This window comes from Agarivorans sp. 1_MG-2023, from assembly GCF_030548385.1.
GTDB lineage: Bacteria > Pseudomonadota > Gammaproteobacteria > Enterobacterales > Celerinatantimonadaceae > Agarivorans.
Genome location: NZ_JAUOSJ010000004.1, coordinates 173,015 through 403,700, shown reverse-complemented (window position 1 = coordinate 403,700; position 230,686 = coordinate 173,015). Strand labels below are relative to the sequence as shown.

The 230,686-nt window shown below is 44.8% G+C and carries 207 protein-coding genes and 5 tRNA genes (1 of these 212 only partly in view); 61 read left to right on the top strand and 151 right to left on the bottom strand.

The features are described 5' to 3' along the window. The 40 genes from Q4592_RS08210 to rpsJ form a co-directional block, all read right to left on the bottom strand. A protein-coding gene (locus Q4592_RS08210; RefSeq protein WP_303511833.1) for a bifunctional diguanylate cyclase/phosphodiesterase crosses the window boundary here: on the bottom strand, positions 1 to 245 show its start. It extends 1,666 nt beyond the left edge of the window; only the first 245 of its 1,911 coding nucleotides appear in the window; it begins with the start codon at positions 243 to 245; its stop codon lies beyond the left edge, outside the window. Between the two features lie 12 nt (positions 246 to 257). After that, a complete protein-coding gene (locus Q4592_RS08205; protein ID WP_303511831.1) occupies positions 258 to 749 on the bottom strand; it encodes a molybdopterin-binding oxidoreductase in 492 nt (163 codons plus the stop codon). Positions 750 to 960: 211 nt separating this feature from the next. After that, complete coding sequence (locus Q4592_RS08200; protein ID WP_303511829.1) at positions 961 to 1,824, bottom strand: hypothetical protein; 864 nt, start codon at positions 1,822 to 1,824, stop codon at positions 961 to 963. A gap of 250 nt (positions 1,825 to 2,074) precedes the next feature. Further along, entirely contained in the window at positions 2,075 to 3,259 is a 1,185-nt protein-coding gene (gene tuf, locus Q4592_RS08195; protein ID WP_137674361.1) for an elongation factor Tu, read from the bottom strand. 66 nt (positions 3,260 to 3,325) lie between these two features. Continuing rightward, the gene (gene fusA / locus Q4592_RS08190; protein WP_303511828.1) at positions 3,326 to 5,419 is read right to left on the bottom strand and encodes an elongation factor G; all 2,094 of its coding nucleotides are present in this window, start codon (positions 5,417 to 5,419) and stop codon (positions 3,326 to 3,328) included. A 78-nt stretch (positions 5,420 to 5,497) separates the two neighbouring features. After that, positions 5,498 to 5,968: a 30S ribosomal protein S7 gene (gene rpsG / locus Q4592_RS08185; RefSeq protein WP_137674348.1), complete on the bottom strand. Its 471-nt coding sequence runs from the start codon at positions 5,966 to 5,968 to the stop codon at positions 5,498 to 5,500. Positions 5,969 to 6,062: 94 nt separating this feature from the next. After that, complete coding sequence (gene rpsL / locus Q4592_RS08180; protein WP_016404065.1) at positions 6,063 to 6,437, bottom strand: 30S ribosomal protein S12; 375 nt, start codon at positions 6,435 to 6,437, stop codon at positions 6,063 to 6,065. 143 nt (positions 6,438 to 6,580) lie between these two features. Continuing rightward, complete coding sequence (gene tusB, locus Q4592_RS08175) at positions 6,581 to 6,856, bottom strand: sulfurtransferase complex subunit TusB (protein ID WP_303511823.1); 276 nt, start codon at positions 6,854 to 6,856, stop codon at positions 6,581 to 6,583. A gap of 1 nt (position 6,857) precedes the next feature. Continuing rightward, positions 6,858 to 7,217 (bottom strand): sulfurtransferase complex subunit TusC, encoded by a 360-nt coding sequence (tusC, locus tag Q4592_RS08170; RefSeq protein WP_303511821.1) that lies wholly within the window; start codon positions 7,215 to 7,217, stop codon positions 6,858 to 6,860. Further along, positions 7,214 to 7,606 carry a sulfurtransferase complex subunit TusD gene (tusD, locus tag Q4592_RS08165; protein ID WP_303511818.1) on the bottom strand — a complete coding sequence of 131 codons (393 nt, stop codon included), beginning with the start codon at positions 7,604 to 7,606 and terminating at the stop codon, positions 7,214 to 7,216. Before tusD ends, tusC begins: the two co-directional genes overlap by 4 nt. Before the next feature lie 6 nt (positions 7,607 to 7,612). Next, the gene (locus Q4592_RS08160; RefSeq protein ID WP_303511816.1) at positions 7,613 to 7,996 is read right to left on the bottom strand and encodes a RidA family protein; all 384 of its coding nucleotides are present in this window, start codon (positions 7,994 to 7,996) and stop codon (positions 7,613 to 7,615) included. Positions 7,997 to 8,136: 140 nt separating this feature from the next. Beyond that, on the bottom strand, positions 8,137 to 12,336 hold the full coding sequence (gene rpoC / locus Q4592_RS08155; RefSeq protein ID WP_137674353.1) for a DNA-directed RNA polymerase subunit beta': 4,200 nt from the start codon (positions 12,334 to 12,336) through the stop codon (positions 8,137 to 8,139). Positions 12,337 to 12,418: 82 nt separating this feature from the next. Then, positions 12,419 to 16,453 carry a DNA-directed RNA polymerase subunit beta gene (gene rpoB, locus Q4592_RS08150; protein WP_137674354.1) on the bottom strand — a complete coding sequence of 1,345 codons (4,035 nt, stop codon included), beginning with the start codon at positions 16,451 to 16,453 and terminating at the stop codon, positions 12,419 to 12,421. Positions 16,454 to 16,678: 225 nt separating this feature from the next. Then, a complete protein-coding gene (gene rplL / locus Q4592_RS08145) occupies positions 16,679 to 17,044 on the bottom strand; it encodes a 50S ribosomal protein L7/L12 (RefSeq protein WP_137674355.1) in 366 nt (121 codons plus the stop codon). Positions 17,045 to 17,098: 54 nt separating this feature from the next. Then, entirely contained in the window at positions 17,099 to 17,593 is a 495-nt protein-coding gene (rplJ, locus tag Q4592_RS08140) for a 50S ribosomal protein L10 (RefSeq protein ID WP_137674356.1), read from the bottom strand. 238 nt (positions 17,594 to 17,831) lie between these two features. Then, a complete protein-coding gene (gene rplA, locus Q4592_RS08135) occupies positions 17,832 to 18,533 on the bottom strand; it encodes a 50S ribosomal protein L1 (RefSeq protein WP_137674357.1) in 702 nt (233 codons plus the stop codon). A gap of 4 nt (positions 18,534 to 18,537) precedes the next feature. Further along, entirely contained in the window at positions 18,538 to 18,966 is a 429-nt protein-coding gene (rplK, locus tag Q4592_RS08130; RefSeq protein ID WP_137674358.1) for a 50S ribosomal protein L11, read from the bottom strand. 124 nt (positions 18,967 to 19,090) lie between these two features. Continuing rightward, positions 19,091 to 19,636: a transcription termination/antitermination protein NusG gene (gene nusG, locus Q4592_RS08125; RefSeq protein ID WP_137674359.1), complete on the bottom strand. Its 546-nt coding sequence runs from the start codon at positions 19,634 to 19,636 to the stop codon at positions 19,091 to 19,093. After that, positions 19,636 to 20,013, bottom strand: a complete 378-nt coding sequence (gene secE / locus Q4592_RS08120) for a preprotein translocase subunit SecE (protein WP_303511812.1) — start codon at positions 20,011 to 20,013, stop codon at positions 19,636 to 19,638. The genes nusG and secE overlap by 1 nt, the downstream gene beginning before the upstream one ends. 54 nt (positions 20,014 to 20,067) lie before the next feature. Further along, positions 20,068 to 20,143: transfer RNA gene (locus Q4592_RS08115), tRNA-Trp, on the bottom strand. Positions 20,144 to 20,331: 188 nt separating this feature from the next. Beyond that, positions 20,332 to 21,516 (bottom strand): elongation factor Tu, encoded by a 1,185-nt coding sequence (tuf, locus tag Q4592_RS08110; protein WP_137674361.1) that lies wholly within the window; start codon positions 21,514 to 21,516, stop codon positions 20,332 to 20,334. 94 nt (positions 21,517 to 21,610) lie between these two features. Next, positions 21,611 to 21,686: transfer RNA gene (locus tag Q4592_RS08105), tRNA-Thr, on the bottom strand. A 4-nt stretch (positions 21,687 to 21,690) separates the two neighbouring features. Beyond that, positions 21,691 to 21,765 (bottom strand) — tRNA-Gly (locus Q4592_RS08100). A gap of 36 nt (positions 21,766 to 21,801) precedes the next feature. Further along, positions 21,802 to 21,885: transfer RNA gene (locus tag Q4592_RS08095), tRNA-Tyr, on the bottom strand. Positions 21,886 to 21,927: 42 nt separating this feature from the next. Continuing rightward, positions 21,928 to 22,003: transfer RNA gene (locus tag Q4592_RS08090), tRNA-Thr, on the bottom strand. A 111-nt stretch (positions 22,004 to 22,114) separates the two neighbouring features. Then, a complete protein-coding gene (birA, locus tag Q4592_RS08085; RefSeq protein ID WP_303511810.1) occupies positions 22,115 to 23,077 on the bottom strand; it encodes a bifunctional biotin--[acetyl-CoA-carboxylase] ligase/biotin operon repressor BirA in 963 nt (320 codons plus the stop codon). Continuing rightward, complete coding sequence (gene murB, locus Q4592_RS08080; RefSeq protein ID WP_303511808.1) at positions 23,064 to 24,131, bottom strand: UDP-N-acetylmuramate dehydrogenase; 1,068 nt, start codon at positions 24,129 to 24,131, stop codon at positions 23,064 to 23,066. Before murB ends, birA begins: the two co-directional genes overlap by 14 nt. Next, positions 24,128 to 25,084, bottom strand: a complete 957-nt coding sequence (coaA, locus tag Q4592_RS08075; protein WP_137674364.1) for a type I pantothenate kinase — start codon at positions 25,082 to 25,084, stop codon at positions 24,128 to 24,130. Before coaA ends, murB begins: the two co-directional genes overlap by 4 nt. Before the next feature lie 69 nt (positions 25,085 to 25,153). Next, positions 25,154 to 27,337: a polysaccharide biosynthesis tyrosine autokinase gene (locus Q4592_RS08070; protein WP_161985188.1), complete on the bottom strand. Its 2,184-nt coding sequence runs from the start codon at positions 27,335 to 27,337 to the stop codon at positions 25,154 to 25,156. Positions 27,338 to 27,544: 207 nt separating this feature from the next. Then, positions 27,545 to 27,790 carry a 30S ribosomal protein S17 gene (rpsQ, locus tag Q4592_RS08065; protein ID WP_137674366.1) on the bottom strand — a complete coding sequence of 82 codons (246 nt, stop codon included), beginning with the start codon at positions 27,788 to 27,790 and terminating at the stop codon, positions 27,545 to 27,547. Then, positions 27,790 to 27,981, bottom strand: a complete 192-nt coding sequence (gene rpmC / locus Q4592_RS08060) for a 50S ribosomal protein L29 (protein ID WP_137674367.1) — start codon at positions 27,979 to 27,981, stop codon at positions 27,790 to 27,792. Before rpmC ends, rpsQ begins: the two co-directional genes overlap by 1 nt. Next, positions 27,981 to 28,391: a 50S ribosomal protein L16 gene (gene rplP / locus Q4592_RS08055; RefSeq protein WP_137674368.1), complete on the bottom strand. Its 411-nt coding sequence runs from the start codon at positions 28,389 to 28,391 to the stop codon at positions 27,981 to 27,983. The genes rpmC and rplP overlap by 1 nt, the downstream gene beginning before the upstream one ends. An 11-nt stretch (positions 28,392 to 28,402) precedes the next feature. Then, a complete protein-coding gene (gene rpsC, locus Q4592_RS08050; RefSeq protein WP_137674369.1) occupies positions 28,403 to 29,101 on the bottom strand; it encodes a 30S ribosomal protein S3 in 699 nt (232 codons plus the stop codon). Between the two features lie 10 nt (positions 29,102 to 29,111). Next, complete coding sequence (rplV, locus tag Q4592_RS08045; protein WP_016403499.1) at positions 29,112 to 29,444, bottom strand: 50S ribosomal protein L22; 333 nt, start codon at positions 29,442 to 29,444, stop codon at positions 29,112 to 29,114. Between the two features lie 11 nt (positions 29,445 to 29,455). After that, on the bottom strand, positions 29,456 to 29,734 hold the full coding sequence (rpsS, locus tag Q4592_RS08040) for a 30S ribosomal protein S19 (RefSeq protein WP_137674370.1): 279 nt from the start codon (positions 29,732 to 29,734) through the stop codon (positions 29,456 to 29,458). 11 nt (positions 29,735 to 29,745) lie between these two features. After that, positions 29,746 to 30,576, bottom strand: a complete 831-nt coding sequence (gene rplB, locus Q4592_RS08035) for a 50S ribosomal protein L2 (RefSeq protein ID WP_137674371.1) — start codon at positions 30,574 to 30,576, stop codon at positions 29,746 to 29,748. Positions 30,577 to 30,591: 15 nt separating this feature from the next. Continuing rightward, positions 30,592 to 30,894, bottom strand: a complete 303-nt coding sequence (gene rplW, locus Q4592_RS08030) for a 50S ribosomal protein L23 (RefSeq protein ID WP_137674372.1) — start codon at positions 30,892 to 30,894, stop codon at positions 30,592 to 30,594. Beyond that, positions 30,891 to 31,496 carry a 50S ribosomal protein L4 gene (gene rplD / locus Q4592_RS08025; RefSeq protein WP_137674373.1) on the bottom strand — a complete coding sequence of 202 codons (606 nt, stop codon included), beginning with the start codon at positions 31,494 to 31,496 and terminating at the stop codon, positions 30,891 to 30,893. Before rplD ends, rplW begins: the two co-directional genes overlap by 4 nt. A gap of 15 nt (positions 31,497 to 31,511) precedes the next feature. Further along, the gene (rplC, locus tag Q4592_RS08020) at positions 31,512 to 32,147 is read right to left on the bottom strand and encodes a 50S ribosomal protein L3 (RefSeq protein WP_137674374.1); all 636 of its coding nucleotides are present in this window, start codon (positions 32,145 to 32,147) and stop codon (positions 31,512 to 31,514) included. Positions 32,148 to 32,178: 31 nt separating this feature from the next. Beyond that, complete coding sequence (gene rpsJ / locus Q4592_RS08015; RefSeq protein WP_137674375.1) at positions 32,179 to 32,490, bottom strand: 30S ribosomal protein S10; 312 nt, start codon at positions 32,488 to 32,490, stop codon at positions 32,179 to 32,181. Positions 32,491 to 32,845: 355 nt separating this feature from the next. Between rpsJ and Q4592_RS08010 the strand changes: the two genes are divergently transcribed. The 4 genes from Q4592_RS08010 (at position 32,846) to Q4592_RS07995 (ending at position 36,595) form a co-directional block, all read left to right on the top strand. Next, positions 32,846 to 34,714 (top strand): ATP-binding protein, encoded by a 1,869-nt coding sequence (locus Q4592_RS08010; RefSeq protein ID WP_303511799.1) that lies wholly within the window; start codon positions 32,846 to 32,848, stop codon positions 34,712 to 34,714. Positions 34,715 to 34,733: 19 nt separating this feature from the next. Continuing rightward, on the top strand, positions 34,734 to 35,231 hold the full coding sequence (locus Q4592_RS08005) for a response regulator (protein WP_303511797.1): 498 nt from the start codon (positions 34,734 to 34,736) through the stop codon (positions 35,229 to 35,231). 79 nt (positions 35,232 to 35,310) lie between these two features. Beyond that, positions 35,311 to 35,679, top strand: a complete 369-nt coding sequence (locus tag Q4592_RS08000; protein WP_303511795.1) for an MmcQ/YjbR family DNA-binding protein — start codon at positions 35,311 to 35,313, stop codon at positions 35,677 to 35,679. 10 nt (positions 35,680 to 35,689) lie between these two features. Continuing rightward, a complete protein-coding gene (locus Q4592_RS07995) occupies positions 35,690 to 36,595 on the top strand; it encodes an endonuclease/exonuclease/phosphatase family protein (protein WP_303511794.1) in 906 nt (301 codons plus the stop codon). A 45-nt stretch (positions 36,596 to 36,640) separates the two neighbouring features. Here Q4592_RS07995 and argH read toward each other — a convergent pair whose 3' ends face one another. The 5 genes from argH to argC all read right to left on the bottom strand — a co-directional run bounded on the left by argH (position 36,641) and on the right by argC (position 42,572). Next, a complete protein-coding gene (gene argH, locus Q4592_RS07990; protein WP_303511791.1) occupies positions 36,641 to 38,518 on the bottom strand; it encodes an argininosuccinate lyase in 1,878 nt (625 codons plus the stop codon). Between the two features lie 84 nt (positions 38,519 to 38,602). After that, positions 38,603 to 39,808: an argininosuccinate synthase gene (locus tag Q4592_RS07985; protein ID WP_303511789.1), complete on the bottom strand. Its 1,206-nt coding sequence runs from the start codon at positions 39,806 to 39,808 to the stop codon at positions 38,603 to 38,605. A 43-nt stretch (positions 39,809 to 39,851) separates the two neighbouring features. Then, complete coding sequence (locus Q4592_RS07980) at positions 39,852 to 40,766, bottom strand: ornithine carbamoyltransferase (RefSeq protein ID WP_303511787.1); 915 nt, start codon at positions 40,764 to 40,766, stop codon at positions 39,852 to 39,854. Positions 40,767 to 40,775: 9 nt separating this feature from the next. Next, positions 40,776 to 41,552, bottom strand: coding sequence for an acetylglutamate kinase (gene argB, locus Q4592_RS07975; protein ID WP_303511786.1), 777 nt, complete (start codon positions 41,550 to 41,552; stop codon positions 40,776 to 40,778). 9 nt (positions 41,553 to 41,561) lie between these two features. Further along, positions 41,562 to 42,572, bottom strand: a complete 1,011-nt coding sequence (gene argC / locus Q4592_RS07970; RefSeq protein ID WP_303511785.1) for an N-acetyl-gamma-glutamyl-phosphate reductase — start codon at positions 42,570 to 42,572, stop codon at positions 41,562 to 41,564. Positions 42,573 to 42,983: 411 nt separating this feature from the next. Here argC and ppc point away from each other — a divergent pair, with 411 nt between their 5' ends. Both ppc and Q4592_RS07960 read left to right on the top strand, forming a co-directional pair. After that, positions 42,984 to 45,623 carry a phosphoenolpyruvate carboxylase gene (gene ppc / locus Q4592_RS07965; protein ID WP_368411617.1) on the top strand — a complete coding sequence of 880 codons (2,640 nt, stop codon included), beginning with the start codon at positions 42,984 to 42,986 and terminating at the stop codon, positions 45,621 to 45,623. 139 nt (positions 45,624 to 45,762) lie between these two features. Next, positions 45,763 to 47,016, top strand: coding sequence for a hypothetical protein (locus Q4592_RS07960; RefSeq protein WP_303511784.1), 1,254 nt, complete (start codon positions 45,763 to 45,765; stop codon positions 47,014 to 47,016). 71 nt (positions 47,017 to 47,087) lie between these two features. Here Q4592_RS07960 and metF read toward each other — a convergent pair whose 3' ends face one another. From metF to Q4592_RS07940, 4 genes are all read right to left on the bottom strand, one after another. Beyond that, positions 47,088 to 47,990 carry a methylenetetrahydrofolate reductase gene (metF, locus tag Q4592_RS07955; RefSeq protein WP_303511783.1) on the bottom strand — a complete coding sequence of 301 codons (903 nt, stop codon included), beginning with the start codon at positions 47,988 to 47,990 and terminating at the stop codon, positions 47,088 to 47,090. Between the two features lie 214 nt (positions 47,991 to 48,204). Continuing rightward, positions 48,205 to 48,690: a transcription elongation factor GreB gene (gene greB / locus Q4592_RS07950; protein WP_303511782.1), complete on the bottom strand. Its 486-nt coding sequence runs from the start codon at positions 48,688 to 48,690 to the stop codon at positions 48,205 to 48,207. Between the two features lie 68 nt (positions 48,691 to 48,758). Continuing rightward, positions 48,759 to 49,817, bottom strand: coding sequence for a substrate-binding domain-containing protein (locus Q4592_RS07945; protein WP_235836245.1), 1,059 nt, complete (start codon positions 49,815 to 49,817; stop codon positions 48,759 to 48,761). 234 nt (positions 49,818 to 50,051) lie between these two features. Continuing rightward, positions 50,052 to 52,382 carry a glycoside hydrolase family 9 protein gene (locus Q4592_RS07940; protein WP_303511781.1) on the bottom strand — a complete coding sequence of 777 codons (2,331 nt, stop codon included), beginning with the start codon at positions 52,380 to 52,382 and terminating at the stop codon, positions 50,052 to 50,054. 269 nt (positions 52,383 to 52,651) lie between these two features. Between Q4592_RS07940 and Q4592_RS07935 the strand changes: the two genes are divergently transcribed. Then, complete coding sequence (locus Q4592_RS07935) at positions 52,652 to 54,979, top strand: Tex family protein (RefSeq protein ID WP_303511780.1); 2,328 nt, start codon at positions 52,652 to 52,654, stop codon at positions 54,977 to 54,979. Positions 54,980 to 55,100: 121 nt separating this feature from the next. On the opposite strand, the gene Q4592_RS07930 is transcribed toward Q4592_RS07935, so the two are convergent. The 3 genes from Q4592_RS07930 to bioH form a co-directional block, all read right to left on the bottom strand. Continuing rightward, on the bottom strand, positions 55,101 to 56,036 hold the full coding sequence (locus Q4592_RS07930) for a putative metalloprotease CJM1_0395 family protein (protein ID WP_303511779.1): 936 nt from the start codon (positions 56,034 to 56,036) through the stop codon (positions 55,101 to 55,103). 1 nt (position 56,037) lies between these two features. Beyond that, complete coding sequence (locus Q4592_RS07925) at positions 56,038 to 56,271, bottom strand: flagellar biosynthesis protein FlgE (RefSeq protein WP_137674391.1); 234 nt, start codon at positions 56,269 to 56,271, stop codon at positions 56,038 to 56,040. A gap of 67 nt (positions 56,272 to 56,338) precedes the next feature. Continuing rightward, positions 56,339 to 57,112, bottom strand: a complete 774-nt coding sequence (gene bioH, locus Q4592_RS07920) for a pimeloyl-ACP methyl ester esterase BioH (RefSeq protein WP_303511777.1) — start codon at positions 57,110 to 57,112, stop codon at positions 56,339 to 56,341. A 33-nt stretch (positions 57,113 to 57,145) separates the two neighbouring features. On the opposite strand from bioH, the gene Q4592_RS07915 reads away from it, so the two are divergent. Both Q4592_RS07915 and nfuA read left to right on the top strand, forming a co-directional pair. After that, positions 57,146 to 57,907 carry a ComF family protein gene (locus Q4592_RS07915; RefSeq protein WP_303511776.1) on the top strand — a complete coding sequence of 254 codons (762 nt, stop codon included), beginning with the start codon at positions 57,146 to 57,148 and terminating at the stop codon, positions 57,905 to 57,907. A gap of 34 nt (positions 57,908 to 57,941) precedes the next feature. Then, positions 57,942 to 58,520 (top strand): Fe-S biogenesis protein NfuA, encoded by a 579-nt coding sequence (gene nfuA, locus Q4592_RS07910; protein WP_303511775.1) that lies wholly within the window; start codon positions 57,942 to 57,944, stop codon positions 58,518 to 58,520. A gap of 88 nt (positions 58,521 to 58,608) precedes the next feature. Here the strand turns inward: nfuA and gpsA are convergent, their stop codons facing one another. The 3 genes from gpsA to Q4592_RS07895 all read right to left on the bottom strand — a co-directional run bounded on the left by gpsA (position 58,609) and on the right by Q4592_RS07895 (position 60,588). Then, positions 58,609 to 59,616, bottom strand: coding sequence for an NAD(P)H-dependent glycerol-3-phosphate dehydrogenase (gene gpsA, locus Q4592_RS07905; RefSeq protein WP_303511774.1), 1,008 nt, complete (start codon positions 59,614 to 59,616; stop codon positions 58,609 to 58,611). Further along, positions 59,616 to 60,092, bottom strand: coding sequence for a protein-export chaperone SecB (gene secB, locus Q4592_RS07900; protein WP_137673451.1), 477 nt, complete (start codon positions 60,090 to 60,092; stop codon positions 59,616 to 59,618). The genes gpsA and secB overlap by 1 nt, the downstream gene beginning before the upstream one ends. 67 nt (positions 60,093 to 60,159) lie before the next feature. Beyond that, positions 60,160 to 60,588: a rhodanese-like domain-containing protein gene (locus tag Q4592_RS07895; RefSeq protein ID WP_137673450.1), complete on the bottom strand. Its 429-nt coding sequence runs from the start codon at positions 60,586 to 60,588 to the stop codon at positions 60,160 to 60,162. Positions 60,589 to 60,840: 252 nt separating this feature from the next. Between Q4592_RS07895 and gpmM the strand changes: the two genes are divergently transcribed. Genes gpmM through Q4592_RS07880 form a run of 3 tightly spaced genes read left to right on the top strand, consistent with a single transcriptional unit; the run spans position 60,841 to position 64,347 of the window. After that, positions 60,841 to 62,373, top strand: coding sequence for a 2,3-bisphosphoglycerate-independent phosphoglycerate mutase (gpmM, locus tag Q4592_RS07890; RefSeq protein WP_303511770.1), 1,533 nt, complete (start codon positions 60,841 to 60,843; stop codon positions 62,371 to 62,373). A gap of 7 nt (positions 62,374 to 62,380) precedes the next feature. Continuing rightward, entirely contained in the window at positions 62,381 to 63,568 is a 1,188-nt protein-coding gene (locus Q4592_RS07885; RefSeq protein WP_303511768.1) for a murein hydrolase activator EnvC, read from the top strand. Continuing rightward, complete coding sequence (locus tag Q4592_RS07880) at positions 63,556 to 64,347, top strand: divergent polysaccharide deacetylase family protein (RefSeq protein ID WP_303511767.1); 792 nt, start codon at positions 63,556 to 63,558, stop codon at positions 64,345 to 64,347. The genes Q4592_RS07885 and Q4592_RS07880 overlap by 13 nt, the downstream gene beginning before the upstream one ends. A 250-nt stretch (positions 64,348 to 64,597) precedes the next feature. Here Q4592_RS07880 and Q4592_RS07875 read toward each other — a convergent pair whose 3' ends face one another. From Q4592_RS07875 to Q4592_RS07840, 8 genes are all read right to left on the bottom strand, one after another. After that, entirely contained in the window at positions 64,598 to 64,831 is a 234-nt protein-coding gene (locus Q4592_RS07875) for a YkgJ family cysteine cluster protein (RefSeq protein WP_303511765.1), read from the bottom strand. A gap of 124 nt (positions 64,832 to 64,955) precedes the next feature. After that, on the bottom strand, positions 64,956 to 69,386 hold the full coding sequence (locus Q4592_RS07870; protein ID WP_303511763.1) for a pilus assembly protein: 4,431 nt from the start codon (positions 69,384 to 69,386) through the stop codon (positions 64,956 to 64,958). A gap of 288 nt (positions 69,387 to 69,674) precedes the next feature. Next, complete coding sequence (locus tag Q4592_RS07865; protein ID WP_303511761.1) at positions 69,675 to 74,183, bottom strand: pilus assembly protein; 4,509 nt, start codon at positions 74,181 to 74,183, stop codon at positions 69,675 to 69,677. After that, positions 74,183 to 74,581 carry a type IV pilin protein gene (locus Q4592_RS07860; RefSeq protein WP_303511759.1) on the bottom strand — a complete coding sequence of 133 codons (399 nt, stop codon included), beginning with the start codon at positions 74,579 to 74,581 and terminating at the stop codon, positions 74,183 to 74,185. Before Q4592_RS07860 ends, Q4592_RS07865 begins: the two co-directional genes overlap by 1 nt. Positions 74,582 to 74,585: 4 nt before the next feature. After that, complete coding sequence (locus Q4592_RS07855) at positions 74,586 to 75,125, bottom strand: hypothetical protein (RefSeq protein ID WP_303511758.1); 540 nt, start codon at positions 75,123 to 75,125, stop codon at positions 74,586 to 74,588. A gap of 2 nt (positions 75,126 to 75,127) precedes the next feature. Continuing rightward, on the bottom strand, positions 75,128 to 75,904 hold the full coding sequence (locus Q4592_RS07850; RefSeq protein WP_303511756.1) for a PilW family protein: 777 nt from the start codon (positions 75,902 to 75,904) through the stop codon (positions 75,128 to 75,130). Beyond that, the gene (gene pilV, locus Q4592_RS07845; protein ID WP_303511755.1) at positions 75,892 to 76,404 is read right to left on the bottom strand and encodes a type IV pilus modification protein PilV; all 513 of its coding nucleotides are present in this window, start codon (positions 76,402 to 76,404) and stop codon (positions 75,892 to 75,894) included. Before pilV ends, Q4592_RS07850 begins: the two co-directional genes overlap by 13 nt. Further along, entirely contained in the window at positions 76,373 to 76,921 is a 549-nt protein-coding gene (locus Q4592_RS07840; RefSeq protein ID WP_303511753.1) for a GspH/FimT family pseudopilin, read from the bottom strand. The genes pilV and Q4592_RS07840 overlap by 32 nt, the downstream gene beginning before the upstream one ends. Before the next feature lie 358 nt (positions 76,922 to 77,279). On the opposite strand from Q4592_RS07840, the gene Q4592_RS07835 reads away from it, so the two are divergent. Next, positions 77,280 to 77,702 carry a hypothetical protein gene (locus Q4592_RS07835; protein ID WP_303511751.1) on the top strand — a complete coding sequence of 141 codons (423 nt, stop codon included), beginning with the start codon at positions 77,280 to 77,282 and terminating at the stop codon, positions 77,700 to 77,702. A 20-nt stretch (positions 77,703 to 77,722) separates the two neighbouring features. Beyond that, on the top strand, positions 77,723 to 78,097 hold the full coding sequence (locus tag Q4592_RS07830; protein ID WP_303511749.1) for an acetyl-CoA sensor PanZ family protein: 375 nt from the start codon (positions 77,723 to 77,725) through the stop codon (positions 78,095 to 78,097). Positions 78,098 to 78,143: 46 nt separating this feature from the next. Here Q4592_RS07830 and glpX read toward each other — a convergent pair whose 3' ends face one another. Both glpX and Q4592_RS07820 read right to left on the bottom strand, forming a co-directional pair. Continuing rightward, on the bottom strand, positions 78,144 to 79,151 hold the full coding sequence (gene glpX / locus Q4592_RS07825; protein ID WP_137673438.1) for a class II fructose-bisphosphatase: 1,008 nt from the start codon (positions 79,149 to 79,151) through the stop codon (positions 78,144 to 78,146). 70 nt (positions 79,152 to 79,221) lie between these two features. Then, complete coding sequence (locus tag Q4592_RS07820) at positions 79,222 to 79,827, bottom strand: DUF4202 domain-containing protein (RefSeq protein WP_303511748.1); 606 nt, start codon at positions 79,825 to 79,827, stop codon at positions 79,222 to 79,224. Positions 79,828 to 79,996: 169 nt separating this feature from the next. Here Q4592_RS07820 and ald (Q4592_RS07815) point away from each other — a divergent pair, with 169 nt between their 5' ends. Further along, on the top strand, positions 79,997 to 81,112 hold the full coding sequence (gene ald / locus Q4592_RS07815) for an alanine dehydrogenase (protein WP_303511747.1): 1,116 nt from the start codon (positions 79,997 to 79,999) through the stop codon (positions 81,110 to 81,112). Between the two features lie 59 nt (positions 81,113 to 81,171). On the opposite strand, the gene Q4592_RS07810 is transcribed toward ald (Q4592_RS07815), so the two are convergent. Together Q4592_RS07810 and rpoH are read right to left on the bottom strand one after the other, a co-directional pair. Continuing rightward, entirely contained in the window at positions 81,172 to 81,654 is a 483-nt protein-coding gene (locus Q4592_RS07810; protein WP_137673436.1) for a DUF4357 domain-containing protein, read from the bottom strand. 98 nt (positions 81,655 to 81,752) lie between these two features. Next, complete coding sequence (rpoH, locus tag Q4592_RS07805; RefSeq protein WP_137673435.1) at positions 81,753 to 82,601, bottom strand: RNA polymerase sigma factor RpoH; 849 nt, start codon at positions 82,599 to 82,601, stop codon at positions 81,753 to 81,755. A 345-nt stretch (positions 82,602 to 82,946) separates the two neighbouring features. Between rpoH and cobA the strand changes: the two genes are divergently transcribed. The 7 genes from cobA to Q4592_RS07770 all read left to right on the top strand — a co-directional run bounded on the left by cobA (position 82,947) and on the right by Q4592_RS07770 (position 92,474). Then, positions 82,947 to 83,795, top strand: coding sequence for a uroporphyrinogen-III C-methyltransferase (gene cobA, locus Q4592_RS07800; RefSeq protein WP_303511744.1), 849 nt, complete (start codon positions 82,947 to 82,949; stop codon positions 83,793 to 83,795). A gap of 10 nt (positions 83,796 to 83,805) precedes the next feature. Beyond that, a complete protein-coding gene (gene nirB / locus Q4592_RS07795; RefSeq protein WP_303511743.1) occupies positions 83,806 to 86,355 on the top strand; it encodes a nitrite reductase large subunit NirB in 2,550 nt (849 codons plus the stop codon). A gap of 11 nt (positions 86,356 to 86,366) precedes the next feature. Next, the gene (gene nirD / locus Q4592_RS07790) at positions 86,367 to 86,711 is read left to right on the top strand and encodes a nitrite reductase small subunit NirD (RefSeq protein WP_303511741.1); all 345 of its coding nucleotides are present in this window, start codon (positions 86,367 to 86,369) and stop codon (positions 86,709 to 86,711) included. Positions 86,712 to 86,795: 84 nt separating this feature from the next. Continuing rightward, positions 86,796 to 88,262, top strand: coding sequence for a NarK family nitrate/nitrite MFS transporter (locus Q4592_RS07785; RefSeq protein WP_303511740.1), 1,467 nt, complete (start codon positions 86,796 to 86,798; stop codon positions 88,260 to 88,262). A 67-nt stretch (positions 88,263 to 88,329) separates the two neighbouring features. Next, complete coding sequence (locus Q4592_RS07780) at positions 88,330 to 90,135, top strand: bifunctional protein-serine/threonine kinase/phosphatase (RefSeq protein ID WP_303511738.1); 1,806 nt, start codon at positions 88,330 to 88,332, stop codon at positions 90,133 to 90,135. Positions 90,136 to 90,225: 90 nt separating this feature from the next. Next, positions 90,226 to 91,575 carry an MATE family efflux transporter gene (locus tag Q4592_RS07775; protein WP_303511736.1) on the top strand — a complete coding sequence of 450 codons (1,350 nt, stop codon included), beginning with the start codon at positions 90,226 to 90,228 and terminating at the stop codon, positions 91,573 to 91,575. A gap of 308 nt (positions 91,576 to 91,883) precedes the next feature. Continuing rightward, positions 91,884 to 92,474 carry a hypothetical protein gene (locus tag Q4592_RS07770; RefSeq protein ID WP_303511734.1) on the top strand — a complete coding sequence of 197 codons (591 nt, stop codon included), beginning with the start codon at positions 91,884 to 91,886 and terminating at the stop codon, positions 92,472 to 92,474. Positions 92,475 to 93,142: 668 nt separating this feature from the next. Here the strand turns inward: Q4592_RS07770 and ftsX are convergent. Genes ftsX through ftsY form a run of 3 tightly spaced genes read right to left on the bottom strand, consistent with a single transcriptional unit; the run spans position 93,143 to position 96,372 of the window. After that, positions 93,143 to 94,102: a permease-like cell division protein FtsX gene (gene ftsX, locus Q4592_RS07765; protein ID WP_137673425.1), complete on the bottom strand. Its 960-nt coding sequence runs from the start codon at positions 94,100 to 94,102 to the stop codon at positions 93,143 to 93,145. Further along, positions 94,102 to 94,782 carry a cell division ATP-binding protein FtsE gene (gene ftsE, locus Q4592_RS07760; protein WP_137673424.1) on the bottom strand — a complete coding sequence of 227 codons (681 nt, stop codon included), beginning with the start codon at positions 94,780 to 94,782 and terminating at the stop codon, positions 94,102 to 94,104. The genes ftsX and ftsE overlap by 1 nt, the downstream gene beginning before the upstream one ends. 36 nt (positions 94,783 to 94,818) lie before the next feature. Next, positions 94,819 to 96,372: a signal recognition particle-docking protein FtsY gene (gene ftsY, locus Q4592_RS07755; protein ID WP_303511731.1), complete on the bottom strand. Its 1,554-nt coding sequence runs from the start codon at positions 96,370 to 96,372 to the stop codon at positions 94,819 to 94,821. A 104-nt stretch (positions 96,373 to 96,476) separates the two neighbouring features. On the opposite strand from ftsY, the gene rsmD reads away from it, so the two are divergent. Genes rsmD through Q4592_RS07740 form a run of 3 tightly spaced genes read left to right on the top strand, consistent with a single transcriptional unit; the run spans position 96,477 to position 98,659 of the window. Continuing rightward, positions 96,477 to 97,091, top strand: coding sequence for a 16S rRNA (guanine(966)-N(2))-methyltransferase RsmD (rsmD, locus tag Q4592_RS07750; RefSeq protein WP_303511729.1), 615 nt, complete (start codon positions 96,477 to 96,479; stop codon positions 97,089 to 97,091). 12 nt (positions 97,092 to 97,103) lie between these two features. Beyond that, positions 97,104 to 97,370: a DUF1145 domain-containing protein gene (locus Q4592_RS07745; protein ID WP_303511728.1), complete on the top strand. Its 267-nt coding sequence runs from the start codon at positions 97,104 to 97,106 to the stop codon at positions 97,368 to 97,370. After that, positions 97,331 to 98,659, top strand: a complete 1,329-nt coding sequence (locus tag Q4592_RS07740) for a BamA/TamA family outer membrane protein (RefSeq protein ID WP_303511726.1) — start codon at positions 97,331 to 97,333, stop codon at positions 98,657 to 98,659. Before Q4592_RS07745 ends, Q4592_RS07740 begins: the two co-directional genes overlap by 40 nt. Positions 98,660 to 98,731: 72 nt before the next feature. Here Q4592_RS07740 and Q4592_RS07735 read toward each other — a convergent pair whose 3' ends face one another. The 7 genes from Q4592_RS07735 to Q4592_RS07705 all read right to left on the bottom strand — a co-directional run bounded on the left by Q4592_RS07735 (position 98,732) and on the right by Q4592_RS07705 (position 104,428). Next, positions 98,732 to 99,322, bottom strand: coding sequence for a YhgN family NAAT transporter (locus tag Q4592_RS07735; protein ID WP_137673418.1), 591 nt, complete (start codon positions 99,320 to 99,322; stop codon positions 98,732 to 98,734). Positions 99,323 to 99,412: 90 nt separating this feature from the next. Beyond that, positions 99,413 to 99,823, bottom strand: coding sequence for a phosphate ABC transporter substrate-binding protein (locus tag Q4592_RS07730; RefSeq protein ID WP_137673417.1), 411 nt, complete (start codon positions 99,821 to 99,823; stop codon positions 99,413 to 99,415). A gap of 11 nt (positions 99,824 to 99,834) precedes the next feature. Beyond that, positions 99,835 to 101,013, bottom strand: a complete 1,179-nt coding sequence (locus tag Q4592_RS07725; protein ID WP_303511724.1) for a hypothetical protein — start codon at positions 101,011 to 101,013, stop codon at positions 99,835 to 99,837. Between the two features lie 42 nt (positions 101,014 to 101,055). Beyond that, complete coding sequence (locus Q4592_RS07720) at positions 101,056 to 102,675, bottom strand: methyl-accepting chemotaxis protein (protein ID WP_303511722.1); 1,620 nt, start codon at positions 102,673 to 102,675, stop codon at positions 101,056 to 101,058. Between the two features lie 346 nt (positions 102,676 to 103,021). Beyond that, positions 103,022 to 103,267 carry a YecH family metal-binding protein gene (locus Q4592_RS07715; protein ID WP_137673414.1) on the bottom strand — a complete coding sequence of 82 codons (246 nt, stop codon included), beginning with the start codon at positions 103,265 to 103,267 and terminating at the stop codon, positions 103,022 to 103,024. 70 nt (positions 103,268 to 103,337) lie between these two features. After that, positions 103,338 to 104,018 carry a flagellin gene (locus tag Q4592_RS07710; RefSeq protein ID WP_303511721.1) on the bottom strand — a complete coding sequence of 227 codons (681 nt, stop codon included), beginning with the start codon at positions 104,016 to 104,018 and terminating at the stop codon, positions 103,338 to 103,340. Positions 104,019 to 104,113: 95 nt separating this feature from the next. Further along, positions 104,114 to 104,428: a DUF2007 domain-containing protein gene (locus Q4592_RS07705; protein WP_303511720.1), complete on the bottom strand. Its 315-nt coding sequence runs from the start codon at positions 104,426 to 104,428 to the stop codon at positions 104,114 to 104,116. 501 nt (positions 104,429 to 104,929) lie between these two features. On the opposite strand from Q4592_RS07705, the gene Q4592_RS07700 reads away from it, so the two are divergent. Further along, a complete protein-coding gene (locus tag Q4592_RS07700; protein ID WP_303511718.1) occupies positions 104,930 to 106,132 on the top strand; it encodes an ammonium transporter in 1,203 nt (400 codons plus the stop codon). A gap of 42 nt (positions 106,133 to 106,174) precedes the next feature. On the opposite strand, the gene Q4592_RS07695 is transcribed toward Q4592_RS07700, so the two are convergent. Continuing rightward, complete coding sequence (locus Q4592_RS07695) at positions 106,175 to 107,680, bottom strand: Ppx/GppA phosphatase family protein (RefSeq protein ID WP_137673410.1); 1,506 nt, start codon at positions 107,678 to 107,680, stop codon at positions 106,175 to 106,177. Between the two features lie 52 nt (positions 107,681 to 107,732). Continuing rightward, positions 107,733 to 109,760, bottom strand: a complete 2,028-nt coding sequence (locus tag Q4592_RS07690) for a methyl-accepting chemotaxis protein (protein ID WP_303511715.1) — start codon at positions 109,758 to 109,760, stop codon at positions 107,733 to 107,735. Between the two features lie 230 nt (positions 109,761 to 109,990). Here Q4592_RS07690 and Q4592_RS07685 point away from each other — a divergent pair, with 230 nt between their 5' ends. The 3 genes from Q4592_RS07685 (at position 109,991) to Q4592_RS07675 (ending at position 113,892) form a co-directional block, all read left to right on the top strand. Continuing rightward, complete coding sequence (locus Q4592_RS07685; protein ID WP_303511713.1) at positions 109,991 to 111,256, top strand: esterase-like activity of phytase family protein; 1,266 nt, start codon at positions 109,991 to 109,993, stop codon at positions 111,254 to 111,256. Positions 111,257 to 111,391: 135 nt separating this feature from the next. Further along, positions 111,392 to 112,552 (top strand): GGDEF domain-containing protein, encoded by a 1,161-nt coding sequence (locus Q4592_RS07680; RefSeq protein WP_303511711.1) that lies wholly within the window; start codon positions 111,392 to 111,394, stop codon positions 112,550 to 112,552. 125 nt (positions 112,553 to 112,677) lie between these two features. After that, positions 112,678 to 113,892 (top strand): Xaa-Pro peptidase family protein, encoded by a 1,215-nt coding sequence (locus Q4592_RS07675; protein ID WP_303511709.1) that lies wholly within the window; start codon positions 112,678 to 112,680, stop codon positions 113,890 to 113,892. 71 nt (positions 113,893 to 113,963) lie between these two features. Here Q4592_RS07675 and Q4592_RS07670 read toward each other — a convergent pair whose 3' ends face one another. Next, the gene (locus tag Q4592_RS07670) at positions 113,964 to 115,577 is read right to left on the bottom strand and encodes an HD domain-containing phosphohydrolase (protein ID WP_303511707.1); all 1,614 of its coding nucleotides are present in this window, start codon (positions 115,575 to 115,577) and stop codon (positions 113,964 to 113,966) included. A gap of 154 nt (positions 115,578 to 115,731) precedes the next feature. Between Q4592_RS07670 and Q4592_RS07665 the strand changes: the two genes are divergently transcribed. Then, a complete protein-coding gene (locus Q4592_RS07665; RefSeq protein ID WP_303511705.1) occupies positions 115,732 to 116,262 on the top strand; it encodes an NUDIX hydrolase in 531 nt (176 codons plus the stop codon). Here the strand turns inward: Q4592_RS07665 and Q4592_RS07660 are convergent. Next, complete coding sequence (locus tag Q4592_RS07660; protein ID WP_303511703.1) at positions 116,254 to 116,694, bottom strand: PACE efflux transporter; 441 nt, start codon at positions 116,692 to 116,694, stop codon at positions 116,254 to 116,256. The genes Q4592_RS07665 and Q4592_RS07660 overlap by 9 nt on opposite strands. Positions 116,695 to 116,792: 98 nt before the next feature. Between Q4592_RS07660 and Q4592_RS07655 the strand changes: the two genes are divergently transcribed. Then, positions 116,793 to 117,221 (top strand): hypothetical protein, encoded by a 429-nt coding sequence (locus Q4592_RS07655; RefSeq protein WP_303511701.1) that lies wholly within the window; start codon positions 116,793 to 116,795, stop codon positions 117,219 to 117,221. A 131-nt stretch (positions 117,222 to 117,352) separates the two neighbouring features. Continuing rightward, complete coding sequence (locus tag Q4592_RS07650; protein ID WP_303511700.1) at positions 117,353 to 117,739, top strand: hypothetical protein; 387 nt, start codon at positions 117,353 to 117,355, stop codon at positions 117,737 to 117,739. A 141-nt stretch (positions 117,740 to 117,880) separates the two neighbouring features. On the opposite strand, the gene Q4592_RS07645 is transcribed toward Q4592_RS07650, so the two are convergent. Next, positions 117,881 to 118,570, bottom strand: coding sequence for a pirin family protein (locus Q4592_RS07645; protein ID WP_303511699.1), 690 nt, complete (start codon positions 118,568 to 118,570; stop codon positions 117,881 to 117,883). A 132-nt stretch (positions 118,571 to 118,702) separates the two neighbouring features. On the opposite strand from Q4592_RS07645, the gene Q4592_RS07640 reads away from it, so the two are divergent. Then, positions 118,703 to 119,608 (top strand): LysR family transcriptional regulator, encoded by a 906-nt coding sequence (locus tag Q4592_RS07640; RefSeq protein WP_303511697.1) that lies wholly within the window; start codon positions 118,703 to 118,705, stop codon positions 119,606 to 119,608. A 28-nt stretch (positions 119,609 to 119,636) separates the two neighbouring features. Here the strand turns inward: Q4592_RS07640 and recD are convergent, their stop codons facing one another. The 5 genes from recD to Q4592_RS07615 all read right to left on the bottom strand — a co-directional run bounded on the left by recD (position 119,637) and on the right by Q4592_RS07615 (position 131,170). Then, positions 119,637 to 121,688, bottom strand: coding sequence for an exodeoxyribonuclease V subunit alpha (recD, locus tag Q4592_RS07635; RefSeq protein WP_303511696.1), 2,052 nt, complete (start codon positions 121,686 to 121,688; stop codon positions 119,637 to 119,639). Beyond that, the gene (recB, locus tag Q4592_RS07630; protein WP_303511694.1) at positions 121,681 to 125,394 is read right to left on the bottom strand and encodes an exodeoxyribonuclease V subunit beta; all 3,714 of its coding nucleotides are present in this window, start codon (positions 125,392 to 125,394) and stop codon (positions 121,681 to 121,683) included. Before recB ends, recD begins: the two co-directional genes overlap by 8 nt. Further along, on the bottom strand, positions 125,387 to 128,740 hold the full coding sequence (recC, locus tag Q4592_RS07625) for an exodeoxyribonuclease V subunit gamma (protein ID WP_303511693.1): 3,354 nt from the start codon (positions 128,738 to 128,740) through the stop codon (positions 125,387 to 125,389). The genes recB and recC overlap by 8 nt, the downstream gene beginning before the upstream one ends. A 118-nt stretch (positions 128,741 to 128,858) precedes the next feature. Next, positions 128,859 to 129,257, bottom strand: a complete 399-nt coding sequence (locus Q4592_RS07620) for a hypothetical protein (protein ID WP_303511691.1) — start codon at positions 129,255 to 129,257, stop codon at positions 128,859 to 128,861. Between the two features lie 452 nt (positions 129,258 to 129,709). Next, positions 129,710 to 131,170, bottom strand: coding sequence for a YifB family Mg chelatase-like AAA ATPase (locus Q4592_RS07615; protein WP_303511868.1), 1,461 nt, complete (start codon positions 131,168 to 131,170; stop codon positions 129,710 to 129,712). Between the two features lie 21 nt (positions 131,171 to 131,191). Here Q4592_RS07615 and Q4592_RS07610 point away from each other — a divergent pair, with 21 nt between their 5' ends. Further along, complete coding sequence (locus Q4592_RS07610) at positions 131,192 to 132,769, top strand: recombinase family protein (RefSeq protein WP_303511689.1); 1,578 nt, start codon at positions 131,192 to 131,194, stop codon at positions 132,767 to 132,769. Positions 132,770 to 133,533: 764 nt separating this feature from the next. Here the strand turns inward: Q4592_RS07610 and Q4592_RS07605 are convergent. The 6 genes from Q4592_RS07605 to Q4592_RS07580 all read right to left on the bottom strand — a co-directional run bounded on the left by Q4592_RS07605 (position 133,534) and on the right by Q4592_RS07580 (position 138,509). Further along, entirely contained in the window at positions 133,534 to 133,821 is a 288-nt protein-coding gene (locus tag Q4592_RS07605) for a hypothetical protein (RefSeq protein ID WP_303511688.1), read from the bottom strand. A 104-nt stretch (positions 133,822 to 133,925) separates the two neighbouring features. Further along, entirely contained in the window at positions 133,926 to 134,243 is a 318-nt protein-coding gene (locus Q4592_RS07600) for a hypothetical protein (RefSeq protein ID WP_303511686.1), read from the bottom strand. Between the two features lie 149 nt (positions 134,244 to 134,392). Next, positions 134,393 to 134,941 (bottom strand): hypothetical protein, encoded by a 549-nt coding sequence (locus Q4592_RS07595; RefSeq protein WP_303511685.1) that lies wholly within the window; start codon positions 134,939 to 134,941, stop codon positions 134,393 to 134,395. Further along, on the bottom strand, positions 134,941 to 135,990 hold the full coding sequence (locus Q4592_RS07590) for an AAA family ATPase (protein ID WP_303511683.1): 1,050 nt from the start codon (positions 135,988 to 135,990) through the stop codon (positions 134,941 to 134,943). Before Q4592_RS07590 ends, Q4592_RS07595 begins: the two co-directional genes overlap by 1 nt. 730 nt (positions 135,991 to 136,720) lie before the next feature. Continuing rightward, positions 136,721 to 137,284, bottom strand: a complete 564-nt coding sequence (locus tag Q4592_RS07585) for a recombinase family protein (protein WP_303511681.1) — start codon at positions 137,282 to 137,284, stop codon at positions 136,721 to 136,723. Positions 137,285 to 137,405: 121 nt separating this feature from the next. Then, a complete protein-coding gene (locus tag Q4592_RS07580) occupies positions 137,406 to 138,509 on the bottom strand; it encodes a hypothetical protein (RefSeq protein WP_303511680.1) in 1,104 nt (367 codons plus the stop codon). 114 nt (positions 138,510 to 138,623) lie between these two features. Between Q4592_RS07580 and Q4592_RS07575 the strand changes: the two genes are divergently transcribed. After that, complete coding sequence (locus tag Q4592_RS07575; protein ID WP_303511678.1) at positions 138,624 to 139,361, top strand: DNA/RNA non-specific endonuclease; 738 nt, start codon at positions 138,624 to 138,626, stop codon at positions 139,359 to 139,361. Positions 139,362 to 139,425: 64 nt separating this feature from the next. Here Q4592_RS07575 and Q4592_RS07570 read toward each other — a convergent pair whose 3' ends face one another. The 3 genes from Q4592_RS07570 to Q4592_RS07560 all read right to left on the bottom strand — a co-directional run bounded on the left by Q4592_RS07570 (position 139,426) and on the right by Q4592_RS07560 (position 141,061). Next, complete coding sequence (locus Q4592_RS07570) at positions 139,426 to 139,908, bottom strand: hypothetical protein (protein WP_303511676.1); 483 nt, start codon at positions 139,906 to 139,908, stop codon at positions 139,426 to 139,428. Between the two features lie 246 nt (positions 139,909 to 140,154). Then, a complete protein-coding gene (locus tag Q4592_RS07565; RefSeq protein WP_303511674.1) occupies positions 140,155 to 140,655 on the bottom strand; it encodes a hypothetical protein in 501 nt (166 codons plus the stop codon). Between the two features lie 250 nt (positions 140,656 to 140,905). After that, positions 140,906 to 141,061 (bottom strand): hypothetical protein, encoded by a 156-nt coding sequence (locus tag Q4592_RS07560; RefSeq protein WP_303511873.1) that lies wholly within the window; start codon positions 141,059 to 141,061, stop codon positions 140,906 to 140,908. Between the two features lie 218 nt (positions 141,062 to 141,279). Between Q4592_RS07560 and Q4592_RS07555 the strand changes: the two genes are divergently transcribed. Continuing rightward, positions 141,280 to 141,990, top strand: coding sequence for an ABC transporter substrate-binding protein (locus Q4592_RS07555; protein WP_303511867.1), 711 nt, complete (start codon positions 141,280 to 141,282; stop codon positions 141,988 to 141,990). Positions 141,991 to 142,135: 145 nt separating this feature from the next. Here Q4592_RS07555 and Q4592_RS07550 read toward each other — a convergent pair whose 3' ends face one another. Together Q4592_RS07550 and Q4592_RS07545 are read right to left on the bottom strand one after the other, a co-directional pair. Further along, positions 142,136 to 142,552 carry a CBS domain-containing protein gene (locus tag Q4592_RS07550; protein ID WP_137673395.1) on the bottom strand — a complete coding sequence of 139 codons (417 nt, stop codon included), beginning with the start codon at positions 142,550 to 142,552 and terminating at the stop codon, positions 142,136 to 142,138. 154 nt (positions 142,553 to 142,706) lie between these two features. Further along, complete coding sequence (locus Q4592_RS07545) at positions 142,707 to 144,077, bottom strand: aspartate aminotransferase family protein (protein ID WP_303511673.1); 1,371 nt, start codon at positions 144,075 to 144,077, stop codon at positions 142,707 to 142,709. 220 nt (positions 144,078 to 144,297) lie between these two features. On the opposite strand from Q4592_RS07545, the gene Q4592_RS07540 reads away from it, so the two are divergent. Then, a complete protein-coding gene (locus Q4592_RS07540) occupies positions 144,298 to 145,035 on the top strand; it encodes a sulfite exporter TauE/SafE family protein (RefSeq protein ID WP_303511671.1) in 738 nt (245 codons plus the stop codon). A gap of 355 nt (positions 145,036 to 145,390) precedes the next feature. Beyond that, a complete protein-coding gene (locus Q4592_RS07535; RefSeq protein ID WP_303511669.1) occupies positions 145,391 to 145,804 on the top strand; it encodes a hypothetical protein in 414 nt (137 codons plus the stop codon). Between the two features lie 102 nt (positions 145,805 to 145,906). On the opposite strand, the gene Q4592_RS07530 is transcribed toward Q4592_RS07535, so the two are convergent. Genes Q4592_RS07530 through tauA form a run of 3 tightly spaced genes read right to left on the bottom strand, consistent with a single transcriptional unit; the run spans position 145,907 to position 148,751 of the window. Next, positions 145,907 to 146,860, bottom strand: coding sequence for an ABC transporter permease subunit (locus tag Q4592_RS07530; RefSeq protein ID WP_303511667.1), 954 nt, complete (start codon positions 146,858 to 146,860; stop codon positions 145,907 to 145,909). Positions 146,861 to 146,870: 10 nt separating this feature from the next. Next, a complete protein-coding gene (locus Q4592_RS07525) occupies positions 146,871 to 147,710 on the bottom strand; it encodes a taurine ABC transporter ATP-binding protein (RefSeq protein ID WP_303511664.1) in 840 nt (279 codons plus the stop codon). A 33-nt stretch (positions 147,711 to 147,743) separates the two neighbouring features. Next, positions 147,744 to 148,751, bottom strand: a complete 1,008-nt coding sequence (gene tauA, locus Q4592_RS07520; RefSeq protein WP_303511662.1) for a taurine ABC transporter substrate-binding protein — start codon at positions 148,749 to 148,751, stop codon at positions 147,744 to 147,746. A gap of 161 nt (positions 148,752 to 148,912) precedes the next feature. On the opposite strand from tauA, the gene Q4592_RS07515 reads away from it, so the two are divergent. The 3 genes from Q4592_RS07515 to ald (Q4592_RS07505) all read left to right on the top strand — a co-directional run bounded on the left by Q4592_RS07515 (position 148,913) and on the right by ald (Q4592_RS07505) (position 152,603). Further along, positions 148,913 to 150,457, top strand: coding sequence for a PLP-dependent aminotransferase family protein (locus Q4592_RS07515; RefSeq protein ID WP_303511660.1), 1,545 nt, complete (start codon positions 148,913 to 148,915; stop codon positions 150,455 to 150,457). A gap of 224 nt (positions 150,458 to 150,681) precedes the next feature. Further along, positions 150,682 to 151,443 (top strand): SDR family oxidoreductase, encoded by a 762-nt coding sequence (locus Q4592_RS07510; protein ID WP_303511658.1) that lies wholly within the window; start codon positions 150,682 to 150,684, stop codon positions 151,441 to 151,443. 38 nt (positions 151,444 to 151,481) lie between these two features. Further along, a complete protein-coding gene (ald, locus tag Q4592_RS07505) occupies positions 151,482 to 152,603 on the top strand; it encodes an alanine dehydrogenase (protein ID WP_303511657.1) in 1,122 nt (373 codons plus the stop codon). A 52-nt stretch (positions 152,604 to 152,655) separates the two neighbouring features. Here ald (Q4592_RS07505) and Q4592_RS07500 read toward each other — a convergent pair whose 3' ends face one another. Both Q4592_RS07500 and Q4592_RS07495 read right to left on the bottom strand, forming a co-directional pair. Continuing rightward, a complete protein-coding gene (locus Q4592_RS07500) occupies positions 152,656 to 153,216 on the bottom strand; it encodes a sugar O-acetyltransferase (protein WP_303511655.1) in 561 nt (186 codons plus the stop codon). 59 nt (positions 153,217 to 153,275) lie between these two features. Further along, positions 153,276 to 153,731, bottom strand: a complete 456-nt coding sequence (locus Q4592_RS07495; RefSeq protein WP_303511653.1) for a DUF192 domain-containing protein — start codon at positions 153,729 to 153,731, stop codon at positions 153,276 to 153,278. A gap of 505 nt (positions 153,732 to 154,236) precedes the next feature. On the opposite strand from Q4592_RS07495, the gene ilvG reads away from it, so the two are divergent. The 5 genes from ilvG to Q4592_RS07470 all read left to right on the top strand — a co-directional run bounded on the left by ilvG (position 154,237) and on the right by Q4592_RS07470 (position 160,535). After that, positions 154,237 to 155,895, top strand: a complete 1,659-nt coding sequence (gene ilvG / locus Q4592_RS07490) for an acetolactate synthase 2 catalytic subunit (protein WP_303511652.1) — start codon at positions 154,237 to 154,239, stop codon at positions 155,893 to 155,895. Beyond that, positions 155,895 to 156,167 (top strand): acetolactate synthase 2 small subunit, encoded by a 273-nt coding sequence (gene ilvM, locus Q4592_RS07485; RefSeq protein ID WP_303511650.1) that lies wholly within the window; start codon positions 155,895 to 155,897, stop codon positions 156,165 to 156,167. Before ilvG ends, ilvM begins: the two co-directional genes overlap by 1 nt. A gap of 36 nt (positions 156,168 to 156,203) precedes the next feature. Continuing rightward, positions 156,204 to 158,051, top strand: a complete 1,848-nt coding sequence (ilvD, locus tag Q4592_RS07480) for a dihydroxy-acid dehydratase (protein ID WP_137673389.1) — start codon at positions 156,204 to 156,206, stop codon at positions 158,049 to 158,051. A 64-nt stretch (positions 158,052 to 158,115) separates the two neighbouring features. Further along, positions 158,116 to 159,651: a threonine ammonia-lyase, biosynthetic gene (gene ilvA / locus Q4592_RS07475; RefSeq protein WP_303511647.1), complete on the top strand. Its 1,536-nt coding sequence runs from the start codon at positions 158,116 to 158,118 to the stop codon at positions 159,649 to 159,651. Between the two features lie 146 nt (positions 159,652 to 159,797). Beyond that, on the top strand, positions 159,798 to 160,535 hold the full coding sequence (locus Q4592_RS07470; RefSeq protein ID WP_303511645.1) for a hypothetical protein: 738 nt from the start codon (positions 159,798 to 159,800) through the stop codon (positions 160,533 to 160,535). Positions 160,536 to 160,559: 24 nt separating this feature from the next. Here the strand turns inward: Q4592_RS07470 and Q4592_RS07465 are convergent, their stop codons facing one another. Then, positions 160,560 to 161,444, bottom strand: a complete 885-nt coding sequence (locus Q4592_RS07465; RefSeq protein WP_303511644.1) for a PA4780 family RIO1-like protein kinase — start codon at positions 161,442 to 161,444, stop codon at positions 160,560 to 160,562. Between the two features lie 79 nt (positions 161,445 to 161,523). After that, on the bottom strand, positions 161,524 to 162,483 hold the full coding sequence (gene rlmF / locus Q4592_RS07460; protein ID WP_303511642.1) for a 23S rRNA (adenine(1618)-N(6))-methyltransferase RlmF: 960 nt from the start codon (positions 162,481 to 162,483) through the stop codon (positions 161,524 to 161,526). Between the two features lie 288 nt (positions 162,484 to 162,771). Here rlmF and Q4592_RS07455 point away from each other — a divergent pair, with 288 nt between their 5' ends. The 3 genes from Q4592_RS07455 (at position 162,772) to Q4592_RS07445 (ending at position 167,060) form a co-directional block, all read left to right on the top strand. Beyond that, entirely contained in the window at positions 162,772 to 164,400 is a 1,629-nt protein-coding gene (locus tag Q4592_RS07455) for an alpha-amylase family glycosyl hydrolase (RefSeq protein WP_303511640.1), read from the top strand. Positions 164,401 to 164,555: 155 nt separating this feature from the next. After that, on the top strand, positions 164,556 to 166,316 hold the full coding sequence (locus tag Q4592_RS07450) for an alkaline phosphatase (protein ID WP_303511638.1): 1,761 nt from the start codon (positions 164,556 to 164,558) through the stop codon (positions 166,314 to 166,316). Between the two features lie 150 nt (positions 166,317 to 166,466). Beyond that, the gene (locus tag Q4592_RS07445) at positions 166,467 to 167,060 is read left to right on the top strand and encodes a GNAT family N-acetyltransferase (RefSeq protein WP_303511636.1); all 594 of its coding nucleotides are present in this window, start codon (positions 166,467 to 166,469) and stop codon (positions 167,058 to 167,060) included. A 55-nt stretch (positions 167,061 to 167,115) separates the two neighbouring features. Here the strand turns inward: Q4592_RS07445 and Q4592_RS07440 are convergent, their stop codons facing one another. After that, entirely contained in the window at positions 167,116 to 169,530 is a 2,415-nt protein-coding gene (locus tag Q4592_RS07440) for a TIM-barrel domain-containing protein (protein ID WP_303511634.1), read from the bottom strand. Positions 169,531 to 169,903: 373 nt separating this feature from the next. Between Q4592_RS07440 and Q4592_RS07435 the strand changes: the two genes are divergently transcribed. Further along, positions 169,904 to 171,610, top strand: a complete 1,707-nt coding sequence (locus tag Q4592_RS07435) for a hypothetical protein (RefSeq protein WP_303511632.1) — start codon at positions 169,904 to 169,906, stop codon at positions 171,608 to 171,610. Between the two features lie 38 nt (positions 171,611 to 171,648). On the opposite strand, the gene Q4592_RS07430 is transcribed toward Q4592_RS07435, so the two are convergent. The 5 genes from Q4592_RS07430 to Q4592_RS07410 form a co-directional block, all read right to left on the bottom strand. Continuing rightward, the gene (locus Q4592_RS07430; RefSeq protein ID WP_303511630.1) at positions 171,649 to 173,856 is read right to left on the bottom strand and encodes a multiheme c-type cytochrome; all 2,208 of its coding nucleotides are present in this window, start codon (positions 173,854 to 173,856) and stop codon (positions 171,649 to 171,651) included. Between the two features lie 221 nt (positions 173,857 to 174,077). Continuing rightward, positions 174,078 to 174,485 carry a GNAT family N-acetyltransferase gene (locus tag Q4592_RS07425; RefSeq protein ID WP_303511628.1) on the bottom strand — a complete coding sequence of 136 codons (408 nt, stop codon included), beginning with the start codon at positions 174,483 to 174,485 and terminating at the stop codon, positions 174,078 to 174,080. Positions 174,486 to 174,843: 358 nt separating this feature from the next. Beyond that, positions 174,844 to 175,281: a GNAT family N-acetyltransferase gene (locus tag Q4592_RS07420; RefSeq protein ID WP_303511626.1), complete on the bottom strand. Its 438-nt coding sequence runs from the start codon at positions 175,279 to 175,281 to the stop codon at positions 174,844 to 174,846. 159 nt (positions 175,282 to 175,440) lie between these two features. Further along, positions 175,441 to 175,974 (bottom strand): DUF1993 domain-containing protein, encoded by a 534-nt coding sequence (locus tag Q4592_RS07415; protein WP_303511624.1) that lies wholly within the window; start codon positions 175,972 to 175,974, stop codon positions 175,441 to 175,443. 125 nt (positions 175,975 to 176,099) lie between these two features. Continuing rightward, positions 176,100 to 177,473 carry a DUF4397 domain-containing protein gene (locus Q4592_RS07410; protein ID WP_303511622.1) on the bottom strand — a complete coding sequence of 458 codons (1,374 nt, stop codon included), beginning with the start codon at positions 177,471 to 177,473 and terminating at the stop codon, positions 176,100 to 176,102. A 560-nt stretch (positions 177,474 to 178,033) separates the two neighbouring features. Between Q4592_RS07410 and Q4592_RS07405 the strand changes: the two genes are divergently transcribed. Beyond that, complete coding sequence (locus tag Q4592_RS07405) at positions 178,034 to 180,253, top strand: glycoside hydrolase family 3 N-terminal domain-containing protein (protein WP_303511620.1); 2,220 nt, start codon at positions 178,034 to 178,036, stop codon at positions 180,251 to 180,253. A gap of 52 nt (positions 180,254 to 180,305) precedes the next feature. On the opposite strand, the gene Q4592_RS07400 is transcribed toward Q4592_RS07405, so the two are convergent. From Q4592_RS07400 to Q4592_RS07375, 6 genes are all read right to left on the bottom strand, one after another. Then, on the bottom strand, positions 180,306 to 180,836 hold the full coding sequence (locus Q4592_RS07400; RefSeq protein WP_303511619.1) for a DinB family protein: 531 nt from the start codon (positions 180,834 to 180,836) through the stop codon (positions 180,306 to 180,308). Between the two features lie 18 nt (positions 180,837 to 180,854). Then, the gene (locus tag Q4592_RS07395) at positions 180,855 to 181,301 is read right to left on the bottom strand and encodes an N-acetyltransferase (RefSeq protein WP_303511617.1); all 447 of its coding nucleotides are present in this window, start codon (positions 181,299 to 181,301) and stop codon (positions 180,855 to 180,857) included. 80 nt (positions 181,302 to 181,381) lie between these two features. Next, positions 181,382 to 181,831 (bottom strand): inner membrane protein YiaA, encoded by a 450-nt coding sequence (gene yiaA / locus Q4592_RS07390; protein WP_303511865.1) that lies wholly within the window; start codon positions 181,829 to 181,831, stop codon positions 181,382 to 181,384. 127 nt (positions 181,832 to 181,958) lie between these two features. Then, complete coding sequence (locus tag Q4592_RS07385) at positions 181,959 to 182,762, bottom strand: DUF2145 domain-containing protein (protein WP_303511616.1); 804 nt, start codon at positions 182,760 to 182,762, stop codon at positions 181,959 to 181,961. Between the two features lie 31 nt (positions 182,763 to 182,793). Beyond that, positions 182,794 to 183,180, bottom strand: a complete 387-nt coding sequence (locus tag Q4592_RS07380) for a hypothetical protein (RefSeq protein WP_303511615.1) — start codon at positions 183,178 to 183,180, stop codon at positions 182,794 to 182,796. Between the two features lie 33 nt (positions 183,181 to 183,213). Next, the gene (locus Q4592_RS07375; protein WP_303511614.1) at positions 183,214 to 183,519 is read right to left on the bottom strand and encodes a hypothetical protein; all 306 of its coding nucleotides are present in this window, start codon (positions 183,517 to 183,519) and stop codon (positions 183,214 to 183,216) included. A gap of 113 nt (positions 183,520 to 183,632) precedes the next feature. Here Q4592_RS07375 and Q4592_RS07370 point away from each other — a divergent pair, with 113 nt between their 5' ends. Beyond that, positions 183,633 to 184,379, top strand: coding sequence for a helix-turn-helix transcriptional regulator (locus Q4592_RS07370; RefSeq protein ID WP_137673370.1), 747 nt, complete (start codon positions 183,633 to 183,635; stop codon positions 184,377 to 184,379). A 79-nt stretch (positions 184,380 to 184,458) separates the two neighbouring features. Next, a complete protein-coding gene (locus Q4592_RS07365) occupies positions 184,459 to 185,829 on the top strand; it encodes a carboxylesterase (RefSeq protein WP_303511613.1) in 1,371 nt (456 codons plus the stop codon). Here the strand turns inward: Q4592_RS07365 and Q4592_RS07360 are convergent. Together Q4592_RS07360 and Q4592_RS07355 are read right to left on the bottom strand one after the other, a co-directional pair. After that, the gene (locus Q4592_RS07360; RefSeq protein WP_303511612.1) at positions 185,826 to 186,950 is read right to left on the bottom strand and encodes a GGDEF domain-containing protein; all 1,125 of its coding nucleotides are present in this window, start codon (positions 186,948 to 186,950) and stop codon (positions 185,826 to 185,828) included. The genes Q4592_RS07365 and Q4592_RS07360 overlap by 4 nt on opposite strands. A gap of 203 nt (positions 186,951 to 187,153) precedes the next feature. Beyond that, on the bottom strand, positions 187,154 to 187,561 hold the full coding sequence (locus tag Q4592_RS07355; RefSeq protein ID WP_303511609.1) for a 2TM domain-containing protein: 408 nt from the start codon (positions 187,559 to 187,561) through the stop codon (positions 187,154 to 187,156). A 385-nt stretch (positions 187,562 to 187,946) separates the two neighbouring features. Between Q4592_RS07355 and Q4592_RS07350 the strand changes: the two genes are divergently transcribed. Beyond that, positions 187,947 to 189,572 carry an AbgT family transporter gene (locus tag Q4592_RS07350; protein ID WP_303511607.1) on the top strand — a complete coding sequence of 542 codons (1,626 nt, stop codon included), beginning with the start codon at positions 187,947 to 187,949 and terminating at the stop codon, positions 189,570 to 189,572. Between the two features lie 62 nt (positions 189,573 to 189,634). On the opposite strand, the gene Q4592_RS07345 is transcribed toward Q4592_RS07350, so the two are convergent. From Q4592_RS07345 to Q4592_RS07315, 7 genes are all read right to left on the bottom strand, one after another. Beyond that, a complete protein-coding gene (locus tag Q4592_RS07345; RefSeq protein WP_137673365.1) occupies positions 189,635 to 190,918 on the bottom strand; it encodes a TRAP transporter large permease in 1,284 nt (427 codons plus the stop codon). A gap of 21 nt (positions 190,919 to 190,939) precedes the next feature. Next, positions 190,940 to 191,458 carry a TRAP transporter small permease gene (locus Q4592_RS07340; protein WP_137673364.1) on the bottom strand — a complete coding sequence of 173 codons (519 nt, stop codon included), beginning with the start codon at positions 191,456 to 191,458 and terminating at the stop codon, positions 190,940 to 190,942. Between the two features lie 71 nt (positions 191,459 to 191,529). Continuing rightward, positions 191,530 to 192,516, bottom strand: coding sequence for a TRAP transporter substrate-binding protein (locus Q4592_RS07335; protein WP_303511603.1), 987 nt, complete (start codon positions 192,514 to 192,516; stop codon positions 191,530 to 191,532). A 377-nt stretch (positions 192,517 to 192,893) separates the two neighbouring features. After that, the gene (locus Q4592_RS07330; protein ID WP_303511601.1) at positions 192,894 to 193,718 is read right to left on the bottom strand and encodes a pentapeptide repeat-containing protein; all 825 of its coding nucleotides are present in this window, start codon (positions 193,716 to 193,718) and stop codon (positions 192,894 to 192,896) included. 6 nt (positions 193,719 to 193,724) lie between these two features. After that, on the bottom strand, positions 193,725 to 195,710 hold the full coding sequence (locus Q4592_RS07325; protein WP_303511599.1) for a DNA topoisomerase III: 1,986 nt from the start codon (positions 195,708 to 195,710) through the stop codon (positions 193,725 to 193,727). Positions 195,711 to 195,760: 50 nt separating this feature from the next. Beyond that, positions 195,761 to 196,906 (bottom strand): glycerate kinase, encoded by a 1,146-nt coding sequence (locus Q4592_RS07320; protein WP_303511598.1) that lies wholly within the window; start codon positions 196,904 to 196,906, stop codon positions 195,761 to 195,763. A 35-nt stretch (positions 196,907 to 196,941) separates the two neighbouring features. Then, positions 196,942 to 197,844 carry a LysR family transcriptional regulator ArgP gene (locus Q4592_RS07315; RefSeq protein WP_303511597.1) on the bottom strand — a complete coding sequence of 301 codons (903 nt, stop codon included), beginning with the start codon at positions 197,842 to 197,844 and terminating at the stop codon, positions 196,942 to 196,944. Positions 197,845 to 197,936: 92 nt separating this feature from the next. Here Q4592_RS07315 and Q4592_RS07310 point away from each other — a divergent pair, with 92 nt between their 5' ends. Continuing rightward, positions 197,937 to 198,548, top strand: a complete 612-nt coding sequence (locus tag Q4592_RS07310) for a LysE/ArgO family amino acid transporter (protein ID WP_303511595.1) — start codon at positions 197,937 to 197,939, stop codon at positions 198,546 to 198,548. Here Q4592_RS07310 and Q4592_RS07305 read toward each other — a convergent pair. From Q4592_RS07305 to Q4592_RS07285, 5 genes are all read right to left on the bottom strand, one after another. Then, the gene (locus Q4592_RS07305) at positions 198,545 to 199,090 is read right to left on the bottom strand and encodes a DUF2301 domain-containing membrane protein (protein WP_303511594.1); all 546 of its coding nucleotides are present in this window, start codon (positions 199,088 to 199,090) and stop codon (positions 198,545 to 198,547) included. The genes Q4592_RS07310 and Q4592_RS07305 overlap by 4 nt on opposite strands. Positions 199,091 to 199,104: 14 nt before the next feature. After that, the gene (locus Q4592_RS07300) at positions 199,105 to 199,638 is read right to left on the bottom strand and encodes a hypothetical protein (protein WP_303511593.1); all 534 of its coding nucleotides are present in this window, start codon (positions 199,636 to 199,638) and stop codon (positions 199,105 to 199,107) included. A 78-nt stretch (positions 199,639 to 199,716) separates the two neighbouring features. Next, positions 199,717 to 200,610 (bottom strand): DMT family transporter, encoded by an 894-nt coding sequence (locus Q4592_RS07295; protein WP_303511592.1) that lies wholly within the window; start codon positions 200,608 to 200,610, stop codon positions 199,717 to 199,719. 145 nt (positions 200,611 to 200,755) lie between these two features. Next, positions 200,756 to 201,574, bottom strand: a complete 819-nt coding sequence (locus Q4592_RS07290) for a hypothetical protein (RefSeq protein ID WP_303511590.1) — start codon at positions 201,572 to 201,574, stop codon at positions 200,756 to 200,758. A 165-nt stretch (positions 201,575 to 201,739) separates the two neighbouring features. Next, complete coding sequence (locus tag Q4592_RS07285; RefSeq protein WP_137673354.1) at positions 201,740 to 203,086, bottom strand: class II 3-deoxy-7-phosphoheptulonate synthase; 1,347 nt, start codon at positions 203,084 to 203,086, stop codon at positions 201,740 to 201,742. 248 nt (positions 203,087 to 203,334) lie between these two features. On the opposite strand from Q4592_RS07285, the gene Q4592_RS07280 reads away from it, so the two are divergent. Further along, on the top strand, positions 203,335 to 204,348 hold the full coding sequence (locus tag Q4592_RS07280; protein ID WP_303511588.1) for a LacI family DNA-binding transcriptional regulator: 1,014 nt from the start codon (positions 203,335 to 203,337) through the stop codon (positions 204,346 to 204,348). A gap of 2 nt (positions 204,349 to 204,350) precedes the next feature. Here the strand turns inward: Q4592_RS07280 and Q4592_RS07275 are convergent, their stop codons facing one another. Both Q4592_RS07275 and Q4592_RS07270 read right to left on the bottom strand, forming a co-directional pair. Next, a complete protein-coding gene (locus tag Q4592_RS07275; protein WP_303511586.1) occupies positions 204,351 to 204,974 on the bottom strand; it encodes a DUF1349 domain-containing protein in 624 nt (207 codons plus the stop codon). Between the two features lie 15 nt (positions 204,975 to 204,989). Beyond that, positions 204,990 to 205,598 (bottom strand): GNAT family N-acetyltransferase, encoded by a 609-nt coding sequence (locus Q4592_RS07270; protein ID WP_303511585.1) that lies wholly within the window; start codon positions 205,596 to 205,598, stop codon positions 204,990 to 204,992. A 182-nt stretch (positions 205,599 to 205,780) separates the two neighbouring features. Here Q4592_RS07270 and Q4592_RS07265 point away from each other — a divergent pair, with 182 nt between their 5' ends. Then, a complete protein-coding gene (locus Q4592_RS07265; RefSeq protein ID WP_137673350.1) occupies positions 205,781 to 206,020 on the top strand; it encodes a GlsB/YeaQ/YmgE family stress response membrane protein in 240 nt (79 codons plus the stop codon). A gap of 64 nt (positions 206,021 to 206,084) precedes the next feature. Here the strand turns inward: Q4592_RS07265 and Q4592_RS07260 are convergent, their stop codons facing one another. The 6 genes from Q4592_RS07260 to Q4592_RS07235 all read right to left on the bottom strand — a co-directional run bounded on the left by Q4592_RS07260 (position 206,085) and on the right by Q4592_RS07235 (position 214,039). Then, positions 206,085 to 206,915, bottom strand: a complete 831-nt coding sequence (locus tag Q4592_RS07260) for a carbohydrate ABC transporter permease (RefSeq protein ID WP_137673349.1) — start codon at positions 206,913 to 206,915, stop codon at positions 206,085 to 206,087. Between the two features lie 9 nt (positions 206,916 to 206,924). Then, a complete protein-coding gene (locus Q4592_RS07255; protein WP_303511581.1) occupies positions 206,925 to 207,917 on the bottom strand; it encodes a carbohydrate ABC transporter permease in 993 nt (330 codons plus the stop codon). 54 nt (positions 207,918 to 207,971) lie between these two features. Continuing rightward, the gene (locus tag Q4592_RS07250) at positions 207,972 to 209,231 is read right to left on the bottom strand and encodes an extracellular solute-binding protein (RefSeq protein WP_137673347.1); all 1,260 of its coding nucleotides are present in this window, start codon (positions 209,229 to 209,231) and stop codon (positions 207,972 to 207,974) included. An 86-nt stretch (positions 209,232 to 209,317) separates the two neighbouring features. Further along, a complete protein-coding gene (locus Q4592_RS07245) occupies positions 209,318 to 210,421 on the bottom strand; it encodes an ABC transporter ATP-binding protein (protein ID WP_303511578.1) in 1,104 nt (367 codons plus the stop codon). 319 nt (positions 210,422 to 210,740) lie between these two features. Next, a complete protein-coding gene (locus Q4592_RS07240; protein ID WP_303511576.1) occupies positions 210,741 to 211,847 on the bottom strand; it encodes a helix-turn-helix domain-containing protein in 1,107 nt (368 codons plus the stop codon). Between the two features lie 110 nt (positions 211,848 to 211,957). After that, complete coding sequence (locus Q4592_RS07235) at positions 211,958 to 214,039, bottom strand: glycoside hydrolase family 52 protein (protein ID WP_303511575.1); 2,082 nt, start codon at positions 214,037 to 214,039, stop codon at positions 211,958 to 211,960. Positions 214,040 to 214,459: 420 nt separating this feature from the next. On the opposite strand from Q4592_RS07235, the gene Q4592_RS07230 reads away from it, so the two are divergent. Beyond that, complete coding sequence (locus Q4592_RS07230) at positions 214,460 to 216,145, top strand: PKD domain-containing protein (RefSeq protein ID WP_303511574.1); 1,686 nt, start codon at positions 214,460 to 214,462, stop codon at positions 216,143 to 216,145. A gap of 185 nt (positions 216,146 to 216,330) precedes the next feature. Here the strand turns inward: Q4592_RS07230 and Q4592_RS07225 are convergent, their stop codons facing one another. The 10 genes from Q4592_RS07225 to ilvY all read right to left on the bottom strand — a co-directional run bounded on the left by Q4592_RS07225 (position 216,331) and on the right by ilvY (position 223,405). Next, positions 216,331 to 216,831 carry a carbohydrate binding domain-containing protein gene (locus Q4592_RS07225; RefSeq protein WP_303511863.1) on the bottom strand — a complete coding sequence of 167 codons (501 nt, stop codon included), beginning with the start codon at positions 216,829 to 216,831 and terminating at the stop codon, positions 216,331 to 216,333. A 40-nt stretch (positions 216,832 to 216,871) separates the two neighbouring features. Then, complete coding sequence (locus Q4592_RS07220) at positions 216,872 to 217,405, bottom strand: carbohydrate binding domain-containing protein (RefSeq protein WP_303511572.1); 534 nt, start codon at positions 217,403 to 217,405, stop codon at positions 216,872 to 216,874. A gap of 63 nt (positions 217,406 to 217,468) precedes the next feature. Further along, the gene (locus Q4592_RS07215) at positions 217,469 to 218,221 is read right to left on the bottom strand and encodes a hypothetical protein (protein WP_303511570.1); all 753 of its coding nucleotides are present in this window, start codon (positions 218,219 to 218,221) and stop codon (positions 217,469 to 217,471) included. Positions 218,222 to 218,585: 364 nt separating this feature from the next. Beyond that, positions 218,586 to 219,095 carry a carbohydrate binding domain-containing protein gene (locus Q4592_RS07210; protein WP_303511568.1) on the bottom strand — a complete coding sequence of 170 codons (510 nt, stop codon included), beginning with the start codon at positions 219,093 to 219,095 and terminating at the stop codon, positions 218,586 to 218,588. Between the two features lie 42 nt (positions 219,096 to 219,137). Further along, positions 219,138 to 219,689 carry a carbohydrate binding domain-containing protein gene (locus Q4592_RS07205; protein ID WP_303511567.1) on the bottom strand — a complete coding sequence of 184 codons (552 nt, stop codon included), beginning with the start codon at positions 219,687 to 219,689 and terminating at the stop codon, positions 219,138 to 219,140. Positions 219,690 to 219,775: 86 nt separating this feature from the next. Beyond that, on the bottom strand, positions 219,776 to 220,498 hold the full coding sequence (locus Q4592_RS07200; RefSeq protein ID WP_303511566.1) for a hypothetical protein: 723 nt from the start codon (positions 220,496 to 220,498) through the stop codon (positions 219,776 to 219,778). 462 nt (positions 220,499 to 220,960) lie between these two features. Further along, positions 220,961 to 221,215, bottom strand: coding sequence for an accessory factor UbiK family protein (locus Q4592_RS07195; protein WP_303511564.1), 255 nt, complete (start codon positions 221,213 to 221,215; stop codon positions 220,961 to 220,963). Positions 221,216 to 221,278: 63 nt separating this feature from the next. Then, positions 221,279 to 222,016, bottom strand: a complete 738-nt coding sequence (locus tag Q4592_RS07190; RefSeq protein WP_303511563.1) for an ABC transporter substrate-binding protein — start codon at positions 222,014 to 222,016, stop codon at positions 221,279 to 221,281. 21 nt (positions 222,017 to 222,037) lie between these two features. Then, a complete protein-coding gene (ybaK, locus tag Q4592_RS07185; protein WP_303511562.1) occupies positions 222,038 to 222,511 on the bottom strand; it encodes a Cys-tRNA(Pro) deacylase in 474 nt (157 codons plus the stop codon). Between the two features lie 12 nt (positions 222,512 to 222,523). Further along, positions 222,524 to 223,405, bottom strand: a complete 882-nt coding sequence (gene ilvY / locus Q4592_RS07180) for an HTH-type transcriptional activator IlvY (RefSeq protein WP_303511560.1) — start codon at positions 223,403 to 223,405, stop codon at positions 222,524 to 222,526. A 244-nt stretch (positions 223,406 to 223,649) separates the two neighbouring features. On the opposite strand from ilvY, the gene ilvC reads away from it, so the two are divergent. Together ilvC and Q4592_RS07170 are read left to right on the top strand one after the other, a co-directional pair. Then, entirely contained in the window at positions 223,650 to 225,131 is a 1,482-nt protein-coding gene (gene ilvC, locus Q4592_RS07175) for a ketol-acid reductoisomerase (RefSeq protein ID WP_137673334.1), read from the top strand. A gap of 816 nt (positions 225,132 to 225,947) precedes the next feature. Next, positions 225,948 to 227,465 carry a P-loop NTPase fold protein gene (locus Q4592_RS07170; protein ID WP_303511557.1) on the top strand — a complete coding sequence of 506 codons (1,518 nt, stop codon included), beginning with the start codon at positions 225,948 to 225,950 and terminating at the stop codon, positions 227,463 to 227,465. A gap of 487 nt (positions 227,466 to 227,952) precedes the next feature. On the opposite strand, the gene Q4592_RS07165 is transcribed toward Q4592_RS07170, so the two are convergent. After that, positions 227,953 to 228,759: a helix-turn-helix domain-containing protein gene (locus tag Q4592_RS07165; protein WP_303511555.1), complete on the bottom strand. Its 807-nt coding sequence runs from the start codon at positions 228,757 to 228,759 to the stop codon at positions 227,953 to 227,955. A 97-nt stretch (positions 228,760 to 228,856) separates the two neighbouring features. On the opposite strand from Q4592_RS07165, the gene Q4592_RS07160 reads away from it, so the two are divergent. Then, positions 228,857 to 230,251 (top strand): SLC13 family permease, encoded by a 1,395-nt coding sequence (locus Q4592_RS07160; RefSeq protein WP_303511553.1) that lies wholly within the window; start codon positions 228,857 to 228,859, stop codon positions 230,249 to 230,251. A 41-nt stretch (positions 230,252 to 230,292) separates the two neighbouring features. On the opposite strand, the gene Q4592_RS07155 is transcribed toward Q4592_RS07160, so the two are convergent. Then, a complete protein-coding gene (locus tag Q4592_RS07155; RefSeq protein ID WP_303511551.1) occupies positions 230,293 to 230,610 on the bottom strand; it encodes a glycine zipper 2TM domain-containing protein in 318 nt (105 codons plus the stop codon). Between the last annotated feature and the right edge of the window lie 76 nt (positions 230,611 to 230,686).

Genomic DNA, 230,686 nt, shown 5'->3' with positions numbered 1-230,686 from the left:
CGCAACATCAGCTCTGATTGGCTGACGCCATTCAAGCGGTAAAGCTGTAAGGCATTAACAAAGCGTCGATGCTCCATTTGCAATTGGACGACCGACCAAGAACTTGTGGATTTAGGCGACTCTAATAGCTGAATAATTTGCCTAAGTTGATACACACAGATCACTGCACTAACAATGAACAGTGAAACAACCAGCGAAATTAAGCCTTTTTTGTATTTTTGAGGAAGCCTAGTAAGCCAATTCATCAACAATTAAACTCACTTAACAATAATGCTGCGTAGCTGCCAAATCATAAAGTCGTTATATGGCATCTGTAACAGCTCTGGGTGTTTATCAATAGGTAACATTAACCATAACGGTCCCTTGTCACGCACCCGCATCACACGGTCGTTATCAGACCAAGCCAAAATAGGCTCAAATTCTGCAATATCGTCAAACTCTATTTCCACTTCATAATTGTTTAATGCAACCAAAGTGAGCTTAGTAGAACGAGCCCCCGCCATTTCAAGCAGATCAGAGACTTTAGGGCCTTTATAGTGATGACGACTTTCGACCCAAGGATGACGAGTAACAATGGTGTGTTGCGGCATAGCTTGCAGCATTTTCAAATCGAAATCTGCCGCCCCTTCGCTATTACTATTTTGAATTAGACCAGCGATAGTAAGAATCGGCTCATCGCTAGGTTTTGGTAAATCAGCAGCCATTAACGAACAGCAAAATAATAGACTTGCGGCTAAAACAGCTCTCATAACTCGTCTTCCTTAACGTTAACAATGCTGCAGGTGTTTGCATAAACGGTAAACAAACACTCGTATAGTCTGAGTATGCGTGAGTTTAGCCCAATAAAAAAGGACAAGCCAAATGCTGTCCTTTATAGTTATAAACTTGATATTTCTTACAAATGGAATCACTAAGCTTGATTTTTAAAATAAGCCTTATTAATCAAAGCAATAGAATAAACTACTTAAGCTCTATAGTAAATTCGAGTTCAGGGAAGAGTAAATTATACTCAGCCACATCCGTGCTAGCTGGAATATAGACTGGTCGCATAATATAATTATTTCCGCCATTTATAGCTATTCCATCAGATGAGTCGTTGTAAAATAACCAACTTTTTTCGTCATCCGGCTGCGCTGGGTAATCAGAGCCCGCGGCAAGAATGGCAAATCGGTTGCCAAGTGGATGAGCGACTGCGTTTATTACAGGGCTTATCTTACCTGTTTCTATATTACTTGCTACCAATTCCAAAGCCCCCCCATCAGATTTTGTCATATAAAAATCAACAGGTCCTTCAAAGCTAGGTGTACTATAAGTGTTCAGTAAACGAATGTTAAACCTATCGTTAGAGGGGCGAGATGGAAGATTTGAAATATGCGCCATACGTAAGCCTCTAGGGGCGATTGCATGACCATACGCATAAATTCTATTTAACCTTCCAGATGTAAGGCCATAAATGGAACCAGCTTGACCAATAGTCCCTAAAGAATTGGAGTCCACAGCTGTAAACGTAACGTCCCTAGAATCAACTTCTTTCCAGAATTCCTCTGTTAATTGTGTAGTTTTACTCTTACTCATATAGCCGACGTCGGCGTCTTCACCAACAATATTAGATAAAGCTGGACCATACGAATAATAAAGTTTTAAGCTTAATGGAGCGTAATACTGATTTGAGAAAACAACTGCTGTTTGCGTACTAGGATCTTCATCTGCTAAAGAGTTGCCACCGCCACCAATCGATACCGAACCTTCGTCACCGCCACACCCAAACAGGCCAAATGACACTAATAGTGCCATTACAAACTTTATCTTGCGTCCCTTTAACATACCACTTCCTTGTCCGTACAAATTAAATCAAACTGAGATTTTAACTAATAATATCATTTAATTACCCACCCTTGATACTTTTGTAAAGAAACTCATTAGCGGTGAGTTAATTATTTTCTCTAATGTTGAAGAGCATCAATTTTTTGCGGTCTATTTACCTCTATAAACGCAACACAGAAATTAAAGTTGAGCAGTTAGAAAACAAAAAAGGCCGCCTAAGCGACCTTTTTCTCTATTGTACTAAGTCTTCTTATTCGAAGATTTTAGCTACAACACCCGCACCTACTGTACGGCCACCTTCACGGATTGCGAAGCGTAAACCTTCGTCCATCGCGATTGGGCAGATTAGCTCTACAACAAACTTCAAGTTGTCGCCAGGCATTACCATTTCAACACCTTCAGGAAGCTCTACAGCACCTGTTACGTCAGTTGTACGGAAGTAAAACTGTGGACGGTAACCTTTGAAGAAAGGAGTATGACGGCCACCTTCGTCTTTGCTTAGTACGTATACTTCAGCTTCAAACTTGGTGTGTGGAGTAATTGAGCCAGGAGCTGCAAGTACTTGACCACGTTGTACGTCATCACGCTTAGTACCACGTAACAAAATACCACAGTTCTCACCAGCACGACCTTCGTCAAGAAGCTTGCGGAACATTTCAACACCAGTACAAGTTGTTTTGGTGGTTTCTTTTACGCCAACAATTTCAATTTCTTCTGAAACTTTAACGATACCACGCTCAACACGACCTGTAACAACCGTACCACGACCTGAAATTGAGAATACATCTTCAATTGGTAGTAGAAATGGCTTGTCGATGTCACGCTCTGGCTCAGGAATGTAAGTATCTAGGGCTTCTGCAAGCTCTACAATCTTAGCTTCCCATGCTTCTTCGCCTTCTAGGGCTTTAAGCGCTGAACCTTGGATTACTGGAATGTCATCACCTGGGAATTCGTATTCAGATAGAAGTTCACGAACTTCCATTTCTACTAATTCTAGTAATTCTTCGTCATCTACCATGTCACATTTGTTCATGAATACGATGATGTAAGGTACACCAACCTGACGTGAAAGCAGGATGTGCTCACGTGTTTGTGGCATTGGGCCATCTGTAGAAGCTACTACTAAGATAGCGCCGTCCATTTGTGCAGCACCAGTGATCATGTTTTTAACGTAATCAGCGTGTCCAGGACAGTCTACGTGTGCGTAGTGACGACTTGGAGTGTCGTACTCTACGTGTGAAGTAGAAATCGTAATACCACGCTCGCGCTCTTCTGGAGCGTTATCGATTGCTGCGAAATCTTTAGCTTCACCACCGTATACTTTTGCAAGTACGTTAGTAATAGCGGCTGTTAGTGTAGTTTTACCGTGGTCTACGTGGCCAATTGTACCAACGTTTACATGCGGTTTATTACGTTCAAATTTTTCTTTAGACACGATATGTACCTTCTTTTCCATTCCAACCTGCCTCACTCGAGACAGATCAATCATAGTTGAATTAGTTTACTTTGCTTCTACGATAGTATCAGCAACGTTTTTCGGCGCTTCATTATACTCTAGGAATTCCATAGAGTAAGAGGCTCGCCCCTGAGTAGCCGAACGTAGATCTGTAGCATAGCCGAACATTGCAGACAGCGGCACTTTAGACTTAATAATCTTTAAGCCCGCAGCCCCATCGTCCATGCCTTCAATTATGCCACGACGACGATTCAAGTCACCCACTACATCGCCCATCCAATCTTCAGGGGTTGTAACTTCTACTTTCATCATCGGCTCGAGCAGTATTGGATCAGCATCCAATGCGCCTTTTCTGAAGCCCATTGCACCGGCAATTTTAAACGCCATTTCGTTAGAGTCAACATCGTGGAATGAACCATCGAATAAAGTGACTTTAACATCAAGTAGCGGGTACCCTGCCAGCACACCCTGATCCATTTGCTCTTTACAGCCTTTGTCTACTGCTGGGATGTATTCCTTAGGAACCGCACCGCCCACAATCTCATTGACAAATTCGTAACCAGCACCTGGCTCTAGAGGTTCCATACGCAACCAAACGTGACCGTATTGACCACGACCACCCGATTGACGAACGAACTTTCCTTCCACTTCAACTTGCTTGCGAATCGCTTCGCGATAAGCAACTTGAGGCTTACCTACATTACAATTCACGCTGAATTCGCGCTTCATGCGATCTACGATGATATCTAAGTGTAACTCACCCATACCTGAGATAAGGGTTTGTCCAGATTCTTCGTTAGTTTCTACGCGAAACGATGGATCCTCAGCGGCCAATTTACCTAAAGCAACACCCATTTTTTCTTGGTCTGCTTTGGTTCGGGGCTCTACAGCAATTTGAATTACTGGCTCAGGAAATTCCATTCGCTCAAGAACAACTTTATTGTTCATATCACATAAAGTGTCACCCGTGGTTACGTCTTTAAGACCAATCGCAGCGGCGATATCACCGGCACGAACTTCTTTGATCTCTTTACGGTCGTTTGAGTGCATTTGCACCATACGACCTAAACGCTCACGTTTTTGTTTAACCGAGTTATACACCGCAGTGCCGGTTTCCACCGTCCCCGAATAAACCCGCATAAAGGTCAACGTTCCCACAAATGGGTCGGTTGCGATTTTAAACGCCAATGCTGCAAATGGCGCATCGTCGTCAGCTGGACAGGCAACTTCGTTGTCTTTTTCGTCCAAACCTTTAATTGCGGCAACGTGATTTGGTGCTGGCAAATATTCTACAACAGCATCAAGCACTGCTTGAACGCCTTTGTTTTTGAATGCCGAACCACAAGTCGCTAACACGATCTCATTGTTTAACGTGCGCGTACGCAAACCAAACTTGATTTCGGTTTCAGTTAACTCGCCTTCTTCTAAGTATTTATCCATCAGCTCGTCATTAGCTTCTGCTGCTGCTTCCACGAGTTCTTCGTGTAGCTCTTCAGCGCGGCCAAGTAGATCTGCAGGGATTTCTTCGTAGTTGAAGGTGGTACCTTGATCAGCTTCGTTCCAGTTAATTGCCTTCATTTTAATCAGGTCAATTACACCAACGAATCCGTCTTCAGCACCAACGTTAAGTTGAATAGGCACGCAATTTGCGCCTAAGCGATCACGGATTTGCTCGATTACTCGCTCAAAATCTGCACCAGCTCTATCCATTTTGTTCACGAATACCATTCGTGGAACTGAATATTTATCAGCTTGGCGCCAGACTGTTTCTGATTGAGGTTCAACACCTGATGAACCACAAAACACAACTACTGCCCCATCTAATACGCGCAACGAACGTTCAACTTCAATAGTGAAGTCTACGTGCCCTGGAGTATCGATGATGTTTACACGGTGTTCATCGAACTGTGCGTTCATACCACGCCAAAAAGTAGTGGTAGCCGCAGAGGTAATGGTAATACCGCGCTCTTGTTCTTGTTCCATCCAGTCCATGGTGGCTGCGCCATCATGCACCTCACCTATTTTGTGAGATAGACCAGTATAAAAAAGAACACGCTCTGTGGTTGTTGTTTTGCCAGCGTCAACATGAGCAACAATACCAATATTACGGTAGCGCTCAATAGGAGTTGTACGAGCCATTCTTATCCTCTTGCTAAGGAAACATCCTTAGTCTCACATAGAAAGCCGCACAGCTGCATTAAGCAGCTGTGCAACCAATTACCAGCGGTAATGTGCAAACGCTTTGTTTGCATCAGCCATACGGTGAACGTCTTCACGTTTCTTAACCGCAGAACCTTTGTTTTCCGCTCCGTCTAGGATTTCACCCGCTAGACGTAAAGCCATAGATTTTTCACCACGTTTACGTGCTGCATCTACCATCCAACGCATACCTAATGTGTTGCGACGTACTGGACGTACTTCAACAGGTACTTGGTAAGTAGAACCACCAACACGGCGAGATTTAACCTCTACCGTTGGGCGCACGTTTTCAAGAGCCATTTCAAAGATCTCTTGGTGAGACTTGCCTGATTTCTCAGCGGCAGCGTCTAATGCACCATATACAATCTTTTCTGAAATAGATTTTTTCCCATCAACCATTACTACGTTGATGAACTTAGCCAGAAGTTCTGATCCGAACTTAGGATCTGGTAAGATTTTGCGTTGACCGATCACTCGACGTCTAGGCATTTGAATATCTCCGGTATGCTTCAGGTTTCCCCAAAACGAATTTTAAAAAAATTTCGCTATAACTAAATGTTTGGCCTTACTTAACGGAGAGCCGTTATGACTTAGGACGTTTAGCGCCGTACTTTGAACGTCCTTGACGACGATCACTTACGCCAGCACAGTCTAATGCGCCGCGTACGGTGTGATAACGCACACCTGGTAAATCTTTAACACGACCACCGCGAATCAAAATTACGCTGTGCTCTTGTAGGTTGTGACCTTCACCACCGATGTAAGATGTTACTTCGAATCCGTTAGTTAAACGAACACGAGCAACTTTACGTAGTGCTGAGTTAGGTTTTTTCGGAGTGGTAGTATATACGCGAGTACATACACCACGGCGTTGAGGACACGCAGCTAGTGCTGGTACGTTGCTTTTAGCAACCTTACTTGCACGTGGCTTGCGAACCAACTGGTTAATCGTTGCCATTTTAAATAGCTCCTGAAATTACTTTTTAACGTGTGAAAAATCTACCCCAATTTTGGGGAGGCGAAATTTTATGCGCTCGCAGGAAAAGTGTCAAGGCTTGCTCAAGCTTACAGGCTAATATTTTTCATGGTTGAGGGCTTCGCTCACCACGTTAAGGCAGGGTGATGTGTAACGCTTAGTTGCACCATGGCTTGGTAATCCACTAACACTTTATCGCATACTTCTATACCGCGGGCACTCACATCGGCACTTAGCACCGATAACCTACTTTGCTGCTCTAGTTGCAGCAAACGCGGGTCACTGCGCAGCCAAGCGTACACCGCGTCTTCAATTAGTACTAGGTGACCGCTGCCATCAAGCTCGCTCAAACAACGCTCAAACACTTCACTTGCGTAAGGATGTCTCACAATATGCAGCATGCTAAAACCTCAATATTGCATGGGCGTTACAGTGCCGTGAATAGAACTCTTTGGAATCTAAAGCTCTCACCGTAATAGCAAGTTGATCTAAGGCTAAGCCTCGCTCCTGCATAGAGGCTTTATCTATAAAGATCTCTTCTACGTCGTATAAATCCAGTAAGCCATATGTAGGCAATACGTCACGTTGCAGAATGGCAGCAGAGTCTTGATTATTAACCAGCTGCCAAACTCCGTCGCCTTCAAAGAAAACCACAACATCTTCAGATACCGCAGAAGATGCTAAAGCCGCATCTAAGGCTTCACGCCCCAGGCTAGAACCGTGAGGAGCGGCACCAAATACAAATACCAAGGACTTACTCATAGTTGCACCACCCTGTCGCTACTTAACATAGCGGTGGCCATTTCAGCCAACCCAGACATAGCAAACTGATGACTCATGTTAAACGACTCGACAGCTTGATTTTCAAGGTCTTCTTTGGCCACTACGCCACGACGATATGCCGCGGCGCTGCAAACCAATAATTCACAACCACTATTGTTTTTAAGCTCAATCCAGCATTGATGTATGTCCATTTCGTCACTTGCAGGCAAGCTAGTACTGAGACTATTAGTTACGCCGTCTAAATAAAAGAATACCGTTTTGAGTTGATGCCCTTCGGCCACTAGCGCATTGGCAAAATTAAGCGCGGTAGCACTGCCTTGCTTGCCATAAAGGGGGCTGGTAACAACTAAGGTATAAGAGAGGCTCATTTTGGATTACTTAATATGAGCAATAGCTTCAACTTCAACCAAAACATCTTTAGGCAAGCGAGCAACCTCTACGCATGAACGAGCAGGCGCACTTTCAGGGAAATAACTGGCATATACATCGTTGAAAGCAGCAAAGTTAGCCATGTCACTAAGAAAACACGTTGTTTTGAACACTGTAGATGCATCAGCTTCCGCTGCGGCTAGCACTGCCATCAGGTTTTCCATCACTTGCTTGGTTTGTTCACTAATACCACCGGCAACTACTTCCATAGTGGCAGGGTCTAGTGGAATTTGGCCAGAAGTAAACACTAACTCATCAATTTTAGTTGCTTGCGAGTATGGGCCAATAGCAGCTGGAGCTGCCTCGGTAGATACAATTTGCTTGCTCATAATATGCTCTTATTTTTAATCACTTTTAAAATCGGAGTCTGTGACTAACAAGCAAACTTGTCAAATTTTTTACGAATGAAGCGGAAACAAAAGGCATAAAAAAAGGCAGCCAATGGCTGCCTTTTTTTCACTAGAGCAAGTTACTCTGCGTCTGGCGCTGCGTTTAGTAAAGCAGCTAAGTTATCAGCAGCCTCATCGGCAGTGATAGGCGCAGGGGCTTCTGCTTTATTACGACGTTCTTCGTGGTAAGCATAGCCAGTACCCGCAGGTATCAAGCGACCAACAATAACATTTTCTTTCAAGCCACGTAGCTCATCCTGTTTACCACCCACTGCGGCTTCAGTAAGCACGCGAGTCGTTTCTTGGAATGAAGCAGCAGAAATAAACGATTCTGTTGATAGAGAAGCTTTAGTGATACCTAACAACTCACGGCGATAAACCGCAGGGCGTTTGCCATCAGCAACTAATTGACGATTTTCAATATTCACTCGCGCTACTTCAGCTTGCTCACCTAGCAAGAAGCTAGAATCGCCGGCATCAAGAATCAAACACTTACGAAGCATTTGACGCACGATAGTTTCAATGTGCTTATCGTTAATTTTCACACCTTGTAAACGGTATACGTCTTGTACTTCGTTTACGATGTAGTTTGCTACAGGGCTAATACCACGTAAGCGCAAGATGTCGTGTGGAGACTCAGGGCCATCGGCGATAACTTCACCTTTTTGAACCTTCTCACCTTCAAACACGTTCAAGTTACGCCACTTAGGAATCATCTCTTCATAAGCGTCTGCATCACTAGGAGTAATCACCAGGCGACGCTTACCTTTAGTTTCTTTACCGTAACTAATGGTACCGCTGACTTCAGCAAGAATCGCAGGCTCTTTAGGCTGACGCGCTTCAAACAAGTCGGCTACGCGAGGTAGACCACCGGTAATATCTTTAGTACCGCTTGATTCTTGTGGGATACGAGCAATCGCATCACCAACACCCACTTCTGCAGAGTCTTCCAAGTTAACAATGGCTTTACTCGGTAAGAAGTATTGAGCAGGAATGTCAGTACCAGCAATCAGTACGTCGTTTCCAGAACCGTCAACCAGTTTCACCATTGGACGCATTTCTTTACCAGCGCCTGGGCGCTCGTTAGGGTCCAGTACGTGAATACTTGAAAGGCCAGTGAGTTCATCGGTTTGACGGCTTACAGTGATGCCTTCAACCATATCAACGAACTTAAGACTACCAGGTACTTCAGTAATAATTGGGTGTGTATGCGGGTCCCAGTTGGCAACAACGTCACCAGACTTAACTGCACCACCATCAATCACTTCTAAAATACTACCGTATTGTAGTTTATGGCTTTCTTTGGTTTGACCCATTTCATCAATGATGGTCAATTCCGTAGAGCGCGATGTAACTACTAGCTTGCCAGCGTTGTTGGTAACAACTTTAGCGTTATGTAGCTTGATTGAACCCGCATTTTTAACTTGAATGCTGTTCTCGGCTGCCGCACGCGATGCCGCACCACCAATGTGGAAGGTACGCATGGTAAGCTGTGTTCCTGGCTCACCAATAGATTGAGCTGCAACAACACCTACCGCTTCACCGCGACCAACCAAGTGGCCTCGAGCTAGGTCACGACCATAACAAAGTGCACAAACACCGAAGTCGTTAGCACAGCTAATTACTGAGCGAACTTTAACGGTATCCACTGAGTTTTCTTCAAGAAGGTCACACAGTTTCTCGTCAAGCAAGGTTTTGTCTTTAAGCAGTACTTCATTGTCTGTACCAGGCTTAATGACATCACCAACCAATACACGACCAAGAACACGCTCACGTAGTGGCTCAACAACATCACCACCCTCGATATGAGGCGTCATCAAGATACCTTCTTCGGTACCACAGTCGGTTTCGGTAACAACTAAATCTTGTGCAACGTCTACTAAACGGCGAGTTAGGTAACCCGAGTTCGCTGTTTTCAATGCAGTATCGGCCAAACCTTTACGCGCACCGTGAGTAGAGATGAAGTACTGAAGTACGTTCAAACCTTCACGGAAGTTAGCCACAATCGGAGTTTCGATAATCGAACCATCCGGTTTAGCCATCAAACCACGCATACCCGCTAACTGACGAATCTGAGCAGCACTACCACGTGCGCCAGAGTCGGCCATCATAAAGATGCTGTTGAAAGAGTCTTGACTCTCTTCTTCGCCGTCTTTATTTAGTACCGTTTCAGTAGACAGATTGTCCATCATCGCTTTCGATACTTTTTCGTTGGCCGAAGCCCAAATATCGATAACTTTGTTGTAACGCTCACCCGCGGTAACCAAACCAGCTAAGAACTGTTCTTGGATTTCGCTTACTTCGTCACTGGCTTCTTCCACGATGTCTTTCTTAGCATCAGGGATAACCATGTCGTTAATACCTACAGAGGCACCAGACAAGGTTGCATAATGGAAACCGGTGTACATTAATTGGTCAGCAAAAATAACTGAGTGCTTAAGTCCAAGTTTACGATAACAAGTATTCAACAATCCTGAGATTTGCTTCTTACCCATTGAACGGTTAACAAGTTCGAAAGGCAGACCTTTAGGTACGATTAACCACAAAATGGCACGACCAATGGTGGTTTGCTTGATTTCAGTCTTTTCGATTTTTGAACCGTCTTCAGCTACCACAACTTCAGTAATACGCACGTTTACACGGGCATGAATACTGGCTTGCTTAGCACGGTATAACTTCTCTGCCTCTTTAGGGCCAGATAAGTACATACCTTCGCCTTCAGCATTTACACGTTCACGAGTCATGTAGTACAGACCCAATACAACGTCTTGCGAAGGTACGATAATTGGCTCACCGTTAGCTGGCGATAGTACGTTGTTGGTAGACATCATCAACGAACGTGCTTCTAACTGTGCTTCTAGGGTTAACGGTACGTGTACCGCCATTTGGTCCCCATCGAAGTCGGCGTTATAAGCCGCACATACTAGCGGGTGTAATTGAATCGCTTTACCTTCAATTAACACTGGCTCAAAGGCTTGAATACCCAAACGGTGCAAGGTTGGTGCACGGTTAAGTAATACCGGGTGTTCACGGATAACTTCTTCAAGAATATCCCAAACCTCACCACCTTCACGCTCAACCATCTTCTTAGCAGCTTTAATCGTAGTCGCAAGACCACGAAGCTCTAGCTTGCCGTAGATGAATGGCTTGAACAGCTCAAGTGCCATTTTCTTAGGTAAACCACACTGGTGTAAACGCAGTGTAGGACCAACGGTAATTACCGAACGACCAGAGTAATCTACACGTTTACCTAGCAAGTTCTGACGGAAACGACCTTGCTTACCTTTGATCATATCAGCCAAAGATTTAAGCGGACGTTTGTTAGAACCTGTAATTGCGCGACCACGACGACCATTGTCTAACAGGGCATCTACTGCTTCTTGCAGCATACGCTTTTCGTTACGTACAATGATGTCTGGAGCAGCTAGGTCTAATAGACGCTTCAAACGGTTGTTACGGTTGATTACACGACGGTATAAGTCGTTCAAATCAGACGTAGCAAAACGGCCGCCGTCTAGTGGAACTAGAGGACGCAAATCTGGTGGAAGAACCGGCAATACGGTCATAATCATCCACTCAGGTTTGTTACCTGAATCGCGGAACGCTTCCATAAGCTTAAGACGTTTAGTGGTCTTTTTACGCTTAGTTTCAGAGTTAGTAGTTTGTAACTCTTCGCGCATTACTTCGATTTCTTGATCAAGGTCTAAATGACGTAGTAAAGCTAGTACAGCTTCAGCACCCATTTTAGCTTCGAACTCATCGCCGTATTCTTCAAGAGAGTCTAAGTACGTTTCTTCGGTCAACATTTGGCCGCGCTCTAAGCTGGTCATGCCAGGCTCAGTCACTACAAATGATTCGAAGTAAAGCACGCGCTCAATATCACGTAGCGTCATATCTAGTAATAAACCGATACGCGATGGTAACGATTTGAGGAACCAGATATGTGCCACAGGAGACGCTAGCTCAATGTGTCCCATACGGTCACGACGAACTTTAGACTGTGTAACTTCTACGCCACACTTCTCACAGATAACACCACGGTGCTTCAAACGTTTGTATTTACCACACAAACATTCGTAATCTTTTACTGGGCCGAAAATACGGGCACAGAATAAACCGTCACGCTCTGGCTTGAAGGTACGATAGTTAATCGTTTCAGGTTTTTTAACTTCACCAAAAGACCAACTACGGATCTGATCAGGTGAAGCTAGGCCAATTTTAATGCCTTCAAACTCTTCGGTCTTGCTTTGTTGCTTAAGAAACTTAAGTAAATCTTTCACGTTTCTCTCCAAGTTGGAGTTAAACCTGGGGCGTTTCTAATGAAACGCCCGCCTTGCTTTTAAATCAGGTGAAGTCCTGTGCTTACAGCTCGTCCAACTCAATGTTGATACCAAGAGAACGGATCTCTTTAAGCAACACGTTGAACGACTCAGGCATGCCTGGTTCCATCTGATGATTACCATCAACGATATTCTTGTACATCTTAGTACGACCGTTAACGTCATCCGATTTAACCGTTAGCATTTCCTGCAAGGTGTAAGCAGCACCGTATGCTTCAAGTGCCCATACTTCCATCTCACCGAAGCGCTGACCACCGAACTGTGCTTTACCACCAAGAGGCTGCTGAGTAACCAAGCTGTAAGAACCAGTAGAACGAGCGTGCATCTTGTCATCAACCAAGTGGTTAAGTTTCAACATGTACATGTAACCAACAGTTACAGGGCGCTCAAATTCTTGACCGGTACGGCCATCACACAACACAATTTGACCTGAATCAGGCAAATCGGCTAAGCGTAATAGCTCTTTGATTTCAGCTTCTTTAGCACCATCAAATGCTGGTGTTGCCATAGGCACACCGCCACGTAAGTTCTTCGCCAGTGTCATTACTTCTTCATCAGTGAAGCTTGCAACGTCAACTTTAAGCGCGTCATCACCTACGTTGTACACTTTCTGGATGAAATCACGCAGTTTATCCATTTCGATTTCACGCTGAACTTTCAGCATTTCGTCGATTTTCTCACCAACACCTTTAGCCGCTAAGCCTAAGTGGGTTTCTAGGATCTGACCGATATTCATCCGCGATGGTACACCTAGTGGGTTCAAGCAGATGTCTACTGGGCGACCAGTTTCGTCATACGGCATATCTTCACGTGGAACAATGGTAGAAATTACACCTTTGTTACCGTGACGACCCGCCATCTTGTCACCAGGTTGAATGCGACGTTTAACCGCTAGGTAAACTTTAACAATTTTCAGTACGCCAGGCGCTAAGTCATCACCTTGAGTGATCTTACGACGCTTGATGTCGAACTGTTTGTCGAATTCAGCTTTGATTTCGTCATATTGCGCAGCAATTTGCTCTAGCTGCGTTTGAGCGTCTTCATCGCTTAATGCTGCTTCTAACCAATCTGCTGGTTGCTGGCGGTCTAAATCAGCTTCTGATTTACCGGCTGCAATCAATACAGACTTAGCACGAGCAAAGATACCTTCTTCAAGAATCTTGAATTCTTCGGTTAAATCTTTCTTCGCTTCTTTAAGCTGCATAGACTCAATTTCTTGAGCACGCTTGTCTTTTTCTACGCCATCGCGAGTAAAGACTTGAACGTCAATTACGGTACCAAATACGGAGTTCGGTACACGTAGTGATGTATCTTTAACATCAGACGCTTTCTCACCAAAGATAGCTCGCAAGAGTTTCTCTTCAGGGGTTAATTGTGTTTCACCTTTAGGTGTAACCTTACCAACCAGAATGTCGCCAGGTTTAACTTCTGCACCAACATAAACAATACCTGACTCATCAAGCTTGCTTAGCGCTGATTCACCTACGTTAGGGATATCTGCAGAAATCTCTTCTGTACCTAACTTGGTGTCGCGAGCGATACAACTTAGTTCCTGAATATGAATAGTAGTAAAGCGATCTTCTTTTACTACATTCTCAGAGATACCAATTGAATCCTCAAAGTTGTAACCATTCCAAGGCATAAACGCTACGCGCATGTTTTGGCCAAGCGCCAACTCACCTAAGTCAGTTGAAGGACCATCTGCCAGTACGTCGCCTTTAGAAACCGGCTCACCAGCTTTAACCACTGGACGTTGGTTAATACAGGTATTTTGGTTTGAACGGGTGTACTTAGTTAAGGTGTAAATGTCGATACCCGCTTCACCAGGAAGCATTTCGTCTTCATTTACCTTAACTACGATGCGACTAGCATCAGCGTAGTCAACCGTACCGCCACGTTTAGACACAACAGTTACACCAGAGTCAACTGCAACCGCGCGCTCAATACCAGTACCTACTAATGGCTTATCAGCACGTAGGGTTGGTACAGCTTGACGTTGCATGTTTGAACCCATCAATGCACGGTTTGCATCATCGTGTTCTAAGAATGGAATCAACGATGCAGCAACAGAAATAATCTGCTGAGGACTTACGTCCATGTACTGAATTTGGTCAGTAGGCATGTACGTTGATTCACCCTTGTGGCGACAAGGTACTAAATCTGTTTCTACCATTTTGCCATTTACGTCGGCTTCAGCATTCGCCTGAGCGATTACATAAGTGCCTTCGTCAATTGCCGACAAGTAATCTACTTCGTCAGTAATTTGACCATCGATAACTTTACGGTAAGGGGTTTCTAGGAAACCAAACTCGTTGGTGCGCGAATAAACCGCTAACGAGTTAATCAAACCAATGTTTGGACCTTCCGGTGTTTCAATCGGACATAAACGACCGTAGTGCGTAGGGTGTACGTCACGTACTTCAAAGCCAGCACGTTCACGAGTCAAACCACCGGGACCTAATGCAGAAACACGACGTTTGTGTGTTACTTCAGAAAGCGGGTTGTTTTGGTCCATGAACTGAGACAATTGGCTTGAACCAAAGAACTCTTTAACCGCAGCCGAGATAGGCTTAGCGTTAATCAAGTCTTGTGGCATTAGCGCGTCTAGGTCACCAAGGCTTAGGCGTTCTTTAACTGCACGTTCTACACGCACTAGACCAACACGGAATTGGTTTTCAGCCATTTCGCCAACACTACGAATTCGACGGTTACCAAGGTGGTCGATATCATCAACTTCACCACGGCCATTGCGAATTTCTATCAGTGTTTGCATTACCTTAACGATGTCGTCTTTATCAAGCACGCCAGCTACTGAACCGTCTTCACGGCCAACACGGCTATTGAACTTCATACGACCAACCGTAGACAAGTCATAACGGTCGCCATTGAAGAACAAGTTCTCAAACAAGGCTTCTGCAGCGTCTTTTGTTGGTGGCTCACCAGGACGCATCATGCGGTAAATTTCTACTAGCGCTTCAAGGCGGTTAGTTGAAGAATCTACGCGTAAGGTATCTGAGATAAATGAACCATGGTCTAAATCATTTGTGTAAATGGTTTTTAGAACCTTGTGGCCTGCTTCAGATAACGCAGCAATTAACTCTAGGTTTAATTCACTGTTCGCTTCTGCAACTACTTCACCAGTAGTTTCATCAATATATTCTTCAGCCAATACTTTATCGGCTAGGTACTCAACCGGCACTTCGATTTGCTCGACGCCTGATTTTTCCAATTGACGAATGTGGCGTGCAGTTACACGACGACCTGTTTCAATTAATACTTCGCCGTTTAACATCACGTCGAAAGAAACAGTATCACCACGCAAACGCGCAGGAACCAACTCCATCATTACCTTGCCGTCTTTTAGTTCAAAAGCGGTGGTATCGAAGAAGGTTTCTAGAATTTCTTGCGTAGTCATTTCTAACGCGCGCAAGATAATAGATGCTGGAAGTTTACGACGACGGTCGATACGAACAAACAAGTTGTCCTTGGGATCGAATTCGAAGTCTAACCATGAACCACGGTAAGGAATAACTCGAGCATTATATAACACCTTGCCTGAAGAATGCGTTTTACCACGATCGTGATCGTAGAACACACCAGGGCTACGGTGTAATTGGGATACGATAACACGCTCAGTACCATTAATTACAAAAGTACCGTTACCTGTCATCAATGGGATTTCACCCATGTAAACTTCTTGCTCTTTGATGTCTTTAACCGTGCCAGCCGGAGCTTCACGATCAAATAACACTAAGCGCAGTTTAACGCGCAAGGGAGCAGAGTAGGTGACTCCACGAATTTGACATTCTTTAACGTCAAAAACCGGCTCGCCAAGACGGTAGCTAACATATTGTAGCTCTGAATATCCTGAATAACTGGCAATCGGGAATACACTGCGGAATGCAGCTTCCAGCCCATACTCGCCTTCAGGATCGATCTCTATGAATTTCTCAAAAGAGTCAAGCTGTATTGAAAGCAGGTAAGGCGTGTCCACTACTTGAGGACGTTTTCCAAAGTCCTTACGAATGCGTTTTTTCTCTGTATAAGAGTAAACCATATGGTTCCTCAGCTCGCTGATAAGTGACCCACTCTGTCCTCAATATCTGGGACAGTTCTTACATACCGTTTGTCGGGTTTCGCTGAAAATACATCCCAACGTTTTTTGCTAGACGCACCATCTAAAACGGTGATAAAAAAGACGGCGTCTTACAGCGCAAAAAGGCCGGTGGTCAATTAACCACCAGCCATAGCCTATAAAGGCTGTAATCTACTTATAGGTAGATTACTTAAGCTCAACAGAAGCACCAGCTTCTTCAAGAGCAGCTTTAAGCGTCTCAGCTTCTTCTTTAGACACTGCTTCTTTAACAGTAGCAGGAGCTGAATCAACTAAACCTTTAGCTTCTTTCAGGCCAAGACCTGTAGCGCCACGAACTGCTTTAATAGAAGCAACTTTGTTAGGGCCAGCAGCAGTTAAGATTACGTCGAATTCTGTTTGCTCTTCAGCAGCAGCACCAGCGTCACCAGCAACAGCAACAGCTGCAGCAGCAGAAACACCGAACTTCTCTTCCATAGCTTCGATTAGTTCAACAACGTCCATTACTGACATTTCAGCAACAGCTTCGATAATTTGGTCTTTAGTGATAGACATGACTCAAATTCCTAAATTCAATTAAATTTATAAAATAATGTAGCAACAAGCAAGTTATGCTGCTTCTGACTCTTTTTGGTCGCGTAATGCGGCCAGAGTGCGTACCAGCTTGCCTGCAGAAGCTTCTTTCATAGTTGCCATTAACTTGGCAATTGCTTCGTCGTAAGTTGGTAGTTTTGCAAGAACGTTAACGTCTGCTAATGCACCTTCAAATGCTGCTGCACGTACTTCAAAGTTGTCTTGCTCTTTAGCGAAATCTGTTAACAGACGCGCTGCAGCACCTGGGTGCTCGTTAGAGAAGGCAATCAAAGTAGGACCAGAGAATGAATCAGTAAGACATTCTAGGTCTGTGCCAGCTACTGCACGGCGAGCAAGGGTATTACGTACCACTTGCATAGATACGCCAGCTTCACGTGCTTTAGCACGAAGTGAAGTCATCGCATCTACAGTTACGCCACGTGAATCAGCAACTACTGCAGAAAGTGCACCTTTGGCAGCTTCGTTGACGCCAGCAACAATTTGCTTTTTGTCTTCGAGTCTTAAGGCCATTGGCTTTACTCCTGGATCCAATACCAGATAAATCTGGTGTTTACTTCCCTCTAAATCATTAAGCTTTAGAGGCCGTTACGGTTTGGTTTTCCAGAATAAAAATTTATTCTTGGGTTTCCTCACCATCTACGTAGGGAATTAAGCGATTAAGCACCTACGGTCTTGGATGAGGGCCGAAGCCCTTACCCATAATTACAAAGCGCGAAATTTTAGTATAAATTTCACGCGTTGTAAATAATTACGCTTGAGTATCTAAAGTATTTACATCAATAGACAAGCCTGCACCCATAGTGGTAGACAAGCTAACTTTCTTGATGAATTGACCTTTAGATTGAGCAGGTTTAGCTTTCTTAAGAGCTACAACCAACGACTCTAAGTTTTCTTTAAGCTTGTCAGCGTCAAAATCAGCTTTACCAATAGTAGTATGGATAATGCCGTTTTTGTCGTTGCGGTAGCGAATCTGACCCGCTTTAGCTAGTTTAACTGCATCAGCTACATTAGGTGTAACTGTACCCACTTTAGGGTTAGGCATTAAACCACGTGGACCTAGGATTTGACCCAGTTGACCTACAACGCGCATTGCATCTGGAGAAGCAATTACTACGTCAAAGTCCATCTCACCAGCTTTAACTTGAGCGGCTAAGTCGTCCATACCAACAATGTCAGCACCGGCTTCTGTAGCGGCTTCAGCGTTTGCACCTTGAGTAAATACTGCAACGCGAACGTTACGACCAGTACCGTGAGGTAGCACAGTTGCGCCACGTACGTTTTGGTCTGATTTACGAGGATCTACGCCTAGGTTAACGGCAGCGTCAACGCTCTCTAGGAATTTAGCAGATGCTAATTCTTTAAGTAGAGTTACAGCTTCGTTAATTGAGTATTCTTTTGTTGAATCAACTTTTTCGTTGATCGCACGCATGCGCTTCGAAAGTTTTGCCATCGTATTAGCCCTCTACAACCAAGCCCATAGAACGGGCAGAACCTTCAATTGAACGACACATTGCGTCTACGTCTGCACCAGTCATATCAACTGCTTTAGCGTTTGCAATCTCTTCTAGTTGAGCGCGAGTAACCGTGCCAACTTTATTCTTGTTTGGAACACCAGAACCAGATTTAATGCCAGCCGCTTTTTTCAATAAGAAAGAAGCAGGTGGAGTTTTGGTTTCAAAAGTGAAAGAACGGTCAGAATACACAGTAATTACTACTGGAACTGGCGCGCCTTTTTCAATTGAATCTGTTTTAGCGTTAAATGCTTTACAGAATTCCATGATGTTTACACCATGTTGACCTAGAGCAGGACCAACTGGTGGTGACGGGTTTGCGGCACCCGCAGCAACTTGAAGCTTAATATAAGCTTGGACTTTTTTAGCCATTTTAAATTTACCTTATTGTGGGTTCAAACGCCTTTCGCAAATGCGATTAGCTTCCCGATAGAACAAAGGGCAGCGGATTATAGTCGATCCCCTGCCCTAAAAACAACTGATTGTTTATTTTTTATCAGCCTTTCTCGATTTGTCCGAACTCTAACTCTACTGGCGTAGCACGTCCGAAAATCAACACTGATACTTTTACGCGACTTTTCTCGTAATCCACTTCTTCGATAGTACCGTTGAAGTCGGCGAAAGGGCCGTCGGTAACTCGAACCACTTCGCCTGGTTCGAACAATGTTTTTGGTCTTGGCTTATCACTCGTTTCGTCTAGGCGATCAAGGATAGCTTTTGCTTCTTTATCAGAAATTGGCGCTGGACGTTCTGCCGTTCCGCCAATAAAACCTAAAACACGAGGCACACTTTTCACTAAGTGCCAGCTTTCGTCGTTTAGATCCATTTGAACCAAAACGTAACCAGGGAAGAACTTGCGTTCACTCTTACGTTTCTGACCGGCGCGCATTTCTACCACTTCTTCAGTTGGTACTAAGATCTCACCGAAAGACTCTTCCATAGAATGGATTTGAATATATTCTTTAAGAGATTTAGATACACGAGCTTCGTAGCCGGAAAAGGCTTGAACCACATACCAACGTAATTTGCGCTCTTCAGTCATTAGATACTCACCCCTGTTACAAAGGCAACTAAACGAACCAAGATAGCGTCTAGTCCCCATAAAATTAGCGACATGAATGCAGTAGCAGCTAATACAATCATGGTAGTTTGAATGGCTTCTTGACGAGTAGGCCAGATAACCTTACGCACTTCCATACGCGATTCTTTAGCAAATTCGAAGGCTTGCTTGCCTTTAGAGGTTTGCGAAGCAATGCCTAATGCAGCGATCAAGGCAATAACAACACCTAGAACACGCACTAATACCGACATATCTGTATATAGGTAGTTACCTACTACAGCGGCGATTAAAATTAGAGCAGCTAATGCCCATTTTAGGCCATCTAACGACCCACTTTGGTTTTCAGTACTGGTACTCATCAAACAACCTACAAATAATCCCACAAAATCATAAATCCCTTTATCAAGGGATAGTGGCAGGGGTGGAGAGATTCGAACTCCCAACATTCGGATTTGGAATCCGACGTTCTGCCATTGGAACTACACCCCTATAGCACGAAGCCCGACATTATAGGCACTTTGTTTCAAGATTGTAACCCTTGAATGTCGAAAAAACGCGACTCAATTGGCAATAAAACCGCTGCATTTTCATCAACAAGCAATGTGCCGTTAATTTCTATCGGCTAAAAACAAAAAAGGCCGCCTAAGCGACCTTTTCTTCTATTGCACTAAGTCTTCTTATTCGAAGATTTTAGCTACAACACCCGCACCTACTGTACGGCCACCTTCACGGATTGCGAAGCGTAAACCTTCGTCCATCGCGATTGGGCAGATTAGCTCTACAACAAACTTCAAGTTGTCGCCAGGCATTACCATTTCAACACCTTCAGGAAGCTCTACAGCACCTGTTACGTCAGTTGTACGGAAGTAAAACTGTGGACGGTAACCTTTGAAGAAAGGAGTATGACGGCCACCTTCGTCTTTGCTTAGTACGTATACTTCAGCTTCAAACTTGGTGTGTGGAGTAATTGAGCCAGGAGCTGCAAGTACTTGACCACGTTGTACGTCATCACGCTTAGTACCACGTAACAAAATACCACAGTTCTCACCAGCACGACCTTCGTCAAGAAGCTTGCGGAACATTTCAACACCAGTACAAGTTGTTTTGGTGGTTTCTTTTACGCCAACAATTTCAATTTCTTCTGAAACTTTAACGATACCACGCTCAACACGACCTGTAACAACCGTACCACGACCTGAAATTGAGAATACATCTTCAATTGGTAGTAGAAATGGCTTGTCGATGTCACGCTCTGGCTCAGGAATGTAAGTATCTAGGGCTTCTGCAAGCTCTACAATCTTAGCTTCCCATGCTTCTTCGCCTTCTAGGGCTTTAAGCGCTGAACCTTGGATTACTGGAATGTCATCACCTGGGAATTCGTATTCAGATAGAAGTTCACGAACTTCCATTTCTACTAATTCTAGTAATTCTTCGTCATCTACCATGTCACATTTGTTCATGAATACGATGATGTAAGGTACACCAACCTGACGTGAAAGCAGGATGTGCTCACGTGTTTGTGGCATTGGGCCATCTGTAGAAGCTACTACTAAGATAGCGCCGTCCATTTGTGCAGCACCAGTGATCATGTTTTTAACGTAATCAGCGTGTCCAGGACAGTCTACGTGTGCGTAGTGACGACTTGGAGTGTCGTACTCTACGTGTGAAGTAGAAATCGTAATACCACGCTCGCGCTCTTCTGGAGCGTTATCGATTGCTGCGAAATCTTTAGCTTCACCACCGTATACTTTTGCAAGTACGTTAGTAATAGCGGCTGTTAGTGTAGTTTTACCGTGGTCTACGTGGCCAATTGTACCAACGTTTACATGCGGTTTATTACGTTCAAATTTTTCTTTAGACATAATAGTCCCTCTGGATAAAGGTTATTGGCACAAAAGCACCATTGGTTTGCGTTTACCAAACGGTAAAGAGTAATAGGGAGAATTTAAAGGAATGTGGTGCTGATAGGCAGATTCGAACTGCCGACCTCACCCTTACCAAGGGTGCGCTCTACCAACTGAGCTATATCAGCAACGTGGAGCGGGCAGCGGGAATCGAACCCGCATCATCAGCTTGGAAGGCTGAGGTAATAGCCATTATACGATGCCCGCATCAAACCTTTGGAAGACGACCTACTACCAAAATAATGGTGGGGGGGGACGGATTCGAACCATCGAAGCTTTCGCGGCAGATTTACAATCTGCTCCCTTTGGCCACTCGGGAACCCCCCCACAATGTCACCTAAAACTAGATGAAGCCTTACACTTAAGAGATGGTGCCGATTGCCGGAGTCGAACTGGCGACCTACTGATTACAAGTCAGTTGCTCTACCAACTGAGCTAAATCGGCATCGCTTAAGTGCTGCGCATTCTATGTAATGCATTTATTAAATGCAACAAGCAAATGGAAAAAAAACCTAAGGAAAGCATTGAACGCGCAAAAATCAGCCAGCAGGCTCAATTATTGGCCACGTAGCGATACTTCACCCGCCATATATACTTGCTCGCCTTCGTCAGTATCTAGTATCAGTTGTCCCTGCTGGTCTACGCCTTTAGCAAGACCCTGCAGCACTTTGTTTTCAGAAAAACGAAGGCTCACTGGCTGGTTCTTAAATACGTCGTAGCGGTTCCAGCGCTCTTGCAGAGCCGAAAACCCTTGCTCACGAAACACTGCGTACATTTGATTTAAGGATTGAACAATTAAACAGGCCAGTTGGCTGCGATCAAGTATTTGATTCGGATCATTTTCTAATTGGGTAAATAGCTGATCAATGTGCTTAGCTCTTTCTTCGTCAACCCGCACATTTACGCCAACGCCTACAACTAAACTAACTTCACTATTTGCATGGCCTTGCAGTTCTATTAGTACGCCGCCCAGCTTTTTACCATCGAGGTAAATATCATTAGGCCATTTTAGCCCAAGGTTGGAATAACCCGCTTGTTCAAGGGCTTCCACCACAGCAAGACCAACAGCAAGGCTCAAACCCATTGCCGCTTCAATGCCATCTTGTAAGCGCCACAACAGCGACATGCAAAGCTGGCCAGCATAAGGTGTTTGCCAAGCGCGGCCACGACGGCCTCGGCCAGCACTTTGAAATTCAGCGAGAACAACCTGCCCATGAGAAAGTTGATTGAGGTTTTTCATCAACCATGCGTTGGTTGAATCAACTTGTTCGATCACCACTGGTGAATTTTCTGGCAACGTTAAGGTTAACCGTTCGAAGTCGAGCAAAGAGATAGGAGCGGCAAGCCGGTAGCCTTTACCTTTCACTTTATAAATATCTAAACCTAGTTGGGTATACTTGTTGATATAGCTTGCAACGGTAGTGCGTGAGACCCCAATTAGCTGCGCGAGATGCTCACCCGAGCAAAACTGCCCGTTAGCCAATGCTTGAATAAGCTTATAAGGTTTATTCTCTCGCATCGGGCAACCCTAAAACGCTATCGGGTTGAACCTCTCCAAACTCTCCAATAAAGCGCACTTCAGGTTCCAGCAAAATACTGAACTGCTGCCAAACCTGTTGCCTAATATGCCGACATAAGTCGAGGACATTATTGGCAGATGCTTGCTGAATATTCACCAATACCAAAGCTTGTTCTTGATGTACTGCTGCATCGCCAATGCGATGTCCTTTTAGCCCTAGTTGGTCAATTAACCAACCTGCAGCAACCTTAACATCGCTCGTTGTAGTTGAATAATGAGGAAGAGCTGGGAACCGCGTCAACAATTCTTCTAGGCGCTGAGGACTGATTACCGGGTTTTTAAAAAAGCTTCCAGCATTTCCTAGCTTACTTGGATCGGGTAGCTTGCTATTGCGAAGCTCGCAGACTTTATCAAAGACTTGTTTAGCATTGGCTGTATCAGGCAACTGATTAAGACCACTATAACTAAGCTTAGCTGACCACTGTTTAGCTAAGCAAAGGGTAATATTAGTAATCACAACCTTTCCCTTTAGGCTTTGCTTAAAGATACTGTCTCGGTAGTTGAATTCACATTGTTCACTATTCAAGCGCTTCAATGACTGCGTCTCTAAGTGAAAAAACTCTACCTCGCTGCATACATCAGCCAGTTCCAGTCCGTAAGCACCAATGTTTTGTACTGGAGAAGCCCCTAAGGTGCCAGGAATGAGCGCGAGATTCTCTAGCCCGTAGTATCCATGCTCAACCGTCCACTTTACAAACTCATGCCAGTCCTCACCAGCAGCAACACTAATGTTGAAGTGCTGCGCTTGCTCCTCAACCTCTATGCCTTGGAGTTGGTTTACGATCACCACCCCTTTAAAATCTTCGAGTAATAATAAGTTTGAACCGCTACCTATAGTTATCCATGGTAACTGTTGTTGGTTTATCCAAGTAAACAGCTGTGGTAGGTCTTGCGGATTATTCAATTCGAATAAGTAACGTGCGTTGGCGTTAAGACCAAAGCTGTTATAACGGCGTAAACACACGTTTTCTAGAAGTGGAAAAGGTAAGGTCATTTTCGTAGGCGAACTCGGCTAACTTCGTGGTTTTGTCCTTTCTCTAAAATGAGATCGGCACGCTCTCGGGTAGGCAGAATGTTTTCCATCAAGTTAACTTGGTTAATGCTAGACCAAATTTGTTTAGCCACTTGGTCAGCTTGTTGTTCATCTAAGCCGGCATAATGGTGAAAATAGTTATTGGGATTGGTAAAGGCGCTCGCCCTAAATTTTTGGAAACGCTCAACGTACCACGTTTCTAAAAGATCTGGTTTAGCATCCACAAAAATTGAGAAATCTAAGTAATCAGAAACAAATACTTGCCTAGCCTGTTGCTTGGGGTAATCCCCAGAAGACTGCAGTACATTCAAACCTTCCAAAATAACAATATCGGGTTGTTCAACCACAACTTGTTTGTCTTTAACAATGTTGTACGAGAGGTGTGAATATATCGGGCCAGACACTTTAGCTTCGCCTGCTTTTAGTGCAGACACAAACTCTACCAGTCCCTTTTGGTCATAACTTTCTGGAAAACCCTTTCGTTGCATCAAACCACGTGCTTCAAGCTCTTCATTGGGGTACAAAAAGCCGTCGGTAGTAACAATGTCTACTTTAGGATGTTCTGGCCAACGTTGTAATAGCGCTTGCAAGATTCTCGACGTGGTACTTTTGCCGCCTGCGACACTGCCCGAAACACCAATAATGTATGGAACATGTTTATTACTGCCTAAGAAATTGGCCAGCACTTCACGACGATCTTGTCGTGCTTTCACATAAAGATTAAGTAATCTCGAGAGGGGTAAATAAATGTCGCACACTTGCTGCAATGATAGTGCTTCGTTAATACCACGAATGCTCTCTAGATCATCTTCAGTTAAGGTGAGTGGTACAGATTTTCGGAGTGTTGACCAAGCTTCGCGTTCAAAATCTAAGTAACTAAATGCATGCTGCGTGGTGCTTTGTGTTGCTGGCATGGGCCCTTCCTATATAGTGCGGCACAACCATATACCAAAACTGTTTAACTCTCCACCTTCCGGCAGGAATTAGCCATGCTGACGAAACTTATCTTCGTGAATAGGAACAACTTTAGGGCTGCGCTCTACAAGATGCACTGACGGTAGGTCGTAATCATAGGCACGACGATTACGTGCAACCTTGTTAAACACAACCCCGGCAATCTCTATGTCCATACGAGACAACTTGTTTAATGCGCTTTCTATCGATTTTCCGTCTGTGCGCTCAGCTTGTACCACCATCAACGTGGCGTCTACTACTGGCGCAACCATTACGGCATCAGTTACTTGCATCAAAGGACCTGTTTCAATCACGATACGGTCATAATGCTGGCGCAAACCTTTAAGCAAGAGCTTGAATTTCTTAGAGGCTAAGAGGGAAGTAGAGTGACGGTCAATGAGTCCCGCTGTAAGCACATCAAAGCCGAGTTGGTTATCACGATAAATACACTGGGATACCGTATGAGTTCGAGATAACAGGTGAGTTAAACCCGGCTGGGTTAAGGGATAATTTAAGTAAGTAGAAACCGACGCGCGACGTAAGTCGGCATCAATTAGCAGTACTTTTTCAACGTCACTACAAGCTGCTGCAGTTTGAATAGTTAAACTAGTTTTACCTTCGCCCTCTAAAGCAGAAGTGAACAATACCACTTGCCCGCGATTTGGGCGCATTTGTAAGCGTGCCCTCAAAGAACGCAAAGGCTCGCCCAACCAAGGGTGCACACCTTGCCGTAACCACTTATTACTACGTACTTTCACTTTAGGTACTTCAGCAATGACTTCTACGCTCATTGCTGTTTCAAGCTCTTCTACCGTTGCGAAAGTTCTCGACATCGCTTGTTTCAATAATACAAACACAACACTAAGTATGCCCGCTAACATTCCCGCCAAAATAACAATAATCGCTTTCTTCGGCTTAATGGCTGACTCGGGCAAACGAGCACTATCAACTAGCTGAGCATAACCGCGATTGAAGCCCTCGGCAGCTTCAGCTTCTTTGAACTTCTCTAAGAAAGTATTGTATAAACGGGTATTACTGTCTATTTCTCGAGTTAACTGATTAAAACGGGTAGTTTTTCGACTAAGGTCTTGATACTTAACTTTAGCTAAACGTAAAGACTCAGCCAAAGCGGCTTCGCGAGCGACGGCCGATTGATAGCTTTTCTCAATACCTGAAATGATAAAATTGGTTTGGCTGCGAAGCTCTAACTCTACTCGAGCTATTTCTCCAGACAGCGACACTCTTTTAGGGTGTTTAGGCCCATAGCGCTTTGCGAGATCAGCTTGTTCAAGCTCTAGTTCAATGCGTCGGCGCTTAATATTCTGCACCATCGGGTCGCGTTGAATTTCGCTCAAAGAAGTAAGTTTATCCAAGTCCCCTTTTGAAGCACGTTTAACGATGGACCATAAGGCACTAGCTTCACTTTTTAAACGCTGAGCTTCTAATTGTTGGGTAGTGAGCTGTTGTAGCTCTTTACCAATAAGTCCAAGAATACCTTCTTGGTCTACTAAGTTTTCTTCTTCTCTATAAAGTTGTAATTCAACTTCAGAGCTTTGCAATGCCGTTTTTAAGCGATTCAGTTCTTGCAATAACCAGCCAATAGTTTGGTCAGTGGCTGCTTCACTAGAGCTGCGATGGTATTCAATATAGGCCTCGGCGACAGCAATCGATACTTGCTGCGCCAATAACCGGTCCCAACTTCTAAAACCAATTTCAACCAAACGACTTTTGGGAAGAGGGGTTACCGAAAGGCGTTGTTTAAATACCCTAAGTAGCCGCGCCTCGCTTGGGGTAGCAGAAGGGCTAAACTGACTGCTGTAACCGAGAGTAACCACTTGCCACCAGTATCGCCAAGGAGCAATTGGGGCGCGTAAAAATTCCGGGTGGTGCTGCAAATCGAGCTTGTTGATCACTGCTAGAGCAATACGTTCTGAACGCAAAATCTCCATTTCAGTATTAAAGTAAGACTCTGCTTGAGTATCAAAATTATAGACATCTTCTACAGCCACCATTTTCGCTTGGCTGTAACCTATCATCAATTTTGAGGAGGCTTGATACAAAGAAGGCAGTGCTTTTACATAAAGCATACTCAGCAGTAATGTCACCATCACTACAAGGATTATGTTTAATTTGGCTTGCCACAAGGTAACAAAAAGCTGTCGTAAATCGACTTCTTTTCCTTCCCTAGACTGTGACGGCTTCTGCTCTTCCATGAACCTAAACGACTGCTCCATTAGATCTAAAACTCATATAACTAAATGATACTGCCAGCTCATGCCAGGACATGCAATTGGGAAATATAGAAATTGAGGGGGAAATTGAGTAATTGTGCTACAAAATCAACTAATAACATTAGTGTTTGTAAGCTAATTATAGAAAAAAGGCCCCTAAACAGGAGCCTTTTCATTCGTTTTTAAAGCTTAGGCTTTAACTACTACGTCTACCAAAGTCCAAGACTTAGTCTTAGAAATTGGAGCACATTCTTTGATAGTTACTACATCGCCTTCAGCGGCAACGTTAGCTTCATCATGTGCATGTAGCTTAGTAGTGCGTTTGGTGTATTTACCGTAAATAGGGTGTTTAACCTGACGCTCAATAGCAACAACAATAGACTTGTCCATTTTGTCGCTAATTACTTTGCCTTGCAATGTACGGATATCGCTCATTACGCACCTGCCTTCTGATTCAGAATTGTTTTCACACGCGCGATGTCGCGACGTACGTTTTTAAGCAAGTGAGATTGGGCTAATTGACCAGTACTTGCTTGCATACGCAAGTTGAATTGCTCACGAAGCAGGTTTAGTAGCTCAGCTTTAAGCTCTTCAACACTTTTATCTTTAAGTTCGTTAGCTTTCATTACATTACCGTCCGCGTTACAAAAGTAGTGCTAATAGGCAACTTGCGAGAAGCTAGTTCAAACGCTTCACGAGCAAGCTCTTCTGATACACCGTCCATTTCATACAGGACTTTGCCTGGCTGAATTTGGGCTACCCAATATTCCACATTACCTTTACCTTTACCCATACGAACCTCAAGAGGCTTCTGAGTAATAGGTTTGTCTGGGAATACACGGATCCAGATTTTACCTTGACGTTTAATGTGACGAGTCATCGCACGACGTGCTGCTTCGATCTGACGAGCAGTAAGACGGCCACGGCCAGTCGCTTTAAGACCGAAGTCGCCAAAAGACACATCTTGTCCTTTGCCTAAACCACGGTTACGACCAGTGTGCTGCTTACGGAATTTAGTACGTTTTGGTTGTAACATTCCCGATTCTCCTATTTAGCGTTGCGCTTGTTGCCGCGCTTCGGCTTAGAAGGAGCTTCAGGAGCTACAGCCAATGGCATACCGCCAAGAACTTCGCCTTTAAAGATCCAAACTTTAACGCCGATGATACCGTAAGTAGTCAACGCTTCTGAAGTTGAGTAATCGATGTCAGCACGTAAAGTGTGTAGAGGTACACGGCCTTCACGGTACCATTCAGCACGAGCAATTTCTGCTCCGCCTAAACGACCACTAACTTGAACCTTGATACCTTTAGCGCCTAGACGCATTGCATTTTGCACGGCACGCTTCATAGCGCGACGGAACATAACACGACGTTCTAGTTGGCTAGAGATAGAGTCTGCTACTAATTTCGCGTCTAACTCAGGCTTACGAACTTCTGAGATATTGATTTGCGCAGGTACGCCAGCTAATTTAGCTACGTTCTTGCGAAGTTTCTCAACATCTTCACCTTTCTTACCAATTACAACACCTGGGCGAGCAGTGTGAATAGTCACACGAATGCTTTTAGCAGGACGTTCAATTGTAATGCGAGACACAGAAGCACTTTTCAATTCTTTAGTTAAGAACTGACGTACTTTGTGGTCACTGAAAAGGTTGTCTGCGTATTCACCTTTATCGGCATACCAGGTTGAATTCCATGGTTTTACGATACCTAGGCGAATACCATTAGGATGTACTTTCTGACCCATTGCTTATCTCCTAGTTATCAGATACAACCACAGTGATGTGGCTGGTACGCTTGATAATACGGTCGGCTCGGCCTTTAGCACGAGGACGAATACGCTTTAGAGTTGGACCATCATCAACGAAGATTTTGGTAATTTTCAACTCATCAATATCAGCACCTTCGTTGTGCTCAGCGTTAGCAATAGCAGACTCTAGAACTTTCTTAACAAGTCCTGCTGCTTTTTTGCTGCTGAATTGCAACGTAACAAGTGCTTTTTCTACTGGTAGACCACGTACTTGATCTGCAACCAGGCGAGCTTTCTGCGCAGAACCACGAGCAAAACGATGTTTAGCTAAAGCTTCCATAATTTATACTCCTACTTCTTCTTCGCTTTCTTATCTGCGACATGGCCGCGATAAGTACGAGTTGGCGCAAATTCACCCAGTTTATGACCGATCATTTCATCGGTAACAAATACTGGAACGTGCTGACGACCATTATGGACAGCGATGGTCAAACCGATCATTTGTGGAATGATCATTGAGCGACGAGACCAAGTTTTCAATGGTTTCTTGTCCCCGCTTTCCACCGCTTTCTCTACCTTCTTCAACAAGTGTAGGTCAATGAATGGACCCTTCTTGAGAGAACGTGGCATGGCGATTCCCCTTATTTCTTAGAACGACGGCGTACGATATATTGATCCGTACTCTTGTTTTTACGAGTTTTGTAACCTTTGGTTGGAACACCCCAAGGAGTAACTGGATGACGGCCACCAGATGTACGACCTTCACCACCACCATGTGGGTGATCAACTGGGTTCATTACCACACCGCGAACGGTAGGACGAACACCACGCCAGCGCGTTGCACCAGCTTTACCAAGTTTACGTAGCATATGCTCGCCATTACCTACTTCGCCTAATGTAGCGCGACAATCAGATAATATCTTACGCATTTCACCACTACGTAGACGTAGAGTTACGTATGCACCATCACGCGCAACGATTTGAGCGTAAGCACCAGCAGAACGTGCCATTTGGGCACCCTTACCAGGCTTCATTTCAATCGCGTGAACAGTAGAACCTACTGGCATGTTACGCATTGGCAAACAGTTACCAGCTTCGATTGGTGCATCAACACCAGAAGCAATAGCTGCGCCTGCTTTAACACCTTTTGGTGCCAAAATGTAACGGCGTTCACCGTCTGCAAATAATACCAAAGCAATGTGAGCACTGCGGTTTGGATCATATTCAAGACGTTCTACTTTCGCAGGAATGCCATCTTTATCATTTCGTTTGAAGTCAATCATACGGTAGTGTTGCTTATGACCACCACCAATATGACGCACGGTAATTACACCGCGGTTGTTACGACCACCAGATTTCGACTTACTTTCCAACAAAGGAGCGTAAGGCTTGCCTTTGTGCAGGTCAGTATTAACCACTTTAACAACGTGGCGACGACCAGCAGATGTAGGCTTACATTTTACAATAGCCATTTAAGAATACTCCTATTACTCTGCGGCACCGGTGAAGTCGATGTCTGAACCTTCAGCTAAGGTTACATACGCTTTCTTCACGTCGTTACGGCGACCGAAACGAGCTCCGTGACGTTTAGTTTTACCTTTTTGGTTCAAGGTAGTAACGCCAGTCACTTCAACTTCGAATAGTTTTTCAACTGCAGCTTTGATTTCTGCTTTAGTTGCTGTAGAAACAACTTTGAATACGATAGTGTTATCGGCTTCAGCAGACATAGTGCTCTTTTCAGAGATATGTGGAGCTACTAGTACTTTCAACAAACGTTCTTCGCTGATCATGCTAACCACTCCTCAATTTGTTTCACTGCATCAGCAGTTATCAACACTTTATCAAAAGCAATCAAGCTAACTGGGTCAATACCAGCTACATCACGAACGTCTACTTTGTAGAGGTTACGTGCGGCCAAGAATAAGTTTTCATCAACTTCAGGCGTAACGATTAATACATCGTTCAAATCGAAGTCTTTCAACTTAGCAACTAATTCTTTAGTTTTTGGCGCTTCAACGCTGAATTTCTCAACCACAATCAAACGTTCTTGACGAACAAGTTCAGACAAGATGCTGCGGATTGCGCCGCGGTACATTTTCTTGTTAACTTTTTGGCTGTGATCTTGTGGCTTAGCTGCAAAGGTTACCCCGCCGCTACGCCAAATTGGGCTACGAATTGTACCGGCACGAGCTCGGCCTGTACCTTTCTGACGCCATGGCTTCTTACCACCACCTGATACTTCAGAACGTGTTTTCTGAGCGCGTGAACCCTGGCGAGCGCCTGCAGCGTATGCAGTTACTACCTGGTGAATCAACGCTTCGTTAAAGTCACGTCCGAAGGTAGTTTCGGAAACTTCAAGAGCGCTTTGCGCGTCTTTCAATACCAATTCCATTACTATCTCCTAGCGTTACGCTTTAACAGCAGGTTTAATGATCACGTTACCATTGGTAGCGCCTGGTACGGCACCTTTAACCAAAATTAGGTTACGTTCAACATCAACACGTACAACATCTAGGTTTTGCGTAGTTACACGCTCTGCACCCATATGTCCGGCCATCTTCTTGCCCTTGAATACTTTACCTGGGCTTTGGTTTTGACCAATAGAACCAGGAGCACGGTGGCTCAAAGAGTTACCGTGAGTAAAATCTTGGGTAGCGAAGTTCCAGCGTTTAACACCGCCTTGGAAACCTTTACCTTTAGAAGTACCAGTAACGTCTACTTTTTTAACTTCATTGAATAAGTCAACTTTTAGCTCATCAGCTACGTTAACTTCTTCACCTTCACCGTCTGCTAGACGGAATTCCCACAGGCCGCGACCCGCGTCAACACCAGCTTTAGCGAATTGACCCGCTTCTGGTTTGCTAACACGACTTGCTTTTTTAGCGCCGGTGGTCACTTGTAGAGCACGGTAACCGTCGCTGTCCTCAGTGATAACACGAGTAACGCGGTTTGGCTCACATTCGATTACGGTAACTGGAATTGATGCGCCATCTTCAGTGAAGATGCGAGTCATTCCAACTTTACGACCGATTAGACCAATCATTGTAAAAACCTCTTATTAGTCAGACTCAGGCTTAGCCCAAGCTGATTTGCACATCTACACCAGCAGCAAGGTCAAGGCGCATCAAAGCGTCAACTGTTTTATCAGTTGGCTCAACGATGTCTACTAGACGCTTGTGGGTGCGAATTTCATACTGATCACGCGCGTCTTTATTAACGTGCGGAGATACCAGAATGGTGTAACGCTCTTTACGAGTAGGCAGTGGAATAGGACCACGAACCTGAGCGCCAGTGCGTTTGGCAGTTTCTACGATTTCCGCAGTAGATTGATCGATCAGACGGTGATCAAATGCTTTCAAGCGGATTCGAATTCTTTGGTTCTGCATTGACAGAGCTCCAAATAAAAAATTAAAGAACCTAACACACACCAACGACATCCTTATCCAAAATTTGGGGATGGTAGTGCATGCGACGAGTAACGTTTGCTTCCAAATCGGAAACACTGTTAGTAGTTAACTTAAACCAAGCTAACTAAATGAATTGCCTAAACAACTCAACCCACTAAATTAGTGAGCTGGCGTATTATACTCAAGCGAGGTTAAAAAACAAGTTAAACCCAAATAATTGTTCAATAGGTAATCACCCACAGCAAAAGAAGTCTCACCAAGCGTTAGATAGCTCGCAAAACCTTAATCATTGTAAGTCTATAATATTCAACAACAAGCGTTAACTTGGATTGCCATGACTCAGCACCACAGCCTGTTAATCATAAGCCAGCAGCCTTGGTCAACAACGCTTGATCAAGCGGATGCCCCTTGGCGATACTGGTGCTGTGAAGACGTACCCGATAACTCGCAGTTGCAACTTCACCATGTAGCACTGATTGTGATTGATACAGAGCGACTATCCCAGCCAAAAAATGCCTTAGCCTTACAGGCCTTATTACAGCAGCCCGTTTACGAAAACCTTAAGCTGGTATTGCATCATACTCAGCAAATGCCCAACGCCGAGCAAGTGTTCCACTGGATAAATCAGTTTAGCCCAGATGCGATTATCCCCCCTAACAGCAGTAACAGCGAAATCACGCAGCTAATTCGCAACAAATGGCCTATTCACCAACAGCAAACTGCTCAACAACGCTGGTTAGAAAAGCAGCTAGCAGCACAAGTTGCACAAATTAGGGCTAACTTCTTTGACTATACCGCCTTAAGCGATCAACAGCTTTCAGATAAAGTGATTTCGGCACTGTATGGTTTTTTCCAAGACAATGATGAAGACCACCTTTGTCGTACTTACAGCGCAAATCACGTATTAACACAAGAAGGCAAAGCCAATCGCTTCTTATGGTTTATCGCTAAAGGCGAAGTGGTGCTTAAGAAGCAACAGGGTCAACACATACTCGAAGTAGCTCGCATGCAAGCTGGTTCATTGGTAGGAGGAATGTCTTTTGTTACCGGTGAGCTTGGTTTTACCAGTGCGGTAACCACGCAGCGAACCGACGTGATCAAACTCGACCGGGCAACCTTTGCCAAAGTACTCGATTCGAGCAGTCAGTTGCTGCCTCTATTTACTAACCTGCTATTGCGCCATTTTAACCGACGTTTGCAAAAGAGCATTCATACCAAACTTACCTTGCAGAGTACTCTTAACTCTCTAGACTCAGCTCACGAACAGCTAATAGAAAAAGAGAAAATGGCGGTGCTTGGCCAGCTTATTTCCGGCATTGCCCATGAGTTAAACAACCCTGTGGCCGCAATCATTCGCGGTAGCGACACCATCGCCAAGCAATTACCCACTGTATTATACAATGAGTTAACCCATCCACAACAGCAACTTGGCCATGAATTGCTCAAGGCAGCGTTTACCTTAAAACCTATGTCCACCAGCGAGATACGCCAGCGCAGCAAAAACTCGACAGAACTTTTTGGTGATGCCATTACTGCAAGAAAAGCAGTAACTATAGGCCTAGACGGCCCCAGTTTGCGCCAACAATATTTGGAGTGCAGCGACACATTAGATAACTCCCAGTTAATCGCAACGCTGGCGAGTTACCATCAAATTGGTAACTTCCTTCGTAATATTCAAGTTTGCGCTTCACGAATAGCTGAACTGGTAAAAGGCTTAAAGCACTATGCGGGTCGCGATCCAGAGCAACCAGTACTGGCCGACTTGAACGAAGGCATAGCAGAAACTCTTGTGATTTTAGAGAATCGTTTACGTGGCTTCGAGGTTGAGTGTAGTTACGGCCTATTACCGGTTTACCGCTGCCACCCTATCGCGTTGCAGCAAGTATGGACAAATCTTATTGCCAACGCTCTAGACGCAATGGGGACTCATGGAAAACTCAGCGTAAGCAGCCAATATATCGAAGCCTCACCCCGCTATATTTCCATTTGTATAGAAGATAATGGACCCGGCATCAAACCGGAGATTATAGAAAAGATATTCCAACTTAATTTCACCACCAAGCGTGAAAGTAACTTCGGCTTGGGAATAGGTTTAACGGTGTGCCAACAAATAGTTGCACAACATTTAGGCAGAATCGAAGTGGAATCTGAGCTAGGACAATTTACCCGTTTCATAATTACCTTACCATTGAATCAGACCTAGGACTTTAAGGAGCCGCACCATGGAACAATTATTGATTTTATGTGTTGATGATGAACGCGAAGTGCTCGACAGTGTACTACACGATATCGCCTCTTTAAGCCCACCTTTTACCATCGACGGTGCCGAGAGCGTAGCTGAAGCCCGCGAAGTGATAAAAGACTTTGAAGCGCAAGGTGGTCAACTCGCCATCATTCTTGCCGATCACATCATGCCCGACGAACTCGGCATCGATTTTCTTATCGATCTTAATCACGCCGACAATAGCGAAGCAGCGAAGAAAATTTTGCTCACTGGGCAAGCTGGCCTGCACGATACCATTGAGGCCATTAATCGCGGTGGACTCAATTATTACCTCGCCAAACCTTGGTCAGAAGACCAGCTATTAAGCATTGTTAAAGAGAAGCTCACCGATTATGTGCTTGAACATTGCAGCAACCCCATGCCTTTTGCTCAAGTGTTAGACGGCGAACGAATATTTAGCCATGTGTCACAGCATCGTATGGATATCGGTAACTGATACCAAGCAGCAAAGTATTCGCATAGTTGTATTTTCTGGCTACTATTGAGCATAAGCAAATCAACTGAAGCGCAATGATATGGAATATCAGCAACTAAAAGATTATTTAATGGCGAAACCAGAGGTGACTCAGGATTTGCCCTTCGCGCCTGACGTACCAGTGTTTAAGGTTCGTAGTAAAATGTTCGCGCTAGTGAGTTGGAAAGAGGGCGAGATGAATATGAACCTGAAATGCCAGCCTGAGCAAATAGATGCGCTTATCGATATCTATCCCGCGATTACTCGCGGCTACCACATGAGCAAACGCCATTGGCTCACTATTCATTTTGATGGCAGCGATGCAGAAAACGAAGCGTTTCGCTTAATCGATAATTCTTTCGAGTTAGTGGTTAAAGGCATGAGCAAAAAAGCCCAGACTGAACTCCTTGCAGCCCAAGAAAACACTTAGGAACAGTGCATTGCGCACCACCAGTACTGTTCACTTGCTTACTCTACTTTTATTAGGTTTGATGCTAAGTGGCTGTGCCAACAACGCCCTCACAGAAGACTCTCAAGCGGTGCCTTTAAAAGTAGATTATTGGCCTCACTCAAACGTAGTAACAACGCCGCTTCCACAACTTAGAGTTGCAAGTATTAACCTTGCCCACGGCCGAAAAAATGCCTTAAACCAACTGCTAGTAAGTAGTACAACTACTCGGCAAAACTTGCTAGATATTGCGGTCTACTTAAAACAGCAAAACATTGATGTAGTTGCTCTGCAAGAAGCCGATGACTCATCTGCTTGGTCAGGTTCTTTCAACCATGTTGAATATATCGCACAGCACGCCGGATATTCGTGGTACGCACACAGCTTACATAGCACCGGAAAACTGGCCAATTACGGTACTGCCATTTTATCTAAATACCCAATAAGCGAAGCCTATGCTTATCACTTTATGCCAACGCCCCCTACCACTACTAAGGGTTTTACCGCAGCCAAAATTAACATTACTGCTACGCAAAGCGTGGATGTAGTATCACTGCACTTAGATTTTTCTCGCGCTAGCAAAAGGCGCCAACAGATGGCGGAACTAAGAGAGCGTTTTAACCAGCATGAAGGTAGCGCCATTATAATGGGTGACTTTAATAGTGAGTGGGAAAAAAATGAAGGCGTAGTTAGCCGCTTTGAAAGCAACAGCCGCTATCGTGTTTATCAACCGCAAAGCTCTCAACTTGCCAGCTATAAAAACAAACGCTTAGATTGGATATTTATCAGTAAAGACCTTCAATTTATTAACTATAAGCTGGGTCCAAATACCCTTAGTGATCATCGCCCAGTAATTAGCCTGATAAAGCTGAATGAAACACTAAATTCCAGCCAATAAAAAAGCCTCGTTAAACGAGGCTTAATGACCAGTTGAAACACTTAGCTAAGCAACATTTTGCTTATGAATAAGGGTGTTGTTATCCAGAATAAATTCTAGTGCCACTTCATCACAAGCATGCTGACGAGGACAAATATCACAATCCTTCATTACCTTTTCAGGCAGCATGTTTTTAGAGGTAGGGCTAAAGCCAAGCTTCATGAAGAATTCTGGAACACGAGTCAGTACAAATACCTTCTCAATTTCCATCTTCTTGGCTTTCTTCATTAAGTGTTGCACCATGGCTCGGCCTTGGCCAGCACGCTGTGAGCCAGGGTTAACGCCTAATGAACGAATCTCTGCTAGGCCAGTATCGTACAAATATAGCGATGCACACCCAGTCACCTTGCCAGCTTGCTCGCTTACCGTGAAATCTCCAACGGCTTGTACTAATTCAGGACGTGGTCGCGGTAAGTTTTCACCCGCTTGCGCCCAGTAGTTCACCATAGTTTCAATGGTGTCTAAGTCGGTCATTCGAGCAGAGCGAACGTATAAACCTTTTACGTTACGTTTCGACAAGCGAGTTTCGGCTTCGGTTAAGGCATGTTCAACTTGCTCTGGCGCTACGCCGCCTAAGGCCTGGCGTTTAGCTAGCGTTGATTCTAGGGACAAGTTTGGATAAACGTCGTCTTCAATCTCTGGCGCTAACTCTTTAAACTCAGCCAGGCTTAAGTCTTCAAGCGGAACGCCTTTCTCAATGGCTTTAACCACTGCAATGCCCACAATGTGGTGCGCTTCGCGGAAAGGAATGCCTTTAGCCACTAAGTAATCGGCCAGTTCTGTAGCATTTGAGTAACCACCTTTAGCGGCCTCAGTGGTGGTTTCTTCATGCACATCCATATCATCAAGCACCAACTCAGCCATAGCTAAGCAGTCACCCCATGTATCTAACGCATCAAACAAACCTTCTTTGTCTTCTTGCATGTCTTTGTTATAAGCCAAAGGCAATGCTTTAAGGGTCATCATAATGCCCGACAATGCACCGTATACTCGGCCGGTTTTACCACGGATAAGCTCTAGTGCATCTGGGTTTTTCTTTTGTGGCATCAATGATGAGCCAGAGGTCACTTGGTCTGACAAATCTAAAAATGCCGACTCACCCGAGTTATAAAAAATTAAATCTTCAGCCATGCGGCTTAGGTGAATCATACTAATAGAGGCAGTAGAGATAAGTTCAACCACGTGGTCGCGATCAGACACTGAGTCCAAGCTATTACGCGTAGCACGGCGAAAGCCTAAATCTTTAGCAATTTGCTGGCGATCCATTGGGTAGGCGGTACCGGCTAATGCGCCACAACCAAGTGGTGATACATCTAAACGGCTTAGGGCATCTTGCAAACGAGAGTAATCACGTTCAAACATTTCTACGTAGGCCATTGCCCAGTGAGAAAAAGTAACCGGTTGAGCGCGTTGCAAGTGAGTGTAACCTGGCAGCACGGTGTCTTGCTGTTGGCGAGCAAACTTAACCAGTTTTTGTTGCAGCTTGTCTAAGTGCTCGAGTAATTCAACACCTTGGCTTTTACACCACAGTTTTAAATCGGTAGCAACTTGGTCATTACGGCTACGGCCTGTGTGAAGCTTTTTGCCTAAGTCGCCCACTCGTTGGATAAGTTGAATCTCTACCCATGAGTGAATATCTTCAGCATCACTGCCCAAAATCTGTTGCGGGTTTTCAGCAACTTGTTTACCCAAATCCAATAAGGCCGATTCCAAGCGCTGTTGCTCGTCGGCGGTAATTACACCCACACTTAACAATGCTTTCGACCATGCAATTGATCCGGTTATGTCTTGCTCCGCTAAACGATAATCAAAACGTAACGAATCATTGAACTGCTTAAATCTGGTATCTGCAGCTTGGCTAAAACGCCCACCCCACAATGCCATTTTACTCTCCATTTATTATTGCAAAGACCCCAGAGCAAATTGCCTCTGAGGTCTGTGTATTTCCTGCTTATACGTCGGCCAATCTTATTTGCTATTTAAAGCACGGATCCGGCTGGCTAGAGAGTATAAACGAATAAAGCCTTCAGCGTGCTTTTGATCGTACACTTGGTCTTCACCAAAAGTGGCAAACTCTTCTGAGTACAAGCTATTTGGTGAGCGTTTTTGTACCGCTACCGCTTGGCCTTTGTATAACTTAATCACTACGTCACCGTTAGCATCAGCAGCCATTGCTTCAGAAGCGGCGATTAGTGAAGTACATAAAGGCGTGAACCAACGACCGTCATACACCAAGTGTGCCATTTCTTGACCCACTTTCTCACGCCATACACGTGAGGTTTTATCGAGAACCAATTCTTCAATCGCACGTAAAGCAGCCACAATTACCGTGCCGCCTGGCGTTTCGTAACAACCACGAGACTTCATACCCACGGTGCGGTTTTCGGTAATGTCGATACGGCCAACACCATGAGCTGCAGCAATATCGTTCAGCTTCATTACGACTTGGTAAGGGCTTAATGCTTCATCGTTTACTGCAACAACACGGCCATTTTCAACTTTAAGGTTTACGTATTCTGGCTCGTTTGGCGCATCGACTGGATCAACTGTTAAGGTCCACACACCTTTACTTGGCTCGTTCCATGGGTCTTCAAGCTCACCACCTTCGTGCGAAATGTGCCACGCGTTAGCGTCACGGCTATAGATTTTGGTAGCTGAAGCGGTGGTTTCGATTTTGCGCTCTGCTAGGTAATCGAGCAAATCTTCACGGCTTTCCATTTCCCATTCACGCCAAGGTGCAATCACTTTTAGCTCTGGAGCAAGGGCTGCAAAGCAGCTTTCGAAACGAATTTGGTCGTTACCTTTACCAGTACAGCCATGACATACCGCATCGGCACCCACTTTACGGGCTACTTCTACTTGCGCTTTAGCAATGATAGGACGCGCCATTGAAGTGCCTAACAAGTAAGTACCTTCATAAACAGCACCAGTAGCGATAGTTGGGTAGATGTAGTCAGCAACAAACTCTTCTTTAAGGTCAACGATGTAACACTCTGAAGCACCAGACGCTAAGGCTTTTTCTTCAAGGCCAACCAGCTCTTCTTCGCCTTGACCCACATCGGCACAAAAAGCAACAATTTCACAATCGTTGTAGGTTTCTTTTAACCACGGAATGATGGCCGACGTATCCAAACCACCTGAGTATGCTAATACAACTTTTTTGATATCTGACATTCTTAAAATTCCTTGTTCAACTCAGCTCTTAGCTGAATAGCCACTAACTTAATAAACTCACTAATACGGCGTTTTGTGCATGCATGCGATTCTCAGCTTGATCAAAGATCAACGACTGAGGCCCATCCATCACTTCCGAAGTAATTTCCAACTCGCGGTGAGCAGGTTGGCAGTGCAATACGTGGTTAATGCCACATGATTGCATCAAATTCTGGTTAATCTGATAAGCCATGTACTTATCTTTTACAGATTGCAACGGCGTGTCGTCGCCCATCGATACCCAAGTATCGCCGTAAACCACATCGTAGCCTTTAATGTCTTCCACATTGTTGGTAACAACAATTTTGCCACCGTGGATTTTGGCTAGCTCATTGGCTTTTTGTACAATCTGAGCGTCCGGGCTTGCGCCCAGTGGGCACACAGCTGCGACTTCCATCCCTAAAATGGCGCCGCCCAATAATAACGAATGCGTGACGTTATTACCTTCACCCAAATAAGCTAACTTCACTTTGCTTAAATCTGAGTATTGCTCGCTAATGGTTTGAAAATCGGCAAGCCCTTGGCAAGGATGGTATAAATCACACAGGGAATTGATGATAGGCACCGACGAATTATCTCGCAGGGTTTGTAATGTTTTGTGCGAGAACACACGTGCAACAATGGCGTCGGCCCAACGAGTAATATTTGATGCAAAGTCTTTTACACTTTCGCGCTCGCCCATGGCACCGTTTTGTTGATCTAGGTATACCGCATGGCCGCCTAAGCGGTTAATGCCAATATCAAAGGTGACGCGAGTACGTAACGAGGGTTTTTCGAAAAGGGTTACCACACTTTTCCCGGCTAAGGTTTGGCCGTAATCTTTTGGTGTTTTCTTAATCTTAGCGGCCAATTCCAATAGCCCTAAAATTTGCTCTTGAGTTAAGTCCTGCAAGCTCAGCAGGTGTTTAAAATCACTCATCTTCTTTCCTTAAACGGTAACCTGAGTCCCTACCGACTCACCATTGTGTGTTTGTCCAGCTAACAAGCTGGCCAGTTTCGCTGGATCTTTCCATGATGCTAGCGCTACTGGTGTTTGTAAAAATGCTGCAGCATCTAAGGCGGCGTTCACTTTTACCGTCATGCCATCGGTAATCACACCGTCGGCAATTAGTTTCTCGGCTAATTGGCTATTTAACTCAGCCACCAGCTGCTTATTTTGGTCAAGCACGCCGGCAACGTCAGACAACAATACCAATTGGCCTTGTAATAGTTTGCACACAGCTAAAGCCGCTTGGTCAGCGTTTACATTATATAACTCGCCGTCTTCACCAATACCAATGGAACTCAACACCGGCACATGGCCTAAGCTGATTAAGCTGCTTAACAACGCAGGATTGCTTGGTGATACTTCACCTACATGGCCCAACCGTGGGTCCATTTGCACAACCTTGCAACTGCCAGCGTCACTTAAACATAAACCTACAGCCGATAAACCTGCTTTTAAAGCTTGAGCTAACAGCAATTTGTTACTGGTACCGGCAAGGGCACCAACCACATAAGGGATTTGTTCTTTTGGGGTAATACGCAAGCCGTCTAGCTTTTCTGATACAAAGCCGGTTTTAGCCAATACGTCTTCAACCACCACGCCACCGCCATGTACCAGCACAATAGGTTGCGAAACTTGCTGAAGCGCAGCAAACAAGTTATCCAAGGCTTGAGCATTATTCAATACCGCGCCACCTAATTTAATCACTAATGGTTTCATAATTAGCCCTTAAACTAGTGATTCACTAACGGCAAAGCCGTTACGAATGTTTAAACATTGAATGGCTTGGCTAGCGGCCCCTTTCAATAAGTTGTCTTCGGCCGATACCACAATTAAGTCATCGCCTTGTTGCTGCCAAGCTAAATCAATAAATGGCGTGCTTTCAACTTTAGCGATTGATGGCCACTCACCGCTTAGCACCCGCACAATGTTTTGCCCGGCGTAAGCTTGCTGATAAGCCTCATTAACTTGTTGTTCGGTAGTACCCGCTTTTAGGCAAACGTTAATGGTGGCTAAAATACCGCGCTTAAAGTTACCAAGATGAGGAGTGAAAATAACCGGATGACCTAAGTGCGCAGCAATTTCTGGCTGATGACGATGATTAAATACGCCGTAAGGCGCTAAGCTAACTTCGCAGAATGAGCTGGTTAAAGATGCTTTACGCCCAGCCCCACTCACCCCACTGGTGGCATTAATAATCGCTTTGCTGTTTTCATCAATCAGCCCTGCCTCGGCCAAAGGCTTAAGCGCAGTAAGAGAGGCGGTAGGGTAACAACCCGCAACAGCCACTAAATCGGTTTGCTTAATTTGTTCGGCATTCCATTCAGCTAAACCGTATACGGCTTTTTCTAATAACTCAGGAAATTGATGAGTAAAGCCATAGAATTTTTCGTAGAAGTCAGCACTTTGAACACGAAAGGCACCCGACAAATCGAACACCTGACAGCCGGTCGCCAAAAACGCCTCGGCTAAATCGTGACTTACCTCGTGTGCGGTCGCCAGTAAAACAATGTCAACATCGGCAAAGGTATTGGCAATATCAGCAACAATTAACGGTTGTACCGGCGCATCTACCACGCCACGTAATTTACCGTGCAAGGCAGACAGCGCCTTGCCTGCGTCTAAGCTACGCTCTGATACGTACAAACCCGCAAGCGTTAATTGAGAGTGGCGACTAACATAAGCCGCTAACTCTGCACCGGTGTACCCACTTGCTCCAACAATCGCAGCCTTTAACATCGTTTCTTGTTCCCTTGAAATCTTATGGCATAGTGTTTTTTGTAAGAGGCTATTTTACTGACCAATTAAACAAAAAGTCACTTTTTTAAGCACAATTTTTTTGGTGCTTATCTACTATAAGCGGAGCATACCACAGGCAATTCTTTATGCAATAAAAATGAATTTTTATTTACCTTTGATTTTATAAACATCGACTAAAAAGAAGCGAAAACAAAGTCGCAGTTCTACAAATATCGACAATAATCTATGGGGAAGCGCTTGATCCTAAGCAAAGGATTCGTCGTTAACTGTAATTTAATTACATGTATTTTGACTATATGGCCAGTCTTAGGTATGTTTTTGCATCAGGACTAGGGTGATTTAGTAAAAAAATTTCAATAATCGCTAGCAAACACAAGTGAAGGAAAAAGAATGAGCCAAACAATGCCTCAAGAAATCAATGGGTCGTTACGAGGAAATGTTAACTTACTCGGACAACTACTTGGCAACACCATTAAGAGCCACATGGGAGAAGCGTTTCTAGAAAAAGTAGAAACCATTCGCCAGCTAGCTAAAGCTTCACGAAATGATGATGACCAAGCCCGCGAGCAACTACTAGAGTTGTTGCGTAACCTAAGTGATGACGAGCTACTGCCGGTAACCCGCGCCTTTAGCCAATTTTTGAATCTTGCCAATATTGCCGAACAGTTTCACACTATTTCGCGCAACTGCGAAGGCAGTACCTGCGCACAAGATCCTATCGACTTAGTGTTTCAAAAACTAAAAAGCGAAAACCTGAGCGAAGCTGAAATTCATCATGCTGTAGCGCAACTGAATATAGAGCTAGTACTTACTGCTCACCCTACCGAAGTGACTCGCCGTACCTTAATTAACAAACACGTTGCCATTAACAATTGCTTAGATTGGTTGGAGCTAGACCTGCCTGACCGCGAACGTAGCCAATTACTTGGCCGCTTAGAGCAATTGGTTAATCAAGCTTGGCATACTGATGAGATTCGCCAGCAACGCCCTACTCCCGTAGATGAAGCTAAATGGGGCTTTGCGGTAATCGAAAACTCTTTATGGCATGCCGTACCTGATTTTGTTCGCCAGCTAGACAACAAACTAGGCCAACACTTTGACATGCGTATGGCACTCGATGCTGCGCCAGTAGTATTTTCTTCGTGGATGGGTGGTGACCGCGACGGTAACCCTTTTGTTACCGCAAATGTTACCGAAGAAGTATTGCTTTCTAGCCGCTGGGTAGCAGTAGATTTGTACTTAAAAGAAATACAAACCTTGGTTAGCGAATTGTCGATGAGTGATGCCAATGAAGCACTGCTTGAGCAAACTGGCGACCAAAGCGAACCTTACCGCGCGCTACTAAAAGTATTACGTAGCGAGTTGCAAGAAACTCACGACTACTTAACGGCTAAATTAAAAGGCCAATACACCGAAGCACGTGACCTTATCACCAATACCGAGCAACTGCGCGAGCCTTTAGAGCTGTGTTACTACTCGCTACAAGATTGTGGCATGGGCATTATTGCCGACGGCACCTTGCTAGATTTACTGCGTCGTATTGCCTGTTTCGGTATCAACTTACTGCGTTTAGACATTCGCCAAGATAGTGGTCGCCACGAGGAAGTATTCTCGGAAATCACTCGCTACTTAGGCATGGGCGATTACGCACATTGGAACGAAACGGATAAACAGCACTTCTTATTACAAGAATTGAATTCAAAACGTCCATTATTCCCACGCGCTTGGGAGCCTAGTGAGTCGGTTCAAGAAGTACTAGATACCTGTGCCGTTATTGCCAAGCAAGAACGCGAAGCCTTAGGTATTTACATTATTTCTATGGCCAGTGAGCCATCAGACGTATTGGCGGTTCAACTATTGTTGCAAGAAGCCGGTTGTCCATTCCGTTTACCTGTTGCGCCATTGTTCGAAACCCTAGACGATTTGAACAACGCTCCAGCGACTATGAGCAAGCTGCTATCTATTGATTGGTATCGCGGTTATATCTCGGGTCAGCAACATGTAATGATTGGTTACTCTGATTCCGCTAAAGATGCTGGCGTACTTGCTGCTTCATGGGCGCAATATCGCGCACAAGAGGCGCTGGTCTCTATCTGCGAAGGCCATTCGATTAGCTTAACCTTGTTCCATGGTCGTGGCGGTACTATTGGTCGTGGTGGTGCTCCGGCACACGCCGCACTGTTGTCGCAACCTCCAGGTTCATTAAAAGGTGGCTTACGTGTGACCGAGCAAGGCGAGATGATTCGCTTTAAGTTTGGTTTACCAAAAGTAGCCTTAGACAGCTTAAATCTTTACGCCAGTGCGGTACTAGAAGCTAACTTAGTTCCACCTATGGAGCCAAAAGATGAATGGCGCGACGTGATGGACCAAATCGCTGAGACCTCTTGCGAAGCCTACCGTGGCATTGTTTGGGGCGAAGAAGACTTTGTGCCTTACTTCCGCGCAGCCACACCAGAACGTGAACTGGCTAAACTGCCATTAGGTAGTCGCCCTGCGAAGCGCCGCTCCGACGGTGGTGTAGAAAGCTTACGCGCCATTCCATGGATTTTCTCTTGGAGTCAAAACCGTTTGCTACTTCCTGCTTGGTTAGGCAGTGGTGCAGCGTTCGAAGGTTTGATTAAAGACGGTAAGAGTGAATTATTAACCGAGATGCGCGCGTGGCCATTCTTTGATAATCGCCTAGCAATGTTAGAAATGGTATTTATGAAAGCTGATACTTGGCTATCTAAAATCTATGATGACCGCTTGGTTGAGCCAGAGCTCCAAGTACTTGGTGAAAAACTACGTACTAAGCTAGAAACAGCCAAAGCCGCTATTGTGTCGCTAGCACCAGATAATCGCTTATTAGCGAATCAAGCTTGGGTAGTAGAATCGCTTAACTTACGTAACCCGTATATTGATCCTCTGCATGTATTGCAGGTTGAACTGCTTAATCGTTCTCGTGCCAACGAAGAACTATGCCCAGTAGTAGACCAAGCCTTAATGGTGAGTATTGCAGGTATCGCAGCCGGCATGCGTAACACCGGCTAAGCAATAAGCTTGAGTAATAACAACCCCGCTTTACGCGGGGTTGTTTGTTCTTAGGCTAAGCTAACACTCTATTTAATTATTTACAGCAAGAAGCCGCTCGGCTTCACGGTGTCGCTCATTGATCCTTAGGATGTCTTCAATGCAACAATACAAAGGATGGTTATTTCTCGCCTCATTACTGCTTTATCTGCTGTATGCTTTTGAAGTAATAGGCGTTGGCTTAGCCACCGTAGTGACTTGGGCGGCAGCACTGGCGTACTTGCCACAGTTAAGCCGCGCGATACGCATTCAGGCAGGCTGTTTGTTAAGCATAGGTATAGTTTTGTTGTTGCTCGCCGCTAGCCAAAATACCTTGCTAAGCCCAATAGACGTTTTGTCTATTAACCTCCCCTTATTAGCCATGTTTAGTGCGGTGTCTTTCCTCGCCTTAGCCAATCCAGAAAACCAGCAAGACCCACTACCCACCGGTAAACGCAGCATCGCCTCTACCGCCTTAGGGGTGAACTTACTTGGCGCTATAATCAACCTGTCGATAATCTTTATTGTTGGCGACCGATTAGCAAAGCAAAAGCAACTCACCAACGCCCAGCAAAAGGTACTTATGCGTTGCTTTTGTGCGGCGGCCTGGTGGTCTCCTTTTTTCATTGCCACTGCAGTATCCATTACCTACGCGCCAGGCATGCAGTGGTTAGATGTATTATTGCCAGGGGCCTTAATGGCCTTGATTGCACTTATTTTTACCACCGCAGAAGTTTCGTTACGCGATAAAGACAATTTTGCCGGCTACCCATTGCGCCGCGAGAGCTTAACCATTCCTTTTGTATTGGCGGTCACGGTTATCGGGCTGCATTTTGCCTTTCCTGATTTCAGTATTATTTTGATGATTACCTGTTTAGCGCCTATTGCAGCGCTCACCTTTGCCAAAGGTAAATCGAAGGTCGTTATTGCTCGGCAGTTCATTACACACCGCCTATCTAACGTAGGTAGCCAATATGTGCTGTTTTTAGCCGCGGGGGTGTTCTCGGCCGGCATTAAAGCTTTGTTATTGGCCTACCCTGAAGCCTTGAGCTTACATAACATTGAATTTTCAGATCTAACCTTTGCAGTAGTATTAGCTCTGATGATTGTGGCCTGCATGTTTGGCATTCATCCAGTGATTAGTATCTCTTTAGCCAGCCCCTTGTTATTACCCCTTAACCCAGAACCAAGCCAGTTAGGCTTTTTATTCCTTAGCTCTTGGGCAATCTCTACCGGCAGCAGTCCTTTGTCGGGGGTAGGCTTAACTATGATTGGGCGTTATCAGTTTTCAACTTCGCAAATCCTAAAAAACAACTGGTATTACGCGTTCAGTATGTGGCTGATTTGTTCCGCGGTAAATGCCTTGTTAATGTAGCTAGCCAAGTCGCTTAAAATAAAAAAGGCTTAGCGTTTGCTAAGCCTAAATAGCTAAGTTTTAACCAATAGTTAAGCTGGGATTGCCTCCGCTGGACGCACACCTAGCGTATGGCAAATAGCATAAGATAACTCAGAGCGATTAAGCGTATAGAAGTGGAAGTCTTTCACCCCTTCGCGAGACAATACTTTCACCATCTCAATGGCAACACTCGCTCCCACTAGGTTACGGGTTGTTTGGTCGTTATCTAAACCTGCAAACTGTCCATGTAGCCAACTAGGTACTTTTACATTGGCAAACGAAGCAAACTTTTTCAGGGTTTTGTAATTCGATACCGGCAAAATTCCCGGTACAATTTCGCCTTCAATGCCTATGGCCGCGCAGCGATCTCGAAAGCGTAAATAGCTTTCAACGTCGAAGAAAAACTGAGTAATCGCGCGATTAGCGCCCGCGTCCATTTTACGTTTAAGCGCAAGCAAATCGGCTTGAGCACTTTTCGCTTCAGGGTGAACCTCTGGGTAGGCCGCCACCGAAATATCAAAGTCAGCTTCTTCTTTAAGTAGCGCCACCAAATCGCTCGCGTACATTTGCGGTTTAGCCGAACCTTCTGGCAAATCTCCCCGTAAGGCAACAATATCTTTAATACCACTGTTCCAGTAATCACGGGCAATTTGGCGCAGCTCATCGGGCGTAGAATCAATGCAGGTTAAGTGCGGTGCCGCCGCTAAGCCGGTACGATCTTTAATGGCTTTAATTACCTTATGAGTGCGATCTCGTGTTCCTGAGTTGGCGCCATAAGTCACGGATACAAACTTTGGTTTTAAGGTTTGTAAACGCTCAATAGACGCCCAAAGCGTTTGCTCCATCGTTTCTGTGGTAGGCGGAAAGAACTCAAAGGACACGTTAATATCGCGGTTAAGCTCGCTTAAGCTTTGATTCAGTGTTTCGATTTGTTGCGCGTTGTGAAATCCCATTGACCTTCTCCGTTAAAGACTTTTAGACGTCTATACCGCTAGATACTAAAGAGATGGTTAATGAAGTCAACGCTATTCATGTTGTACTTAGCTTTAGATGAAATATTTTCAACATTAAGTAAATCAGTGCTTAAGGGTAGATATCTATGATTTATCTAAAACTAACCCGTAAATAAAACCTTAGCAGAGGGAGAGGTGGTAACTATTTACCTCTTTATTCGCTATCAAAAGGCGCGTAACGAATATGATTAATCCACCATTCTTTGGTGCCTTCAGGCGTTTTTACAAACACATCATCGTCTACTTGCTTACCAATTAATGCACGAGCCATGGGGGAGTCGATAGTGATGTAACCCAACTTAGGGTCTATTTCGTCGGTGCCAACAATACGGTAGCGCACCACGGTAGCATCGTCGTTTTCTAATTCGACCCATGCGCCAAAAAACACTTTGCCAATTTGCTGTGGATAATGATCAACAATCTCTAATGCATCGAGACGTTTATTTAAAAACCGCAGCCGAGAGTCGATACGGCGTAACTCTCGTTTACCTTCTTTATACTCGGCATTTTCAGAGCGATCGCCAAGCGCAGCGGCTTCTGAAACAGCTTGGGTGACTTCTGGTCGTTTTACCTTCCATAAGTATTTAAGTTCTTTGTCTAATTTGTGCCAGCCGGCGCGGGTAATTAAGTTGGTTTTCATGGTGTTTTATAGTCTCTGCCTAAGCCGGTAATTATAAACGACTTAGGCAGGATAACGGCAAGAGTTTGTTACATGATGTGGGCTTGAGTGGTTTCGCGTTTCACTAATTCCACAGGCGGTAACCTAAATTGTTGATTAGCGCCGCCATTTAACATATCCAATATGGCTAGCGCTGCGGCATAACCAGTATCAAAAATAGGTTGGCGAACCGTGGTCAAAGGCGGAATGAAAAACGCCGAACTTGGCACATCATCAAAACCAATCACAGAAACACGTTCTGGCACTGGCCGCTTAGCTTGATACAAGGCTTGCATAGCACCGTAGGCGGTTAAATCATTAGCGGCAAAAATCGCACTAAACTGGCGCTTGTTGGCCAATAAACGCTGCACAGCATCAAAACCAGATTGCTCGGTAAAGTCACCCTGCTCCACCAGCTGCAATTTAACTGGCAAACCTGCATGTTCCATAGCTTGGCAATAACCTTCGTAACGCTGTTGAGCATCAGGATGATCGGCATTACCTTTTATATGAACAATTTCTCGATGGCCTAATTGAATCAGGTGATTGGTGGCCATGTAAGCGCCCACAGAATTTTCAATTTTGATTGAACGTAAGCGGGCTGCTTCAAGTTCACGGCCCAGGGCCACAATTGGGCGCTTCTTAGAAAACTCAAGCACCTGATCATCACTCAAGCCACCGGTAACAATAATAATACCGTCTACCGAACGCGACAGTAATAGCTGCATCGACTCGGTTTCTTCTTCGGTATTCCAGTGCCCTGTAACAATAATATGTGAGTAACCTTGAGCCAGTAATACTTCTTCTATGCCGCGCAAAATAGAGGCATAAAATGGGCTATCTGGATGTTGTACCAGTACCCCAATCGTCATGGTGCGGCTGCTAGCACTGGCACCTGTTTGCTGACCAGGCTTGTAACCTAGTTCAACCATAGCCGCTTGAATTTGTTTACGTTTAGCATCAGACACATAGGTAGTCTGGTTCATAAACCGAGACACGGTACTCGGCGAAACGCCCGCTAACGCCGCAACGTCATATACTGTAGAGCGTTGTTCCAATTTGCTTTTATCTTTCACAGTGATTCTCTGACAACTAACCCGAGTTTGCATTTTATCTCCCCTTTGCCAGGTCATGTGGTGGTAACGTTACCAAAGAGACAAAATTCCTGTCTCCACTATATACGTCTACTTAGCTAAGAACTTGCTTTGAATGAATTTGAGCGCCAGAACGACGTCGCAGATCACATTATCTGAACACAACAGCGCTTAGTTAAAGCATTTGCTTTAGTAAAAGATAAATAAAGGCCAACCTTAGGTTGGCCTAGTTACTTGCTTTTATTGAGCTTATTTCGCTAAGCGGTGCTCATCTAACACACTACTTACCCATACTAATGGTGCGTTCCAGTTGATGGTAATTTCGTTCAATGTCCAAGCACCTATTTCGTCAACAAAACACGTTTGGCCAATACATTTACCTTTCATACCGGCTGCAACAGGGTCGCTAAAGCTGATAGAGTTTGGTCCACCCGACAATGCACCCGGAGCAGGTTTTGGCGAGTTTTCATCAGCTTGATGTGCCCAAAAACGGTGGTGAGGATTTTTTAGCGGGTTACTGCCGTAGCCAGTAATGTAAGACTGATCCAGAGGATTACGCCCTAGAATGTAGTCCATGGCATGCACTAGAGCTTGCATGTACTTGCTGTCACCACTGTAATCTGCAGCATAAGTTAAGAATATGCCACGGTTTACTAAGTTGGAGTTAGATCCCCAAGGGTATTGTTCGGCAGTATAAGGAATGTGGTAACCCTCTTTTGCCAATTGCGCCGAATAACCGTCGGCTGTAGCAATGATCTTAGCGCGCGCTTTATCACGAGTGGCCTCGTCTAATTTGCTTGGCACTAGTGCAAGGCTTAAGGTACCGGCCGAGCTTAAATCCTGCCAGAACAAATCACCTTTAGCGGTTTCATCTCCTAGTGGCGCCGCTAAGAAAGCAGGCGATGCTTTTAGGACTTCTAGATATTGCTCTTCGCCAGTGCTAATGAATAACTCAGCGGCTGCCCAGTAAAACTCATCGGCTAACTCCGTGTCGCCATAGGGGCCTGAACCAGTAAAGTTATCGTAAGCGTACACTTCTGGGTGCGCAGCTGCGGCTTGCCATGCGCGGCTAGCGGCAGTTGAGCACTGCGCGGAGAAATCAGCATCAATCTCTTTCCATATACGCGCACACTGAGCAGCGGTAGCCGCTAAGTTAAGTGTGGCAGCTGTACTTGGTTGGCCAACATAGCGCTTTTGAGTATCTTTATGGGGAGGTAGCGGCATGCCAGTCCACTTTTCATCAGCCACCTTATGAAAGGCTAATCCTGAGGCATCAATTTCAGTCAGCTTTAAGGCACTTAAATTATCTTGCTGGTTACCGACCGGCACAAATACTTTTTTGCCTTCAGGAATTTGCATCGCCAACATGAACTCCATGTTCCAGCGAGCTTCATCCAAGAGGTCATTCACTCCATTACCAGCTTCTGGAATGGCTTGTTTGCCATCAGCAAAGGGCTCTGGCGCGCCATCAATCCATAACGAACGCTCGTAAAGGTTCATTAAGGTCCAGGTACTAATACCACCATTCACCACGTATTTGCCATGGTCGCCAGCATCATACCAACCGCCGGTTAAGTCCATATCAAAATCACAGCCTGGCCATTGATTCCCTTTGTCATCGGCTTTATCAAAACAGCTCACAACATCTGAGGGATGACCCGCTGGGCGCGCTAGATTAGCTCGCTGTACAAAATCAGCTTTAACCTCAATACCGCTGCGGTTTTGGTAAAAGTAAGCTAATGCGTCATGTTTTAATTTACCGTACAAATCCTCGGTAATACTGAAGGGATGGCTTGATTGGCCAGCAGATTCTAAGGTTAAACCTGTTTGTGGTGTGTTGATTCGGCTAAAGTCAGCCCGGTGCACATTCTCTCCAGAGCTTTTGTTCTCTCCAAATACTTGTGTTTTACCGTTCGCCAGTACTTCCCCTTTGGCATCTTTCAACTGCCAAAAAATAGGTTGCTGCGAGTCACTGTTAATAACGGCAAACTTTTCAGATGTTGGAAAGAAGCCCAACTGATTAAGTCGCACTTTGGGGATATTGTTCACAATGACAAAGGATTTCCCCTTCACCGAAATGTTACTAAAGCAGACATTGGCTTCTTGCTGAGCACCTAACTGAAATTGAAACTCCGTTTTCGCATCACTGGAAACCTCTTGAGTAAACGTAAAGCTAAAGGCTTTGGGCTCGGTAGATACCTCAATAGCTTGATTGAAATATTGGGTGTAAGGTGCACCTTCATGTTGAATAAGCGTAGTAAAGGCAGTGTTTTTATTGGCTCGGGCGGTAAAATCAATCGAATAGCTTTCGCCTTCCTCCAAACCAAAACCACGCTGACCTAAAATAACATCCCATGGGTTAGACCCAGCACGTTTTATATCCATACAGGCTTCGCCATCTTTAATAACAAGCTCTGCGCCAGTAGACCACCAACCATCGGTGCCACCGCCAAACGCTGCATTTCGCAACATTTCATCACCCGCTGAATGGGCTGAGGTACTAACTAAACTGGCCAAGATGAGTCCTTGGCTTAAAGAACTAATGTTTAAACTGAATAGGGGCTTTCTGCTAGCGCTCATTTCGCTCTCCTTGAACTGAGGCATTAAAATCACTATCACTGTAATCAGTAAACTTTGTTTATTTAAGGCTTCAGCTCACATATCCATGACCAAATGGATGCAACCAAACATATCTATGAACCAGTTATGAAAAAAAACTCACGTTGTGAAATTGTTTTCACATTATTAACTTTTTAAACAGTTAATTTCTTCTTGAAGCCACACAATAACTGAATAAGATAGTGAGCCACCATCGCCGTAGGATACGGCGTCTTGAGATAAGCAAGCACATGTCAAATATTGAACAACAAATTGCCATAGATATTAATGCTAACGCACAGCAAGTTAGCGCTGCCATTACACTGCTCGACGAAGGCTCTACAGTGCCTTTTATTGCCCGCTACCGAAAAGAAGCCACTGGCGGACTCGACGACGGGCAACTGCGTTTGCTAGAGCAGCGTTTAAGTTACTTGCGAGAAATGCAGCTACGCCGAATCAGCATTCTTAAGTCAATTACCGAACAAGACAAATTGACTCCACAGCTTGAGCAAGCCATTAATGCCGCGACCAGCAAAACCGAATTAGAAGATTTATACCTGCCTTACAAGAAAAAGCGCCGCACTAAAGGTCAAATAGCCATTGAAGCAGGCATAGAGCCTTTAGCCGAGGCTTTGCTTCAACAGCCCGATACCGCGCCGGAATCTTTAGCTGAAACCTATATCAATGTAGAGGCTGGCTTTGCCGATAGTAAAGCGGTATTAGATGGCGCAAAGTTCATATTAATGGAACGCTTTGCTATTCAAGCGCCTTTGCTTGCTAGCTTACGTTTGTTTCTGCAGCAGAACGCCGTGGTTAAAGCCGAGGTAATAGAAGGCCAGCAACAAAACGGCCAAAAGTTTCAAGACTACTTTGATTACCAAGAAGCGATAGGCAAAATCCCATCGCATCGCGCTTTAGCGATTCTTCGAGGTCGTAATGAAGGCATCCTAAACCTTAGCGTTGAGGTAGAACAAGACGAGGCCTTAAGCCACCCAGCAGAGCAAATTATTCGAGACTACGTTCAGCTCAATCCCAAGGGTGTTGCCAGTGATCGTTGGTTGGCGTCTGTAGTGCAATGGACATGGCGAGTAAAACTAAAATTACAGCTAGATACTGAGCTACTCAACCAAATTCGTGAACACGGCGAAGATGATGCCATTACAGTATTTTCTCGTAATCTAAACGATTTACTGATGGCCGCCCCGGCTGGCGCTAAAGCGACCTTAGGCTTAGACCCCGGCTTACGCACTGGTGTGAAAGTCGCCGTAGTTGACGCTACCGGAAAAATGCTAGCCTACGACACCATTTACCCTCACGCGCCACGTAATCAGTGGCAAGACTCGCTAAAAACCTTGGCCAGTTTAGTCACTAAATATGAAGTAAAACTGATCAGTGTGGGTAATGGTACGGCTTCTCGTGAAACCGACAAACTAGCCGCAGACCTCATTAACATGCTGCCTCCGCAGGGCATTCAAAAAGTAATGGTAAGTGAAGCGGGCGCGTCGGTGTATTCGGCTTCAGAACTAGCCGCTTTGGAATTTCCTGATTTAGATGTATCGATTCGTGGCGCGGTGTCTATTGCTCGTCGCCTGCAAGATCCTCTCGCTGAGTTGGTAAAAATTGAACCCAAAGCCATTGGTGTTGGCCAATACCAACACGATGTAAGCCAGAGCAAGTTGTCGCAGCAACTAGATAGCGTGGTAGAAGACTGTGTAAACGCGGTGGGTGTTGATATCAACATGGCATCGGCACCGTTACTCAGTTTTGTGGCTGGGCTAAACAGCACTATCGCGCAAAATATTGTGGCTTATCGTGATGAGAATGGCGCATTTAAATCGCGTGCAGCCATTAAAAAAGTGGCGCGTTTAGGGCCTAAGGCCTTTGAACAAGCTGCCGGGTTCTTACGTATCCATCAAGCTAAAAATGCCTTAGATGGCTCAGCAGTGCACCCCGAAGCCTACCCAGTGGTTGAAGCGATAGCTAAACACAGCCAGTGCCAAGTAAGCCAATTAATTGCCAATAACGAGCGCTTAAATAACTTAGACCCAAAACAGTTCACTAACGACAAATTTGGTTTGCCGACCGTAACCGACATTATCGCTGAGCTGAAAAAACCCGGCCGCGATCCACGCCCAGAGTTTGCCACGGCTAACTTCAAAGAAGGTGTGAATACCATCGGTGACTTAAAGCCTGCAATGTTGCTAGAAGGGGTAGTGACCAACGTGACTAACTTTGGCGCTTTTGTTGATGTAGGAGTGCATCAAGACGGTTTGGTGCATATTTCTTGCCTTGCCAATCACTTTGTAAAAGACCCTCACCAAGTCGTAAAAGCCGGTGATATTGTAAAAGTGAAAGTACTGGAAGTAGAACCACAGCGAAAACGCATTGCCCTTAGCATCCGTTTGGATGACGACATTCCTCAAACTGCAGCAAATAACAACAAGTCCAGAAGTACCCATCAAGGCAAACCTAAACAAGCAACCACCAGTAGAGCAACACCTAGGCACGCAGCTAAACCGCAAAAAACAGCACCAATTAATAGTGCCTTTGCAGATGCCTTTGCTAAAGCTAAAAAGTAACAGGGAGAAAGCCAAGTAGGCTTGCGTTTACTTGGCTTAAGCTGGCAAACGTAATTGAGACTGCGGCCAAAAGGCTAAAAAGCAATATGGGGAAGACTAAGTAGCCTTACGCTTACTGGGTTTAAGCTTGCAAGCTTAATTGTGACTGCGGACGAAAGGCTGCAGCACTAGCATAACGCTGCTGAATGTGGTCATTGCGTTGCGCCATTTGTTGCGCAATGTCGGGGTAACGTTGCTGCAGGGCTTGCGCATTTTGTTGTTGCTGAGCTTGTGCAGACTGTTGCTCTTCTTCGGTTGCGTTTAAGCCTGTTTCAAATGCCGACGGTTGTTCGTCTGAAGCTAACAAGCCCGGAGGTTGACTATGGTTAAGCTCTTGCTGTGCTTCAGCGGCCTTTTGTTGAGCTTGTGCGGCAACTTGTCTATCTTGACTCGACGGCTCAGCTGGCGCTAAGGCTGCGCGCTGAACTTGTTCCATTTTAGCAATGGTTGCTTGAGGATCATCAGGAATCTCACTGACATCAATTGATACCTCGCCACCTACCGCATATTGCTTACCATCAGGGCCACGCTCTAGCTCAAAAGAAGCGGCGCTGGCGTATTGGCCGCCAACAGCTTGGTGTTGAGCTTCATGGGTTCTCACTTCACGGTCACGAGAACTGAGCTCATCAACCTTTTTTTGTTCGCCTTCACTAAGTTCGTTTTGGCTTTTTTGTCTGGCGCTTGGCTGCTCTGATCCTGATTGACCCGACCCCGCTTGCTCACCGTCTTTTGCTTGATCCCCCTGTTTACCTTGCTGGTCACCCTGTTGCTCGCGACCTTGCTGAGTTTCTCGCTCGCTAATTTTAGCGTTTTGCTGTTCTTGAACTTGTGGATATTGGGCGGTGACTTGTGGTTTAGAGCGATCTTTTTCCGCGCCTACTTCTGGCTCTTTGGCAAAGCTCGCAACTTCTTTAGGTTGGGCAATAACTTGGCGCAACTGATTGTCGCGGCGCGCCGCATCGGTGGGCGGCGAAAGCGTATTGGGGAACACATTAGGTAAGCTAACATTGATATTCATTTTAGGCCTCTATATCCAATAAAGTACCTAACATTTTTGATTCTGTTTGAATCACTTTAGCGCCCGCTTTGGCATACAGTTCGGCTTGGCTCAAACTGACTAGCGCATCAACCACTTCATTTTGCTGAGGTTCCCGCTTTGCTGCGACCTCAGCCAAGGTTTGGGCACTTTCGCTAACTTGTTGATTTGCGTTAGCAATAATTTGATAACCGCTGTTCGCTGCTCCAACTTGCATATGCCCTCCAACTAAATCGGCAAAAAGCCACCTATGATTAGAGCTAATTTTAGCAAATCGTACACTTTTACACCACTACTGTGCGCCCAAACTCAATAATCTTATCTGCAAACAAAGCTTTTTCGGAGATGAATGGAGCATGTGATGAGCTTTCAAATTGGTACTGCTGCGCCTCACTATGTAATGCGGCATGTTGCGCCATAGCGGCTTTTGGTACTAAGGCGTCGCTGCGCCCATAAAGTTGTAACCATGGCATGCTTATCTGAGCAACTTGCGCTCTTAAGTCTTGGCTCTGCAATAAGGCTAAACCTTGCTGTAAGGCGTCTAACTTAGGCAAAGGTTTATCGGCCAGCAGGTCACGCAATTGTTTGATATCTTGCTTGGCATGAGCGCTACCCATGGCTTGAATCGCCAAAAATTGTTGTAGCGTTTTATTAAAGTCTTGCTGCAACCCTAGAGCAAAACCGCTAAGCACTTTGTCTTGAATGCCTGGCCAATCTTCCCCCGCGACAAAGTGGGCGGAACTGGCAACGGTAACTAAGCCGGCAACATGCGCAGGCAAATGAATAGCGGCATGTTTTGCCACTAAGCCGCCTAACGACCAGCCCAGCCACAGAGCTTTTTCTGGTACTTGTTTTGCGATAGCTTGCGCCATTCCCTCAAGGCTTAAGGTTTCGATAGCTGTAGAGTGACCAAAACCCGGTAAATCAAAGCGATAAACGGTAAAGTGCTGACTCAATAATTCACTCACTGGCTGCCAAACGGCGCCGTTTAAACCCCAACCGTGAATAAGAATTAACGTTGGCCCACTGCCTTGCCGCTCAAAATGCAATTTGCTCATCTACACTTAACTACTCGTTTATAAGGGGAGCCAATGTTAACCAGTTTTTCCAAGGCTTTAAACCATCCGTTGCTGCAATCAACCCAATGTGTTTTTTGCTTACAATGCAAAAACGCTAGGCAAGCTTGCTGCTCAAGCTGCTACGCCATATTATGTGGGCAACATGGTGAGCGTTGCCAAACCTGTTATTTGCCCTTGGCCGAAGCGGGTATTTGCGGAGAATGCCAAAAGGAACCACCCCACTTCGACCGAGTCATTTGTTTAAATGATTACCAATGGCCACTTGAACCAGTCATCAAAGCCTACAAATACGGCAAACAACAATACCTAGCAAAACCCTTAAGTCGGCTACTGTTGAACCACACCAAGCAACAAGGCTCAATATTGCCTGAGGCTTTTTTACCAGTGCCTCTGCATTGGTTTAAACAATGGCGACGAGGCTTTAATCAAAGTGAGTTACTCGCCAGCAGTATTGCTAAGCAACTAAATAAACCGATGTGCTCACCACTGGTACGTAAACACTACGGCATAAGCCAAGCGAGCCTTAATCGGCAACAACGCCAGCGTGCTTTAACCGCCAGCTTTAGCCTTAAACACGAAATCCAATTTAAACATTGGGTATTAGTAGACGACGTGGTGACCACTGGCAGCACTGCCAACGTGATAGCCAAGATGCTCAAGCAAGCGGGGGCTGAACAAGTCGATGTTTGGGCAATTGCGCGAACCGATAAACCTAAACATAAAAAATCGTCAGCTAGCAGCACTAGCAGAGCTCACAAAAAAGCCGTACAATAAACCTTAGTAATTTAGTCAGGTATCGAGGAAGCAGATGGTATCGATCTCAGAAACGGCTCAACAACACTTTGTTAAGCTGCTAGAACAACAGCCTGAAGGCACCCACATTCGCGTATTTGTGGTAAACCCAGGTACCCCTAGTGCAGAGTGTGGCGTATCTTACTGCCCACCAGAATCGGTTGAAGAAGACGATACTGCACTGCAATTTGATGGCTTTAAAGCCATGGTAGATACCGCAAGCGCACCCTTTTTAGATGAAGCGGAAATCGATTTTGTCACCGATAAAGTGGGCTCGCAACTTACCCTTAAAGCACCAAATGCTAAAATGCGTAAAGTTGAAGATGACGCACCGCTTATCGAACGTGTTGAATACGTTATCGAAAGCCAGGTAAACCCTAACCTTGCCTCTCACGGTGGTAAAGTTAGCGTAATGGAACTTACTGAAGAAGGTGTGGTTGTACTGCAATTTGGCGGCGGCTGTAACGGCTGCAGCATGGTTGACGTAACACTGAAAGAAGGGATTGAAAAGCAATTGCTTGAAGCCTTCCCGGGTGAGTTAACCGGCGTGAGAGACGTAACAGAGCACCAAGCAGGTGAGCACTCTTACTACTAGCCGCGCTTATCGTTAAGTAGATGCTAGCGAAATAAAAAAGCCTATCTATTGATAGGCTTTTTTGTGTTAGTAATTAACTTAAACCAAGTTATTCTTCGCGCTGGTCACGCGCTAAAAGATCCATCGCTGCTTGCTTTGGCGATTTAGCTTTATAAAGCACCTGATAAACCTGCTCAACGATTGGCATTTCTACGCCAACCCGTTGCGCGAGCAAATACACTTCTTTGGTATTGCGGTAACCTTCTACCACCTGACCAATATCAGCTTCTGCTTGCTCAAGTGATTTACCGGCACCTAGTGCAAGACCAAATCGGCGGTTACGGCTTTGGTTATCAGTACAAGTGAGTACCAAGTCACCCAAACCTGCCATCCCTTTGAAAGTCTCAGCTTCTGCACCTAAGGCTGTACCTAAACGCGCCATTTCGCGTAAACCACGGGTGATTAAAGCGGTGCGTGCATTTGCGCCAAAGCCTAAGCCGTCGGCCAAACCTGCGCCTATCGCAATCACGTTTTTCACTGCGCCGCCCAGTTGCACACCAACAATATCGTTGTTGGTATACACTCTAAAGCTACGCTCACAGCGCATTACTTCAGCCAAGTAGCTAACAAAGTCAGTATCTGATGAAGATGCCGAAATGGCCGTAGGTAAACCTGCGGCTAATTCTTTAGCAAAAGTAGGCCCTGAAATAACCGCTAACGAGCGTTGCTCGCCAAGCACTTCAACCGCTACTTCTGAAAGCAAGTGTCCAGTATTTGCCTCTAAACCTTTGGTTGCCCAAGCTACACGCGACTCTGCGCTCAGCATTGGCTTTATTTGACGCATAATGTCAGCAAAAGCAAAGCTAGGCACCACCACTAATAAGTTGTCGCTTTGGGCAACGGCCGTCGCTAAATCAGCCTCTAACTCGAGACTATCAGGAAAGGTAATACCGGGTAGAAAATCTTGGTTTTCACGGGCTGCATTAAGTGCAGCCACATGTTCAGGCTCATGACCCCATAACACGGTACGTTGTCCATTACGGGCAATGGCAATCGCCAAAGCAGTACCGTATGAGCCAGCGCCCAATACGGTCATAGTCGCCTTTGAGTTAGTCATTAAGCGTCAGCTTTAGCCGCTTGTTGCTGCTCAGCTTGCTGTTGTACGTAGTTAGCAAACAAAGCATCAAAGTTAACTGGTGCAAGGTTAATTTGTGGGAATGAACCACGGTTAACTAAGTTAGATACCGCTTCACGAGCGTAAGGGAACAAAATGTTCGGGCAGTACGCGTTAATTGCGTGAGCAAGTTGTGGCTCTGGCATATTGCCTAGAGTGAAAATACCACCTTGATGAACTTCGCATAAGAATGCTGTTTTGTCTTCTACTTTTGCAGTAACAGTAAGCGTAAGCACTACTTCAAATACGTTATCAGCAAGTTTGTTGCTAGTGGTATCTAGGTCAACTTTCACTTCTGGTTTCCATTCTAGTTGGAAAACTTGAGGAGAGTTAGGCGTCTCGAAAGAGATATCTTTGGTGTAGATACGTTGGATTGCAAATTCTACTTGTGGTGCTTCTGTGGTTGCTGCTTCAGCCATTATAAATACCTTTAATACTGTGTTTTAAAATTGTCTAATTGCTAAGCGTTAGCAATCAAGCGCGATCTTATTTCTTAGTGATCGGTAGGTTTGCAGATTTCCAGTCGGTCATGCCGCCGCGTAAGTTATACACTTGCTCAAAACCGCCTTTAACTAGCGTATTTGCCGCTGAGCCAGAACGCATCCCTGTTTCACATACAACGATAATGGGGCTGCCCTTTAAATTTTCAATAGGCTTGAAGTTATTAGCCTGTATTTGAGTTAAAGGAATGTGACGTGCGCCCGCAATATACCCTTTTTTGTATTCATCGTTAGTACGAACATCTACCACTACGGCGTCTTGTTTATTAATAAGCAAGGTCGCTTCGTGATTACCCACTGAAGTCACTTTTGACAACATTGGTTGAATAAAACTGTAAATAACGGCACCGAACAAACCTACCCAAGCGAATGAAATGATAGGGTTATTTCCGACAAATTCGACAACTTGCTGCATAGTATGACAATTCCAGTTAAGCAAATAGTTAGTGATAATGGGGCGAGAGTATACACCCGAGCGGCAAGAATAGCAGCTATCGTAGACGCGTAACTAGGCAAATTGACCTAAGATTCATACACCAACAAAAAAATCACTTAAAATGACTAATCTCGGTTGAATTGCGTTCAATCAGGTGACTCAAACTAAAAATGTAGTAATATTTCACTAATTCGTTTTTCACTTTTACATTTACCGATTGAGGAAATTGCAATGTCTGCAAGCAAAAAGCCTTTGGCTCTAATCATTATGGATGGCTGGGGCTACCGCCAAGATAGCGCGGATAACGCCGTAGCAAACGCGAACACCCCTGTACTAGACAACCTTTGGAACACTGCTGCTAGCACACTGATTTCAAGTTCTGGTCTAGATGTTGGTCTACCTGATGGCCAAATGGGTAACTCTGAAGTAGGCCACACCAACATTGGTGCCGGTCGAATCGTATACCAAGAACTGACTCGTGTTGGTAAGTCAATTACAGATGGTGACTTCTTCACCAATGACGTTTTAGTGGGCGCGGTAGATAAAGCCGTAGCAGCCAACAAAGCTGTACACATTATGGGCCTACTTTCTCCGGGCGGCGTTCACAGCCACGAAGACCACATGTTAGCGGCTATCGAACTCGCCGCGAAACAAGGTGCTAAAGAAATTTACCTGCACGCATTTTTAGATGGCCGCGATACACCACCACGTAGCGCCCAAGGTTCTATCGAGAAATTCGATGCTAAATTTGCTGAAGTGGGCGCGGGTCGCATCGCTTCATTAGTAGGTCGTTACTACGCCATGGACCGCGATAACCGTTGGGAACGTGTAGAGGAAGCTTATCAGCTATTAACTGAAGGCAAAGCAGAATACAGTTACGCTAACGCAACTGAAGCACTAGCGGCCGCTTACGCACGTGAAGAAAACGATGAATTTGTTAAAGCCTCGGTAATTGGTGACGCACCAGCGGCTATTAACGATGGCGACGCGGTATTGTTCATGAACTTCCGTGCTGACCGTGCTCGTGAAATTTCTCGCTGTTTTGTTGAACAAGACTTCACCGGCTTTGCGCGCGCTAAAGTACCAGCCTGCGAGTTTGTTACGCTGACTCAATACGCAGCAGACATTAATGCACCTTGTGCTTACGGCCCAACAGACTTAGTGAATACCCTAGGCGAATGGCTAGAGAAGAAAGAGAAAACTCAACTACGCATCTCAGAAACTGAGAAATATGCTCACGTTACCTTCTTCTTCAATGGCGGCAAAGAAGACGCGTTTGTTGGCGAAGATCGCGAACTTATCCCTTCACCTAAGGTAGCCACTTACGACCTGCAGCCAGAAATGAACTCGGAAATGTTAACCGATAAGTTTGTTGCTGCCATTGAAAGCGGTAAGTACGATGTAATTATCTGTAACTACCCTAACACCGACATGGTTGGTCACACGGGCGTTTATGAAGCAGCAGTAAAAGCGTGTGAAGCAGTAGATACAAGCATTGGTCGTTTAGTGGAAGCACTAGATAAAGTAGGCGGCGAGTGTTTAATTACAGCTGACCACGGTAACGCCGAGCAAATGGTTGACCCAGAAACAGGTGGCATCCACACCGCTCACACTAACCTACCGGTACCATTTATCTACTACGGCCGCGAAGCCACGCCAGTAGAAGGTGGTCGCCTAAGTGATATCGCTCCTACCATGCTAAGTTTGATGGGCATGGAAACTCCAGCAGAAATGACTGGCAAGGCCTTGATGAATTTGAAATAATGGCTTGATGAAACAGCCTAATTCACATTCGAATCAAGGTGTTATTAAACGCCTTGTTCGCCTGTTAAACGCCAGCCTTATCGCTGGCGTTTTGCTATTGCTCTGCTCTCCTACTCATGCCGATGAGCAACAGCAGCTGATTAATGTGCAAAAACAGCTCAAGCAGCAACAACAGCAACTCAAACAACGCAAAAGCAATATATCTAAAGCCCAAGAGCAGTTACGCCAATACGAATTAGCGCTTGCTGACTCTAGCCAACAACTAAGAAAACTCAACAACCAACTGTCTCATTCTAAAATGGAGCAGCAGCAAATTGAGTCACAGATAAATACCTTAAAACAGCAGCTCAAACAGCAACAAAAAGCCCTGGCAGCTCAAATAAATAGCGCCTACCGTTTAGGTGAAAGCGACTATATGAAGATGCTGTTGAACCAACAAAATGCAGCCAACTTAGAGCGCATGCTTAGTTATTACCAGTATTTGGCTAAAGCACGCAGTGCCGCATTGCTTGAAGTAAATGATAAGCAAATTGAATTAAGCCGAGTACAAGAGCAACTGGCGGAATCACAGAAGAAGCTCGAGGTCTTAGTAAGCCTGCAGCAAGATAAGCTGCAACAATCTCAAGCTCAACAGGATCAACGTAAGCAGCAGCTCGCTAAACTCAATACCTTGCAAAACACTGAACAAAGCCGTTTAGAACAGCTGCAAATAAACGAACAGCAGTTACAACAAGTGATTAGTGACAAAATTGAACAGCAGCAACAATTAGCTTTGAAACAAAACTTGGATAAAACCCCACTCACCGGGTTAGCCAAAACCAAGGGCAAGCTGCCATGGCCACTTAGCGGACGAGTTCTGCATAGTTACAACAGCCAAAATCAAGGGCAAACTCGCTGGCAAGGCATTGTGATTGATTCCCACCCTGGCACCAAAGTGCAAGCAGTAGCGGCTGGTAATGTGGTCTTTGCCGATTGGTTGCGTGGTTACGGGCTAGTGGTAGCTATTGACCACGGAGAACAGTACTTAAGTTTTTACGGTTATAACCAAAGTATAAACGCCGAAGTGGGTGAACGGGTAAATGCCGGAAAAACCATTGCTTACGCGGGTAACACGGGTGGGCAAACCACCAATGCATTATTCTTCCAAATTCGCCATAAAGGGCAGACCCAAGACCCGAGTAAATGGTTAAAATAGTTAGCGCTTGCATAAGCGTATTGTTTTGTAGCCATCTGCTTGCCAGCCAACTCACCATTATTATCGACGATGTGGGTAATAGCGCCCGTGACATTGAGTTATTGGAGCTTCACCCCAGCATTACGCTTTCGGTTTTGCCTTCCAGCCCCTATGCCAAAGAAATTGCCGAACTAGCCCAACAGCAGCAGCGCGAAGTGATGTTGCATTTACCCATGCAGGGTAGCGGGGAAATAGCGTTAGGGCCTTATGGCTTAAACGACCACTTAGATGAAGGCAGCTTTAAACAGCGAGTACAAGCCGCGATTAATGACTACCCCGAAGCCACCGGTTTAAACAACCATATGGGTAGCCAGTTAACCCAACTCCCCACCGAGATGCACTGGCTAATGCAAGTATTGGCAAAACAGCAATTGTTTTTTGTGGACAGTCGTACTCATTTAGCCAGCATTGGCAATAAAGTTGCCAGCCATTACCAAGTGCCCAACCTGCGTAGACACGTATTTCTAGATCACCAAGATAATCCCGCTGCAATAGAAAAACAGTGGCAGCAGGCAATTATCATTGCGCGTAAATACGGCCATGCTGTGCTGATTGCCCACCCAAGACCACATTCGGTAAATCAACTGGCTAAACTTGCGCTACCAGAAGATGTACAGCTAGTTGGTGTGGCCCAGCGATTAGCACTCAATAACATCCCAAAAACAGAAACGCCACTGCTCCAACTAGTGGATGCCACAAGCATACAATCTGCTGAAGATATAGAAACATCCACCTATTAGTAAACTAGTGTTAAGTGCTTAGCCAAAGTTCACGACAAGGCCGTTCGTATCTTCCTTTTTCTTGAATCGCTCTCTTGCTGCTAAGCTTTTGGGGCGGCTTCTATCTGCGCATGCTTGTTCACAATTATTATTCGACACTGGTTTAGCACTTGTGCTGTGATTTCATATTGCAACGCCAAGACTGAGATTCGAAATAGAAATCAAACAACACTAATCTGCGACTACGTAATTGATGACTAAGCCCTAGGATTTAAGCCGTTTGCTCCTCGAGGTGAATAAGATTATCCAAGGCTTGCTGCTGGGTATCACCGCATAGCCACTTAGCGGCTTTAAAATCACTACATACTTGTGGCCGCTTGGCTTGACCAAAAATTTTGCACAAGTTATCAGCATTGAGATGCATACAGCGCTCACCGGCAGGTTTATGTAAAGAACTAATCGAAGGTGCAATACAACAAGCACCGCAACCGATTCGGCATTGCATAGTCAGTGCTCACGAAATTGAAGGGGCGCTAGTGTAGCAAAAAACATCTATAAATATACGAGTAAAAAAGCAACAAAAAATGGCAGCCAAAAGGCTGCCATTTTTATCTTTTTAAGCCAAAGGTTTAGTGAAGCCTGCGTAAGCTTAATCGTCCTGTTGGCGAGAGGAAATCATCAAAACACAGCATCGTTCCGTTACTCAGGGTGATACAGTTTTTCTGATTCACTGACCCATCATGCTCTGAACCATCACTAGGTAAGTTAGGATCAATAATCACGCCTGGCGAAGAAGGTATACCGTCTTCCACTTTTTGGTGTGAACTGTCGTTGTTAATGGTGTCGCTATCATCGTTAGGGTCGGTGTTTCCATCAGTACCGGTATTCCAAGTTCGACCAGAATGCAGGTTAAGCTCCATATACCAACCGCTACCACCTGATGCGCATGTATCAGTATTGGGTAGCATGGTTGTAAAACTTAACTTGTTTGATAGCAACAAGCTATGACTCACCTGCCGCTCTCCATAGTTGTTAGTATTTTTGTTTTGAGTGTTCACAAAGTCTAAATACCAACCACTTTGACTAGACCAATCAATCGGGTAGTCGGTTAGTCGGCGATTGCGTGCGTCTTCTTCAATTATCGCTTGGCGCAATAAATTTGAATCATAAACCTCTTGGCCATCTACCCGTGAGCGAGAGCTCTCTACTGCAGTACCGTTTAAACGGTCCCAAATAACGTAAATACTCTGAGTATCTTGATTATCAGCATCGTTGTCATCCACCTCAATGTACTTACCAGTGCCAAAGGCCACTAATACACCTTTACCTATACCCTCGGGGTGGACACCCACAGATGGCTTAGTCGTAATGGGCTGAGCTTGATACTGGTAACTGGTTCCCACCACCTTTTTACTAGGGCTTACAGCACTAAATAGAGGCGGTTGTTTACCGCCACTACTAGTTGTAGCTAAGCCCCAATCACTGGTAGATTTGCTTGAGACATCAAACACCCACATGTTGCCGAATAAGTCGCCTGCATAAATCCTATCGGCTACGCCATCACCAGTTAAATCAACTACCGCAGGAGACGCTAAGCCATTTGGTCTCGCTTGACCAGTGGGATCTTGATCACTACCTACCCCTGTTTTTAAGCTCGCAATTAAACTGCCGTCTTTTAAATCAGCAATGAATAACATCCCTTCATCTTCAGAAGCGTTATAGCCATTAGAAAATATGACTCCAGTTTCACCATTAGGTAACTTAGCAATAGTAGGTTGTTCTCGGCTATAACCTAAGCCTTCGAAGCCCCTAGTGTTGTTATCAATTTCCCACTTGATGTTGTTTTTAGATGGCCAGTTCATATTAGTAACATCAATGGCATACAAGCCTTTAACGCCAGTGCCTAAAGTGCCAACTACCGTGGTTTTGTCTGAATCGTCGGTGTAAGCGCTAATGGCTCCATCAACAAAGTATTTATGGGTATAAGTGCTTCTACTTAGGCTGTTAAGGTGTTGGTATACTTGGCTTGGAATATAAGCCATTAATTCTTTGCCCGTCTTAGCATCAATAACATGTACCATGCCGTCATTAGCACCAAAGACTAAAACTGGTTTATTCACCTTATGACCTGTTGCCACATCAACGTAATAGGGAATAGAGTTGATCACATCGCCCAGCGCGGTAGAACGTTTACGCATGGCGTAGGCTAAGTCACTTTGCTCGTAGGTTCGATCACCGCGAAGGTAATTAACCACGGCCTCCAAATAAGCAACCTTGGTAGCTTCAGAGCCGTTTTGCCCACCAAGCAAACTATTGATTTGCGCCAGGCTTAAGCCATCGCTGTCACCACCCAAGTTATTTGGCGCAACAAAGTCTACGATTCGATTCGATTCTGGGTTACGCGTAAAAATCGTTCTATTTTCTGGCAACATAGCATCTAATTCTTTAGCCGCGCTCCAGGTTTCAGTTGAGCTAAAGCCACCACCACTAGCAGCTTTATAAGCTTTCACATCACCACTCCAGTACTCCCCATCAAAAGCAGATTGATATAGAAACGAGCTACTGGTTAAAAAGTTATTGTTAAATACCGGTGGACTCGCTGATTGACTGCCACTGGCGATTTTCTCTAAAGCTTTACCAATTTGTGCTCCCAATTGGCCCGCATTCGTAACGGGAAAGTAGTTATCTGGTGAGCCGGGTACTTCTTCATCCCATTCACCGTCATCAGGTATACCGTTATTGTTGGTATCAGTGAAGCCCCCCCACTTCGCCGCGTACCAAAGTGGCGATGGAAGTAAGGTGGCGGCAGCAGAATCAGAACTAGGGAAGAAGTTTCGCTTACGGATGAGCGGTAAATCATTGGCGTTATTGCTCACTTCGCGCGAGTTATATGGAAATGCCGCTTCGTTTTCTAAAGGCGTATCTAAATAGTACTCACGTTTGCTACCACTTTTGTCTTTCACGTCGAGGTAGATACCGTCTTTATCAGTACCCGAGATAACGTATCCAGCATGTTGATCGATACTACCCGCTGCATACAGCGAATCTAAGGTTAACTGCACACCTTTGCGCTTTGTACAGGTAGCTTCGTTGTCATAAGCACTGTTGCAAAGCTCTTTCACTTCATAGTGATACTTAACGATCATGTCCATTTCATGGTCGGCACCTTGCTCAACATCCTCAAAATTGATCCTAAAGGTGCCTTTCGTTGGTGAGAACTCTTCTACGTAATAATCCACAATGGTATTGGTAGGCTGAAAATCGCCTTTTTTGGTACTAATACATTTTCCACCCACACAGCCGCCTACCGATTTAGCAAAGGGCACAATAATGATTTTTTCACCCGCAACCTCTACTTCAACCTCAGGCAGAGGAGAAGATACCGCCACTACAGTAGTTTGGATGTTTTGCTTACCGGGTTTCGTTGGAAACATATCTGTTTTATGCCCGTAATGCGCCACTGCAGCGACGGAATAACTACCTTCTTTAGTCGGCTCTTGTGGAGATAAACCACGAATTTCCGATAAGCTAGTCACCGTTTTTGCGGTTGGTGCACTCGTTGTGCCAGAGTCATCACCGACCGATTCACCAATAAAGTAATCTCCTTTAATGTTCTCGTGAGTAGAAATATTATCGAGTAAGTTCTTCAAGTGAAAGCCATCTAGCGTGGACCCCGAATAGCTACTCACAAAACTCGGATGAGCGTTCGGTAATTCATCTGAATCGTAAGAAGGGCTAATATCACTAATCACCAAATTAAACGGAGCAGCGCAGTAATCCCGATTTTCGTAAGGGTCATCCCAGGCAGCAAAAGGTAAGCCTAAATAACCATCTATCGTGCCTTTACCACTTGAATATGAGCCGCTGGCTGAGCCTTCCCCATGAAAATACCGCAAACTCTCATAAAGCATTTCACCAATGGGGTTGCCCCAAGAGGTACATTCGCCATTGCGAATAGCTCTGTCTGTGATCCAACCACAGCCATACTCATAGCTGCCATATTTAAACCCGTAAATCCGCAGCTTATTAATGGTGCTAACAATACCGTCAGTGTTAGTTTTAAACTGACCGCTGTTGGTAATAATCTCATCACCAAAATGAGACACCGCTTTGCGCAATACCCCGCCGGAGAGATTTTTATCATAACTGCCTGTGAGCAAGCCAAATTCTATGCTGCCATCTTCGCCGTAATCATGCAGCAAACCGGTTGGTTTAAATTGCTTATTGGGATATTCCTTACAGTTAGCCTCTAATTTGTCTTTCACACATACTTCGACACGGATCTCATAAGACTCGCTAACATTACCAGCTAACACCGGACGCTCGGTTGTGGCCCACTCCCAAATCTCTTTGTTCATGTTCTTTTTAATACGAAGCTCTGGTGCACCGCCATCAGACCAAGAAGCACTACCAAAAAAGTGTTTTCTATTTGAATTTGGTTGAGACAAAGGGGTGTAGTTATCGATACGATAACCGTTCACAGCCTCAGAGGTATAACTCTTCCCCCAAGAGTGAGCGTCTTGAGGAATGAAAACTCGCTCAAGTACCGTTAAGCCTTCGCTATCCACTGTGCGATAGCCGCCGTATAACACCGTGCGTAAAACATCCATGCGCGACATGGTTAAGTAGTTAAGGAAATCTCCACTCCATTCACCAGAACCGCTACACGTTTTGGTTGTGGCTTTTGCGCCCACACCCGGTGAAAATCGTTTTTGCGTAGTATTGTAGGTATAACAGCGTTGGCTGTTAAAGTAGCCAGCATAATCAACAGCAAGAGGATTATAGTTAATGTCTAAATCATCGTTACCGGTTAAGTCGGTAGCGTCATTGTAAGCTTCATAATAAAGCGTATGATCCCGCCCCATCACCAACATCACCATTGGTGCTGGCGTGGTAGCCACATATAAAGGGCTATCAGCTAAGTTAAGGTTTGCCGCAGATAAGGCTGGGACAAAGCAACAACTTATTAAACTAAAACTAACTAAACGGCGTTTTATATCACTATTGGTTTTAGATAATAAACGCCATCGCATTTGATGTATAAACACAGAGAATTTCATTAAAGCTTCGCTTCCAACAACATAGCTCGCCAGCCTTTTTCAAACCCTTTGAAAAAGTAATAAACGACCATAGAAAACCTGTTGGAATTTTAAGCTGCAAAGGATGAAATTTCAGTGAACCCTTAGACAAATTATTTTAGTAATATCTATTAAAAACATATATTTAAATAAATACCTCATCAAAAGAAATACACCACATATAAAAATAATAAACAAGCAAAGAACGGCTGATGATAAACAAAAAAAGGGAGCTGCAAGCAGCTCCCTTTTTAATCTATCAGATTACGTTTAGTGCAAGGCTCGTAAGCTTAAACGACCCGTTGGGGATTCGTAGTCGTCATAACAAAACATAGAGCCATTACTTAAGGTAATACAGTTTTTCTGGATAATACCGTCTTCACCGACCACACCTTCATCAGTCAAATTAGGGTCAATAATCACTGATGGTGATGATGGAATGCCATCTACTTTTTGATGAGAGCTTTCATCATCAATCGTGTTGGAGTCATCGTTTGGATCTGTGTAGTTTTCGTTACCAGAGTTCCACGTTACGCCGGAATGCAAGTTCATTTCCATGTACCAACCGCTACCACCTGCAGTACAAATATCCTCACTAGGTAATAATGTTGTAAAGCTCAACTTGTTAGCTAACAATAAACTATTAGTTACCTGTCGCTCACCATAATTATTAGTATTATCACTTTCAGTATTGACTAAATCTAAATACCAACCGTTGTGGACCCCCCAATCGATAGGATAACTTGATACTTTGCGGTTTTGTGCATCTTCCTCAACAATAGACTGACGTAGCAAATTACTATATACCTGCTCACTATCGACCTGCGTTCTAGTAGTTGTATAGTAAGTTTTATCTAATTTATCCCAGATAGCATAAACGGACTGAGTAGGTTGCCCTAAATACTTATTATCATCCGTTTCAATATACTTTCCAGTTCCAAAAGCGACTAAAACCCCTTGTCCAATCCCATAAGGGTGAACACCAACTGAAGGGCGCGTGGTGATGGCTTGAGAAATATAAGTGGCAGGAGAACCCGATTTATCTAAGCTAACCGCTGTAAATAGGGGTTTATCGTCGTCATTAGCAATCTTCCAGTTTCCTGTATCAGCATCAGAAATATTGAAAACCCACATATTCCCATACAAATCGCCAGCATAGATACGATCGGCTATGCCATCACTATTTAGGTCTACCACGGCGGGACTGGCAAGCGCATTAGGTCTGTTTTCACCGGTAGGATCTACTATGCTTCCCACGGTTAATGACTTAATTAAGCTACCATCGTCAAGGTCTGCTATATATAATGTCCCAGCATCTTCAGCAGAGTTGTAACCATTTGAGAAAATAACCCCAACTTTTCCATTTTTAAGCTTAGCAATTGTAGGTTTTTCCCGGGTAAAGCCTATGCCACTGTAACCAGCATCAGTGCTATTAATTTCCCACTTTATTTTATTTTTGTTAGTAGTTCTCATATCACTAACGTCAATCGCATATAGTCCTTTAAAACCAGTACCTAAAGTGCCAACTACGATGGTTTTATCATTATCATTTGTATATCCAGAAATTTCCCCATCAACGAAATACTTATGAGTGTAACTGCTCTTGGTCAGACTATTGAGCTGTGAATAAACTTGGCTTGGAATATAAGCCATAATCTCTTCACCATTCGCTACATCTATCACATGCACCATGCCATCATTTGCACCAAAAACTAATACAGGTTTATCTACGTCGTGCCCATTAACATTGTCCACATAATAAGGCGTCGAGTTTATTATATCCCCTAAAGCAGACTTTCGCTCTCTCATGTAATAAGCAAGGTCAGAATCTTCGAAAGTTCTGTCTCCACGTAAATAGTTAATAACGGCGGTAAGGTAGGCTAGCTTCTCTGAATCAGTACCATTTTGCCCTGCCAATAATGCATTAATTTGAGCTGAACTTAGGCCATTATCAGCACCAAGTAAATCAGTGGTCGGCGCAACAAAATCAATAATTTGTTTACTATCATCATTGCGACTATATATGACTCTGCTTGACGGAGAGACCGCATCCAATTTTGCTGCCGCTTGCCAAGAGGGAGTATCACTAAAACTTCCTCCATTGCTGGCATAAGCCAGTACATCGCCATTCCAGTGCTCGCCTTCAAATCTTGTTTGGTATAAAAAAGCACCACTATTTAAAAAGGTATTATTGAAGACAGGGGAAGTAGACGATTGAGCATCTCCAAAAGTTTTGTCTAGCGCTTTCGCAATCTGAGTCTGCAGCTCACCGGCGTTGGTAACAGGGAAGTAATTATCTGGTTCTCCAGACTGGGTTTTATCCCACTCTCCGGTGTCTGGTTTACCGTTCGCATCTGCACCAATCTCTGAGTCTACAAACCCTCCCCATTTAGCTGCGTACCAAAGTGGTGAGGGCAGCAAGTTTGCAGATGTAGAGCTTGGGAAAAAACGGCGAGTGCGCTCTAATTCCAAATTATCAACATTTGGAGTCAAGGTCCTTAAACGAGAGTTATTAGGAAATGGTAAATCATCTTGTTCGGGGGTATCAAGGTAATAGTTGGTTAAACTCCCACCGCCATCTTTTTTGTCTCGAACATCAAGATAAATACCATCGGCATTCTCCCCGGCTCCATTTTGGGCGCCTGAAATAACATAACCTGCGTGTTGATCTATGCTCCCATAGGCATAACTAGACACTAAACTTAACTCTAAACCTTCTTTTGTCACACAACCATCAGGATCCGCATAATCTGGACACAATTGCTTCACTTCATAACTGTATTCAACAATCAAATCCATATCATGGTCGGCACCTTGCTCAACATCTTCAAAGTTGATCCTAAACTTGCCTTTTGTAGGTGAAAGCTCTTCTACGTAATAGTCAACAATGGTATTGGTAGGCTGAAATTGTCCTTGTGTTTTATCAATGCTATAACCTGATATAGACTTAGCAAAGGGAACAATTTTAATAATACTACCATCAACTTTGACGTCTACTTCTGGCAGTGGTGAAGAAATAGCCACTACCATGGTGCTAATGTTTTGCTTACCTTCTTTTGAGGGGAATAAATCTGTTTTATGACCATAGTAAGCAACACCCGCAACAGAGTAACTACCTTCTTTAGTGGGTTCCGCTGGTGATAAGCCACGAATAGTAGATAAGTCAGTGACATCTTTAGCAGTAGGTGCACTTTTAGTATTAGAAATATCTCCAACAGATTCTCCAATAAAATAGTGACCATTTTCGACCTCCTCTTCTGAGGAGATGGTTTTCAACAAATTCGTTACATTAAAACCTGTAAGCGTAGAACCTTGATAGCTTATAGCTTGATTTAAGCTGTCTCGTCTGAGGAAATCATTAAGTGCACCAGGCAATTCATCAGAATCATAAGAAGGGTTAATATCACTGATCACCAGATTATAAGGTGCAGCGCAATAAGAACGCTTCGCAGTCGCAGGATCATCCCAGTTTTGATAAGGATTATCCCAGGTTGCGTAAGGTAAGCCTAAAGACGCATCGATAGTTCCACTACCTGCTGAGTAACTGGCACTAGCACTATTTTCACCATGGAAATAACGAACACTTTCATAAAGCATTTCACCAATTGGGTTCCCCCAAGATGTACACTCCCCATTGACAATTGCTCTCGTTGCCACCCAACCACAACCATACTCTTCGGAACCATAGTCAAAACCGTAAATCTTCAGCTTGTTGATAGTACTAACGATTCCATTAACAGTGGTATCAAATACTCCTGAGCTTGAGTCAACTTCAGAGCCAAAATCTCCCACAGCTTTACGAAGAACACCGCCGGATAAATTTTTATCGTAGCTCCCAGTGATTAGGCCAAATTCGATACTGCCATTCTCGCCATAATCGTGAAGTAAACCTGTCGGTTTATAGTTACCATCTGAATATTCTTTACAGTTTTCTTCTAGTGAATCTTCGGCACAAACTTCAACTCTAATGTTAAAAGTATTATCAATGGTTCGACCACTGCTGCTTAATACTGGCCGTTCAGTACTCGCCCACTCCCAAATGTTACCTGTTGGTTCTTTAGGGCTAGTTGCGCTAGGAGCCACCTCTTGCCGCACTCTTAACTGAGGAGTTCCTCCATCGGCAAAAGATGCGGTTCCAAAAAAGTGTTTAGTACCATCACTAGGTAAAGAGAATGGTGAATACATTCTAATGTTGTATTTATCAACCGCAACTGAGGTATACATCTTTCCCCAACTGTGAGCATCTTGAGGGATGAACACTCTCTCTAACACCGTTTGACTATTTTCAGTTCCGCTAGCGGCAGTATCAGTCGAGCGATATCCGCCATACAAAACTTTTCTTAAAACATCCATACGCGACATCGTCAGATAGTTTAAAAAATCACCACTCCAAGATCCTGCACCAGATTGAGCACAGGTTTTGTAGTTAGTAGTATCGCTATCCGATTGAGCTGTGCCTGAATTCAACACAGCTTGCTCAGGAGAAAACTTACCAGACGCATAGGCGTAACAACGATTATTATCAAAATAACCCGCATAATTAATCTTATTAGGCGAGTAACGAATATCTAATTCACCGTCGCCGTCTAGATCCGAGGCATCATTATAAGCTTCGTAATAAAGGGTATGATCTCGTCCCATTACCAACATAACTAAAGGAGGAGGGTTGTTCGCCGCATATAATGGGGCGGTAGCCAAATCCAAATTAGCGGCAAGGGAAAAGGTTGAAAAAACACTGAGGACAGTTGCACTAAAAACAGGATGTAAAAAAACTTTCATTACCAGCACCCCCCACTAGCCGGAGTAGTAGCACCGGTACTAGAAATAGTGAGTGGACCACAAGAATCACCACTTTGAGAACCTTTAGGGGTAGCCGTTAGCGTATAAGACGTACCTGTAGAATTAGCCACTGCGGTTAATGTATAAATTTCACCAAAGTCGTTACTCGGTGTATAAAAATTTAGAGAAGCTGAGCTTACCGCCCCACTATAATTAAGGTGCATAGCGTAGTAACTTTCCATATGCTGAGCGGCTTCGACTAAAGTTCGCTTACCTTCTTCGCGCTTGGTGCTTTGCACATGGCTTAAATAACTCGGGTAGGCGATACCCGCTAGTATGGCTACGATGGCGACTGTTATCATCACCTCTAGTAACGTAAATCCTTTTACTTGTTTCACTCTATTACTCCATGAACGCTACATAAGATTGTAAATAAGTCACTGCTCCACCAGTACCTTCTGCTTTCGAGGTAATTCTTAAGAAACGACGTTTAGGTACGTTTACCCCAAGAACTAAGCCAGAATCGACACCACCATCCTCAATGATATAACGAGGTTCTCCAGCAAGAGAACTCCCTGCAGAATCGGTTACTGATGTCATTTTATTACCAACAACCCAATTATCTTTGTCTTGCCACCATTCGTCATTACTAACCACTACACCACCTTGAGTATGAGTAAAGGCAGGAGTAACCAAATTGTTTGCTGTATCTGGATTCAATAGAGCATCTTCGTGGTACGCCTGCTGGCGAACCACAAACTCCGCCTCATGAATACCTGAGGTTGCACGCGAAAAACTCATTGAATGATCTTGGTGAACGGCAGAACTTTTTCGCCCACTGGACACCTGCTGAGCAATAGCAATACCGATCATTGCAATGATAACCACCATCACCAAGGACATAATCAGCGCCATTCCACGCTGCTTAACATTTGTAGGCATTTCTAGCTTCCTTGATTAAGTAATAAGATGGTTTCGTTCACCACTTGACGAAGCCGCTTGTCATTCGCAGCTGCTATCGTTTGATCAAGTACCTTATAGCTCTTTGTATTGCTTAAGTTCCCCATAGAAACTTCTTGCGAGACCAATAAGCCTACTTTTACTCGGTTAACCAGATTCCAATCAGGTACTTCATTGGCTTTATAATATTTGAACGTAGTGTCATCAACACTGCCGTAAAGCAGTTGTAAATTATCCATATCTTCATCAAATATAGTGTTGCCACTGCTGTCACGACACATCAGTTGGTTACTTGTAGAAATGTAGAAAATAATGGTTGTAACTGTATCGGCAGCCAATACTTCGCCGTCGCATTTATAGATACTTGCATTGGGTGCAGCCGCGCCATAAAAGCGAATACCGACGACATCGGTACCAGCCTTCGCGTCCGTGAAAGTACCCCGATTATCGATCCCTTGAACCATTTGACCTTCTTCCCACGTAAACCCAAAAGCGTCAGCATTAGGCACCAAAGGTAGTAAGGTATTCTGGTAGAGTTGGTTATAGTCTCGAAAACCTGCCTGCTGTAAGTAAAGGCGCAGTGTTTGTATGCTCATACGATTTTTGCCCACTAGAAGATGGCTAGCTCTAGTGGCTTCATAGCTTTTTTGATCGCCAATTAGTGCCGCATACAAACCGCCAACTACAATCAGAGACAGTATCAAAGCGATCATTAACTCAACTAAGCCAAAACCGGCTTGTTTTCGTATTATCTTACCCACACCGCCACCTCGCTGCATTGATGAGCATTACCGCTAGCATCGGCTGTACAATCTTCGGCTCCTACACCACTTAAATTTGCATCCCAGGTCATTTTTACAGTGACTAAATTACTGACGTGTTGAACAGAGAAACGTAATTGGGGAATGTAAACTTTATGACTCATGAACCATTCTCGAATTTCATATTTAGCAAAATTTGAACGAGAACAAGCAGATGTAAGACAATCCATATCATCAGGAGCACTGCCATCAGCCAAATTGCTAAAATTGAATTCATTATTAATAGTAGCTTCTGGCATCGCGCTAAAACGCTGCACTAAATCCAACATAGCAACGTTAGCTGTTTGGGCAAAACGGGCTTGATGCGCTGTATTAACTGATTGAATTTGCAGGGCTGCGTGACCAAGCAAACCAATAGCAACTATAACCACAGCGATCAACAGCTCAATTAAAGTAAAACCTTGCTGTTTATGGGCAATATGTTGTTGATGGCGCTGCATATTCAATCCTCCCCATTCGTGACACAGCGATACGCTGGTCGTCATAATCATTTGAGGGAGCACAAACGGTTAGTTCGCCCGCTAAAGCATGGCCTGTAGGAAAAAATCTGACCAAGGTACTGGTACTGCCACTGGCCGACGGGCTGTACTTGAGCTCCGCAGATTTAGGGCTAGGATAAGCGGCAATAATGGTATCATTAGACTCTAAATTTCCGGAACGAGTCTCATCTAAAAACACTAACCAGCCTTTATTTGCACCCCAAGCAGTTTCGCAAGTAGAACCATTTGTTGTAGGGCAAACATAGGTTGAGAGGTTGTTTCGAATAGCTTCTTGCTGAGCCACCATTAGGCTATTAGCCAACAAGTCACGGGTGACTTTTTGCTTATTGTCTTGCATAAAGCCTTGAAGGGAGGGTACGGCCACCACCATCACAATTACCAATATGGCAACGGCAATCATTAACTCGATTAAGGTAAAACCTCGAGCGGTATAGCGTTGTTTGGGTATACCAAGCATTGCTTATCATCCATAACAGCAAATAATCTCACTTAACTTCCGAAAAGCAAGATGCATAGCAACCACTTAGAAACCAGTAAGATTATATAAAAAAATCAATATATAAGCTGAACAGTTTGACAAACATCAATGACTTACACAATAAGCAAACAAGCAATAGTTGACAGATATCATATTTCCAACTACCACTTCTGTAATGCTAGCTTGACAGCAAAATTCTTTGTCTCAAATACCCAACACTTTTTTGCATAAGCATCGGCTTTAACTGATAATTATTGGCCAATAATACGCTAAAACCATTGGTGAAAAATCGTTAAAATGTGTACTCTAAATTCACGATTAATTACCGCTACTTTTTATGAAACTTCAGTCCTTACCCAGCTACGTTGATGACGCTTATGTTAATGATGTTGTCAGCGAGTGCATCAGTTTTATGAAAGGTACCGCCCCTTGGTGGGTGAAGCAGTCTTGTTTGGAATGTCGCGAATCTAAACGCCTATTACATATCTTCTTAATTGCTTTTAGTTCTTGGCGAAAGCGACAGGCTCAACCTTCTCATAAACGAGGCGCTGGCCCAAATAACCGCTTTGACCTAGGCCCGCTTATTTATGATTTAAGTTACACGATCAATCAGCTGGTCAATCAAGATATTAGTTTACTCAACGATCAACTAAAAACGTCTCTCACTGCAATTAACCAAGACTCTCAGCAATTTCTTAAAGACTGGCACAACTTAGATGTTGAGCAGTTTACCGAGACTCCTCTGTCTAACGTTTCATAACTTAACAATACACAGGTACTATGCGCTTATCTTTTCAGGCCATTGAAAACTGGCCACTTTACAGCAACGACTTAGCTAAAATCTCACCAAATGTTGAACAGCAGCAATGGCTTAGCTGGCAACAATCTAATCAACTCTACGTGGCTATTTTTAATCAGCGAGTTGTCGCTTATTGTGTCTTGAGCGAAACCGATTCCTTACTGCAAATCAGCAGGTTTATTGTGCGGGATGTTACTCAGCGTCGCGGCATTGGTTTGTTTATGTTTCAGCAGTTATTACAAGTCACTAAAAATCGTCAACTAACAGGTTTACAGTTTCCTCATAGTAACGACCCAGTGGTGCTGAGTTTTTACCAGCATTTAGGTTTAAATAATCAGTTCATATTTCAGCTATAAAAAAACCAGAGCCTAGGCTCTGGTTTCTTTAATCGCATATTCAGACTTACAAAATAATCGACTTAAGGTTGTCGTTCTTACGGTCTAAATAGTGAGTAGATTGAATCTTACGGATGGTACGCGTTTTACCACGAACCAATAAGGTTTCTGTGGTCGCAATGTTACCTTGTCGATTAATCCCTTCGAGTAAATCGCCTTTGGTAATACCGGTAGCCGAGAAGATTACATTGTCATTTTTGGCTAGATCACCCAGCTGTAATACGCTGTTCACTTGAATGTCTTCAGCTTCACAGCGGCGAGTTTCTTCTTCGCCAATTGCACGGTTTTCTGGCGTATCTTCTTTCACTTGATGACGAGGAATCAAACGCCCCTGCATGTCGCCACCTAATGCGCGAATAACTGCCGCAGAAATCACCCCTTCAGGTGCGCCGCCCACACAGTACATCATGTCCACTTCACTCAATGGCATACACGATAGAATAGAAGCTGCTACATCACCATCAGGAATAGCAAATACACGCACACCTAAGGTTTGCATCTCTTTAATCACGGCATCGTGACGCGGTTTAGCCAAGGTGATAACCGTCATATCACTCAACTCTTTGCCTAATACCGACGCCACCATTTTGATGTTGTGTTCTAAAGGCATATTTAAATCAATACAGCCTTTAGCTTCTGGGCCAACAACCAGCTTTTCCATGTACATGTCTGGGGCACGTAAAAACGCACCTTTTTCGCCTACAGCGAGCACAGCCACTGCGTTGTTTTGACCCATCGCGGTCATGCGAGTGCCTTCAATAGGATCAACGGCAATATCTACGCCTTCGCCGCCGGTGCCTACGTGCTCGCCAATGTACAGCATGGGCGCATCATCGATTTCACCCTCACCAATTACCACTTCGCCATCAATATCAATATCATTAAGCATGATACGCATAGCTTCTACTGCTGCATTATCAGCAATATTTTTGTCGCCACGGCCCAACCACTTGTAGCCAGCTAATGCTGCGGCTTCAGTTACGCGGGAAAAACGAAATGCCAGATCTCTTCTCATCGGAAACGCCTAATCAACTTAAAATCGTGGCGAATTCTAGCACACAATTACGTTTTATTCAGCCGAGATACTAAGCTAAAGCTTGTTGCACCAAGCTAAGCGCCTCGTCAGATAAATCCAAGGCTAATGCGGCTTGCTGCCCTTCAGGAGACATTTTCCCCCAGGTTTTTTGTACTATGCTAATGATTTTTTCGTGCTGGTGTTTGTTAGCAAATTCTACGAAGTAAAACTTCAAAAATACCAAACAGATAACATCTTCTAGAGCTTGAGTTAAGGGGTTACGTTTTAGCTTTTCTTTGCGTAACAAACTGCAAGTATCGTCAATAAAACTTTCTGCCAACTCATGTTTGCGCATAATCTCGGCAGTCAACTCTGCATGTTTCTTACCTAAATCAGTGCGCCATTTCAGATAACCCGCTCTTCCCTCGGGATAATCACTACGTAACGACAACCAACGGCCAATATGCTGTGCACGAGCGGCAATTTGCAACTCTGCGGGTGGGTTTAGCATGAACTCATGTAAGCAATTGGACATTCGCTTGCCGTACAAAAACTCCTTGGCATGTTCATCGCCGAGCTCATCAAAGTCTTTATTTGGGTCGTTGAGGTTAAATTGATCAATATCGTTTAATACTTGATTCAGAATATTTTGCTGCATGATTCCGGTGTTTCCCATAACTTTGTTTTATCCTTTAACATGCGCACAACATATCCTACCAAAACCACAAAAACAACACAGACAGTTACACCAAAAAAGTATTGCAAAAACAGCTTATTTAACTATATGTTAAATAACAGAGCGGCATATATGACCAACATATATATCAATAAAGGAGTTAATCGCTATGCTGATTGGTGTACCTAAGGAAATAAAAAATCACGAATATCGTGTGGGCATGACACCCGCTAGTGTTAACGAGCTGGTCCAACACGGCCATCAGGTTATTGTAGAAACCCATGCCGGCGAAGGCATTGGTTTTAGTGACGCTGATTACCAAGCCGTTGGAGCGAATATTTCTAGCACCGCAGCCGAAGTGTTTGCCGCAGCAGAAATGATAGTGAAAGTGAAAGAGCCGCAAGCGGTTGAGCGCGCAATGCTGCGCGAAGATCAGCTCTTGTTCACCTACCTTCACCTTGCCCCCGATCCAGAGCAGACCCATGATTTAATAAAATCGGGCGCAGTGTGTATTGCCTATGAAACAGTCACTAGTCCGCGTGGTGGTCTGCCATTACTGGCACCGATGTCAGAAGTAGCGGGGCGTATGGCGATTCAAGCTGGAGCCCTGGCACTAGAAAAGTCTAAGGGCGGCCGCGGCGTATTGCTGGGCGGCGTACCCGGCGTAGAGCCCGCTAAAGTCACCGTAATTGGTGGTGGCATGGTCGGTCGTAACGCCGCGCAAATGGCAGTAGGCATGGGCGCAGACGTGACCATACTAGACCGCAGCATTGATGTGCTTCGTAGCATTGATGCCGAGTACCATGGCAAGCTCAAAACCGTTTACTCAACCAGCTCGAGCATTGAGCAGCATGTACTTGAAGCAGACTTAGTTATAGGCGGGGTATTACTTCCTGGTGCAGCAGCACCTAAGTTAATCACCAAAGACTTGGTCAAGCGTATGAAAAGTGGCAGCGCCATCGTTGATGTAGCCATCGATCAGGGCGGTTGTGCAGAAACATCTAAAGCAACCACTCACCAAGATCCTATATACATTGTTGATGACGTTGTGCATTATTGCGTAGCGAATATGCCAGGCGGCGTGGCTCGCACCTCAACCATGGCACTTAACAATGCTACCTTGCCCTACATTATCACCCTAGCCAACAAAGGTTATAAACAAGCCTTGTTAGATGATGAGCATCTACGTAATGGCTTAAATGTTATGCACGGCAAGTTAACCTGTGCTGAAGTGGGCGAAGCCCTCGCGTTAGCCTCAGTCGATCCACTTAGCCTGCTGGCTTAAGCTTTATCGCTACAACAAAAAAGAGCGCCTCGGCGCTCTTTTTTAATCGCTAATTTTTATTAACGCTTTTTGCCGTAGCCACGATCTTTAAGACTGCGACCCCATTTATCAAGCCAAGCATCCAAACCGCTACGGGCATTGCCGGCGATTAAGCATGCCGCCGAACTAGGGCTAGAAAATTGATAGTCACGCATAAACTCGTAACCTTCGCCTTGGCGACACACTACATGCTCTTCGAGTAACTGCTCACGCAATGCCAGCACTGCCGGGCGTAATGACTCTGCACCGCCGCCGTTAGCGGTTGACCCCTTCACTACCATAAAGCCAGGCTTGTTTTTCGCACCTACCGGATAACCATGCGCCACTGCTTGTTTAACACTAAAAGAATAATCAGCTGTAATGGTATGAGCGCTACTCTCTACCACCAATTCACGCAGCGAAAGCAATTGTTGGTATAACTCAATAGGCAAGATAGCAGCGGTTTTTCGACCATCACTGTCTATAACAAAGTTAACTTTAGAGAGTTCGAAAGGACCGTCCATGTCAGACCTAGTGTTGAAAAGTTTGTGCAAATTTAACACAAGCAACGGGCAGATTTGAATATAAAAAAACCTCGCTAGGCGAGGTTTTTAATAAGTTTCTATTCCATGGCTGCTTTGAGCTTCTTCATGGCATTTTTTTCTAACTGCCTAATCCGCTCTGCTGAAACTTGATACTGGTCAGCCAATTCTTGCAAGGTGGCTTTATCTTCATCTAGCCAGCGGCGCTGCACAATATGCGCGTTACGCTCGTCTAAGGTCGCTAAAGCAGAACGCAAGCGATTTGCTGCTGCCACTTCCCAGTTCTCTTTCTCAACAAACTGGGCTACATCTGAAGACTTATCTTCTAAGTATTGAATTGGCGCAAAGCTGCCTTCACGTTCATCATCGTCGGCGGCCAGATCAAAGGCTTGATCTTGGGCACTCATACGAGATTCCATTTCCAATACATCCTTAGTGGTAACACCAAGGTTTTCTGCCACCATGTTCACTTCATCGTTACTAAACCAACCTAAGCGCTTTTTAGACTTACGTAAGTTAAAGAACAATTTACGCTGCGCTTTAGTGGTGGCAATTTTTACCATCCGCCAGTTACGCAATACGTATTCGTGAATTTCCGCTTTAATCCAATGCACAGCAAAAGATACCAAACGAACGCCTACATTAGGGTCAAAACGTTTTACGGCTTTCATTAAGCCTACGTTGCCCTCTTGAATCAAATCGGCTTGAGGCAGGCCATAACCTGCATAGTTTTTAGCTACGTGGGCCACAAATCGCAAGTGCGACATCACTAATTCACGTGCGGCCTTTAAGTCACCTTCTTCAAACAGGCGAGTAGCTAATGCTTTTTCACGCTCAGGCGTGAGCATCTCAATCCGATTAACTGATTGGATATAGGCTTCAATGCTCCCTTGTGGGACTAGCGCCATAGATGCATTTACTTGATCCATATCAACCTCAAAATATTACTCGATTAGCGAGTCTATCATAGCGTTTAGCCAAGATCTAACCCCTTCATTACTGGACCCAAGGCCTATGCGTTGGCTCACTGGCTTCCACTTGTATGACGCTCTAAATAAGAGATAGTTCACACTTTTAAGCACTTTCTAGGTGCGCCATTTTACCAAATAGGTGCAAGTTATCCCTTAAGGAGTATAGAGCGTTAATCTTCAATAAAAATTTCACAAAAGGCTAAGTCATTGAATAAAAATGACTTTGATCAACTTTTAAGGTTTTTTTTGCTACTGGCATCATGATTGCGTCATAGCTGACATAAGCAGTTTTAGGGTAGTGACATGAGCATACAAAGAATTAGCCAACATCCAAATAAGCACCACAATCAACAGGTTAAAGCAGCCATGGTTGATTTAGTAGGCGCTGGTCCTGGCGATCCGGAGCTGCTCACACTGAAGGCCTTACGCAGTATAGAGCAAGCCGACTTGGTGCTTTACGACCGCTTGGTAAGCCAAGACATCTTAGCGTTAATTCCGGCGACCACTAAAGCGATATACGTGGGTAAAGCCAAAGCCAATCACTGTATTCCGCAAGACCAACTTAATTTATACATGGTAGACAAAGCCAAGCAGGGTTTGCGCATTTGTCGCCTTAAAGGCGGTGACCCTTTTGTATTTGGCCGCGGTAGCGAAGAGTTAAGTGTATTACATGAACACGATATTCCAGCTCAAGTCATTCCTGGTATTACTGCCGCATCTGGCTGTACCAGCTATGCAGGTATTCCGCTAACCCACCGTGGGTTAGCCACTGGCTGCAGCTTTATTACCGGCCACAAACAAGATGGCAAATTAGATATTGATTGGGCTCAACTCGCCCAGTTAGACCACACCTTAGTTTTTTATATGGGGCTGAGCAGCTTGCCTGAAATCAGCCAACAGCTACAACGTTTTGGTAAGAGTGCCCAGACACCCGCCGCACTAATAGAAAAAGGCTGCCAAAACGATCAACGCGTTGTTACCGGCCAATTAGACCAGTTACCTACGCTCGCCAGTGAACATCAATTGCAATCCCCTACATTAATTGTAATTGGTGAAGTTGTATCACTGCGCGAGCAACTCAATTGGCTAGCCAAGTTAGACGCGAATCAGAACCAATTTGAATTAGAAAATAGCGCTGCTTTAAGCGCATAGGAGAGAGTACATGGAACGTATCATTGTTGTCGGCAACGGCATGGTGGGTCACCATTTTATTGACCAACTGATACAGCAAGACAAGTTAGGCCAAGTTCAAGTAACAACGTTTAGCGAAGAGTCACGCTTGGCTTACGATCGAGTGCAGTTATCAAGTTACTTCTCGGGTAAAACCGCAGACGACTTGATGATGACCTCTCCTGAGTACTACGACGAACACGGCGTACAATACTTTGTAAACGACAAAGTGATTGAAGTTCTTCCTGAAGAGAAGATTGTGGTAACCGCTAGCGGTCGTCGCGAAAGCTACGACAAATTAGTATTAGCCACTGGCTCGTATCCGTTTGTACCGCCAATCCCTCGCCCAGAAGACAAAGCCGCTGAAGAAAACATTCTGGTTTACCGCACCATCGAAGATTTGGAAGCGATGACCAAATCTGGCGAGAACTCAAAAGTAGGTGTGGTAGTGGGTGGTGGTTTATTAGGTTTAGAAGCCGCCAAAGCACTTAAAGACCTAGGCATGGAAACTCACGTAGTGGAATTTGCCCCTCGCCTAATGGCCGTACAAGTATGTGACGGTGGCGGCGCAATTCTTCGAACCAAAATTGAAGAGCTAGGTGTAAAAGTTCACACCGAGAAAAATACCAAAGAAATTGTTGCGGGCGAAAATACCCGTTACCGCATGAATTTTGCCGACGGTAGCAGCCTAGATACCGACATGATTTTGTTCTCTGCTGGTATTCGTCCGCAAGATCAGTTGGCTCGCGAAACAGGCTTAGAACTTGGTCCTCGCGGCGGCATCGTTATTAACAATCAGTGTCAAACCTCCAACCCAGACATCTACGCAATTGGCGAATGTGCTTTATGGGAAGGCAAGATTTTCGGCTTGGTAGCTCCAGGTTACAGCATGGCAAAAGTCACTGTAGACCATATTGCGGGTGAGCAAGCTAAAGAGTTTGCCGGTGCCGACATGAGCACCAAGCTTAAATTAATGGGTGTAGACGTAGCCAGTATTGGTGACGCACATGCCAATACCGAAGGTGCATTAAGCTACAGCCTGAGTGACGAAGCCCGTCAGGTATACAAAAAAGTAGTCACCAATGCTGCTGGCGACCGCTTATTAGGTGCTGTTCTAGTCGGTGACGCCGATGACTACGGCAACTGGTTGCAATTGTTCTTAAACGACATGCCTCTACCGGTTGCTCCAGAGTATTTATTAGTACCGTCTTCTGAAGAAGGTGCTGCCGCAGCAATGGGCGTAGATTCGCTGCCAGATAGCGCGCAAATATGTTCATGTTTCGACGTCACCAAAGGTCAAATTTGCCAAGCAGTACGTGATGGCGCCACCACCATGGGCGATATTAAAGCCACCACTGGTGCAGCCACAGGTTGTGGCGGTTGTAGCGCATTAGCGGTGCAAGTAATGAACGCCGAGCTAGAAAACTTAGGCGTAGAAGTTAGCAACGACATTTGTGAGCACTTTGCTCACTCTCGCGCCGAGCTCGCCGACATCGTTCGCGTGAAAAAGATTAAAACCTTTGAGCAGCTACTTAGCGAACACGGCAAGGGCCATGGGTGTGAAATCTGTAAACCAGCAGTGGGGTCAATCTTAGCCACCTTCTGGAATGACTACGTTCTAAAAGACGACCACATTAGCCTGCAAGATACCAACGACATCTTCTTAGGCAACATGCAAAAAGATGGTACCTACTCTGTAGTACCACGAATTGCCGGTGGAGAAATCACTCCAGACAAATTGATTGTGCTAGGTGAAGTTGCTAAAGAATACGACCTTTACACCAAAATCACTGGTGGTCAGCGGGTAGATTTATTTGGCGCGCAACTGCACGAACTACCAAAGATTTGGAGCAAATTAATTGATGCCGGTTTTGAAACAGGCCACGCCTACGGTAAGTCTTTACGTACCGTTAAGTCGTGTGTTGGTTCAACCTGGTGTCGTTACGGCGTGCAAGACAGTGTAGGCATGGCGATTCTATTAGAGAATCGCTACAAAGGCTTACGCGCGCCACACAAAATTAAGTTTGGTGTGTCAGGGTGTACTCGCGAGTGCGCTGAGGCACAAAGCAAAGATATCGGCATTATAGCTACTGAAGGCGGTTGGGGTCTTTATGTATGTGGTAATGGTGGTATGCGCCCTCGACATGCCGACTTATTCGCCACCGATTTAGACGACGTAACCCTAATGCGTTACATCGACCGCGTATTAATGTTTTACGTGCGCACCGCAGACCGTTTGCAACGTACTTCAGTTTGGCTAGAAAATCTTGAAGGCGGCGTAGACTACCTAAAAGAAGTGGTTATTGAAGACAAGCTAAATATTTGTGAAGAGTTAGAGCAGAACATGCACCACGTAGTTGAAAGCTACCAGTGTGAGTGGAAATCAACGGTGAACGACGAGAAGAAACTCGCCCGCTTTAGCCAGTTTATTAACGCCGATGAACCAGACAACAATTTGCAATACGTTCGTGAGCGTGGCCAACGTCGCCCCGCTACCGAAGAAGAACGTATTCAAACCATCGAAATAGTAGAAGCACCATAACAAGGAGAGTAATGATGAGTGAATTAGCAACTGAAACATGGACAGAAGTTTGTCGCAAATCGCAGCTTAGCCCAGGAACTGGTGTTTGTGCCTTGGTCAAAGGCAAACAAATCGCCATCTTCTGGGAAGGCATTAGCGACCAAATATTCGCCCTGAGTAACTACTGCCCATTTGGCAAAGTAAACATGTTGTCACGCGGGTTAATTGGTGATTTCAAAGGCGAATTGATGGTGGCATCACCGTTATACAAGCAGCGATTTAGCTTGCAAACAGGCCAGTGTTTAGACGACGAAAACGTCTCTATCCCCACCTACCAGGTCAAGATTGAAGGCGATGCGATAAAAATCGCCGCTTAAAAAACACCATAAAAAAACAATGATAAACCACGTCGAATATCGACGTGGTGAGAGACGCTTTAACTTTTTTTACGAGACATTACTATGAGCGCAGAACGATTTAACCTGTTTTCCTTCACCGGAAAAATGAAGATTCTCCACATGAGCTGGGTAGCTTTTTTCATTACCTTTTTGGTGTGGTTTAACCACGCACCGTTAATGGCCAGTATTGCGGCCAGCTTAGGTTTAACCTCTAGCCAAGTAAAAACGCTACTCATTTTGAACGTAGCCTTAACCATTCCCGCACGAATTGTGATTGGCATGTTCACCGACCGTTTTGGTCCACGTATCACATACTCAACCTTGCTTGCGGTATGTTCCATCCCTTGTTTCATGTTTGCTTTTGCCAACAGCTTCGAACAAGCCGCCCTAGCCCGTTTTCTTTTAGGCTTTATTGGTGCAGGTTTTGTTGTAGGCATTCGTATGGTATCTGAGTGGTTCCCAGCTAAAGAGCTTGGCACCGCAGAAGGTATTTACGGCGGCTGGGGTAACTTTGGTAGCGCCGCTGCGGCAATGCTACTACCAACCCTTGCAGTGATTTTTGGCGGTGAAGACGGTTGGCGCTACGCGGTAGGCCTTACCGGTTCAATTAGCCTACTGTTCAGTGTGGTTTTCTATAAGAACGTGACCGATACACCAAAGGGTTCGACTTACTTCAAACCTAAAAATGTTGGCGCAATGGAAGTCACCACAAAGGCCGACTTTGTACTATTGCTCATCATGAAAGTGCCTATGTATGCCACCTTAGCACTACTGGCATGGAAGCTTTCGCCAGCGGGTGTAAGCATGTTAAGCCAAGAAGTCGTGTATGCGTGTTACGCAGGTTTAGCAGCGCTTTACGTACTGGACTTTTGGAAAACCTATCAAGTAAACAAAAACATCTTTGTTACGCCAGTTCCAGAGATTGAACAGTACAAGTTTAAACAGGTAGCCGTACTTAACGTATTGTACTTTGCCACCTTTGGTTCAGAGCTTGCTGTAGTGTCTATGCTGCCACTGTTTTTCAGTGACGTATTTGAATTAGACATGGTTTACGCGGGTTTATTAGCCTCTGCTTATGCCTTCATGAACTTGGCGTCACGCCCAGGTGGTGGTTGGATCTCTGACCGCGTAGGCCGTAAGAAAACCTTATTAGTATTAACCGCTGGTTTAGCTTTAGGTTATTTCGGTATGGGCCAAATTGATGGCACCTGGCCACTATTCTTAGCGGTAGGTATGGCGATGGCATGTTCGTTCTTTGTACAAGCCGGTGAAGGCGCAGTATTTGCCGCCGTGCCGCTTATTAAGCGTCGCTTAACCGGTCAAATTGCGGGTATGACAGGCGCATACGGCAACGTAGGTGCAGTATTCTACTTAACCGTGCTTAGCCTAGTAAGCTACCAAACCTTCTTCTACGTGATTGGTGCCACTGCGGTACTGGGTTTCTTTGCCTTGTTGCTTCTAGAAGAGCCGAAAGGCACTATTGCAGAAGTTGGTCCAGACGGCGAAGTAACGCTTATCAACGTAAGCTAAGCCAGCCCCGTAAGGCAGTGTGTGCCTGCAAGGGCCACATTGCTTTTACCCAAGGAACGCAAGCTTAATGACAGCAAGTCAACAAACTACAGTGGCAACACCCACCACTGAACACCGAGTTAGTAACAGCGAAAAAGCAACCACCTCTGTGGCTAGCAATAAGTTAGAGGCGTCCTTTGGGGGCGCCTCTATCTCTGGCCCCAAGCCAGAGAACCAAGATGCCTGTGTAGCCAAAATACCCGAACCTTGGACTCGCTATTACAAAGGTGTTGTCGCCATTTTGGCCGACGGTTTAAGCAGTGCCGAGCACGCTAAGGTTGCAGCACAAATCTCGGTCACTCAGTTTGTTCAAGATTATTACGCCACGCCCGAGAGTTGGTCGGTAAACAAGTCTACAGCCAAAGTCGCCAAGTCACTTAACAATTGGCTATTTCAACAAGGCAAGCAAACCGGCTCTTACGCCTGTACCCTTTCTACGCTGATTATTAAATCTCGAGTTGCTCACTTGTTCCATGTAGGCGATAGCCGTATTTATCGCTTCAGGGCGGGTAAACTTCGCCAACTCACCCGCGACCATGTGCAAATTCGCGGCAAGCAAAAAAACCACCTCACCCGTACCATGGGAGTGGATTCAAGCCTCGAGTTAGATTATTCCACTCGTACTGTAGAGACTGGCGATATCTTCATGTTAACCAGTGATGGCGTGCATGATGCTTTAAGCGAACAACAGCTGATCAAGTTACTCAAACTTGAGTTTGATAGCTTAGAAGAACACGCCAACGCCATCGTAAACGCTGCCGAGTTTGCTGGCAGTGATGACAACATCAGTGCAATGTTAGTCAAGGTAGATAATGTACCCAAAGCAGAGTTAGACGAGAGTCGTGCTCAGTTACTGCATCTACCCGTGCCGCCGGTGATGGCCATAGGCAACAAAATTGACCGTTATCGAGTTAGCGAAATATTGCATACCTCGCCGCGCAGCCACGTTTATTTAGTCGAAGAATTAGACGAAGCGGGCCTTAGCACCAACAAAGTTCGAATACTCAAAGCTCCCGACAGCAGCATGAGTGGCGACCAGGAATACTTTGCTGGTTTTGCCCGCGAAGAATGGGTCGGCCGCGTGGTAAATAACCCCAATATTATGCGCACCTTTGAACCGGCCGGCACGCGCCGATTCTGCTATTTAGTGGCCGAATATGTACCGGGTATCACGCTTCGCCAGTGGATGGACAAACATCCTCACCCGCCAATAAAGCAAGTGGTGCGCATGCTTGAAAAGCTCGCCAAAGCCCTGCGAGCCTTACGCCGTTATGAAATGGTGCATCGCGACTTAAAACCTGAAAACATTATTATTACCCCCGACGACCAACTTAAACTGGTCGACTTTGGCACCGTACAATCAGCCGAACAACTCGAGCAAAACGAAAAAACCACCACGCCTGTAGGCTCGGTGCAATATATTGCACCAGAGTATTTAGTGGGTGAAACCGGCCGACACCGCAGTGACATTTTCTCTTTTGCAGTGATCGCCTACGAAATGCTCTGCGGCAAATTACCCTACAAAACTGCTCGTCGTGAACAAGTAGCACAACGAACCTATAGCGATTGGCATTACCAAAACATTCAGCATTATCGTAACGACATGCCCGATTGGCTAGATGCCGCATTGGAACAAGGCTGCAATCCAAAACCGCAGCAGCGTTACCAAAGTTTGTCGGAGCTAATTCACGACTTACAACATGCTAACCCTAAGCTTCGTGCCAGCTACAAAGCCAAGCCCTTAATTGAGCGTAACCCAGTGCGCTTTTGGCAATCCACTAGCCTACTGTTATTGATCGTGGTGATTTGGCAATGGGTCAGCCAACTTAGTTAATTTTCATTAGCAAAAAGTTGATTTACATAAAAGCCGCGATAGTGTGAAGTGCCTAGTATAAGCTCAATTTCTTGCTAGCTAGTGGTCAGCATGCCTTCTACGACTCAAAGTAAAACCCTACAAAAAGGCCTATTTGGGATGGCCTTGCCGATCTTTGGCGAGTTTATGCTAAACATGTCGGTACCGGTGTTTGACGCACTATTTCTTAGCCAAGTATCTGACCAAGCCGCGGCCTCGGTAGGCGCAGTAATGCCGTGGTTTTCCATGGCCATCGTTTTCTTTTCCGCCACTGGTATTGCAGGTGCCAGTTTAGCCTCACAATACATGGGCAAGCAAAACTACCCTCGCGCAAATTTAATGCTGGCAGGCCTGCTTATCTTAGGAGTGTTAGCGGGTTTACTGTGTGGCCTCTTCTTTGTTACCCAAGCCACTAATATTGGCCATTGGATGAGCCTACCACCTGCAATGAGTGACTTGGCCGCAGAGTACTTGGTATTAGCTGGCGCAGGTGTAGGCTTTATGGGCCTGCGCATGACGCTAGCCAATATCTGTAATAGTTACGGGCAATCCCACTGGAACACTATTTCTGCTGCATTGATGCTGGTCACCAATATCACGGGTAACGGCATATTAGTGCTGGGTTGGTTTGGTGTAAGCCCAATGGGCGTAACCGGGGTGGCCATTGCCAGTTTAATTGCTTGGGTGCTTAGCTTAAGTTTTAGTTTAGTGGTGGTGCTGTTTCTGATTAAAGTGAAATTGCCATTGGCTGACGCCTTAAAACAACCCAGCCTTAGCTTAAAGCCTATTCTAAAAATTGCGGTACCTTCGGCGCTAGAGCCATTTTCTTACCAAAGCTTTGTTATGGTTATGAATTTGATGATTGTGCAACTAGGCGAAACCTCTCTCACTGTGCGCATTTACGCACTCAATATCTATGTTTACTGCACCATGATGCTAGTGGCATTAGGCATTGCCAATACCATGCTGGTAACCCAACTTGCTGGTGCTGGCCATTTTGAACGCTGCCACCAACAAATGCGCCAAGGCCTGCGTTGGGGGCTTATTGCCGTTAGCATTGTGGCCACTATTATTTTTGTTTTTCATCAACCACTGCTGGGTATTTTCACCGATAACCCGGAAGTACTGGCCTTAGGCCTAGTGGTTTGTTTGATTCACAGTATTAACGAGCCCTTAAGAGGCATTAACATTATCAGCGGGAACGTATTACGCGGCTGCGGCGACGCAGTATTTGTTACCGGTAACGCCATTGCTGTCACTTGGCTATTCTCGGTACCGCTGGCCTACTTTACGGGGATTTATTTAGGCTGGGGCTTGTACGCTATTTTACTGGCAGGCGTAGCCGATGAGTTTATTCGTAGCCAAATTAACTGGCGACGCTGGAAGAGCGATAAGTGGAAGCGAAAGCTCGCGCCGGATTAGGATTTACGCATAAGTGCAATAACGATTAAACGTTTGAAGAATGACAAAGCCATAAAATGAAAACATAGTTTAATCACTTTTTTACTCACTTTTGGACAAAACTTTCTTAGAATAATTAGTTAATTAAATTGGATAAATACGGATAACTTCTGGTATAGGAAAGTCGCTTAATGAAGTGTCCTGTTTGGCTGGATAAGATCAAATTCAAGAGCATTGTTTAGTTTAGTTTAGTACTAGGGATCATTATTTCCGGACGCTATGAAACGAAACATCGTTAAAGGATTTATTGAGAATAATTGGGAAAATTAATGAAACACTTTTTTTATCTATTAGTCATTCTCTTGACTCTGGGTAGTACACAGGCAGAACCAGAAAAAGAGACTACTTTTCAATATAATGTGTTGAGAGTTCCAATAGAATTTAATAAAGAAAATTACTCTCAATCAAGGATACTAGCGGACTCATTAGTGAGTAATTATCCTCTTGAGCCATTATCCTACTTTTGGTGCGGAGCAGTTTACACGAATGAAGGGGAAACCCCCACTACAGGAAAACTGTTTGAAAAAGGAACTGCATGTTATAAACAAGCTCTTGAAATAGCGCCAGATTTTACCGATGTGTGGACAATTCTTATATCAACATATGCTGAATCAAACAGACATACTGAGGCTATTTACACGTTTGAACAATTTTGGGATAAGTACAACCTACCTAATGATGGCAACCCTCTTTGGGACGCAGTATTCTTTGTCGAAAAATCATATATTGAGGAAGGGAAGCAAAAGAAGCTCTACCAAATTTATTCACAAATAATCGACTTAGGTATCGAAGATGAAGAATTACAAACTCGCTTTTTAAAGCTAAAGGAAAGTATGGAAGGCGAGTCAATTATTAAATAACCGAAATAAAAGGACATATATGGTCACTCAGGGTGAGATCGCGAACATATATTGAACAATTCAGTTCAATTTTGCCCTCTGTTCGAGCTGTGATCTTATACTCCCTTTTTCGGGATTTACTCTGTGAACATCAATGCATTCTCTGAGCATTTTTGCGACCTGACTGGCGTTGTTGCGTAAATAGAATTGAACCTTCTAGCCTTTTTGCGATCTGATCGTTAAACCGCAATAATCAGGTCACTACCTGAAAACCAAAAAAATACTGGGTGCCTCTTGCTTCCATTAGTTTTCGTATCGCTAAACTTATAGCTCACAATATATGCTTCGTGGAACGAAACACACAATGGGGCAGGTACATGTTAGCTTTACTTCCCCCTTCCTTCATTATCGCCGAGTCACGCAAGTGCTAAGCGATTAAGCCGAGCATTGTTTGAGCGTAGCGAGTTGCACAGGCGCGCTTGGCACTGAGTAACGAGGAAAAAAGATAATGCAGGGCGACCTTTCTTTTTGCTTTGCTTCGCTAAGCTTTGGCTGTTAAAGCTTATGACGTCGCCGAGAGGCGAAACGCTATACAGCTGCCACAGGTAACAGCATTGTGTTAGCTGTCTTTTGGTCATTAAAACCGCTTGACAAGAACAGACAAGTTTATTGCTTGCCTGCACGTAGAGCTAGCTAGGCTCGATTTGCTTAATATGGCGATTAACCGAAAACCACGATGCGATTAATCCTAGCAAGGTTGCAAACAACATCAGCGAGCCGAACTCTTGCAGATCTAAGCCTGATAGGTAAATGTCTTGCTGGTATAACAAGCCAATTTGCTGCAAGGCATATTCTGTCCAAATCAACAAAATGTTACACAGTACCCAAGCCATTAGGCCGCCCACTAAACCAAACCAAAAACCAGTGTATAAAAATGGCCGTTGAATAAAGGCATCGGTGGCCCCTACTAGCTTCATCACTTCTATTTCACTGCGGCGACTGAGAATATTCAGCCGTAGTGTATTACTTACAATCAACGCTACTGCGGTAAGCAGCAGAATAATCAGTAACCAGGCAGCTTGTTGTAACATGCTTACAATGGTGTCGAGGCGTTGCAGCCATTCAACGTCTAAGCGACCTTCGTCTACTAGGCTGTGTTCTTGCAAGCTATCGAGTAACGTTTTGGCAGCACTTGCGCTGTTAAAATCTTGGCTAGGTAGCACTAACAATACATCTGGTAGCGGGTTGTCTGGCAACAGCGCTAACACATCTTCAAAGCCGCTATTTTCTTGAAACTCGACTAAGCCTTGTTGTTTAGTGACTAGCTCAACACTGGCCACTTGGCGCATGCTAGCAATATTTTTTTGTAGGGAGTCACGCTGTGCTTCACTGATATTTTGCTTGAGGAACAAACTTATCTGCGCATCACTTTTCCAATAACTGGTGAGTTGCTGCACGTTCTTGGTGGCAAGGTAGAAACTGGCAGGTAGCGCCAAACAAACACCAATAACTGCTAAGGTAAGCATAGAGCTGGCAGGTGTGCGCCACAATTCGCCAAGGCTAGCAATGCCTTGTTGCAGGTGCCTTACCCAAAACATCATGAAGCGTACATGAAGGGCAACTTTAACTTGCGGTTTTGCTCCGGCCATTATGGTGCCTCCGCAGCTTGGTGAGGAGAATCAAGCAGCTGACCATTTTTTAGCACTAAGCGCTGATGGTGCAATTTGGCAATTAAACTTAAATCGTGACTCGCAATGAGAACCGCCACACCCACTCGGTTAAACTCTTCAAACAAGCGGAAAATATCTAGTGATAAAGCAGGGTCTAGGTTACCGGTTGGTTCGTCGGCGATTAAAATAGCGGGTTTGTTTACCACTGCGCGAGCAATGCCCACGCGTTGTTGCTCACCACCAGAGAGTATTTCTGGGGTGCAGTTAGCTTTATCTAACAAGCCCACTTTATCTAGCGCGGCGGCAACTCGGCGTTTGATGTTACCCATGCTGTAGCCTTCAATAACCAGTGGCAGGGCGACATTGTCAAACACGGTGCGGTCCATAAGCAGTTTGTGATCTTGGAAAATCACACCCATTTGGCGACGTAAATAGGGAATTTTACGATGGCTAATACGGCTAATGTCATCGCCATTTACCCATACTTTTCCGTCACTAGGGCGCTCCATGGCGGTAATCAATTTGAGCAAGGTACTTTTCCCCGCACCAGAGTGGCCGGTTAAAAATGCCATTTTTCCCTGTTCCAACTGAAAGGACACTTTTTGCAAAGCGCGCTGACTGCCGGGGTAAATTTTACTTACTTGCTCAAACCGGATCATTCCTAGACCTTTTATTACTTTCTAAGCAGTGTTGATTTATTTCTCGTTGCTATCTTCGCTGTCATCATTGCTAAATAGCGCATCTACAAAAGGTTGAGCTTCAAACTCTCGTAAATCGTCAATCCCTTCGCCCACACCAATGTAGCGGATCGGCAAACCAAACTTGTCAGCCAAACCAAAAATAACACCACCTTTAGCAGTACCATCTAACTTGGTTAATGTTAAACCGTTAAGTCCAACCGCTTGATTAAACAAGTTAGCTTGGCTAATGGCGTTTTGCCCGGTGCTTGCGTCAATGGTTAACATAATTTCGTGAGGCGCTGCATCGTCGAGCTTTTTCATTACTCGTACAATTTTTTTCAGCTCTTCCATCAAGTGCGCTTTATTTTGCAAGCGGCCTGCTGTGTCGGCAATCAATACATCTACGTTTCGTGACTTAGCTGCTTGAAAAGCATCAAAAATCACCGAGGCGCTATCGGCACCCGTATGTTGAGCAATCACCGGAATTTGGTTTCGCTCACCCCAAACTTGTAGCTGTTCAACCGCAGCAGCACGGAAGGTATCACCCGCTGCAAGCATTACCGATTTACCTTGGCTTTGATATTGTTTGGCTAGCTTGCCAATGGTGGTGGTTTTACCCACACCATTTACGCCAACCATTAAAATAACAAAAGGCCCTTCAGCACTGTCTAAATCTATTGGCGCTTCTACTTTGCTCAGAATACTCGCCATATCTAACTTAAGCTGCTGATAGAGTGCTTCGCCATCTTGAAGGTCGCGGCGTTTAACGTGGCTAGTGAGGTTTTCGATAATTTTGAGTGTGGTGTCCACCCCCACATCTGCCACTAACAATTGCTCTTCTAGCTCTTCGAACAGCTCGTCATTAATTTTTCGCCCTTTGAACAGCGAAAAGAAGCCCCAGCCTAAGTTTTTACGGGTACGTTTTAAGCCTGCTCGTAAGCGCGCAAACAGTCCCATTTTCTTAACTGGCTCTGCGGCTTCAGAGCTAACTTCGGCTTCGGCGGTTGACTCAGTGTCTGCTTGTTGCTGGGCAGCTAACTCGGCTTGTTCTTGAGCGTCACGTTCTGCTTGAGCTTCACGTTCTGCTTGAGCTTCGCTTTCGGCTTGGGCTTCGCGTTCAGCTTGCGCTTCGCGTTCTGCTTGGGCTTCACGTTCGGCTTGGGCTTCTCGTTCGGCTTGAGCTTCGCGTTCGGCTTGAGCTTCGCGTTCGGCTTGAGCTTCTCGTTCGGCTTGCGCTTCTCGTTCGGCTTGGGCTTCACGTTCTGCTTGAGCTTCGCGTTCTGCTTGGGCTTCGCGTTCTGCTTGAGCTTCGCGTTCTGCTTGAGCTTCGCGTTCTGCTTGAGCTTCGCGTTCTGCTTGAGCTTCGCGTTCGGCTTGGGCTTCTCGTTCTGCTTGCGCTTCACGTTCTGCTTGGGCTTCGCGTTCTGCTTGGGCTTCGCGTTCTGCTTGAGCGGCTAACTCAGCATTTTGCTCATTGTTTGTTTGTTCTGCGGCGGGATCGCTGGATTGTTGTTGCTCATCGTCTTTTTTTCGGCCAAACCAAGAAAATAGGCCCTTCTTTTTTGCCATTACTGCAAAACCTTTTTTACCAGTAAACGACGTTGGCTGTTACAATGCCAACGTCCAGTCAATATTGCTCGGATATTATCACAGTTTCACAATGGTCTAAGTAAATGGCACGGCTTTCCTCAAGAAAACATGCAAATCAAAGCAACAAATCCTCCAACGGTAGTGGCCAAGTGCGAATTATCGCGGGTCAGTGGCGCGGTAGAAAACTTAAAGTACTGAATAGTGAAGGCTTACGCCCGACTACCGACAGAGTAAAAGAGACCGTTTTTAATTGGTTAAATCCCTACTTAACTAATAACCACTGCTTAGATTTATTTGCGGGTAGTGGCAGCCTAGGTTTTGAGGCCTTATCGCGCTTTGCTAGTTTTACCACCTTTGTGGAAAAAGATGCACAAGCAGCGAAACAATTGAAGGCAAACCTACAACTACTCGATTTGCCTAGTGAGCGCGCCAAGCTGGTGAATGGTGATTCCTTGCAGTGGCTTAAACAAACGCCCAGCGAAGGCTACGACATTGTGTTTATCGACCCCCCTTTTCGCTGTGATTTACTAGAACCAAGCTGTCGTTTACTCAGTGAAAACGGCTGGTTAAAAGCCGATGCTTTAGTTTATATAGAATTTGAGAACGAAGGCGCTGAGCCCGAGTTACCCGCCAATTGGTCGTGCATTAAAAGCAAACAAGCCGGCCAAGTAAATTACCGTTTATATCAATTAAGTTAAGAGCCCCAGATTATGTTCATTAAAATTGGCAAAGCCTTTATGGCTGCTATGTGGCTAGCCATGTTACTTAGCCCGATGATTTTTGTTCCTCCCTACAATTGGATTTTACCTTTAGTAGGTGCATTTTTATTACTACTGCATGGGGTGCAATTGCTGGCTATTCGCGGCACCTTAGTCGAAGCAGGTGTACTGCAAAAAGGTGATAACCTGCGAATATTATTCTTCGGTTTTTTTGCCATGTGGCAAATACACAAGCGAATGAAGAGCAAACAACCTTGATACTACGCCAGCTGTTTTTGCTTAGTGTTTGTGTACTAAGCCTACCCACTTGGGCGATGAGCGTTACCATTATTGATGACGCTAAACATCAACGCAGTGGCGCATGGACTCAAGTTTTACCTTACGCCTATTACACTGAGAATTTGCAATGGGGAGTGGGTGTAGGAGTAGGTGCCGCAGGGCATATTCAACCCAGTTCAAGCCTGGTTGCCACCGCGACTGTCACCTCTAACGACAGCTGGATGGGCTTTTTGTATAGCGGTGACTATCAACTACCGTTTGCCGATCGGGTATTTTTTGATACCACCTTGTACCAAACCAATTTTACCCGTGACCCGCAATATATTAACGGCAACGAGGACTATTCTGGCGAGCGCGCAGGCAGCAATGATTCTAGCCAGAGCAACCGAGTTTACACTCATTCAAAAGGCCAAGAATACCGTTTCAGGTTTCGCTACTTACTGCCTATAGGTCACGGTAAAGACTCTCCGGTACATACTTTTAGAGTTAAGCGCGGCGAAGTAATGGAAGGCTATGAAGCGGGCGCTAAAGAATGGAATCCACTTACCAGCGGGCGCACCATAATCCAGCTGGAACCTTTTTATTGGAAACAAGATGTTGGTGAGTATAACCAGTTACAAGATTCAAATACTTCGGCGGGCTTAACCCTAGAGCTAGAATACGACAACCGTAACTACCATCAAAACCCCACAGCGGGCAGTCGCCAGCGCTTCAATGTGACTCGTGATTGGGGAGACTCAGGCCGGCCTTCTTGGACAATGTGGGAATTTTCAGCATCTAAGTACATTAGCTTGCCACAAACGTCTTGGGCACAAAGCCAAGTTTTAGCTTTTGGTATGGCGACTTCTGATACGCCAACCTGGAATCACAGCTCTTACAACAATGGCGAACAGCAATACCATCGCCCAGCGTGGTTTGCAGGTTCTCGTTTAGGCGGAATGGACAGGTTAAAGGGTTACGAAACCGCTCGTTACCATGATCGCTCAATGATCTATTACTCTGCAGAATACCGCTTTACCCCTAACTGGAACCCGCTGCCTAAAGTGCCTGTTGTGAACTGGTTTAACGTGCCAGCGTGGTACTGGGTTGCCTTTGCCGAAATTGGCCGAGTAGCCGATGAGTATAACTTAGCCACGCTTCACCAAGATATGAAGTACAGTATTGGCGGCAGTATTCGAGTGATGATGGAAGGCATTGTATTGCGTGGTGATTTTGCCACCAGTGGAGACGACAGTGTATTTCGCCTAGGTATCAATCACCCTTATTAGACCTATTCTAAAATTGAACAATCTAGAGGCGACAACCAACTTCGTCGCCTCAATATCAAACGCGCTGATGACTTACAGCGATTGCCAGTAGTCGGCAATGCCATCTAAGAACATTTGTACCGCCAGCATAATCAGCAACATACCCATTAAGCGCTCCATGGCTTTTAAACCTTTCTCTCCGAGCAGCTTAAGCAATACACCACTACTGAGAAAAATAACGACGCTGATTCCCCATGCAATTAGCAAGGCTAAAGACCAATCAAGCATACGAGTATTGTCTTGGTTTGCTAACAGCATTAGCGACGCGAGTACCGATGGTCCAGCAATCATTGGAATGGCCATTGGCACCAAAAAGGGTTCTTCGCCAGCAGCTAATCCGGCCACGCCACCGGGTTGAGGGAAAATCATTTTTAAGGCAATCAGGAATAGGATTACACCACCGGCAATACTCACCGCTTCTTGGCGCAGATTAAGGAAACCAAGGATTTGCTCGCCGGCAAATAAAAAAGCGAACATGACACTTAAGGCAAACACCAGCTCACGCAGCAACACAATGCGCCTGCGTTTAGGGTCGAGGTGTTTTACCATGCTTAGGAACACGGGCATGTTTCCTAGCGGATCCATAATCAAAAACAGCATCACCGCTGCCGACAACATATCCATTTGTTAACTCGCTAACTTACGACAATTTTGTCTGGGAAATAAAAAAGAGCCAGAGCATAACACCCTGACTCTTTTTAAGCTTAGCTTTATTTACGGTTTATAAACCACTTTAACCGCATCAGTCACATCAGCTTCGTCAACGTATGCCACGGCTGCGGCATTGCCTGCCACTTCCGATACTGCTACAGATGGCGAAGCCGCTGTTTTAGGTGGCTTAGCTTTACCTGTAAAGATCAACTTAGACCAATAAGCCTGCAGTTGAGCTTCACTTTTTCCGGTGGCAGCATCATGAAAGCTAGCGCGTAAAGGGTCGCCCTCTTTGTACTCAATAACCACTGGAGCAGTGCCATTAGGCAATTTTTTAAGCTTACCTAAAAACAGCTTTTTTACTTCCGCTTTAGATAAAGCATCAGGGCCTGATGGGTTAGCAATAACCACTGGAGCTGCCAAGCTGCTCAGACTAAATACGCTCAAAGAAAGAGCCAACAATAGATTTTTCATATGACTCCCTCCTAAAATACGCCGTCAAATACGATACTGTATACCGTAGTGCTGTCTTCTGTAGCGCCAGCAACTTTACTTGGCATTAAACCATTGGTATCACCAAAACCATTGACTAAGGTAGCGTCAAACTTCACCGCTAAGTTAGACAATAAGTCATAACGTAAACCTAAAGAGTAAGAGGTACGTTTACCGCTGTAGATGAATGATGAATCAACTGGTACTAAAGCACCATCTGGCCCAACAGGTAACATGATGTCTACGCGCTCATCATCATCTTGAGTTTTCATGCCCGCCACTGTGCCATAAGGCATAGCCTTACCAAAGCGGTAACCCAAAGTGAGATAACCAGAGTCAACATCTGAATAGCCACCTTCAACCGTTGCTCGAGTCACTTCAGACACCACTAACAACGAACCGTTGTCGTAGCTAAAGCCAGCACCTAAGAAGTCAGACTTGTTCTTCTCTGCTAATACTTGCGCATCAGGTTGATTAGTTGGAGAAACGGTAATCTTAGTTACGCCATAAACTGCTCGTACAGTGAAATCGTCAATTGCCCAAGTAAGGTTGGCGCCTAAAATATCATCGTAGTCAGTGCCATCTTCTTCCGACTGTCCCCAAAAACCCTGTAGCGTTAAGGTTGAGTTATCAAACTCAAAGTCGTAGCTACCGTCTACACCCACAAAAGAGTTAAATGGTACAAAACCATAAACTTCTTCGGGCGGACGAGCCCACGGCTGAGCGTAACCTACTTCTAGGTAATCTGAGTACATGTACATAGGTAGGCGCAATTTACCGCCACGCACTGTAATGTAGTTGTCAAAGGTATGTTTTAGGTAAGCCCATTCAACGTCTGGGCTAAAGTCGTCTTCACCACGCGCCACTAATTGCACTGTTACACTGGTGCTATCGGCTAGGGCAAAGTCACCTTGCAAACCCACTAAAGTAAGATTATTAAAATCATACTCGTCGGTAGAGCCTGCGTAACCTAAGTTGTTGTTTGCTTGATTAATGCCCACGCTGTAGAACCCGTTAAAGCTGATTCTATCAAAGGCACTATCCTGATTTTGTTCACGAAGAACCTGCACCTCTTGCTCGAGATCATTTACTCGTTGCTCGAGAGCTTCGTCTGCCATTGCTGCGCTACTCAATAAGCATATTGGTAACACCTGCCACGCCCTTAAATCCATGGGGCATCTCCTTTATTTTTTTATTATATACAATTGGTTTTATTACACTTTAAACTGGCTAATAACCTCGCTTAAACGCTGAGTTACTTGCCTTACATCCTCGCTGACGTTATCTATTTCACTAGAGCTTTTCGCCACTGCGAGAGATATCTGTTGAATATCATTAACACTGTTATGAATTAAGTCAGAGGTTTTGGTTTGCTGCTCTGTTGCCGCCGCAATCTGTTCATTAACCGCATGAATTGATTCTACTTTGCCAGTAATATCCATTAACGATTTACCCGCTTGTGCTGATTGCTCAACACTTAAGCCGGCTTGCTCAATACCACGGTTCATTGCTTCTACCGCAGAGCCAGAGCCTTTTTGAAGTTCTTCAAGTACTTGCTGAATCTCTTGGGTTGAGTCTTGTGTACGAGACGCTAGGGTGCGAACTTCATCTGCCACAACAGCAAAGCCACGCCCTTGCTCGCCTGCACGCGCCGCTTCAATCGCGGCATTTAGCGCTAGCAAGTTAGTTTGCTCGGCAATGCCACGAATCGCATCAAGAATAACCCCTACGTTACTGGTGTAGGCTTCCAGCTGATTAATGGCCTTAGCGGTGCTGTTCACTTCTTCTGCTAAATCATTAATGACCGAAATGGTATTCTCTACAACTTGGTTCCCTTCTTGCGCCGTTCCATTAGCGGAAGAGGCTTCTTCCGAGGCTTGAGACGCAAAATCTGCAATATGATGAACACTGCTAGTCATTTCTTGAATTGCAGCACTTACCGCATCTACCGAGTGATTTTGCGACTCAATACTAGACGCGGTGTGTTTACTGGTTTCCATTAAACGGGTAGACACATCTTGTAGGGCTTGAACAGTTTCAGTGGTAGTGGCGATGCTTATCTGCATTTTGCTAATAAACTGGTTAAACCAATGCACTAAAGTAGCAATTTCATCTTTACCGTCGTAATCCACACGCACCGTAAGATCCCCCTCTCCCTCTGCAATTTCGCGCAAAGAAGAGGTGACTTGAGCAATCGAGTTAACAATGCTTTTGGTGGTCATAATGCCAACAAAAATAACTATCACTATGGTGACTACACCCAGCATAATACCGGTAGTAACCGCCGACTGAGAGCTAGAGATTGTGCCATCAATGGTTTGATTAAAAGCTTGCTCGGTATTAGCCCTTAAGTTAGCAATACCAGTGGTTAGCTCTTGCAGTATGGCTGCCGAGCGCTCTGCTTTCGCTGGCAAAGTAGCGAAATCAGCACTGCCATCGACCAAACTTAATGCAATCGACCTTGCTTGGCCGTAATAGTTATTAAGCAAGCTTTGCAGGTGCGTTACCTCTTTTCTAGCACTAGGCAAGATCTCAAGTAACTCATTTAGCTTACTACTAAGTAGCTGTTGTTGCGTATCAGCACTTTCAAGAGACTCTTCCTCTCCTGTGGTTACTGCAGTTTGCAACAGCTGATCAATGTTATATAGGGTGTTTTGAGCAACAGTGGCGGTATCTAGAGCAGGGAAGTATTGATCTCTAATTTGTTCAATGCTGAACTGGCTCTGTTGCTGAACCAATATGTTATTTATAAGGTAAGCGGCGAACCCCAGTACAGCGATGGCTGCAAGAATTCCTACCTTATGGCTTATTTTTAGACGTCGAGCCAAATCCATTTATACCACTCCATGTGAATACAAGTATCGATAGCTTATATATCGTCACTTTTGCGTTTTTATTTAGATAACAATCTAGTTACGTAAAAGAAACCTGACACAATTAAAACACACGTTTAACTAATATCAGAAACCTCAATAGATTAAATGACTTGTTTTCTGTTCCGACTAAAAATCTAGCTACCTATGCAATTATAGATGTATATGTCGATTTAATAGCGAAAACAGCAAAGAAAGATGAATTAAACACCATAGCAGGGATGCATAGCAAGTTATTTCAGCTATAACTAAATTAATAGTGATTAATATAGATAAAGGGCCTGAGTAGGCCCTTAAAAAGAGGTGGCTATTTGTGCGAGCAGATTTTAGATTCACAAGTTGTGAAGCCTTGTTTGGCCTCAACAAACTTTCCGCGTTCAGCCAAAAATACAATTAGCTCTTGGGCGTTCATCTCTTTCTGGCGACAGGTATGGTATTTACTGTCTGCGCCAAAAGTAGTTTTCATTAATTCTTCAAGAGAAGCTGACGTAAAGCTACCACCTTGTTCCAACATCAACTGCATCACTTGATGCCCATGAATCGACTCACTCATTACAACCTCCATAAAAAAACGGCGCTCACTGTAACAGTGTTGCGCCGTTTAGATGTTGAGTTAGAACAAGCTAGATAAGCTTCTCGACATTCTTAGCAGCTAACTGCTGTTGGTAAGATTGTATAGAGCTTTGTAACAGGGCATCGTTTTGCGCTTGTTGGGAGGTAGACTGTGCGTAATTAGTATCGAGAATACGAGAACGAGCGGCACTTTGCGCTTCAATAGCTGCTTGGGTAGAGCGATAAGCCGATTCGGCAGCGTTACTCGAGGCCCCTAATTGTGCTTGGTTAGCATCGGTATTTTGCTGGCCCCCTTGCAAAGCGGCTTGCGCAGTGGCGGGATCGTTCAAATCAATATTGTCTACGCCCAAATCACCAGCGTTAGGAATAGCCGCCGTGTTTGCATCAACTTGCGCCTGTAAAGCGGCGATATCATCGGAGTTGTATATACCGTTGCCACTTTGCACAACCAAGGCCTGGTTTTGTTGCAGCAGGTCTGTAGTACCTTGTAATTGAGCGGATTCAATATTGTTGATACTTACCTGGTTTTGATAAATATTTGCATAGGCTTCTTGCTCACTAATACCAGTGGTTAAGCGATTAGAGATTTGCAGGCCAGCAGGATCGTCAGCAGCGCTGTTTATCTTTTTACCAGAAGCAAGCTTTTCATCTTGCTCTTCTTGGCGTTTTTTCGCCTGTTCCATATAAAAATCAGAAGGGGCGACAGAGCTGTTAACTTGACCAATAGCCATTGGATATCCTCACACAAACATGAATTAGAGCAGCCATCCTAGCTGTTTACTTTTTAAGCATAACATTAGTTGACTAAATCTGCATCTTTGAACGCTCATTTTGCGGAGAATTCATGCTGACAAGACCAGCAATATTCAAAGCTACCAGGATTCCCCTCTCCGCATCTAGAGCACGTCCATTCTTGCTTATGATTGACTTCGTAGTCTCTTACCGCTTGTTTAGCCTTGTCCCAATGAGCAAGATCGACTTTTAACGACACCTCCACCACATCCATGGGTAATTCACCCGCACCAGCCATCGCGTATTCGCCATCTACACGACTATCAATCCCCATTTTTCCTAGCATACCTTGTAACAATTTAGCCTCTACAAAATTGGCTGCTCGATAAAACTCATGCCATTGGCTCATTCACTCTCCTTAATCCGTCGTGTTAACGTTTATTATAGGAAACTTGTTTGTAACTGCGTTACCTTCTAAATGCTTCACTTTGCCCCACTCTTTTTAACAGACCTATAAAGACTCAATAAACACTCAATTAAACTAACTTTTTCATTGTTGGCTTCTATCATCACCCAACAGCATTCTCTACCAGCGAACAAGCCACTCCAGCAGATCTTGAATAGAGCTTACAAAACAGAATGCCTTACTTAATAGCTTACTGGTACTAATCCAAACCAAGCACCAAAACACAGCGTAGGCGCACCAATATCGATCACAACAAATGTTGATCACACTTATTCTCGCACCAAACCAGAGCCAAAACATGTAACCCCATTGTTATCATCAAGTTAAAACCCTTGAAATGCATCAACTTAGTGCTTTGGCTCAATATAAAATTAATAAAAGGCCTGGAAATTGCTTCTTTTTGGCGCAAACCATATTAAAAGAAACAATTAGGGAGATTTTTTAATGGATAATATTAGTGACGCTATCGACGTATTGTCGCAAAGCGCAAACACTTTATTCATTTTGTTGGGCGCTATAATGGTGCTGGCAATGCACGCCGGTTTTGCCTTCTTGGAAGTAGGTACCGTGCGCCACAAAAACCAAGTAAATGCCTTGGTTAAAATTATCACTGACTTCGCTTTTTCCGGCGTCGCGTACTTTGTTATCGGCTACTACCTAGCTTACGGCAATCACTTCTTTAATAGCGCAGAAGTGCTAGCAGAAGGAAATGGCTATGAGCTGGTTAAATTTTTCTTCCTACTGACCTTTGCTGCGGCTATTCCAGCGATTGTTTCGGGTGGTATTGCTGAACGCGGTAAGTTTTATCCTTTCCTGATCGCTTCTTCACTGATTGTTGGTTTTGTTTACCCGTTTTTTGAAGGTGTTATCTGGAACGGCAATTTCGGCTTTCAGGCTTGGTTAGAAGCGCAGTTTGGCGCAGCCTTCCACGATTTCGCGGGTTCGGTAGTTGTACACGCCATGGGTGGCTGGTTAGCCTTAGTTGCCATTAAGATTCTAGGTGCGCGTAAGGGCAGAAAACCAGGAGTTGCATTTGCACCGTCTAACATTCCTTTCTTAGCGCTTGGAGCTTGGGTACTCACCGTAGGCTGGTTTGGCTTTAACGTTATGTCGGCTCAAACCATGGACGGCATAAGCGGCTTAGTTGCAGTAAATACCTTAATGGCCATGGTTGGTGGCACAATTGCCGCATTAATTGTAGGCCGTAATGACCCAGGTTTTGTTCACAATGGTCCGCTAGCAGGTTTGGTTGCCGTGTGTGCAGGCTCAGACTTAATGCATCCTATTGGCGCATTAATCACTGGCGGTATCGCTGGCGCATTGTTTGTTTGGGTATTCACTTGGTTACAACAACGTTCAAACCTAGATGACGTATTAGGTGTTTGGCCGCTACACGGTTTATGTGGTGTATGGGGCGGCGTAGCTGCTGGTATCTTTGGTAGTAAAGCCTTAGGCGGTTTAGGTGGCATCTCACTGATGAGTCAAATAGTGGGTAGCTTAGCGGGTGTAGTGGTAGCACTAGTGGGTGGCTTTGTTGTTTACACCTTAGTAGACAAACTCGCTGGATTGCGTTTATCAGAAGAAGATGAATTCCACGGTGCTGACTTAGCGATTCACAAAATCAGCGCAACCAATAAAGACCGTTAATCCAATCTATTTTCGCCCTAGCGTGCTAGGGCGAACCTCGCTCTATAACTCGATAAGATCTAATTTGTAATCAATCTGGCTTAGGTACTGTTGCTCGTTTTCTAAATCAGCACGAGTAAGAGGGTTGTTTTGCAGCCATTGTTGATCCAACAATAAGCTCATCTGTTGTCCCGCGGCTCTAAATTGCAGTTCAGGCAAGGTTTGTCGGCGCTTACCACGATTGAAAATTACCGATAAGCGAAGAATCAAACAGGCTTTCAATAAATCAGTATTTTGTAGTGGGAATTGCTTTACCGGAAAACGACGGCGATGAGCCAACACTAAGGCTGCTAGCTGCTGTTGCTCTAAACGAGAGAAACCGGCTAAATCAACATGCTCAACAATGTAAGCGCCGTGTTTATGATAGTCACTATGTGCCACATCTAAGCCTACAAGGAACAGCTGAGACGCCCATGTTAGTAGTTTATTGGTTTCAACTTCATCCAACGACCAAGTCTCAGCAACTTGGTTTAGCAGTAACTGACAAGTAGTATCTACTCGACCACTAAATTGGCTGTCTACATGGTAGCGCTCGGCCAAACGTTGCACACTGGAAGGGCGAATATCGCTATGCTCTAAACGTCCTTTAAGTTCATATAGTAAACCTTCGCGCAGGGCCGACTCAGCGGCGTGCATAGAGGTAATACCTAAGGCCTGAAACAAAGCTTGAAGCACTAAAACACCACCTAAGAACACCGGCTGGCGCTCCTCAGACAAACCTTTAAGTGGCAAGTTGCATTCGCCCGCTTCAAGGTAATGCTCAACAATGGCGTCTAGTCCGCTTAGCTGAATCTCATTTTCACAGAAATTGTTGTCTACACATACTTTAGCAACCGCTTTAATCGTGCCCGAGGCACCTAAACATTCGTTCCAGCCATGTTCAAGGAAATCGTCGGCTACTGGCAATAGTTGCTGAGAGCAGTATACGCTGGCTTTAAGTAAGCGATTTTTGGTGACTCGGCCACTTTTGAAAAAGCGTTTGGTGATTGATACACAGCCCATATCTAAGCTTTCTTTAAGCTTAAGATCCATGCCTTCGCCTAAAGTCACCTCGGTACTGCCGCCGCCAATGTCTATCACCATTCGCGGGCCATTGGTTGGTGCTTTGTAATGCGCAACGCCAAGGTAAATTAGGCGAGCTTCTTCTTCACCAGAGATCACTTCTACGGGGTGTCCAAGCCGCTGTTCAGCGGCTTGTAAGAAAACATCTGCATCAATAATACTGCGGAGGGTTTTAGTACCAACAACACGCACGCTGCCGGGTTTAAACTCACGTAAACGTTCGCCAAAACGTTCTAAGCAAGCCTGAGCGCGATTCCAAGCTGCGGCATCTAAACTGCCATCATCTTGTAAGCCCCAGCCCAGGCGAACCATCTCTTTGACTTTATCGCGAACTTTTAACTCGCCGTCTTCCCAATCAGCAATAATTAAGTGAAAACTATTACTGCCTAAATCGAGAGCAGCCAGTTGTTGAGACTTAGGACTCAACAAACGCGATAAATTGAACATAAATTACCTCAGCGATTTACTCGCAAAAGACCAAGCCAAAAGGCTCTCTAATTTACTTCAATATAAAACGTTTTAACATAGTTTCGATGTCATTTACCTGTTGTTGCAACTCTTCACTAGATTGCGCCACTTTACCAATTTGCTCAAAGTTATCTTCAGCAACTTCGGCAATCACATTCACGTTTCGAGTCACTTCACTGGCAACGTGATGCTGCTCTTGCGCTGCCACACTAATTTGATCAGTCATTTCACGCATCTGGGTCATGTCGGTGCGAATGGTCATAATCGCTTCGCGTGATTTCTCAGCGAGGTCTTTAGATTCGCTCATTTGTTCACGGCTAGAGGCCATTGCATTATAAACTTGAGTCGATTCACGTTGCAGGGTTTCAATCATCGCCCTTACTGACTCGGTACTTTTGGTGGTTTGGCTGGCTAAACTTCGTACTTCATCTGCTACCACAGCAAAGCCTCGGCCTTGCTCACCTGCTCGCGCAGCTTCAATCGCCGCATTTAAAGCAAGTAGATTGGTTTTTTCAGCGATACCGTCAATCACTTCAATAATAGAACCAATTTGCTTGCTCGCATCAGCCAGTTTATCCACTTGGCCAGAAGTACTTTGCAAAGCACTATCCAAACTTTCGATAGTTTCAATATTTTGATTCATCACCTGCTGGCCTTGATCAATATTGCTCTCTACCGACATTGACAACTCGCGGCTACTTTCAGTATTAGACGCCACTTCTTTAATCGCCGATTCCATTTCAGTCACAGCTGTAGCAACACTACTAAGCTCTGCCGTTTGTTTATCTAACTTAGTTTTAACAACGCTTGCGGCTTCGTTATTTCGAACCGATACGTCACTTAATTGATGAGCGGCAAGTTGAATTTGGCTAAATACCTCCCGCGCTTGCTCAATCATTCTATTAATCGCTGCCACCAAAATCGCAAATTCACCAGAGTATTTGCCTTGCATAACTTGGCTATAGTCACCTTCTGCTAATCGCAGAATATGTGATTGAGTGTGCTCTAGAGGTTTACGAATTAAGCTGGCTAGCCAATACGCAACAGCAATAGCAAACAGTATTACGATAGGCACCACCACCGCGGTGGTCGCCCGCGAATTTTTAATCAGGCTTTGACCTTGCGCGCTAGCGGCATCACTTTGCTGGTTTGCTAAGTCAACAATCTTAATAATAATGCCATCTAAGGCTGACAACTGACGGTTAATTTCCGTCGTTTGTTTGCTAATGTTGGCAATGGTTTGTTGGCTTCCTATGTAACGCTCAACAATGCCCGAAGAGTCATTTACCTCGCGGTTAAACCAGGTTACTAAGTCTGTCACTTTAGGGTCAGCTAAGCCTTCCACCTCAAATGTCAGTGACTCAAAATCATCATTAAATACCTTGCTGTTATATTGAATCTTTTTAACTAGGTCAGCGACTTTTTCCGGGTCGCGAGTGTTTACCATGTTTGAAAGCAAAAATTCGATTAAACCAAAGCGATCCATCACCATCGTTAAAACGTCTTGAATATAACTATCTTCTGCAGCGCTAGGGCCGGAGACTTGGTTAACCATGCGCTTTAAATCCGAAAGCTGAAACAAGAAACTACTAACATCATCACGAACTTTTTGGTCTTGTTGTAAAAAGATCCCTTGTTGCTCAGCTAAGCCTTGTCCTTCTGTAGACAAGATATTTTCAACTTGTTCTACGTTTTTTAAGTGCTGATTCAAACTGGTGATGTTAAATGCAGCAGCATGCTCAGAAAGAGCCTTCACCTGATCTTCTAAAGATTGAATAGCAAGTTCTGCTTGGCTATTTATCTGTTGTAGTTCTTCAAGGTTAGTTGAATTGGGGATGCTGAGTAATTGGATTCCGGATCGAAGCGCTTGGCTACCAACACCGTTGGCCAACAACTGCGTTTTGGCGCTGTTTTCCGTCAACATATTAAAGCTTGAGTTTATTTTTTGGCCGAGTAACAACGCGCCGCCGCCGCCAAGTGCAATCACTATAGTGAGTACGGCAAATCCAATGTATAGCCGATGAACAACCGAGATCTGACTGATATTTTTTCCAAACATGCCTTGCTACCTTTCCCAAAGTTCGACATTACACCCACTAGTAATCCTAGTAAGGTTTTCGTTGATTAGCTTTTTTAGTAATTATTGTGAGATATCCTGCACAATTAATGGGCTAAGCCATTATTAGATTTGGCTTTTTGGCTCACTACTTATGCAAATTCATACGTAATAAAAGAATAATCTAATGGTTATATTATGTTTTTATAAAACATTATAGCAAGGAAGCAAACATGACCATAAGATTGATTTTGCCGATAACTGTGCTGGCTCTCACAAGCCTGCAAACACTCGCGAACGAGGTTAATACTTCGGCGACATTGCCTTATCAAGTATTAACCACATTGACCAACGGTACCGAGATCCGTAACGGCGGTTATGGCTCCGCAATGACCGCTCACCCAAGCCTCGGTGATCACTTTTATGCACTTACCGACCGTGGGCCCAATGCAAAATATCAAGGCCCAGAAGGTAAAGGGAAAATATTCCCTACCCCCGAATACACGCCACGAATAGGCTTATTTCGCTATTCAAATGGTCAAATCACTAAAGTAAAAGAAATTTTGCTAAAAGATCCACAGGGTAACGCCGTTTCTGGACTGCCTAACCCTAAAGGCATGGGTGATACCGGCGAAGTAGCTTATGCTAATGACAAATCAGTACTCAAGGCTGACCCTTACGGTATCGACAGTGAAGGTTTAGTGGCCTTAAAAGACGGTGGCTTTTGGGTAAGTGACGAATATGGCCCACATATTGTGCATTACAATCAAGAAGGCCTAGAGCTAGAGCGCATCAATCCATTTGGCACAGGAACCGGCGGCCGCAAGCTACCCGCAGTATTTACTCATCGCCGAGCAAACCGTGGCATGGAAGGTTTAGCCATTACTCCAGACGAAAAAGTACTGTTTGGAATCATGCAATCTACCTTGTACAACCCCAGTAAAAAAACTATTACCAATAAAAACCTTACTCGCATCGTAAGCTTTAATATTGAGACAGGTAAAACCCAGCAGTTTATTTATCAGCAAGAAGCCAACAACTTGTCTAATTCAGAAATTGTTGCTCTCAACCAACAACAGTTTTTGGTGATTGAGCGAGATGGTGGCTTTGCCGGCGGAAAGGGGAAAAAGCAGGCTAAATACAAACGTATCTACAAGATAGACCTACGCCAAGCCACAGATGTAAGCGGCGATGTTACTTCACCAAACGGTTTACGCGTTAACGGTAAAACGCTAGAACAATTGAGCTGGCAAGAGTTGGCTAATCAAGGCATTAAACCGGTAACTAAAACCCTCGTCAGCGATTTATTGGTAGATATGCCTACACCTTACCCTCACGACAAACTAGAAGGGCTGTGGCTACGCAACAATAATCAACTAGCGGTACTCAATGATGACGATTTTTCGGTCGCAGCCAAAGGCGAACATGTGATTCAAAAAGTACTTCCAGCCAACCAAAGTATTGATCAAAATACCTTGTACATCCTAGAACCCAAATAGGCCTATTTGAGCCATTCAGCGGAGCTCCTTGGTGTTTCGCTGCTTCGCAATTTAGCTACCATCTAAGCAATTCAATTTGTATAAATAAAACAGGCATCTACACTATTGTTGTAGCAATAAGGAAATCGCTCGTTAATGGTTGTTGATGGACTCACCTATTTTATTCTCACCACTTTAGTGACGGTGGTATCCGCTGTGGTACTCACCCTCATTCGACTTTTTCATGGGCAGAAAAAAGAGCTAGATTGCTGGATCATCGCTTCATACGCTCAGGTATGTGGCTTAGCATTAGTAGTACTGGCAGATATGCCAACGGCCACCGAGTTGATCTTACAAAACGGCTTGTTTGTAGGGTCTTTCTTATTGATTTTAGCTGGTCACCATCACTACCTTAAACAACGTTTCAACCGAACATTACTGGGTTTAGTGCTCGCAGTGTATTGCGCCTTTACTTTGTATTACATCATGTTTGAACCCTCTAGCAAGCACCGTATTATTTTGTTTTCTAGCACCTTAGCACTGTGTTGTTACTACTGTGCCTATCTGTATTTTCGCTATTGGCGACAACAAGATAACAACGCTTTGTGGTTGGTTATTAGCCTCTACCTGTTCTTTGGCAGTTGTCTCATGTTACGCATGTATATTACCTTGCAAGGCACTCCAGAAAATCGCGGCTTACTGCTAGGCGTGCCTACCCTGTTGTCCTTAGCCATTTTTGCCGGTAATGCCCTGCAAACCTACGTGTTTTATTTTTTGCTGCATTGGCGGCAAATTATCCAGCTGGAACAACTCGCCAACTACGACATAACAGGCGCTATGCGGCGCAGTTACTTTCTTAAGCAGCTAGAAAAAATGACCAAACGTGCGCAGTTTTCTGGAGGAGTGGTAACGGTAATCTTTATCGACTTAGATCGCTTTAAAAGCATCAACGATGTGTATGGGCACGACATTGGCGACAAAGCTTTAATGCATTTCTCCCACATTGCCTCAGACAATCTGCGAGTGGGCGATTTATTCGGCCGCTTTGGCGGCGAAGAATTTGTGATTGCACTCAACAATGCCAATGCCGAACAAGCTAATACCCTCGCTAATCGCATTCGTATTCAACTCAATCAACAAGAGTTAGCCACCAGCAAAGGCAAGCTATTTATGAGTGCCAGCTTTGGTGTGGCCAGTAATATTGATACTCCAGATCTGTCAGAGTTAATTAAGCAAGCCGACGAAGCCATGTACCAAGCCAAACATCAGGGGGGAAACAAGGTCAGTATGCATACCATGTTAGAGGCCACTAATTAACAAGCCATTCATTCTTCTAGTTATTAGTTAATATTCCACTTTACCTACTGCCCTTTTGTTCTTAATCTTTAGCAAACGCTGAGTAAGCTCATTATCTCAGCTAATCATGCAATCAAGGATTATCCATGACCATAGGTGTAGGTGGCAGTAACGCCAGTGAACAATTAGCCCTGCTAAGCAACATGTGTAGCGATGTTGAAAAAATAGGTCTTGCAGAGTATCAACAGCGCCAGACCAAGGCCTGCCGACTCATGCAGCAACAGGGTATTAGTGCAATTTACCTTAACGCAGGTACCAACCTCTATTACTTTACCGGATTAAAATGGAACGCCAGCGAGCGTATGGTGGGCGCAATACTCAGCGCCAACGGCCAACTGCATTACATTGCGCCTTATTTTGAGCAGGATTCAATTAACGATTTTATGTTAATTGAGGCGCCCTTTCATGGCTGGCATGAACATCAAAGCCCCTACCTCTTGTTTCAGCAAGTGTGCCAGCAACAAAAACTAGAGGGAAAAGTCGCCATTGACCCTAGCGCGTCATACTTCTTGGTAGACGGCCTAATTAAAGCTAACCCTAAGTTACAGTTTGTAAATGGTGACTCAATAAGCCAAGCCTGTCGTATGCAAAAATCGGCTAACGAAATAGCCTTAATGCAAAAAGCAAAAGACATGACCATGGAAGTGCAAAAAGCGGCAGCAAAAATATTGCGCCCTGGCATTAGCACTAGCGAAGTAACAGCGTTTATTCATCAAGCACACCAAAAAGTAGGCGCTAGCGGTTCCTCGTTTTGCATTGTGTTATTTGGTTTAGCCAGCTCTTTTCCGCATGGAGTAAAAGAGCCTCAAATACTGCAAGAAAATGATTGGGTACTTATCGACACCGGCTGTTTAGTTGAAGGTTATAACTCAGACATCACCCGCACCTATGCCTTTGGCGAAGCCACCGAGCACCAACGTAGCGCTTGGTTAAGCGAACAAAAAGCCCAACTAGCCGCCTTTGAAGCGGCCCAACTTGGCCAAGCTTGCGCCAATGTAGATGCCGCAGCTCGCCAAGCATTAGCCAATGATGGCTATGGCCCAGATTACGCCTTACCGGGTTTACCACATCGCACTGGCCATGGCTGCGGGCTAGATATTCATGAAGGGCCGTATTTAGTGGCTGGCGACAACACTCCATTGGCCGAGGGCATGGTATTTAGTAACGAACCAATGTTAGTGATTCCCGATCATTTTGGGGTACGTTTAGAAGACCATTTCTATATGAGCGCTAATGGCCCAGTGTGGTTTACTCAACCCAGCCCAAGTGTAGATGATCCTTTTGGCTATCATCTTAGTTAAGGCTATTTGCGCTACAAACAACTAACCCAAGCCACGCGCTATTAAACGCGTGGCTTTTTAGTCATTCACCCTTAGGTTTTGCTGAGCTTAGAGCGGCTTTTTCGAAAATCATTTTCAAGAAAGTTAAATACCTGCACCAAGTAAGGGTCAAAGGCCTTGCCGCTAAGCTCATTAATAATGCCCTTAGATTTCTCAAAGGAAAAAGCCGGCTTGTAGGGGCGCACCGACATTAACGCATCAAAGCAATCCACTAAACTCACAATGCGGGCTTCAATTGGAATCTCTTCGCCAGCAATTTTTTGCGGATACCCTTCACCGTCCCAACGCTCGTGGTGGCCACGCACAATATTCTCAGCTACTGGGCTCAACTCAAAGTCTCGCAATAACTGATAACCATTGTCTACGTGCTGCTTCATCACCTCCCATTCTTGAGGATCAAGCTTGCCCGGCTTACCCAATATCGCATCGGGCGTAGAAATCTTGCCAATATCATGCAGCGACGCAAACTGATGAATATCATCCACCAGTTGTTTATCTAAACCTAAGTGCTCAGCCATTAAGCGCGAATAGTAAGATACCCGCTGCACATGGCTACCGGTTATTGGGTCGTCATTTTCGTGCAAGCGTTCCAACATTTCGGTAACACCTTCTAGTACCTTTTGCATCTTGGCTTTTTGTAAGCGTGCGTCTAATTGCTTTTGTAAATGCTCGTAGCTATAACAAACTCCCGCGCTTAATAGCAGGCTCACCAGCAATATCGCCCACCACAACATACTACGACTAAGCACCGCAATGGCCGATAAAGGCTGAGTAAGCGCTGGCAAGTAACTCGGCTTATAAGCCACCACCAGCTTAGAGCCACTCACCACAGGTCGAGCGGCACTGTCTAAATTCACCTCTGCCGCTAAAGATTGATCAAAATACACCCGTTGATGGGCTAAATGGCTTAACTGAGTTGCGCTATACAAAAGCTCACACTCTAATTCAGCGCAATAACGCAGCTCTGGTTGTGGGTGGGCTAAAAACTGGTTTTTATAGTCTACGATGTACAACTGCATATGATCAGGGATCAAGCTACCCAGCTGACTAAACACTACATTTACGTCGTAGTTAAACATTAGCGAGCCCATCACCTGCCCAGTATTTGGGTTAGTAATTTTTTGGGCAATGCGTAACACCGGGCGATAAGGCACTTCTACCACGCCATAATCCACATTTAAATCTACTGCAGACATATAAGAGCGGGTGCTGGGTACGTCTAATAGTTGTTTAACGTAGTAACGTTCCGATTTATCTTGCAGCTCTACATCGGCTAAACGCATTGGCACACCACCCCGAGTCACCAACTTAAATACTTCTCGACCTTGCGGGTCTAATAAGCGACTTTGCACAATGCTGGATTTACGCTTCATCAGCTTGCGTAGCAATTCTTCTAACTGAGTATATTGGCCGCTTAACAGCGCTTGCTGAACCAGACTTAAGTCTGCAAAATATTCTAGCTCTTGGCGATTTTGAGTTTCGGTATGTTTTAGTAAAACTGACACCGCTGCGGCTTGTTTAGCAATATCACTGGATAGCGCATTCACCGATACATTTCGTTGATTAAGCAAAGTAATGCTAGTTATTGTCATCACTACCGCCAAAAACACCGCAGTAACAGCAAGGTAGAGCGTCATACGTGACATAACAAATCCTCCTAAGAACTCCTAAAACTATGTGCTAATTTGTCGGTTCTTGCGAGTAATTGATAAATTTATATATAAATTTGTCATTAATTTTAGAACCCTCCCGTCATCTAAGTGCAGTAAGCTAGAAGAAATAAGCCTGAGGAGCCTTAAAATGGAAAAACAAACACTGTGTAAATGGCACTGCTTTGAAGTTGTTGAAGAGCCACACCAACTGCCCGATCAACGCCAAGTACAAGTCACTACCTTACAACACCCAGGCGCAGTGGTTATTTTGGCACTAAACCCGCAAGGCAAAATAATAATGGAACGCCAATACCGAACTGCGATTAAAGATTGGCTAGTTGAATTACCCGCCGGCACCATTGAAGCCAACGAGCAATCATCACAAGGCATATTAGAATGCGCCAAGCGTGAGCTTCAAGAAGAGGTAAATTTGGTGGCGGAAGAATGGCATAACTTGGGCAAGCTATACCCCGCTCCCGGTTTTTGCGACGAGATCCAGTATTTGTTTGTGGCTAAAGGCTTAAGCGCAAAGGCAGGCCAATGTGACGAAGACGAATTTATTGAAGTATTTGAAATGAGCCTCACGGAGTTCGAACACGGCATCGTTAACGGAACCATTAACGATGCCAAAACCATCGCTTGTTATAGCCGCGCCAAACTTAGTGGCCTACTAAGCTGAGCATGATTGAGCCTTTACTTGGCCAAGCACAGGAAACAACTTGTCGTAAGCTAAGTTATAGCCGTAAGCAAAGAACAAGTAATATACAATCATCGCTGCATCCATAATCAAGGCTTGCAGCAAGCTCACCTCAAACCACCAGGCCATCACAGGAATAGTAATCACCAACAAACCTGCTTCAAACCCCAAAGCATGTATTACTCGTTGCTGCTGGCTCTTTTCACTATTGCCTTGGCGACGCTGCAAATAACCATCAAACCACGCGTTGTATTTATAGTTCCACAGCGTAGCCACCACAGAGAAAAACAAACCCATAGCGCCAGAGTGCATAGGGTCAACCCCAAACAAAATACTCATTAATGGCATTGCGCCTAACAAACCCACTAGTTCAAAACCAATAGCGTGACGAATTCTGTCGGATGTTTGTCTCATGCTTATCTCCAGCTCAAATCAATAAGGCTATTTTATCGGCTTAATAGTCCTTATACTGGAACGAAATAACAGCATTTTTCCTCAATACGGGAATAATTATGAGTACCTCTGAATGGGACAACATTGCCACTGGCAGCTTTGAATTTACCGACTGTAATGAGCGAGAGTACCGCGCAATGCAAATCGAGCGCGTTGAATCATTAATGGCGTATTACTCGTTAAATCGTAACCAACTGGCAAAGCTAAGCGGCATTTCTAAAACCGCGCTCTACAACAAGTTAGACAAAGACGGCTCGGCCAATTTTAGCCAAATCGAAATTTACAAATTAGCCAAAGCCATGGATTTGAGCATGGTGTATTTGCTCCCGCTAAGTCAGCAAGAACGTGACCTAGTAAAAGGCTCTCCCATCCCCGCCAGTAGCCTTAGATTTGTAGACGATATGTTAGGCGCGCGCCGCGGTGACGTTGAGTTTTTGCATGGGGTACACAAGCTGTTTCAAGAGTATATGCAACAGAGGAAGAACTAGCGAAAACTTGCGTGACTGCACTAAATTAGTATTTTTTAATTTTAAAAATCACTGGCTTACATTAATATCAAAATTATCAATAAATTAGCATTTGAATAGTAAAAGATTACTCTCAATCAAGGAAGATGGATTTGAAAAGTTGGCGATATTACTCAGTCGGATTAGTGGGTTTAGCGCTGCTAGGCTGTAATTCAGAAGAAGCTGGTTTTGGTTGTCCTGACGTTGTAAACCCGGGCATTGCTATAACAGTATTAGATGACAAGACAGGAGATGCGATCTCTTGTGGTTCAAGTGCGACTCTTCAAGAATCAAGTTACGAAGAAACACTAACCCACCCTGAAGGCATAACCTGCGAACCAAAACACACCTTACAGGGCGCTATTGAAAGAGTTGGCTTTTATAACGTGACCGTTATGAAACAAGGCTATGAGCATTGGTACGCTTACGACGTTGAGGTGAGTGAGGGAGTTTGCGGCGTTGATACAGTTCAGCTAGAGGTTCGCTTAGTTAAACAATAGAACATCTAAACTTTTGCCCGTGGAGAGCTTAGGTGCTCTTCGCGATAACATTGAGTTTCGCATGGGGCACGCAAACAGTCTCATGAATATACCTAGGTCATAATTGCTTTCCCATTATCAATGTTGTGATTCATCAGTTTGTTACTCACTAACAACCAGTAAATGTAGGTGATTGATGGCCGAGATCGTTAGTTCACTACTGCGAATCAAGTCCCCCTCTTTTACTGTTAGTACTTCAGCATTAGCCTTTTCACTTATCTGCGCATCCCCACTTATAAGATAAATCAGCGTGTTACTTTGGAAATGCAGGTCACTTCCGGCGGTAACATGCGCAATATCAATCAGAGTATGACTATCAAATGTTTTTTCTTGCGAGGAATCCCCTCCATAAATTCGAGTAATACCATCTAATTTTGGGGTGTACGATTTGTAAGATGCTCTTTGTCCCTCTACTTCTGGTAATGCCCAAACTTGCAACATTCTGTTGGTGTCGTTGTCTGGATTTAGCTCATTGTGCGAGAAACCTTCCCCGCCCGCTCGTTGAACTTGAACATCGCCAGCAACTAGATTTTTTCCATGCTCCATTGAGCCTTCATGGCTAACACGGCCTTCAACAATAATTGAAATAACATCGAGTTCACGGTGAGGATGCATACCCGATGACCCAAAGGGTTTATATCGAGCATCAGCCAAATAAACCATGCTGCCCAATCCATCAAAGGTTTCAGGTTTTTTGCGCGCCCCAAAAACCTTACTATCCGTCACTAGGCGATGTTCAACAATGCCAGCGAATCCGCCTAATGCTAAAGAATCTCTTGATAGTATTTTCATAACTTAATCCTTGTTGTGTTAACAGAGTTTCTGTCGTTGATGGAGTTATTCTAGTGAACACCAATTGTTTTATATATACACATAAATTAGAATTTCTTTTCCATATTTAACAACAATATGATTAAGCAAAAAATGAATGTAGTAAGCGATTTAAATGACATGATGCTGTTCGTAGCGGTGGTAGATGCGGGTAGTTTCACATTAGCAGCTGATCGCTTAGCCATGCCTAAAGCAAATCTGAGCCGTAAAATATCTCGTTTAGAAAAACGCCTAGGTGTAATACTGCTAGAACGAACAACCCGTTCCCAGCATATTACCGAGGCAGGGCAACTCTATTTAACACATTGCCGGAGTATTTCAGCCGAAGTTGGCTTAGCAGAGGCAGCCATCGCTCAAGTGTTAAATAAAGTGGAAGGGCAGTTAAAGATTGGCGCATCGGTAGGCATGGGACATGACATTCTCAAACCCGTTTTAGGCACGTTTATGCGTCAATATCCGGAAATTAAATTACAACTTGAGTTACTTAATCAACGCGTAGACCTAATTGAAGAAGGTTTTGATTTAGTCATTCGAATTGGCGACCTCGACGATTCGCGTCTCATTGCAAAACGACTCGGCCAAGTTAGCCGAAAACTATACGTTAGTCCTCATTATTTACAGCAACACGGAGCAATCAAATCGATTAACCAGTTAGCCCAATACGATTTTTTGCTTATGACGAGTGTGCAAAATGAAGGGCATTTAGAGCTGGTGTCGGGCAGACAAAAACAAACTCTCAAAATTGCACCTAAAATGTTAGTGGATGACTATCTTATTCTTAAGCAAATGGTAGTAGAAGGAATTGGTATAGCGGTACTCCCTGACTACATGTGTGAACAACAAGTACATGATGGTTCTTTAGTTCCCCTTCTGGGCAACTGGGGAATGCCTGACGTTGATGTGTATGCGTTATATCCAAAACACAAACTCAATATTCCCAAAGTGAAAGCATTTATGCTTTACATACAGGAGGTGTTTAATCAACGATTAAACACCTAGATAGAAAAATGCAAATAACGAGAAGCCCCTATCTAGCAGCTAAACGCTCCACCAAACCCGAACGCCGTTGGGTTTTATTTCTACACGCTGCACTAATACTTTCAGCATCGGCATACAAGCTAAACTGACTTTTCGCTCGAGTAATCGCGGTGTATAACAACTCTCGATTCACCAAACCTTGTTTAGCGGGCGGCAGTAACATGGCGACATGTTTAAATTCACTGCCTTGGCTTTTGTGCACCGTCATCGCATACACGCTTTGATGAGCAGGCAGGCGGCTTGGCAGCAGCCAACGTAAACCATTGGCCGATTCAAACGCTACCATTAGCTGGCCGTTTTCATCGCTGGCACAAATACCAATGTCGCCGTTATATAGCTGCTGTTCGTGGTCGTTTTGATCAATCATTACTGGGCGGCCGGCATACCACAGGCTCTCGGTATTAGTAGAGCGCTCAATCAAGCCGTGCTTTTTCAATAGGCTTTCTATGCGCTGGTTTAAGCCGCTAACTCCTAGCTCGCCATTTCGCAAAGCCACCAATAGCTGGAATTGGTGAAATAATTCAAATACCTGCTGCATGTTTTGCCCTTGTTGCAGCGCGTTTAAATAAGGCTGATAACCTTGCACCACTGTATCGAGCAAATCTTGATAAGCCTCTTGGCCTAAGCTTTGATAAGGCAAATCTGGGCGTTGTGAGTTAAGCAGCTCTAAAGCGTGATCAGCGCGCCCTTGGTTTACCGCCTTAGCTAACAAACCAATGCCAGAGCGTGCATCAAAGCGGTAGCTTTTGCGTAACAAACACAATTTATCGGCGATCGCCAAAGGTGCTTGGGTTTGTTGTTGAGATAAATCAAAACCACTACAGGCTTGTAGAAATTGGCTTAGCTCGGCACTGTAACCGTGGTCGATAAAGGCACATAAATCACCAAGTACCGCCCCTGCTTCTACCGAAGCCAGCTGATCTTTATCACCCAACAATATGATCCTCGCTTTAGCGGGCATCGCGGCCAGTAGCTTAACCATTAAGGGCATATCAATCATCGAGGCTTCATCTACCACTAACATATCCAAAGTGAGTGGGTTGTCTGCATGATGACGAAACTCCGCTCGGCCGGGAATTACACCCAGCAAACGGTGAATGGTAGACGCTTGCTCAGGAATGGTGGCAATGGTTTGCTCACTGGCATTGAGCTGGTGCTTGGCACCAATAATTGATTCACTCAAACGAGCGGCCGCTTTACCGGTTGGCGCAACTAGCTGAATATTAAGCGCGGGTTTGCCAGAGCTTAAATGTAAATCTTGTAATAACGCTAACAAGCGAGTCACGGTGGTGGTTTTGCCGGTACCTGGCCCACCGCTTATCACCAATCGAGCTTGATAACAGGCCTGCAAGGCTGCCAATTGCTGCCAATTTATTTTGCTGACGCTGCTTATGCTACTAACAAAGGTGGCCAAGCTTTGCTCGTCATTAATCTCAGCGAGTTGCTGAAGCCAGCTAACATCGTTCAGCAAACTTACGTCATTTACATCGAGAAATTGCTCAGCATACAGCTCCATTTGCTGGGCTGGATAGTTAGCTTTTGCTTTTAACAACATCGGCCAGTCTGAGCTAAATAATTGCTGCACTCGCTGGGCAATCTCGCTGGCCGAAAACTCACTAGACACCTGAGCTTGCGAAAAGTAATTGGCAATTTGCTGTTCATAGCGCCAATAACGGTATAAATATACCCGCTGATATTGCAGCACCAATGGTTTAGCACTTTGCTCAGCGTTATCGGCTTGCTGAACAGCCTCGGATTCACTGAGCACCTTCAACCAAAAATCACTATTTTGATATTGCTCGAGTGGGCAATGGCCTAAAATTTCACAACGCTTGGCAATGCCAGCAACATCAATGCACACGTGCCCAGCATTTAACTCGTTGCTCACCATCGCGGCGGCAATCATTAAGGCCTCTGCATTGTTATTGCTGGCGAAGGTCTTGGCAAAATGAAAATCTAAAGCACTAATGGCACCATCTTGTTTAAGTTGCTGTAACCAAGTAAGGGCTGGCGAAGTGATTAAGCTGGCTAAATTACTCATCGGCTAGCTCCTCGCAGCTTGGCAACATTGGCAACTCGGTAGGCAAGTGCTCACCGGCAAATAGTTGGTCGAGGTGTTCAATAAACTCTGGCTCTGGGCGACTAAAATAGACCCCTTGGCGATCGGTGATTGGTGAAGTTTCAGCGCCACTCATGCCACGTAAAAACAAGTAATATACGCCACCGAAATGCTGCTGGTAATCATAGTCGGGCAGGCGTTGGCCTAACCAACGATGTAAAGCCAAACTGTACAACTGATACTGAAAATCGTAGCGATGCTCAACCATGGCATTTTTCATTGCTTGCTGTTGATATTCGCCCACATCATCGCCCAAGTAGTTAGACTTATAGTCCAGCACATAATAGCGGCCATTGTGTTGATACACTAAATCAATAAAGCCTTTAAGCATGCCTTGCACGCTAGCAAAATCGAGTAAGTTAGCTCGGCGACTCAAAGGGTCGAAGTGACGAATTAAGCGGTTCACTTGGTTAGCTTGCAGATCGGCAATTGGTAAGAAAAACTCCATCTCAACCAAACGTTGTGGCTCGGGCAAGTGGCTTAAACTATAGGCCTCAATACTGCCTGCATCATCGAGTGGCGTTGCACACACTTGTATAAACATTTGGGCCAAAGGCTCTAACCACAATAACTCGCCTTGTTCATTTAACTGGTTGTAGCTTGACGCTTGTAACAAGCTGGGTAGCTGTTGGCGGACTTCATCAATCTCCGCTAGGAAATCCAGCTCTTCAAACAACAAATGCAAAAAGGTACCCGCCTCAGCGCCACGCGGAAAGTCAAAAATAGTGAGTGTTTGCTCTGCCTGTAGCTGGCTGTTTTCAACGCTTAGTCCTTCGGCTTGATCTAGCCATGCCATATCGCTGCTGGCGTCGAAGCCAGAATGGTGACCTTGATGACGACTCAGCGCCGAATAGCTAGTGAGCCACCAGTTTCGATTAATCTGGCTGGTAAAATGTCGCGCAGCGTAACTCTGTTCGCCCTCATCAATGGCTTGATAAGGCGTGAGTGTTTGCTCACTCACTGTTTGCCAGGCAATGTCTTTGTGTAGGGCAAGATTGTCTAATATTGCCGCTAAAGCCCCCGCAGGCTGCGGCTGATTTTGTTGCAGTAAGTAACCCAACGCACTTTGGTGTACGTCGGTATCGCCTTTTTTGGCATTGCCTTTTTTAAGATCTGCCACGCCTAAATAACAACAATACACTGCCCGGGTTACCGCCACATACAACAAGCGTAAATCTTCGGCTAAACGTTCTTGGCAAGCCGCTTCCATGGCTTTTTCGCCAGCGTCCAAATCATAAATAAAGCGCTCGCCTTCATGGTACAAGGCTTCGCTGGCTTCGCGAAAACCAAGAATAAATGGCAACATCACTATTGGATATTCCAAACCCTTACTTTTATGAATAGTGACAATTTGCACTAAGTTCGCGTCGCTTTCTAAACGTAATTGTTGGTCGTCGGCATTGCCGTCTGGCTCTAATAGTTGCTCGGAAAACCAACGCATTAGGGCGGCTTCACCATCTAGCTCGGCACTTTGATTTTGCAGCAGCTCAGCTAAATGCATTAAGTTGGTGAGTAAGCGCTCACCGTAGTTATCACTTTGATTTATCCAGCGCTCGCTAATACCACGTTGGCTCATCCAGCGATAAAACATGGCCAGTACGCCTTGGCTTAGCCACAGTTGTTGGTACTCGGCAAATTCTTGCGAATAACGTTGCCAACAAACTTCGTCGGTGTTCAGAGCATCCAACTCTTGCAAGCTTAGACCAAGCATTTTGCTGGCGAGGGCGGCACGTAATTTACGATCGTTATGCGGCTCTTGGCAGGCTAATAATTGCAGGTAAAACTGATAAGCTTCTGGGCTTTCAAACACACTATCGCGGTTAGACAAACTCACGCTGGCTATATTTTGTTTGGCCAATGCCGCAGCGACTTTGTCACCTTCGCGGCGGGTTCTTACCAATACCGCAATGTCTCCCGCTTCAACGGTTTTACCCTTGTCGCCCAGCGTTGCTACGCCGCTTTGCCCGGCTTCTAATAATTGCTGAATTTGCTGAGCACACTGCAAAGCTTGGCCATTGATATAGTCTTCGCCACGCACAAACTCACTATTTTGCTGATACAAAAACTGCATCGCAGCTTGTTCTTGACCATTAATTTGTAAGCCTTTAAGGCTTTTTTTGTTCGCATCAACTGGAATAAACTCAATCGCATCGTCAAAAATAAATGGCCGCGCATGGGCTTCAAACAATAGATTACAGGCATTAACCATCGCCCCGGTCGAGCGCCAATTGGTGGGCAAGTTATAACGTGCAGCAACATTGTTACGTGCTTGCATGTAGGTGAAAATATCGGCCCCACGAAAGCCATAAATGGCTTGTTTAGGGTCACCAATCAGCATTAATGCGCTATCGGCTCTGCCCATATAAAGCTGCGAAAATATTTGATACTGCTGCGGGTCGGTATCTTGAAATTCGTCAATCATTGCCACTGGATACAACTGGGCAATTTGCTCGGCGAGAACACCACCTTGCGGGGCATTTAGCGCCTTGGCTAAACCCGCCAGTAAATCATCAAAACTCAATAACTGTTGCTGCTGTTTTAGCTCGGCAAAGCGCTGGCGAATTTGCGGTAATAACTGCGCTAACAGCAGGTTTTTAATGTTCTGTTCGTCATCAAACAAGGCTTCAATAGCATTAAACGCCTTATGCTCTGGCGGCGCACCTTTGGCTTTGACACCATTGGCTAAATTCTCTGGGGCAAACTTGCCTAAGGCTTCACGCAAAGGCTTGCTTAAAAAGTCGCTCTCGGTGGGAGCGTCGGCAAACTGATTAATCAGCCCTAGCCATTTCTCTACTGAGGCTTTGCGAAACTTGTTGCCGTTTAAAGGCGCAGTGGCAATTAGCTCGGCAATATCGGCTGCTGCGGGTTTCCACAGCTGTTTAAAGGTATCTATACGTGCAATTTGCTGGGCAAAAAAGGCTTCTAGATTTTGCTCATTTGGCACACCTTGCAGCTCAAAATGGCTTTGACTAAGCAAGCTGCCAATTTCTTGATGCAGCTGATATGGCCCCGGCCAACATTGCACAATGCGTGAAATAAGTGGCACAGGCAGGGGATAAAAACGCTGCCGCCAGCAGTCTTGCACTGCCTGTAAACGTAAATGGATTTCGTTAGTGAGAAACTCCATCTCAAAAGGTAAGCCAGATTCAAAAGCATGTTGCTTTAACATGCGCTGACAAAAGCCATGAATGGTGAATACTGCGGCTTGATCCATGTTTTGTTCAGCCAGCAGTAAACGCTGGGCCGCTTGTGGGTGATCACTCACTTCATCTAGCAATTGGCCAATAAAGAAGTCTTCACTTGTGCCACGTAAGAAGGCGATGCGTGCTTCGTGAATTTTTTCACGGATGCGGCCGCGTAACTCTTGAGTGGCGGCTTCGGTAAAAGTCACCACCAAAATTTGCTCGATAGTGAGCGCAGTTAGCTGCCCTTGTTGAGTAAAGCCTTGGCCCGTTTCTCGCTGATGGCCTAATAACAAACGCAGTACCAAAGCGCCAATAGTATAAGTTTTACCGGTGCCAGCACTGGCTTCAATTAGGCGCGCTCCGTTCAGCGGAAGGGTAAATGCATCGAGATTATTAGTTCTTACTGCCTGCTTAGGCTGAGCTTGCGCGTTTATATCAGACACTGGCAAACTCCTCTATATGTTGTAACAAGGGCTCGAATAAACGCTGAGTATTGGCTTCGAATTCCGGCCATATTGCTTCTAAATCAGCTAGTTGGGCTTGAATATACGGGTCATCACCTTCGGCTTGTGCAAAGGGTCCACCCGCAAACTGGGTGCGTGCAGCGCGGCGTGCCTTGTCGATATTGGCTTCGCTAAACTCGATTGCACCAGTCTTTTTATCCTTGCACTGGCTTATCCATTGCCAAGCGCTTTCGATAGGTAATAGCAAAGGTTGCTGTAAACCTGCGTGCAAGCAAGTTAGCCAGTCACTCAAACACTGAGTGGCAAATTCACTATCAATAGGCGCGAACTGCCAAGCATTTTTGCGGCCAACGATATAACTAGCTGACGCTTGAGCTGGCTGCGCCGCATGAAAAACCAAGTGCCATAACCAGGCAGCCACTAAGTCTTTACCACGAATGCTGCCGGGGCGATAAGACACCAACCCTTGTGCATACTGATGCTTTAACCAAGCCGATAAACGGGTTTGTAATGCGCTGTCTTCCGAATGGTAGTCCAGCTGCAGCATTAATTGTTGGCGCTCTAACAAACCACCCGCTAGCAAAGGAAATAGCATATCTGCCAATGGTTGTGTGTCTTGCCATTGCTGCTCAAACGATACTTCACCAAACCCACCATGGGGCAAAGCGCCAGCGGCATGTAAGTGTTCAAACTGCTGGCGTTTATCAGCATTATCTAATTGCTGCTCCAGCAGGTGTTGCTTCATGGCGTAACCCGATAAGCCTTCTACCAAGAACGGTTCGGTTTCTTCTAGTTGGTCACTTAAGCGAGGAAAGCTCACTTTTAAGCGTCGTTGATAAAAATAAGCAATTGGCGAGCGGCTAAACGCTAGCAGTTCGTCCATTTCAATATCTGCCAAACCACCCTCGTTGATTAGAGGTTCAGCTGAGGCTTGCTCAGATTTATTCTGTTGCTGAGCCGCCACTGCGGGCAACCAGCGCTGCGCATAACTAAAGATCCGTGAGGAATGCTGATAATACTCGGGCGAGAATGGCTGCAAGGGATGCTGATGAGTGAGCTGAGCAAGTAACTGCTTGCCGGAGTCATCCACATTGAGCTGCTCATCACCGTCTAAAACACAGCTTTGCGCTAAGTAATCTGCCAGCTCGGCCACTAATACCGAGGGAGTTTGCTCACTATTATCTTTAGCGCTATGTGCAATATACGAAATGTATAATCGCTGTTGAGCAGCCAGTAGCGCTTCTAAAAATAAGTAACGATCGTCATCTCGGCGGCTACGGTCGCCACGTGTTGGCGGATTAGCCGCCATAAGATCAAAACCTAAACTGGGCACACTGCGTGGGTATTCACTGTCATTCATTCCCAATAAACACACTACTTTAAAAGGAATAGCGCGCATTGGTAGCAAGGTACAAAAGTTGATTTGTCCGGCTAAAAATCGCTGACTGCCGCGTTGGGCATTCAGCTGGTTTCGGCAATAATCTAATATTAGCTCTGGGCTTATTGGCTCGTGATATTCGGTTGCGGTGCACTGCTCCACCAAGGTTTCAAACAACTTTAACAAACGCAATTGCTCGGCTTCGTCCTCACTATCAAAGTGATAAATATCGCTTAGCAAAGCTTGCAGGCGCTCTCGCCATTGGGATGCTGGTACGGCTTCTAAGAGCTGTTGTTCGAGTTGCATTAACACATCAATAAAGTCGGCCAACTTACCCACTGCAAGTGCGCGTTTACCTTGCACTTCATCATAGCCCAGCACACCTTGGTAAAGGCCTGCTCCGCCAGGCATGGCATAACCCAACAACATGCGCTTAATGCCAAATAACCAAGAATGGGTTTCGTCATCTGGTGCTTGCCAGCGGCTACGATCAGCACCATCTAAGCCCCAACGCACACCCGCTTCTTTTACCCATTGGCGTAGCGGTTTTAGCTCGTCTTCGCTTAAGTCGAAACAGCGCATTATCGCAGGCACTTCTAATAGAGCGAGCAATTCGGCGGCTGACTTTCGTTTTTGTGGTAAGGCCAGCAGCTCTAAAAAGCTGAGCAATACCGGGTTCTCTTGAGTGGCACTGCGATCAGAAATAGCAAACGGCAAACGAGTCTCACGACTCGCGCTACCAAATACCGCTTGAATCATTGGCCCGTAACGGTTTACGTCGGGCACCATCACGATTACGTCGCGCGGGCTTAAGTCTGGATCTTGTTCAAACATTGCCAATAACTGGTCGTGCAGTACTTCTAATTCTCGACGAGGGCTATGGCACAAATGTAATTGAATACTGCTGTCGTTAACGGCAATAGAACGTTTATGTTCGCTGCTATCAAAGCGCTGATAATCAATGGGATCTTGCAGCTGCAAAATATCATCTTGCACCAAAGACAATAAACTTGCGGCGCTGTGCTCACTGAGGTTGCTAGCAAAAATGTCGGTTTCTTGTTTGTTAAGCGGGTGCAGCATTTCAATGTAGTCACGCCCTAACTTACCCATTGAGGCTAATAGCGGGTTACCGACTACTTCAATGTCGGCTTGCTGCTTAAGCACAGTGCTAACGTCGCGTACATCGCCCCAATACTTCTCTGATGGATTGGTGAGAAATAGATGAATATCAGTATGTAAGGCCAGTGCATCTAAGGCCTCAACATAGGCCGGTGGTAAAGCCGATATACCAAAAATAAACACTTGTTCTGGCAGGCCTTGTGGCGCCGTTTTTGCTAGCCGCAGTTGCTCAACAAAATCGATATACAAATTGCCGCGGTGGTAGGGCGAGTCCATAGAGCCAACGGTATCATCAACCAAATCTCGCCAAAGGATCGGCTGCCAAGGTTGGCTTTCACTGACTTCAATCAGGTCTTCGCCATCTTCCCAAGCACTGGTCCACTGGCTACGATACACCAAATATTGGTCGTAAATGTCAGCAATTTTCTGCGCCAGTTGCCATAACTTACGGCTCTCTATCTCAGTCGTATCATCATCACCTAGCAAGTAGTGTTTTAGTGCGCTAAATTCTTCTTCGGCCAACCGTTTAGGTAGCAAACGCATTAAGCGCCAACTCATGGCTTCTTTATTGAAGGGACTTTGTTCGGGGACGTCTTGCAAGACCAAATGAAACATTTGCCAAATAAAACTAGCAGGTAGCGGGAAGGCAACATTCGCCACAATGCCCTGTTGTTCGGCCAGTTGTAGCTTTAGCCACTGCGCCATGCCGGGACTTTGCACCAACACTTGTTGCTGAACAAAAGGATTAGCAGGTGCCTGTAAGGCCATTACCTTACTTAGCAGTATTTGCAGGGTATCTAAGTGGTTGCTTTGATAAAGATATAACAAGAAGGCTGTTCCCTTGAACTAGGCAGCCTTTATTGTGCCAGAAAAAACCTCTTAAAAAAGTGTTGCTTAAGCAATTTTAATTAAGCGAAAGAGGTTCTTTCTAGACAGAATGAGGAAACTATTTAGAGAAGATAATTCGACGTAATGCCGAGTAGTCAAAGGTGGTGTATCCACCAAAGCCATTTTTAGCCACAAACATACCTGCGTCATCATCTTGGCTTGGCAAGCTAAACTTAGCGCCGCTGTGGGTTACTGCAATATATTGATTAGATACATAATAGTACTGATTATCTGCTTGAATGAATGCCAACTCACTTAGGGGCATAAACAAACGCTTTCCTTTGCTATCTAAAGCTACTATGCGGTTTTTTAAACTGCCATCTGTATTCTGTATCTGTAAATCACTTAACTCCATCCATTGCGATTCACTACCTGATTGTAACCAAATTCTAACTTCTTGAGCGCTAGCGCTCGCAGCAAACAATAGAGAAATGCCTATCACCATCCATTTCATCATCGTAATTCCTTCCTTTTTTATTAGCGCGATAACCTCTTTATGCGGGTTATTCACGTTTGCACTTTAAGTAGCAGCTGTCACCTTGTAAACACCCGTTTAACGATTTTTCGGTGAAAGTCATGTTTCTGACCTTACTGCCTTTCTTTTTTAATATTTCATTTACTCTTTAAAAGAGCTTGAACACCCGTGGTTCCTATAAACAGCTATCAATAACTCTATGTTTATAACTCACATAGTACTTCAAAAACAGCAGCTTATGAAAACGTTATCTTTCTTTTCATTCTAATTAAGTGTCAATAAATTGAACACAGACAGCTATACAATTTCTGCGCCATTTTGTTGTATTCATTTCTTTACGGAACAAAAAAAGGCGCCCAAGCGGCGCCAGCGCTGTGACAAAAAATTTATAGTCGCTAGAGACTCAACAGAAAATAGTCAAAATAAAGTGAATGTTAGTGGCTTAATTGTTTTAACAATCGATCCATAGCACGATAACTTAGTGCTTCTATAAGATCACTGCGTTTAACATCTGATTGTTGTTTCAGATCGGCAATGGTTCTGGCCAAGCGCCAAACTCGGTGAAATGCTCGTGCAGAAAGCCCAAGCTGGCGAATGCTGCTTTCTAAAAAGTCGCTATTTTCAGCACTAAGAAAAGCATGTTTATGTAACTCTTTACCCGAGAGTTGGCTATTGAGTTTACCGCTGCGCTGCATTTGTAATTTACGGGCAGCAATAACCCGCTGTTTGATTGCCTCGCTAGACTCACCACTAGAGTGTTGGCTTAAACTGCCTTTCGGTAACTCAGCCACCTCCACGCTTAAATCAAAGCGATCTAGAAATGGACCCGAAAGCTTACTCAAATACTTGAGGATTTGATCAGGGTTACTGCGCAATTGTTGGCCTTGGTAATATCCACAGGGCGACGGATTCATGGCTGCTATGAGCTGAAAGCGCGAAGGGAAACGCACTTGTAAAGCAGCGCGTGATATATGTACCTCGCCTGATTCTAGAGGCTGACGCAGGGCATCTAGGGTACTGCGGGCAAACTCTGGTAGCTCATCTAAAAATAACACTCCGTGATGCGCCAGAGTGATTTCTCCCGGTTTTGGGTTTGACCCTCCGCCTACTAAAGCCACCATAGACGCACTGTGATGCGGGCTTCTAAATGGCGGTATGTACCATTGTTCAAGCTCTCTTTGCTGGGCACTGACCGAGTTAATTGCCGCGACTTCTATCGCCTGCTGCTCACTTAGGCTGGGTAAAATACCCGGTAAACGACTAGCTAACATGGTCTTTCCCGTACCCGGCGGGCCTAACATCAACAAGTGATGTGCCCCTGCCGCAGCCAGCTCTAAAGCACGCTTGGCTAAGTGCTGGCCCTGCACGTCGCTCATATCTGACTCTAGCTTGCTTAATGCAGGCTCTATGGGGCTTGCAGCCAACAGATTAAAAGTGCTTTGACCATTTAAACCAGCGCTAAGCTGCTGCAGGCTGGCGCTACCATGTACTTTCACCTCAGGCACCCGTGCTGCGGCGTCAGCGTCTTGTTCACTGGTGACTAAGGTGAGATGCTGTTGGCTTATAGACAGTGCCGTGGCAATAGCACCGCTAACTGGGCGAATAGCACCAGAAAGTGCCAACTCTCCACAAAAAGCCATATCGTTTAAACGAGCTAGCGGAATATCACCAGCAGCAGCGAGGATGCCTATCGCAATAGGCAAATCAAATCGACCTCCGCTTTTTGGAACGTCTGCTGGGGCAAGGTTTACGGTGATGCGTTTAGCCGGAAAAGAAAAGCCACTGTTTAGTATCGCACTACGTACTCTGTCTTTCGCTTCTTTAACCGAGGTCTCTGGCAAGCCAACTATCGAAATAGTTGGTACATTTAACCTTTTAAGTAATAATTGTAATATTGCGTTTGGATAAATAAGATTATGATTGCATACACCTACATACGTTTCTCAACAGCTATCCAAGCTTCAGGTGATTCCTTAAGGCGTCAATCTGAACTCGCCCAACAATACTGCCAACAACATCAATTACAGCTTAGCAATGACACCTTTGAAGACTTAGGTATCTCAGCGTACGACAACAGCAACACCCAAGAAGATGCAGCCCTAGGCCGCTTTCTAAACGGTGTACAAGAAGGAACAATATCAACCCCTTGTTACCTTTTGGTTGAAAGTCTTGATCGCCTTAGCCGATCACAAACCCAGTTCTCCATGACTCAGCTACTAACGCTAATAAACCTAGATGTAACTGTAGTCACTCTAATGGACAACTGCATATACCAAACACCAGTGGACACCACCCAGTTAATCATCAGCCTCACCATAATGGAAAGGGCTTACAATGAATCTAAAACCAAATCTGAACGCATAAAAGCAGCATGGCAAAACAAGTGGGCTAATCCAGAAACAACCAAGAAAACTAAGAACTGTCCTTTCTGGTTAAAGCCAAATGAAGATTCTAAATCCTATGCAGTGTTAGAAGAACACGCAGCAACAGTAAGGAGAATCTTTGAGTTATACATTGATGGCTTTGGCATCTACAAAATTGTAAGACACCTAAATGAAAACAACATCCCATCAGGTCGCACAAAGTGGGGTACTACAGCAGTAAACCGAATACTAAAATCAAAGGCTGTTTTGGGTGTATTTGAACCCCACTTCCGTGAAGGTAAAAAGCGTGTAAGCACTAATACATTTATAGAAAACTACTTCCCATCCATCATTGATGAACAAACCTACTACCTAGCCCAGAGTAAAGCTCAAGAGCGCGCAACAGCCTTCTCAGGCGTGGGCAAGAAAAGCGACTTCCCTAACCTTGTCAATGGATTAGCTACTTGCCACAAGTGTGGTTCATCAATGAGATATGATAATAAAGGTGCTACTCTCAAGTATCTAACCTGTACAGGCTTCAAGAGTAAAGCTTGTGATAACACCCCACTTAGATTCGAAATGATTGAAGCCTTTGTTACTGAACGCTATCTCCAACCAATGTACGTATTGAAGTGGCAGCAATACGTAAACCAACCCAAGCGAGCTAAGAACCTAGAAGCAATTCAAGCCAACATAACCCAACAACAAACGGCTTACAGCGAGCTATTGCAGCTAACCACTGATTTCTCTGATCCCACTTTACAGCGAGAACTAAAGCGCCGCTCTGAAGCTATCAATGAACTTGAAGCACAGCTTGAAAAAGCTAAGGCAGAAAACGTAGCAACCCAATCTTCAGACGTACACATGAACTTTGATACAGCGTGTCAGCTCGTGACTGATTGCCTACAGAAAACTTGGGGAAATGGATTTTACAAACCTAAGCCATTAGCTGGTGACGAGCTATTTAAAGCTAGGGTTAAGTTAAACCGCGCCTTAAAAGATGTGTTCACTCAGTTTGAAGTGCTGCATGACAAAACAACCAAAACAGCCACAATCATCACCAATGACTACACATATACAGCGGATTCAAAAGCGTTTGAGAGCAACAACGAAGCTTGGTTTGTTCAATAGACAATAAAAAAGGGGCGCAATGCCCCTTGTCATCTAGCCCCCAACCTTAAACTTAAAGCACTTAGCTTTCTTGGGGTACACCTTTTCACCAGTGATGTAGTGAACGTAGTAAGGGCAATAAACCCAACCATCAACAACTTTATTTGTCATGATCAACCTCCAAACCGTGTGAAGGACAGAACAAATCTTGTTGGTGCAAAGTGCAATAGCACAATTTCAGGTGTTTAGTTAGTTTTAGCATATTCAAGTTAACCTCTTTTCAGGTGCCATAATAAAGCACTAGCAAAGAAGAGCTTGGACTGCTAATATTCGCGGTGAACAGTGTGAACATTAAAAGCTCCTGCCTTGCTAGGTGCGCGTTTGCATTTCGACTAAGGCGTGTTGTAGCACGCCAAAGTCAACTCATCCATGTGCAAGCCAGAAAACTGGTTCCAAGTGATAATCAACTAGTTATGTCCACTATCACTATCTATAGTCTATTTAAATAACCCCTTAGATGATAGCCCCTAAAAGTGATTAATTGATGGTTTTTCGAACTTTTTTGGCTATCCAAATGGCTAGATGGCCAGAAATCGTCAATATAAGCGATTCTAACAAAGAGTTTCGCTTTAGGCTTACCATGCAAAAGGTACTTGCAAAAAGCTCTCAGAGAGCTGGAAAAGTGGCCAAAAACAGCCATCGGCGAGACCTATTAAATTCCTACTTTCATACCCTTTAGTTTTCACTTATTTCAAACTGAATGCTTATAATGACTAAAGGTTTCTTTATGCAAAGTCACGTCTGATTCGTGTGTTGAAGTATCTGTAAACCCCATCATCCGCTTTAAGCTTCAAAAAGCCTTTAGGGTTTGGTCTTAGCACCCGTCTAGTACCCTTATTTCTCACCTGTCTAGAGTAGCGATGTTGCTCATATCGACAGAACCCCGTGAGCGTTTCCCAAGCGTCTTCTCGTGCATTCAGCAGCGCATCTAATACATCAACACCCTCTGGTAAACCTAGCTCCACAGCCAGTTTTTGAAGGCTTAAATCGGCTTCGATTTTATTTATTTTCATGTGTTTTATTTCTCCTTATGTTTTGGCACCTGTTAATACAGGCAATTATTTAATGACTCTTATGTTCCCACTTTCCGTAACAACGGCCAGTTAACGGGAAAGTGTTATTGCTTAAAACTAGTAAAGTAAGTGGGCTCAATTGACCTTCTGTTAGGCCTAGCCAATACGCATCGGCTTCTACCGTCTTTATCAGTGATGCAAACTTGGCCAAACTGATTGGGCTTTAGGATCTTACCGTGTCGCCTAATCTCTTTAGTTACTCTGTGCTGCTCATACTTAGGAAAATCTTCCATTCGTTCCCAGCGAGCAATACCTTCACCATTTATAAAACTACGAATATGGTTAACTCCTATACCGTAATGCCAAGCTACATCTGTTAGCGTTTCGTAAAGCATCGCTTCTAGGTTTGAATTGTCTTTCATTTTTGTGTCTCCATTAATAGAAACACCCTGCCAGCATATAGGCTCGTAAGCCTTGGCACGTTTAAGTGTTGTGAATCAAAATTGGGTCTCTGTAGAACCAGAAAACCAGAAGGAAAAAACCGAGCTATGTAATAACTGGTTATTCGGTTTTAGCTGGGTAGTTGTTGCAAGTAACCTTCAAACTCGCTAGAGAAATCACTAACGGTCATAAACTCAACCCCAGCCGACTGACCTTTGCAGACCCTTTGTACATAGGAACGATCATTTAGATGGTGGTTAAGCTTTGGGTCAACTACGACAACCCGAACCCTAACAGGCTCGCAATCATCTAATTGCGCATAACTTAAAGCTGTTCCATCGTAGTAAGCCTTCATACCAATAAACTTATAAAGGCTATGATTCCAACCTAAATGGCTTTCTGCATAAGCTCTGCGCTTTGCTGGTGGGATTTGACCGAAGGTGTTATTTAAGTAATCCGCTTTCTTCTTTTCAGCAGCTACTTTGCCTTTAACCTTGCCATCAGTACTAAGTTTCACCCCATTCTTGTATTCAACAAAAACGAGTTCGTCTACACCTTCATAACCAAGCAAAATAGCGTCAGGTATAACTCTAATATCGTTGCCTTTGTGGTCTTGGCATTTCAGCAAAATATCGTGTTTCTCTAGCCCTACAGTGTTTAAGAATTCTTGTTCTGTCATTAAAAAGGACTCCTATCATCAGCGTCATAGGCCTCGACTCTAGGTAAGCAAGGTGAGTTTATCCAAGCCCGCATATCAGCAAACCCTGTGATTCTTAAGTCGTCTTCCCAATACAGCCACCAGTACTTAGAGTGCTCCCAAAGATTTGAAAAGGTACGATTATCACCAACTTGGCAACCTAAAACCCTGTTTACAGCGTCAACTTTATCCCTCGCCTGGGCGTTAGCGTCCAAAGAGCCAAGGCTACGAATCAGCTGTTCTAGCTGCTCCACCTTTAAGCCGTGGGTATCACGCTGCTCTAAGCCTTCATCGCCAACACTAAAAGAAAGCTCATTTATCCAGTCTCCCCACCCCCTGCCATCACGACCTGATTTAGAGCCAACACTAAGCCGCCAATACTGTTTACCTGTGCCTATATCAGTGCCATTCTTTTCAATACAGCAAGTTCTATCAAACACAGTAATTGCATTACTTGAACCTGAATACTCACCGCCTTTGTTGGTGTGGTGGATCACAATCACAGCGCAACCCAAAGCCCTTAATCGAACAACTAAATCGTTAACAGAAGTCCAACTTTGAGCGTGGTTTTCATCAGCCATACCAAATAGCGTTCTAACATTATCAATCACTACGAAGTCATATCCACCCGCGCTAACATTGAGTAGAAGCGCTTCTCTGTCTTCAGTGCCACTTAAATCAAAAGCCCTGCTAAGGTTGGGCACACTAAGGTAATCTACATTAGGGTGCTGCCCCAAGCTATCCACACGAGCAGCTACGGTGTTTGTACTCATTTCACCATCCACGTATAGCACCTTCTTTCCTGAGCTACACCGCTGACCCAAGAAGCTTTCACTGCCACCAGCAATAGCAACGCTAAGAGAGTAAGCAAATAACGATTTACCGCTACCAGCTGCTCCATAAAAAAGCATTGTCTCGCCTTCGGATATAAACCCATCCCAAATGGCATTCATTTCAGTGCGATTATCCACAAACCAATTCATCGGCTTGATACCTAAATCGCTAGGTCGTCTTATCTCTCGTTCCATCATATTTCTTATCACCTCTTTTAGTTATGGTGTTGTTATTTACTAGGTCATTAACGATTAAGTCGTTAACGTATTTGGTCGGGCTTCTGCCCTTTAGTGTTTCAGCGCTAAGCTGAGGAACTAACCAGTCCCTTATTGGTATCTTCATTTACGAATATCCTTATTTTGATTATTAACAGGCACACGAAAACGCATTAACCAATGAATAGTTAACGCTCTTGTTTTCTTTCAGTGTGCTCTTGATTGATAGTAGGCTAGATGTGAATACAACTATCCCACAGAGTGAATCGGCAGACCCCTTTGGTATGGGGTATACCTATATAAGAACAGTTGAGACGAGGATTTGTGACATATATTTTCTACCTAGAAGCCAATAAAAAAAGCTGAACTACAACACGATGTGCAGCCACAGCTCTCAACAGTAGATAGATAGATAAAGAAAAGTATTAGCGTTGCTTCGACACTGCCTCAAGAAACAGTTAACTAGCGAATGAACCTAAGTGGTTCCCCTAGCAGGCTTAGTTCCTCTATTCGAAACACCTTTAGTTCGTATTCACTCACTTCGTGGTTTCTCCTAGCATCACAAGTTCTACTAGTAGAATACAAATGAGTGCCGTTTCTGTTACATCCTTTTTTCTAATATCTATATATTACGGAAACAAACTAAAAGTGTGACCAACATACTGAAGCCATTTCTATAAGACTCCCAAACTTAGGATCCGTGACACTCGAATTAATCTTTATTCCAGTGACGTTTAACAGTAGCAATACTAAGCTTTAATTCTTTAGTTACCTGATTTTGACTCAAACCTTTTGCCTTTGCAGCCAACACCTTAGCAGTAGTATCTAGTGCTGGTGGCCTGCCGCCAATACTACGCCCTTCGGCTTTGGCCTTGGCTCGACCTTCAGCAGTACGCTCTCTAATACGGTCTCGCTCAAACTCAGATACAGCAGCCATGATCTTAACTTGCAGCGAACCAGCAGGGCTAGTTAGGTCAACTTCACCAATATCGAGACAAACAACACCAATATCTCGTTCTTTAAGCATTTCCAGCGTATTGCACACATCAAGCATATTGCGACCAAGCCTGTCTAACTTGGTTACGTAAAGTTTGTCGCCACCCTCAATTCTCAAAAGCAACTCTTTAAACTGAAGTCGGTTTTTAGTTGATACAGAGCCAGACACGTTTTCGGAAAACAAACGCTTTTCTTCCACACCTTGCTCAATAAGCTTACTTCTTTGAACTTCAGTGTCTTGCTCTAAAGAACTAACACGAGCATACCCAAACTTACGCATAACAACCTCAACCAACGGTATCAACAACTGGTATCATTATGCAGCAAGGTATCAAAAACGTCAATGCGCATGTTTACGATACCAATAAACTGAAGAATTTAAGCGAATTTGCTGGTATCACTTACTTATAAGTTTTTGGTTCTAACATCCGATCTTCATAATACTTTCTATTTACAAAAGGGCTAGATAACAGCCGCTCATGAATGTTTTCGAATTCTATTGCACTATTATCGAGTTCACCAATTAACTTTGATACATCATCGAACACGACCTTATTTTCAATTTTCAATTCATTTAATACATCATAGAACCTAGTCACTGTACCTTGCAGAGCCTTTGGGTTGATACGTTCAAGAACCAAATCTAAAATCTCATGTCCTTCGTTTTGCAAAAAAGCCACCTCCGCCCTATGAGCCTGCAAGGATTTGTCGCTTTCACGCGCCGTCTTGTTTAGCTCAGTTTCTAGCTTAAGGGTTTTTTCTAATTCAAGCTTGAGCTCTCCTTCTAATTGACCAGAAGTCATTTTCAAATGTTCAAGTTCAAGATTTGCTTTTTGGCTTATTAGCTTTTCTTTTTCAATCTGTTTTTGATATTGGTTAGCAGCCTCGTTATATTGCTTTTGGGCTATTTCAGCGGCCTCTCGATCCGAATCAATTATCTTCCGTTGCTCAGACAACTTATCATCAAGCTTAGTAATAGATTCTTCAGCGTTATGGTAGTTGGTGTTTGCAGACTCAAGTTGTTCGGATAGTGATGTATTCTGCTTTTGCAGGTTTTCTCTTTCTCTTTCCCAACCAACTAACTGCTTATCAAATTTAGCTTTCTCAATAGCTAACTCTTGGTCTCGAACTCTCACATGATATTGACCATCGTTGTATGCTTGCGCCTTAAATTCTTCCGCCCTAGCTTCATGTACTGCTTTGCTGTCGGCAGATTGTAAAACCTTCCTTTTTCTCATAGCTACGCTGTTAACTCGGTCAACGCCGTATTGAATCCAAGGAATTACAAACACATAAAATAGAGTCAATAACAAAGGCCAAGCCAAAGAATTCAGCCAATTGGTTTCTCTAGAAGCTATTTCCAAATACTTCCAGTTAGCAGGAGCAAATAACAGAGTTAAAACAAACCCATTATTCATGATCACCCACGAAATGAAGAAAGCACCAATAACGGGGGTTGTAAGCCTGTTCTTAAGAGCATCCCCGAGAGAATTTAACCAATCCATTTTCAATCCCATACCTGAAATAGATATTTAGTTTATCAATTGTATTTGTACTTTTATATTCACAACCTAAACTAATTGATAGCTATGTTAGCCAGCTCTTAAAAGGATTTAGGAATGAAAGCACTAGTAGCCTTATCTTTAATACTCTCAGCGTCAATACAAGCCTCTGAAATACGCACTCCCAACTGTCCGATAGGATGCCCTAGCCTTGAAATAGAAGGCAATGTGGTGGTGTTTGAGCGCTTATACGCCCTGTCTCAAAACAAGAAAACCCTGTTCGCTGATTGGGTAGCTTATGAAGTAGATGTGCTTAACTTTGGCCCCACCACTAACCGCACTTGGAAGAATAATCCAATGCTTGATGATGATGAGCGACTAGAAAAAGACGATTACACAGGAGCTTCGGATAAGCTGTTAGTTGACCGTGGACACCAAGCACCACTAGCAAGCTTTGTAGGCAGCCGATACTGGCCAACACTCAACTACCTATCCAACATAACACCACAATCTAAAGGCCTAAACCAAGGCCCGTGGAAGAATCTAGAAGAAGCAGTACGAGATGCCGTTGGCTTCCGTGATAACCTGTTTGTAATCACTGGTACGCTGTATCAAGCAGAGATGGAAGCATTGCCCAAAGCGGATGAACCCCACGCAATACCATCTGACTATTACAAAATAATCTATGACGACAAAGGCAACTCTGCTTCGTTTCTAATGAGCCAAGCATTACCCCGTGAAACCGACTACTGCACCACCAAGAAACCGATAGCGGAAATACGCACAATAGTGCCTTACTCGTTACCCAGTGGACTAACCGATAACAGTGAAATCTTGCAACGATTAGGCTGCTAAAAAGACAAAAAGTCAGCCAGATTAGCCACTAGAAGTTATGCTTGAGGTGATACAAGGTGTGATTCTACGTGGCAATTCTAAGCATTGGTAAAGGTATACCGAGCTTTTGAGCTAAATAACCAGTAGCTAATACAATAGCGGCAATACCAATACCTGTAGCCATTCTTAAGACAAAGAAGCGAAACTTAGCTTGTCTGTCCGCTTTAGCTTCTTGTTTCAGCAAGTCTAAAAGCTGCTTATTTTGGTTGTAAAGTTGACCGTAGCTGTTATTGATATGGGGCCTAGCATTCCTGTTATCAGCTAGTTCTAACAGCGGCCTGCCACCATTCTTGTTAATCAAATACTCTGTATATGATGTCAAATTACTTTCTTCACTAGCTACTTTCCTGACATTAAAGCAGTGATGAACAACGCCCCTAACAATCGAATCCTCGTAAGTTCTCAGAGTCGAATCCAACCCCTTAGGCGCAACTGCACTAGCCCCAACAGATCTATCTGTTACAGCCTTAAGCTTTTCGGCAACTCGTTTAGAAAAACTACCATCCATTCTAAAATCCACTCCTCATACGTGTACCCCTTGAAGCGAAACTGGGCACAATTAACTAACTAGTCACTAAAGTATTTTCTTAGACCAAAACAATCAATCTTTCTTGTTCGTAGATTTGAGCAGTGCCTTTTAAAAAGTCAGGAAAGACAAAAAGTCAGCCTGAATAACCACTCAGTAAGTAATTCTTAAGAGGTTGTTCTCTTGGGGTAATTAGGAGGGTTGTGGGCATCCTTTGCCCTTAAACAATTAGAGCGCATCACCACCAAAATTATTCCAAGAATCATTAAACCCTTTAGCTGTTATAGATACAGGAACAGACCAAATGTTTATAGTTACTGAGTTACGTTGTCTAAACTGCTTTAGTACAAACTCAACACCAGCATCACTAATTGGCGTCAAAGATATGTATGACCCTTCACCATTAGGTAGCTCAATGCAGTCCTTCGAGAACTGAACGTTTGTACCGTTGATATTTAGTACAGTACGATCATCATCCTCTGATTTTTCACATAGAAATTTAACAACTTTTTCTTCTGGTTTAACCAAGGCTTGCTCGATATAAAGGCGCTGCTTACCGTCTTTACCACTCCCAACGTTTGCACTTACAACAAGCAGCTCATCACCTTTAGCTAGTCCGGCAGAAGCTGAGTTATCCTCCCATTGATCAGAACCAAATACATACTCCCAGTCACTGGCAAAAGCAGCTGTAGATACTAAAAGCATCGCACTTAAGATTAGTTTTTTCATAACCCACCTTATTTCATTTAAATTGATTTCAGCGGGATATTATCAATAACAGGAAAAAGCTTTATATGTGTCAGGTCAATATTTGTATGACTAATAACCAATTCCCCCTTTTGGTCTTGAAGCGTAAAGGCATTTCGCGAACACCCCGACAACACAATTCAGAACCGTTCTACCTTTTTCTATTAAATAAAGACATTAGGAACACACAGCAACACGTTAAATTTCAGATTCTAACGGGGTAACCAAAGCATTAGGTATACAAAAGGCTTTTATTGCCAACTATTGAAAAAGCGGGGAGGCCATTGGCCAAATGAACTTCTACGGTAACGTTTAAGGCTTCCATGCCTACTAAAGTACATGTTTTAACAATCGCTAAACCCATAATTTCCCCAACAATTAATAACACCTTTGATACTAGTCGTATTTTAATAAAAGTGTCATTAATGGCCTCTCGCTAACCTAGCAGCTTTTCTAGTGAGTATGGCCCTCTTGAGTGTGCTCGTTTTTGCTTCAGCAACTGCTATATTTTAATTTATGATATGGATCCGCAGCGCCTTCACCGTTTGTCTATTGCTTATGAGTAGCTCTCTTTGCTTAGCGAAGGATAATGTCATTTTGATAGGTGTGGCTGACTTCCCGCCTTACAGCATTGTAGAGGGCGACAAGTTTTCTGGTGCCGAAGTGGATATAGTGCGAGAGAGCCTCACTATTGCCGGTTATCAGGTAGAGTTTACTAGCTATCCCTACGGACGCCTGCCGATATCCTTTCGCCAAAAGCAAATTGATGGTGCCATTGTTACCTTAAAAAACTTTAAAGATATTGAGGTTTTTTATTCCGATATCGTGCTGCCCGAATATCAAACCGTCGCAATACACTTAAACAAAACAGATCTCGATATTTCGACAATTAATGATTTGCAAGATAAGTCCATATTGGCGCATCAACGAGCCAGCCTATTTTATGGCGATGACTATCAGCGCATAGCGCTATCAAACAAGGAGAAATCTCTATACCAAGAAACCTCAAAACAACAATCTCAAATCTTAATGCTGTTTAAAGAGCGTGTAGATGTGATTGTTTTAGCTCATGAAATCTTCAACTATTTTAAAGCGAGAACGGAATATAAGAACACCGATACCGAGTACGTGGTATCAAAAATATTTGGTGAAAAGTTTGGTTTTTATAACGTGTTTTGGGATCGCGAAGTACGCGATGGCTTCAATAGAGGGCTTTATATCATTAAAGAAAATGGCACCTATGATCGGATTGTCAGCCAATACCTTGAAAGCCAAGAACCCAATCCTCATCAAGAACGCTTCAGAGATCTCGAGTAAGTTGATATTGAGCGTTTAAGAGAATCAATACTTTCCGCTTCTTAGAATCTGCCTAAAAAGCTTTAGATAAAAGCCAACTTAAAGCTCTCAAAAAGAAGAGGCACTTATCAACGTTCTCAGTTGAATAAAGCGCCATTAATCGCTTCTACTGTTTTACGCTAAAACATTGCTGCTGTTGTTTATGTAGCGCCGCTAATACTGCCTTGCGCTCAATTAAACCCAGTAGTTTGCCATTCTCAACCACCGGATAGCTCTTCGGTTTGTTATCGGTCATGCTTTTGGCCAAATCAAGAATGTTCTCGTCGGGGCCAACACTTAATACCTCTGTGCGCATGATGTCTTTCACTAAGGCACTTTGGTCACAGTAATAACCGGCTTGCAGCATTTGGGTTACGCAGTCTAACTCTGATAACCAACCGATTAAGGCACCCTTGGCATCAACCACTGGCGCACCAAGTTGCTGGGATTTTGTTAGGGCGTCACTGGCTTGGTTAATGCTTTGCTCTTGAGTAAAGCTAAGTAACTGAGTACGCATATAGTGTCGAACATTAAGCTGTTGCATAAGACCTCCTTCAAGGGCCTTTAAGATTACAACTTAACGGTATTACAAACCAAGACAGATAAGAAATGGCTTATAACTATTAGATTGATAGGTAAGGATTTAAAGCGCTAAAAGCAGCGACTAGCGCTGCTTTTTATACTCAGTAGCCAAGTACCTACTCTGAACTCAGTTGTAGTAATACCTCATCTAAGGTGCTGACTATAAAATCAGCCTCAGCCTTACTTAAGGTTAACACTGGGCATAAACATAAGGTGTTGTTTAAATTAGCAAACGAACGATTTGTGCGACCAATAATCAAACCTTTTGCCATGCACATGCCCGCTACTTTTACCGCAACACTTTCATCAACGGGAGTCTTAGAATCTCGATCACTCACTAGCTCTATGCCAAGTAACAAGCCTTTGCCACGAACATCGCCAATAATAGGATGTTTACTCTGTAAGGTTTGTAGGCCTGATAACAAATAATCACCCATCATTTTGCTGTTATGCACTAACTCTTCTTGCTCTAAAATACGCAAGTTTTCTAACGCTGCTGCTGGCCCAGCAGTGCAGCCCGCGAAGGTGCTAATGTCTCTGAAATAAGCTTCTCGGTCACTGCTATCAGCCATAAACTCATTAAATACGGCTTCAGTTGTTACGGTGCAAGAAATGGCGGCATAACTCGAGGCCACACCTTTGGCCAAAGTAACGATGTCGGGGGTTATTCCATAATGCTGATAACCAAACCACTCACCGGTTCGGCCTAAACCACACACTACTTCGTCAATATGCAGTAGTACTTGGTACTTTTTACAAATGTCCATAATCGCTGGCCAATAGCCCTCTGGCGGCGTGATAACTCCGCCACCAGCAGTGATTGGTTCTAAAATTACTGCGCCCACGGTATCGGGACCTTCCTGCAAGATGACTTTTTCTAGCTCCTTGGCAGCTAAAACACCGTATTCCTCGGTGTCGCCAAATTGGCTACGATACTCACAGCAATGGGGGAACTCAACAAAGCCCGGCGCAAAGGGGCCGTATTGCTTACGGCGCTCCTCTTGGCCTGTGGCACTTAAAGCCGCAATGGTTGAGCCATGGTAATCACGCTCGCGGTACAAAATTTTATGTTTTTTGCCGCCGTATTTTAGGTGAGCAATTTGACGAACTATTTTGAAAGCTTTTTCGTTGGCCTCAGAGCCAGAACTGGCGTAATACACGCGGCTCATACCGGGCATTTTCTCTAGTAGCTTTTCGGCAAATTCGGCGCCAGGAACAGTACCCGCAGTACTGGCAAAAAAGTTAAGTTGAGACAGCTGCTTGCTCACCGCGTCAGCAATAGAAGTACGGCCATAACCAACGTTTACACACCAAACTCCGCCCGATGACGCATCTAGGTAGCTATTACCTTTAGCGTCCCATACCCGCGAACCCTCGCCTTTCACCATTACCATTGGATCTTGATTTTTTAATACACTGTGTTGATTGAGATGATGCCAAACGTGTTTACGATCCTGCTCTATTACCGCTGCATTTTCTACCGACATGTCACTACTCCCTTAAGCAAATTCGACCTTTCTAAGCATGCTTACGACATTAACTCAGGGCTAAATACTCACTTAGGACCAGCAAATCAAATCCATGGAGCCAGATGTATAAGGCTCACCATCTAAACAAAGTGGTTCCACAATTGCTGTTAACTGGCTCTATAAGCCCACTTGGTCGGCTGCCATATTGGGTAGTAGCGTTAAAGAAAGAGATAGTTAAATGGCTGAAAATATTGGAATAATGATACCGGTTGTCATGCTTGCGGCACTTGTAAGGGGGTTTAGCGGATTTGGCTTTGCCGCTATAGCGGTGATTGGTATGAATTTGATTTTTAGCCCTCAGCAAAGTGTACCAGTGATCTTAAGTTTGGATTTGCTGTGTAGCATTAACCTTTGGCGGCAAGCCCGCCAACAGGCCAATTACACCATATTAAAAAAACTGATCATTGGATCATTTCTTGGCATTCCTTTAGGTTTAGCTTTGCTTATATTGCTGCCTGCAGAAACGCTTAAGCTGGCAATATGTTTGTTCATTCTTTTGTTTTCTTTATTTCTCGCCTGCAATATTCGCCTGCCTTATATGAATAAAGCCCTCGCACCAGGCCTATTTGGTTTTCTATCTGGCGCTGGCACTGCCAGCGCGTCTGTAGGAGGGCCAATGGTTGTGTGTTATATGCTATCTAGCCCGCTCAACCCGCAGCAGCAACGCGCCACCATGATTCTATTTTTTATCGTGAGTGAATTGCTCGCGGTGACTGGTTTGTTGGCTACCGGCGTGTTTAGCTGGCAATCTTTAAGTCACATCGCCATCTTGCTCATCCCCACCATGGTAGCAGTAAGACTAGGCCAAGCCCTGTTCAACCGCTGGCCACCTCGCTCATTCAAACATATAGCCTTACCGGTGATGGTGTGTGTCTCTTTAGTTGGTATACAAGCGGCAGTTAGAGCAATAAGCTAAACAAGCTCTGTAAACAAACCTCTGCTTATTAGGCCTGCACTTATCGAAAGCTGGTTTCATTGTTAATAGTAGACTTCATGCTTAGTAGTACCTCACTAGTGACTTTAGTGTCAATATAAGACTGAATAGCTTAAACTATTTATACTCTAAGCCATCAATATTGCAGATTAAACCGTTGATAAAACTAAAGTCTCTCCTTAATAAACGCCTAAAGCTTTATAAGCTGCGTAAATTCCAATATATAAAATTATTTAGCGTATCAAATGTACCGTTCTTCATGCATTGGGGCTTAAGTCTTACGCTATTTCTAGTTTTAGTTATAGGTATAACTGAGCCCTCTTTGATTATGGTGGCAATGTCATTTTGGGCAATAATCTTGATTCACGAACTCGGTCACATGTACCTAGCCCACAAGTTAGGGTTAAAGGTCATATCAATACACTTACATTTAATTCACGGGGAATGCCATCACGAGAGTTCTGAGTATAACTACGAAAACTACATCGTCGCTTGGGGAGGGTTTCTAGCTCAAGCAGTAGTATTTGTTCCTGCCATTACAGTTTTTACCTTATGGGGGGCCCACTTTCATTGGCTCATTAACATTCCACTAATCTTCTTAGGTTACTTGAGCGCGATGATCGGCGTATTAAGTTTAGCGCCCTATGAGGGTTATGACGGTGAGCACTGCTGGAAAGCCATTCCTTTGTATTTAAAATACACAAGAACAAAAAAGCCGAAGAAAAAAGCCGCATTTAAAATTGTTAAGTAATCGCTTGCCCATCAGCTTTATTCACTGAAATAAATCTTATTCGCGCACAAAAAAGCCCGGTTTAACCGGGCAAAACATGCAAAGGTAGAACGCTATTTACGTTTAATTAAAACCCTTCCAAGGAATTAGTTTTCCTTCTAAGTAGCGCATAAATAAATCAAAACAGTAAGCAATTATGCCTATCACTACGATGCCAGCTATTACCACATCAGTCACCAGAAACTCCGACGCATTAAGCACCATAAAGCCAATGCCTCGCTCAGCGGCCACCATTTCAGCCGCTACTAAGGTAGTCCAGCCAAATCCAATAGCTATACGCATACCGGTCATAATGTCGGGCATGGCTCCTTTGGCGATGACCTGAGTCACCACTTGCCATCGGCTAGCGCCCATTGAGTAGGCCACTTGAATTTGCTCGATACGCACCGAGCTAACCCCAGAGCGCGCACTAAGTACAATAGGCGCTAACATTGCTAGGAAGATAAGGGTTACTTTGCTTTCCTCATCAATGCCCAGCCAAATAATCACTAGAGGGAGGTATGCTAAAGGGGGTAAAGGGCGATAAAACTCGATTAGAGGATCAAAAATACCACGCATCACTCGGCTGCAACCAATTGCAATTCCCAGCGGAATACCAATCAACGAAGCCAAAACAAAGGCACTAAAGATACGGCCTAAGCTGGCACTCAAATGTTGAAATAACGTCGCTCCAGCGAAGCCGTCAATCAGTATGTCCCACATTCGCGCCATCACATCAAATGGCGAAGGTAAAAACATCGGCTTAATCAAGCCCGCCTCAGTCACTAGCGCCCATAAGCCAAGAAAGAACAAGCTTGAACAAACGGCTATCAGTCTGCTATCACCTGCCCCCGGGGTACCAAAGTATTCTCCACTGGCAGGTTCATTGCTGCCGACTAGCTTTTGGGTAGTTTGCAGTATTTTCTCAGCCAAAGGGGTGAGCTCTTTTTTATGAGCGGGTACCGCTATGGCTGCAGCGTCGGCGGGTTTAGTTAAAGGCTGACTCAGTGAATCGACGGTGAGAGTATTGGTGGTCATAAACTTTTCCTTAGGCTGCAGCAGCTTCGTCGCCATGAATAATCGCCAATACTCGTTCTCGCATGGCGATAAAGGCGTCACTAGATTTTACTTTTCGAGCATCTCGGCACGCTAAAAACTGCTGGCTAAAATCAATCTTGAATTCGTGAGTAATTCGCCCAGGCCTCGGCGACATAACAATTAGCCGTGTAGCAAGCAACAAGGCTTCGTCAACACTATGAGTGATGAAGAACATCATTTTGTTAGTTTCTCGCCATACATCTAGCAACAGCTCTTGTAACGATTCACGTGTTAAAGCGTCCAACGCACCAAGCGGCTCATCTAACAGCAACATTTCAGGATTGTTGGTTAACGCGCGTGCTATACCCACTCGTTGCTGCATGCCTCCAGAGAGTTGATACACTTTATGCTGATGAAAATCCTCTAGACCCACCAGTTTTAAATATGTTGCGGCGCGCTCACGCCGCTGCTGCTTGTTGACACCTTGTAGCTTTAAGCCAAATTCAGTGTTTTCAATTACGTTCAACCAAGGCAGTAAGGCGTGTTTTTGAAAAACCACGCCGCGGTCAGCACCTGGTCCCGCTATTTCGTCACCAATATCTAAGCCACAAGCTACCCGCGGGTAACCCTCGATAGGGCTGTTTCCTAAGGTAAGATAACCTTTAGTAGGGCTAATAAAACCAGCGATTAGATTAAGCAAAGTGGTTTTACCGCAACCGGAGGCACCCAGTGCAACTACAAAGTCACCCTGTTCGATGTTTAGGTTTACCTCCGACAAGGCAGTGACAGGATCACCACCTTGTGCTGCAGGATAGACCACCGATACATCATGAATTTCGAGAGTATTCATATTTAAGTCTCCTGATTGACTCGGTTGGGCTAGTTACAGCTCTGCTGCTGCCGCTGCAAATGCCGGGTTAACAAATTGGCTGTAGTCAGGCATTAAATCATTAATTTTCTTCTGTTCTTTCAAAAATTCTGAAGTTGATTTTAATGACTTACTGGCGCCACCTTCGGCCCCACAACCTAACCAGCTACAAGACAACTGAGTGCTAACGTCTGGAAACTCATAAAGGTCGAGTACTTCAGCTACGGTGTTTACGTCACCGCCGCTCACTTTAGCAATCGACATAGCAATAGGGTTTGAAGCGTCAAAGGTGGTTTTCGTGCTGCGGTAGTCTTCATCTAAATCGATCACTATTTTAAGCATTTTGGTGACAAACTCAGGGTTTGCAGCAGCAAACTCTTTATTAGCGACTAAACCATCAAAAGTAGGTTTTCCCCATGCGCTAAGCGTGGCCGAGGTGATTAAGACCTTGCCACTTTGCTTTATTTTGCCAAGGGCTGGATCCCAGATAAAAGCACCATCAATATCGCCGCGCTGCCACGCTGCTGCTATCGAGTTAGGCTGCATATTAATTAGTCGTATATCTTTCTCGCTTAATCCAAATTGCTCAAGCGCGAACAAAGCATGAAAGTGAGTAGTAGAAACAAATGGCACCGCAATGCGTTTACCTTTTAAATCGGCCGGCGAGCTAATCCCTGAGCCATCTCGTACCACTAAAGCTTCAGCATCGGCAATATTTTCAAGAATCCACACCAATTCAATATCTACGCCACGGCTTACTGCACTGGCAATCGGACTAGAGCCAGCAGAAGCTAAATCTAAAGCACCCGATGCCATCGCCGTCATCGCTTTTGCGCCAGAATCAAAGCGGCGCCATTTAATGGTATAGCCAGTTTCTTTTTCTACTAGTTTTTCATTAATGGCATGTTTCCACGGATTAAACATTCCTTGATATCCAATGGTCACTTCTTTAGCGGTAGCCGCCGCTGAAAGCATTACACCCGCCAAAGCGGCAATGGTTGTTTTAACGATTAGTTGTTTCATGACTTACTCCTTGTTGAACCCGACACCAAGCGTGTTGTTTTAAGTTACTGCCTGCGAAAAACCAGCTATAGGGCCAATTTTTTTGAATTGCTGGTCCAGTCAAAGCCAACAAACAAAACGCCAGATTGGCTAACAAATTGCTATTTCCAATAAGGCGTATCGTGAGATATGCAAAATCTTCACCTACTTTTAATGGGGATATGGGCATGAACGACTGCATGATGAACATTGAACTGAGACCCGGTAGAGGTCTACAGCAGCAAATTAGAGAAAAACTGGTTGAGTTAATTCAGCACGACTACTTCGGCACTAGGCCGCTGCCCTCCAGCCGCAAGATGGCGCAACGATTAAAAGTATCGCGTAATACCGTGGTGTTGGTTTATGAAAGCATGGTGGATGAAGGTTATCTTGTGGCGCGCGAACGTAGTGGCTTTTTTGTTAACCCTGAGTTAGACCAAGAACCGACTCTCAAATTGGTGCAATCTCGCCCACAATTGGACCAAAATCGACCAAATTGGCAAAAACGCTTAGCCAGTGCTCCCGCTTCTTTTAGTACTCTCAACAAAGATAAAAACTGGATTAGTTACCCCTACCCTTTTATTTATGGACAAATAGAGCCTTCGCATTTCCCTATCTATCAATGGCGAGAGTGTTCGCGAATAGCGCAAAACCGCAATTGTGTACATAAATGGATAGAAGATTATGTGGATGTAGATGACCTTGAGCTGGTCACCCAAATTCGCCAGCAGATTTTATCGAAACGCGGTATTACTGCCAGTAATGAAGAAATACTGATCACTATGGGCACCCAAAATTCATTGTTCATGCTTGCATCCTTATTAGCGGGCGATGGTGTTGATGTAGGTGTAGAGAATCCCGGTTACGCTGATTTTCGCCATATATTTAATCAATGTGGCTCCAAGCCCATTCCCTTGGCCCTTGATCATCATGGCTTGCAACTAGGTCAACAGCTCAGTCAGTGTGATTACGTTTGTGTTACACCTAGTCATCAATACCCTACAACAGTCACCATGCCTATTGAACGACGTAAGGCTTTATTAGCTCAAGCCGCCCAAGATGATTTTGTGTTAATTGAAGATGACTACGAAAGTGAAGTTAACTTTATTGAACAACCCTTACCCGCGCTTAAAAGCATCGACCAAGATGGACGAGTGATTTATATCGGCAGTTTATCTAAGTCGCTATCGCCAGGATTACGAATTGGCTATTTAGTCGCTAACAAATCACTAGTAAAAGAACTGCGCGCCCTGCGCAGGCTGGTTTATCGCCACCCACCCGCTAATAACCAACGCACTGCAGCCTTGTTCATTGGCCAAGGCTATTACGACAGCCATGTGCGCCGCATGCGTCATGTGTACGAGCAAAAATGGCTGCTAATGCAACAAGGATTACAACAGCATTTACCGCAATGCGAGGTACATGCTACGCCTGGTAGCTTTTGTTTTTGGATAGCGTTGCCACCGCATATTTGCAGCAGCGAACTAGTAATAGCAGCGGCCAAACAAGGTATTTTGGTTGAATCCGGCGATAGCTTATTTGCCCAAGAACGCGCCCCTAAAAACTATATTCGTGTTGGCTTCTCGGCAATATCCGAAGACAGAATCAGTGCAGGGCTAACCTTGCTAGGTAGTTTGGTGGCCCAAATCGCCAATACAACTTGTACCCAAGCAGCTCACAGTTACTAACTCCTCTTTTCTATGAAGTACCAATGGCTATTTTTTATCGCCATTGGCACTTCATGCCTGCGTTTTAATCAGTCCTAAAAGGGACTGTTAATTGGTCCCCTCGGTTCATATTTCTGGCACTACTCGCCACTGCTTGCCCTTGGTTAATCTAGCTTTATTCCGCTATGGCTTAGTCATTCCCCCTCCATAGTGAAAACGACATTATTGCTAACAAGGAGTCACATATGAGCAATTGCGTATTTATTACCGGTGCTACTTCAGGGTTTGGCCTCGCCAGCGCGAGGTTATTTGCTCAACACGGCTGGAAGTTGATTCTTACCGGCAGGCGTTTACAACGTTTAGCTCAACTTGCTGATGAGTTAGCTGAGCATTGTGAGGTGCACTATGCAAGCTTAGATGTGCGTGATAGCCAACAAGTCAGCGCGCTAATCGCCGCTTTACCACAGGGCTTTAAACAAATCGACGCGCTCATTAACAATGCCGGTTTAGCCTTAGGCACCGATCCTTGCGACAAAGCCAATTTAGATGATTGGCACACGATGATTGATACCAATGTAACTGGATTAGTTAACGTGACTCATGCTTTATTACCTATTTTAACCGAGCAAAAAGTGGCTTCAGTGATCAACTTAGCCTCTATTGCTGCCAACTGGCCCTATCCGGGCAGTCATGTTTATGGAGCATCAAAAGCGTTTGTTGCTCAATTTTCAAGAAACCTTCGTTGCGACTTAGTTGGCAGCGGCGTCCGTGTCACCAGTTTGGAACCAGGTTTATCTGAAAGTGAATTCAGCCTTGTCCGTTTTGCTGGTGACCAACAAAAATACGACCAACTTTATGGCGATAGTAATGCGCTGCAACCTGAGGACATCGCCAACATTATTTATTGGTTAGTGAGCCAACCTGCCCATATCAATATTAATAGCTTAGAAGTGATGCCGAGCTCGCAAGCCTGGAACAACTTCAATGTGGTTAAACACTCGAACTAATTTTTAAATTTAACACTTTAGATCTCTAGGAGAACATTATGATTATCGGCGTACCTTCAGAAATTAAGAACCACGAATACCGTGTTGGTCTAGTGCCAGCTTCAGTACAAGAGCTCACCGCTCGTGGCCACCAGGTAAATATTCAGACTGGTGCAGGCTTAGGCATTAACATTGATGATGCTGCCTATCAAAAAGCAGGAGCCAGCATTGTTGGCAGCGCTCAAGACATATTTGCTAGCAGCGAAATGATTGTGAAAGTAAAAGAGCCCTTGGCTCAAGAGCGCGCCATGTTAAAAGAAGACCAACTGTTATTTACTTATTTACACCTTGCACCAGATGTACCGCAAACCGACGATTTAATTGATAGCGGCGCAGTATGTGTCGCCTATGAAACCGTCACCTCTAACAGCGGCGCATTGCCGTTACTGGCACCAATGTCAGAAGTAGCCGGCCGTATGGCGATTCAAGCAGGCGCACATTGTTTAGAAAAGTCTAACCTAGGTCGCGGCATGTTACTGGGTGGAGTAAGCGGCGTAGAGCCCGCTAAAGTGGTGATTATTGGTGGTGGGGTAGTTGGTCGAAACGCTGCTCAAATGGCTGTTGGCATGTATGCCGATGTCGCTATTTTAGATAACAATATTGATACTTTGCGCCAAATTGATATGCAGTTTCACGGGCGTGTTAAAACCGTATTCTCGAACCAATACAACCTAGAGAAATACGTTGCCGATGCTGATTTAGTGATTGGTGGAGTACTCATTCCAGGCGCTGCGGCACCCAAATTGGTGACCCGTTCAATGATTACTGGCATGAAACCTGGCAGCGCAGTGGTTGATGTGGCCATTGATCAAGGCGGTTGTTTTGAAACCTCAGTCGCCACCACCCATGCGGATCCAACTTTTATCGTGGATGACGTAGTACATTATTGCGTGGCGAATATGCCGGGAGCGGTGGCCAGAACATCTACTTTTGCCTTAAACAACGCCACCCTACCGTTTGTGTTACAGCTGGCGAACCAAGGCTACAAGCAAGCCTTATTAGCTAACCCTCACTTATTAAACGGCTTAAATGTGATTCACGGTAAGCTGACTAATCAAAGTGTTGGCGAGAGCCAAGCCAAGCAATACTTTGAAGCCCTAAACGCCATTAAAGCAGCGTAAGACATTAAGAAGAGCAGAGTAAGCTTAAGTAGATTAACCAACACTCCGTTGGTTAATCTTCATCTTCTGGCACGTCACGCAGATACTTGGCTGGTACACCTGCCACCACAGTATTAGCCGCAACGTCTTTATTCACCAAAGCACCCGCGGCAATCACCGCATTGTCACCAATGGTGACTCCGGGAAGTATATTCACTCCCATGCCTACCCAAACGTTGTTGCCAATGGTCACCGGTAATGCGGTTTCTAAACCTTCGGTACGCTGCTTAACATTTAAAGGGTGAGTGGCTGTGGAAATATTGACTGATGGTGCAAACATGACATCATCACCAATCGTCACTGGCGCACCATCGAGAATCACGCAATTATGATTAGCGTAAAAGTTTTTGCCAGTGGTAATGTTATAACCGTAGTCACAGTAAAAATGCGGCTCTATCCAAGGATCCAAACTATTAGGCAATAACTCGGCAAGCACTTCGGCACGTAAATCTTCCTCAGGGTGTAACAAATTCAGCTCGTAACACAGTGACTTGGCAATATTGCGATCTTCAACTAACTCGCCATCAAAGGCTAAATACAGCTTCCCCGCTAACATCTTTTCTTTTTCTGTCATGCCTACCTCTTGAGTGAAAACTCACAGCAAAAATCACGATATCTTTTAGTTTCAACAACTTATTCTAGCGGTTTTATGCTCGCCATATCTCCGACCTGGATTGCATTTTTACTAAACCACCCCTGGTTCATTTCCCAAGCGTAAAGAATATTCTGTTTAGCAACGGTTAACCGAACGTCATGAGCTTGCATAGAACGAATTTCAGAAATACGTCCATCTTGACGAATAAAAGCAACATCCAGTGGCAGATAAGTGTTCTTCATCCATAAACCAGCGCGCTTAGGCTGCTGAAAGTTAAACAATATGCCGCAATCGTCACACAGAGACTGACGATACATTAACCCCCGAGCCCGCTGTTCTGCACTATATGCATATTCCAGTACATAGACTTGTTGTTTAATCCTTACTTCAACGCTAGAAAACGTCACTTGTTCAGGATCAGGCGCAGCCGTAGCATAAACACTCAGCAAAAGGCCTAACAAAAAGACCCAATGTGATGGTTTGCCAATGCCCATATCTAAGATCCTTTGGTTACTTTTGCGTACTGTGACCTAACCATGACAGATATAACCAGCAACATGCAATAAGGCTAAGTGATTTCTCATTAGGCCCATTCTGCAAAAAAGTTGGGAGAAAAACAGTCAATTTAGCAATGAATAATATGCTAGAGATACAACAGATATAACCATGACCAAAGAGTTAAATAAAATATAAAACTACAACCAAAACACAAAGCAGCTAATAGCACTTCATTTTGTATACTAAGCACACAGAGAGCAGAGCTTTTCACAGATAAAGCGGACTTGAATCACATTTTATCCTGTGGTACTTGTTAACCAATGTTTTAGGAAAGTTTTAAATATGTCTTTTTTAGTTGCACTAATTATTAGCGTGGTCCTTGTGGTGATTATTCTGTCACCTCGCGGGGATGCGCTGTTGTAACTGAAACAAGCAAACAACACCAAACCCCCGCGCTGCAAAGCTCGGGGGTTTTTTGTTAACGGTGGAAAGGAAGTAGTGATGAATGGTGCTCAACAAATTGTAGCGACTCTGAAACAACAGGGCGTTGAACAAGTATTTGGTTATCCCGGTGGGGCAATTATGCCGCTTTATGACGCGCTTTATGATGGTGGGGTCAAGCACATGCTGACGCGCCATGAACAAGGTGCGGCAATGGCTGCAGTGGGTTATGCCCGCGCAGGGGCGAATCGTGGACTAAAAGTAGGCGTATGTATTGCTACTTCTGGACCTGGCGCAACCAACCTTGTCACCGGCCTGGCTGAGGCACAATTAGACTCTATTCCTTTAATCGCCATTACCGGGCAAGTTGCCCAACCTGTGATTGGTACAGATGCCTTTCAAGAAGTTGACGTATTAGGCATGTCTTTATCAGTGACCAAACACAGTTTTATGGTCACTGATGTTAAAGAGCTAAAGCGCACCATTGAGCAAGCCTTTGAAATTGCCACTAGTGGCCGCCCCGGCCCTGTATTAATTGATGTGCCTAAAGATGTTCAACTGGCCGAAGTGGAAGAAAGCCTAGCTTACGTGGCCTCGACTCAGCCAGCCACAGCGCCTAATGCCAGTTCACTCGCTCAAGCCAAGCGATTAATTGCCGAAGCCAAACAACCCATGGCCTACGTAGGTGGCGGAGTAGGTATGGCGAACGCAGTAAGCGAATTACGTGCGTTTTTAACCGATAGCCAAATCCCTAGTGTGAGCACGCTTAAGGGGATTGGCTCAATCACAGAAGACCAGCCTTACTACTTGGGTATGTTGGGTATGCACGGCACTAAGGCCGCTAATTTAAGTGTTCAAGAAACCGACTTACTGATTGTTATTGGCGCTCGCTTTGATGACCGCGTTACCGGCAAGTTAGATGAATTTGCACCAGATGCTAAGGTCATTCACTTAGACGCCGATGCCAGTGAGTTTGGAAAACGCCGTGAGCCAGATGTTGCCCTTGATAGCGATTTAAAACTCACCTTGCCAGAACTGCATGGCAAGTGCGACATAGCCCCTTGGCAAGCTACGGTAAGCCAACGGAAACATGATTTTGCATGGCGCTATGATCACCCTGGTGCACATATTTTTGCTCCAGCAATGCTTAACGAACTAAGCAAGATGATCGACAAAGACACCGTGGTAGCCTGTGATGTCGGCCAGCACCAAATGTGGGTGGCTCAACATATGCAATTTGACGGCCCAGAAAATCACCTTTCTAGCGCTGGCTTAGGCACTATGGGTTTTGGTTTACCCGCGGCGATTGGCGCTCAGTTTGCTCGCCCTAACGATACCGTGATTAACGTATCTGGCGATGGTTCGTTCATGATGAATGTACAAGAGCTCACCACTATTAAACGCGCTAAGTTGCCCGTTAAAATGTTGCTAATCGATAACAACCGTTTAGGTATGGTGCGCCAATGGCAAGATTTGTTCTTTAATGGTCGCTTCAGTGAAACCATTCTTGATGACAACCCCGATTTTGTAAAAATGGCCTCTGCCTTTGACATTCCAGGTGAAACCATTAGCAATAAAATTGATGTTCACGCTGCCCTGCAACGGATGCTAAATAGCGACGGCCCTTACCTGCTGCATGTATTAATTGATGCTGAGGAAAACGTGTGGCCATTAGTGCCACCGGGTGTGGCCAACGACAAAATGATGGAGGACTGCTAATGCAACATTCACTAACCATTACTACCCGCAGCCAAGCCGATGTATTAGAACGTGTATTACGAGTGACACGTCACCGTGGTTTTTTAGTACAATCGATGCACATTGAACATGAGGTTCAGCACCAGCCTGCGGGTTATGCGATTGAACTCACCGTCACTAGCGAGCGTCCAATAGCCCATCTCACTAATCAATTAGTGAAGTTATTCGACGTAGAGCAAGTAACATTAAAGCAATTACAAGCAGTGGCTTCGCCAGAAGCGGCCATTGCCTAAACAAATAGCAAACACAGATTAACGGAGTAAACCGCAATGCCTAAACTGCGAAGTGCCACCACCACCGAAGGCCGTAACATGGCCGGAGCTCGCGCCCTTTGGCGAGCAACAGGAACCAAAGAAGAAGATTTTGGTAAGCCAATTATTGCGGTAGTGAACTCTTTCACTCAGTTTGTACCGGGTCACGTTCACCTTAAAGATCTTGGCCAACTGGTAGCACGCTCAATTGAAGATGCAGGCGGCGTAGCCAAAGAATTTAATACCATTGCAGTAGACGACGGTATTGCCATGGGTCATGGCGGTATGTTGTATAGCCTACCGTCGCGCGATTTAATCGCCGACTCTGTTGAATACATGGTAAACGCTCACTGTGCCGATGCCATGGTGTGTATTTCTAACTGTGACAAAATTACTCCAGGCATGTTAATGGCAGCTATGCGCATCAACATTCCGGTGATCTTTGTGTCTGGCGGTCCAATGGAAGCCGGTAAAACCAAACTTAGCGATCAAATCATTAAGTTAGACTTGGTTGACGCAATGGTAATGGGCGCAGACAAAAACGTGTCTGACGAAGACAGCGAAAAAGTTGAGCGCAGCGCTTGCCCAACTTGTGGCTCGTGTTCAGGCATGTTTACCGCCAACTCAATGAACTGTTTAACTGAAGCGCTCGGCTTAGCTCAACCAGGTAACGGTTCTATGCTGGCCACTCACGCTGACCGTGAGAAGTTATTTGTAAACGCTGGTAAACGTATCGTAGATTTATGTAATCGCTACTACCAACAAAATGACGAAAGCGCGCTACCACGCTCTATTGCTACTTTTAAGTCGTTTGAAAATGCTATGACGCTTGATGTTGCTATGGGTGGCTCAACCAATACTGTATTGCATCTATTGGCCGCCGCTCAAGAGGCTGGCGTAGATTACAACATGGACCACATGGATGAGCTATCTCGCAAGGTGCCTCAGTTATGTAAAGTTGCCCCTTCAACCAACAAATACCACATGGAAGATGTACACCGCGCGGGCGGTATTATGGGTATTTTGGGCGAGCTAGATCGCGCCGGTTTAATTAACCGCGACGAGCCAAATGTAATGGGGGGCACCCTAGCTGATACCTTGGCTAAATGGGACGTAATGCAAACCCAAGATCAAGCCGTAAAAGATTTCTATCGCGCTGGTCCAGCGGGTATTCGTACCACTAAAGCCTTTAGCCAAGATTGCCGTTGGGATGAGTTAGATACTGACCGCGCCGAAGGCTGTATTCGTAGCCTTGAAAACGCCTTTAGTTTAGAAGGTGGCCTAGCAGTATTGAAAGGCAACATAGCTTTAGATGGCTGTATTGTTAAAACCGCAGGCGTAGATGACGACAACTTAGTATTTCGTGGCCCAGCCTGTATTTTTGAAAGCCAAGATGATGCAGTAGCCGGTATCTTAGACGGCACTGTTAAAGCAGGTGACGTGGTATTGATTCGCTACGAAGGCCCTAAAGGTGGCCCAGGCATGCAAGAAATGTTGTATCCAACCTCTTACTTGAAATCTATGGGACTCGGTAAGAAGTGTGCCTTACTAACCGACGGTCGCTTCTCTGGTGGTACTTCTGGCTTGTCGATTGGTCATGTTTCACCAGAAGCTGCTAGCGGTGGCATAGTCGCTTTGGTTGAGCCGGGCGATATTATCGACATCAACATTCCTGAGCGCAGTATTGTGCTAGAAGTAAGTGATGCAGAGCTAGCAACACGTCGCTCAGCCATGGAAGCAAAAGGCAGCGATGCTTGGCGACCGATTGGCCGTATTCGTGAGGTGAGTACTTCACTGAAAATGTACGCCCACTTTGCCACCAGTGCAGACAAAGGCGCAATCCGCGATCAAAGCAAACTAGACTAGTTTTACACTAGAAAGTTTGCGTAAATAGCCCGGTACGCCGGGCTTATTTTTTTAAGGTTATATGATGACGCAACACCTCCCCTCCGCTAACGAATATCTTCGCCGAATCCTGCTTTCGCCAGTGTATGAAATTGCCCAAGTCACCCCGCTGCAAGACATGAACAAACTGTCGAAGCGAATTGGCAATAACATTCTTCTCAAACGTGAAGACCGACAAAGTGTGCATTCGTTTAAATTGCGTGGGGCTTACAACAAAATAGCGCAACTTAGCCAAGAGCAAGGCCAGCGAGGTGTGATTGCTGCATCAGCGGGCAATCATGCGCAAGGTGTGGCAATGTCGGCTCAGCGTTTAAATATTTCCGCCATCATTGTTATGCCTACCACTACGCCCGATATTAAAGTGGATTCAGTTCGCGCCATGGGCGCTGATGTGCGCTTAGTCGGCGACAACTTTGATGAAGCCAGCCACTATTGCAAACAGCTAGCCGCCGAGCACGGTTATACCCTTATTCCTCCCTTTGACGACGTAGATGTAATTGCCGGACAAGGCACCATAGGTAAAGAACTACTTGAGCAAGACATGCACCTAGACGCGGTGTTTGTGCCAGTAGGTGGTGGCGGAATTGCCGCTGGCGTATCGGTTTACATTAAACAACTGATGCCACACATTAAGATTATTGGCGTAGAAGCCGAAGACTCAGCCTGCTTAAAAGCAGCGTTGGCGGCAGGAAAGCCAACGCCTTTAGAACGAGTGGGCCTGTTTGCCGATGGTGTGGCAGTAAAGCTCATTGGCACAGAAACCTTCCGCTTATGTCAGCAATACCTTGATGAAGTGATTACCGTTAACTCCGATGAAATATGTGCCGCGGTTAAAGATATTTTTGAAGATACTCGTGCTATCTCAGAGCCCTCTGGCGCTTTAGCCTTAGCTGGCTTAAAAGCCTACGCTCAACAACATAAGCTTCAAGATCACCGTTTAGCGGCGGTGTTATCCGGTGCTAATGTAAATTTCCATAATCTACGTTATGTCTCAGAGCGCACTGAACTAGGCGAGAAAAAAGAAGCGGTATTGGCGGTCAATATCCCCGAGCGCCAAGGTGCTTATTTGGAATTTGTAGAGCACTTAGGTGGTCGTGCAATTACCGAATTTAATTACCGCTATGCCAGTGAACAGCAGGCCAGTATTTTTGTCGGTATTCGAGTAAGCAACAGCGATACCGAACTTCCAACACTATTAGATACGCTCAATAACAATGGCTACCAAGTGGCGAATTTAAGTGACGATGAACTTGCTAAGCAGCATGTTCGCTACATGGTGGGCGGCCACCCGGGCGCGAAACTAAACGAGCGCTTATATAGCTTTGAATTCCCAGAACAACCCGGCGCTTTGCTTAAGTTTTTACGTACCCTTGGCCCACATTGGAATATCACCCTATTTCATTATCGTAACCACGGTTCTGCCTACGGGCGAGTCTTAGCCGGTTTTGAGCTGCAAGACAGTGATCAACAGGCTTTTAGCAAGCACTTAGCGCAGCTTGGTTTTGATTATCGCGACGAAACTAATAATACCGCTTACCAGTTTTTCCTGGCACAGCAATAACCTTACGTTAATCTAGAACCGCAGCTCAAGATCCCATCAGCCCGATAATTGATATTTATCGGGTTAATCGGTCTCATCACAGGCTTTATCTCTACTCAACTGGTAAAAAGATGCCTTGTTTCTTTTAAATACTGGATAAACAAACCATGTTGAAGACGACTCCTTTAGTTAGCGTATTTATCGCCGCTATTAGCTTTAATCTTAGCGCCGACACTCTCACCCTTAATAATGGCAGTGTGCTTGAAGGTACCTTGCTTAGTCGCGATGCAGAGAATATTCAGTTTGAAATGGCCGGCAACGCTATGACGTTTAACACCAGCGATGTTAAAGACCTAGACGTTTCTTTTACTGCCCCAGCGAAAGCTGAGCCAACTCCGGTAAAAAATAGCACGGCCGCTTCAGCGATAACGCACATCCCGGCAGGTACCCCCTTAATGGTAAGCTTAGATACCGCCATTAGTAGCCGTGAACATCGCTCTGGCCATCGTTTTTCAGGCAAACTAGAGGGTGATTTATCGGTAGGTGGACACCTTATCGCAAAAACTGGCGACACGGTTTACGGCAGGGTAATACAAAGCGAACAAGCGGGTCGTTTAGCAGGTAAATCTAGCTTAAGCATTGCGTTAACCGACATCACCATTAATGGCCAACGTATCGCTATTCAAACCAATAGCTTTAACGGCTTAGGTGACGCACAAGCCAAAAACACCGTAAAAAAAACCGCTGGCGGTGCAGCCATTGGCGGTTTAATAAACGGTAGTGATGGCGCTAAAGACGGCGCGAAGGTAGGCGCAGGATTGGCCCTAATAACTCGTGGTGGAGCGGTGCAAATTCCCGCAAATACCTTGTTGGAATTTCAAACCAGTGCAAATGTGAATATCTAAGCCAATAACGCTGGGCAGATTAGATTAATCGGCCCAGTTAAATTTGCTTTCATCTACCCCTTGTTGGGCTTCATTAATTCGCTCTCGGCGTGCTAACTCTTCTTCGCGAGCAGCATCAATCTCCTGCATAATCGCCGCAATGTCTGCCACGGTGTCCTGCTGAGTAAATTCTCCGGTCAGTTCGGTATCTGCAGTTAACTCGCCTTTTTCAAACAGTGCCCACATCTCTTTGGCATATTCGGTGCTGGCCAGCGAAGGCGCAAATTGGGTGTAATAGTCGCGCATGTTATTGATGTCACGCGCAAGCATCCATTCGGCATTATTGTTAGCAGCAGCATCTACCGCTTGCGGCAAATCAATAATCACGGGGCCATATTCATCCACCAACACGTTGAACTCTGACAAGTCCCCATGAATTAAACCCGCACACAACATTTTTACAATGTAACCAATCATGGTTTGATGGTCTTCCAAGGCTTGCTCTTCAGACATCAGTACATCATTTAGTCGCGGTGCCACATAACCTTCATCGTCGGTCACCAACTCCATCAACAACACGCCATCAAAGCAGCCGTAAGGTTCTGGCACTCTCACGCCTGCAGCCGCTAGCTTATACAGGGCATCAACCTCGGCACTTTGCCACACTTTTTCCTGTTGCTCACGACCAAAACCAGAGCCTTTCTCCATCGCTCGAGCGCGGCGACTATTACGTACTTTACGCCCCTCACGATAAGCCACCGCCTGTTTAAAACTGCGCTGGCTGGCCTCTTTATACACTTTGGCGCAGCGGATTGTATCGCCGCAGCGCACCACGTAAACCGAGGCTTCTTTGCCACTCATCAGCTGGCTTTTCACTTCATCTACTAAGCCATCATCAACTAAAGGCTGGATTCTTTTAGGCGTCTTCATTGCTCTCTTTTATCACTAATAATTAATAAATTCAGCACTTTGATTAACGATGCTGAAACGACAAAAACAACAGCAAGGCTCATGATGATAAAAGCCACTGCGCTTGTTGTTCTGGTTTTTGGTAAGTCCACGCAACAAAGCGACTCACTTTGTTACCTTGGCCCATCTTTATGGTTTCAAATTGCGCCACTTTTTGCTGCTTCAACGCTTGATATATTGCCTTAAGATTAGCCTCTTTTGATACCAAACTAGTAAACCACAATACTTGAGCCGAAAATTGCTGGCTTTCAATGATCATATTTTTAATGAAGCTTAGCTCTCCTCCTGGGCACCATAGCTCGTTGCTTTGGCCGCCAAAATTCAAGCTATCTTTATGTTTCACCGAGGCTTTTAAGTTAGTTTGTTTACGCTGCGTTCCCGCTTTAGCCTCCGCTGCCGAACGGTGAAAAGGCGGGTTACATATACTTAACTCAAAACGCTCATCGGCTTGAATTATACCGTTAAAAATAGCTTTTTTATTGGTTTGCAAACGTAAATCGATTTGCCGTTCTAACTGAGGATTGGCTGCCAAAATTAACCCGGCCGAGCGCAACGATGCGGCTTCAATATCGCTACCGACAAACGACCAATCATACTCACTGGCGCCCACCAGAGGGTAAACACAGTTTGCTCCAACACCAATATCGATGCAGCGTATGGCCTTGCCTGTAGGAATACTTCCCTTGCTCGATGTTGCCAATAAATCAGCCAAGTAATGTACATAATCAACACGGCCGGGAATAGGCGGGCAAAGGTTATGTTTAGGAATGCTCCAGCCATCAATTGCATAAAAGTGCTTCAGTAAAGCCTTGTTTAAACAACGTACTGCATCAGGATTAAAAAAGTCGATAGACGCATCACCATATTGATTGTCTGCCACAAAGCCGGTCAATTCAGGGCAAGAGCTTATCAACGCAGGAAAATCATAACGCTGGCGATGTTTGTTGCGCGGGTGCAACTGACTTTTAGTGGCTGGACGGGCTTTTTTTTTATCTCGCATTAATCAGCAAAGGCCTAAAGATTTATAAATACTCCACCATTATAAAGCGAAGCGCGAGCAAAGGCTTGTATCGATCGAGATAAAGCCAAACTCAACACTATTGATAAATATGTGATCAACAGTGATGATAAAAAAAACAATATAGTGAAAAATATCATCATCAATTATTAGTAATTGATATAAAAGCGCTTGTGTGAATAAAGATGACAAATTAATCACAGATCATCGTAGCCAGCACTACTTAACACAAGCCTTGTTTTCAGCAATGTTACAAGGAAAGTAAGAACAATGATTAAACACCTACTATACGGTGCGCTTCCGCTTGCCGTACTTACAGCCCTAAGTGGCTGTGGTTCTAGCACAGAAACACCCGCTCCCATCGAATTACCCGTGGGTGAGGCTAAGGCCGATACTCTGGTTGATATGAGTTCAGTTGCAGTAGACGACCAACCCGCCCTAGCCAAAGATTGGTACAAAGGGGCAGTGTTTATGGAGATCTTTGTACGCAGCTACAAAGATTCTGATGGCGATGGAATTGGAGATTTTAAAGGGCTTACCTCTCAGCTAGATTACATTGCAGACTTGGGGGTTGAAGGTATCTGGTTACTCCCCTTTAGTGAAAGCTCTGATAAAGACCACGGTTATGAGGTGGTGGATTATCGTAGCATCGAAAGCGACTACGGCTCTCGAGAAGACTTTGATGAATTTTTAGCGCAAGCGCATGCCCGCGGAATTGGCGTTATCGCCGACTATCTCATTAACCACAGCTCTGGTGACAATCCAGTATTCGCTGACTCTAACAATAATGCTGGCGGAAAACGCGATTGGTATATGTGGCAAGACAGCGATCCTAAATGGACAAATTGGTCTGGGGATTCATCTTGGCATAAAGGACAATATGGTTTTTATTACGGTATTTTCCAGTCCAACATGCCTGATTTTAACTTACAAAATGAAGAGGTTATTCAGTTTCATTACGACAATCTACGTTATTGGTTAAATGCCGGAATGGACGGTTTTCGTTTTGACGCGATGACCCACTTAGTCGAAAACGGGCCTAATCAATGGTCCGCACAACCGGAAAACGCAGCGATTATGTACGGTATTCAGCAACTGGTGATGGAGGACTACAGTAATCGATACATGATCTGCGAAGACTCCTCAGATTCACTTGCCGCTGCTCAGCAAAGCTTTTGTGGATCTGCGTTTTCCTTTTACCTGAATAAAGCCATCATGTCGGCGGTAAATTCAGGCTCAAGTGATCAGACGTCAATGTCTTATTGGCTTAACCAGAGCTCTCTAGGTAGCATGGGTTTATTACTCGCCAACCATGACTCCTTTGCAGGCCAACGTATATTCGAGCAATTTTCCGGTAACGAAGCTAAATATCGCTTGGCTGCTGCCACCTTATTAACTCTGCCTGGTCAGCCTTTTATCTATTACGGTGAAGAAGTAGGCATGGCACACACTAAAAATAGTGGCGGTGACTATTTACTCCGTGCACCAATGAGCTGGACAGCCGATGGTGGATTTACTTCAGGCACGCCATATCGAGAAATTGCCAATAATACTGCAAACTATAATGCTGAAAGCCAAATGGCTGATAACAGCTCGCTTTACCATCATTACAAGAACCTTATCCAACTGCGTAAAGCCACACCGGCATTGCGCAATGGTGATTTAACATTACTCAACCAAGGTGAAGTACTGGCCTTTACGCGCACAACAGCAGGCAGCAACGTGCTAGTTGTATTTAACTACAGCGAAAGCGCCCAAATCCCGAGCATTGCTCTTGGACAACAGTCTGCGGTGCTAACTCCGCTGGCGGGCTTTGGCTCAAGCAATATCAGTAGCACTTCTGCAGGCCAAGTAAACTTAAGCTTAGCCCCGCAGGAAATTAGGATTTACCAGTACTAATCTAAGCAGCAGAACCAGCTCCTCGGCAGTTTAGCGGGGAGCTTTTTTTATTATTGGTTTTGTTATTTTTGACAACTTAATTAAGTTGTCATCTTTGCTGCACACACTCTTCCTCTTTAGATATCTGACCAGTTTTATTTACCGAGGGAGTTGTAATGGCGAGTCCAATTTCACGTCGAGATTTTTTAATCATGTCTGCCAAAGGTGCAGGTGCAGCGGTGGTGTCTTATGGCCTAATGGGATGCGGCAGCGCCATCGAACCTGAGATTTCTGTTGAGTTTACCCACGGCGTAGCCAGTGGCGACCCCTTAGCTGATGCGGTCATCTTATGGACACGCGTAACGCCCGCCCGCACTGGTAACATTAAGGTGGCATGGGAAATCGCAACAGATATAGACTTTGCCAATATTATTAGTAATGGCAATACCAGCACCAACGCCAGCCGCGACTATACGGTTAAAGTAGACGCTATTGGTTTAGAAGCCGGTCAACACTATTACTATCGCTTTATCAGCGCTGGCACCCTGTCAGCCATAGGTAAAACCAAAACCCTAGTACAAGGCTCGCCAGCCTCTGTGAAACTGGCTGTGATGTCTTGTTCTAATTATCCTGCAGGCTATTTCAATGTTTATGATTTAGCCACTCAGCATGAAGATATAGACGCGGTATTGCACCTCGGCGATTACATTTATGAATACCCACGTGGCGGCTATGCCAGCGAACAGGCCGAACAACTCAATCGCCAAGTATTGCCTGAAGGCGAGTTGTTTAGTTTAGACGACTACCGCACGCGCTACGCCCAATACCATGGTGATAGCAGTTTACAAAAACTGCATGCCATGGTGCCATTTATCACTGTATGGGACGATCACGAAGTTGCTAATGATACTTGGCGCGATGGCGCAGAGAATCACCAAGCAGGCGAAGGTGACTTTGAGCAACGTAAAAACGATGCCCTACAAGCTTACTTTGAGTGGCTGCCTATTCGCCCTTGGTCTGAGGGTAACCATCAAGAAATTTACCGCAGCTTTAAGTTTGGCGACTTAGTTGATTTACATATGTTAGATACCCGCGTTATTGCTCGAGACAAGCAACTAAATATTGCTGATTATGTCGATTCAAGCACCGGTAGTTTTAACGATGCCGCTTTTCATGCAGACCAAAACGACCCTAATCGCAGCATGTTAGGTGCAGAGCAGTTACAGTGGTTGCAAGACAGCGTAAGCAACGCCAGCGGTCGCTGGCAGGTGCTTGGCCAACAAGTATTGATGGGCGAAATGTACCTACCGGGCGCAGTAGCACTTAACCTCATGTCGATTCAGCAATACGCAGAGTTGGGTGCCTTAGCTCAGTTGGCTGGCCGCGCTCAAGCAGCTGATCCTACGCTCACCGCTGATGAACTAAGTTATTTAGCTGCCAACCAAGATAAGTTAACGCCTGAAGTCTTCGCTCAGCTGCAATTACCAAAGGTACCCTACAACCTAGACGCTTGGGATGGCTATGCAAACGAGCGTGAAATCTTACTCCAAAGCTTTAAAGCGCAAGGCAAAAACCTAGTGGTACTTGCTGGTGATACACATAACGCTTGGGCTAGTGAGCTTGCTGAGCAAAGCGGCCAGGTGGTGGGTGTTGAGTTTGCCACCTCATCGGTAAGCTCACCGGGCTTAGAATACTACTTAGGCATAGATGCCACCGCAGCACCCGCTGCCGAAGCAGGTATTGTGTCTTTGATTGACGGTTTAAAATACATGAATATTCTCAATCGCGGCTTTTTAACAGTGACTTTTACCCAGCAAAGCGCCAAAGCCGATTGGTATTTTGTGGACACTATTTTGTCCACCAACTATCAAGAGCTCGGCAGCCGACGAGCAAGTGCAACCAGCTCTGCGGGAGCCCCAGCAGTAAGCTTAAACTAATACTCGTTGTCACCAGCGCAGTAATAACTCCAGTATAAACTGGAGTTATTTTTGCCCTTTGTCACTCCCCACACTCCATGCAGTTGTTTAAGGCGTAAGTTTCGACTAGCCTGAGTATTCTAGTGTCTTACTCATAAGAAGGATCTTACGATGTCTAGCCCCACCTTAATAACGGCCAACTACAGTGATATTCCAGCCTTAAGCGAAATGTTTATCGCCGCCTACGCCAACAACGAAGCCATGCAAGCGGCACTTCGGAGTGATGAAATGGCTGACTACGCTCATGATAGCTATTGGCGCTTTGCTCTGGGTGAATGGGGAATGAAGCAAGGGACGGTATTTACTACCGCAGATCATGAAGGCTGCGTGATTATGGTGCCACCGGGCAAACACCAGCCCGATGTACTGCAAAAAATGGAAGCTTGGGCTATTGTGGCGCGCATGATGGGTGCCGGAAAACTGGAACTAGCCAAAGACATTTCTGAGCAAATGCTTACTGGCCCAGTTAACCAAGATTGCTATTGGCTATGGGGTTTAGGCGTTGGGCCTTCTGCCGGAGGGAAAGGTCTAGCCGGTGCGTTAATTAAGCAAGTCACCGACTTAGCAGATGCTGATAATAAAGCCTGTTTCGTTGTAGCCTCTAGCGAAAAAGTGGTACTCACTTTTGAGCGTAGAGGCTTTGAAGTGCTATCGAAAAGTGACAACTTTCCTTACTGGTTTATGTTACGTCCGGCTCAAGCTTAAGTCAGGCTAATAACAAAAAGCGCACAGCCGACTCCACTGTGCGCTTTATCATTGATTACTCGGCAAACTCCACCAACCATTCACCACCTTGTTCCACATCAATGCTTTGCATGCCAAGGATTAATCGATGCCCATGCTGCTGCCATTGAGTGACTTGCTCCCCCTCAAAACTCACATTTTTAACCACTGTTTGTGGGGGAATATTGGCTAGTTCCACCTGATAAGCCTTATGTGTTGGGGCCTTAGCATAACTACCTTTAGCGGCTGATAGCTGTATACCAATGTGCTGCTGATGAGTCTGCGCGCTAAACTCTGTGAATTGCCACTGCTGCTGTTGATAAGCAATAGACTCCCCATCATCTTCAATCAACTCGCCTCTAGCGTGGCCGCGCTCATCAAGCACTACCAACAGATCAATGGTTTCATCTTCATTAGCTCGAGGAATCAGTGCTCCAGCTTTTACAAATAGCGGCAAACGGTATACACCATCAATGTATAAAGGCTGCTTATAATACTCACCACCACTGTTCAGCATTTGTTGGCTACGGTAGTCATACCAAAGACCCTGTGGCAAATAGGCTTGGGTATGCTTAGCATTATCTTTCGCCTCTAAGGCCACCAGCATAGCGTCACCCACCAACTTCATTGAACCATTAGTTCTGGCTGTAACATCTTCTTGGTAGCCATAAACTAGCGGAGCAACCACTGCAGTGCCGTTGCGCCATGCTCGATGAGCCAAGGTGTAATAATAAGGATTTAGTGCATAGCGCTGCTGAACATTAAACAAGTTGCTGGCAGTATCGCCAATCCTGTCTGGTGCAGTTTCTTTACAGTTACACAAATTTTGGGTGTGCGGGCGCACCGGTAAGTCGGTAAACAAGGCCGCCGCTAACCACTGAGTATATTGCTCGTCCCAAGGCGTACCATGAAAACCGCCAATATCTGAGCCGAAGTAATCGATACCCGACAAACTCATGTGCATTTGGGCATTAAAATGGCTGCGTAAATTGGCTAAATTTACTCCAATATCACCCGACCACATGGCCACACCGTATGCTTGGCTACCGGCAGTGCCGGAACGACTCATAATAAACGGCCGCTGATTGCGTTGATTGCGCAAATACCCTTGGTAAATACTGCGGCTCCACAGCAAGTTATAAAGGTTATGCACACTTTGATGATCATGCTTGAGCTCACCATCAATTTTCACCCCTGCATACCAGGCTTTGCGGTGATAAAGCTCAGGTTCTCCGAGATCTGTCCAATGGGCAATAATGCCATCATCTATCAAGGCTTCACGGCGGTAGTCATGCCAAAATGCCGCACCTTTTTCGCTAGAAAAATCCAGCATGCCACCCTTGCCCCACCAGGGATTTTCCTTGATTTTGGCAGGTGTCATGCAAGGTGGGGGGCAGCTGCGGGCCAATGCGCCAGCGTGCGCTAACGATTGAAACTCATTAAGCGCACCGCCGATATACGGCTCCTCAATGGCCATCACTCTAATGCCGCGTTGTTTTAAGTCGGCAATTTTTTGCTTGGGAGCCGGGAAGTTTTTTTCATCCCAAGTGAGTGACCCCATTTGCGTATGATTAGAATTTTCGCGTATTCCACCGAACCACTGTAAATCCATCACCACACCCGACAAGGGGAACTTAGCTTGCTGTAACGTAGCCAGCTTATCGTCTAACTCTTGCCAGTTATCGAAGCCGTATTCAGATAACCACAAACCAAACATTGCCTTAGGCGGCACCGGCGGTTTGCCCGTTAGCGTTAAATAGCGCGCTCTCAGATCAGCGAGATTATCACCAGCAATAACAATAATTCGCGCGCGCTGGCCCTTACCCTGAATCTGATAAGGCTGCTTGGTAAAGTCAAAAACTAGCGGTTGAATATGATCAAAAAACAAAGCAATGTTTTGTTTACCCTCACCCAGTAAATACATAATGGGTATTTGAGTATTGCCCACAGCGCCTTCACCTTGGTAAACCATGGCATTTCCCATTCGGCTACCTGGTAGGCGTTTGCGCCCCAGCCAATCGCCATCGGCTTCGCCTTGAGTATTATGCTGCTGGCCTAATCCATACACCTGCTGAATACCGCCCTTACTTAGGCTTAGCTTCCATCGTTGATTGGTGGTGGATTCAATACACAGTTCGCTGAGTGCCTGCTTTGCATGAGCGGCATCTGTTAGCGACAAACAACGGCCATTCGCGTTTAAGCTAAGCGAATACCAAGGGCTAGAAACAGCATCAACAATAGGCGATAAAGTCTGGGTGTCGATGTGCGAAGCCGCTAACATTAAGCTTGGTTCAAACTGGCTGAGTGCGGCATCGCCAGCCGAGAGAATAACGGTATGATCGTCTAATACCTTGCTTTGCCAAATTGCCTCTGCAGCCTGAGCCGCAACACCGCTTATTGCCAATACCAAAGCAGCGGCTAATTTCGCCGAAAGGTGTAAGCCCATCTTCATATTTGTTCCTTCAATAAAGGCCTAATAACTAGCAGACCTTACCAGTAAACAAATTCCTTAATAACTAAATTAATCAGCATCTTGTAAAAGTGTGACTCAGCAAATTAAGGGCTTCAAATTGCCATCAAAAACAGTCGAAGTTACCTTCGTCACTTGCTCCTTCAACAAGCCAAACTCAATTCACACCGAACAGCACAATATTTTAATACTGAAAAATTAATAGAATAAATACTCTGCCACTTGACGTCTCAGCCATCTTTTACAGAGTTTATTGATAAAAATATAATTTTACTTTACGCGCTAAATAAAACACATTCCCCACTCAAAACAACAGTAATTACTGTTATAAAAATGTAAAGGATTGTGAAACATTATGAATAAGTTTGCAGTACTAGGCGGCAGTGCCTTGGTAACGTTAGCGTTAAGCGCGTGCGGTGGAAGCAGTAGCGATAACGGCAATGAACTCCCTCCAACTACAGACCCAGTAAACGGCACCTTTATTGATGCCGCCGTAGAAGGTTTGTTCTATAAAGCCTCTCCCAGTGGTTTAAGTGGCTACACTAACGCTGAAGGTACCTTTGAGGTTGAAACTGGTGATGTAGTGTCATTTTATTTGGGCGGCGAAAATGGCATGTTCATCGGAAATAGCTCTTACCGTAGCGTTGTCTCTCCCTTTGAAGTCACCGCCGATACCGGCTCTGCTATGAACTTAGCACGAATACTGCAATCGTTAGATGATGCCAGTACCGGCAGCATCGTTATTCCAGACGATATTGCTAAGCCAGCAGCCGACAGCGATACCCTTATCGCACTCAAGCAAGTGAAGCTAAACAACCTTAATTCTGCAGATGCATTACTTGAAGAAGTGGAAGCCAGTGAGTGGGTAAGCGAAGAAGAAGCCGCCGAGCATTTAAATGAATCACTAGATGGCATTGAACGTGGCGATAGCGATGTAATTGATGCCTTTAGTAAAGGCAGCGGCGAATACTTACGTTTATCTGAAGTGGTTATGAACGGCCAGTACGGCAATAACTCAACGCTATATCAAAACGTACACATGGACCGGACAATTCCCGATGAAGCATTCAAAAATGCCAGCTTCGGAATAAGCTCTGAGGTGCTGCATTTAGCCAGCAATGCATTGGTCATTAAAGCTGGAACGTCTGACCAGCGTTATAGCTCACAATGGGCCAAAGAGTTCATTGCTTGTGAACTAAACGGCGGCGAATTTACCGTAAATAACAACACTCCAGAGTGTTTTAACGCAGATTCAAACACTTACTCTGCAGAAGACTTCGCGATTGAACCTGGCTTTCAATTAGTGGTTAAAGATCCAAGCCAAATTAACACCGAAGATGAAGCAATTGATTACGCAGAAGTGGCCAGTTTTGGTGGCTTATTTGCGTGTATGAACGAGCAAAACTGTAGCCAAGCAAACTTAACCGCTTTAGGTGAAAGCGAGTTTGAAGACGATGGCGAGCTTAAGCAACAAACCTATAGCACCAGCTACGACAATGCGACCGGAATTTACACCGACCAAACCATTGAAGTTACCCTTGACGGTGCAGGCAATCAGCTAAGAAAAAGCGCATCTACTTCATACAGCTATTTGGTTAATCCAAACGTAGACAATGGCGAACGCTATATAGATTTTAGCGGTACCTGGTTAGCTGAAACCAATATCGCAGGCTGTAGCTTAACCGGTCAACTCAGCTATCAGTTTGGCGCAAGTGATATTCGCGTGGTAGGCAAAGAGTTGCATACTCAACAAGGCGGAGATTGCATACTTGAAGATATGGACGAAACGGTTTCCTACGCAGATTTAGCCAACATGGCCTTTTGGTGGTTTGGCGTAAATGCTGGCCAAACAAGCAAAGCGACCTTAGCGCAACTTAACTCGTCAGTTCGTTGGTGTGATGACGACGAAGTGATTGAGGGACAATTGTGTCAATCACCAAAAATTGAACAATGGAGTTATGTTGCAGCAGGTAAAAACTGGGACCAAGGTGTATTAACCTCTACTGCCTTCGTACAGGGTGGTCAGCCTAGCTTTATTACTACTTACACTAAATCACTGTAAGTAATAAAGCTTTCGAAAGGCGCTCTAGGGCGCCTTTTTTATTGCCTATTCAACTCTAGATTGAGTCTCTTAATAACATCCGGTGGAGCTAAAGCCTGCAGCTGCAAAATACATAATTTTGCTTTAGCATCTTTGTGCCGCACCTTCATTTCACACAAGGCGTATAAGTGCTGGGGATTCCGACTCGTATCATAAGCCCTGCTTAAAGCTTGCTGTGCTTTGCTTACGTCTAAAGACTCTAAAGACAAGCCAAAAACATACCAAAAATGGCTATTACTCGGTTCACGTTCAGTGGCTAACAAGAAGTACTGACTAGCCTGCGCCACTTGCTTTTGCCGCAATAAACTCAAACCCGCGCTATACAGCAAAGCAGCACTTTTGGGTTGGCCTTTAATGCCTTGCGTTAACATAGCAAAGGCTTTTTCTTCTTGCTGAGTGGCGCGGTACATATCCGCCAAATTCACATAGCTATTAGCAAAATAAGGCTCTAACTCTATTGCTTGTAGATAGAGTTGCTCAGCCTTTTTAAACTGACCCTGCGCTAAAGACACACCCGCTAGATTGCTTAAAGCAAAACCACGGTCTGCATTATATTGCTGAATAGCAATATACTCTTCAAGCGGCCCTTGTAACTGCTGCCGTTGCACTATGCTCAAGCCTTGCCAATCTTTAACCAATGCCGCCGCCGCTTGGCTACGCACTGCCAAAGTCGCATCGCTTAGCAAAGGTTCCAATAAGCGCCAACGCTCGGCAGCCGGGTAATGTTCAGTAGCTTGCACCGCCCCCAAACGCGCTAACGAATTCTCACTAGTCACTGCATTGGCAATTGCAATCACTCCTTTAGATCCGGGGAAACCAGCTAAACGCTGTACCGCAGAAGCCCTAATAATGGGACTTTGATGACGATCTTCAGCAATCGAGGCTAAAGCTTGCTCGGCGCTGCGTAAGCCTTGGTCGGCAAGATAAAATGCCTTAGCGAAATGTTGTTCTTGCGTAGACGCTGAATCAGGAAACCACTGCCTTAATTTTTGCTCTGCCCAAACCGCATTTTTATCGGTGTGGCAGGTCGTGCATACGTTTGGTACTCCAGTGGACTGACTAAGATCCGGCCGCGGAATTTGCCAACTATGATCGCGTCGTGGATCCACCTGCATATAGGTAGTGGCAGGCATATGACATGTGGTGCATTTTGCGGCATCTGTTCCTGCAGCATGAAAGCTGTGCTTATCCTCACTGTATTCAGCAGCTATATGGCACTGCATGCAGAGTGCTTGTTCGTCCATTTTCAATTCAGTTGTGTGGGGATTATGGCAATTACTGCAACTCACGCCTGCTTGATGCATTTTTGATTGCTTGAATGACCCCCAAACATACACTTCATCATAAATTTGCCCATCGTCATGGTATAAATCAGCGCTGATTAAACTCGGCTGGTAACGACCTAATAAGCTTCCTGTGACATGATTGTTGGCCTGGCTAATTTGGATTCGGCGACTATGGCACTGAGCACATACTTTAACTTGCTGACTCGCTTGGCGCTTACCAGCCTGCAGAGTAGACAGCCCCTCTTGATAAACCCATTCGCTCACCTCTTGCTGTAAGCTGCGGTCAAAGCCACTTTGTTCAGCTGAATGCTGCGGGTTTATTTCCACTTGCTGGGCCCATTTTAAATGCTCACTTGCCGGGCCGTGGCAAGCTTCACAGCCAACGTTTATTTCAAACCAAGTGGTATTGTAGGTATTGCTGCTAATGTCATAGCCCTTTTGCAGCTGAGTTGAATGACAGTCTGCACACATGTAGTTCCAGTTTTGTCCGGCATTGGTCCAATAAAACTCATCGGTTTTTTGCATCTTTGGATACAAATGAAACCAACGTTGGCCACCTTGCTCTATAGGGCGAGAATCCCACGCATAGGGAATAAGCTGAACTCGCCCATCGGCAAATTCCACCATGTATTGCTGCAAGGGGTAATAACCAAAGGTATAGCTAATTTTATAGTCTTGTAGCTGTCCATTTGGGCCTTCAATAGTCACCCAATACTGCTCAGCTTTACGGAAAAACCGCATGCTTTTGCCCGCAAAGCTTAAGCTAGCATCAGCAAAATTACCCAACACTGCGTCTTCATTAGCATGGCGCATCGCCATATCGTGGTCAGAGCCCTGCCACTGCTGATACTGATCTTGATGGCAGCTAATACAGCTACTCGTGCCCACCCATTCGGCTGCAAATAACGCTGAGCACATCATGCTAGAAGCTAGAACTTGAAGACCAAAAAGAAGTCGTTTAATTCGAAACATTGCTCACCACAATTTAAAGCACATAAAACTACTTAAACGGCGATAAGACTAAGTAACTACCACAAACTATCTCACCACACTTAATTTAAAAGTGTAGCAAGCTTGAACTAGAGCGCGGCACAATGGCTTATAAAACATAAACTAACACCTACAGCCAGAAGACTTAGGCTTCAACAACGCTCCAAGTGGATCTGTGGTTCTGCGAGTTGGTTAAAACCGAAAGCGTGGTAAAGTTCATGGGCACCTTTACTGGCAAGCTTAAAACGACGAATAGTTTGCAATTGGGGATGACCCATAATGCGGTGCATCATGGCTTTAGCCAGTCCTTTACCTTGATGCTCCTCTAACACAAACACATCGGCTAAATAGGCCACTGTGGCGTAATCAGACACCACCCGCGCAAAGGCCACTTGTTGCTGGTTTAAGTTAAAAGCAGCAAAGCACATTGAGTTATCGATAGCGGTTTTAACCGCTGCTTTAGAGATCCCTCTCGACCAATAGCTGCGCACCAATACTTGGTGAATCATGCTTACATCTAACTGCTTTTTGTCAGTAGCAACGTAATAGCCCTGTTCCATTGTAAAGTTCTCCTCATCCCTTGAATTCAGCATTACAACTTATGGTGTCAGCCAGAAGGCTAAACCCAATAAACCTAGGCTTTGGCTAGAAAACACTCAAGTGAAGACGGGTAACGTTTGGTAACTTTGCGGTGGCCAAATGTAACAATTTGGCAACAATTGGTTATTAAGCCTGTTACTACTGGCTTAAGCTACGGTTCGCAGGGATAGAGTCTAGAAAAGTAAACAACCAGAGATAAGGAAAAGTGTGAGCTGGGTTGTTAAAGTCAGCTTTAGCTAGCAGGGATTTAGACGCTTTAATATTGATAGCAAATAAGCCGACTAGCGCTAATCATTCTTATGAGAAATCGAAGAAAAACTACCCTTTAGGAAGTAGATAGAAGTTAGGCTGCCATCGTTCCATATGAATTTCAGGGTGAGCCAATTCGGTAAAGCCAAATTGCTCGTATAAGGAATGAGCATCTTGAGTCGCAAGTTTAAACCGGCGGATCCCTTGCAACTTTGGATGCGCCATAATTCGATGCATTAAGGCTTTAGCTAAGCCCTTGCCTTGATGCTCTTCCAGTACAAATACATCGGCTAAATATCCAAATGTACTGTAGTCACTGATCACCCGAGCAAAACCAACTTGCTGCTTGCTAAAGTCGTAAACTGCAAAACACAAAGAGTGCTCAATGGATTGTTCAACAGTGGCTTTAGGAATGCCTTTTGCCCAATAAGATTGAAAGAGTACTTGGTGAATAAGATCTACATCTAATTCAGCTTTATTAGTACTTATATAATATTCTGGATGCATTAAATTACCTCCCCCAACCCTGCTAAACTACAGCTTACTGCAAATAATTTACCGATTGTATCTCGCTAACACAAGGTTTTAGCTGGGATTTTTTACACAGTCGAAATTATCATTAGCCTTGTTATTTTAAATGACTAAATAGCGAGAAAGTAATTGTTTTTAAAAGCTAAAACCCATCGGATATTGATGAAATCCATCAAAATCTTGTTTACTTAGCGGACAGTCCATTTTTCGTAAAATGGCGTAACACATCGAGTAATGAAAAAAGAAGTTAGGCAACATATATGCTTGTAAGTATTCACCAGCAGTTAATTCTAACTCAGCAAACCCGGCCGTAGTGGCTATCGATAACGCTTCAGCACCCTCAAACTGTTCGGGGCGCAATTGTTCAAGATAACAACGGGTCTCTCTAATCTGCTTATGCAAGTTATCGTAGCTAACACTCTCAGGATGATAGTTTTTTATGTCTTGCCTTGCTAACGGGCAGCATGCTCTCAGAGAAAAGCCAATGGCGGTGCTTAATTGCTGACCCAAAGGAAACATATTGTCGGCCAAACCAGCAGCTAACAAAGTCGCTTCTTCCATCGATTGTAATTTGGCAAAACATTTGGCTTTATCCAGCAGCAATTCAATTTGATTTAGATAGCGAATAAACACCGGAACACTGGCGTGATATAGGTTTATTTCAGACATGATTAAACTCAATCCTTTGACAAAAAAACCAGCTTAATATGCATTGTGGTGAGTTACTAGCGCGAGGCCTTTACAGCAAAAAAAAAGAGGCCTGAGGCCTCTTTATATAAATGAACAAGGATTACTTATGGAGCCATAGTATCTACGTTTAACACTAACCCTGAGAAATCATCAGTAGCCACTGCAGAGTATACCGCACCATTTTCTACCGTCGCCATGCTAGATACCGCTGGCGTGTAAGACATGTCGCTAGCTAAAATAACCGCGAAGGTATAACTACCGCCTGGTACATTCAACACAGCGTTGCCTTTAAAGTCGACACCCGATAATACCGCCGTATCGGCGCTAAAGTTGCCGTCTGTTGAAGCATGAATGTCTACCAAACCTAAACCACCAGCAGTAGGGCTCGCATGTACCACGCGAATTTTTGAGTAAAGCGCTACCGAGCGTAAGTCTTCGGCAATCACTAAAGGTTCAATAGTATTGTCGGTAATAGCGTTAAGTTTGCCAACAGCGTAAATACTGGTTTCGGCACCGGCCTCTAGCATCACTCCAGGGGCATCGATAACTACTAAGCTATTATCAGCGCTGGCTGCAACACTTAGGTCGTAAGTATCAGCAGGTAGATTACCCGATTGAAAATCTTTGAAAGAGATCCCGGTAAAACCACTTACTGGAGTACCACTGGCGAGTACATCAACCATTGGGGCATCATCTACCGCGTGCACTGCTCGTACATGGCTTGTGGCATCCATATCACGCACTACGCTTACTGCTGAGCCGTCGGCCAGTAATAGATTCACCGGTGAAGCAGCACCAGTATCAACATTAGGCACCGCGGTTAACATTAGGTCTGAACCCCCTGCTAGCGCCACCTCGCCACTATCAAACACCACGGTTTTGTCGCCAGTTACAGTAATGCGAATGCGGTAAGTATCAGCAGGTACGGTTACCGGTAGGTCTGCACTGTCTACTTTAAACTCTAGATTAGTAATGGCTGCTGCTTCACTGGTGATCTCAGCTGCAGTTGTAAGGTAAACATCTACCCCTCCAACCCCCGGGTGACCATGTAATACATCTATTCGCACACTGCCAGAATCTACAGCTTCATGGCTGCGACTTAACACCACTGGCTCTAAAGACGCCGCGTTATTTAGGGCAATAATGTCGTATTGCATGTCTGGTGAAAACACCAGATTTGCAGCTATCACTTCAGCATTATCACCCGGTAAAATGGCGTCAACGCTAATATCATAACTACCTGAAGCCACCGACACCCAAGCGCTGCCTTGGCGATAATCGACCATGCTGAGTCCGGCAAAGGTTTCACCGTTGGCTTTCACTTCAACCATCGGAGCATCGGCGCTAGCATGAGTCACCCTAACTGATGACATCGCAGTATCGTCGGATTCATTGGTGCCAGGAGTTACATCGTCACTGCCGCATGCAGTGAGTAGTACTGCCGAGCTAATTAGTAGACCTAGGTGGGTAAGTTTCATGTTCTTTTCCTTAAGTATCTCTGTAGTGGTATCAGCACTAAAAACGAGGGCTTTAAGAAATAGGATCACAAGAAAGAGTTAACTATTTTGATATTCTTCAAACACAAAACATCATACAAATAATGGGATTACTGACGCTAGAATACTGCCAAGCTAATGAATTCATTAGTTAATGTTCAGCAGATAGAACCACTCAAGGTTAGGGATTAAATCGTTGCTTTTAGTCGCGGGTCGAACACAACAACAACCAGCAGTTTAGCTGGTGAAATCTTGGCCAAGCCCCCTATTCACGAGCGCGTAAGCTGCTTGTGGTTGCTAATTTAGCAATGGCCGAGTTTTTTCATTTTACCAAATAGCACTCTCTTTTATCCCTGAACGTTAGCTAGAGCGCAAAAGTGTGAGCAACTCTCATGAAACCGCTTACTTTTACTTATTTCATGCTCAATTTTATCTAAGATAGACATCATATTATTAAGATTGCACTGCAAGTTGTTGCCAGCAAAAGTGGCTTACTTAGCATCCAATTAATTCCACTACTCGTTAACCAGAGGAACTGCAGTATGTCGCAGCCGTATACTAACCCGTCTCTTAGCACCGCTGAGCGTGTCGAGAATTTATTATCTCTAATGACTGTTGAAGAAAAAGTAGGGCAAATGCTGCAGTTACCGGCCAACATGCCGGAGAACTTGGGTAAATTGGAAGACTGGAATGTCGGTAGCTATTTGCACTGTACTGGCAACATGGTGGCAGAGTTACAGGCCCGTGCAGAAAAAACTCGCTTGGGTATTCCACTGATTTTTGGTATCGACGCTATCCATGGTCACTGCTTTGAGAACAACGGTACGGTATTTCCAACTCAACTCGCTTTATCTAGTGCTTGGAGCAAACAGCTAAGCCAAAGCATGGCCCATGTTACTGCCGTAGAAACTCGTGCTTGCGGTTTACATTGGACTTTTTCACCAGTGCTTTGTGTGGGGCGTGATAGCCGCTGGGGTCGAGTAAACGAAACCTTTGGAGAAGATCCATGGTTAATTGGCGAGCTCGCCGCCGCTGCAGTATACGGTTATCAAGGTGATACACTGGCCTCAACCGACACTATTTTAGCCTGTGCGAAACACTACGTTGCCTATGGCGAAGCCACTGGCGGCCGCGACGCTTATGAAGCGGAAGTATCGCCTCGTAAGTTACTATCGTTATTTTTGCCACCCTTCGAAAAAGCCGTGAAAGAAGCCAAGGTTGCTACGTTAATGGTGGGTTACCAAGCCATTGACGGTGTGCCGTGTAGCGCCAATAGCTGGCTACTTCGCGAAGTGCCTAAAAACCAATGGGGCATGGACGGTTTTATTGTGACCGACTGGGACAATATTGGCTCATTGCACGACAAACAACGGGTAGCCGTTGACCTACGCCACGCCGCAAAAATTGCGGTGGAATCGGGTAATGACATGATCATGACCACTCCGTCATTTTACCAGCACGCAATAGATTTAGTGGCCGACGGTGAACTAGATATCGCCTTTATCAACGACGCGGTGTCGCGCATTCTAAAGTATAAGTTTGAACTCGGTTTATTTGATGAACACCGCTACACCGATCTCAGCAAGAAAGACCAAATTCTTGGTAATCCAGCTCACTGGCACGAAGCATTAGAAGCTAGCCGCCAATCTCTAACACTACTAAAAAATGAGGGTGTTTTACCGTTATCAAGCGACAATAAACCTAAGATTCTTTTGTGTGGCGCCAATGCCGACGACGTAGTGGCGCAACTTGGCGATTGGTCGTTTGGTTCTATGCAAGCGGGTGCAGCTGATGACAGTTACCACCAAAAAGATGCCATTACCCTGCGCCAAGGCTTACAAGCTGAAGCTGACGCCGGCCGTTGTGAACTAAACTATGTGCGCGGCGCGGCGCCAGCCGAACCAGACTTTGAAGAAATACTGGCAGCTGCAGACGCCGCTAGCAACAGCGACATAGTTATTGCCTGTGTAGGAGATACCTTAAGCCAACATGGTGAGTTTCACGACCGCGCGGACTTAGATTTAAGTGGTCATCAGCAAGCCATGTTGGAAGCCGTTAAAGCCACCGGTAAACCGTTAATCGTGGTATTTATGGCCTCTAAGCCACTGACTATTGGCTGGGTAAAACAACATGCTGACGCAGTAGTTTGCGCCTTTAACCCAGGCGCTAAAGGTGGCCAAGCACTAAGCGAATTACTATTTGGCGAGCTAAACCCGAGCGGAAAACTCACCATTAGTTTCCCAGAGCATGTTGGTCAATCGCCGGTTTACTACAACAAATACGAAGGCTGGCACGCGCGCCTATCTGAAAGAACCAACAATCAAGAGCGCTACATTGATATGCCAGCATTGCCACTGTTTAGCTTTGGCGAAGGTAAAAGTTATAGTGAGTTTAGCTACAGTGACTTAAGCGTAGCTAATCCTCAACTACCTGCCAGTGATGACTTAGCCAAAGGCGAAGCCCTAAAAGTGTCGGTAAACATTAGTAATGTAAGCCAACGTACCGGGCTAGAGATTGCTCAGTTATATATTCACGATAGCGCTGCTTCGGTCACGGTACCGGTGCTGCAGTTACGCGGTTTTGAACGCGTAGAATTAGCCGCAGGTGAGACTCGTCGAGTTGAATTTAGCGTGCCATATAGTGACTTAGCCTTAATCAATGCCAAGTTAGAGAAGGTGGTAGAACCGGGCGAGTTTAAAGTATTTGTTGGTGCATCTTCTAAAGCAAATGATTTACTAAGCGCCAACTTCCGCGTGGAATAAGCGCGTAACAACCAGCATGTAAAGCCTCTTAAGTTTAGCTAAGGGGCTTTTTTTATAGCTCCGGAATATGCACTAACAAATCGCATATTCCTATATCCAGCCCGCTTTGCGACAGTAAAGTGCTCAGCTGACCACGGTGATGGGTTTGGTGATTGAAAAAGTGCTGCACTAACAAGCCAAAGTGTTTTTGATGAGAGAGACCTTTACTGTTTACGTAGCTTAACGGCTGGCTTAAGTCTTGTTCTGTTAGCTGCGTGCTAAATTCTACTATCGCAGCATCCATGGCATTTCTCGCCTCACTTAGCGCAGCGAAATTATCATGAATAATCTCATCTAAGAGCTTGGGAGCGGCAAGAGCCTTAACCTTATCCAGGCTACTAAATCCGCTAGGGTGAGCAGCAAACCGCTGCAGCCAGAGAGTATCTCCCACCAGAATATGATTTAAAGTGCCAAAGATAGAACCGAAGAACGCTTGCCTGTCTTGTTTTAGTTGCTCATCACTTAGCTGAGCAGCACAGTGGTATAGTTGGCGATTCATCATTTGATTATATTTCGCCATTAATTCAAAACTTTGCTTCATCATCACTCTCTATTTCAGCAACTATACATTCAGCTCATAATGCAGGAATTCACTGTCTCTTTGATAACCCAAACTCTCATACAATGCTTGCGCCTTATGGTTGTTATGGGCAGTGGCTAACTCGATACTCACCGCGCCAACCTCTAAAGCGTGTTGCTTGACTGCATCCATTAATTGCCGAGCAAAACCTTGTCCACGTGCTGATTCACTCACAAACAAATCGTTAAGTATCAATATTGGCTTCGCTTGGGTTGATGAAAAGCTTGGGTATAGCTGAGTAAAACCAAACGCTTGCTGCAAAGACTGTGCGAGTAAAATAGTTGATTGCTGGGCTTGCATGCGCTGTTTAATAAAATGCGTGGCCAGCACGAGATCGTCGGCTTGCTGGTAGAACATTCGGTACTGGTTAAAAAGCTCGGCAACTGCGTCCAGTTGCTCGAGTCCTGCTTTAACAATGGTCACTGACATCGGCTAAAATCCTTTTTACTGAAAGCCTTATGGCAATGTTTAACGCTAGCCAATAATAACCTTATTAGCTAGCAACATATTTACGCTTCATCTGTCGATTCGCTATCAAAGCTTGGCGCGCTGTCTTCATCTTCAAAGTAAGCCATATCACGGGTATTCTTTTGTACCGCGATAGCCGCAAACAAACACAAACTGAAAGCCATGGCATAGAAGCCTTTTTCACTTAAGGCTAAGGTCGCATTAAATAAGCCTATCGCTAACAAACCAACCGAAGCAGCCAAAGAAAACCAGCTTAAACCATAGTAGATGGCGGTTACTTTGATCCCTTCTAACTTGTCTCTTACAGACTTTTGTAGCGATACCGAAGAGAACAGTCCAAATAATAACAAGGTGAAATAATAGCCTTTTTCGTTTAATTGCATGTCGGCATTCCACAAGCCTATAAGGTAAGCCCCTGCGCCTAAGAATAAAGCCGCCCATGAAGCGCCAACAAAGGCTGAGGTTGGTTTAGGTAACTGTGCTGATTTCATCTCGGTATTATTCCTTAAGTTTGTGTAAAACGTTCCGCTATCTTGCTGATTAATATACTCTATATCACTTAACGATTGTTTCATATGCTATTCCTTAACTGGCTAATTAAAATTTTTATCAACAACATTACAGTAAAGGTTTATAAGCATCGTGTTGGTATAGCACTACCGAGTGCTCAATGAGGTCTTTCTCTTTTAAGTAGCGTGCAATGCTAGTAAAAGTGGCTGTGTGCGGCTTGCCAGTGTGGTCTTTAGTCGTCACTTCATCAAGGAATAAACCTCCCATAAATAACTTAAAGCGATTTATCTTAATTGGTTGAGAATTAAAGTCAGATTTTGCCAACCATTTCAGTTCTTCTTTGTCGGTAGTATCAAAAATTGCCGCATTTAGCATATCTAAAGTATGCTCGGTACAATTTTGGTATTGGCTATTATATGGGTTAGCTAACACCGAATAGTTGGCATTGTGCACCACATGATTACCGCCATTGTTAATCAACGCCAATAGCCCTGCTTGAACCTCTTTTTTAGGAATAATGATTCCGGCTTTTAAACTATCCGCTCCCCAGAAAAAATCTACCGGATGGTCGGTGACTAAACTACTATGGCCCAAGTCACCTTGGTTTTGATAAAGGTTGTAAATAGCGTAACCATTAGTGGTTTCACCGGAATCCAAAGTGATGCTTGAGTAAACCGCTAAGGCGGTATGGGTAAATTGAATCCCTTTAGGTAAGTCTTTTTGTGGCCGCCCTACGCGGCCAATAATAAATACATTGGCACGTTGAGCCGCAGCATATTTTTCTACATCTTTAGAGAACTTCGCAATTGCCTCTGGCTGATGTTTGGCCTCTTCAGCTGGCGCGCTGCCTGCGTAACAAGTCGCGCTAAGCAAAGTAATAGACGCGAAGATTAATCCTTTTAATATTTTCATGGTGTTACTCCCTGTTTGATGCCTTAGCTTATTAATGAACGCCAACTAAAATTTGCTCGCCAATCTTAAAAGGCACGGGTGCACCAGCCTTCTCAGCGATTCCTTGAGCACTTGTGGCTGCAGCGCTGCCGCCTACTGCGAGTGAGGCCGCAGGAACCATTACCGGAACAGAAATAGGCCCGCTATCTTTAACTCCCCTGCCAATACCCGTTCCAACATTGGCGCTGGCACCACCAGCTACGATAACGGGAGTAGTTACCGCACTCACCGCTACTTGGCCACTCCCCTTAAGCCCTGTTGACCCCGCTAAAGCAGAGTGCTTTACCGATTGATTAACATGCTGACCAGACTCAGTCGCAGACAAATGTAGGCTAGAAAGTGCTAAAGAAGAGATTAATAATGATTTCCATAATTTCATGATGATAAGTCCTTTATTTTTTTATTGAGAGAATTAGTGAGTAGAACCAATGATGACTTCGTCACCAATTTCAAAAGGCACTGGCACCTCGGCACTTTCAGCAATATGTTGCGCACCGCCAGCTACCCCTCGGCTCACTTCGGCGATGCTGCCACTGGCTAACATCACTGGTGTAGTTATCGCAGCAACAGCCACTTGGCCACTTCCTACAAGACCAGTAGAGCCAGCTAAGAAGATATGATGTGCTGATTGACCAAGGTTTTCGAGAGAGCCTGCAGCCATTGCGTTCACGCTAGAAAGCGTAAGAGATGTGATGAACAGTGATTTCCATAATTTCATAATATTTCCCTCTTGGTTAAGTTCTCATTAACCATAAAGTTCAGGGATTTGGGTGTAAACGACCTTGTATTATGTTTATTATGAATAAACACTAAGTATAGTATTTGTATACCATGAGCCAGTTAAAGCAGATCCGCGACACCCTGAAGCAAGTTTTTCGCCAGCAAGGTTTAACCTATAAAGACATAGCCCAGCGGCTTAATATGAGCGAAGCCAACATTAAGCGAATGTTCTCTACCAATAGTTTTTCGCTAGAGCGACTGGAAGAGATGTGCCACATTGTAGAGCTCAACCTGATCGATTTATTTTTGCTAGCCGACCAAGAGAAAGAAAAGCTCACTCATTTAAGCCACGAGCAAGAGCAGGAGCTAATAGACGACCACAAGCTGTTTTTAGTCGCGGTATGTGTAAGAGACTCATGGACCTTTAAAGAAATTATCCAGCGTTATGAGATCAGCGAGCATGAGTGCATTCGCTTAATGGCCCGCTTAGATAAACTCAATATGATTCAACTACTGCCAAATAACGCCTATAAGCTGCTTATTGCTCAAGATTTCAGGTGGATTTCTAACGGACCTTTAGAGCGTTTTATGGAAAAAATTGTTCTTACCGAGTTTATGAATTCACGATTTAGTGGCGAAGACAGCTTTCGCTTTTACCTACGTGGCCACTATTCTCAAAGCTCCATTGAAATCATCCGTCGTAAACTTAATCAACTCACTAAAGAGGCGGCAGCGCTCAATCAGCAAGATGCCTCATTGCCGCTGGAAAAACGTCGTCATACTGGCTTGTTGTTGGCCTTGCGTCCTTGGGAAATATCTATATTTGAGAAGCTTGCTAGAGAAACTAAGCTCACCTAAGCAAGACGCATAACAAACATATTTAACGTATACACTCTCTTTACTCAGCAGAGTAAAGACAACACTTTAAGGAACAATCATGCAGTGTTTAATACCTCTTTTGCAGCAACGCTTAGGCAAAGCAAGTTTAGTGCTTAGCCTCTTATTCACCAGCACTTTAGCGCATGCAAATATAGATCAAGAAGACTGCGTAAACATCCACTCTCAGCAAACCTTGATAGAGCAATACATAGAACAAGCGCCCTATCGCCAAGCGCTGGCCTCCAAACCCAAGCCTTTTAGCTACTCAGTGGATCAAAGCTATCAACGTTACTTAGACTACGCCGAAAAACTGATCGCCCAACGTAACCCGCGCGCGATGATGGCCTGCCCTATTTCCACTCAAAGTTACCAGTTGTTAGCTAAGCAGCAGCAATGGATAGGCAAACCTAAAGTCATCCAACTGATCGCGCCGTTTGAACTTCGTCATGGCGAAAACAACAAAGCCGTTCTGCTGATCCACGGTTTAACCGACTCCCCCTATCACTTTCATGACTTGGCGTTACAGTTTTACCAACAGGGCTTTGATGTAAGAACCTTGTTGTTGCCTGGCCACGGTACTGCGCCTTCTGATTTAGTCAAAGTAAAGCATCAGCAATGGCAGCAAGCCGCCGACTACGCGATTCAACGCACTCTTAAAGATTACCAAGACGTGTATTTAGGAGGCTTTTCTACAGGCGGCGCACTAATTCTTAATCACTTGATTATGAAACCCAATAGTGCAGAACAAGTGCAAGGTGTGATGCTGTGGTCGCCCGCTTCTGAAGCCAGCAGTGGCCTAGCTTGGATGGCAAAATATGTGAATTGGTTTAGCACTTGGTTAGATAAAGAAGGGGATATTGATTTTGCTAAATATGAGTCCTTTCCTTATAACGCTGGTGCTCAAGTGAACGCATTGATGAAACAAGTTAGCAAGCGTATTAATAAGGCCGACAACTTACCTGAAGTACCTATGTTACTAGTGGTGAGTGAGCATGACCAAACCATTAATACTCAGGCTAGCTTACAAATACTTAGCCAGTGGCACCGTCCGAATCAGGCTGACCACTTGGTATATTACGGTGATGAATCAAGTTTAGACGCAGGGTTGGCCAAAACCATTTTGGTAGAAGTACCGCAATGTACCACGGCTTCTTGCTCAGCAGTTAAGCACGTGGCCCACACCGCCACTATTAATGCGCCAAGCAATCCGCATTACGGGGAGCGAGGTTACTACCGCAATTGCAGCCATTACCTTAGCGATTTGAGTCTTTATCAACAGTGTAAGCAAGGCACCAAGGTGGTTAAAGGTGAGAAAACCGAAGCAAACTTGGCTCAATACCCAAGTTTACAGCGGATTACTTACAACCCTTACTATCAGCAAATGTTAGGCAGTATTAAGACATTTATAGCAAATACCGCTAACAACTAAGCTTCCACGGGCATTTTCATGCCTTCGGGCAGTTGGTAGTGATTATGCACTTGGTGCTGGTTTCTACCGCTGTGTTTGGCAATGTACAAGGCTCGGTCGGCATATTTACATAACGAGGAAAAGTTATGGTCAATTGTCGAACTCGCCACGCCAATGCTACAGGTAAGGTACATAGAGCTTAATGATTCAGGGTGAGCAATCATTAACTCTTCTAAGTTGTGAACAATTTGCTCGGCTAATAGGGCGGCTTGATCTTCGCGAATACAACCGGCTAAAACAAATTCTTCTCCGCCCATTCTTCCAACGACTAACTTATGGGGCTTAGCTAAGTCGAGCAACAACTTACCATAGCGCTGTAAGGCTTGGTCACCTACTGAGTGCCCCATACTATCGTTTAGCAATTTAAAATAATCTAAATCGCAATACAGTACCGAAAACGCCTGTTTCTCACTGTTACTGAGCAATTTTTCCGCACGCACATCAAAGGCATGGCGGCGTAAACACAAACTTAGCTGGTCAACATCAGCAATGTATTGCAACTGCTTACGTTGCTCTACCAACTGGCTAAACACCCCCACTCGGTGGCTAAACAAGAGCAGCGATACCATCACACTCATGCCTAAACCAAAGGCAAAATGCACCACTATTTTTGTTTCTTGATGCATATGCATCACCATGCTGGCCCAAATGACTAAGCCACTAAACAGTGATAACAACAGCAAACGTCGCTCCACCATAAAGCCGCCTAAAGCGACAACCACCAACATCAAGGTGCTGCTTTGCCATAAGCTTTCACTTAAATACATATGCATCAAGGTGTTTAACAGCATCAGCAACACCACCACTAAATGCATCGCAGATGTTGCAGGATTCAAATAACGCGGTAAATAACGGGCAGTAGCAAAAATAGCTAAGCATGAAAACAAGCCGAGAGGCACCAAAATCAGTTTTTCGGCGGTGTTAGTTAGTACGAAAAAATGAGAAATACTCACCAGCAAATAGACAACACTCACCACGTAAGTAAGACGCCTAGTTTGCGGAAAAGCCAAATCTTGCAGCAATTTATGTTGATCTTCATTATGCGGCTGGATAAAGCCCATCTTTTTTATCAGTTCAATCAATCCATGACTCCAGCAATTCTTCCAATCGCAATCTAAGGCAACTCCTACCTTAGCAATTTTACACTTTTCAAATTGATAGCTTGCTATCAACTATGAAAACTGAATGCTGGAGCTTACTAGAAACAGATTAATGACTGAACACAAATCACCCTATCTTTATAAAATAATTACAAATTTGACAGTAAGCCCTCACTTTATGTGCATTAAAAGTGTCGAAAACACCCGCCAAGCCCCGTCCTGTCGCCGATTGGCGACAATTTTATGAATTTTAACGCATGGCCTAATAAACCCATTCCCATGCCCAGTATTGGCCAAAAAAACCACCAAACACCGCCCGTTACCCAGTCAATCATAAACAGCAATACACTTATCGATAAATAACTTATCGCATGTAATTTAAACGCGAGAAAATGCTTATCATGCCGCCGCTGTAATTGTTGCCCAGCTTGCCATTGCTTAATCGCAGCCTCAGTTTGCTGGGAATTCAACCCCGATTGTTCAGCAATCTCATAGAGTTCTTGTTGATTCACATTGTTTTGCTGGTGTTGTTGCTGGCGTAAGCCTAGGGCAATTATTTGCTTTAATTGTTGAGGTGAGTAGCTATTGTTCATTGTGGCATCCTACACTAGGTGATTATTGATAGGATAAACGCTAGCTAATCACTCACTGGCGCTCTGCGACTAGAAGAGGTAATTCGTGATAAGCGGCTAAACACTCCGATGAATGGTGAAACAGCGATACACAAAGTGAAGTGTCAGTTAACAATAGCGCCGTAGATGTAATCACTTAAATTAAAGAGCAATATACCGGGTTGAAAACAGTATCGAAGCATTAAACCAATAAAACATGTAAAATAGGTTTTATTATCTAACATCAAAGCAAGCCATAGGCTTATTAACTAAGCTGATTGGATAAGTTTATATTTTGATCACTTTGGGTGATTAACCACAACAAAACTAACTAAACCGGAGAGTTTAGCTAAACCTAGAGGTACATATGAGTTCTACCACTACCAATGAAGCCGCCCCCAAAAAAGGCGGTATCGCACGCTTTTTAGACACCATTGAGCGTGTTGGTAACAAACTGCCTGATCCAGCAATGCTATTCCTAGGATTAATGTTTTTTGTATGGCTGTTGTCCGCAGGCCTATCTCACTTAAGCTTCGCTGAAATAGATCCTCGTAGTAGCGAAACGATTGTTATTAATAACCTATTGAGTGCCGAGTGGCTTACCACTTGGATGACGAGCATGGTGAAAATCTTCACCGGTTTTGCTCCTTTAGGCGTGGTGTTAGTAGCAGTACTGGGTGTAGGTGTAGCTGAACGCTCTGGCTATATTAACGCAGCTTTAAAGGCAATGCTGAAAGTAACACCTGCCAAAATGATCACCCCAGCGGTGGTAATGATTGGTGTTATTTCGAGTGTTGCTACCGACGCAGGTTATGTGGTGGTAATTCCCTTAGCTGGTGTCATTTTCCATGCGATGGGTCGTCATCCTATTGCCGGTATTACCGCGGCTTTTGCCGGGGTATCAGGCGGCTTTTGTGCTAACTTCATTCCTTCAGGTTTAGATCCATTACTGCAAAGCTTTACCCAAAGCTCAGCCCAGTTATCTGATCCTGAAATGATGGTAAACCCGCTCAATAACTGGTTTTTTGCCTCTGCATCATGTTTGCCTATTGTGGCGACTATTTGGTACATCACCGATAAGATTGTTGAGCCTCGCTTGCTAAAAAACAGCCCAATATCTAAAGATTTAGATATTGCCTCAGACATGCACAGCACCAACAAAAAAGAGACCTTTGCTTTTAGAGTTGCCAGCCTTGTAATGCTCGGGTTAATTGGCGTACTTATCGCGACAGCACTGCCAGCAGACTCTCCACTGCGAGCCCCCGCTGAGATGATAGAGGTCACAACAGCTGCTGGTGAGGTAATGCTTCAAGAAAGCACTGAACCACGCTCTTTAACCAGTTTTAGCGCGCCTATGATGCAAATCATTGTGCCGCTTATCTTCATCTTCTTTGTTATTCCGGGCGTTGTTTTTGGCTACTTAAATGGCAGCTTTAAAAACACCGATGACATCGTCGCCGCCATGTCTAAAACCATGGAAACCATGGGTCACTACATTGTAATGGCATTTTTCTGTTCAATGTTTGTATGGGCCTTTGGCCAGTCAAATATTGGCGTATTAATGGCAGTGAAAGGTGCTAACTTTTTACAAGCTATTGGTATGGCAGCACCAGCCACCATTGTAGGAATGATTGCCTTAGTGGTGCTAATTAACTTATTTGTGGGTTCTTCTTCTGCTAAATGGGCACTTATATCGCCAGTATTAGTACCGATGCTGATGCAGATGAATATCTCACCAGACTTAGTACAAGCGGCTTACCGCGTGGGTGATTCGAGTTCAAACATTATTACCCCGCTAATGCCGTACTTTCCACTAGTAGTGGTGTACTGTCAGAAATACGTTAAAGGCACTGGTATTGGTACCTTGGTAGCCACCATGTTGCCGTATTCTATCGCCTTAGCGATTTTATGGACAATTTTCCTATTGGCTTATTGGGCACTTGGTTTCCCACTAGGCTTAGGCGCTAGCTACGTTTACCCACCAGTAATGTAAACTAAGCCTGCAATCAAAAAACGCGCCTATATGGCGCGTTTTTTATTACTTTCGAAAAGCTGCTAACCCGCTAGCCAAGTAGGTAGCGCCAGTGATACAGCTGGAATAAAGGTAGTCAGCACTAGGGCAAACAAAATAGCAATATAGAATGGCCAGATAGATTTAACCGCAGACTCCATCGGCACCTTGCCCACCGCACACCCCACAAACAAACAGGCGCCCACAGGGGGTGTACACAAGCCTAAGCCTAGATTCATCATCAAGATCATACCAAACTGCAATGGGTCAATTCCCAATGACTGAGCCACCGGTAGGAAGATGGGAGTGCAAATCAGAATCAGCGCCGCCATGTCCATTACCATACCCAGCAATAACAACATCACATTAATCAGCAAGATAATCACGATGGGGTTGTCAGAAATACCGCCAAGAAAGTCGATCATTTTGCTGGGCACTTGGAAGTAAGTCAGCATATAGGCAAACGCCGCGGCACAAGCGATCAACACCATCACCATGGAGGTAGTTTTTACCGAATTAACCACCGCAGTTTTAAACTTCTGCCAAGTGAGTTCTCGGTATACCAACACCGTTACCACCAGCGCATAAATGGTGCCAAACGCGCCTGATTCGGTCACGGTAAATACCCCTGATAACACCCCGCCAACAATAATCACCGCGGTGAGTAAGCCCGGTAAAGCCACCACAAAATGGGTGAATAACACAGTAAAGCCAGGGAACGTCTCAGCCGCATAACCCCGTTTTACCGCAACAATATAAGCGGTTATTGCCAAACATATACACATCAATACGCCAGGCACTACCCCAGCCAGAAATAACTGTGAAATAGAAATACCACCGCCTGCTGCTACCGCATACAAAATCATATTATGGCTAGGTGGGATCATGATGCCGGCAATCGAAGAGGTTACCGTTACATTCACTGCATAATCTTCGTCATAGCCCTTCTTTTTCATCACTGGAATGAGAATAGAACCCAAGGCTGAAATATCAGCCACTGCCGAGCCAGAGATCCCACCAAACAGCATCGACGACATAACGTTTACCACGCCTAAACCACCTCGCACAGCGCCCACAGCCGAAGATGCAAATCGCACCAAACGCATGGCAATACCGCCATGAAACATCAGCTCGCCAGCAAAAATAAAAAACGGAATCGCCATTAAAGAGAACACACTAATGCCTGCGGTAATTCGCTGAAACGCAATCAGCAAGGGTAGCCCCTCAAAGGCAAAAGCCGATACGGCGGCAATGCCTAAAGCAAAAGCCACTGGCGTGCCAATAATCACCCCAACGACAAACACCGCCATTAAAATCAATAAACCCATGAACAAATCCTTGTGTTACCGCTAGCGTTTAAAGGCAGCTTTTACCTGTTGAAATAAGTGAATTAAATGCCCAATGGAATAAAGTAAGACCAAGCCGCCACAGAGCATAATTGGAATCGCCCTCACCCCTTCCGGGATCCCCAGCAAAGGGATGTTTGAACCCCATTTAAATTGCATGAGCTGATAACTGTTCACCATCATTACGCAGCCGAAAATGGCCAAAGAAAGCTGCGAAATAAGTTGAAAGATCTGCTGCAGCCAAAACGGACTTTTATCGCGAAAAAACGACACACCTAAATGGGTATTTTTGTGAATGCCTACCGATGCCCCAAGAAAGGCAATCAATACCACCAGCAGCAAAGATAATTGCTCTACCCAAGTAGGTGTTGAGTTCAGCACGTAGCGGCCAAACACCAACCACCCAAAAGTAGCGGTAAGCACCACTAAGGCAACACCTGCAATCCACATGCTAATGCGACTCAAGATCTCCAGAAATTGGTCATATTTGGATAATTTGAAATGCTCAGGAGGCTGAACCATAAATACCTCTACATCGACTAAACAAAAACATCGCCCTCAATAGAATATCGAGGGCGATAGAGAGAATGCTTTTATTTGGTATTTTTGATGAGCATAACCAAAGGCTTAAGCTCTGGGTTTTCGCCTAAATACTTGTCGTAAACCGGCTGCATAGCCAATTGGAAAGGTTGTTTTTCACTGATTTCATTCAGCTTAACACCTGCTTTAACCACCTTGTCACGACTAAAGGCTTCGCGCTGCGCCCACAAATCTCGTTGTACGTTGGCTGATTCTTGCGCCGCTTCTTTTAGCAACTGTTGTTGAGCCTCAGGCAAGTTACGAAATGCAGTGGCGTTAACACACAAACACTGAGGAATGATTAAATGCTGCGACAAGGAGTAATAACCAGCCACTTCAAAGTGGCCCATCGACTCATACTCTGGCCAACCATTTTCAGCGCCATCTACCACACCGGTTTTCAATGATTGGTAAACCTCGGCATAAGCTATTGGCGATGGGTTACCGCCCAAAGCCGATACCATGCCCGAGTACAGGTCATTATTCATCACTCGCACTTTCATCCCGGTTAAATCTGCAGGGGTGGTTATGGGTTTCTTAGAGTTATAAAACGAGCGCGCTCCGGCGTCATACCAAGCCAAACTAATGAGGCCTTTTTGCTCCATGGCCATATTGATTTTGTCGCCAACTTCGCCGTCCATTGCGGTATGCATATGCGCCACGTCATCAAACACAAACGGCAGCGACAATACATTCGCTTCTTTAACAATAGGACCAATCGGGCCCAAGCTAAAATTACCAATTTCTAAGCCGCCAATGCGCACTTGTTCAATCGCATCAGGTTGATTACCTAAAACCCCTGCATGGTACATCTTAATGGTAAAGTCGCCGTTTGATTTCTGCTCCACCAACTCGGCAAACTTGTCCATGCCAACTGTATTTGGGTAGCCCGCTTTGTGAATGTTCCAACCCTTCCATTCGGTGGCTTGCGCCCCTAAACAAAGGCCTAACGCTAAGGCTAGCGAACTCACTGATAAAGCCGCTTTATTAAGCTGTTTCATGTCCCTTCTCCCTTTTGTCCATTATGTACGCACGCGCAATCCAAACATCGGAACAGCTGAGCGAGCAGCTCAAATTGATTAGCAAATCAATTTTGGTAATACAATATTGCTAATGAACGATTTTTAGGCAAGTTTTGCTGAGATTATTTATAAAATAAATGCAACAGAAGTATCAAATAGACTAAAGGAGTAGCAGGCAAAGGTAAGAAATAAGAACCAGAGCGCAGATTATGGTTACTTTATGAGCTAAGCAACACGAAGTCATCGGCATGCTAACAATATAACGTTGAGCAATAGAGCTTAAAGAATATCAACTAAGGGCATGAAATAAATGAATATATGGGCAAAGGCCGGTCTTTCAGAGCCAAGCCTTTTGACTAATTGTCAGCAAATACCACAAAACCTAAGTTTTCCATCAGCGCCGCCATTTGCCAATCAAAAATCTTAACCCCTGAAAAATCCAACTGACGAATATCGATACCCGCAATATCTGCATTGCGTAAATCCGCTTGAAACAACTGCAAACCTTGATAAGTACTAGGGGAGAACTGGGTATTGCTTAGGTTGGCTCCCTCTAGGTTTACTCGGCTTAGCACTGCTTCGCTAAGGTTACAGCCCGACAAATTACACTTGGCTAAATTCACCCCTTCAAAGTCACTCAAACTGAAGTTGCTATCTACCAAATGGGCAGAACTAAACACCACTTTTCGGCTCACTACCTTTGAAAAGTCCGCGTATTCAAAACGACAGCCCTGAGCATGGCAATTCTCAATAGTGACATCAAATAACTCAGCGCGGCTAAAGTTGGCAGTGGAGATATCGCAGCCTTTAAAAACCGCTTGGTTGAGGTTGGCAGTGCTAAAATCGCAGCCACGTTGGCGCTTACGGTCGTACAAGCTGCAATGAGTAAATTGGCTATCACTTAAGTTTGCACCGCTAAAATCGCAATGATATAGCTGACAATGCTCAAAGCTTACTTCACTCAGATTCGCCTCGCTAAAATCACAATCTACAAACAAGCACCGCCTAAACTGCAAATGAGGCTGGTCTACCATCGCCCATTCAAGCGCAGTAAAATAACGCTGCTCAATAATGCTGTCAGTGTCGCTAACGTCCAGTAACATTTCTGGAGTCAACTCTGCAACGGCTATCTTACTGATACCCGCTTGGTCGATGCTTTGCCGATCATCTTCTATCATCATTAGCTCCTAGCTCGCAGCGGCTTTTCGCCCTCGAGATGCTGGTTTAGCCTTGTTAGCACCTTTGGCCTTATAGGCCGAACCACCACTTTTAGTGTTAGCTTTGCCTTTACGAAAGCGCCGTTTAGTTTGAGGTTGCGCCAACCCAGCAAAGGCTTGGGCGTTTACACTGGCACTTTGCTCAACTAACTGATTTAACTGCCCTTGCATACCTTGCATAAAACCTTGGTAGCTTTGGTTTTTCTGGCTAATGGCATTTAACTGGGTTTCCCAATGCGCGGTCATGTCAGGCCAAGTACACATGGTAGGTAAAGCACTCACCAAGGCTTTTCCGCTGTCGCTGGCATGGATCTGTTTGGCTTGTCGCAGTAAAAATCCACGTTTGAATAGCAACTCAATAATACCCGCTCGCGTGGCTTCAGTGCCTAAACCATCGGTTTCTTTTAACACCGCTTTTAGTTCCTTATCTTGCACAAACCGTGCAATGCCGGTCATGGCTGCCAGTAACGTTGCGTCGGTAAAGGCCTTAGGCGGCTGAGTATGCTTATCAAGCACTATGCCCTCTAGGCATTGCAAAGGCTGGCCCTTAGCAAGTGGTGGTAAGGTTTTTTCGCTTTCTTCACTACTTTTCTTTTGCGGAAACAAAGTCTTCCAACCAAGTTGTTTGATTTGGTTAGCAGTGGCTTTAAATAGGCCATCTTGAATGATTATTTTGGCTTCGGTGTGGGCGTAAAGATAATGTGGGTAAAACTGAACAATATATTGGCGGGCGATTAACTCATATACGCGTCGCTCTGCTTCGCCTAACTTAGCCACCGCGTAATGCTTTTCAGTAGGAATAATGGCGTGGTGAGCATCTACCTTGGCATCATTCCACGCTTTACTGCGCTTGCTGGCATCAGCCTCACTAACGGCCTTAGCAAGCTCTTGGCTATTACTTTGAATCGCCGCCAACACCTTGGGCGCGTCAGCATGGTGTTGCTTAGGAAGATAGCGGCTGTCGGAGCGCGGATAAGTAATTAAGGTATGCCGCTCGTACAAGGCTTGGCAAATATCTAGCACTTGTTTAGCGCTATAAGCAAAACGTTTTGCCGCGTCAATTTGCAGGCTAGACAGGTTATACGGTAAAGGTGGCGCTTGTTGTTTGTCTTGCTGCTTTAAGGCGCTAACTTCAGCACTTTGCTGGGTAATTCGTTTTGCTACATGCTCGGCTAAAGGCCGACTAAGCACCCGGCCTTCTTCATCTTGATAAGCTTCGCAGGCGTCGCTAGGTTGCCACATCGCACTAAACACTTCCCCTTGCTCGGTTTGCAATTTGGCCTCAACCTGAAAATAAGGGCGACTAACAAACTCGGCAATCTCTTGGTCCCTGCGCACCACTAAACCCAAAATAGGGGTTTGCACACGCCCTACCGATAATACGCCTGAATACCCTTGCTGTTGGCCTTTTAAGGTGTAAGCGCGAGTAAGATTAATTCCGTATAACCAATCAGCTCTAGAGCGTGCCAGTGCAGAGGTAGATAATGCGCTAAACTCTTGATTAGACTTTAATTGCGTTAAGGCGCGAGATACCGCAGCAGGGTTTAAATCACTGAGTAATACTCGCTGACATTGCTGCTTTAGTGCCACTTTCGCTTTGCAATGGTCAATCACCAAATCCACCAGCAGTTGCCCTTCTCTGTCGGGGTCCCCTGCGTGCACCAAGCTATTTGCTTGTTTGATTAAGCTCTTAATCACTTTTAACTGAGAAGCGGTTTTAGATTTAGCTTTCCATTGCCACTGTTCGGGCAAAATGGGCAGGTGTTCGAAACGCCATTGTTTAAAACGGCTGTCGTAATGCTCAGGCTCGGCCTGTTCCAGCAAATGGCCTATGCACCAAGTTACGCAGTCACCATTGGCTAACTGAATATAACCATTTTGTTTTTGTTGAGGCTTTGGCAGCACCGCAGCAATGGCGCGTGCAAGGCTTGGTTTTTCAGCAATATAGAGACGCAATGGGCTACAACACCTGTGATTTTATACAGCATTGTAGCCGATTTTTATTATTAGCTAAATATTTGTTGGCTAAGTTTGAGGGTTGCCGCTACGTTACGCGCACTCACAAACAGGTTTTGCTCAGCTTCAGCTAGAGCATGGGCTAAATCGCAAGGCCCTGGCACCACCGAGAACACCGCATCTATACCATGTTCATGCACCACTTCGTAACCAGGTAACATCGCCCCCGCTAACGCAATTACCGGTACATCAAACTGCATCGCAATTTGCGCTGCGCCATAGGGGGTTTTACCGGCAATGGTTTGACTGTCGATGCGCCCTTCACCAGTGATGAGCAAATCAGCACCTTCAACACTATTGGCTAAATCCACCGCTTCGGTAACAATTTGCACCCCAGGGCGCAAATCGGCCTGCATAAACGCTAGCAAAGCAGCGCCTAAACCACCCGCCGCGCCGCTGCCCGCGGCATGCATAATATCGATGCCAAATTGGCTAAACACCACAGCCGCAAAGCGGCCAAGGGCAGTATCAAGCTGACGGATCATCTCAGGTGTGGCACCTTTTTGTGGACCAAATATAGCACTTGCCCCATTTTCTCCACATAAGGGGTTATCAACATCACAAGCAACTTCAATCTCTACTTCAGCTAAGCGCGGATCTAAGCCTGAAATATCAATCGATTCTAAATCAATCAGTTCACCGCCACCGCGTTTTAGAGGTTTGTTAAACTTATCGTAAAACTGTGCACCCAGTGCTTGCAGCATACCTACTCCAGCATCATTGGTCGCGCTACCGCCTAAGCCAATAATCAGCTTACTAGCACCGGCATCTAAAGCAGCACTAATTAACTCGCCAGTACCATAACTTGAGGTTTTTCGTGGGTCGCGCAATGCAGGTTCAACCAAATGTAAACCCGAGGCGGCGGCCATTTCAATAACAGCGGTTTGCTTGTCACCAAGAATGCCAAAAAACGCTTCTACCTGATTCCCCCTTGGACCTGCCACGAGTACCGGCATAATTTGCCCCTTGGTCGCATCAACCATGGCTTGCACAGTACCTTCGCCACCGTCGGCCAAGGGCACCTTTAGATATTCAGCATTAGGGAAAATTTGTTGGAAGCCTTGTTCGATCATGTCGGCCGCTTCCATAGCGCTTAGGCTTTCTTTAAATGAATCAGGCGCAATAACAATTTTCATCGGCTGTCCTTCTCAGTAATGTCTTAGGCTATGAGCTAGTGCTGGGGTAAACACCTTTTGGTGTAGCTGCGAATTTGCTCACTTAACTGTTTCATTAACTTACCTGCTAATTGCCAATGATGCCAGTACAGCGGCACCCTTACTTGCAGGGTCGGTGTAAGGTTTAATAGGCTGCCATTGGTTAGGTGTTTGGCCACATGTAAACGCGGGTTAAGGCTATAGGCACCACTGGCTAACGCCAGCTCCATAAAGGCTTCAGAAGAGCGTACTGTGTGGCAAGGATACTGCCCCGGACTTAAAGAAAAATGTTCTAACAAAAACTGAATATGCATATCATCGTGCTGATCAAACGACATGCCAGGCGCTAAGCTCAAACTCTCTCTGTTGACTCCCTCGGGGAAAAATCGCTGGGCAAATTCGGGGGTAGCAACACACAAATATTCCATGTAACCCAAAAAATGGCTTTCGCTGCCCGCTACCGCTGCAGCACGGCTGGTCACACAAGCTAATACTTCTCCACTACGCATCCGCTGCCAAGTACGAGACTCATCTTCTACATACAAGTTCATCTCTACCCTTTGCTGCTGCAAGGTAGGGCTTAGTGCCGGAATTAACCAACTGGCTAAACTGTCGGCATTCACCGCTAAAGGCAAGGCTTGAGCGCGAGTATCGTCAACATTGAGTTGGCTGGCCAACTCGGTTTCTAACTGCAGAACTTGCTGATAATGGCCGAGTAAGCGCTGTCCTAACTCAGTAGGCATAAGCGGCTGAGAGCGAATCAATAAGGGCTGGCCCAGTTGGCTTTCAAGTGCCTTAATTCGTTGTGAGATGGCCGACTGAGTAAGATGCAAGCGTTGTGCAGCGCGCTCAAAACTCTGCTCACTAAGCACTGCATCCAAGGCTTTCAATAACTTGTAATCAATATCACCCAGCTTCATTAGGAAAACTTATTTAGCATTAAATTTATTAGCTATATTAAAGCAGTTCCTCTGGGTATAGTCCTGTCATTATTTCGCCAACGACGTTTTTTATGCTTAGTACCTACTTTACCGGCCTTAGTTTAATGGCCACGCTAATTATGCCCATAGGCATGCAAAACGCCTTTGTGCTTAACCAAGGCATTCGTCGTCGTCATCATTTGTTAGTCGCTAGCCTATGTTCATTGGCCGATGTGTTTTTTATGTGCATCGGTGTTTGGGGCGGAGCCAAGTTATTTAACGCTTATCCTTGGTTGTTATACACCATTAGCATTTTAGGCTCTGGCTTTATGATGATGTATGGCTTTCAGTGTTTACAGCGAGCTTGGCGAGGTGAAAGCAGCTTAGAACAGGGCGAAGCTAAACATGAGCTTAAAGCCATTATCTTGGCTTGTTGTGCATTTACCTTTTTAAACCCACATGTCTACATCGACACCATTGTCATACTTGGTGGTTTTGCCGCCAATATTAGTGTTGAGCAAAGGCCAATGTTTGTGGCCGGCGGAATTAGTGCCTCGTTCCTGTGGTTTTTTGGTTTAGCCTTGATGGGAGCCAAGCTAGCACCGTGGTTAGCTAAACCTCGCGCTCAACAAATTATCGACAGTTTAATTGGCGTGATGATGTTTGGTTTAGCCATTTATTTACTCAAGTTTGTGTTTGCTTAGAGCTGATAATTAGCCTTTTTACCAATGTCGTAATGCAGTGGCTGACGGCATTTTTTAACAGCAATATAAAGGCATACAGCGGCGATAACCAGCAAGCTTATACTGCGCAGGTTTGGCCAAGGGCTTAGGTTTATTAAGAAGTCCACGGCTAATACCGCGCCTAGCCAACGCAGCAAACCTAAGTTAAAACAAAAACTCTCTTTAAAGGCTACAGCGGCAAAAACCAGATAAAAGCAGGCTAAGGCGAACATGTCTAAGATTGGCCAATGCCACAAGTAGTAAGCCATACTAAGCCACACTGCACTCCACGCAGCGCTTTGGACCAGATAACGAATGGCTTTGTTATATAAGTGAAGATTGTGCGCCAGTAATGCACTGGCAGCTGCAAGCAACCAAAGCGGCTGCCAAAACGCACCATCAGCAATACTGTGGTAACAGGCACATGCAAAGCTAAAGCTTAGCGTTAACCAACCTACGCGGTAACATAGCACGCTAATGGTATCGATAAGATCGAGCTGTTCTTGGTGTTCAGTATCTGCCAATGGTCTGTCCTTAACTACTCGGGGCGGCTTAAATCTCGGGCTAGAATCAGCGCTAAGCCGATCATTTGTAAAAACAGGGCGAGATTTCGGAGGCTAGAAATAGTGCTCATCTGGTCGGTATAAGCGCCCATTAAATCGATGTTCTGCAAATACCAATTATCTATACGCTCGCGTAATTGGTTTTGCACCTTTGAGACTAAACGATCTAAGGCCGCCAAATTACTCAAATTGATGCTAGGCACTTCGCCCATTTCTAACCAATATTTAAGATCTTTAGCCAGCAGTTCTTGCACGGTTTGCGGAATGGGCTGAGAGGTTTGCGCTTCATTACTCACTAAAGCCAAAATTAACTCACGCTTGCGCTCTAAAGACTCTATCTGCAGCCAGGTTTGTTTGATTAGGTTGTCGTTTGCCTGCTGCTGTTGCACCAATTGGTGAGCATCTTGACTGACACTGTCGATGTAAAAGTTGGTCATTAGTGCTGCCACAATATTGAACAGCAAGCCTATCGATACCAAAACTTGAGTGCGAGTAAAACGCCAGCGCATAAGCCCTCCCAGAAAAACTTAAGTATGGCTAGCGCTTGGCTGTTTGGCTAGTTAAGTGCTTGTTTATTGATGCAAAGCCTAACGACTGGTTTGTTGCCTTGCGGCAAACACGGCTCGAGGAGAGAAGCCGGTAACTAAAGCGGTACCCACCAATATCACCGAGGTGCCTAACAAGGTATTCCAAGACACTGCTTCATTTAAGAATACGCTGCCCCAAAGAATACCAAACACCGGAATCAAAAAGGTAACGGTGAGCGCAGAGGAAGCCCCCACATCACTAATCAATCGGTAATACAGCAAATACGCCACACCACTGCATACCACGCCCAAAAACACCACCGACAGCATTAAGTTAGCCGAGGGTGTCTCTACAATGGGGAAAAATAACATGGCAGGTGCAACTAACAGGGTGGATGCCCACATGCCCCCGTGGGCATTAGCAAAAGGCTCAACGGATTTAGCAGAATGCGCATAAGTGCTGGCAATGCCGTAACACACCGCAGCACCAATAGAGGCACTAATGGCCACCTTGGCATCTAGGCTTAATGCAGCGCTATCTACTCCAACCAATATCGCTACCCCCGCGATACCCACCACCAAACCTAATACCTTTTTAAACGGCATGGCTTGGCGCAACCAAAGCGCGGAAATAATCGCCCCCCAAATAGGCGCGGTGGCATTGAGAATAGAGAGTAAAGACGCCGATAAGGTTTGCGCAGCATAGGCCAATAGCAAGAAGGGTAAAGCAGAATTAAACAAGCCCAATATCATGTAATGACGCCAGTGTTCGCGCCACTTGAGCTGCTTTTTAATGGCGAAGCCCACCAGCATTAAAAACAAAGCAGCAAAGCCTACCCGAAGCTCAATCAGGATACCGGGGCCTAATACAGGCGCGGCGATACGCATAAACAAAAACGAGCTGCCCCATATTGCCGATAGCAGTAACAACCTAATTACACTGGCTAAATCCATTTTGTACTTCCTTAATCCTACTTATTTGAGCAGTGTGCATCAAAGCTAAACAACAAGCGACCCGATATTTGTTCAGCCATAGAAAAGCCGCGTAACCGCGGCTAATTCATTGTTGGTTTGGCTAACTAATACTTAATGGCCAAGCCTAAAACTGGTAGTTAAACTCTACTCGATGATCACCATCTTGAAAGTTTGAATACTCGGTCCAGTTCGCAAAGTAACGGATATTGGCACGCGCGTTAATTTGGTAAGACGCAGCGAATTCATGAGCGAATACATCACTATTGCCGATACCAAAGGCATTGTCTTTGTAAAAGTCTGAACCGGAAAGGCTGCTCATCCACATTGGGTTGTAGTTAAGCCATATTTTATCGGTAATGGTAATTTTTGAGTAGGTACCCACTAAAGCAAAGGTACCTGGTACCGAGTATCCAGCGGCGTGGTCTGCAGTGCCTTCGGCATAGTTATTAGCAAAGGCGACACCAGCACCAGCTAAAGGATAAAACTGCACAGGGCCAAATTTGGGCAAGGCCTGAATGAATGAATATGACGCGCTACCCATCTCACTGCCGATATCGTAACTTACGTCTAACTGCGAACCTCGACCATTACTTAGATCTACACCGAAATTACGGAATCGAATGGAATCAACAGAATCATCGCGCTGGCTGCTGCCATCCCAACCTAAGGCTTCACCCGCAAAGCCTTTTACTTCGATGATGTTCATCGCCATGGTATTCGCATTACCCGTATCGTAGGTTTGCCCCACTTTTAGGTTTAAGCCTTTGTTAGTAACACCTACACCCGCTTGGGTATACACCGCTAGCGGATCCGACATGTCTTGTAGCTCTTGCTCAGTGTCTTCCGCCGGAGAATGAGGCTTAGAATCGGCAATACTTACCGCACTTACAGATAGAGCACCAAGCAGTAAACTTGCATTAAAGATAGGAGAGATTAAAGACATAGAGCCGCTCTTAAATAATCAAAAAACGACAATTTATGGAGTGCTATGCAGGCCAGCAAGCAAGCCGTCTAGTTACATCAGTTTTTTCGACTTTATCGATGAAAACTGTCGAAAAAAGGCCACAAAAAAACCGCCCGCAGGCGGCTTAATCACAGGTGCGAAGTCTTAACGTGCAGCCTTGATATGGTCTGCAATCAGGAACGCTAATTCTAAAGCTTGGTCAGCGTTTAGGCGTGGATCACAGTAAGTATGGTAACGCTGAGCCAGATCATGCTCAGTGATTTGGAAAGCACCACCAACACATTCTGTCACGTTACGACCAGTCATTTCAAAGTGAACACCACCCGCATAAGTCCCTTCAGATTTATGGATCTGGAAGAACTGCTGCACTTCACGCAATACATCATCTACGCGACGTGTTTTGTAACCGTTAGGTGCTTTAATGGTATTGCCGTGCATAGGGTCTGAACTCCACACTACGTTTTTACCTTCACGCTCTACCGCTTTAATTAGGTTAGGTAGGTGATCAGCCACTTTATCAGCGCCCATACGAACGATCAGGTTCAAACGACCCGCTTCGTTGTTAGGGTTAATGATGTCGATAATGCGCAGCAACTCTTCTGGATCGGTAGTTGGGCCGGCTTTTAAGCCAATCGCATTTTCTACGCCACGTAAAAACTCGATGTGAGCGTGGTCGATTTGGCGAGTACGGTCACCAATCCACAACATGTGGGCAGAACAGTCATACCACTTGCCCGTTAGGCTGTCACAGCGAGTAAGAGCTTGCTCATACGGCAGTAACAAGGCCTCGTGTGAAGTGTATAAGTTAGTTTCGCGAAGTTGTGGTGCAGTAGCAGGGTTAATACCACAAGCGCTCATAAAGGCCAGTGACTCTTCAATGCTACCCGCTAGTGCTTCATAACGCTCGCCTAATGGGCTTTTCTTAATGAAGTCTAAGTTCCATTTGTGCACTTGGTTTAAATCAGCCAAGCCACCTTGGGCAAATGCACGTAGCAAGTTTAGCGTTGAAGTAGATTGGTTGTAAGCATCTACCATACGCTGCGGATCTGGCACGCGACTTTTCTCGTTAAAGTCGATGGCATTGATAATGTCACCGCGGTACGACGGCCAGCTTTCGCCGTTGATCGTTTCCATGTCTTCGCTACGAGGTTTAGCAAATTGACCAGCAATACGGCCAATTTTAACCACTGGCTTCTGACCACCAAAGGTTAGTACCACCGCCATTTGCATTAATGCTTTAAACGTATCGCGAATATGACTAGTACGGAATTCGTCAAAACTCTCGGCGCAATCACCACCTTGCAGTAAAAAGGCTTCACCCTTGGCTACTTTAGCTAAGTCTTCACGTAAAGCGCGCGCTTCACCAGCAAAAACTAGCGGTGGCTGATCAGCCAAATACTTCTCGGTTTGTTGAAGCTTTTCTTGATCAGGGTAAGTAGGTAATTGTTTTACTGGTTTGTCTCTCCAGCTTGAGGGTGTCCATTGCGTCATGTTGCGTTCCCGAGAGTGCTCTAAAACCCCCATAATAGGCATTCTAGAGCACATGAAAAGCGCTAATTGTAGTTTTTTTCTACCTACCTAATTATTTATCACTTAATAGCAACAATAAAACATAAATCCCAACAAAAAAAAGTAACTGAATCAATTCACATTTTTATACTAATGTAAGGAGCTTCCCTTAGGGGTAACGCAGCCATTTTGCTACTATGATCAACAAGCTAATTAACCCTATGAAACCTATGAAACAATCATCAGTGACCTTAAAAGACGTAGCCAAAACCGCCGGAGTCTCTCACCAAACGGTAGCAAGAGTGGTTAGAAAATCGCCGAAGGTCGCTGAAAAAACGCGAATTAAGGTCCAACAAGCAATTGCTGACGCAGGTTACTTACCTAACCGTATGGCTCAACAATTGGCACGCAGGCAGTCACTCACCTTGGGATTTGTATCAATAAACATATCTCTGCACGCCATTGCTAAAATCGCTGATGGGATCCGCCGCGAAGCATTAAAGCAAGGTTTCAGTTTATCCATTTCAATGATGAACGAGTTGGATCCAGATTCTTGTCATAAAGCGATTGATGAGCTGCTTGGTCAGCAAGTTGACGGCTTAATTATTAATACCTCAATCACTCACGCCACCATTAAACAAATCCAAGAGCGTGGAAATTTGCCCCCTTGTGTATTCATCGACTTTGATAAAAACAACGATGCTTTGCAGGTATCTCATGACCAAGTGGGCGGCGCTAGCTTAGCCGCTCAGCACCTTATTGACCTAGGCCATCGTAATATTGCACTGATTAATGGTGCCGCTAACACCTGTGTAGCGCATTGGCGCGAGTCAGGTTGGTTAGAAAGCTTATCCAAAGTTAACATTACGCCGGTGAATCGAATTGACGGCAACTGGAACGCCCGCAGTGGCTACCAAGCTACCTTAGAGCTGTTAGATGCTGAAACGGACTTTACTGCCATTTTGGTGGCCAATGATGAGATGTGTTTAGGCGTGCTACGAGCACTCAATGAGCGCAACATTAACGTGCCACAAGATGTTTCGGTAGTGGGGTTTGATAACCACGACGACAGCGAGTTTTACAACCCGCCACTCACCACTATCGACCAAAATTGTCACGAGCTAGGGGAAACCGCGGTCACCTTACTAATGCAAAAAATGAACAGTGAACAACAATCTGAATCCCGCGTTTTACTCACCACCAAGCTGGTTAAACGACAAAGCTCTGGCCCAGTCAAAATCTAGTATTAATTAGGATGTGAACGCCACCGGCAAGGCGCGATGGTGAGTTTTTCAAAACAAGCAGTAAACGATGAATCGCTGGGGCTGCAAGCATATAGCCCTAGCTTAACGGCCTGTTTGGCAGCAACTGGAGGATCGGTTTGCACACTTGCTGTTTCACCAAGTTGGTGAAGATGAAAAACCCGCATTTGCTGATACGCTTCACCGTCTTGCGAATACTCAATCAAGAAATCGGGCCCTCGTCGGCTTAAGCGATACCAAATATGTTGCGGTGTACTAATATCAGTTGTTGCCCAATCCGAATAACCCAAGTTAGTCACTACTGAACCCAAGCGTGACAATGCTGCTGTTTCAAATTCAATGGATGCCTTAAACCAGTTTTCGCTGTCGAGATAAATAATCACTCCTGCTTGGTCAAACTGCTTCTGATAGTCAAAACTCACCTTCACACTAACGCTAAAGTTGTCTTGATAGCTTAAGAGTAAAGCCGGTGCATTGTCGTTGCGAAAGCCATAGTACGAGCGCTGCCAAAAATCGGTATGCGGATCGGTGGTCAGGCGTAACTGATGGTCATCTAATACATATTGCTTAGGTGGGTTGAGCCACTTAGCCTGTGAAAATTCTTTCATCACTACCTCTCCCTGTTAATTGCCCGCGTAGCTGGCCAGCTTATGCAACAAAGCATGTTTCACCGTGGGCCATTCTTGATTGGTGATCGAAAACACCATCGTATCGCGATAGTTACCTTGAGCATCAAGACTATGATTGCGTAAAACCCCATCCTGTTTAGCGCCTAAACGGGCGATGGCTGCGCGTGAAGCATGATTGTGCCAATGGGTTCTAAATTCCACAGCAATAGAATTGAGTTGCTCAAAAGCGTAAGTTAGCAATAGCAATTTGCATTGGGTATTTACTGAAGAGCGCTGATAGCTTTTTGCATACCAGGTATAACCAATCTCTAAACGGCGGTTAACAACATCGGCATGGCAGTAGCGAGTGGCACCAATAACGTTGCCGCTGGGTTTATCTATTACAACAAACGGCAGCGCCACACCTTGCTGCTTATCTTGTAAAGCACTGTCAAAATAAGCATCAATAGAGTCTGCATTGGGAACGCTGGTGTACCACAACTCACTTAAGCACCCATCGGCTTCGGCGGCTAATAGCGCTGCTCTATGGCTTAACTGCAAGGGCTGCAACAGCACATTTCCGGCGCTTAATTCTGATTCAATTAAATAGGGCTGCCTAGTCATCCATTACTCTCACTCATCGTCATTTCAATAGCCAGATTAATACGCAACAGAATGAATAGAAAGCGAAAAAATGGCTAACCATTAAGCAATAAAGTTCATTTCGTTTACTACACTTAGCCAATAACGACTCAGAGCTTAAAAGCATTCTCTCAATTAAGGTTTCATACTAAAAAGGAAAAATTATGGGCATTATTATTTGGTTACTTATTGGCGCGGTGGCAGGTTGGCTTGCTGGCAATATTATGAAAGGCGGCGGCTTTGGCGTGTTAGGCAATATTGTAGTGGGCATTGTTGGTTCAGTAGTGGGTGGTTTTGTTTTTGGTTTGCTTGGTTTTGGCAGCACCAGTATGTTGGGATCACTGATTACTGCCGTTGTGGGCGCGGTAATTTTGCTCTACATCGTTAGCATTGTAAAAAAGTGAGCTAAATGACAAACACAAAAAAGCCAGCTAATAAGCTGGCTTTTTTAATCTAAGAAGTTCTTGTTTAACCTTTAACAGCACCTGCTGTTAGGCCGTCAATCAACTTACGAGAAGTCATCACAAACAAGATCATTAATGGCACTACCGCAATGGCGGCACCGGCACAAATTGCACCCCAAGGTACCTGACCTGTACCTTGCAGCGCACGTAGTGCTAGCGGCACGGTAAACATCTTCATATCGTTCATTACCACTAATGGACCCATGAAGTTGTTCCACTGACCAATAAAGGTAATAAGACCAAGCGTACCAAAGGCAGGTGTAATAAGTGGAACCACTACACGCCAGTAGATAGCAAACTCGTTACAGCCATCCATACGAGCCGCTTCAATTAGCTCTTTTGGAATCGCACTTGAGATGAACTGACGCATCATAAAGATACCCATTGCCCCACAAGCCATTGGAATGTACAGCGCACGAGGTTGGTTCATCCATTCCAGCTTAGACATAATCAAAGCAGTTGGAATCATGCCTAAGAACGGTGGTAATAACATGGTGCCCATAATTAATATGAACATCACGTTGCGGCCTTTAAACTCAAACAAGGCAAATGCATAACCCGCTAATGAACAGAAGAACAAGTTAAGTATTGTAGTAATCAACGCTACATAAAAACTTAAACCAATGTTGTGCCAAAAGTACGGTAGTGCATCTAACAGAATGCCAACGTTATTAATAAATTCGCCACCGAACCACATTGGTGGCGGCACCGACAAAATCGATGAGTTGGTATGCGAAGCAAATATAAACATGAAGTAGAACGGCGCCAACATAATGATGGAACCCATACCTACAATGAAATAAGCGATTAAATGACTCTTAGTTAGTTTATTCATAATTTACTCCTACTTCTTCTCACCGAGTAATTTGTTGTTACCCCAGGTAAGGAAGGCAATCAGCGCAAACAGAATCCAAGAGATAGCTGATGCAGTACCAAAGTCACCCTCAACAAACGCGGTAATGTACATATGCATTGCGGCTGTTTTACCCGCTTGCTCAAGACCACCAGTACCACCAGTAATAATGAACGGTTCTTCAAACAATTGCAGGTTACCAATAATGGTTAAGGTTACCGCGAAGAACATCATTGGCTTAAGCATAGGTACCGTGATGTACCAGAATTGCTGCCAACGTTTAGCGCCATCAACCGTGGCCGCTTCATACAAATCTTTAGGAATGGTTTGCATCGCAGAAAGATACAAAACGGTATTCCAGCCAACGAAGCGCCAGAACACAACAAAAGCAATCATGGTTTTGGTGTACTCAGGTCGATTCCAATCAATATTTTCTGTAGGGAATAACCAAGCTAGAGGTTGAATATCACCAATGGTCCAGTTACCCGCCGAGGTAAATAGCATGTTAATCATGCCGAAATCTCGTGAGAACAGGGTCGTAAATACCAAAGAGATAGCAACAGTAGAGGTAATAAATGGCATAAAGTACATGCCTATTACCGTGTTACGGCTGCGTTTAAAACTAGTATGTAAGAAATAAGCTAAAGGGATTGCTATTACATGCTGGGGGATACCCGCAGCTAACGCAAGCCACAATGTATTGTATATGGACGTCTGAAACCAATCATCGGTTAAGGCGAATGTGTAGTTTTCAATACCTACCCACTCCATGGCACTTAATCCCGCGGCTGGCTCCCAATAGTGAAACGACAAAAATAAAGAGAAAAGTAACGGAAACAACCCAAAGACTGTAAATATTGCAAAGAAAGGGCTAATAAATAAGTAAGGAGCCCATTTGTAGCCACTTGCATGTAGTCGCTGCTTTAGGGTCCGCTTTTTAATTTTAGCTACTGGTGGTCTTACGGCAGACTCTACAGAAGACATCTTTAACTCCCGACAAAAAAAAAAGTGAGGGAGCGAGCTCCCTCGATATTAAAATTAACGTCTAGCGCGACGTTTGATTTGCTTCTCAGCTTCAGCTAACGCTGCATCAATGTTTTCATCACGCTCTAATACACCTTCAAGTGCATCATTAATGATTTGTTCAGCAACTGGATCATGCTTGTGAACATCCATTGCTGGAATGCGGTCAGCAGAATTTTTCCACTCTACGCGAGCCACTTGGCCACCTAGGTAAGGAATTGGTTGGTTAATGAAGTCATCATTTTGCGCTTCAACTAATGCTGGGAAAGCGTCTAAATCACGGAAAGCTGCAATTTGCATCTCTTTATCCATGGTCATGAACTTAATGAATTCCCATGCTTCAGCTTTGTTTTTGGCTTTCTTAGGAATAGCGTAGAAAGAACCACCCCAGCTTGCATAAGTACCGCCTGGTAGAGCAGCTGAACGCCATAGGCCTTTACTCTCTGGAGCAATCCAGTTAGCTAAGTGACCGCCTAACCAAGCCCCCATCATTTGTGAAGCGATAGTGCCGCGACGTAAACCTTCAGTCCACTCTGAGCTCCATGCACCAACTTGTGCATCAATACCCGCTTCACGAACAGCTTTTGCTAAACGGAACGCTTCTTTGAAACGGTCATTGTTTACCGTGATGTTGCCTTCTGCATCAAAGTAGATACCTTCACCATCTTTAAGACCACTACGAATCACAACGTCTTTAATGTCTACAGCACTGGCAACAAGGTAAGAACCGGTTGTTTCTTTGATTTTTTTACCCGCAGCAATAAAAGAATCCCAGTCTTTAATAAGGTCTTCTTCAGTTACGCCAGCTTTGGTAAAGATATCTTCGCGGAAGAACAACGCACCAGGGCCAATATCTGCTGGAATTGCTGCTAATGTACCGCTACCACCAGTGGCTAGTGGCACAGTAAATTTAGAAAATAGTTTTTCATATTGCTCTGCACTGTATGGAGCAGCGCGTAAATCTTCTAAGCCACCAGATGATGCAAAGCGGCCAATGTAACCATATTCAATACCCATTACGTCAGGTAGGTTACCGCCAGTTGCTAACGCAGTAGTCATCGCATTATGGTGATCACCATAAGCTAACGATACGAGCTTAATTTCTACATCTGGATTAATCTTTTTATAAAGTGGAATAGCCGACTGTACAGCAAGGTCAAAGCTAGGGAATGAAGCTACTGTTAGGGTAGTTTTCGCCCAGGCTGACGTTGCGGTTAACGCCAGCGTAGTGCCGAGGGCTAACGCTACTGTTCCAAGTTTCTTTTTGTTAAACATCCTATTCTCCTAAGTACATGAATTTTATTATTATTCAGTGTCGCAATTGGCTAGTGCGCCGACGCTTTTACAAGCGCTGGGAGTAACTAGTTCATTTGTGGCAAAATTGCCTTTCCGGTTTCATTGTTAAACAAGTGGATCCGCGAAATATCGAAGAACAACTCCACTTTATCGTCTATATCCGCATTCACATCATCAGCAATTGCAACTTCTGCAATAAAACGAGCACCATCCAGTTCACACTGTACGTGGTAGGTAGAACCAAGAAGCTCGACGCCGATAACATCCGCTTTCACGCTACCAATGGTTTCTGATTCAATAGAACGTTGATGTAGATACAGGTCACTTGGGCGAATACCCAAAGTGCATAGCAAGTCATCTTCTGCATACACCGCTGGTAAGTCGATGTGCTGGTCAGAAAATACCAAGCTAGAAACAGTGCCAGTTTTCTTAATGGTTGCTGGAATCATGTTCATTTCAGGTGCGCCAATGAACGATGCAACAAATTTGTTGGCTGGCTCTTCAAAGATTTCTTTTGGCGTGCCTACTTGCTCAATGTAACCATCTTTAAGAATCACGATACGGTCAGCCAAGGTCATGGCCTCTACTTGGTCGTGGGTTACGTATAAGGTGGTGGTGCCTAATTTGTCGTGCAAAGTTTTAATCTCAGCACGCATTGAGCCACGTAGTTTGGCGTCAAGGTTAGATAGTGGCTCATCAAACAAGAATACTTCAGGAGTACGTACCATTGCGCGGCCCATTGCCACACGTTGACGTTGACCACCTGATAACTCTTTAGGTTTGCGATCAAGTAGCGGGGTTAGCTCTAACATATCGGCTGCGTATTTCACGCGCTTAACGATCTCGTCTTTTGCTACGCCAGTCATTTTAAGACCGAAGGCAATGTTTTGTTCCACACTCATGTGCGGGTATAAAGCGTAGCTTTGGAACACCATGGCGATGTTACGTTCCATCGGGTGTAAGTCATTCACTAGCTCATCAGCGATGAAAATTTCGCCATCCGAAATATCTTCCAAGCCAGCAAGCATTCTTAGCGTTGTTGATTTGCCACAACCAGAAGGACCAAGTAGCACAACAAACTCGCCATCATTAATGTGCAAGTCGAAGCTTTTAACGACTTCTGTTTTACCAAAGCGTTTTTTCAAATTGTTAAATGTAACTGCTGCCATGATGTTTCATTTCCATAAGATTAAATGTGGAGAGGCCTTAAAGAGAGTCGACAAATTCAGTTTATTTGAAACTCTGTGTAAGCGCTTTCTTGGGTTAAACTTTAGCTAAGCCTGATAAGGTCTTCAAACGAATAAAGGTTAAGATTTGAGGCCTGTCATAAAAAAAGCCACTATCATGACAATTAGCAATTATTAAACTATAAAACGTAATATTTCCTGGCTAAAACCACTGTTTAGACAGCAAAAGGCCGCCATCAAAAACTCAATTATTTGTAAATGATAGGGGTTTCACAGTGTGAAAAACTGCGTCATGGCCGATTTAGGCAAACTTTTGTCTATATTGATTCGGCGTCATCTCCATCTCCTGCCGAAACAAATAATATAAATAGTGTTGATTAGAGAACCCAGCCGCATCGGCGATGGCATCAACCGGAGAGCTGGTAGAGGTGAGCTGTTGCTTAGCAAATTCCATACGAACTTGATGCAGTTGTTGGTGTACTGTTTTGCCAAGAACCTGCTTGAAACGTGTTTCAAGGGTTTTGCGAGATACCGCACAGTAGTCAACAACCTGCTCAACTTTAATTCTTCGGTGAAAATTACTGTTTAGAAAGAATAAAGCTTTGGTGATAAGAGGGTCAGCAGGCACTGCTTCGTCGGCAGAATCACCACTGATGATCTCGGTAGCGGGCACTAATACTTCTCGTGCAGCAAGGCCGTCAATTTGCTCTTGTAGCACTGCCACGGCTTGTTCACCAATTTGTTGAATAGGCAATACCGCGGAGCACAGAGAGATAGGTGATAAAGCGCTTTCTGTAGGGTCTGCATCAATACCAATCAGCGTGTAATCGTTCGGTACGCTAATCCCTTGATCATGACACAAGCTAGCGAATTGCCTCGCCTGGGTGTCTGAGGCAGCAACCACCCCTACTCGTGATTCAGGTCGAGTTAAGTCAGGAACACTTAACTCCACCAACTCTAGGCGGTATTGAAGGGCAATTTTCGCTAAGGCAATTTTGCGTTCTTTCACCCACGGAGCGGTAAAAGTAGGCACCCCGCTAAAAAATGCCACGCGACGAATGCCTTTGGCTAAAAACGACTGCACAATTAACTCTACAATCCCTTGGCTATCGGGGCTTACTCGCGCTAAATGGGTTTGCGAAGGAAGGTTTAAACGTGAACCAGAAATAGCCACTAAGGGCAGTGAAAGGTTTTCACAGAACGCCGGCACACCGGGTTTATCAAAATCAGCGATCACTCCACAAAAGCGCTCTAAGTTAACTAGATTCGCTTCAGCAATGGTCATTACCTCCGGCTGCATCCAGCGCGACAAGGGACTGATATTGTGGGTAATTCCTTTTAGTATTTCTCGATCGTAAGGATGTTTAACATCCAGTAGCAGTAATACTGCGTTGCCGTTGCGCATCATTGAGGCTCCTTTCAATCACTAACAGCCGCTAGCACTGGTATAACAATATTAGTACCCTTTTCTTGACTCAGCGGCTAGCACTAAGCCAAGAATTAGTGGTGATGTGTCGATTATTCGTCTAACCATAAGATATTGGTCACACAGCGCGGGTAGTACAAACTGCCAATAGGCTTACCTGAGCTGAACTGATCACAGCAAGCGTGCTTGCTTGCGCCAATCGTTTGCCAACGTACGTGCGCCGCATCGGCTTCAACGCTATTGGCCTGCTCTATTTTTAAAATTTTACGTGCCACATATTGGTTTAGGTAAATTTTACTGACCCATGAATTGTCAGCCGTAGACGATAGTTTCCAAGCGCCATCAGGATACAAACAAAACCCTTCGTTTAATACATACTCTAGATGCGCCTTTAGTACTTTAATGTACTCACCGTAAGGGCCTTGCTCAGACACGGCCTCACTTAAGCCCATCTCATAGGGATACACCAAGGCCTCAATTGCCGGAATAATCGCGCTGGTTGAGTGGCCATCTAGTACCGCCGGTATGTACCCTAATTCCTTATCGAAGCTAGCACTTAATTTATCGGCGCAACGCTTAGCAGCGTCTAACGCAAGCTTAACCTGTTCGGTTTCCCCTAAATCTTGTAATACTTTGGCAATTGCCAAATAAGCAGCCCAACTTTTACCCGCCAAGTAAATATTACCGCGAGCTTGGCCTAAGCTATGGTCGAGAGAATCGTAGGTGGTAATTTCCCCACCCTTCTGAGTTCGCGCCGATTCAAAGCCCATAATGCCGTCGCGTAACTCTGGGTTTGGGTTATCGCGGTTTAACAGTGACTGTAAGCAATCAATCAAGGTGCCGCGCTGCTCAATAGCAAAGGCCTTATCTGCGGTTTTGCTAATATAAACACCACAACACAATACCCAGTTAGTGAGCTGCTCGTAAGTCATATGGCTAAAACATACTCGATCTAAACCCGCCACTTCGTAGGAGCTTTCTCCCTTAGGGCTCCAATTGTTTGATACCCCCATGTCATGAGTAAATGACAAACCACCAGGGTAATTTACCTCGGGGTGTTCAGGGTCAAAAACCTCATCGTAAAAGCTGTAATGACTTAAAAACTGCTTCAGTGTGTTTTTAACTGTCCATGGGTTTTTCGTTAATTCAAAGAACAACATATCTACGGTAAGGTCGAGCGTATTCATCATCAAATACTCGCCTTCGTTAACCACCCAGACCGACTCTGTACCGTCAAACAACCATTGGGTCGAGCCGTAATAGCTGCGCGTAGCATGTGCCAGAAGATATTGCTGATGGGCATTCAAGGCACTGTCTTGCAGTTCTTTATCAGCTTGTTTTGCAATCGCGGCATATTCATCAAAATGGCCTAAGGCATAACTCAGTACATCGTTTAGTCCAGTAAAATGCTGCGTATAGTAATATTGCATCGCACGGTTAAACGTTGCATTCCCACCTAAGTAGAAGCCTAAGGCTAAACGTAGCGTTACTTTTTCACCGGCTTTCACGTCCACCATAAAACCGGCTGTTGGACCAAGCATGAAACAGTCGTTATTGCCTATTTTACTCAGCGCACTTTGTACAGAAAAATGGCTAAATGCTGTGGCAGATTTACACGTGGTAGCCAAGCCAATGTTGTCTCTGCAAGTGACCCCAATCATCCCGTTATTGTCGCCGTCTAGGAGCTTATTCCAACGTAAATCATCGCCCTGTAAGGCAAAAAAACCGGTCCAATCTTGGTCGCTGGTATTATCAAAACTTAATTCAACATATACCGCAGGGCAGCTGGCTTGTTTGAGCTTTTGATGCTGCGCTAATGCCGGATCAGGGATCTCAAAAAATGGGCTGAGAACGTTAAAACTAATGCCAGGCGCTGAGAATGTATCGCTGGCCCATTGGTAATCACGCTCAACATTTTCAAACACTCGCTCGCTAAGGCTAGAAGTGTCGTCTTTTTGTACATAGCGTTCGCTTTGATCGTTGGCGCCCTTGTAAAATGGAAACGAATTAACCACACCTTCGCCATCTTGATAACCAACAAATATGTTACCTGCAAAAGGAGCACCTAACTCCAGACCCATTCCTCCATGCTCGCCAGACTCGCCGACAGTAAAGCTGGCTAACGCCCCCATTGGTGAGTGGTGAGCATGAAAAAACTGCTGATTTTGTTCCATAACAACTCCTAAGGAATAACAAACGCGATGGTAAAAACGGTTAGCGCTACAACTTGCGAATAAGTGTAAGCGCTTTCACCAGTGTTAATCTACCCAAGCAAGATAGGCGATTCAAAGAAATAAACAGTAAGATTTGAATTTGGTCATAAAAAGCCAATGCTTTATGACATAAGGAAATAGCAGACTAAAAAAACGTAAAGCAATAGCAGTTAACAAACAAGACACCACCACCTCCTTTTCTAACTTACCAACCTCAAGGCTCCGTGTTATGCACGCTATAAAGTATTTAGCGGCCCATGATAAAAGGATCAGCGCGCTTACATTAAGGTGACAAAGTTTACATACAATATTGCCAGCGCCTTCGCTATATTCGGCTTAGAGTAAACACTCTTATTCAATTCCCACCAGCAAGGACGCAAAATGGTGCACGACCGATTTAACTTTTCATCTAAGCCTGCGATACCGCTATTTTCAGCACTAGTTACTTCACTATTATTGTCGGCATGTGGCGGTGGTGGAGAATCCCCCTCCACCGAAACGGTATTCACGCTGCCACGTAATACCATTGAAAGTGCTTATTTGCGAGATACCGACGGCCAAGCTAATCGCTTAGCAGGACAAATAAGCCTCACTTTAAGCAATGAAACGATTACGCCAGAGGCAAAAACACAATCAATTTGGGTCTACTGGGCCGATACGCAAGGCAATAACCTAGGAGAAGCATGGTTAAAAACCCCGTCTAATACGCCGTTTTTAGTCACCATTCCCGAGCAAAGCGTGATTCCAGCCAATGCTACAGCGTTAAACTTGCTGCCAGTGAATCAGGCGGGTCGGGCAGCCACCGCGCGTTTAGTGAGGTTTCATGATTTTACCGGGAACGCGCAGTTATCTGGTCCCGGCGGGAGCTATCTTACGCCATGGTATTACGGCACTAGCCGACCACATATCGCCATTCAAAGAATTAACCACCAAGATGGAACATGCATTTTTGATAATGGCTTGGTCAGTGTAACGGACATGCAGAATCAAATAGACCCGCGTGCCCATGATGCAAATGCGGGAGCTTTAGAGGCAGACGAGCAAGCGTATCCAGCCTACGAGTACTTATGTGCCGTTCAGCCAATAAACACCTACAAGCAAACCAACGATAGCAACGGCCTTTGGACGTATTCAGCGATTAACGATGCCATGTATTACGGTACCGCGGTGTACGATGCTTTCTTAAAACACCTTAAAGAACCGCCGCTAGAACAGAAAATTCGGCTGCGAGTTCACTACGACAAAGCCTCGTCTATTCGTGCTTTTTGGGACGGTGCGTACGCCAACTTTAGCGATGGTATTCCGTTCTTTCAAAATCTCGCCACGCTCGATCATATTGCGCACGAAGTTGGCCATGGGGTTTTGAACCGAATAGGTAAAATAGATGGTTTTAAAGAAAACATTAGCCTCGATGCACGAACCGCACATGAAGCCTTTGCCGATATTTCCGGTGTAATGGTGAAATACGAATTTAACAATGACGGCAATTATTGGGTACATGGCGAGGAATCTAATGGCTACACTCGCCAACTGGATCAAATTCAAACCGAAGCTGGCGCTATTGCCAGTTTTTTAGATTACGACGACGCAGGTAACAACTATTATCAACGCATTGGTATGCTGAGTTACCCTTTCTATTTGCTCGCCAATAAGTGGGGTATAGACACTGCGTACTCAGTTTATCTAAACGCAGCAAAATCCTGCTGGTTACCAGATTTAACCTTAACAGACGCAGCAGACTGTATTCGTCAGCAAAGCCTTGCTGCCAACCTACCAGAAACAGACGTAATAGAAGCCTTTAAAAGCGTAAAAATTAAACTATTTGATCAAGGTGTATTAAGCCACTTCACTGTTGAGAGTAGCGATACTGGAATCCAGTTTTCTGACAATAGCCGCAGTACAAATCAAGTACTAGATTGGCAATGGGACTTTGGGGATGGCAGCAGTTCAGAGCTCGCTAATCCGCTCCATCAATTTGCTGCCGGCACATATCAAGTCACGCTGAGGGTTAGCGACCAGTCTAATGATCACGATAGTTTTAGTCGCACCATTCGAGTGAGTAATTAACACGCGAATTAAACGCACTATATTATTCATAGCCGCAGACAAAAAAGCTCCTCACAGCAAGGCTGGGAGGAGTAAACAAAAAAAGTAGACGAGATAACTTGAGTGCTAAGGGCTCAGTTATCGTTCGATTATCGTCGATTGCCTTTGGATTAATGACAAAGAGCCTACAGCATTGTTAAAAGTTATTAATGTTCACTCACCAAGCGTATGTTGTTAAGAGTATAAGTCACTTCAGACTCGGCCCCACCAACAAAAAAAGCAAACGCTGCTTTCTTGTCAGAATTAGTGGCTACAAATGTTAAGTCCACTTGTTGTGGTTCTCGGTTCACCACTAAGTCCTCTGCAAAGTAGGTCATGTAGTCACCAGAATCTTTCTGCAACATAATAGTAAGGGGGCTTTCTTGACTGGCGCTAAGCTCAGCGGTGATTTGATAGCGCTTGCCTTTGCTTAAGGCCACTCGAGCGCGTTTCAATTGAATGTGCCATGGATTACTGGCTTTTTCTTTCACCGTTATGGTTGCTTTGTCACCGCTAAAACTAAATTGACCAGAGCCATCCCCCCAACCGTCAGTGCCTGCGTTAATCGGTTCCCAACGCTTGCCTCCATCCAAGGCAATATCGAGGCTTGCAGCGTAACTAGGCATCGCGATCAATACTAAGCTCAACACCAAAATTAAAGGCTTCATAAAATTCACAGTTTGTTCCTTAAGTTGAGCGCCAAACACGCTAATAAGTTGAGTTAAACTTAATATTGTTCAGGCTATAACTGACACCCGGACGACCTTCGCCAAACATAATGGCAAAGGCGGCTTTTTTCTCATCCTTTGGCATGACAAATTCATAAGTAAATTGCTTTTTCTCAACACCCACTAACTCAGTACGTTGAAAGTAAGTTGCGTATTCTCCGCCATCTTGCTGCACCGTAAAGCTAAGCTTGCTAGGTTCACTGGCCGAGGCTTCTACAGAGATTTCATACTTTATGTCTTCAAATAAATACAAGGGGCGCTTAAGCTGAATATGCCAAAGATTACTGGCTTGTTTCTTTATTCGAACATTGGCCTGTTCATTCGCAAGACTAAAGTCGGCAACGCCATCGCCCCAACCTTGCAGCCCAGCACTAACCTTCTCCCAATCTTTGCCGTCGTTAAGGGTGTATGTCACCATGACTAGAGGGGAAGTCTGCGCCTCTGGCTCCGGGGTGGTGCTAGCGCAAGCGGCTAAAAAAAAAGCGCTCGCAACCAAAATAAAGAAACCTTTCATTTTCAAATTCCTCATCATTGCACTACGCCAGTGCTCACACTGGCGTAGTTAACAAACAATTAATTACTCACAAGACCACTCAACCGCGCCAGCTGGCAACGTTGTCGTTTTCTCAAAAGCTACTTTTCCAATTTCGTAGCTCACACTTTCGTTACCGCGAATATCAAAACTCATTAAGTCATTCACTTTGGCAATATCAAATGCACCAGTAGCATCTTGTATCGAGAAACAGCTCATATGAACCGCCACCGTTGACCAACCGTCAGCTTCAAGATCTGCCAGTTGTGCTTGGCCAAAGTAAAAGGCTTGGCGGTTTTTGTAATCTTCGCCAGCGTCAGTATTGGTTTGCATAAAAATTTGATGGGAGGTTTCGCTGGTTGTTGCCACCAATACCGAAAGATCAATCAATAACAATCCATTTTGGTATTCAGTAAGATCTAATTGGTTTTCTGCACTACCCACAATGAAATAAACTTCAGCAGGGCCATCTTCACCAGCAGAGAAGGTATCTACTTGCCAGGTTGCTACGCCATCGCTCTCTTTAGCAGTCACCTGTAATGAATCCGTTTTAGGGTAGCCTTCACCGCGCGCTAATACTTGGCGGTTATAGGAATCTGAATTTGAGCCAACCAATACAGAAAAGTTAGTTGCAGCAGAACCATCATTAAGAATGACCAAAGCATCACTGACAGGTGGATCTACTGGCGTCTCATCAACAGGTGGAGCCACTGGCGCTTCTTCTATCGCATCAGTACAACCAGCCAGTGCAACTGCGCCCGCTAACATTGCTACTTTAAAAACTGTTTTTTTACTCATATTCATTTCCCTTTGAAATTGTTAAAGGCCAATTAGTGAGTTCACTAATAAGCCAGCGGGAGCTATGTTAACGAGGAAAATAAAATAGAAAATAGACAAGCACTAAATTGAAAAGCCTTTCACGGGGAATCATAAAATAACAATAAGTAAGTCAAAAAAACCAAAAAACAATTGCTTAAAAAACAAGCGCTTTGAATTTGAGGGCAGCCCTAATAATAAAAAAACTCCTCGCAGCAAGGCTGAGAGGAGTAAACAGAAAGGTAGGCTAAGTAACAAAGCTAGCTAATAGGCTTTATTACCAATCGGTTGTCGGAATTTGCTTTTGGGATTAATAGCAAGGTGCCTACTGTACTGTTAAATATGCTTAATTTTCACTTACTAAACGTATGTCTTTAAAGGTAAACGTTACCCCGGGTGCAGCGCCGCCTACAAAAAAGGCAAAGGCCGCTTTACTATCACTAGAAGGGGCTTTAAAACTCAAATTAAATGTTTGTGCTGAAGGGCTCACTGATAAATCTTCAGCGTAATACGTGGCGTAATCACCAGAGTCTTTTTGCACAATAATGGTTAATGGACTTTTCGCACTCGCACTAACTTGTGCAGTGATCTTGTACATTTCACCTTTATTCAACTTCACTTTTGGTCGTTTTAATTGGATATGCCATGGGTTACTGGCGGCATCTTTTACAGTGACTTCAGCGGTTTCACCACTAAAGCTAAAGCTACCAGAACCATCGCCCCAACCGTCGTCGCCGGCGTTAACTTGCTGCCATCTTTTACCACTGTCTAAGCTGATATCGAGGTTAGCTGCTACCGAGGTTGTTGCTACACTTAACAGACTAGCCGCTAAGGCTAAGGACTTAAGCAATGTCATGGTTTATTCCTTACATCTAAAACTAACTAATATTGAAAAAGACTAGTAGGTAGAATTTAGTTTGATATTGCTTAGGCTATAGCTCACACCAGGTGCGCCATCACCGAACATAATCGAAAACGTTCCTTTCCTTTCGTCACTAGGCATGGTGAATTCGTAGGTATATAGTTTGCTTTCAACACCAACTAATTCCGCACGATAAAAGTAAGTAATATACTCACCGTAGTTTTGTTGAACAGCAATCACCATATTGCTTGGCTCACTTGCAGAAGCCTCAACAGATAGCTCGTAATGCATATCTTCCACCAACGCCACAGGGCGTTTAATTTGAATATGCCAAGGATTACTCGCTTTCTTTTTAATCCTAATATTGGCTTGTTCATTGGCTAGGCTAAATGACGCTACGCCATCTCCCCATCCTTGCAAGCCGGCACTTACCTTGTTCCAGCCCTTACCGTCGTTAAGGGTATACGTCACCATCAAAGGGATGGCAAATTGGTCATCTTCGCTGGCACTTTCAGAGGTTCCAGTACTTGCACAAGCCACTAAAAAACTGGAAGAAACAGCAATTAAAAAAACATAAAAACCTTTCATTTTCATATTCCCTGAGAGCTATAAATCCATTAATTCATTAAATAGCGCACGGCATCAATACCGTGCGCAGGAGGGTGCTTCGTTAATTACTCAGCACACGTCCATTCAACAGCACCTTCAGGTATCATGGTGGCGTCTTTTTCGTACTTCACAGTACCTAATTCGTAAGTCACTGACTCATTGCGAATATCTAGGCGGAATACTTCATTAACCTTAGTGATATCGAATGCACCGGCATCATCTGCAGCAAAACAACTCACCTTAACGGCATAAGTTTTCCAACCCGCTGATTCTTGATCAGATAATTGGCTTTGACCAAAATAGAAAGTATTACGGTCAAGGTAATCTTTTTCACCGCCATTAGTTTGCATCACAATTTGGTGGCCAGCAGAGTCACTTGCAGTGGCATTAGTTACTGACATATCAAATAGTAGTACACCGTTAGCGTAGTCAGTCATATCCATGGCAGTGTCGCTACCTACAATAAAGTAAGCTTCACCAGCACCATAAGTATCTACTTTCCAAGAGTACTCATCGCCATTAGCACTAGGGCTAACAGCAATACCATTTGCAACGCTATAGCTTTCATCTTTTGCTAAGGCATTTTTGTCATAATCAACATCACTACCAGCAAGAACACCAAATCCGGTCGCTGTTATACCGTCATCAATAACCACGAATACTTCACCTACTGGTGGATCTATTGGCGGATCTACTGGATCTGTTGGTTCTTCAATTGAATCAGTACAACCTGCTAAAGCAATTGCACCGGCTAACATCGTGATTTTAAAAACTGCGTTCTTACTCATGCTCTTCTCCCTGTGAATAGTGTTGAAGGCAACAGGTCTTCAATGTCCATGCGCCTTTGAAATCATCCTAAGGCTTGGTAACCGGGCAAAGAAACGACAAAGATCACAGTGTTAGCGTTAACAAACTTGAAAGTGCAATAAAGATAAAGCTCACTAAAAAAACGTAAAATATAAAAAAGCTAACAAAAGAATAAATAACACAAATTAAACCATTGTTTTTTAAATTAAAGATAGCTAAATGGGTGATTAAAAAAGAAATTTTAACAGCACTTAAACAGTAAAAACCCTGCTAAGAATAGGCCTATAATTTCACAGTATGTTTACCAAAAATCACACTAAAAAATGAGGTATGTGGTCATTTTTCACAATAAGAAAAGCATTTCATGACTCAAAATCACAAACAATAGCCACAAAAAAGCAGAGCATAAGCTCTGCCTTATCAACAAGTTAATCAGTTATTAATTAACTTTCTTGGTTTAACCTTTTTTCGAGTTCGGCTACTTTGGCCTCTAGGGCTGTCAGCTTTTCTCGAGTACGCAGCAGAACTTGAGTTTGCACATCAAAATCTTCGCGATTAACAACATCCAGTTGACTCAGTTTAGCTTGAACCACTTGTTTTACCTTGCGCTCAAATTCATCACCCACATTTTTAAGCCCAGGAGGAACCAGTTCACTTACTTGTTTTGCTATCTCTTCAATTTTGGCCGGGTTAATCATTAAACTCTCCTTAATTTGGCCTCATTGTATAGAAGCTCTAATGGTGGCTCAAGCCAGTAACAGTTAAAGCGTTAAGGCTAAGCTAGCATCAATACTAAATATCTCACTCAAGACGCCTTGTTCTCGTAATCGCTCTAACGCGTTGCGTAAACGCGCCGCCTGCTCTTGCTGTAAAGATTGCTTAGACCAGTATAAATGCCCTTGCCGCGTCGCTAATTGATAGATAGGTGTGAGGCGCTCAATATCTGCGTGCAGTTGTTTAAGGGCAAAATCAATTGAGTAGTTGGTAGCGATCATTACGTCGATACGGCCAAGCAGCAACATTTGAATGCCCTGCACGGTATCGTTGAAGCTTATCCTGTCGATAGAAGGGTTATCGTCAATTTCCGGCCCATAAATTGAACCTCGGATGACTCCCACTCGCTGACCAGCAAGCGCATCTATATTAGCAATAGCCGCAGAACCCGCCTTTGCTACAGCCATCACCTTTAATTCGACCACAGGGCCTAAATCTACAGCGATGTCTTCTGAAGTTGCTCCAGCAAACATCACCGCAAAGTCGGCAGTGCCCGCTTGAATATCTTTAATCACTCTAGGGTAAGGCTTTAAACTGTTTTCCATGGCAATGTCGGCTTCTTCGCACAACTTGCGAGCAAAGTTAACCAATAAACCTTGCGCCGGTTGCCCTGCGTCTTGATAGCCCCACGGCTTCATCATGCTACTTGAAAATTTAGCAGGCGCTAAAGGTGCAGCCATAGCGATAAATGAACAAAAATAAAACAAACACCCAAGTAGTCTCATAAGATCCTTTTTAACAGCGTATTAATGGCTAAGTGTAGCAAACTGCGCCCCAAGCAACTGTTGCAACACCGTCGCCGATAACTGCAGCGATAAACCACGCTTACCGGCACTGACCACTATTTCGGCGAGTTGCTCTGCACTGCTATCTACAAAGGTAGGTAAACGCTTCTTTTGACCAAAGGGGCTAATGCCACCTTTAACATAACCCGTAGTACGCTCCGCAACGGGTACCTCGGCCATCCGCATCTTTTTAATCCTGGCGGCTTTGGCTAGAGCTTTTAAATCTAACTGGCCAGTCACCGGTACAACAGCTACTACCATTTTTTTGGGATCGCTTTCATCACAAGCGACCAAGGTTTTAAAAACTAACTCTTCTGCCAAGCCAAGCTTTTCGGCGCTATCTTGGCCAAAGTTGGCGTGCTGTGGGTCACTTTTATATTCAAGCAAGCTAAAGGCTTGTTTGGCTTTTTTAAGTTGATCTACTGCAGGTGTCATTTTTCTACTACCTTAATTGCGTGCTGCAATTTGCCAAAAACGTTGCATAAGCGGTTCGTGCAGCCTTCTTGATAGCATACAGATCCCTAAATCAAAAGGCTCTAGCTCTACACCCACCGCCACACTTTGAATTCGCTCTCGCACTGGGCTGTTATCTACCACTACTTCAGGAGCAATCCCTACACCACTGCCTAGCGCCACCATACTCACAATGGCTTCATGCCCCGCCACTTTAGCGTGCACATTCGGCGTGATACGCATGGCTTTAAACCAATGGTCAATCCTCGCTCTTGCTGGCCCATGCTCAGGCAAAATAAACGGCACTTGATCCCAAGGAATAGGATTTCGCTCTAACAGCTTGCGCACGTTACACGATACCGTAGGCCCAATAATAGACAGCGGAATTTTACTAATACTGGCAAAAGCAATGTTTAGCGGAAGGTGATCGGGGCGGGCTGCAATAGCAATATCCACCTCACCATTAGCCACCTTATCTACTGCCATTGCCACATCACCAGTGGCCAATTTAATGTCGGCATTTGGGCAAGATAAGCGGTATTTGTCCAAAATGTCCGGTAAGTGGCTATAACTAGCAGTTACTGAGCAATAAAGCGTCAGCTCGCCTGCCAGCGCATTCGACTGCAAAGACAAATCCATTTGCAGCAAACGCCATTGCTCTAACCATTGCTCAGCAAAGCTACGAAAGCGCTGCCCCGCTTGAGTAAGATGAACACTGCGTTTGTCACGCGTAAATAAACTGCTGCCTAATTCGTCTTCAAGCCTTTGTATCACACGGCTCAAGGTAGATGCACTTACATGCATGGCTTGGCTGGTTTTAGCAAAATGCAGGCTCTGACTTAAGTGCAAAAATAACTCAACACTTCTTACATCCACTGGCAGCTCTCCCTATTGAGTATTATTTGTTGAGGCCTTAATCGAGACATTTTACCAAACTGTATTGCAATATATGAAACACAATATCCCAAAAACATCATTTTACGCAATGACACTTTGGGTTTATATTGAGCCCATCACGAGACAGGTACAAGAAACGCGCTCACAAAAGAAGTGCATCGGGATCTCGTAAACACAACAACACCATCATCATTTGATTAACGCTATTTTTACGGAGTCGAACATGGCTAATTATTTCAACACCCTTAGCTTGCGCCAAAAGCTTGAGCAATTAGGTAAATGTCGTTTTATGGATCGCAGCGAATTTGCTGATGGTTGTAACTTTATTAAAGACTGGAACATCGTAGTTGTTGGTTGTGGCGCACAAGGCCTAAACCAAGGCTTAAACATGCGTGATTCTGGCCTAAACATTTCTTACGCTTTGCGTGACGCGGCAATTCAAGAGAAGCGTGCTTCTTTTGTTCAAGCATCAGACAACGGTTTTACTGTTGGTACTTACCAAGAGCTTATTCCACAAGCAGATATGGTACTTAACCTTACTCCAGACAAGCAGCACAGCAATGTTGTTGAAACGGTAATGCCGTTAATGAAGAAAGGTTCTACCCTAGCTTACTCACATGGCTTCAACATTGTTGAAGAAGGCATGCAAGTACGTGAAGACATTACCGTAGTAATGGTTGCACCTAAGTGTCCAGGTACTGAAGTACGTGAAGAATACAAACGTGGTTTTGGTGTTCCAACCCTAATCGCTGTTCACCCAGAAAACGACCCACAAGGCAACGGCCTTGCAATTGCTAAAGCCTACGCTTCTGCAACCGGTGGTGACCGCGCAGGTGTACTTGAGTCTTCATTTGTGGCTGAAGTTAAATCAGACCTTATGGGCGAGCAAACAATCCTTTGTGGTGTGCTACAAACTGGCGCTATCTTGGGTTACGACAAAATGGTTGCCGAAGGCATTGAGCCTGGTTACGCCGCTAAACTTATCCAGTTTGGTTGGGAAACAGTAACCGAAGCCCTTAAGCACGGTGGTATTACCAACATGGTAGATCGCCTATCTAACCCAGCTAAAATTAAGTGTTTCGACCTAGCCGACGAGCTTAAAGACCTAATGCGCCCATTGTTCGAAAAGCACATGGACGACATCATTGAAGGTGAATTCTCACGCACTATGATGACAGACTGGTCAAACAACGACGTTAACTTACTTAAGTGGCGTGAAGAGACTGGCCAAAGCGGTTTTGAAAAAGCCCCAGTATCTGACGTAGAAATCACTGAGCAAGAATTCTTCGACAAAGGCATCATCTTAGTGGCACTGGTTAAAGCCGGTGTAGAGCTAGCATTCGAAACTATGGTTGCTGCTGGCATCATCGAAGAAAGTGCCTACTACGAGTCACTACACGAAACGCCACTTATTGCTAACACCATTGCACGTAAGCGTTTGTACGAAATGAACGTAGTAATCTCTGATACTGCAGAATACGGTTGTTACCTATTCTCACACGCTGCTGTGCCACTATTGCGCGACACCGTGAACAACATCAGCCTAGAGTACATCGGTAAAGGTTTTGAAGAGCAAAGCAACGGCGTTGATAACGCTCGCCTAATCGAAGTAAACGAAGCGCTACGTAGCCACCCTGTTGAAGTAGTTGGTACTAAGCTTCGCGGTTATATGACTGACATGAAGAAAATCGCCGTAGGTGGTTAAGCTTCTCGCTTTTGGCTAATGACGATTAGCTAACGGTGGAAATAAAAAGCCCTAAGCAGTAATGCTTGGGGCTTTTTTGTTCGTGGACGTTTTAAAGTTTTCGCCTGCGCTGACTCTGCAAACAAAAACTAAAAGCTTTCGCCTGCGGCGCCGTCATTTTTCTTTGACGAGCAAAGAAAAACGAAGCAAAAAGAAAACTCGCCCTGCATTATCTTCTTCCTGCGTTGCTCGTATCCAAGTGCGTCGAAAAACTCGCTGCGCTCAAACAGGTTTCGACTTCATCACTTGGCCACTTGCGCTACTCAGCGATAATGGAGGAACTAAAAAGCAGCTCCGAGTTAGGCTTTAAGTTCACATGTTCAACTTTTTAAAAAATCAGTCTTTTTACTTTATAATCAAAGACTAAAAAACACCCCACACACAAAATATAACCTTGAAAGTAACCAAGTGAACCAATCCCCATCATCTTCGCCGAGTAGCGCAGTCAAACAGCGAAAGAGCCGAGCACTGTTTGAGCGAAGCGAGTTGCGCTGGCGCGCTGATTGATTAGCAACGTAGGGTTTAAGAAGATGCGGGGGGGCCTTTCTTTTGTGTACTTTTCTTTGGCCACGCAAAGAAAAGTACATCGCCGTCAAGGCGAAACCAGCACTACCAACGCACTCTTATGTACAATTAGGGTAACAATTGAAAAGAAGAGCTTTCGCCTTCGGCGATAATGGAGGATCTGAGAGCAGCTCCTCAGACAATACAAACAACAATCTAAATACCTTAGTCTTATGGTAACTTTACTCAATAAGAGTTTACGGAGTGAATTAAGTGGTAGATAAAGCCTATAACTTTGATTGGAATACCCCTTTCATTAAAGAAAACAATGAAGAGTTTTCTGCCGACAAACTTAATCGTGCAACTTATGCAAAATTCCTCACCAACTTCTTAATTGCCCAAGCCCAACAGGGTTATGTACTCAATCTAAATTCTAGCTGGGGAACAGGTAAAACCTACTTCCTCAAGCGCTGGCAAGTATCTATAGAAGAGCACCACCCAACCGTTTACATAGACGCATGGAAGCAAGACTTTTCTGATGATCCAATGATGACAGTGGTGTCGTCAATTACCGCTCAACTTCGCGACCAGTCACAAGACAAAGATGAGCAAGCCATTAGAAACATAGGTAGTAAAGCGTGGGGATTTTGCAAACATGCCGCACCAGAGATAACTAAGGCTGTAATCAAAAAAGTCAGTGGTATAAGCGTCGATGAAATACTAGACAAAGATTCTGAAGAAGATCCGAGCAAGAGCGATGAGTTTGCGGAAGCCACCGGCAAAGTGGTCGCCGCCATGTTTAAAGATCACGAACAAAAACTCAGTAGCATTGAAGATTTTAAGAAGTGCATCACCGAGTTTATTGATTCGGCTAAAGGTTGCTCAGGTAAGCAAAAACCTACTTTTATTTTTATAGATGAATTGGACCGCTGCCGCCCTTCCTACGCAGTAGAAATGTTAGAGGTGATCAAACATTTCTTCGATATGCCTTACGTAATCTTTGTTGTAGCCACCGACACAGAACAACTGCAACATGCCGTAAAAGCCGTTTACGGCAATGACTTCGACGCCAATGTTTACTTGGGTCGTTTTTTCAAACGTCGTTGCACTCTTAAAGAACAACCTCGCCTAGCGTTTATCGTTAATCACCTTTCATATTTAACCGAAGAACAAACAGATGAGTTCTTTCCAAAGATTTGGCCCGAACTTGATAATGACAAAGATTATTTCTTCAGACTGATAGCTTCAATATCCGATATTTATAACTTGTCACTTCGGGAGAGCGAGCAGCTCACGGATAAGGTGCTAGCAATACTTCTTAACCTTAGAGAGCAGAAAATCGACTTAATATTACTTTGCTCCTTAATTATCATTCATGAAAAGTATTACGCTTACTACCAAACCTTAATGGGAAGCCGCTTAACAGGTGACATGATTAATGCTGATTCGATCCAATCAATGTTACCGAATGTAAGATTAATGAATGAAGTAGAGATCGAAATTACACCGTCGGTCAATTTTCCAAATATGAAAATCGTAGTAGACCGATTTACAAGAGACTTAGATTTCACTAAAGGCAAATACGATATTCACTATCGGTACTTATTGCGTGCTCAACTGAGCTTGCTAACCCATACTAGTTCAACTAGCTTCCTTGAAAGCATTACTAAATCGTATCGCCACGGAGATCCGGTTCAACCACTCGACATGGCTGGTATTGAACTGGAAAAAACAAATATATCCAGAACAAAATTTAAAGACTGGGTCGAGCTAGCCACCACATTTGAATAACTCTGTTATCGAGCGAATCAATCCCCATCATCTTCGCCGAGTAGCGTAAATGAACAAGGGAGAAAGTGGAAGTCTGTTTGAGCGCAGCGAGTTACTTCAACGCCCTTGTGAGTGCGCAACGCAGGGTATAAGAAGATGCGGGGCAGCCTTTCTTTTGCAACGTAAGCTTTGGTTGAGCAAAGCTTATGACGTCGCCGTCAGGGCGAAAACCTAATCAACACCCACACTCTAAAACTGAACTTTTCCTCGCAATAACAACTAAGAGCAATCCCCATCATCTTCGCCGAGTAGCGTAAACGAACAAGGGAGAAAAGTTGAAGTCTGTTTGAGCGTAGCGAGTTACTTCAACGCCCTTGTGAGTGCGCAACACAGGGTATAAGAAGATGCGGGGTGGCCTTTCTTTTGTGTACTTTTCTTTGGCCACGCAAAGAAAAGTACATCGCCGTCAAGGCGAAAACATAACTCACCACACGTTCGTGAACTCAAGTTAAAACTGGCTATGCTTCGCAAAACTCTGTGGCGTTTTCCCAAACTCTTGGCGAAACACTTTCACAAAACTACTCACACTTTTGTACCCCAAGGAATGGGCGACTGAAGTGCTACTCTCGCCTTTGCTTAACAGCTCTAGCGAATTCATTAAACGAAAACGGCTACGCCACTGGCGAAAGGTCATCCCTGTTTCGGCTTTAAATAAGCGCTCTATAGTTCGCACGCTCGCGCCAGCCATATTAGCTAAAGAAGCCAATGATGGTGCTTCATTAGGGTGTTGCACCATATAGCTAATTAGCTTTACTAATCGCGAATCTTTACCTGAGGGAAGACTCACTTCAAAAGGCGTCAAATTCTCTAGTTCATCGATGGCAACCATGCCTAAACGCTGGATGTTTTGCGGGGCCATACGCTGAGGAACTTGAGTGAGTCGCAGCACTATTTCTCGCATTAAAGGGCTCATGCTTAGCATTACGCCTTTCTTTTCGCTTTGCCGAACCGGGAATGAAGGGTCGATGAATAGGTTGCGTGTTCGTGCGGCGATTTCGCAGCTCACTTGATGGCTTACGCCGCCAGGGATCCAAACAGAGTGGCTTGACGGCACAACCCAAACCGCTTGTTCACTGGCAACACGTAATACACCTTCTGCCGCCCACAGCAACTGACCGCGCGGGTGAGAATGCGGCACCATTCCTGACTCAGCAAGCATACTTCTGGCATTAGTTAATACCGGTTTATCTGGATCAAGCGTAAAGGCCACTTCGCTAGGCATCCACATTGTCGACTCAGAAATATACTTTGTCATATTTAGCACTTAAAACGACAGAGAGGTTTCGCTATCTTAGAAACATGAACACATTCAGTTCAAGTTTTATTTCTTAGCCTTTAATCGGAAACAACACATGGACAGTAAATTCAGCATTAAACAGTCAGCATTATTACTCGCCTTTATCGCTGCATGTTGGATTGTAGTATCTCCGCTGCAAGGTTACCCCGCGCTGTTTTCTTATAGTGCTGCGCTGGTAATGATTACGCTAGCGTTATGGAGCACAGGCGCTATTCCCCCATTTCTAACAGGATTATTGTTTTTTGCACTAGCGGCCACGTTTAAGCTAATTCCCAGTGATATTTTGTTTTCGGGTTTTGGTTCAACGGCAGTCTGGTTGATTATTTCTGGTTTTATTATTGGCTCGGCGATCTCGGTATCTGGCTTAGGTAAGAAGCTAGCCTTAGCGATTTCTCCTCACTTAAGCGCTAGCTATACACATCTGATTGCAGGTTTGGTCTTTAGTGCAATGCTATTGGGATTTGTAATGCCTTCTTCAGTTGGCCGAGCGGTAGTATTAGTGCCGATTGGTATGGCCTTAGCCGAGCAAATGGGTTTTACTCAAGGCAGCAAAGGCCGCATCGGTATTGCCACTGCACTGGCGCTGTCTTGCAACATGCCGAGCTTTGCCATACTGCCAGCTAACATTCCTAACATGATTTTGGCGGGTTCCAGCGAAACGCTGTTTGATATTAGCTTTAACTATACTGAGTATTTACTGCTGCACTTTCCTATTTTAGGCATTGTTAAATCGATTCTGATTGTGCTGTTGGTGCTGCGCGTTTTTCCTGCTGAACTCTCAGCACCACAGTCGATAACCCCCTCTGAGCAAGGCGAAAAATTTGATAGCAAACTGCAAAAACGCGTCGCCATACTGTTATCCATCACCTTGTTATTTTGGGTGACAGACTCGATTCATGGCATTAACCCTGCTTGGGTTGGCCTAATCACTGCGGTTATTTTGCTGATGCCTAAATGGGGCGTGGTAACAGCCAAATCCTTTAACAACTCGGTAGATTTCGGCACCATCGTTTTTGTCGCTGCAGCACTTGGGCTGGGGGCCTTAGTTAATAGCTCTGGTCTTGGTGAATATGTTGGCCACACCTTTAGTCGCCTATTGCCAGAATCAACCAACAGCTCGTTCCTGCACTTTATGTCATTGTCATTAATTTCAACATTTACCGGTTTAGTAACTACCATTCCTGGAGTACCTACGGTGCTAAGCCCAATGGCGGCGAACTTTGCCGAAGTCAGTGGTTTTAGCTTACCCGCGGTATTGATGACTCAAGTGATTGGCTTTTCTACGGTGATCTTTCCCTACCAAGTCGCACCACTTATTATTGCTATGCAGTTGGCAAACGAACGACTCACGGAACTGCTTAAAATTACTATTCCACTGGCGGTTATCACCATCGTTGTGTTGATGCCACTAGACTACCTATGGTGGTGTTTATTGGGCTGGATACACTAAGCGACATACACCCCAAAATACCGAATAACTAGCGCAAATAGTTAAGGCAGCACGTTAATCCGCTCTCGGCCATTAGATAAGTTTTCTACGATTACTTGGCTGCCTATTTCTTTTCGCCGAGTGTTAGTTTCAAGAATAAATTTTTCACCATGGTCCATGTGAACAATATACTCGTAGTGAGTTTCTTCACTCTTTGATGCCTGGTGACCAACTGCGCCCCCTACCACTGCCCCAGTAACGGTTGCGGCTGTTTTACCACGCCCACCACCCACTTGGTTACCCAGTAGTCCACCGATAGCGGCGCCACCTATTGTGGCTAAACCGCTAGAGCTTGACTTAGCCACAGTTTGCTCACTCATTATCTCTCCGTAAGAGGTGCGCAAAACCGTAATCGGTTCAGACGCACAAGCGCTAAGCAACAAACAAAAGGGGATT

Excerpts from the sequence above, each read along its gene's own strand:
- Q4592_RS07260 (WP_137673349.1), bottom strand. The coding sequence starts at position 206,915 with ATGAATAAACTAACTAAGAGTCATTTAATCGCTTATTTCATTGTAGGT.
- Q4592_RS07770 (WP_303511734.1), top strand. The coding sequence starts at position 91,884 with ATGAAACACTTTTTTTATCTATTAGTCATTCTCTTGACTCTGGGTAGT.
- Q4592_RS07830 (WP_303511749.1), top strand. The coding sequence starts at position 77,723 with ATGCGCTTATCTTTTCAGGCCATTGAAAACTGGCCACTTTACAGCAAC.
- ald (WP_303511747.1), top strand. The coding sequence starts at position 79,997 with ATGCTGATTGGTGTACCTAAGGAAATAAAAAATCACGAATATCGTGTG.
- Q4592_RS07530 (WP_303511667.1), bottom strand. The coding sequence starts at position 146,860 with ATGACCACCAATACTCTCACCGTCGATTCACTGAGTCAGCCTTTAACT.
- Q4592_RS07160 (WP_303511553.1), top strand. The coding sequence starts at position 228,857 with ATGGACAGTAAATTCAGCATTAAACAGTCAGCATTATTACTCGCCTTT.
- Q4592_RS07290 (WP_303511590.1), bottom strand. The coding sequence starts at position 201,574 with ATGTCTTTAATCTCTCCTATCTTTAATGCAAGTTTACTGCTTGGTGCT.
- ald (WP_303511657.1), top strand. The coding sequence starts at position 151,482 with ATGATTATCGGCGTACCTTCAGAAATTAAGAACCACGAATACCGTGTT.
- tuf (WP_137674361.1), bottom strand. The coding sequence starts at position 21,516 with ATGTCTAAAGAAAAATTTGAACGTAATAAACCGCATGTAAACGTTGGT.
- argC (WP_303511785.1), bottom strand. The coding sequence starts at position 42,572 with ATGTTAAAGGCTGCGATTGTTGGAGCAAGTGGGTACACCGGTGCAGAG.
- Q4592_RS07590 (WP_303511683.1), bottom strand. The coding sequence starts at position 135,990 with ATGATGGAACGAGAGATAAGACGACCTAGCGATTTAGGTATCAAGCCG.
- Q4592_RS07445 (WP_303511636.1), top strand. The coding sequence starts at position 166,467 with ATGTCTAGCCCCACCTTAATAACGGCCAACTACAGTGATATTCCAGCC.
- glpX (WP_137673438.1), bottom strand. The coding sequence starts at position 79,151 with ATGAGAAGAGATCTGGCATTTCGTTTTTCCCGCGTAACTGAAGCCGCA.
- Q4592_RS07940 (WP_303511781.1), bottom strand. The coding sequence starts at position 52,382 with ATGAGCGCTAGCAGAAAGCCCCTATTCAGTTTAAACATTAGTTCTTTA.
- Q4592_RS07355 (WP_303511609.1), bottom strand. The coding sequence starts at position 187,561 with ATGAACAATAGCTACTCACCTCAACAATTAAAGCAAATAATTGCCCTA.
- Q4592_RS07605 (WP_303511688.1), bottom strand. The coding sequence starts at position 133,821 with ATGAAAATAAATAAAATCGAAGCCGATTTAAGCCTTCAAAAACTGGCT.
- rplA (WP_137674357.1), bottom strand. The coding sequence starts at position 18,533 with ATGGCAAAACTTTCGAAGCGCATGCGTGCGATCAACGAAAAAGTTGAT.
- Q4592_RS07165 (WP_303511555.1), bottom strand. The coding sequence starts at position 228,759 with ATGACAAAGTATATTTCTGAGTCGACAATGTGGATGCCTAGCGAAGTG.
- Q4592_RS07640 (WP_303511697.1), top strand. The coding sequence starts at position 118,703 with ATGAATGTAGTAAGCGATTTAAATGACATGATGCTGTTCGTAGCGGTG.
- Q4592_RS07275 (WP_303511586.1), bottom strand. The coding sequence starts at position 204,974 with ATGAAAGAATTTTCACAGGCTAAGTGGCTCAACCCACCTAAGCAATAT.
- Q4592_RS07655 (WP_303511701.1), top strand. The coding sequence starts at position 116,793 with ATGAGTACCTCTGAATGGGACAACATTGCCACTGGCAGCTTTGAATTT.
- Q4592_RS07665 (WP_303511705.1), top strand. The coding sequence starts at position 115,732 with ATGGAAAAACAAACACTGTGTAAATGGCACTGCTTTGAAGTTGTTGAA.
- ilvM (WP_303511650.1), top strand. The coding sequence starts at position 155,895 with ATGCAACATTCACTAACCATTACTACCCGCAGCCAAGCCGATGTATTA.
- Q4592_RS07395 (WP_303511617.1), bottom strand. The coding sequence starts at position 181,301 with ATGTCAGTGACCATTGTTAAAGCAGGACTCGAGCAACTGGACGCAGTT.
- Q4592_RS07380 (WP_303511615.1), bottom strand. The coding sequence starts at position 183,180 with ATGAAATTATGGAAATCATTATTAATCTCTTCTTTAGCACTTTCTAGC.
- Q4592_RS07310 (WP_303511595.1), top strand. The coding sequence starts at position 197,937 with ATGCTTAGTACCTACTTTACCGGCCTTAGTTTAATGGCCACGCTAATT.
- coaA (WP_137674364.1), bottom strand. The coding sequence starts at position 25,084 with ATGCCAGCAACACAAAGCACCACGCAGCATGCATTTAGTTACTTAGAT.
- Q4592_RS07410 (WP_303511622.1), bottom strand. The coding sequence starts at position 177,473 with ATGAAACTTACCCACCTAGGTCTACTAATTAGCTCGGCAGTACTACTC.
- Q4592_RS07235 (WP_303511575.1), bottom strand. The coding sequence starts at position 214,039 with ATGGAACAAAATCAGCAGTTTTTTCATGCTCACCACTCACCAATGGGG.
- Q4592_RS07945 (WP_235836245.1), bottom strand. The coding sequence starts at position 49,817 with ATGCAAACTCGGGTTAGTTGTCAGAGAATCACTGTGAAAGATAAAAGC.
- Q4592_RS07690 (WP_303511715.1), bottom strand. The coding sequence starts at position 109,760 with ATGTTTGGAAAAAATATCAGTCAGATCTCGGTTGTTCATCGGCTATAC.
- Q4592_RS08160 (WP_303511816.1), bottom strand. The coding sequence starts at position 7,996 with ATGAGCAAGCAAATTGTATCTACCGAGGCAGCTCCAGCTGCTATTGGC.
- nusG (WP_137674359.1), bottom strand. The coding sequence starts at position 19,636 with ATGACTGAAGAGCGCAAATTACGTTGGTATGTGGTTCAAGCCTTTTCC.
- Q4592_RS07680 (WP_303511711.1), top strand. The coding sequence starts at position 111,392 with ATGGTTGTTGATGGACTCACCTATTTTATTCTCACCACTTTAGTGACG.
- Q4592_RS07510 (WP_303511658.1), top strand. The coding sequence starts at position 150,682 with ATGAGCAATTGCGTATTTATTACCGGTGCTACTTCAGGGTTTGGCCTC.
- rplJ (WP_137674356.1), bottom strand. The coding sequence starts at position 17,593 with ATGGCCTTAAGACTCGAAGACAAAAAGCAAATTGTTGCTGGCGTCAAC.
- Q4592_RS07495 (WP_303511653.1), bottom strand. The coding sequence starts at position 153,731 with ATGGGCATTGGCAAACCATCACATTGGGTCTTTTTGTTAGGCCTTTTG.
- ybaK (WP_303511562.1), bottom strand. The coding sequence starts at position 222,511 with ATGACACCTGCAGTAGATCAACTTAAAAAAGCCAAACAAGCCTTTAGC.
- ilvC (WP_137673334.1), top strand. The coding sequence starts at position 223,650 with ATGGCTAATTATTTCAACACCCTTAGCTTGCGCCAAAAGCTTGAGCAA.
- Q4592_RS07935 (WP_303511780.1), top strand. The coding sequence starts at position 52,652 with ATGTCAAATATTGAACAACAAATTGCCATAGATATTAATGCTAACGCA.
- Q4592_RS07450 (WP_303511638.1), top strand. The coding sequence starts at position 164,556 with ATGGCGAGTCCAATTTCACGTCGAGATTTTTTAATCATGTCTGCCAAA.
- Q4592_RS07675 (WP_303511709.1), top strand. The coding sequence starts at position 112,678 with ATGACCATAGGTGTAGGTGGCAGTAACGCCAGTGAACAATTAGCCCTG.
- Q4592_RS07810 (WP_137673436.1), bottom strand. The coding sequence starts at position 81,654 with ATGGACGGTCCTTTCGAACTCTCTAAAGTTAACTTTGTTATAGACAGT.
- rpsS (WP_137674370.1), bottom strand. The coding sequence starts at position 29,734 with ATGCCACGTTCTCTCAAGAAGGGTCCATTCATTGACCTACACTTGTTG.
- Q4592_RS07550 (WP_137673395.1), bottom strand. The coding sequence starts at position 142,552 with ATGCAACAGCTTAATGTTCGACACTATATGCGTACTCAGTTACTTAGC.
- tusD (WP_303511818.1), bottom strand. The coding sequence starts at position 7,606 with ATGAGCCTCTCTTATACCTTAGTTGTTACCAGCCCCCTTTATGGCAAG.
- rpsC (WP_137674369.1), bottom strand. The coding sequence starts at position 29,101 with ATGGGTCAGAAAGTACATCCTAATGGTATTCGCCTAGGTATCGTAAAA.
- Q4592_RS07455 (WP_303511640.1), top strand. The coding sequence starts at position 162,772 with ATGATTAAACACCTACTATACGGTGCGCTTCCGCTTGCCGTACTTACA.
- Q4592_RS07600 (WP_303511686.1), bottom strand. The coding sequence starts at position 134,243 with ATGAAAGACAATTCAAACCTAGAAGCGATGCTTTACGAAACGCTAACA.
- ppc (WP_368411617.1), top strand. The coding sequence starts at position 42,984 with ATGAGCCAAACAATGCCTCAAGAAATCAATGGGTCGTTACGAGGAAAT.
- Q4592_RS07295 (WP_303511592.1), bottom strand. The coding sequence starts at position 200,610 with ATGGATTTAGCCAGTGTAATTAGGTTGTTACTGCTATCGGCAATATGG.
- Q4592_RS07670 (WP_303511707.1), bottom strand. The coding sequence starts at position 115,577 with ATGTCACGTATGACGCTCTACCTTGCTGTTACTGCGGTGTTTTTGGCG.
- gpsA (WP_303511774.1), bottom strand. The coding sequence starts at position 59,616 with ATGACTAACTCAAAGGCGACTATGACCGTATTGGGCGCTGGCTCATAC.
- Q4592_RS07225 (WP_303511863.1), bottom strand. The coding sequence starts at position 216,831 with ATGAAGCCTTTAATTTTGGTGTTGAGCTTAGTATTGATCGCGATGCCT.
- Q4592_RS07375 (WP_303511614.1), bottom strand. The coding sequence starts at position 183,519 with ATGAAATTATGGAAATCACTGTTCATCACATCTCTTACGCTTTCTAGC.
- Q4592_RS07645 (WP_303511699.1), bottom strand. The coding sequence starts at position 118,570 with ATGAAAATACTATCAAGAGATTCTTTAGCATTAGGCGGATTCGCTGGC.
- tusC (WP_303511821.1), bottom strand. The coding sequence starts at position 7,217 with ATGAGTAAGTCCTTGGTATTTGTATTTGGTGCCGCTCCTCACGGTTCT.
- ilvD (WP_137673389.1), top strand. The coding sequence starts at position 156,204 with ATGCCTAAACTGCGAAGTGCCACCACCACCGAAGGCCGTAACATGGCC.
- Q4592_RS07285 (WP_137673354.1), bottom strand. The coding sequence starts at position 203,086 with ATGACGCAATGGACACCCTCAAGCTGGAGAGACAAACCAGTAAAACAA.
- nfuA (WP_303511775.1), top strand. The coding sequence starts at position 57,942 with ATGGTATCGATCTCAGAAACGGCTCAACAACACTTTGTTAAGCTGCTA.
- Q4592_RS07885 (WP_303511768.1), top strand. The coding sequence starts at position 62,381 with ATGAAACAGCCTAATTCACATTCGAATCAAGGTGTTATTAAACGCCTT.
- Q4592_RS08000 (WP_303511795.1), top strand. The coding sequence starts at position 35,311 with ATGGAATATCAGCAACTAAAAGATTATTTAATGGCGAAACCAGAGGTG.
- Q4592_RS07205 (WP_303511567.1), bottom strand. The coding sequence starts at position 219,689 with ATGAAAGGTTTTTATGTTTTTTTAATTGCTGTTTCTTCCAGTTTTTTA.
- Q4592_RS07580 (WP_303511680.1), bottom strand. The coding sequence starts at position 138,509 with ATGGATTGGTTAAATTCTCTCGGGGATGCTCTTAAGAACAGGCTTACA.
- Q4592_RS07705 (WP_303511720.1), bottom strand. The coding sequence starts at position 104,428 with ATGAGCCAATGGCATGAGTTTTATCGAGCAGCCAATTTTGTAGAGGCT.
- Q4592_RS07440 (WP_303511634.1), bottom strand. The coding sequence starts at position 169,530 with ATGAAGATGGGCTTACACCTTTCGGCGAAATTAGCCGCTGCTTTGGTA.
- Q4592_RS07215 (WP_303511570.1), bottom strand. The coding sequence starts at position 218,221 with ATGAGTAAAAAAACAGTTTTTAAAGTAGCAATGTTAGCGGGCGCAGTT.
- pilV (WP_303511755.1), bottom strand. The coding sequence starts at position 76,404 with ATGCAGCGCCATCAACAACATATTGCCCATAAACAGCAAGGTTTTACT.
- Q4592_RS07465 (WP_303511644.1), bottom strand. The coding sequence starts at position 161,444 with ATGAAGACGCCTAAAAGAATCCAGCCTTTAGTTGATGATGGCTTAGTA.
- bioH (WP_303511777.1), bottom strand. The coding sequence starts at position 57,112 with ATGAGCAAATTGCATTTTGAGCGGCAAGGCAGTGGGCCAACGTTAATT.
- Q4592_RS07565 (WP_303511674.1), bottom strand. The coding sequence starts at position 140,655 with ATGAAAAAACTAATCTTAAGTGCGATGCTTTTAGTATCTACAGCTGCT.
- Q4592_RS07470 (WP_303511645.1), top strand. The coding sequence starts at position 159,798 with ATGTTGAAGACGACTCCTTTAGTTAGCGTATTTATCGCCGCTATTAGC.
- Q4592_RS07365 (WP_303511613.1), top strand. The coding sequence starts at position 184,459 with ATGCAGTGTTTAATACCTCTTTTGCAGCAACGCTTAGGCAAAGCAAGT.
- rplW (WP_137674372.1), bottom strand. The coding sequence starts at position 30,894 with ATGATCAGCGAAGAACGTTTGTTGAAAGTACTAGTAGCTCCACATATC.
- rplB (WP_137674371.1), bottom strand. The coding sequence starts at position 30,576 with ATGGCTATTGTAAAATGTAAGCCTACATCTGCTGGTCGTCGCCACGTT.
- Q4592_RS07230 (WP_303511574.1), top strand. The coding sequence starts at position 214,460 with ATGGTGCACGACCGATTTAACTTTTCATCTAAGCCTGCGATACCGCTA.
- Q4592_RS08010 (WP_303511799.1), top strand. The coding sequence starts at position 32,846 with ATGACTCAGCACCACAGCCTGTTAATCATAAGCCAGCAGCCTTGGTCA.
- Q4592_RS07340 (WP_137673364.1), bottom strand. The coding sequence starts at position 191,458 with ATGGTTCAGCCTCCTGAGCATTTCAAATTATCCAAATATGACCAATTT.
- Q4592_RS07780 (WP_303511738.1), top strand. The coding sequence starts at position 88,330 with ATGACAGCAAGTCAACAAACTACAGTGGCAACACCCACCACTGAACAC.
- Q4592_RS07570 (WP_303511676.1), bottom strand. The coding sequence starts at position 139,908 with ATGGATGGTAGTTTTTCTAAACGAGTTGCCGAAAAGCTTAAGGCTGTA.
- Q4592_RS07875 (WP_303511765.1), bottom strand. The coding sequence starts at position 64,831 with ATGCAATGCCGAATCGGTTGCGGTGCTTGTTGTATTGCACCTTCGATT.
- rplC (WP_137674374.1), bottom strand. The coding sequence starts at position 32,147 with ATGATTGGTCTAATCGGTCGTAAAGTTGGAATGACTCGCATCTTCACT.
- Q4592_RS07840 (WP_303511753.1), bottom strand. The coding sequence starts at position 76,921 with ATGCTTGGTATACCCAAACAACGCTATACCGCTCGAGGTTTTACCTTA.
- metF (WP_303511783.1), bottom strand. The coding sequence starts at position 47,990 with ATGGGATTTCACAACGCGCAACAAATCGAAACACTGAATCAAAGCTTA.
- Q4592_RS07700 (WP_303511718.1), top strand. The coding sequence starts at position 104,930 with ATGGATAATATTAGTGACGCTATCGACGTATTGTCGCAAAGCGCAAAC.
- murB (WP_303511808.1), bottom strand. The coding sequence starts at position 24,131 with ATGACCTTACCTTTTCCACTTCTAGAAAACGTGTGTTTACGCCGTTAT.
- tusB (WP_303511823.1), bottom strand. The coding sequence starts at position 6,856 with ATGCTGCATATTGTGAGACATCCTTACGCAAGTGAAGTGTTTGAGCGT.
- rpsG (WP_137674348.1), bottom strand. The coding sequence starts at position 5,968 with ATGCCTAGACGTCGAGTGATCGGTCAACGCAAAATCTTACCAGATCCT.
- Q4592_RS07785 (WP_303511740.1), top strand. The coding sequence starts at position 86,796 with ATGAGCGCAGAACGATTTAACCTGTTTTCCTTCACCGGAAAAATGAAG.
- Q4592_RS07190 (WP_303511563.1), bottom strand. The coding sequence starts at position 222,016 with ATGAGACTACTTGGGTGTTTGTTTTATTTTTGTTCATTTATCGCTATG.
- rpsL (WP_016404065.1), bottom strand. The coding sequence starts at position 6,437 with ATGGCAACGATTAACCAGTTGGTTCGCAAGCCACGTGCAAGTAAGGTT.
- rpoH (WP_137673435.1), bottom strand. The coding sequence starts at position 82,601 with ATGGATCAAGTAAATGCATCTATGGCGCTAGTCCCACAAGGGAGCATT.
- Q4592_RS07620 (WP_303511691.1), bottom strand. The coding sequence starts at position 129,257 with ATGATGAAATGGATGGTGATAGGCATTTCTCTATTGTTTGCTGCGAGC.
- Q4592_RS07960 (WP_303511784.1), top strand. The coding sequence starts at position 45,763 with ATGCAACAATACAAAGGATGGTTATTTCTCGCCTCATTACTGCTTTAT.
- Q4592_RS07420 (WP_303511626.1), bottom strand. The coding sequence starts at position 175,281 with ATGCATCCAGAATATTATATAAGTACTAATAAAGCTGAATTAGATGTA.
- ftsY (WP_303511731.1), bottom strand. The coding sequence starts at position 96,372 with ATGGCAAAAAAGAAGGGCCTATTTTCTTGGTTTGGCCGAAAAAAAGAC.
- Q4592_RS08200 (WP_303511829.1), bottom strand. The coding sequence starts at position 1,824 with ATGTTAAAGGGACGCAAGATAAAGTTTGTAATGGCACTATTAGTGTCA.
- tauA (WP_303511662.1), bottom strand. The coding sequence starts at position 148,751 with ATGAAACAACTAATCGTTAAAACAACCATTGCCGCTTTGGCGGGTGTA.
- rpoB (WP_137674354.1), bottom strand. The coding sequence starts at position 16,453 with ATGGTTTACTCTTATACAGAGAAAAAACGCATTCGTAAGGACTTTGGA.
- nirD (WP_303511741.1), top strand. The coding sequence starts at position 86,367 with ATGATGAGTGAATTAGCAACTGAAACATGGACAGAAGTTTGTCGCAAA.
- Q4592_RS07595 (WP_303511685.1), bottom strand. The coding sequence starts at position 134,941 with ATGACAGAACAAGAATTCTTAAACACTGTAGGGCTAGAGAAACACGAT.
- rplK (WP_137674358.1), bottom strand. The coding sequence starts at position 18,966 with ATGGCTAAAAAAGTCCAAGCTTATATTAAGCTTCAAGTTGCTGCGGGT.
- rpmC (WP_137674367.1), bottom strand. The coding sequence starts at position 27,981 with ATGAAAGCTAACGAACTTAAAGATAAAAGTGTTGAAGAGCTTAAAGCT.
- Q4592_RS07350 (WP_303511607.1), top strand. The coding sequence starts at position 187,947 with ATGAGTTCTACCACTACCAATGAAGCCGCCCCCAAAAAAGGCGGTATC.
- Q4592_RS07415 (WP_303511624.1), bottom strand. The coding sequence starts at position 175,974 with ATGTCTGAAATAAACCTATATCACGCCAGTGTTCCGGTGTTTATTCGC.
- ilvA (WP_303511647.1), top strand. The coding sequence starts at position 158,116 with ATGACGCAACACCTCCCCTCCGCTAACGAATATCTTCGCCGAATCCTG.
- Q4592_RS07270 (WP_303511585.1), bottom strand. The coding sequence starts at position 205,598 with ATGACTAGGCAGCCCTATTTAATTGAATCAGAATTAAGCGCCGGAAAT.
- secE (WP_303511812.1), bottom strand. The coding sequence starts at position 20,013 with ATGAGTACCAGTACTGAAAACCAAAGTGGGTCGTTAGATGGCCTAAAA.
- Q4592_RS07430 (WP_303511630.1), bottom strand. The coding sequence starts at position 173,856 with ATGATGTGCTCAGCGTTATTTGCAGCCGAATGGGTGGGCACGAGTAGC.
- Q4592_RS07895 (WP_137673450.1), bottom strand. The coding sequence starts at position 60,588 with ATGCAGCAAGTTGTCGAATTTGTCGGAAATAACCCTATCATTTCATTC.
- Q4592_RS07335 (WP_303511603.1), bottom strand. The coding sequence starts at position 192,516 with ATGAAACAGCTTAATAAAGCGGCTTTATCAGTGAGTTCGCTAGCCTTA.
- Q4592_RS07265 (WP_137673350.1), top strand. The coding sequence starts at position 205,781 with ATGGGCATTATTATTTGGTTACTTATTGGCGCGGTGGCAGGTTGGCTT.
- Q4592_RS08205 (WP_303511831.1), bottom strand. The coding sequence starts at position 749 with ATGAGAGCTGTTTTAGCCGCAAGTCTATTATTTTGCTGTTCGTTAATG.
- yiaA (WP_303511865.1), bottom strand. The coding sequence starts at position 181,831 with ATGAAATCAGCACAGTTACCTAAACCAACCTCAGCCTTTGTTGGCGCT.
- cobA (WP_303511744.1), top strand. The coding sequence starts at position 82,947 with ATGAGCATACAAAGAATTAGCCAACATCCAAATAAGCACCACAATCAA.
- rpsJ (WP_137674375.1), bottom strand. The coding sequence starts at position 32,490 with ATGCAGAACCAAAGAATTCGAATCCGCTTGAAAGCATTTGATCACCGT.
- birA (WP_303511810.1), bottom strand. The coding sequence starts at position 23,077 with ATGCGAGAGAATAAACCTTATAAGCTTATTCAAGCATTGGCTAACGGG.
- Q4592_RS07320 (WP_303511598.1), bottom strand. The coding sequence starts at position 196,906 with ATGAAAATTGTTATTGCGCCTGATTCATTTAAAGAAAGCCTAAGCGCT.
- argH (WP_303511791.1), bottom strand. The coding sequence starts at position 38,518 with ATGGCATTGTGGGGTGGGCGTTTTAGCCAAGCTGCAGATACCAGATTT.
- Q4592_RS07195 (WP_303511564.1), bottom strand. The coding sequence starts at position 221,215 with ATGATTAACCCGGCCAAAATTGAAGAGATAGCAAAACAAGTAAGTGAA.
- rplV (WP_016403499.1), bottom strand. The coding sequence starts at position 29,444 with ATGGAAGCTTTAGCTAAACATCGTTTTGCTCGTGGTTCTGCGCAGAAA.
- Q4592_RS08005 (WP_303511797.1), top strand. The coding sequence starts at position 34,734 with ATGGAACAATTATTGATTTTATGTGTTGATGATGAACGCGAAGTGCTC.
- Q4592_RS07820 (WP_303511748.1), bottom strand. The coding sequence starts at position 79,827 with ATGGGAAACACCGGAATCATGCAGCAAAATATTCTGAATCAAGTATTA.
- secB (WP_137673451.1), bottom strand. The coding sequence starts at position 60,092 with ATGGCTGAAGCAGCAACCACAGAAGCACCACAAGTAGAATTTGCAATC.
- nirB (WP_303511743.1), top strand. The coding sequence starts at position 83,806 with ATGGAACGTATCATTGTTGTCGGCAACGGCATGGTGGGTCACCATTTT.
- Q4592_RS07315 (WP_303511597.1), bottom strand. The coding sequence starts at position 197,844 with ATGAAGCTGGGTGATATTGATTACAAGTTATTGAAAGCCTTGGATGCA.
- Q4592_RS07710 (WP_303511721.1), bottom strand. The coding sequence starts at position 104,018 with ATGGCTATTGGTCAAGTTAACAGCTCTGTCGCCCCTTCTGATTTTTAT.
- Q4592_RS07685 (WP_303511713.1), top strand. The coding sequence starts at position 109,991 with ATGACCATAAGATTGATTTTGCCGATAACTGTGCTGGCTCTCACAAGC.
- fusA (WP_303511828.1), bottom strand. The coding sequence starts at position 5,419 with ATGGCTCGTACAACTCCTATTGAGCGCTACCGTAATATTGGTATTGTT.
- greB (WP_303511782.1), bottom strand. The coding sequence starts at position 48,690 with ATGAAAACCAACTTAATTACCCGCGCCGGCTGGCACAAATTAGACAAA.
- Q4592_RS07930 (WP_303511779.1), bottom strand. The coding sequence starts at position 56,036 with ATGAATATCAATGTTAGCTTACCTAATGTGTTCCCCAATACGCTTTCG.
- rpsQ (WP_137674366.1), bottom strand. The coding sequence starts at position 27,790 with ATGAGCGATATCCGTACATTGCAAGGCAAAGTAATTAGCGACAAAATG.
- Q4592_RS07500 (WP_303511655.1), bottom strand. The coding sequence starts at position 153,216 with ATGACAGAAAAAGAAAAGATGTTAGCGGGGAAGCTGTATTTAGCCTTT.
- Q4592_RS07435 (WP_303511632.1), top strand. The coding sequence starts at position 169,904 with ATGAATAAGTTTGCAGTACTAGGCGGCAGTGCCTTGGTAACGTTAGCG.
- Q4592_RS07725 (WP_303511724.1), bottom strand. The coding sequence starts at position 101,013 with ATGGATTTAAGGGCGTGGCAGGTGTTACCAATATGCTTATTGAGTAGC.
- Q4592_RS07200 (WP_303511566.1), bottom strand. The coding sequence starts at position 220,498 with ATGAGTAAGAACGCAGTTTTTAAAATCACGATGTTAGCCGGTGCAATT.
- Q4592_RS07575 (WP_303511678.1), top strand. The coding sequence starts at position 138,624 with ATGAAAGCACTAGTAGCCTTATCTTTAATACTCTCAGCGTCAATACAA.
- Q4592_RS07695 (WP_137673410.1), bottom strand. The coding sequence starts at position 107,680 with ATGTTCAATTTATCGCGTTTGTTGAGTCCTAAGTCTCAACAACTGGCT.
- Q4592_RS07425 (WP_303511628.1), bottom strand. The coding sequence starts at position 174,485 with ATGGAACAGGGCTATTACGTTGCTACTGACAAAAAGCAGTTAGATGTA.
- Q4592_RS07245 (WP_303511578.1), bottom strand. The coding sequence starts at position 210,421 with ATGGCAGCAGTTACATTTAACAATTTGAAAAAACGCTTTGGTAAAACA.
- Q4592_RS07855 (WP_303511758.1), bottom strand. The coding sequence starts at position 75,125 with ATGCCTACAAATGTTAAGCAGCGTGGAATGGCGCTGATTATGTCCTTG.
- Q4592_RS07545 (WP_303511673.1), bottom strand. The coding sequence starts at position 144,077 with ATGTCGGTAGAAAATGCAGCGGTAATAGAGCAGGATCGTAAACACGTT.
- Q4592_RS07745 (WP_303511728.1), top strand. The coding sequence starts at position 97,104 with ATGTTCATTAAAATTGGCAAAGCCTTTATGGCTGCTATGTGGCTAGCC.
- Q4592_RS07405 (WP_303511620.1), top strand. The coding sequence starts at position 178,034 with ATGTCGCAGCCGTATACTAACCCGTCTCTTAGCACCGCTGAGCGTGTC.
- Q4592_RS07880 (WP_303511767.1), top strand. The coding sequence starts at position 63,556 with ATGGTTAAAATAGTTAGCGCTTGCATAAGCGTATTGTTTTGTAGCCAT.
- Q4592_RS07715 (WP_137673414.1), bottom strand. The coding sequence starts at position 103,267 with ATGAGTGAGTCGATTCATGGGCATCAAGTGATGCAGTTGATGTTGGAA.
- Q4592_RS07385 (WP_303511616.1), bottom strand. The coding sequence starts at position 182,762 with ATGAAAATATTAAAAGGATTAATCTTCGCGTCTATTACTTTGCTTAGC.
- Q4592_RS07720 (WP_303511722.1), bottom strand. The coding sequence starts at position 102,675 with ATGGATTTGGCTCGACGTCTAAAAATAAGCCATAAGGTAGGAATTCTT.
- Q4592_RS07660 (WP_303511703.1), bottom strand. The coding sequence starts at position 116,694 with ATGAGACAAACATCCGACAGAATTCGTCACGCTATTGGTTTTGAACTA.
- rplL (WP_137674355.1), bottom strand. The coding sequence starts at position 17,044 with ATGTCTATCACTAAAGACCAAATTATCGAAGCTGTTGCTGAAATGTCA.
- Q4592_RS07300 (WP_303511593.1), bottom strand. The coding sequence starts at position 199,638 with ATGCGCTGGCGTTTTACTCGCACTCAAGTTTTGGTATCGATAGGCTTG.
- Q4592_RS07980 (WP_303511787.1), bottom strand. The coding sequence starts at position 40,766 with ATGAGTGATTTTAAACACCTGCTGAGCTTGCAGGACTTAACTCAAGAG.
- recD (WP_303511696.1), bottom strand. The coding sequence starts at position 121,688 with ATGAGTAATTTAGCCAGCTTAATCACTTCGCCAGCCCTTACTTGGTTA.
- Q4592_RS07220 (WP_303511572.1), bottom strand. The coding sequence starts at position 217,405 with ATGAAAGGTTTCTTTATTTTGGTTGCGAGCGCTTTTTTTTTAGCCGCT.
- rplD (WP_137674373.1), bottom strand. The coding sequence starts at position 31,496 with ATGGAATTGGTATTGAAAGACGCGCAAAGCGCTCTTGAAGTTTCCGAA.
- Q4592_RS07250 (WP_137673347.1), bottom strand. The coding sequence starts at position 209,231 with ATGTTTAACAAAAAGAAACTTGGAACAGTAGCGTTAGCCCTCGGCACT.
- Q4592_RS07610 (WP_303511689.1), top strand. The coding sequence starts at position 131,192 with ATGATTGCATACACCTACATACGTTTCTCAACAGCTATCCAAGCTTCA.
- ilvG (WP_303511652.1), top strand. The coding sequence starts at position 154,237 with ATGAATGGTGCTCAACAAATTGTAGCGACTCTGAAACAACAGGGCGTT.
- Q4592_RS07865 (WP_303511761.1), bottom strand. The coding sequence starts at position 74,183 with ATGAAAGTTTTTTTACATCCTGTTTTTAGTGCAACTGTCCTCAGTGTT.
- Q4592_RS07585 (WP_303511681.1), bottom strand. The coding sequence starts at position 137,284 with ATGCGTAAGTTTGGGTATGCTCGTGTTAGTTCTTTAGAGCAAGACACT.
- Q4592_RS07370 (WP_137673370.1), top strand. The coding sequence starts at position 183,633 with ATGAGCCAGTTAAAGCAGATCCGCGACACCCTGAAGCAAGTTTTTCGC.
- Q4592_RS07985 (WP_303511789.1), bottom strand. The coding sequence starts at position 39,808 with ATGTCAGATATCAAAAAAGTTGTATTAGCATACTCAGGTGGTTTGGAT.
- Q4592_RS07400 (WP_303511619.1), bottom strand. The coding sequence starts at position 180,836 with ATGATGAAGCAAAGTTTTGAATTAATGGCGAAATATAATCAAATGATG.
- Q4592_RS07730 (WP_137673417.1), bottom strand. The coding sequence starts at position 99,823 with ATGAAAAATCTATTGTTGGCTCTTTCTTTGAGCGTATTTAGTCTGAGC.
- Q4592_RS07525 (WP_303511664.1), bottom strand. The coding sequence starts at position 147,710 with ATGAATACTCTCGAAATTCATGATGTATCGGTGGTCTATCCTGCAGCA.
- Q4592_RS07345 (WP_137673365.1), bottom strand. The coding sequence starts at position 190,918 with ATGGGTTTATTGATTTTAATGGCGGTGTTTGTCGTTGGGGTGATTATT.
- ftsE (WP_137673424.1), bottom strand. The coding sequence starts at position 94,782 with ATGATCCGGTTTGAGCAAGTAAGTAAAATTTACCCCGGCAGTCAGCGC.
- Q4592_RS07835 (WP_303511751.1), top strand. The coding sequence starts at position 77,280 with ATGAAACTTCAGTCCTTACCCAGCTACGTTGATGACGCTTATGTTAAT.
- Q4592_RS07775 (WP_303511736.1), top strand. The coding sequence starts at position 90,226 with ATGCCTTCTACGACTCAAAGTAAAACCCTACAAAAAGGCCTATTTGGG.
- Q4592_RS07330 (WP_303511601.1), bottom strand. The coding sequence starts at position 193,718 with ATGATGATAGAAGATGATCGGCAAAGCATCGACCAAGCGGGTATCAGT.
- Q4592_RS07735 (WP_137673418.1), bottom strand. The coding sequence starts at position 99,322 with ATGGATATGTTGTCGGCAGCGGTGATGCTGTTTTTGATTATGGATCCG.
- Q4592_RS07535 (WP_303511669.1), top strand. The coding sequence starts at position 145,391 with ATGTCATTTTGGGCAATAATCTTGATTCACGAACTCGGTCACATGTAC.
- Q4592_RS07870 (WP_303511763.1), bottom strand. The coding sequence starts at position 69,386 with ATGAAATTCTCTGTGTTTATACATCAAATGCGATGGCGTTTATTATCT.
- argB (WP_303511786.1), bottom strand. The coding sequence starts at position 41,552 with ATGAAACCATTAGTGATTAAATTAGGTGGCGCGGTATTGAATAATGCT.
- Q4592_RS07925 (WP_137674391.1), bottom strand. The coding sequence starts at position 56,271 with ATGCAAGTTGGAGCAGCGAACAGCGGTTATCAAATTATTGCTAACGCA.
- ftsX (WP_137673425.1), bottom strand. The coding sequence starts at position 94,102 with ATGGCCGGAGCAAAACCGCAAGTTAAAGTTGCCCTTCATGTACGCTTC.
- Q4592_RS07255 (WP_303511581.1), bottom strand. The coding sequence starts at position 207,917 with ATGTCTTCTGTAGAGTCTGCCGTAAGACCACCAGTAGCTAAAATTAAA.
- Q4592_RS07155 (WP_303511551.1), bottom strand. The coding sequence starts at position 230,610 with ATGAGTGAGCAAACTGTGGCTAAGTCAAGCTCTAGCGGTTTAGCCACA.
- Q4592_RS07240 (WP_303511576.1), bottom strand. The coding sequence starts at position 211,847 with ATGATGCGCAACGGCAACGCAGTATTACTGCTACTGGATGTTAAACAT.
- rlmF (WP_303511642.1), bottom strand. The coding sequence starts at position 162,483 with ATGCGAGATAAAAAAAAAGCCCGTCCAGCCACTAAAAGTCAGTTGCAC.
- Q4592_RS07280 (WP_303511588.1), top strand. The coding sequence starts at position 203,335 with ATGAAACAATCATCAGTGACCTTAAAAGACGTAGCCAAAACCGCCGGA.
- Q4592_RS07540 (WP_303511671.1), top strand. The coding sequence starts at position 144,298 with ATGGCTGAAAATATTGGAATAATGATACCGGTTGTCATGCTTGCGGCA.
- Q4592_RS07915 (WP_303511776.1), top strand. The coding sequence starts at position 57,146 with ATGTTAACCAGTTTTTCCAAGGCTTTAAACCATCCGTTGCTGCAATCA.
- Q4592_RS07210 (WP_303511568.1), bottom strand. The coding sequence starts at position 219,095 with ATGACATTGCTTAAGTCCTTAGCCTTAGCGGCTAGTCTGTTAAGTGTA.
- gpmM (WP_303511770.1), top strand. The coding sequence starts at position 60,841 with ATGTCTGCAAGCAAAAAGCCTTTGGCTCTAATCATTATGGATGGCTGG.
- Q4592_RS08070 (WP_161985188.1), bottom strand. The coding sequence starts at position 27,337 with ATGGAAGAGCAGAAGCCGTCACAGTCTAGGGAAGGAAAAGAAGTCGAT.
- rplP (WP_137674368.1), bottom strand. The coding sequence starts at position 28,391 with ATGTTACAACCAAAACGTACTAAATTCCGTAAGCAGCACACTGGTCGT.
- rsmD (WP_303511729.1), top strand. The coding sequence starts at position 96,477 with ATGGCACGGCTTTCCTCAAGAAAACATGCAAATCAAAGCAACAAATCC.